190 protein-coding genes (1 of these 190 running past the window's edge) are annotated in these 230,686 nt (G+C 72.0%); 74 read left to right on the top strand and 116 right to left on the bottom strand.

The genetic code is table 11. From position 1 onward, the window contains the following. Window positions 1–1,230 carry the 3' portion of an ABC transporter substrate-binding protein gene (locus AW270_RS10635; protein WP_061293296.1) on the top strand. The gene continues 105 nt to the left of window position 1, outside the view, so only the last 1,230 of its 1,335 coding nucleotides appear in the window; the start codon falls outside the window, past its left edge; the stop codon is at window positions 1,228–1,230. Window positions 1,231–1,276: 46 nt separating this feature from the next. On the opposite strand, the gene AW270_RS10630 is transcribed toward AW270_RS10635, so the two are convergent. Next, complete coding sequence (locus AW270_RS10630) at window positions 1,277–2,464, bottom strand: RNA-guided endonuclease InsQ/TnpB family protein (protein WP_082801446.1); 1,188 nt, start codon at window positions 2,462–2,464, stop codon at window positions 1,277–1,279. Between the two features lie 170 nt (window positions 2,465–2,634). On the opposite strand from AW270_RS10630, the gene AW270_RS10625 reads away from it, so the two are divergent. The 11 genes from AW270_RS10625 (at window position 2,635) to AW270_RS10575 (ending at window position 13,576) form a co-directional block, all read left to right on the top strand. Beyond that, the gene (locus tag AW270_RS10625) at window positions 2,635–3,519 is read left to right on the top strand and encodes a carbohydrate ABC transporter permease (protein WP_061293292.1); all 885 of its coding nucleotides are present in this window, start codon (window positions 2,635–2,637) and stop codon (window positions 3,517–3,519) included. Further along, complete coding sequence (locus tag AW270_RS10620; RefSeq protein ID WP_061293290.1) at window positions 3,516–4,319, top strand: carbohydrate ABC transporter permease; 804 nt, start codon at window positions 3,516–3,518, stop codon at window positions 4,317–4,319. Before AW270_RS10625 ends, AW270_RS10620 begins: the two co-directional genes overlap by 4 nt. A gap of 11 nt (window positions 4,320–4,330) precedes the next feature. Beyond that, a complete protein-coding gene (locus AW270_RS10615) occupies window positions 4,331–5,311 on the top strand; it encodes a D-2-hydroxyacid dehydrogenase (RefSeq protein ID WP_061293288.1) in 981 nt (326 codons plus the stop codon). Next, complete coding sequence (locus tag AW270_RS10610) at window positions 5,311–6,081, top strand: DeoR/GlpR family DNA-binding transcription regulator (RefSeq protein WP_061293286.1); 771 nt, start codon at window positions 5,311–5,313, stop codon at window positions 6,079–6,081. Before AW270_RS10615 ends, AW270_RS10610 begins: the two co-directional genes overlap by 1 nt. 21 nt (window positions 6,082–6,102) lie before the next feature. Next, the gene (locus tag AW270_RS10605) at window positions 6,103–7,455 is read left to right on the top strand and encodes a family 4 glycosyl hydrolase (RefSeq protein ID WP_061293284.1); all 1,353 of its coding nucleotides are present in this window, start codon (window positions 6,103–6,105) and stop codon (window positions 7,453–7,455) included. Window positions 7,456–7,720: 265 nt separating this feature from the next. After that, window positions 7,721–8,527 (top strand): fumarylacetoacetate hydrolase family protein, encoded by an 807-nt coding sequence (locus AW270_RS10600; protein WP_061293282.1) that lies wholly within the window; start codon window positions 7,721–7,723, stop codon window positions 8,525–8,527. Further along, complete coding sequence (locus AW270_RS10595) at window positions 8,524–9,474, top strand: amidohydrolase family protein (protein ID WP_061293280.1); 951 nt, start codon at window positions 8,524–8,526, stop codon at window positions 9,472–9,474. The genes AW270_RS10600 and AW270_RS10595 overlap by 4 nt, the downstream gene beginning before the upstream one ends. Continuing rightward, the gene (ilvD, locus tag AW270_RS10590) at window positions 9,471–11,111 is read left to right on the top strand and encodes a dihydroxy-acid dehydratase (RefSeq protein WP_061293278.1); all 1,641 of its coding nucleotides are present in this window, start codon (window positions 9,471–9,473) and stop codon (window positions 11,109–11,111) included. Before AW270_RS10595 ends, ilvD begins: the two co-directional genes overlap by 4 nt. 38 nt (window positions 11,112–11,149) lie before the next feature. Further along, window positions 11,150–11,962 carry a class I SAM-dependent methyltransferase gene (locus AW270_RS10585; protein WP_169807285.1) on the top strand — a complete coding sequence of 271 codons (813 nt, stop codon included), beginning with the start codon at window positions 11,150–11,152 and terminating at the stop codon, window positions 11,960–11,962. A gap of 17 nt (window positions 11,963–11,979) precedes the next feature. Next, window positions 11,980–12,756: a helix-turn-helix transcriptional regulator gene (locus AW270_RS10580; RefSeq protein ID WP_061293276.1), complete on the top strand. Its 777-nt coding sequence runs from the start codon at window positions 11,980–11,982 to the stop codon at window positions 12,754–12,756. A gap of 70 nt (window positions 12,757–12,826) precedes the next feature. After that, window positions 12,827–13,576 carry a glucose 1-dehydrogenase gene (locus tag AW270_RS10575; RefSeq protein WP_061293275.1) on the top strand — a complete coding sequence of 250 codons (750 nt, stop codon included), beginning with the start codon at window positions 12,827–12,829 and terminating at the stop codon, window positions 13,574–13,576. Here AW270_RS10575 and AW270_RS10570 read toward each other — a convergent pair. Beyond that, window positions 13,519–14,475, bottom strand: a complete 957-nt coding sequence (locus AW270_RS10570) for a LysR family transcriptional regulator (RefSeq protein ID WP_082801443.1) — start codon at window positions 14,473–14,475, stop codon at window positions 13,519–13,521. The genes AW270_RS10575 and AW270_RS10570 overlap by 58 nt on opposite strands. Before the next feature lie 71 nt (window positions 14,476–14,546). Here AW270_RS10570 and AW270_RS10565 point away from each other — a divergent pair, with 71 nt between their 5' ends. After that, window positions 14,547–15,383 (top strand): dihydrodipicolinate synthase family protein, encoded by an 837-nt coding sequence (locus AW270_RS10565; protein ID WP_061293273.1) that lies wholly within the window; start codon window positions 14,547–14,549, stop codon window positions 15,381–15,383. 56 nt (window positions 15,384–15,439) lie between these two features. On the opposite strand, the gene AW270_RS10560 is transcribed toward AW270_RS10565, so the two are convergent. Further along, window positions 15,440–16,960, bottom strand: coding sequence for an arabinofuranosidase catalytic domain-containing protein (locus AW270_RS10560; protein WP_061293271.1), 1,521 nt, complete (start codon window positions 16,958–16,960; stop codon window positions 15,440–15,442). A 580-nt stretch (window positions 16,961–17,540) separates the two neighbouring features. On the opposite strand from AW270_RS10560, the gene AW270_RS10555 reads away from it, so the two are divergent. Together AW270_RS10555 and AW270_RS10550 are read left to right on the top strand one after the other, a co-directional pair. Further along, window positions 17,541–20,357, top strand: coding sequence for a carbohydrate-binding protein (locus AW270_RS10555; protein ID WP_061293270.1), 2,817 nt, complete (start codon window positions 17,541–17,543; stop codon window positions 20,355–20,357). A 78-nt stretch (window positions 20,358–20,435) separates the two neighbouring features. Further along, window positions 20,436–22,247, top strand: a complete 1,812-nt coding sequence (locus tag AW270_RS10550) for a ThuA domain-containing protein (protein ID WP_218009156.1) — start codon at window positions 20,436–20,438, stop codon at window positions 22,245–22,247. 171 nt (window positions 22,248–22,418) lie between these two features. On the opposite strand, the gene AW270_RS10545 is transcribed toward AW270_RS10550, so the two are convergent. The 4 genes from AW270_RS10545 to AW270_RS10530 all read right to left on the bottom strand — a co-directional run bounded on the left by AW270_RS10545 (window position 22,419) and on the right by AW270_RS10530 (window position 26,970). After that, the gene (locus AW270_RS10545) at window positions 22,419–22,622 is read right to left on the bottom strand and encodes a hypothetical protein (RefSeq protein ID WP_061293267.1); all 204 of its coding nucleotides are present in this window, start codon (window positions 22,620–22,622) and stop codon (window positions 22,419–22,421) included. Between the two features lie 104 nt (window positions 22,623–22,726). Next, on the bottom strand, window positions 22,727–24,139 hold the full coding sequence (locus tag AW270_RS10540; RefSeq protein WP_082801441.1) for a family 43 glycosylhydrolase: 1,413 nt from the start codon (window positions 24,137–24,139) through the stop codon (window positions 22,727–22,729). Between the two features lie 11 nt (window positions 24,140–24,150). Then, the gene (locus tag AW270_RS10535) at window positions 24,151–25,410 is read right to left on the bottom strand and encodes an AbfB domain-containing protein (RefSeq protein WP_061293265.1); all 1,260 of its coding nucleotides are present in this window, start codon (window positions 25,408–25,410) and stop codon (window positions 24,151–24,153) included. 174 nt (window positions 25,411–25,584) lie between these two features. Continuing rightward, window positions 25,585–26,970, bottom strand: coding sequence for an extracellular catalytic domain type 1 short-chain-length polyhydroxyalkanoate depolymerase (locus AW270_RS10530; protein WP_061293264.1), 1,386 nt, complete (start codon window positions 26,968–26,970; stop codon window positions 25,585–25,587). Between the two features lie 668 nt (window positions 26,971–27,638). On the opposite strand from AW270_RS10530, the gene AW270_RS10525 reads away from it, so the two are divergent. Then, complete coding sequence (locus tag AW270_RS10525) at window positions 27,639–29,414, top strand: RICIN domain-containing protein (RefSeq protein ID WP_061293262.1); 1,776 nt, start codon at window positions 27,639–27,641, stop codon at window positions 29,412–29,414. A 5-nt stretch (window positions 29,415–29,419) separates the two neighbouring features. Next, the gene (locus AW270_RS41130) at window positions 29,420–30,868 is read left to right on the top strand and encodes an arabinofuranosidase catalytic domain-containing protein (RefSeq protein WP_245674648.1); all 1,449 of its coding nucleotides are present in this window, start codon (window positions 29,420–29,422) and stop codon (window positions 30,866–30,868) included. 19 nt (window positions 30,869–30,887) lie between these two features. On the opposite strand, the gene AW270_RS10515 is transcribed toward AW270_RS41130, so the two are convergent. Next, on the bottom strand, window positions 30,888–31,913 hold the full coding sequence (locus AW270_RS10515; protein WP_061293260.1) for a LacI family DNA-binding transcriptional regulator: 1,026 nt from the start codon (window positions 31,911–31,913) through the stop codon (window positions 30,888–30,890). Window positions 31,914–32,125: 212 nt separating this feature from the next. On the opposite strand from AW270_RS10515, the gene AW270_RS10510 reads away from it, so the two are divergent. The 5 genes from AW270_RS10510 to AW270_RS10490 all read left to right on the top strand — a co-directional run bounded on the left by AW270_RS10510 (window position 32,126) and on the right by AW270_RS10490 (window position 38,903). After that, complete coding sequence (locus AW270_RS10510) at window positions 32,126–33,406, top strand: sugar ABC transporter substrate-binding protein (RefSeq protein WP_061293258.1); 1,281 nt, start codon at window positions 32,126–32,128, stop codon at window positions 33,404–33,406. 9 nt (window positions 33,407–33,415) lie between these two features. After that, a complete protein-coding gene (locus tag AW270_RS10505) occupies window positions 33,416–34,372 on the top strand; it encodes a carbohydrate ABC transporter permease (RefSeq protein ID WP_061293257.1) in 957 nt (318 codons plus the stop codon). After that, on the top strand, window positions 34,369–35,187 hold the full coding sequence (locus AW270_RS10500) for a carbohydrate ABC transporter permease (RefSeq protein WP_061293255.1): 819 nt from the start codon (window positions 34,369–34,371) through the stop codon (window positions 35,185–35,187). Before AW270_RS10505 ends, AW270_RS10500 begins: the two co-directional genes overlap by 4 nt. 34 nt (window positions 35,188–35,221) lie before the next feature. Continuing rightward, the gene (locus tag AW270_RS10495) at window positions 35,222–36,916 is read left to right on the top strand and encodes an amylo-alpha-1,6-glucosidase (protein WP_061293253.1); all 1,695 of its coding nucleotides are present in this window, start codon (window positions 35,222–35,224) and stop codon (window positions 36,914–36,916) included. A gap of 253 nt (window positions 36,917–37,169) precedes the next feature. Continuing rightward, window positions 37,170–38,903, top strand: a complete 1,734-nt coding sequence (locus tag AW270_RS10490) for a hypothetical protein (RefSeq protein ID WP_157521801.1) — start codon at window positions 37,170–37,172, stop codon at window positions 38,901–38,903. On the opposite strand, the gene AW270_RS10485 is transcribed toward AW270_RS10490, so the two are convergent. From AW270_RS10485 to AW270_RS10475, 3 genes are all read right to left on the bottom strand, one after another. Further along, window positions 38,875–40,407: an acyl-CoA synthetase gene (locus AW270_RS10485; protein WP_061293249.1), complete on the bottom strand. Its 1,533-nt coding sequence runs from the start codon at window positions 40,405–40,407 to the stop codon at window positions 38,875–38,877. The two genes, AW270_RS10490 and AW270_RS10485, sit on opposite strands and share 29 nt — an antisense overlap. Then, entirely contained in the window at window positions 40,400–41,725 is a 1,326-nt protein-coding gene (locus tag AW270_RS10480; RefSeq protein WP_061293248.1) for an MFS transporter, read from the bottom strand. Before AW270_RS10480 ends, AW270_RS10485 begins: the two co-directional genes overlap by 8 nt. Window positions 41,726–41,801: 76 nt before the next feature. Next, window positions 41,802–42,662, bottom strand: coding sequence for an amidohydrolase family protein (locus tag AW270_RS10475; RefSeq protein ID WP_061293245.1), 861 nt, complete (start codon window positions 42,660–42,662; stop codon window positions 41,802–41,804). Window positions 42,663–42,734: 72 nt separating this feature from the next. Between AW270_RS10475 and AW270_RS10470 the strand changes: the two genes are divergently transcribed. Further along, the gene (locus AW270_RS10470) at window positions 42,735–43,568 is read left to right on the top strand and encodes a PaaX family transcriptional regulator (protein WP_245674647.1); all 834 of its coding nucleotides are present in this window, start codon (window positions 42,735–42,737) and stop codon (window positions 43,566–43,568) included. Here AW270_RS10470 and AW270_RS10465 read toward each other — a convergent pair. After that, entirely contained in the window at window positions 43,558–44,919 is a 1,362-nt protein-coding gene (locus tag AW270_RS10465; protein ID WP_061293243.1) for an extracellular catalytic domain type 1 short-chain-length polyhydroxyalkanoate depolymerase, read from the bottom strand. The two genes, AW270_RS10470 and AW270_RS10465, sit on opposite strands and share 11 nt — an antisense overlap. Window positions 44,920–45,149: 230 nt before the next feature. Between AW270_RS10465 and AW270_RS10460 the strand changes: the two genes are divergently transcribed. After that, window positions 45,150–45,608 carry a MarR family winged helix-turn-helix transcriptional regulator gene (locus tag AW270_RS10460; protein ID WP_061293242.1) on the top strand — a complete coding sequence of 153 codons (459 nt, stop codon included), beginning with the start codon at window positions 45,150–45,152 and terminating at the stop codon, window positions 45,606–45,608. Window positions 45,609–45,668: 60 nt separating this feature from the next. Here AW270_RS10460 and AW270_RS10455 read toward each other — a convergent pair whose 3' ends face one another. The 10 genes from AW270_RS10455 to AW270_RS10410 form a co-directional block, all read right to left on the bottom strand. Beyond that, window positions 45,669–47,030, bottom strand: coding sequence for a lectin (locus AW270_RS10455; protein ID WP_061293240.1), 1,362 nt, complete (start codon window positions 47,028–47,030; stop codon window positions 45,669–45,671). 522 nt (window positions 47,031–47,552) lie between these two features. After that, window positions 47,553–48,452, bottom strand: a complete 900-nt coding sequence (locus tag AW270_RS10450) for a hypothetical protein (RefSeq protein ID WP_082801438.1) — start codon at window positions 48,450–48,452, stop codon at window positions 47,553–47,555. Window positions 48,453–48,647: 195 nt separating this feature from the next. Continuing rightward, window positions 48,648–49,640, bottom strand: coding sequence for an agmatinase (gene speB, locus AW270_RS10445; protein ID WP_061293238.1), 993 nt, complete (start codon window positions 49,638–49,640; stop codon window positions 48,648–48,650). Continuing rightward, window positions 49,637–51,238, bottom strand: a complete 1,602-nt coding sequence (locus AW270_RS10440; RefSeq protein ID WP_061293235.1) for a N,N-dimethylformamidase beta subunit family domain-containing protein — start codon at window positions 51,236–51,238, stop codon at window positions 49,637–49,639. Before AW270_RS10440 ends, speB begins: the two co-directional genes overlap by 4 nt. Further along, window positions 51,235–51,600 carry a cupin domain-containing protein gene (locus AW270_RS10435; protein ID WP_061293233.1) on the bottom strand — a complete coding sequence of 122 codons (366 nt, stop codon included), beginning with the start codon at window positions 51,598–51,600 and terminating at the stop codon, window positions 51,235–51,237. The genes AW270_RS10440 and AW270_RS10435 overlap by 4 nt, the downstream gene beginning before the upstream one ends. Continuing rightward, window positions 51,597–52,400 (bottom strand): ABC transporter ATP-binding protein, encoded by an 804-nt coding sequence (locus AW270_RS40525; protein WP_061293231.1) that lies wholly within the window; start codon window positions 52,398–52,400, stop codon window positions 51,597–51,599. Before AW270_RS40525 ends, AW270_RS10435 begins: the two co-directional genes overlap by 4 nt. Continuing rightward, the gene (locus AW270_RS40520; protein WP_061293230.1) at window positions 52,397–53,401 is read right to left on the bottom strand and encodes an ABC transporter ATP-binding protein; all 1,005 of its coding nucleotides are present in this window, start codon (window positions 53,399–53,401) and stop codon (window positions 52,397–52,399) included. Before AW270_RS40520 ends, AW270_RS40525 begins: the two co-directional genes overlap by 4 nt. Then, window positions 53,398–54,237 (bottom strand): ABC transporter permease, encoded by an 840-nt coding sequence (locus AW270_RS10420; RefSeq protein ID WP_061293227.1) that lies wholly within the window; start codon window positions 54,235–54,237, stop codon window positions 53,398–53,400. The genes AW270_RS40520 and AW270_RS10420 overlap by 4 nt, the downstream gene beginning before the upstream one ends. Then, window positions 54,237–55,184: an ABC transporter permease gene (locus tag AW270_RS10415; protein WP_061293225.1), complete on the bottom strand. Its 948-nt coding sequence runs from the start codon at window positions 55,182–55,184 to the stop codon at window positions 54,237–54,239. Before AW270_RS10415 ends, AW270_RS10420 begins: the two co-directional genes overlap by 1 nt. A gap of 4 nt (window positions 55,185–55,188) precedes the next feature. Beyond that, window positions 55,189–56,748, bottom strand: coding sequence for an ABC transporter substrate-binding protein (locus AW270_RS10410; protein ID WP_061293223.1), 1,560 nt, complete (start codon window positions 56,746–56,748; stop codon window positions 55,189–55,191). 189 nt (window positions 56,749–56,937) lie between these two features. Here AW270_RS10410 and AW270_RS38600 point away from each other — a divergent pair, with 189 nt between their 5' ends. Next, window positions 56,938–57,594: a TetR/AcrR family transcriptional regulator gene (locus AW270_RS38600; protein WP_061293221.1), complete on the top strand. Its 657-nt coding sequence runs from the start codon at window positions 56,938–56,940 to the stop codon at window positions 57,592–57,594. A gap of 8 nt (window positions 57,595–57,602) precedes the next feature. Here AW270_RS38600 and AW270_RS10400 read toward each other — a convergent pair whose 3' ends face one another. Then, window positions 57,603–58,298, bottom strand: coding sequence for a LysE family translocator (locus AW270_RS10400; protein WP_061293218.1), 696 nt, complete (start codon window positions 58,296–58,298; stop codon window positions 57,603–57,605). A gap of 166 nt (window positions 58,299–58,464) precedes the next feature. Here AW270_RS10400 and AW270_RS10395 point away from each other — a divergent pair, with 166 nt between their 5' ends. Beyond that, window positions 58,465–59,802 (top strand): aminotransferase-like domain-containing protein, encoded by a 1,338-nt coding sequence (locus AW270_RS10395; protein WP_061293217.1) that lies wholly within the window; start codon window positions 58,465–58,467, stop codon window positions 59,800–59,802. Here the strand turns inward: AW270_RS10395 and carB are convergent. The 15 genes from carB to AW270_RS10330 form a co-directional block, all read right to left on the bottom strand. Continuing rightward, window positions 59,776–63,087 carry a carbamoyl-phosphate synthase large subunit gene (carB, locus tag AW270_RS10390; protein WP_061293214.1) on the bottom strand — a complete coding sequence of 1,104 codons (3,312 nt, stop codon included), beginning with the start codon at window positions 63,085–63,087 and terminating at the stop codon, window positions 59,776–59,778. The two genes, AW270_RS10395 and carB, sit on opposite strands and share 27 nt — an antisense overlap. Before the next feature lie 24 nt (window positions 63,088–63,111). Then, a complete protein-coding gene (gene carA, locus AW270_RS10385) occupies window positions 63,112–64,224 on the bottom strand; it encodes a glutamine-hydrolyzing carbamoyl-phosphate synthase small subunit (protein ID WP_061293212.1) in 1,113 nt (370 codons plus the stop codon). Next, entirely contained in the window at window positions 64,212–65,489 is a 1,278-nt protein-coding gene (locus AW270_RS10380; RefSeq protein ID WP_061293210.1) for an ATP-grasp domain-containing protein, read from the bottom strand. The genes carA and AW270_RS10380 overlap by 13 nt, the downstream gene beginning before the upstream one ends. Then, window positions 65,486–65,755, bottom strand: coding sequence for a hypothetical protein (locus AW270_RS10375; RefSeq protein ID WP_218009155.1), 270 nt, complete (start codon window positions 65,753–65,755; stop codon window positions 65,486–65,488). Before AW270_RS10375 ends, AW270_RS10380 begins: the two co-directional genes overlap by 4 nt. Further along, window positions 65,752–67,011: an ATP-grasp domain-containing protein gene (locus tag AW270_RS10370; protein ID WP_061293208.1), complete on the bottom strand. Its 1,260-nt coding sequence runs from the start codon at window positions 67,009–67,011 to the stop codon at window positions 65,752–65,754. The genes AW270_RS10375 and AW270_RS10370 overlap by 4 nt, the downstream gene beginning before the upstream one ends. A gap of 33 nt (window positions 67,012–67,044) precedes the next feature. Next, window positions 67,045–68,001, bottom strand: a complete 957-nt coding sequence (locus AW270_RS10365; RefSeq protein ID WP_061293206.1) for a TauD/TfdA family dioxygenase — start codon at window positions 67,999–68,001, stop codon at window positions 67,045–67,047. Further along, window positions 67,998–68,144 carry a hypothetical protein gene (locus tag AW270_RS39480; protein WP_169807284.1) on the bottom strand — a complete coding sequence of 49 codons (147 nt, stop codon included), beginning with the start codon at window positions 68,142–68,144 and terminating at the stop codon, window positions 67,998–68,000. The genes AW270_RS10365 and AW270_RS39480 overlap by 4 nt, the downstream gene beginning before the upstream one ends. A gap of 10 nt (window positions 68,145–68,154) precedes the next feature. Beyond that, window positions 68,155–69,993 (bottom strand): carbamoyltransferase family protein, encoded by a 1,839-nt coding sequence (locus AW270_RS10360; RefSeq protein WP_061293204.1) that lies wholly within the window; start codon window positions 69,991–69,993, stop codon window positions 68,155–68,157. 56 nt (window positions 69,994–70,049) lie between these two features. Beyond that, a complete protein-coding gene (locus tag AW270_RS10355) occupies window positions 70,050–72,206 on the bottom strand; it encodes an iron-containing redox enzyme family protein (protein ID WP_061293202.1) in 2,157 nt (718 codons plus the stop codon). 159 nt (window positions 72,207–72,365) lie between these two features. Further along, window positions 72,366–73,403 carry an SGNH/GDSL hydrolase family protein gene (locus AW270_RS10350; RefSeq protein WP_061293200.1) on the bottom strand — a complete coding sequence of 346 codons (1,038 nt, stop codon included), beginning with the start codon at window positions 73,401–73,403 and terminating at the stop codon, window positions 72,366–72,368. Window positions 73,404–73,422: 19 nt separating this feature from the next. Beyond that, window positions 73,423–74,172, bottom strand: a complete 750-nt coding sequence (locus AW270_RS10345) for an SDR family oxidoreductase (protein ID WP_218009154.1) — start codon at window positions 74,170–74,172, stop codon at window positions 73,423–73,425. Window positions 74,173–74,921: 749 nt separating this feature from the next. Further along, complete coding sequence (locus AW270_RS10340; RefSeq protein ID WP_061293196.1) at window positions 74,922–76,907, bottom strand: SpoIIE family protein phosphatase; 1,986 nt, start codon at window positions 76,905–76,907, stop codon at window positions 74,922–74,924. 518 nt (window positions 76,908–77,425) lie between these two features. Next, entirely contained in the window at window positions 77,426–77,617 is a 192-nt protein-coding gene (locus AW270_RS38595; protein ID WP_157521799.1) for a hypothetical protein, read from the bottom strand. A 161-nt stretch (window positions 77,618–77,778) separates the two neighbouring features. Next, window positions 77,779–81,405, bottom strand: a complete 3,627-nt coding sequence (locus AW270_RS10335) for an NACHT domain-containing protein (RefSeq protein WP_061293194.1) — start codon at window positions 81,403–81,405, stop codon at window positions 77,779–77,781. 438 nt (window positions 81,406–81,843) lie between these two features. Continuing rightward, window positions 81,844–82,656 (bottom strand): NAD(P)H-binding protein, encoded by an 813-nt coding sequence (locus AW270_RS10330; RefSeq protein WP_061293192.1) that lies wholly within the window; start codon window positions 82,654–82,656, stop codon window positions 81,844–81,846. 77 nt (window positions 82,657–82,733) lie between these two features. Between AW270_RS10330 and AW270_RS10325 the strand changes: the two genes are divergently transcribed. Continuing rightward, on the top strand, window positions 82,734–83,243 hold the full coding sequence (locus AW270_RS10325) for a TetR/AcrR family transcriptional regulator (RefSeq protein WP_061293188.1): 510 nt from the start codon (window positions 82,734–82,736) through the stop codon (window positions 83,241–83,243). Here the strand turns inward: AW270_RS10325 and AW270_RS10320 are convergent, their stop codons facing one another. Next, entirely contained in the window at window positions 83,244–83,789 is a 546-nt protein-coding gene (locus AW270_RS10320; protein ID WP_061293184.1) for a DUF421 domain-containing protein, read from the bottom strand. It lies immediately after the preceding gene. 76 nt (window positions 83,790–83,865) lie between these two features. Here AW270_RS10320 and AW270_RS10315 point away from each other — a divergent pair, with 76 nt between their 5' ends. From AW270_RS10315 to AW270_RS10305, 3 genes are all read left to right on the top strand, one after another. After that, entirely contained in the window at window positions 83,866–84,549 is a 684-nt protein-coding gene (locus AW270_RS10315) for a haloacid dehalogenase type II (RefSeq protein ID WP_061293182.1), read from the top strand. 97 nt (window positions 84,550–84,646) lie between these two features. Then, on the top strand, window positions 84,647–85,021 hold the full coding sequence (locus AW270_RS10310) for a YciI family protein (RefSeq protein ID WP_061293565.1): 375 nt from the start codon (window positions 84,647–84,649) through the stop codon (window positions 85,019–85,021). Continuing rightward, entirely contained in the window at window positions 85,021–86,235 is a 1,215-nt protein-coding gene (locus AW270_RS10305; protein ID WP_082801437.1) for an RNA polymerase sigma factor, read from the top strand. The genes AW270_RS10310 and AW270_RS10305 overlap by 1 nt, the downstream gene beginning before the upstream one ends. On the opposite strand, the gene AW270_RS10300 is transcribed toward AW270_RS10305, so the two are convergent. Together AW270_RS10300 and AW270_RS10295 are read right to left on the bottom strand one after the other, a co-directional pair. After that, window positions 86,232–86,780: a GNAT family N-acetyltransferase gene (locus AW270_RS10300; protein WP_061293181.1), complete on the bottom strand. Its 549-nt coding sequence runs from the start codon at window positions 86,778–86,780 to the stop codon at window positions 86,232–86,234. The two genes, AW270_RS10305 and AW270_RS10300, sit on opposite strands and share 4 nt — an antisense overlap. A 9-nt stretch (window positions 86,781–86,789) precedes the next feature. Continuing rightward, window positions 86,790–87,662, bottom strand: a complete 873-nt coding sequence (locus AW270_RS10295) for a LysR family transcriptional regulator (protein WP_061293179.1) — start codon at window positions 87,660–87,662, stop codon at window positions 86,790–86,792. Between the two features lie 106 nt (window positions 87,663–87,768). Between AW270_RS10295 and AW270_RS10290 the strand changes: the two genes are divergently transcribed. Further along, on the top strand, window positions 87,769–88,425 hold the full coding sequence (locus tag AW270_RS10290) for a dihydrofolate reductase family protein (protein ID WP_061293177.1): 657 nt from the start codon (window positions 87,769–87,771) through the stop codon (window positions 88,423–88,425). Window positions 88,426–88,468: 43 nt separating this feature from the next. Here the strand turns inward: AW270_RS10290 and AW270_RS10285 are convergent, their stop codons facing one another. The 4 genes from AW270_RS10285 to AW270_RS10270 form a co-directional block, all read right to left on the bottom strand. Then, entirely contained in the window at window positions 88,469–93,139 is a 4,671-nt protein-coding gene (locus AW270_RS10285; RefSeq protein ID WP_169807283.1) for an outer membrane protein assembly factor BamB family protein, read from the bottom strand. A gap of 11 nt (window positions 93,140–93,150) precedes the next feature. Further along, a complete protein-coding gene (locus tag AW270_RS10280) occupies window positions 93,151–94,290 on the bottom strand; it encodes a HupE/UreJ family protein (protein WP_063819152.1) in 1,140 nt (379 codons plus the stop codon). Between the two features lie 133 nt (window positions 94,291–94,423). Next, window positions 94,424–95,200 (bottom strand): ABC transporter permease subunit, encoded by a 777-nt coding sequence (locus tag AW270_RS10275; protein WP_061293171.1) that lies wholly within the window; start codon window positions 95,198–95,200, stop codon window positions 94,424–94,426. Next, on the bottom strand, window positions 95,197–96,096 hold the full coding sequence (locus tag AW270_RS10270; protein ID WP_061293169.1) for an ABC transporter ATP-binding protein: 900 nt from the start codon (window positions 96,094–96,096) through the stop codon (window positions 95,197–95,199). Before AW270_RS10270 ends, AW270_RS10275 begins: the two co-directional genes overlap by 4 nt. 201 nt (window positions 96,097–96,297) lie before the next feature. On the opposite strand from AW270_RS10270, the gene AW270_RS10265 reads away from it, so the two are divergent. Together AW270_RS10265 and AW270_RS10260 are read left to right on the top strand one after the other, a co-directional pair. Beyond that, on the top strand, window positions 96,298–97,560 hold the full coding sequence (locus tag AW270_RS10265; RefSeq protein WP_061293166.1) for an FAD-dependent oxidoreductase: 1,263 nt from the start codon (window positions 96,298–96,300) through the stop codon (window positions 97,558–97,560). Continuing rightward, window positions 97,553–97,972 carry a MarR family winged helix-turn-helix transcriptional regulator gene (locus AW270_RS10260; RefSeq protein WP_061293165.1) on the top strand — a complete coding sequence of 140 codons (420 nt, stop codon included), beginning with the start codon at window positions 97,553–97,555 and terminating at the stop codon, window positions 97,970–97,972. Before AW270_RS10265 ends, AW270_RS10260 begins: the two co-directional genes overlap by 8 nt. On the opposite strand, the gene AW270_RS10255 is transcribed toward AW270_RS10260, so the two are convergent. After that, window positions 97,969–98,811 (bottom strand): helix-turn-helix transcriptional regulator, encoded by an 843-nt coding sequence (locus AW270_RS10255; RefSeq protein ID WP_174549860.1) that lies wholly within the window; start codon window positions 98,809–98,811, stop codon window positions 97,969–97,971. The genes AW270_RS10260 and AW270_RS10255 overlap by 4 nt on opposite strands. Before the next feature lie 165 nt (window positions 98,812–98,976). On the opposite strand from AW270_RS10255, the gene AW270_RS10250 reads away from it, so the two are divergent. Next, window positions 98,977–99,921: an SDR family oxidoreductase gene (locus tag AW270_RS10250; protein WP_061293164.1), complete on the top strand. Its 945-nt coding sequence runs from the start codon at window positions 98,977–98,979 to the stop codon at window positions 99,919–99,921. A gap of 46 nt (window positions 99,922–99,967) precedes the next feature. Here AW270_RS10250 and AW270_RS10245 read toward each other — a convergent pair whose 3' ends face one another. The 9 genes from AW270_RS10245 to AW270_RS10205 form a co-directional block, all read right to left on the bottom strand. Further along, window positions 99,968–101,446, bottom strand: a complete 1,479-nt coding sequence (locus tag AW270_RS10245) for a non-reducing end alpha-L-arabinofuranosidase family hydrolase (protein ID WP_082801435.1) — start codon at window positions 101,444–101,446, stop codon at window positions 99,968–99,970. 26 nt (window positions 101,447–101,472) lie between these two features. Beyond that, on the bottom strand, window positions 101,473–102,897 hold the full coding sequence (locus AW270_RS10240; protein ID WP_061293161.1) for a glycoside hydrolase family 10 protein: 1,425 nt from the start codon (window positions 102,895–102,897) through the stop codon (window positions 101,473–101,475). Window positions 102,898–103,057: 160 nt separating this feature from the next. Further along, complete coding sequence (gene xynC, locus AW270_RS10235) at window positions 103,058–104,746, bottom strand: glucuronoarabinoxylan endo-1,4-beta-xylanase XynC (RefSeq protein ID WP_061293159.1); 1,689 nt, start codon at window positions 104,744–104,746, stop codon at window positions 103,058–103,060. A gap of 123 nt (window positions 104,747–104,869) precedes the next feature. Further along, the gene (locus AW270_RS10230; protein WP_061293157.1) at window positions 104,870–105,745 is read right to left on the bottom strand and encodes an SMP-30/gluconolactonase/LRE family protein; all 876 of its coding nucleotides are present in this window, start codon (window positions 105,743–105,745) and stop codon (window positions 104,870–104,872) included. A gap of 10 nt (window positions 105,746–105,755) precedes the next feature. After that, window positions 105,756–106,700 (bottom strand): sugar kinase, encoded by a 945-nt coding sequence (locus AW270_RS10225; protein ID WP_218009153.1) that lies wholly within the window; start codon window positions 106,698–106,700, stop codon window positions 105,756–105,758. Further along, on the bottom strand, window positions 106,697–107,314 hold the full coding sequence (locus AW270_RS10220; protein WP_061293555.1) for a bifunctional 4-hydroxy-2-oxoglutarate aldolase/2-dehydro-3-deoxy-phosphogluconate aldolase: 618 nt from the start codon (window positions 107,312–107,314) through the stop codon (window positions 106,697–106,699). Before AW270_RS10220 ends, AW270_RS10225 begins: the two co-directional genes overlap by 4 nt. Before the next feature lie 61 nt (window positions 107,315–107,375). Continuing rightward, window positions 107,376–108,200 (bottom strand): hypothetical protein, encoded by an 825-nt coding sequence (locus AW270_RS10215; RefSeq protein ID WP_061293155.1) that lies wholly within the window; start codon window positions 108,198–108,200, stop codon window positions 107,376–107,378. Then, on the bottom strand, window positions 108,194–109,339 hold the full coding sequence (dgoD, locus tag AW270_RS10210) for a galactonate dehydratase (RefSeq protein ID WP_061293153.1): 1,146 nt from the start codon (window positions 109,337–109,339) through the stop codon (window positions 108,194–108,196). Before dgoD ends, AW270_RS10215 begins: the two co-directional genes overlap by 7 nt. After that, on the bottom strand, window positions 109,336–110,064 hold the full coding sequence (locus AW270_RS10205; RefSeq protein ID WP_061293151.1) for an SDR family NAD(P)-dependent oxidoreductase: 729 nt from the start codon (window positions 110,062–110,064) through the stop codon (window positions 109,336–109,338). The genes dgoD and AW270_RS10205 overlap by 4 nt, the downstream gene beginning before the upstream one ends. Window positions 110,065–110,144: 80 nt before the next feature. On the opposite strand from AW270_RS10205, the gene AW270_RS10200 reads away from it, so the two are divergent. Next, on the top strand, window positions 110,145–111,008 hold the full coding sequence (locus AW270_RS10200; protein WP_061293148.1) for an AraC family transcriptional regulator: 864 nt from the start codon (window positions 110,145–110,147) through the stop codon (window positions 111,006–111,008). Window positions 111,009–111,015: 7 nt separating this feature from the next. Here AW270_RS10200 and AW270_RS10195 read toward each other — a convergent pair whose 3' ends face one another. The 6 genes from AW270_RS10195 to AW270_RS41120 form a co-directional block, all read right to left on the bottom strand. Then, window positions 111,016–113,097, bottom strand: coding sequence for an alpha-galactosidase (locus tag AW270_RS10195; protein ID WP_061293146.1), 2,082 nt, complete (start codon window positions 113,095–113,097; stop codon window positions 111,016–111,018). Window positions 113,098–113,102: 5 nt separating this feature from the next. Further along, a complete protein-coding gene (locus AW270_RS10190; protein ID WP_061293144.1) occupies window positions 113,103–113,921 on the bottom strand; it encodes a carbohydrate ABC transporter permease in 819 nt (272 codons plus the stop codon). After that, entirely contained in the window at window positions 113,914–114,810 is an 897-nt protein-coding gene (locus AW270_RS10185) for a carbohydrate ABC transporter permease (protein ID WP_061293142.1), read from the bottom strand. The genes AW270_RS10190 and AW270_RS10185 overlap by 8 nt, the downstream gene beginning before the upstream one ends. Next, entirely contained in the window at window positions 114,807–116,069 is a 1,263-nt protein-coding gene (locus AW270_RS10180; protein WP_061293140.1) for an ABC transporter substrate-binding protein, read from the bottom strand. The genes AW270_RS10185 and AW270_RS10180 overlap by 4 nt, the downstream gene beginning before the upstream one ends. Before the next feature lie 11 nt (window positions 116,070–116,080). Beyond that, on the bottom strand, window positions 116,081–118,498 hold the full coding sequence (locus AW270_RS10175) for a glycoside hydrolase family 97 catalytic domain-containing protein (RefSeq protein WP_169807282.1): 2,418 nt from the start codon (window positions 118,496–118,498) through the stop codon (window positions 116,081–116,083). Between the two features lie 372 nt (window positions 118,499–118,870). After that, on the bottom strand, window positions 118,871–122,224 hold the full coding sequence (locus AW270_RS41120) for a glycosyl hydrolase (RefSeq protein ID WP_082801433.1): 3,354 nt from the start codon (window positions 122,222–122,224) through the stop codon (window positions 118,871–118,873). Window positions 122,225–122,876: 652 nt separating this feature from the next. Here AW270_RS41120 and AW270_RS10165 point away from each other — a divergent pair. The 3 genes from AW270_RS10165 (at window position 122,877) to AW270_RS10155 (ending at window position 124,667) form a co-directional block, all read left to right on the top strand. Beyond that, window positions 122,877–123,569 carry a type 1 glutamine amidotransferase domain-containing protein gene (locus tag AW270_RS10165; RefSeq protein WP_061293136.1) on the top strand — a complete coding sequence of 231 codons (693 nt, stop codon included), beginning with the start codon at window positions 122,877–122,879 and terminating at the stop codon, window positions 123,567–123,569. A 79-nt stretch (window positions 123,570–123,648) separates the two neighbouring features. Beyond that, complete coding sequence (locus tag AW270_RS10160) at window positions 123,649–124,014, top strand: Imm21 family immunity protein (protein ID WP_061293134.1); 366 nt, start codon at window positions 123,649–123,651, stop codon at window positions 124,012–124,014. Window positions 124,015–124,181: 167 nt separating this feature from the next. Continuing rightward, complete coding sequence (locus tag AW270_RS10155) at window positions 124,182–124,667, top strand: anthrone oxygenase family protein (RefSeq protein WP_061293553.1); 486 nt, start codon at window positions 124,182–124,184, stop codon at window positions 124,665–124,667. Between the two features lie 31 nt (window positions 124,668–124,698). Here the strand turns inward: AW270_RS10155 and AW270_RS10150 are convergent, their stop codons facing one another. Both AW270_RS10150 and AW270_RS10145 read right to left on the bottom strand, forming a co-directional pair. After that, complete coding sequence (locus tag AW270_RS10150; protein ID WP_061293131.1) at window positions 124,699–125,784, bottom strand: quinone oxidoreductase family protein; 1,086 nt, start codon at window positions 125,782–125,784, stop codon at window positions 124,699–124,701. Then, window positions 125,774–126,316 (bottom strand): DUF302 domain-containing protein, encoded by a 543-nt coding sequence (locus AW270_RS10145; RefSeq protein WP_061293550.1) that lies wholly within the window; start codon window positions 126,314–126,316, stop codon window positions 125,774–125,776. The genes AW270_RS10150 and AW270_RS10145 overlap by 11 nt, the downstream gene beginning before the upstream one ends. Window positions 126,317–126,371: 55 nt before the next feature. On the opposite strand from AW270_RS10145, the gene AW270_RS10140 reads away from it, so the two are divergent. From AW270_RS10140 to AW270_RS10125, 4 genes are all read left to right on the top strand, one after another. Next, window positions 126,372–126,890: a winged helix-turn-helix transcriptional regulator gene (locus AW270_RS10140; RefSeq protein WP_061293129.1), complete on the top strand. Its 519-nt coding sequence runs from the start codon at window positions 126,372–126,374 to the stop codon at window positions 126,888–126,890. 118 nt (window positions 126,891–127,008) lie between these two features. Then, window positions 127,009–128,088, top strand: a complete 1,080-nt coding sequence (locus AW270_RS10135) for a cellulose binding domain-containing protein (protein ID WP_157521795.1) — start codon at window positions 127,009–127,011, stop codon at window positions 128,086–128,088. A gap of 391 nt (window positions 128,089–128,479) precedes the next feature. Next, on the top strand, window positions 128,480–131,179 hold the full coding sequence (locus AW270_RS10130; RefSeq protein ID WP_174549859.1) for a beta-L-arabinofuranosidase domain-containing protein: 2,700 nt from the start codon (window positions 128,480–128,482) through the stop codon (window positions 131,177–131,179). A gap of 82 nt (window positions 131,180–131,261) precedes the next feature. After that, window positions 131,262–134,108 (top strand): glycosyl hydrolase family 95 catalytic domain-containing protein, encoded by a 2,847-nt coding sequence (locus tag AW270_RS10125; RefSeq protein WP_061293548.1) that lies wholly within the window; start codon window positions 131,262–131,264, stop codon window positions 134,106–134,108. A gap of 9 nt (window positions 134,109–134,117) precedes the next feature. On the opposite strand, the gene AW270_RS10120 is transcribed toward AW270_RS10125, so the two are convergent. The 15 genes from AW270_RS10120 to AW270_RS41110 all read right to left on the bottom strand — a co-directional run bounded on the left by AW270_RS10120 (window position 134,118) and on the right by AW270_RS41110 (window position 151,208). After that, on the bottom strand, window positions 134,118–134,723 hold the full coding sequence (locus AW270_RS10120) for a superoxide dismutase family protein (RefSeq protein WP_061293120.1): 606 nt from the start codon (window positions 134,721–134,723) through the stop codon (window positions 134,118–134,120). A gap of 87 nt (window positions 134,724–134,810) precedes the next feature. Beyond that, window positions 134,811–135,581, bottom strand: coding sequence for a FadR/GntR family transcriptional regulator (locus AW270_RS10115; protein ID WP_061293118.1), 771 nt, complete (start codon window positions 135,579–135,581; stop codon window positions 134,811–134,813). Between the two features lie 63 nt (window positions 135,582–135,644). Then, entirely contained in the window at window positions 135,645–136,514 is an 870-nt protein-coding gene (locus AW270_RS10110) for an amidohydrolase family protein (protein WP_061293116.1), read from the bottom strand. Then, window positions 136,511–137,626 carry a nickel pincer cofactor biosynthesis protein LarC gene (gene larC, locus AW270_RS10105; protein ID WP_061293114.1) on the bottom strand — a complete coding sequence of 372 codons (1,116 nt, stop codon included), beginning with the start codon at window positions 137,624–137,626 and terminating at the stop codon, window positions 136,511–136,513. The genes AW270_RS10110 and larC overlap by 4 nt, the downstream gene beginning before the upstream one ends. Then, window positions 137,623–138,276, bottom strand: coding sequence for a nickel pincer cofactor biosynthesis protein LarB (larB, locus tag AW270_RS10100; protein WP_061293112.1), 654 nt, complete (start codon window positions 138,274–138,276; stop codon window positions 137,623–137,625). The genes larC and larB overlap by 4 nt, the downstream gene beginning before the upstream one ends. Window positions 138,277–138,278: 2 nt before the next feature. Beyond that, complete coding sequence (gene larA, locus AW270_RS10095; protein WP_061293110.1) at window positions 138,279–139,535, bottom strand: nickel-dependent lactate racemase; 1,257 nt, start codon at window positions 139,533–139,535, stop codon at window positions 138,279–138,281. Next, complete coding sequence (locus tag AW270_RS10090; protein WP_157521794.1) at window positions 139,525–141,522, bottom strand: right-handed parallel beta-helix repeat-containing protein; 1,998 nt, start codon at window positions 141,520–141,522, stop codon at window positions 139,525–139,527. The genes larA and AW270_RS10090 overlap by 11 nt, the downstream gene beginning before the upstream one ends. Window positions 141,523–141,553: 31 nt before the next feature. Further along, window positions 141,554–142,747 (bottom strand): mandelate racemase/muconate lactonizing enzyme family protein, encoded by a 1,194-nt coding sequence (locus AW270_RS10085; protein ID WP_061293106.1) that lies wholly within the window; start codon window positions 142,745–142,747, stop codon window positions 141,554–141,556. A gap of 1 nt (window position 142,748) precedes the next feature. Then, window positions 142,749–143,570, bottom strand: a complete 822-nt coding sequence (locus AW270_RS10080) for a carbohydrate ABC transporter permease (protein ID WP_061293103.1) — start codon at window positions 143,568–143,570, stop codon at window positions 142,749–142,751. Further along, complete coding sequence (locus AW270_RS10075) at window positions 143,570–144,403, bottom strand: carbohydrate ABC transporter permease (RefSeq protein ID WP_061293101.1); 834 nt, start codon at window positions 144,401–144,403, stop codon at window positions 143,570–143,572. The genes AW270_RS10080 and AW270_RS10075 overlap by 1 nt, the downstream gene beginning before the upstream one ends. A 136-nt stretch (window positions 144,404–144,539) precedes the next feature. Then, entirely contained in the window at window positions 144,540–145,787 is a 1,248-nt protein-coding gene (locus tag AW270_RS10070) for an ABC transporter substrate-binding protein (RefSeq protein WP_218009152.1), read from the bottom strand. A gap of 164 nt (window positions 145,788–145,951) precedes the next feature. Then, on the bottom strand, window positions 145,952–146,767 hold the full coding sequence (gene larE, locus AW270_RS10065) for an ATP-dependent sacrificial sulfur transferase LarE (protein WP_218009151.1): 816 nt from the start codon (window positions 146,765–146,767) through the stop codon (window positions 145,952–145,954). Between the two features lie 21 nt (window positions 146,768–146,788). Then, window positions 146,789–147,553: a FadR/GntR family transcriptional regulator gene (locus tag AW270_RS10060; protein ID WP_082801431.1), complete on the bottom strand. Its 765-nt coding sequence runs from the start codon at window positions 147,551–147,553 to the stop codon at window positions 146,789–146,791. 69 nt (window positions 147,554–147,622) lie between these two features. After that, window positions 147,623–150,019, bottom strand: coding sequence for a ricin-type beta-trefoil lectin domain protein (locus AW270_RS41115; protein WP_061293094.1), 2,397 nt, complete (start codon window positions 150,017–150,019; stop codon window positions 147,623–147,625). 43 nt (window positions 150,020–150,062) lie between these two features. After that, window positions 150,063–151,208, bottom strand: coding sequence for a lectin (locus AW270_RS41110; RefSeq protein WP_061293092.1), 1,146 nt, complete (start codon window positions 151,206–151,208; stop codon window positions 150,063–150,065). A 676-nt stretch (window positions 151,209–151,884) separates the two neighbouring features. Between AW270_RS41110 and AW270_RS10045 the strand changes: the two genes are divergently transcribed. The 3 genes from AW270_RS10045 (at window position 151,885) to AW270_RS10035 (ending at window position 158,484) form a co-directional block, all read left to right on the top strand. After that, window positions 151,885–155,019: a family 43 glycosylhydrolase gene (locus tag AW270_RS10045; RefSeq protein WP_218009150.1), complete on the top strand. Its 3,135-nt coding sequence runs from the start codon at window positions 151,885–151,887 to the stop codon at window positions 155,017–155,019. Between the two features lie 42 nt (window positions 155,020–155,061). Further along, window positions 155,062–157,674: a family 43 glycosylhydrolase gene (locus AW270_RS10040; RefSeq protein ID WP_061293090.1), complete on the top strand. Its 2,613-nt coding sequence runs from the start codon at window positions 155,062–155,064 to the stop codon at window positions 157,672–157,674. 69 nt (window positions 157,675–157,743) lie between these two features. Next, on the top strand, window positions 157,744–158,484 hold the full coding sequence (locus tag AW270_RS10035) for a VOC family protein (RefSeq protein WP_061293089.1): 741 nt from the start codon (window positions 157,744–157,746) through the stop codon (window positions 158,482–158,484). A gap of 3 nt (window positions 158,485–158,487) precedes the next feature. On the opposite strand, the gene AW270_RS10030 is transcribed toward AW270_RS10035, so the two are convergent. Both AW270_RS10030 and AW270_RS10025 read right to left on the bottom strand, forming a co-directional pair. Next, window positions 158,488–159,504, bottom strand: coding sequence for a DUF4331 family protein (locus tag AW270_RS10030; RefSeq protein ID WP_061293544.1), 1,017 nt, complete (start codon window positions 159,502–159,504; stop codon window positions 158,488–158,490). A gap of 88 nt (window positions 159,505–159,592) precedes the next feature. Then, on the bottom strand, window positions 159,593–160,525 hold the full coding sequence (locus AW270_RS10025; RefSeq protein WP_061293087.1) for an SDR family oxidoreductase: 933 nt from the start codon (window positions 160,523–160,525) through the stop codon (window positions 159,593–159,595). A gap of 86 nt (window positions 160,526–160,611) precedes the next feature. On the opposite strand from AW270_RS10025, the gene AW270_RS10020 reads away from it, so the two are divergent. Next, window positions 160,612–161,175, top strand: a complete 564-nt coding sequence (locus AW270_RS10020) for a TetR/AcrR family transcriptional regulator (RefSeq protein ID WP_061293085.1) — start codon at window positions 160,612–160,614, stop codon at window positions 161,173–161,175. 10 nt (window positions 161,176–161,185) lie between these two features. Then, the gene (locus AW270_RS10015) at window positions 161,186–162,130 is read left to right on the top strand and encodes an acyltransferase domain-containing protein (protein ID WP_061293082.1); all 945 of its coding nucleotides are present in this window, start codon (window positions 161,186–161,188) and stop codon (window positions 162,128–162,130) included. On the opposite strand, the gene AW270_RS10010 is transcribed toward AW270_RS10015, so the two are convergent. Beyond that, on the bottom strand, window positions 162,127–163,752 hold the full coding sequence (locus AW270_RS10010; RefSeq protein ID WP_061293080.1) for a serine hydrolase: 1,626 nt from the start codon (window positions 163,750–163,752) through the stop codon (window positions 162,127–162,129). The genes AW270_RS10015 and AW270_RS10010 overlap by 4 nt on opposite strands. Before the next feature lie 171 nt (window positions 163,753–163,923). Here AW270_RS10010 and AW270_RS10005 point away from each other — a divergent pair, with 171 nt between their 5' ends. The 3 genes from AW270_RS10005 (at window position 163,924) to AW270_RS09995 (ending at window position 167,688) form a co-directional block, all read left to right on the top strand. Next, window positions 163,924–164,835 (top strand): helix-turn-helix domain-containing protein, encoded by a 912-nt coding sequence (locus AW270_RS10005; RefSeq protein ID WP_061293078.1) that lies wholly within the window; start codon window positions 163,924–163,926, stop codon window positions 164,833–164,835. Window positions 164,836–164,896: 61 nt separating this feature from the next. Continuing rightward, window positions 164,897–166,114, top strand: coding sequence for an MFS transporter (locus AW270_RS10000; RefSeq protein WP_061293076.1), 1,218 nt, complete (start codon window positions 164,897–164,899; stop codon window positions 166,112–166,114). Window positions 166,115–166,266: 152 nt separating this feature from the next. After that, window positions 166,267–167,688 carry an alpha/beta fold hydrolase gene (locus AW270_RS09995; protein WP_061293074.1) on the top strand — a complete coding sequence of 474 codons (1,422 nt, stop codon included), beginning with the start codon at window positions 166,267–166,269 and terminating at the stop codon, window positions 167,686–167,688. Window positions 167,689–167,692: 4 nt separating this feature from the next. On the opposite strand, the gene AW270_RS38590 is transcribed toward AW270_RS09995, so the two are convergent. Continuing rightward, on the bottom strand, window positions 167,693–168,328 hold the full coding sequence (locus AW270_RS38590; RefSeq protein ID WP_061293072.1) for a response regulator: 636 nt from the start codon (window positions 168,326–168,328) through the stop codon (window positions 167,693–167,695). After that, the gene (locus AW270_RS38585) at window positions 168,325–169,392 is read right to left on the bottom strand and encodes a sensor histidine kinase (RefSeq protein WP_061293070.1); all 1,068 of its coding nucleotides are present in this window, start codon (window positions 169,390–169,392) and stop codon (window positions 168,325–168,327) included. The genes AW270_RS38590 and AW270_RS38585 overlap by 4 nt, the downstream gene beginning before the upstream one ends. A gap of 102 nt (window positions 169,393–169,494) precedes the next feature. Here AW270_RS38585 and AW270_RS09980 point away from each other — a divergent pair, with 102 nt between their 5' ends. From AW270_RS09980 to AW270_RS09965, 4 genes are all read left to right on the top strand, one after another. Beyond that, window positions 169,495–170,322, top strand: coding sequence for an alpha/beta hydrolase (locus AW270_RS09980; protein WP_061293068.1), 828 nt, complete (start codon window positions 169,495–169,497; stop codon window positions 170,320–170,322). Continuing rightward, entirely contained in the window at window positions 170,315–171,319 is a 1,005-nt protein-coding gene (locus AW270_RS09975; RefSeq protein ID WP_061293066.1) for an acyltransferase family protein, read from the top strand. The genes AW270_RS09980 and AW270_RS09975 overlap by 8 nt, the downstream gene beginning before the upstream one ends. A 78-nt stretch (window positions 171,320–171,397) precedes the next feature. Continuing rightward, window positions 171,398–171,916 carry a TrmH family RNA methyltransferase gene (locus AW270_RS09970; protein ID WP_061293064.1) on the top strand — a complete coding sequence of 173 codons (519 nt, stop codon included), beginning with the start codon at window positions 171,398–171,400 and terminating at the stop codon, window positions 171,914–171,916. A 36-nt stretch (window positions 171,917–171,952) separates the two neighbouring features. Continuing rightward, window positions 171,953–174,985, top strand: coding sequence for a hypothetical protein (locus AW270_RS09965; protein WP_061293061.1), 3,033 nt, complete (start codon window positions 171,953–171,955; stop codon window positions 174,983–174,985). Here the strand turns inward: AW270_RS09965 and AW270_RS09960 are convergent. Both AW270_RS09960 and AW270_RS09955 read right to left on the bottom strand, forming a co-directional pair. Beyond that, window positions 174,978–175,670, bottom strand: a complete 693-nt coding sequence (locus AW270_RS09960) for a hypothetical protein (RefSeq protein WP_157521793.1) — start codon at window positions 175,668–175,670, stop codon at window positions 174,978–174,980. The genes AW270_RS09965 and AW270_RS09960 overlap by 8 nt on opposite strands. Before the next feature lie 108 nt (window positions 175,671–175,778). After that, window positions 175,779–176,285 carry an AAA family ATPase gene (locus AW270_RS09955; protein WP_061293059.1) on the bottom strand — a complete coding sequence of 169 codons (507 nt, stop codon included), beginning with the start codon at window positions 176,283–176,285 and terminating at the stop codon, window positions 175,779–175,781. 88 nt (window positions 176,286–176,373) lie between these two features. Here AW270_RS09955 and AW270_RS09950 point away from each other — a divergent pair, with 88 nt between their 5' ends. The 3 genes from AW270_RS09950 (at window position 176,374) to AW270_RS09940 (ending at window position 183,219) form a co-directional block, all read left to right on the top strand. After that, entirely contained in the window at window positions 176,374–177,699 is a 1,326-nt protein-coding gene (locus AW270_RS09950; RefSeq protein ID WP_061293058.1) for an SWIM zinc finger family protein, read from the top strand. Next, complete coding sequence (locus tag AW270_RS09945; RefSeq protein ID WP_061293057.1) at window positions 177,696–180,293, top strand: DUF6493 family protein; 2,598 nt, start codon at window positions 177,696–177,698, stop codon at window positions 180,291–180,293. The genes AW270_RS09950 and AW270_RS09945 overlap by 4 nt, the downstream gene beginning before the upstream one ends. Before the next feature lie 130 nt (window positions 180,294–180,423). After that, complete coding sequence (locus AW270_RS09940; protein ID WP_061293056.1) at window positions 180,424–183,219, top strand: hypothetical protein; 2,796 nt, start codon at window positions 180,424–180,426, stop codon at window positions 183,217–183,219. Here AW270_RS09940 and mobA read toward each other — a convergent pair. Further along, window positions 183,129–183,944, bottom strand: a complete 816-nt coding sequence (gene mobA, locus AW270_RS09935) for a molybdenum cofactor guanylyltransferase (protein WP_061293054.1) — start codon at window positions 183,942–183,944, stop codon at window positions 183,129–183,131. The two genes, AW270_RS09940 and mobA, sit on opposite strands and share 91 nt — an antisense overlap. Window positions 183,945–184,034: 90 nt before the next feature. On the opposite strand from mobA, the gene AW270_RS09930 reads away from it, so the two are divergent. Further along, the gene (locus tag AW270_RS09930; RefSeq protein WP_082801430.1) at window positions 184,035–184,928 is read left to right on the top strand and encodes an NAD(P)H-binding protein; all 894 of its coding nucleotides are present in this window, start codon (window positions 184,035–184,037) and stop codon (window positions 184,926–184,928) included. On the opposite strand, the gene AW270_RS09925 is transcribed toward AW270_RS09930, so the two are convergent. The 3 genes from AW270_RS09925 to AW270_RS09915 all read right to left on the bottom strand — a co-directional run bounded on the left by AW270_RS09925 (window position 184,825) and on the right by AW270_RS09915 (window position 187,031). Next, a complete protein-coding gene (locus AW270_RS09925) occupies window positions 184,825–185,496 on the bottom strand; it encodes an HAD family hydrolase (RefSeq protein ID WP_061293052.1) in 672 nt (223 codons plus the stop codon). The two genes, AW270_RS09930 and AW270_RS09925, sit on opposite strands and share 104 nt — an antisense overlap. Window positions 185,497–185,593: 97 nt before the next feature. Continuing rightward, a complete protein-coding gene (locus AW270_RS37595; RefSeq protein WP_061293542.1) occupies window positions 185,594–186,442 on the bottom strand; it encodes a hypothetical protein in 849 nt (282 codons plus the stop codon). Further along, a complete protein-coding gene (locus AW270_RS09915) occupies window positions 186,396–187,031 on the bottom strand; it encodes a hypothetical protein (protein WP_061293540.1) in 636 nt (211 codons plus the stop codon). Before AW270_RS09915 ends, AW270_RS37595 begins: the two co-directional genes overlap by 47 nt. A 40-nt stretch (window positions 187,032–187,071) precedes the next feature. Between AW270_RS09915 and AW270_RS09910 the strand changes: the two genes are divergently transcribed. Next, window positions 187,072–187,746, top strand: coding sequence for a MerR family transcriptional regulator (locus AW270_RS09910; RefSeq protein ID WP_061293050.1), 675 nt, complete (start codon window positions 187,072–187,074; stop codon window positions 187,744–187,746). A gap of 6 nt (window positions 187,747–187,752) precedes the next feature. Here the strand turns inward: AW270_RS09910 and AW270_RS09905 are convergent, their stop codons facing one another. Genes AW270_RS09905 through trpB form a run of 3 tightly spaced genes read right to left on the bottom strand, consistent with a single transcriptional unit; the run spans window position 187,753 to window position 190,468 of the window. Further along, on the bottom strand, window positions 187,753–188,478 hold the full coding sequence (locus AW270_RS09905; RefSeq protein ID WP_061293048.1) for a GntR family transcriptional regulator: 726 nt from the start codon (window positions 188,476–188,478) through the stop codon (window positions 187,753–187,755). Beyond that, complete coding sequence (gene trpA, locus AW270_RS09900; RefSeq protein WP_061293046.1) at window positions 188,436–189,260, bottom strand: tryptophan synthase subunit alpha; 825 nt, start codon at window positions 189,258–189,260, stop codon at window positions 188,436–188,438. The genes AW270_RS09905 and trpA overlap by 43 nt, the downstream gene beginning before the upstream one ends. Further along, window positions 189,257–190,468: a tryptophan synthase subunit beta gene (trpB, locus tag AW270_RS09895; RefSeq protein ID WP_061293044.1), complete on the bottom strand. Its 1,212-nt coding sequence runs from the start codon at window positions 190,466–190,468 to the stop codon at window positions 189,257–189,259. Before trpB ends, trpA begins: the two co-directional genes overlap by 4 nt. Before the next feature lie 166 nt (window positions 190,469–190,634). On the opposite strand from trpB, the gene AW270_RS09890 reads away from it, so the two are divergent. The 3 genes from AW270_RS09890 (at window position 190,635) to AW270_RS09880 (ending at window position 194,018) form a co-directional block, all read left to right on the top strand. Continuing rightward, window positions 190,635–190,856: a hypothetical protein gene (locus tag AW270_RS09890; RefSeq protein ID WP_157521790.1), complete on the top strand. Its 222-nt coding sequence runs from the start codon at window positions 190,635–190,637 to the stop codon at window positions 190,854–190,856. Window positions 190,857–191,007: 151 nt separating this feature from the next. Beyond that, window positions 191,008–192,837: a glycoside hydrolase family 9 protein gene (locus AW270_RS09885; RefSeq protein ID WP_061293040.1), complete on the top strand. Its 1,830-nt coding sequence runs from the start codon at window positions 191,008–191,010 to the stop codon at window positions 192,835–192,837. Beyond that, window positions 192,834–194,018, top strand: a complete 1,185-nt coding sequence (locus AW270_RS09880) for an ROK family transcriptional regulator (protein WP_218009149.1) — start codon at window positions 192,834–192,836, stop codon at window positions 194,016–194,018. Before AW270_RS09885 ends, AW270_RS09880 begins: the two co-directional genes overlap by 4 nt. Before the next feature lie 4 nt (window positions 194,019–194,022). Here the strand turns inward: AW270_RS09880 and AW270_RS09875 are convergent, their stop codons facing one another. From AW270_RS09875 to AW270_RS09815, 13 genes are all read right to left on the bottom strand, one after another. Continuing rightward, window positions 194,023–195,639 carry a PucR family transcriptional regulator gene (locus tag AW270_RS09875; RefSeq protein ID WP_061293038.1) on the bottom strand — a complete coding sequence of 539 codons (1,617 nt, stop codon included), beginning with the start codon at window positions 195,637–195,639 and terminating at the stop codon, window positions 194,023–194,025. 22 nt (window positions 195,640–195,661) lie between these two features. Continuing rightward, the gene (gene menC / locus AW270_RS09870) at window positions 195,662–196,786 is read right to left on the bottom strand and encodes an o-succinylbenzoate synthase (protein ID WP_061293036.1); all 1,125 of its coding nucleotides are present in this window, start codon (window positions 196,784–196,786) and stop codon (window positions 195,662–195,664) included. Continuing rightward, the gene (locus tag AW270_RS09865) at window positions 196,783–197,553 is read right to left on the bottom strand and encodes a GNAT family N-acetyltransferase (protein ID WP_218009148.1); all 771 of its coding nucleotides are present in this window, start codon (window positions 197,551–197,553) and stop codon (window positions 196,783–196,785) included. The genes menC and AW270_RS09865 overlap by 4 nt, the downstream gene beginning before the upstream one ends. Further along, window positions 197,550–198,656: a M20/M25/M40 family metallo-hydrolase gene (locus AW270_RS09860; RefSeq protein WP_245674646.1), complete on the bottom strand. Its 1,107-nt coding sequence runs from the start codon at window positions 198,654–198,656 to the stop codon at window positions 197,550–197,552. Before AW270_RS09860 ends, AW270_RS09865 begins: the two co-directional genes overlap by 4 nt. A gap of 2 nt (window positions 198,657–198,658) precedes the next feature. Then, complete coding sequence (locus tag AW270_RS38580; RefSeq protein WP_157521789.1) at window positions 198,659–200,038, bottom strand: serine hydrolase domain-containing protein; 1,380 nt, start codon at window positions 200,036–200,038, stop codon at window positions 198,659–198,661. Then, entirely contained in the window at window positions 200,035–200,769 is a 735-nt protein-coding gene (locus tag AW270_RS09850; RefSeq protein ID WP_061293034.1) for an ABC transporter ATP-binding protein, read from the bottom strand. Before AW270_RS09850 ends, AW270_RS38580 begins: the two co-directional genes overlap by 4 nt. Beyond that, on the bottom strand, window positions 200,766–202,535 hold the full coding sequence (locus AW270_RS09845; RefSeq protein ID WP_061293032.1) for a dipeptide/oligopeptide/nickel ABC transporter permease/ATP-binding protein: 1,770 nt from the start codon (window positions 202,533–202,535) through the stop codon (window positions 200,766–200,768). The genes AW270_RS09850 and AW270_RS09845 overlap by 4 nt, the downstream gene beginning before the upstream one ends. Further along, window positions 202,535–203,485, bottom strand: a complete 951-nt coding sequence (locus AW270_RS09840) for an ABC transporter permease (protein WP_218009146.1) — start codon at window positions 203,483–203,485, stop codon at window positions 202,535–202,537. The genes AW270_RS09845 and AW270_RS09840 overlap by 1 nt, the downstream gene beginning before the upstream one ends. Before the next feature lie 14 nt (window positions 203,486–203,499). Continuing rightward, window positions 203,500–205,074 (bottom strand): ABC transporter substrate-binding protein, encoded by a 1,575-nt coding sequence (locus tag AW270_RS09835; protein WP_061293028.1) that lies wholly within the window; start codon window positions 205,072–205,074, stop codon window positions 203,500–203,502. Then, window positions 205,062–206,420, bottom strand: a complete 1,359-nt coding sequence (locus tag AW270_RS09830) for a serine hydrolase domain-containing protein (protein WP_218009145.1) — start codon at window positions 206,418–206,420, stop codon at window positions 205,062–205,064. Before AW270_RS09830 ends, AW270_RS09835 begins: the two co-directional genes overlap by 13 nt. A gap of 87 nt (window positions 206,421–206,507) precedes the next feature. Continuing rightward, window positions 206,508–207,461 (bottom strand): dipeptidase, encoded by a 954-nt coding sequence (locus AW270_RS09825; protein WP_061293027.1) that lies wholly within the window; start codon window positions 207,459–207,461, stop codon window positions 206,508–206,510. A gap of 17 nt (window positions 207,462–207,478) precedes the next feature. Next, window positions 207,479–208,651 carry a cytochrome P450 gene (locus AW270_RS09820; RefSeq protein WP_061293024.1) on the bottom strand — a complete coding sequence of 391 codons (1,173 nt, stop codon included), beginning with the start codon at window positions 208,649–208,651 and terminating at the stop codon, window positions 207,479–207,481. Continuing rightward, window positions 208,648–210,240 (bottom strand): FAD-dependent oxidoreductase, encoded by a 1,593-nt coding sequence (locus tag AW270_RS09815; RefSeq protein WP_245674645.1) that lies wholly within the window; start codon window positions 210,238–210,240, stop codon window positions 208,648–208,650. The genes AW270_RS09820 and AW270_RS09815 overlap by 4 nt, the downstream gene beginning before the upstream one ends. A gap of 47 nt (window positions 210,241–210,287) precedes the next feature. Between AW270_RS09815 and AW270_RS09810 the strand changes: the two genes are divergently transcribed. Continuing rightward, window positions 210,288–211,415 carry an epoxide hydrolase family protein gene (locus tag AW270_RS09810; protein WP_218009144.1) on the top strand — a complete coding sequence of 376 codons (1,128 nt, stop codon included), beginning with the start codon at window positions 210,288–210,290 and terminating at the stop codon, window positions 211,413–211,415. Here the strand turns inward: AW270_RS09810 and AW270_RS09805 are convergent. The 4 genes from AW270_RS09805 to AW270_RS09790 form a co-directional block, all read right to left on the bottom strand. Continuing rightward, entirely contained in the window at window positions 211,406–212,218 is an 813-nt protein-coding gene (locus AW270_RS09805) for a hypothetical protein (RefSeq protein ID WP_061293021.1), read from the bottom strand. The two genes, AW270_RS09810 and AW270_RS09805, sit on opposite strands and share 10 nt — an antisense overlap. Before the next feature lie 119 nt (window positions 212,219–212,337). Further along, window positions 212,338–213,420 (bottom strand): hypothetical protein, encoded by a 1,083-nt coding sequence (locus AW270_RS09800; RefSeq protein ID WP_063819149.1) that lies wholly within the window; start codon window positions 213,418–213,420, stop codon window positions 212,338–212,340. Between the two features lie 140 nt (window positions 213,421–213,560). Beyond that, window positions 213,561–214,523, bottom strand: a complete 963-nt coding sequence (locus AW270_RS09795) for a D-2-hydroxyacid dehydrogenase family protein (RefSeq protein WP_061293016.1) — start codon at window positions 214,521–214,523, stop codon at window positions 213,561–213,563. Between the two features lie 16 nt (window positions 214,524–214,539). After that, window positions 214,540–214,848: a MiAMP1 family antimicrobial peptide gene (locus AW270_RS09790; protein WP_157521788.1), complete on the bottom strand. Its 309-nt coding sequence runs from the start codon at window positions 214,846–214,848 to the stop codon at window positions 214,540–214,542. Window positions 214,849–214,965: 117 nt separating this feature from the next. Here AW270_RS09790 and AW270_RS09785 point away from each other — a divergent pair, with 117 nt between their 5' ends. Genes AW270_RS09785 through AW270_RS09775 form a run of 3 tightly spaced genes read left to right on the top strand, consistent with a single transcriptional unit; the run spans window position 214,966 to window position 217,071 of the window. Continuing rightward, the gene (locus tag AW270_RS09785) at window positions 214,966–215,475 is read left to right on the top strand and encodes a pyridoxamine 5'-phosphate oxidase family protein (protein WP_061293012.1); all 510 of its coding nucleotides are present in this window, start codon (window positions 214,966–214,968) and stop codon (window positions 215,473–215,475) included. A 40-nt stretch (window positions 215,476–215,515) separates the two neighbouring features. Further along, window positions 215,516–215,923, top strand: a complete 408-nt coding sequence (locus AW270_RS09780; protein WP_061293009.1) for a YciI family protein — start codon at window positions 215,516–215,518, stop codon at window positions 215,921–215,923. Then, a complete protein-coding gene (locus AW270_RS09775) occupies window positions 215,920–217,071 on the top strand; it encodes an RNA polymerase sigma factor (RefSeq protein WP_061293007.1) in 1,152 nt (383 codons plus the stop codon). The genes AW270_RS09780 and AW270_RS09775 overlap by 4 nt, the downstream gene beginning before the upstream one ends. Here the strand turns inward: AW270_RS09775 and AW270_RS09770 are convergent. Then, window positions 217,066–217,467 (bottom strand): RidA family protein, encoded by a 402-nt coding sequence (locus AW270_RS09770; RefSeq protein ID WP_061293006.1) that lies wholly within the window; start codon window positions 217,465–217,467, stop codon window positions 217,066–217,068. The genes AW270_RS09775 and AW270_RS09770 overlap by 6 nt on opposite strands. Before the next feature lie 61 nt (window positions 217,468–217,528). Here AW270_RS09770 and AW270_RS09765 point away from each other — a divergent pair, with 61 nt between their 5' ends. The 3 genes from AW270_RS09765 (at window position 217,529) to AW270_RS09755 (ending at window position 220,173) form a co-directional block, all read left to right on the top strand. Beyond that, window positions 217,529–218,491: a helix-turn-helix transcriptional regulator gene (locus AW270_RS09765; RefSeq protein ID WP_061293004.1), complete on the top strand. Its 963-nt coding sequence runs from the start codon at window positions 217,529–217,531 to the stop codon at window positions 218,489–218,491. A gap of 21 nt (window positions 218,492–218,512) precedes the next feature. Then, window positions 218,513–219,286, top strand: a complete 774-nt coding sequence (locus AW270_RS09760; protein ID WP_061293002.1) for an NYN domain-containing protein — start codon at window positions 218,513–218,515, stop codon at window positions 219,284–219,286. Window positions 219,287–219,408: 122 nt separating this feature from the next. Next, window positions 219,409–220,173 (top strand): DinB family protein, encoded by a 765-nt coding sequence (locus tag AW270_RS09755; RefSeq protein ID WP_061293000.1) that lies wholly within the window; start codon window positions 219,409–219,411, stop codon window positions 220,171–220,173. Window positions 220,174–220,324: 151 nt separating this feature from the next. On the opposite strand, the gene AW270_RS09750 is transcribed toward AW270_RS09755, so the two are convergent. From AW270_RS09750 to AW270_RS09740, 3 genes are all read right to left on the bottom strand, one after another. After that, window positions 220,325–220,723, bottom strand: coding sequence for an MmcQ/YjbR family DNA-binding protein (locus tag AW270_RS09750; RefSeq protein WP_061292999.1), 399 nt, complete (start codon window positions 220,721–220,723; stop codon window positions 220,325–220,327). Between the two features lie 337 nt (window positions 220,724–221,060). Next, window positions 221,061–221,735: a response regulator gene (locus tag AW270_RS09745; RefSeq protein WP_061292997.1), complete on the bottom strand. Its 675-nt coding sequence runs from the start codon at window positions 221,733–221,735 to the stop codon at window positions 221,061–221,063. After that, a complete protein-coding gene (locus AW270_RS09740) occupies window positions 221,732–222,997 on the bottom strand; it encodes a sensor histidine kinase (protein WP_061292995.1) in 1,266 nt (421 codons plus the stop codon). The genes AW270_RS09745 and AW270_RS09740 overlap by 4 nt, the downstream gene beginning before the upstream one ends. A 187-nt stretch (window positions 222,998–223,184) precedes the next feature. On the opposite strand from AW270_RS09740, the gene AW270_RS09735 reads away from it, so the two are divergent. From AW270_RS09735 to AW270_RS09720, 4 genes are read left to right on the top strand one after another with little or no spacing between them, the layout of a single operon-like run. After that, window positions 223,185–223,907 carry an ABC transporter ATP-binding protein gene (locus AW270_RS09735; RefSeq protein ID WP_061292993.1) on the top strand — a complete coding sequence of 241 codons (723 nt, stop codon included), beginning with the start codon at window positions 223,185–223,187 and terminating at the stop codon, window positions 223,905–223,907. After that, window positions 223,904–224,986 (top strand): ABC-2 membrane transporter-related protein, encoded by a 1,083-nt coding sequence (locus AW270_RS09730; RefSeq protein ID WP_061292991.1) that lies wholly within the window; start codon window positions 223,904–223,906, stop codon window positions 224,984–224,986. The genes AW270_RS09735 and AW270_RS09730 overlap by 4 nt, the downstream gene beginning before the upstream one ends. Before the next feature lie 17 nt (window positions 224,987–225,003). Next, a complete protein-coding gene (locus tag AW270_RS09725) occupies window positions 225,004–226,320 on the top strand; it encodes a S41 family peptidase (protein ID WP_245674644.1) in 1,317 nt (438 codons plus the stop codon). An 11-nt stretch (window positions 226,321–226,331) separates the two neighbouring features. Further along, window positions 226,332–227,477, top strand: a complete 1,146-nt coding sequence (locus AW270_RS09720; protein ID WP_082801429.1) for an alpha/beta hydrolase family protein — start codon at window positions 226,332–226,334, stop codon at window positions 227,475–227,477. Here the strand turns inward: AW270_RS09720 and AW270_RS09715 are convergent. Genes AW270_RS09715 through lexA form a run of 3 tightly spaced genes read right to left on the bottom strand, consistent with a single transcriptional unit; the run spans window position 227,471 to window position 229,833 of the window. Then, window positions 227,471–228,316, bottom strand: a complete 846-nt coding sequence (locus AW270_RS09715) for a fumarylacetoacetate hydrolase family protein (protein WP_061292988.1) — start codon at window positions 228,314–228,316, stop codon at window positions 227,471–227,473. The two genes, AW270_RS09720 and AW270_RS09715, sit on opposite strands and share 7 nt — an antisense overlap. Before the next feature lie 12 nt (window positions 228,317–228,328). After that, window positions 228,329–229,108, bottom strand: coding sequence for an IclR family transcriptional regulator (locus tag AW270_RS09710; protein ID WP_169807281.1), 780 nt, complete (start codon window positions 229,106–229,108; stop codon window positions 228,329–228,331). Window positions 229,109–229,164: 56 nt separating this feature from the next. Continuing rightward, window positions 229,165–229,833 (bottom strand): transcriptional repressor LexA, encoded by a 669-nt coding sequence (lexA, locus tag AW270_RS09705; RefSeq protein WP_218009143.1) that lies wholly within the window; start codon window positions 229,831–229,833, stop codon window positions 229,165–229,167. A 158-nt stretch (window positions 229,834–229,991) separates the two neighbouring features. Between lexA and AW270_RS09700 the strand changes: the two genes are divergently transcribed. Beyond that, window positions 229,992–230,666 carry a neutral zinc metallopeptidase gene (locus AW270_RS09700; protein ID WP_061293524.1) on the top strand — a complete coding sequence of 225 codons (675 nt, stop codon included), beginning with the start codon at window positions 229,992–229,994 and terminating at the stop codon, window positions 230,664–230,666. Window positions 230,667–230,686: the final 20 nt, after the last annotated feature.

The following is a 230,686-nucleotide window of genomic DNA, read 5'->3' as shown; positions in this document are numbered from 1 at the left end:
AGCGCGCCCGCCAACGCCGCGAGCGCCGGCGCCGCCACCGGTGACCTGACGTTCTCCGTCTGGGGTTCGGACGCCGAGATGGCCGCCTTCAACACCGTCGCCCGCGCCTTCGAGAAGGCCAACGCGGGCGTGAAGGTGAAGGTGGAGCAGCTTCCGTACGAGCAGATGCGCACCACCCTCGACGCCCGGCTGCAGTCGGGGCAGGGTCCCGACCTGTTCCGCGTCACCTACAACGACATCGGCATCTACAGCTCGCAGGGCGTGCTGGCCGACCTGTCGGCGACGATCGGCGCGGACTCGGGACAGTTCATCGACGCCCTCTGGGCCGGTGTGCAGTACCAGGGCAAGCCCTACGGCGTCCCCCACCACACCGACACGAGCGCGGTCCTCTACAACAAGGCGCACTTCGCCAAGGCCGGCATCACCGACGTGCCCACCACCCTCGACACCGCCTGGACCTGGGAGCAGTTCCTGGAGGTCGCCGAGAAGCTGAACGCCGCCGGCACCGGCGCGACCGCCGCCTTCGGCGTCAACTGGCAGCAGTACGGCGCCTACCGCTGGTTCAACTGGCTGTGGCAGGCGGGCGGCAAGGCGCTGGGCCCCGACGGCAAGAGCGTCGTGTTCGACTCGCCGCAGGCCCGCCAGACCCTCGAGTTCACCAAGTCGTTCTACGACAAGGGCCTGATGCCGAAGAACATGATGGTCAAGACGGCCAACAGCCCCGACCTGGTGTTCGGCTCCGGAAAGATCTCGATGGCGTTCGTCGGCGACTTCCTGCTGCCCGACATCAGCAAGACCGCCAAGGGCATCGAGATCGGCGCGACCTTCCTGCCCAAGGGCCCCGGCGGCGCCGCCTCCGACCTGGGCGGCAACGCGGTCGCCGTCACCACGCAGAGCAAGGCCCCCGAGGCCGCCGCCGCGTTCGCGAAGTTCCTCGCCGAACCGGCCAACATGCAGCTGTTCTGCGAGCAGACGACGGTGCTCCCGGCCCGCAAGGACCTGGCCGACGCCAAGCTGAACTACGCCGTCTCGCCCGACCTGATGCCGGTCTTCCAGCAGCAGGCCACCACCATGCCCGCCGACCTGGTCCAGTTCGTCACCCTGCCCGGCTTCTCCGGCGTGAACGACGCGCTGGTGCAGAACCTGGAGGGCTGGTTCACCGGCGGCCAGTCCGCCGACGACACCGTCGGCGCGATCACCACCGCGATCGAGAAGGCCCTGTCCGCCTAGAGGAGGCCCGGTGACTCCTCCGCCCCCTGAAGGGAGCGGCTTCTCGCTAAGCCGCTTCCGCAGCCCGGCGAAGGGCAAGCCCTGCCCTGAGAATGTTCTCGGCCGCGTTGACGTCGGCGTGCGCGGCATGCCCGCAGGCCGTACACCGGAACCCGGCCTGGGTGACGCGGTTGTCCGCCGCGCAGTGCCCGCACCGCGAGCAGGTGCGGGAGGTGCCGCGGGGATCGACTGCGATCACCTCTCGACCGGCACTCTCAGCCTTGTACGAAAGGATCGTCAGGAACACCCCCCAGCCCGCGTCGAGAATCGACCGGTTGAGCCCGGACTTCTGGGCGACGTGGCGTCCGGGTCGCTCAACCGTGCCGGACGCCGACCGGGTCATGTTCGCGACCTTCAGGTCCTCGTGCACTATCACGTCGTAATCGCGAATCAGGGCGAGTGCGGCCTTGTGCGCGCCGTCGAGGCGTTGCCGCCGCACCCTGGCGTGCAAGGCGGCCACGCGGGCGACGGCTTTGCGACGCCGCGCGCTGCCGCGCCTCTTGCGGGCCAGGTCCCGCTGAGCGGCGGCCAGCCGGTCGGCGGAGGCGGCCAGGTGGCGCGGGTTGACCAGGTGCTCAGCCACGCTGGTGGTCAGCAGCGACGCCACGCCCATGTCGATCCCGACAGCCGCACCCGTCGCGGGCAACGCCCGGCCGGGCACCTCATCACACGAAAGCACGAGATACCAGCGGGACCCCTCCCGCGTGACACTGATCGTCTTGACGGTGCCGAGAACGCGTCGATGCTGATGGACGCGCACGTGCCCGATCCCCTGAAGCTTCACGAAGGCGGCGGTGGGGTGCTCAGGCTGCGAGTCCCATCGGCAGCCGTCGCCGTCCTTGGGCCATTCGACCGTGTCGAACCGGCCGCGTCCCTTGAACCGGGGGAAGCCGGGGGTGCGGCCCTGGCGCACCCGGTCGAAGAAGGCGCGGAACGCCCGCTCCAGACGCCGCAGGGTGGCCTGCTGGGAGGAGAAGGACCAGCGGGCCTGGCCGGGGTCGGCGGCGCGGATGTGCTTCAGGTCGGCCGATTGCTCGCCGTACCGGATCGTCACGCCCGCTTTGGCGTAGGCGATGCGGCGGTGCTCAAGAGCGGCGTTGTACAGCGTGCGGTGGTCGTCCAGGCACGCGGCGAGCGCGGCGGCCTGGCGTGCGGTGGGACGCAGCAGGAACCGGAACGACCGGCGCACACCCACCCCCCACACTCCGTGATGACACGACCACGATACCGGCATTCGACGGTAAACCTCGGAAGGACATCCGCGATGCGCAGACCCGGTTGGTCAGGGCACGCTCGGGCCGTCACAGCCCTCCCGCTCCCGATTTCCCCGTCGCCTGAAGACGACGGTCCCGTCGGGAGAAACTGATGGCAACGGTCCGGACGCGGCGGGCGCGCGAGGCGCTGACCGGCCTGGCGTTCGCCGCACCGGCGGTGGCCGTCTTCGCGGTCTTCATGTTCTGGCCGCTGATCCAGGTCTTCTGGATCAGCCTCCAGCAGACCCGCGGTTTCGGCATCGCCAAATGGGTGGGGCTGCAGAACTACCAGGAGATCCTGAGCGACAAGATCTTCTGGACGGCGTTGTGGAACACCGCCCTCTACACCGCGATCTCGGTGCCGCTGTGCCTGGTCGCGGGCCTGGCTGCGGCGCTGCTGCTCAACAAGCGCATGCCCGCCCGGGGGCTGATCCGGGCGATCTTCTACCTGCCCGCCGTCATCTCCGGCGTCAGCAGCGCGCTCATCGGCGCGTGGCTGTTCAACGAGGACATCGGCCTGGTCAACCGCATTCTCGACGTCGTCGGGCTCGGCCCGGTGCCGTGGCAGTCCGAAGGCGTGCCGGCGCTGCTGTCGCTGGTGGCCATCAGCCTGTGGATCGGCATCGGCTTCAACATGGTCGTCTACCTCGCCGCCCTCCAGGGCATCCCGCGCGAGGTGTTCGAGGCGGCCCGCTGCGACGGCGCCTCCCGCTGGGCGACGCTGCGCCGCATCACCGTCCCGCAGCTCGGCCCGACCACGTTCTTCCTGATCGTGATCGGGATCATCAACAGCTTCCAGGTCTTCGACATCGTGTACGTCATGACCGGCGGCGGCCCCGGCAACTCGACCACGATGCTGGTCACCTACGCCTACTCCGCCGGGTTCGAGCAGCGGCAGCAGGGTTACGCCTCGGCCATCGGCGTCGTGCTCTATCTCATCGTCCTGGTCATGACGATCGTCCAGTGGCGTGTGAACAAGCGGAGGGACGTCGCATGACGCGCTATCGCCTGGCGTTCGCGATCACCGGGGCGGTCGCGATGCTGTTCCCGGTCTACTGGATGGTCGTCACCGCGCTCTCCTCGGCGGCCGACATGAAGGGCCCCGGGCTGCACCTGTGGCCGACGAGCATCCGGTGGGAGAACCTGACCGACCCGCTGAGCAAGTTCCCCTACGGCATGTGGGCGGTCAACTCGGTGTTCATCGCGGTCGTCGCCGTCGTGCTGACCGTGGTCATCAACCTGATGGCCGGTTACGCCTTCGCGAAGCTGCGCTTCCCCGGCCGGAACGTGCTGTTCATCCTCATCATCAGCACGCTGATGGTGCCGGTGCAGGTTGTGATGGTGCCGCAGTTCCACCTGGTGGTGGACTTCGGGCTGATCGGCAGCGACTGGGGCGTCATCGTGCCCCGGCTGGCCGAGGCGTTCGGGCTGTTCATGGCCCGGCAGTTCATGATGGCGATCCCCGACGAGCTGATCGAGGCCGCGCAGTGCGACGGGTCGAGCCAGTGGCGCATCTTCCGCACGGTCGTGCTGCCGCTGTGCCGTCCGCTGATCGCGGTGCTGGTGATCTTCACGTTCATGTGGCGGTGGAACGAGTTCGCCTGGCCGCTGATCGTGCTGAAGGACCCCGAGAGCTACACCCTCCAGGTCGGCCTGCTGTTCCTGAAGAACCAGTACGGCCAGGACTACGGCTCGCTGATGGCCATGTCGCTGCTGTCGATGATCCCGATGCTCGTGGTGTTCGCGCTGTTCCAGCGGCACTTCGTCGAAGGCATGGCCCGATCGGGCATCAAGTGAGGACTCCCCCGATGATCAACGTGCTGGTCACGCTCGACTTCGACGACGACTGGCTGGCCGCCGTGTCCGTGCCCGGGGTCCGGGTGCGCAGGCACCTGGCCCGCACGGCCGACGAGATCCCGGCCGACCTGCTGGCCGAGACCGACGTCCTCTACACCAACACCGCCTTCCCCCGCCGTGGCGCCGCGCCGAGGCTGCGCTGGGTGCAGCTCGACACCAGCGGCTGCGACCACGTGAAGGGCACCGACCTGTGGGACTCCGAGGTCGACGTCACCACCATCGGCGGCGTCTCCCCCAAGCCACTGGCCGAGTGGGTGCTGATGATGATCCTCGCCCACGCCCACCACCTGCCCCACATCATCGGCCTGGACCACTGGCCCGACCTGGACTACCGGTGGAACCGGCTGATGCCGCGCATGATCCCCGGCTCGACCGTGGGCATCGTCGGCTACGGCCGCATCGGCCAGGAGATCGGCCGGCTCGCGCACGCCTTCGGCATGAACGTCATCGGCATGCGCCGGGGCGGCACCCGCGCCGGGGAGCGTTTCAGCGAGGTCGCCGACGAGACCCCCGCCGAGGTCGTCGGGCCCGAGGGGCTGCCCGGCCTGCTGGCCCGCTCCGACTACGTCGTGCTGACCGTCCCGCACACCGACGAGACCCACCACCTGCTCGACGCCGAGGCGTTCGCCCGGTTCAGGCCGGGAGCCGTGCTGATCAACGGGGCCCGGGGCGGGGTCGTCGACGAGGACGCGCTGCTGGCCGCCCTCAGGAGCGGACAGGTCGGCTATCTCGTCTCCGACGTGTTCGCCGAGGAGCCCCTGCCGGGGAGCAGCCCCTTCTGGTCGGAGCCCAACGTCCTGATCAGTCCGCACGTGGCGGGGTTCGCGCCCGGCTATCGCGACCACGTCCGCGTCCTGTTCGGCGAGAACCTGCGGCGGCTGGTCGAGGGCCGCCCCCTGCTGAACCTCGTGGACCGGAAGGCCGGCTACTGATGCTGAGCGAGAGGCGCAGGAACGCACTGCTCGCCCACGTGCGCAGCCGGGGTTCGGTCGGCGTGGACGACTTGGCCGCCCTGCTCGGTGTGAGCGTCTCCACCGTGCGCCGCGACCTCGACGAGATGGACGAACGCGGCCTGCTGCGCCGGGTCCACGGCGGCGCGGTCGCCGTCGAGGGCGGCCCGGAGGTCGCCGAGACGCCCATGGTCGAACGCTCCATCCGCAACCTCGACGAGAAGCTCCGCATCGCCGCCGCGGCGGGCCGCATGGTGACGCCCGGCAGCGCGGTCCTGCTGACCGGCGGCTCGACCACGGCCCAGATGGTGCCCCACCTCGTCGCGGTGCCCGACATCACCGTGGTGACCAACTCGGTCGCCATCGCGTACGCGATCGGCATCGCCTCCGAGACCACGCAGGTGCTCGTCCTGGGCGGCCTGATGCGCAACAACGAGTTGTCGCTGCTCGGCCACCTGACCACGCAGGCGCTCAAGGACGTCCACATCGACGTGGGCTTCTTCAGCGCCTACGGCTTCGATCCGGCGTATGGGATGCTCGGCGCCCACCTGGCCGAGGCCGAGACCGACCGCAACATGATCGCGGCGGCCACGCGGCTCGTCGTGCTCGCCGACCACAGCAAGTTCACCCAGCGCAGCGCCGTGCGCATCGCGCCGCTGTCGCGCATCGACACGGTCGTGACCGACACGGGCGCGCCGGTCGAGGCGGTGACCGCGCTGGAGGGCGCGGGCGTCACCGTCGTCTCCACCTGAACCGTTTTCGCAAGGAGCACCATGAAGGTCCTGGTCCTGATAGGAGCGGGCTCGGCCGTCTTCACGAGAGGCCTGCTCGCCGATCTGATCTCGGCCGACGACCTCGGGGCGTGGGAGATCCGCCTCGTGGACGTCAACGAGGAGGCGCTCGGCGTGGCCACCCGGCTGGCCGGGCTGATGGTCGAGGCCCGCGGCGCGGGCGACCGCATCACCGTGCGCGCCTCGGCCGACCGCCGGGAGATGCTGCCCGGCGCCGACTACGTCGTGACCTGCGTCGGGGTCGGCGGCCGGCCCGCCTGGCAGGCCGACCACGACGTGTGCATCCGGCACGGGATCTACCAGCCGGTCGGCGACTCGGTGATGCCCGGCGGCATCTCCCGCCTGCTGCGCACCGTCCCGGTCATGGTCGAGATCGCCCGGGACGTCAGGGCGCTCGCCCCCGGCGCGTTCTTCTTCAACTACAGCAACCCGATGACCGCCAACGTGTACGCGATGACCCGCCACGCCGGGGCCGAGGTCGTCGGCCTGTGCCACGGCATGCACCACGTCCAGCGCGAACTGGCCGCCTTCGCCGGTCTCCCCTTCGAGGAGACCTCCACTTTGTACGCCGGCATCAACCACCTGACCTTCATCTACGACTTCCGCCACAACGGCGCCGACGCCTGGCCCGGCGTCCGGGAGAAGGTGGCGCGCGAGCTGGCCCTCCCGCCCGAGCCGCAGGACATCGGGTCCATCTGGGAGAACGGCAAGGCCTGGCACAACCCGTTCTCCTGGGAGATCTTCCAGCGCTACGGCGCCTACCCGGCCGCCAACGACCGCCACGTGCTGGAGTTCTTCCCCGAGCGCTGGGCCGGCGGCTCCTACTACGGCAAGACCCTCGGCGTGGACGCCTTCTCCGTGCCGGAGATCCTGGAGTGGGGCGAGAACCGCTACCAGGGCATGCGCGCCCAGGCCCTCGGCGAGGCCCCGCTCGACGAGACCGTCTTCGACCGCTCGACGGGCGAGCAGGAGCAGCTCATCGCCATCATCCGCTCGATCGAGCTGGACCAGCGGCAGATGTTCTCGGTGAACGTCCCCAACCGGGGCGCGGTGCCGGGCCTGCCCGACGACGCGGCGCTGGAGATCCCCGGCGTGGCCACCGCGCGGGGCCTGCGCCCGGTGTCGGTCCCCGACCTGTCGGCCCCGCTGACCGCGATCCTGGCCCGCCGCCTGACCTCGGTCCACCTGGCGGTCGAGGCGGCCATGACGGGCTCCCGCGACCTCGCGGTGGAAGCGATGATCGCCGACGGCGCGGTCACCGACCCAGAGTCCGCCGCCCGGCTCACCGACGCCCTGATCGCCGAACAGAAACGTTTCCTCCCGGCCTTCACCTGAGCCTTCACCCGAGCACGCCACCCAAGCGCCTCACCCAAGCATCCGGCCGAGCACGCCGCCCAAGCACTCATCCGAGCACCTCGCCCGAGCACGCCGCCCGAGCACGCCGCCCGAGCACCTCACCCAAGCACCCCGCTGAGCACGCCGCCGGAGTACCTCGTCCGGTCAAAGCAGCACCCGACCGCGGGGGCTGGCGCCATCTCGACACCTCCAGCTCTTCTGTCGCCCGTTTTATCCCGATATTTCGGGATTGGAGTTTGTACCTATGCGCATCGCCCGCTACCGCACGTCCGACGGCCGGATCTTCGCCGGGCTCGTCGAAGGGGACACCGTCGCCCCCGTGGCCGAGGAGTCCACTGCCTACATGGCTGACGCCGTCCGTGACCTGATCGCCTCCGGCGGGGACTTCACCCCGGCCGGACCGGCGATCCCGCTCGCCAGCGTGGAGTTGCTCAGCCCGGTGGCCCACCCGGAGAAGATCATCTGCATCGGCCTCAACTACGCCGACCACATCCGGGAGACCGGCCTGGACACCCCGTCCAAGGTGCTGGCCTTCGTGAAGACGGCGCACACCCTGACCGGCCCCTACGCCGACGTCGTGGTGCCGGCGGGGAGCACCGAGCAGCTCGACTGGGAGTCCGAGCTCGCCGTGGTCATCGGGCCCGACGGCGTCTTCGGCTACACCGTCGCCGACGACGTGTCGGCCCGGGACGCGCAGTTCGCCGACGTGCAGTGGTTCCGGGGCAAGAACTTCGACGGGTTCTGCCCGCTCGGACCCTGGATCGTCACCGCCGACGAGATCGCCGACCCCCACGACCTGGCCATCTCAGCCAGGGTCAACGGCGAGATCGTCCAGGACAGCCGTACCAGCGAGATGATCTTCCAGATCCCGCAGATCATCGCCTACCTGTCGGCGCACATGACCCTGAACCCTGGTGACGTCATCGCCACCGGCACCCCGCACGGTGTCGGCATGGGCCGCAAGCCCCCGCTCTGGCTCAAAGACGGCGACGTGGTCGAGTGCGAGGTCGAGGGCGTCGGCCTGCTGCGGAACACGGTGCGATTCAAGTGATCATCGACTTCCACTGCCACTTCCCCGGCGACGAGCCCACCCAGGACCGCCTCGACGCCGAGTACGAGCACGTCTGCGGCCCGGCCAAGCTGGAGGTGCTGCGAGCCAACTCCGCCCGGTACGCCGAGCGGGTCCGCACAGCGCGCAGCCTGCCGCCGACCGCGCCCGAGACGCGCACGACCGAGGACCTGGCCGCCGCATGGCGCGCCGAGGCCGACGACTTCGGCCTTGAGCGGGTGGTCTTCATGTCCGGCGGCGGCAACGACCGCCTGGCCTCGGTCGTCGCCGCCCACCCCGACCGCTTCGTGGGCTTCGCCAACCACCAGCCCTGCTCCCCCGGGGCCGCCGCCGAACTGCGCCGGGCCGTGGAGATCGGGCTGCGCGGCTACAAGGTCATCGCGCCCTGGGTGACCGTGCCGCTGGCCGACCGGTCGCTGTGGCCGGTGTGGGAGGTGGTTGAGGAGCACAAACTGCCCGTCGTGCTGCACTTCGGCCCGGTCAACGGCGGCGGCGGGCTCGGCTGGGCCCCCAACATGGACCCGCTGGCCCTGCACGACGTCGCCAAAGCCTTCCCCACCGTCAACTTCACGGTGGCCCACTTCGGCTGCGGCTACCCGGCCGAGCTGCTGCGCCTGGGCTGGTCGAACGCCAACGTCCACGTCGACAGCTCCAGCAACCACGAGTGGACCCGCTGGGTCCCCTACGACCTCGACCAGAAGGCCCTGTTCCGGAAGTTCGTCGAGACCTTCGGCCCCGAACGCATCCTGTTCGGCACCGACTCGTGCGACTTCCCCTGGGGATACATCAGGAAGTACGCAGAGGAGCAGGTCAGGATCGTCGACGAGCTCAACCTGTCGGCGCGCGACCGTGAGCTGATCTTCGCGGGCAACGCCGCGCGCCTGCTGGGCCTCGAACTGCCCGTCGCCACCACCAGGGAGACCGCATGAGCATCGCGAACGACCCCGACCGCGCCCCGGCGCGCTCCCACCTATACGCGATGGGCTGGACCGACGAGGACATGCGCCGCCCCAAGGTCGGCATCGCCTCCACGTGGACCGGCACCATGCCGTGCAACCTCACCCACCGCGAGCTGGCCGCCCACGTCGCCGAGGGGGTGCGCCGGGCGGGCGGCACGCCGATGGAGTTCAACACCATCGCGGTCTCCGACAACCTCACGATGGGCACCCCCGGCATGCGGGCCTCGCTGGTCAGCCGCGAGGTCATCGCCGACTCGATCGAGCTGATGGGCCGCGCCCACCAGTTCGACGCGATCGTGGCGATCGTCGGCTGCGACAAGACCGCGCCCGCCGCGATCATGGCGCTGAGCCGCCTCGACGTGCCGTCGGTGATCCTCTACAGCGGCAGCATGATGCCCGGCCGCTGGCGCGACCGCGACGTGACGATCCAGGACATGTGGGAGGCCCTCGGCGAGCGCAGCGTCGGCAAGCTGACCCAGGACGACGTCGACGACCTGGCCCGCCACGCCTGCCCCGGGGCCGGGACCTGCGCCGCGCAGTACACGGCCAACACGATGGGCGCCATCTGCGACTTCCTCGGCCTGTCGCCGTTCGGCGTGAGCGACATCCCGGCCGTGGCCCCGTCGAAGAACGAGGCCGCCGTGCTCGTCGGCGAGGTCGTCATGGACGCGCTGGCCCGCGACGCCCGCCCGTCCCGGGTGATCACCGAGGCGTCGCTGCACAACGCGATCGTCTCGGTCGCCGCGATGGGCGGCTCGACCAACTCGGTCCTGCACCTGCTGGCCGTCGCCCGCGAGGCCGGGATCGCGCTGGAGATCGACGACATCGACCGGATCTGCCATCAGATCCCGATCGTGGCCGGGGTGAAGCCGGCCGGTCCGCACAGCGCCGCCGACCTGTGGCGCGCGGGCGGCACGTCGCTGGTCGTGCGCCGCCTGCTGGAGGCGGGCCTGCTCCGCGAGGACGTCACCCTGGTCGACGGCCGCACCCTGGCCGAGGTGGCCGAAGCGGCCCAGGAGGCCCCCGGCCAGCAGGTCGTGAAGACGGTCGCCGACCCGGTGAAGGGCCCGGGGGCGCTGGCCGTCCTGCGGGGCTCGCTCGCCCCCGACGGCTGCGTGCTGAAGCTCGGCGGAAAGCCCGATTTCGTGTTCAGCGGCCCGGCCCGGGTGTTCGACGGCGAGGAGGCCTGCTTCGCGGCCATCCAGGAGCGCCGCATCGTCGACGGCGACGTGGTCGTCGTCCGGTACGAGGGCCCGGCCGGCGGCCCCGGCATGCGCGAGATGCTCTCGATCACCGGCGCGCTCGTCGGCCAGGGCGTGGACGTGGCCCTGGTGACCGACGGCCGTTTCTCCGGCGTCTCCCACGGCCTGGTCATCGGCCACGTCGCCCCCGAGGCCTACCGGGGCGGCCCGCTGGCCCTCGTCCGCGACGGCGACACGGTCGTCATCGACTCGGCCGCCCGGGTGCTGGACCTGCGCGTGGACGCGGCGGAACTGGAGGCGCGGGCCGCGGCGTGGACCCGCCCGGACCGCCCGGTCGAGCGGGGCGTGCTGGCCAAATACGTCGCCACGGTCGGCTCGGCCTCGGACGGCGCGGTCACGATCTGACCCGCTCGCCGGGTTCTCGCCGGGTTACGGTGGGGGGCGTGGCGCAGATCTGGAACGACGACGACGGCGAGCGCTGGGCCGCGGACGCCGACCGGCGCGACCGCGTGCTCACCTCGGTCGGGGAGACCCTGCTCACCGCCGCCGGGCTGCGGCCGGGAGAGCAGGTCCTGGACGTCGGCTGCGGCTGCGGAGCCACCACGCTCCTGGCCGCCGCCCAGGTCGCCCCGGGCGGGGCGGTCATCGGCATCGACGTGTCGGCCCCCATGCTGCGGGTGGCCTGCGCCCGCCAGGAGTCGGGCGGCCCGGCCAACGCGCGTTTCGTGCACGCCGACGCGCAGACCCACCCGCTGCCCGGCCCGTTCGACGTGGCGATCAGCCGGTTCGGCACGATGTTCTTCACCGACCCCGTCCGCGCCTTCACCACGATCGGCGGCGGGCTGCGCCCCGGCGGGCGGCTGGTCCTGGCGACCTGGCAGCCGCCCGGCGTCAACCCCTGGCTCACCCTCCCCGGTGAGGCGATCGGGCGGCACGCCACCGCCCCCGTCGACCTGCGGGACCGCAGCATGTTCACCCAGTCCGACCCCGTCGTGGTCGAGCCGCTGCTGACCCGGGCCGGGTTCCGCGACGTCCGTCTGGAGGGCGTGCGGGTGCCGCTCCACGTGGGGTCCGACGTGGCGGACGCGGCCGGATACCTGGCCGCGACCGGGCCCGTCCGGGCCCAGCTGGCCGCCGTCCCCGAGACCGGCAGGAACGCCGCGCTCGCCGACCTGCGGGCCGCCCTCGCCGGGCACGCCGAGGCCGACGGGGTCTGCCTGGAGGCGGCGATCTGGATCGTCACCGCGTCGAGATAGCCCGGTTACCATCGCGTATGACCAGCGAGACGCGGCGTCGCCGTGCGGAGCTCAGCGACTTCCTCCGCACCCGCCGGGCCCGGCTCACCCCCGGCGACGTCGGCATGGCGGTGGCCGGACGACGCCGGACGCCGGGGCTGCGGCGCGAGGAGGTCGCCGTGCTGGCCGGGGTGGGGGTGTCCTGGTACACCTGGCTGGAGCAGGGCCGCGACATCAACGTCTCGTCCGACGTGCTCGACGCGATCGGCCGCGCGCTGCGCCTGAGCGAGTCCGAACGCGCCCACGCCTACCTGCTGGCCGGCCTCAACCCGCCGACGACCCAGGGCCGTCGCGACGCCGAGGTCACCCCGGAACTGCGCCGCCTGCTCGACACGTGGACGCCGCCCGCGATGCTGCGCGACCGCTACTGGAACATGATCGCCGCCAACGACGCCGCGCAACGGACCTTCCGCTACGGCGACACCGACCACAACTGCCTGATCGCGTTCTTCACCAACGCCCGCTACCGGGCCATGCACGTCGAGTGGGAGTCGGCCGCGCCGGGTGTCGTGGCCGCCTACCGCGCCGACGCGGCGCACGCCCCCGGCGACCCGGAGTTCGCCCGCGTGGTCGCCGACCTGAGCGCGGTCAGCCCCGAGTTCGCCGAGCTGTGGGGCCGCCACGACGTGGGACCGCCGGTCCAGGCGGTCAAGGCGATCCGCCATCCCGAGGCCGGAGACCTGTTCTTCGACATGACCACCCTGGCCGTGGTCGACCACCCGTACTGGTACCTGGAGCTCTACAACCCGCGCTGAAGGTGGTGGTGCCACTCCCCTGTTCACCGCGCACTGTTCACCTCCTGCCTCCTTCGGCACGCTGGATCGCATGACTCACAGGTTCGACGGCAAGATCGCGCTCATCACCGGCGGCACCAGCGGCATCGGCCTCGCCACGGCGGACAGGCTCCTCGCCGAGGGCGCCCACGTGATCCTCACCGGCCGCGACAAGCCCCGGCTCGACGCCGCGGTCGAGCGCCTGGCGGGCGGCGACCGCGTCCTGCCCGTCCGCGGCGACACCACCAGCCTGCGTGACCTCGACGCCCTGACGAGCGAGATCGGGGTCCGGTACGGGCGGCTGGACGTCGTGTTCGCCAACGCGGGCACCGCCCTGTTCCAGCCGTTCGGCGCGGTCACCGAGGCCGACTTCGACCACGTCATGGCGACCAACGTCAAAGGGGTGTTCTTCACCCTCCAGAAGACCCTCCCGCTGCTGTCCGACCGGGCCGCGATCGTGATCAACGCGTCGTGGGCCCTGCACCGGGGCCTGGCCGGAGCCGACCTGTACGCGGCCTCCAAGGCGGCCGTGCACAACCTGGCCCGCACCCTCGCGGCCGAACTCGGCCCGAGGGGGATCCGGGTCAACTCGGTGAGCCCCGGCTACATCGAGACCCCGATGTTCCACGAGCACATCCCGGCCCAGGCCCACCCCGCCGTCGTGGCCGCCGTGCCGAGCGCCCGTCTCGGCACGGCGGGCGACGTCGCCGACGCGGTCGCCTTCCTCGCCTCCGACGACGCGTCCTACGTCAACGGCCAGGACCTGATCGTCGACGGCGGCCTGGTCGCCGCCGCCCGCTGACTCAGGCGAGCGTGGCCCTCGCTCGCGGTGCGGAGGGCGGCGGCGCAGGCGGCGACGGCGGGGTGGTCCCCCGCGCCGCGGCGGTAGGCGATCCTGGTCCGGCGCCGGGCCGTCAGCGGCAGCAGGCTCACTCCCCCGGGCAGCCGGGCCGCCCCGAGTTCGGGCACGAGCGCGACGCCCTGACCTGCGGCGACGAGAGTGAGGACGGCGGTGAAGTCGTCGACGTGGTGGCGGGCGCGGGGCGAGAACCCGGCCGCCTGACAGGCCCGCACGGCGACGGTGTGGCAGAGGGTCCCGGGCGCGGACATGATCCATTCGGCGTCCCGGAACCCGGCCACGGGGTCGGCGACCGGCGCGGTGTCCGCCGAGGCCGGGACCGCGAGGTAGACGGTCTCGTCGAGCAGCGGCGTGGAGTCGAGGGTGGGGTCGGGATCGACCGGGGCCAGGTCGTAGTCGTGGAGCAGGGCCACGTCGAGGCGGCGTTCGCGGAGCGCCTCGGGGGCGGCGGCCGGGTCGAGTTCGGTGACCATCAGGTCGAGGGCCGGGTGGTCGCGGGCCAGCGCGACCAGCGCCGCCGGGAGCAGGGTGTGGACCGCCGTCGGGAACGCGCCGATGCGGACGGCCCCGCTCAGGCCCGTGCGGGCGGCGGCCAGCGAGGCGGCCGCCGCCTCCAGGGCGGCCAGCACGGTCTCGGTGTGGCCGACCAGCGCGACGGCGGCCGGGGTGAGGGCGACGCCCCGTCCCGTCTTCTCCAGCAGCGGCACTCCGGCCTCCCGTTGCAGCGCCGCGAGCTGCTGGGAGACGGCCGAGGGGGTGTAGGCGTGAGCCTCGGCCACGGCGGCGATGGTGCCGAGCCGGGCCAGATCGCGGAGCAGCCGCAGCCGGCGGACATCAAGCATAAGTTCAGCTTACGGATCTCTTCACGAATCGGAACTGGTCCTTCACCTTCGCCTGCGCCCACGATGGAGGCATGACACTCGACGGGCTCTACGTCCCCTTGATCACCCCGTTCCGGGATTCCGGTGAGGTGGCGCTCGACGCGCTGGAGGCGCTCGCCCGGCGGGTGCTGGCCGACGGCGCGACCGGGCTGGTCGCCCTCGGGACCACGGGCGAACCCGGCTCGCTGGACGAGGAGGAGAAGCGGGCCGTGGTCGAGGTGGTGGCCTCGGTGTGCCGGGAGCGGTCGGCCCCGCTCGTCGTCGGCGCGAACACGGCCGAGGCGCTCGCCCGCCTCGGCGCGCCGGAGGCGGTCGCCGCGCTCACCGTGGTCCCGCCGTTCGTCCGCCCCGGCGAGGACGGCGTGGTCGCCTGGTTCGCGCATCTGGCCGCGTCGAGCCCGGTGCCCCTGGTCGTGTACGACGTCCCCCACCGCACCGGCCAGCCCCTGTCCGCCGCGACCCTGCGACGGCTCGCCGCCGTCCCCGGCGTGGCGGGGATCAAGTCCGCCACCGGCGGCATCGGCGACGCCGTCGTCGAACTGCTCGCCGATCCACCGGAGGGGTTCGCGATCCTCGGCGGCGACGACGCGTGCCTGTCACCGCTGCTCGCGATGGGCGCGCACGGCGGCGTGACCGCCTCGGCGCTGGTCGAGACCACCGGCTTCGCCCGGCTCGTCGACGCCTGGCGCGAGGGCGCCGTGACCGAGGCCCGCGACCTCGGCCGCCGCCTGTCCCTGCTCTCCCTGCGCCTGTTCTCCGCGCCGAACCCCACGGTGATCAAAGCGGTCCTGCACGCCCGGGGCGACATCCCCAGCCCCTCGGTCCGGCTGCCCCTCCTGCCCGCCGAAGCCCCGCCGGCCGTTGCCTGATCTCCCCTACCGGCCACCCCTCCCCCCGGTTGGAGCGGTGGCCGGCGTCAGGGGGGTCAGCGGTAGTTCGCGGCGATCACGTCGGCCTGGACGGCGTTCTCCGTGGCGTCGGTGGGGTAGCCGGCGACCATGGCGCCCTCGTAGAAGGTGCCGGCGCTGAGGTTGGCGCCGCCGTCGGGCTTGCAGCAGTCGCCGCCGCTGCCCAGGATGATCGCGCCCTGCTTCTTCATCGGGCTGTAGCCGTTGGGGAGCGCGCCGTCGTACAGGGTGTAGAGGCTGCCCGACTGGGCGTTGCTGCCCTTGATGGCGAAGCGGGTCGTGCCGTTGTTCTTCAGGGTGGCGGTCACGAACTTGTGCGGGAAGGCGCGCTGGTTGGGGTTCCACGACTGGCTGCCGCCGGGGAACAGGCCCCACTCCAGGTCGGCCTGGACCCACGGGCCCGAGCCGGAGCAGCCGCCGAACCAGCACTGGGTGCTGAAGTTGATGGCGTCCATGGCGCCGGCGGCGTCGGCCTTGCGGGTGGTCTCGCTGTTGCCGTAGTCGAAGCAGCAGCCGCCGTTGACGTGGGTGCCGCTGGTCACCATGTACATGCCCTCGGGGGCGCTGCCCGTCGGGACGCCGGTCAGGTGGCCGTCCCGCCAGTAGCTGTTGCCGGGGTTGATGTAGAGGGAGTAGGCCTTGTTGCCGCCGACGGTGAGGGACTCGGTGGTGGCGACCGCCGGGCGGCTCTGCGGGGAGCCGGGGACGACGCTCGACCCCTGGTACCACAGGTCGTTGCCGCGGCCCGACTGGTCGTACAGGACGGTGATGACGCAGGTCGTCCCGGCGCAGAAGGAGTCCTGCGCGGCGGCGTTGGCGACGCCGCCCGTGGTGAGCACGGCGATGTTGCGGGTGGTGTTGTCGGAGGAGCGCCTGACCTGGTAGAGGTTGCCGGCGTAGGCGTTGTAGAGCGCCCGGGTGGTGCTGTGGGCGGCGACGCACGGCGTGCCGCCGGAGGCGTAGATGTCACAGGGGCGGGAGCCGGGCGGAGGCGGGCTCGGGCTCGTCGTCGGGGTGGGCGACGGGCTGGGCTGGGTGCCGGTCGACCACTTCTGGTTGGCGCCGCCGTGGCAGGCCCAGATGTGGACCCTGGTGCCGTTGGCGGTGCCGTAGCCGGACACGTCCAGGCACTTGTTCGCGCCGACGGCGGTGATGCTGCCGTCGGAGTTGAACCGCCACTTCTGGTTGTTCTGGCCGTTGCAGTCCCAGATGATCACGGCCGTGCCGTCGGCCGTCCCGGCGGCGTTCACGTCCAGGCACTTGTTGCCGTAGACGCGCAGTTCGCTCGCGGTGGTGGTGGTCCACTGCTGGTTGGCCTGGCCGTTGCAGTCCCAGATCAGGGCCGTCGCGCCGTTGGCCGTGGACGCGCCGTTGACGTCGAGGCATCGGCCGGACGCGGTCCCGATCAGGGGCGTGGTGGCCGCGGTGGCCGGCGCCCACCAGGACAGCGTGGTGGCCAGGAGGGCCGTCAGCACCGCCACGACGGAAGCGAGGACGGCCTTCCGGGGGCGCGGTAAGGGGACGGGAGAAGGCTGCATTGTGGTGCTCCTTGAAGGGAGGGTCGCCCCCGCGAATGCGAATCGATTCGACACCCAGGCCGTGCCTGCCGAGGGAGAGGGCGCTGGTTTACAGCGAAGCAGATACGACGGCTGGACTCCTTGTCAAGACTGCTTCACAGCGGTCCGGCCGACGGGGATCGCGTCGCCGATCCCGTGCTAAGGCCGCTGCCACCCGACCCTTCAGTCGAACCGATTCGGCGAAAGTCGCGCCCGTATCGTCGTCGTAAGAGTACGACTGACCGGGCCGTTCGGCCAGGCCCGATGAGGGCGATCAGTACGACACATCTGAAAGATTCATTCAGATCGCCGACCTGAACCACTCCAGTTAAGGGCATGTCCGCAGCTCAACGGCGTACACCGCTGACAGTGGCCTACGCCACAGTGTGAGTCCGTTGAAATAAGCGGGCTTAAGGGCTTGACGATCACCGGCCGCCCGAACGTAATGGGTAACGAGATTCCCGAGGCGGCACACCTCCGGACACCAAGCAGGACCCCCGGCAACAGCGTGGCGGCGCGCGCCTTGCCCTGACTGATCCCCCTATGTCAGGAAGGAACACGCATGTCCCGACGTCCGTGGCTCAGGTTGCTGACCACGATCGCGCTCCTCACGCCGGGAGTCGTCGCGCTCACCGCCTCCCCGGCGAACGCGCTGACCATCTCGCCCTCGGACTACCAGCAGATCTCGCTCGCCTCCGGAGGCAACGAGCTGGGCGAGGCGATGTCCCTGGCCGTGATGCCGAACCGCTCGGTGATCCACACCTCCCGCGACGGCACGGTCCGCGTGACCGACGTCAACGGCAACACCAAGGTGGCCGCCCGGCTCAACGTCTACAGCCACGACGAGGAGGGCCTCCAGGGGGTGGCGGTCGACCCGAACTTCGCCACCAACCGCTACGTCTGGCTCTACTACTCGCCCCGGCTGAGCACCGGCACCGGCGACGCGCCCGCGACCGGCAACCAGTCGCAGTTCGACGCGTGGAAGGGTGAACTGTACCTGTCCAGGTTCACCCTGAACTCCGACGACACCCTGAACACCGGCAGCGAGAAGATCGTGCTGCGGGTCGCCAACGACCGCGGACAGTGCTGCCACGTGGGCGGCGACATCGACTTCGACGCCCAGGGCAACCTCTACCTGACCACGGGCGACGACACCAACCCGTTCGAGTCGAGCGGCTACTCCCCGCTGGACGAGCGCACCAACCGCAACCCGCAGTACGACGCCCAGCGCACCGCCGCCAACTCCAACGACCTGCGCGGCAAGCTCCTGCGCATCACCCCGCAGGCCGACGGCACGTACACGATCCCCAGCGGCAACATGTTCGCGCCGGGCACGGCCAACACCCGGCCGGAGATCTACGCGATGGGCTTCCGCAACCCGTTCCGGATGAGCGTCGACAAGGCGACCGGCGTCGTCTACCTCGGCGACTACGGCCCGGACGCCGGATCGTCCAACTCCAGCCGGGGCCCGAGCGGTCAGGTGGAGTTCAACCGGGTGACCGGTCCGGGCTTCTACGGATGGCCGTACTGCACGGGCAGCAACTCGACCAACGAGACGTACAACGAGTGGAACTTCTCCACCAACAGCACCGGCAACAAGTACAACTGCTCCGGCGGCGCGACCAACAACTCCTTCCGCAACACCGGCATCCAGACCCTGCCCGCGGCCAAGCCCGCGTGGATCAGGTACGCCGGTGACTCCGGCTCGCCCTCGGAGTTCGGCTCCGGCTCCGAGTCGCCCATGGGCGGCCCGGTCTACCGCTACGACGCCAACCTGAACTCCAACGTGAAGTTCCCGCAGACGCTCAACGGGCGCTTCTTCGCCGGCGAGTACGGCCGCCGCTGGATCAAGGCCATCGAGGTCACCTCCTCGGGCGGCTACGGCGAGATCTCCTCCTTCCCCTGGTCGGGCACCCAGGTCATGGACATGGCCTTCGGCCCCGACGGCGCGCTCTACGTGCTCGACTACGGCACCGGCAGCAACAACCAGGCCCTCTACCGGATCGAGTACATCGGCCAGGCCAACCGCAACCCGATCGCTCGGGCCTCGTCCGACAAGACCTCCGGGGCGGCCCCGCTGACGGTGCAGTTCTCCTCGTCGGGCAGCTCCGACCCCGAGGGCGGCGCGCTGACGTACTCGTGGAACTTCGGCGACGGCACCACCTCCACCGCCGCCAACCCGAGCAAGACCTACTCCACCAACGGCGCCTACACCGCCACGCTCACCGTCCGGGACCCGCAAGGGCTGACCGGCAGCGCGAGCGTGAACGTGACCGTGGGCAACACCGCCCCGGTCGTCACGCTCGGCAACCCCGGCAACGGCCAGCTGTTCGCCTTCGGCGACACGGTCCCCTTCCAGGTCAGCGTGACCGACCCGGAGGACGGCACCATCGACTGCTCCAAGGTGTCGGTGACCTACTTCCTGGGCCATGACAGCCACGCCCACCAGATCACCTCGCAGACCGGCTGCAGCGGCTCCATCACCGTGCCGGTCGACGGCGAGCACGACTCGGCGGCGAACATCTTCGGCATCTTCACCGCCTCCTACACCGACAACGGCGGCCTGACCTCCACCAGCAGCCGCACTCTCCAGCCGAAGCGCCGGCAGGCCGAGCACTTCGGCGCCATGCAGGGCGTGCAGACGACCGACAAGACCACCGCCGAGGGCGGCAAGACGGTCGGCTTCATCGAGGACGGCGACTGGATCTCCTTCACGCCCTACAACCTGAGCAACGCCACGAGCTTCACCGCGCGGGTGTCCTCGGCGGGCTCGGGCGGCCGGATCGAGGTCCGGGCGGGCTCTGCCACGGGCACGCTGCTGGGCACCGCGACCGTCGCCGCGACCGGCGGCTGGGAGACCTTCGCCAACGTCTCGGCGAACCTCAGCGGCGCGCCGTCCGGAGCCACGACGCTGTACCTCGTCTTCCGCGGCACCGCCGGGGGTTACCTGTTCGACCTGGACGCCTACACCTTCACCACCGGCACCCCCTCGACCGGCTGGACCGGCGCCGTGCGGCACACCGCCTCCAACCGGTGCCTGGACGTCAACGGCGCGTCGTCGACCAACGGGGCGCTGGCCCAGATCTGGGACTGCAACGGCCAGACCAACCAGTCGTGGACCAGCAACAGCACCAGCGAGCTGCGCGTGTACGGCAACAAGTGCCTGGACGTGAGCGGCGGCGGCACGGCCGACGGCACCGCGGTGCTCATCTGGGACTGCAACGGCCAGAACAACCAGAAGTGGCGTCTCAACTCCGACGGCACCTTCACCGCCATCGGCGCCAACAAGTGCCTTGAGGTGAACGGCACCGCCAACGGCACCAAGGCGCGTATCTGGACCTGCAACGGCGGCGCCAACCAGAAGTGGGCCCGCGTCTGAGGTCTTCCGCCCCATCACACAACCATTGAGGTGACGCCCGGCGCACACGCGCCGGGCGTCACGACGGAAGGAACCCACATGCTGCGACATCTGACCTCTGCCGCACGCGGGCACACGGGGGGCGGCGACCGAGGGCCATCGGCGCTGCGCCGCCTGGCGCTGACCGCGATGGCGGTGACCACCGCCGCCGCCGCGACCCTGGTCCCGGCCGTGCCCGCCAACGCCGCCGCCTTCAAGGTGCTGGTCTTCTCCAAGACAGCCGGCTTCCGGCACGACTCGATCGCCGTCGGCACCCAGGCGATCCGCGACATCGGCGCGGCCAACGACTTCACCGTCGACTCCACCGAGGACTCCAGCGCCTTCAACACCTCCAACCTGTCCCAGTACAAGGCGGTGATCTTCCTCAGCACGACCGGTGACGTGCTGAACGACACCCAGCAGTCGGCCTTCCAGTCCTACGTGGACGGCGGCGGCGGTTACGTCGGCGTCCACGCGGCCGCCGACACCGAGTACAACTGGTCCTACTACGGCCAGCTCGTGGGCGCCTGGTTCAACAGCCACCCGGCGATCCAGCAGGCCACCGTCCGCAACGAGAACCGGGCCCACCCGGCCACCGCGCACCTGGGGACGACCTGGGCGCGTACCGACGAGTGGTACAGCTACCGCAGCAACCCCCGCCAGAACGTGCGCGTCCTGCAGAACCTGGATGAGAGCACCTACAGCGGCGGCGGCATGGGCGACCACCCGATCACCTGGTGCCACCCGCAGTCGAACGGCCGCTCGTTCTACACCGGCCTGGGCCACACCCAGGAGTCCTACTCCGACTCCAACTTCCGCACCCTGCTGCTGGGCGGCATCAAGTACGCGGCCAAGGCGGCCAACGCCGACTGCCGCCCCGAGAACGGCTACACCGCGCTCTACAACGGCTCGACGACGGGCTGGCAGCAGATCGGTCCCGGCTCGTTCTCCAACAGCCAGTCCACGCTGACCTCCTCGGGCGGCATGGGCATGCTCTGGTACAGCACCAAGCAGTTCGGGTCGTACTCGCTCAAGCTCGACTGGAAGCTGACCGGCGACTCCAACTCGGGCGTCGTCGTGGGCTTCCCCACCCCGGGCAGCGCCCAGGGGGCGCTCGACACCGGGCACGAGGTGCAGATCGACGCCACCGACAGCGCGGACAAGACGACCGGCGCGATCTACGGCTTCAAGTCGGCCGACCTCGCCGCCCGCGACGCGGCCCTCAACCCGCCGGGCAGCTGGAACACCTACGAGCTGCTCGTGGAGGGTGAGCGGCTCCAGGTCTTCCTGAACGGCGCCAAGATCAACGACTTCACCAACACCGACCCGAACCGCTCGCTCACCTCGGGGTACATCGGCATCCAGAACCACGGCTCCCCCGACGTGGTGCAGTACCGCAACATCCGCATCAAGGAACTGACCACCGTGACGCCCTCGCCGTCACCCTCCCCCTCGCCGTCCCCGTCGCCGTCGGCGTCGCCCGGCACCACCAGCGCGCTGCGTGGCGTGGCGTCCAACCGGTGCCTGGACATCAGCGGGGCCTCCCAGGCCAACGGCGCGATCGTGCAGATCTGGGACTGCAACGGCCAGGCCAACCAGCGCTGGACCTCCACCGCCGCCAACGAACTGCGTATCTACGGCGGCAAGTGCCTGGACGTCAGCGGCAACAGCACCGCCAACGGCGCCGCGGTCAGCATCTGGGACTGCAACGGCCAGAACAACCAGAAGTGGCGCTTCAACTCCGACGGCAGCATCACCGCCATCGGCGCCAACAAGTGCCTGGACATCGTCGGCTCCGGCACCGCCAACGGCTCCCGCCTGCAGATCTACACCTGCCACGGCGGCAACAACCAGAAGTGGACCCGCGTCTGACCCGCGTCCGGCCTCGGTGTGACACCCCCGTGACACCGGTCTGACGCACCTGGGGAGCCGGCCGCCCGCAGCGGCCGGCTCCCTCCTTTCAGCGCCTGCGCCGGGCTCGCGGGCGACGTGAGAAGGCCGCGCACCCGACGGTGCGCGGCCTTTCCCGTGTGCGCTGGGAGGCTAGGCGTAGAGGAACCAGAAGCCGTGCTCCGGGACGCACTGGTAGGACGTCCACCAGCCCTCGGTGATGCCGAGGTTGCCCACCCGGTTGCAGTCCCAGTTGTAGTAGTAGACGTTGCGGAGTGTGGCCGCCTGCGCGGGCGCGGCGCCCACGGACAGCACGAAGCCGAATGCGAGCAGAGCGGAGACCATCAGTTTGCGCATGGCGCGAGAGTCGCACCCCGGCGACTCTCCGGCCAGCGTGCCGATCTTGTTCTCATGGTGACCTGGAGCGGTCCTCCCCTCGGGCTGAAAGGTTCACCGGGCCCCTATTCCACGGTGAAGGTGGCGCTGCCGCCGAAGGCGGCGGTGCCGTCGTTCTGCTCGACCCAGATCAGGCCCGACCGGTGGCGCAGGTAGTAGCCGGGGAAGTTGACCGACTCGTAGGAGACGCCGCTGCCCGACAGGCCGGTCCGGCGGTAGAAGGTCGCGTCGGAGCGGAACAGGGCGGAGTTGTCGTTGCGTTCGACCCAGCCCTCGTGGTTGCGGTGGCGCAGGTAGTAGCCGGGGAAGTTGGTCGACTCCAGCGACACCGTGCCCGATCCGGTCAGGCCGGTGACCTGCCGGAACTGGCTGTCGGCCAGCGGGGTGACGTTGGCCTCGAGCCGGGCGCGGTACTCCCAGTGACGTACGGCGAGATTTCCGGACATCAGCCGTACCGGGGTGGCACCGTCCGGTACGGGAATGCCGAAGTCGGGCGTGCCGTCGGAGCGCCAGTAGATCTTCTGGACCCGGGTGCGCCGGTTCGGGTCGTTGAGCGGGTCGCCGGAGATGTTCTGGTAGGACCGGTCGTGGTAAACCAGCAGGTCGCTCTGGCCGTCCTCCGAGACGGTGAAGGAGTTGTGGCCGGGGCCGTACTGGCTGGTCGCGGCGTTGGAGACGAAGACCGAGTTGGCGCTCTTGGTCCACGACGCGGCGTTGAGCGGGTCGGCCGACGCCGAGGCGGTCAGCAGGCCGAGACAGTAGTTGGCGTCGGTGGCGCTGGCCGAGTACGTCATGAACAGCCGGCCGTTGCGCTGGATCACCGACGGCCCCTCGGCGACCCGGTAGCCCCTGGTCTCCCAGGCCAGGGTGGGGATCGTCAGGCGGGTCGTGGCTCCGGTGATCTGCCAGGGGTTGCTGCCCATGCGGGCGATGTACAGGTTGGAGTTGGTGGAGATGCCGGGTTCCTGCTGCGCCCAGATCAGGTAGCGGACGCCGTTGTGGACGAAGGTCGAGGCGTCCAGCGAGAAGGTGTCCCAGGGGGTGGAGATGCGCCCGCGTTCGGTCCACGTGCCGGTCAGGGGGTTGGCCGCGGTGCTCTCCAGGACGTACATGCGGATGCGCCACACGTCGTCGGCGCGGCCGGCGGCGAAGTAGACGTACCAGCGCCCGTTGATGAAGTGGATCTCGGGCGCCCAGATGTGCGCGCCCATCTCGCCCGAGCTGTGCTTGCGCCAGATGACGGTCTCCGGCGCGGTGGACAGGCCCTGGATGGTGGTGGCGCGGCGCAGCACGATGCGGTCGTACTCGGGCGCCGTGGCGGTGAAGTAGTAGTAGCCGTCGGTGTGCCGGAAGATGTGCGGGTCGGCGCGCTGGGCGGCGATCGGGTTGGTGTACTGCACCGCCGGGCTCGCCTGGGCGGGCATCGGGGTCAGCAGGAGCAGCGCCGCCACGGCGACGACTACGCGTAACAGTCGCATCGGAGGTCCTCTCAGGCCAGCGGGGTGGTCACGGTGAAGGCCGTGCCGGTCGCGTCCAGGCGCAGGCTGCCGTTCAGGAACTTCCCGGGCAGGTTGTACGACTCCAGCAGCGACCCCCGCGCGCAGAAGGTGGCGTCACCGCGGAAGATCGCCGAACCGTCGTTGCGCTGCAGGACGAGCTGCATGTTGTAGTGGCGCAGGTAGTAGCCGGGGAAGTTGATCGCCTGGAAGGAGTAGCACCCGGAGTGGGCCAGCCCCGCGCCGACCGTGAAGGTGGAGTCCTGCCGGGCCAGCAGCGGGCTGGAGGAGCTCACGTTCTCCAGGTAGGCCTGGTAGTCGCGGTGCCGGACGTACAGGGACCCCGACCGGATCGACCGGTTGCCGGTCGGCAGGGCGGTCGTGTCGCCGGAGTCCTCCCGCAGGACGGTGAAGTGGCGGGCCGTGCCGGACAGGCCGGAGAGCTCGGTCCGGCCGGAGAAGTTCGTCAGGTTGGAGCTGTCGGCGTAGTAGTAACGGCCGCCCGAGTAGTTGTCGAAGTAGAGACGCCACCGGTTGTCCGGCAGCCGGACGAGCGCGGGCCCCTCCAGCCCGGAGCCCCAGCCGGCCCAGTTGCCGGTGCCGACGAACGTCCACGGCCCGTTGAGGCTGGTGGCGGTGGCGTGCTCGATGTACTTGGTCGTCTCGTTCTTCAGGAAGTTGTGGTACGTCCCGCCGTCCTTGACCAGGAAACTGTCGATGTAGTTGGCCGGGATGCCGAGCGGCGTCGCCGCCGTCCACGCCGACAGGGCCGCGTTGGTGGCCGTGATCCGGTAGGGCCTGAACTGCCCCGCCGTCCCGGTCGTCGACGCCGAGAAGACGACGTGCACGCTGCCGTCGGAGTCGCGGAACCACTCGGGCGCCCACGTGCTGCCGGTCGAGCCGTTGAGCCCGACGGTGACATTGCGCTGGAAGGTCCAGGTCACGGCGTCGGCGCTGCGGGCGAAGCCGATCGTGTTGCCGGTCCAGCCGGTCGTGTAGACGAGGTGGTAGTAGCCGTCGGTGTGCTTGATGACGCTGGGGTCGCGGATCAGGCCGGAGGGCGGGGTGTAGGCGTTGGCCCGGATCAGGTTGTAGTTGGTGGCGTTGCCGGAGTCGTAGACGTACATGTTCGACTCGCTGGCGTTGGTGAACGCCGTCATGAGGTAGTGCGGCGCGGGGCCCGCGGCGTAGGCGGGGGCGGGGTGGAGGAGGGCGGCGGTGAGCAGCAGGGAGAGCAGCACTCGTCGGAGCATGCGACATCTTTCTGTTATCGCTAACATCGGGCACTCATGGCTAACCCGGGCCTTTTCCTCTGTCAACGTCCACCCGCATCGCCGCAGGCTCCCGGTCCCCGACCCTGAAATTTTCGACACCGGCCCCGGCTGTCGCGCGGCGGGGAGGTCCCGCCGCGCGCAGGGCATGACGTTCTAGACGCGGGTCCACTTCTGGTTGCCGCCGCCGTGGCAAGTGTAGATCTGCAGGCGGGAGCCGTTGGCGGTGCCGGAGCCGACGATGTCCAGGCACTTGTTGGCGCCGATGGCGGTGATGCTGCCGTCGGAGTTGAAGCGCCACTTCTGGTTGTTCTGGCCGTTGCAGTCCCAGATGCTGACCGCGGCGCCGTTGGCGGTGCTGTTGCCGCTGACGTCCAGGCACTTGCCGCCGTAGATACGCAGTTCGTTGGCGGCGGTGGAGGTCCAGCGCTGGTTGGCCTGGCCGTTGCAGTCCCAGATCTGCACGATCGCGCCGTTGGCCTGGGAGGCCCCGCTGATGTCCAGGCACCGGTTGGACGCCACACCGCGCAGCGCGCTGGTCGTGCCGGGCGACACAGAAGGCGACGGGGACGGGGACGGCGACGCGGACGGGGACGGACTGGGCGAAGGAGAGGGCGACGAGGTGCTGTCGAGGCCGAGGAAGGTGATGGCGTAGGCGAGCTGGCCGCTCATCGGGAGCTGGTGGCCGACGCCGCTGATGCTGATCCCCTCGATCGTGGCCTGGGCCGAGGTGACGCCGTAGCGGGTGCGGGTCCAGTTCGACTGCGGGCGGTCGGTGAAGGCGGGGGTCTGGCTGAGGCCGTGGAGGTTGGTCCACTGCTTGATCTCTTCGCCGAAGTTGTTGTAGTGGAGCGTCGTGTCGGTGGTGCCGTGCCACAGCTGCATCCGGGGGAAGCGGCCGGTGTAGCCGGGGTACATCGCCCGGGCCTGGTCACCCCACTGCTGCGCCGTCTTGATCAGCTGCCCGCCCGAGCACTGGCTGTTCCACAGCGACCCGTTCGTGGTGGCGAAACACCCGGCCGGGACCCCGGAGAACGCCGAGGCGGCGGAGAACACGTCGGGGTACTGGGCGGCCAGCACGTTGGCCATCATCGCGCCCGAGGAGAACCCGCTGACCACGATCCGCGCCGGATCGATGTTGTGGCGCTGGCGCGCCCAGGCGACCATCGCCATGACGCCGGTGGAGTCGCCGCCGCCGTCCCGCCGCAGCGCGGCGGAGGTCGACACGTCGAAGCACTTCTCGCTGCGGGTGACCTCCGGCACCACGATGACATAGCCGTACCGGTCGGCCGCCGTCGCGTAGTCGCGCCCGTTGCCGTTGAAGATCGCGCTCGCCGACCCGCCGCAGTAGTGGGTCAGCACCAGCAGCGCGGGCTGGGCGGCGACCCGGTCGGGCACGTAGATGTACATGTTGAGGTTGGTCGGGTTGGTCCCGAAGTTCGTCACCTGAGTCAGGGCGGCAGCGGAGGCCGACGGCAACCCGATGAGGGCCCCGACGGAGGTCAGGCACAGGACGAGGGCCGTCCGCACCGCTCTGCTCATGCGTCTCACAGGTCTTCCCTTTCGTTGCCGGCCGGCGCGGATCCGGCACGGGGTCAGGTCCGGATCCACTTCCGGTCCGCCGGGAGACCGCCGTCCCCCGCGGACCGGTTCGGGAGAGGGAGACGTCGCGCCACGGGCCGGTGGAGACGGCGGTGGAGCCGCGACAGAGAAGCGGGGAGCACGCCGTCTCCTGCCGGTGGGCGGTCGTATCGGTTCGATCTCGCGAGGATCTCAGGGTAGGAGGCGCTTCTCCGCTGTCAAGAAGGCGCGGGCCCGTACCCGCCCGGGGTCCCGGTGTTCCGACAGGCAGACGGGGAAGCCGCCCTGGGGCGGGCATGAAAGTTTCATACTCATCGGCCACCGGAGCACTCGGGTGGTCTGACTGAATCCCCCCAACCGCGCGACCGCTGAGGCGATTCTGAGCCGAGAGACAGCAGACGTCCACCATGGCTCATCGATAAGCCCGCTCATCGTAGCCCGGCGACGGAAGGGAACGGCACGCGAAACGAGTCGTTCATCTCCCTAACACGTGTTGTTGACAGCGCTGGAAGCGAGATCTACTCTGCGGTCGAATCGATTCGATAAATGGCTGTTCCGGGTGTTGCGACTCCCCGTGAAGCCACCTCCCTCACCTGTGCTCAGCACCCCCCGAATGAGGAGAATCCGAGATGAACGTTGGCGACATCGCCCGAAGGAGCCGCCGTGCGCTCGCGGCCTTCCTCGCGGTCGGCGCCCTCGTCGCGGTCCCCGTCGTGACCACCGCCACCCCGGCCCAGGCGGCCGACCAGTCGATCAGCGTCGACTTCTCCGCCGGCGGCGGCACACCTTCCTACCGCGCCTCCGGCTGGATCTACGGCATGACCGAGAACGCCGCGGGCCCGCCCACCCAGTACTTCACCGACGTGAAGTTCCGCTACATGCGGGCCGGCGGGGCGCAGCTCGACAGCCCCGGCGGATGGGTGTCGGGCAAGTACGACCGCCGCTGGAACGCCACCCGCGCCCAGTTGCTGCGCACCCGCTCGCTGGGCGGGGAGTTCATCCTGCTCGTCCACGACCTGTGGGGGGCCGACGGCTACCCGATCTCCCGCTTCCCCGGCGACAACGGCAACTGGACCGACTACGACAACTTCCTCACCCGCCTCATCGCCGACGTGCAGGCCACCGGCGCGCCGGTGCAGTGGGACCTGTGGAACGAGCCCAACATCACCCTGTTCTGGAACCGGCCCCAGTCGCAGTACTTCGAGCTGTGGCGGCGCACCTACCAGCGGATCCGGGCCGCGTTCCCCTCGCAGCTCATCGTCGGGCCGAGCTGCGCGTGCGTGCCCTCGACCGGTCACGCCTTCTGGAACGCCTACCTCGACTACGTCAAGGCCAACAACGTCGTGCCCGACATCATCAGCTGGCACTCCCTGCCGGGTGACCCGGTGGCCAACGTCGCGGCGGCCAACACGACGCTGAACTCCCGGAGCATCCCGCACCCGCGCCCGTACCAGATCAACGAGTACGGGGCCTCCAACGAGCAGAACCCCGCCGACGGCGCCTGGTACATCGCCCGCCTGGAGCGGGCCGGCGCCGACGGGCTGCGGGCCAACTGGGCGGGCGGCGGCAACCTCCACAACGACCTGGGCAACCTGCTCGTCCGCAACTCCGCCGGCCAGTACCAGCCCAAGGGCGAATGGTGGGCCTACCGCTTCTACGGCTCCCAGACCGGCCAGATCGTCTCCGTCACCCCCAGCGCCAACTACGACGCCTTCGCCACCAAGGCGCCCGGGACGGCCAAAATCCTGGTCGGCGGCGGCACCACGACCGGCAACATCGCCGTCAACCTCCAGCGCCTGGACACCACCAGCGGCATCGTGCAGAACAACCAGGTCCGCGTCGTCGCCGAGCGGATCCCCTCCAACAACGGCGGCGCCGTCACCGCCCCGGTCACCGTGCAGAACTCGCTGGTGACCCTGTCGGGCAACGCCACGACGGTCAACCTGCCGCACACCGCGATCGACGACGCCTACACGATCACCCTGCTGCCCCCCTCGACCGACCCGGGCAACGGCTCGACCTCGGTGCTGCGCAACGTCAACGCCAACCGGTGCCTTGACGTCGCCAACGTCTCCCAGGCCAACGGCGCGGCCGTGCACCTGTGGGACTGCAACAGCGGCGCGGCCAACCAGCAGTGGACGGCGACCTCGGCCCAGGAGCTGCGGGTCTACGGCAACAAGTGCCTGGACGCCTCCGGTCAGGGCACCGCCAACGGCACCTCGGTGATCATCTGGGACTGCAACGGCCAGACCAACCAGCGGTGGAACCTCAACTCCGACGGCAGCATCACCGGCGTCCACTCCGGCAAGTGCCTGGAGGCCAGCAACTTCGGCACCGCCAACGGCACCAGGGTCCAGCTGTGGTCGTGCACCGGCACCACCAGCCAGAAATGGAACCGGAGCTGATGCACGTGACGACCAGACTGGGCCGCCTGATGGCCGCCGCCGGGATCTCCTTACTCGTGGCCGCGGGCGTCCACGCGCCCTCGGCGCAGGCGGCCACGACCGGCCCGTGTGACATCTACGCCGCCGGCGGCACCCCGTGTGTGGCCGCGCACAGCACGACCCGCGCCCTGTACGGCGCCTTCAACGGCGCGCTTTACCAGGTCAGGCGCTCCTCCGACAACACCACGCGCGACATCGGGGTGCTGAGCGCGGGCGGGGTGGTCAACGCCGCCACCCAGGACTCCTTCTGCGCCGGCACCAGCTGCGTGATCACGATCCTGTACGACCAGTCGGGCCGGAACAACCGCCTCACCCAGGCCCCGCCCGGCCACTGGCCCGGCCCCCTGCCCGGCGGCTGGGACAACCTCGCCGACGCCAAGGCGGCCCCGATCACCGTCGGCGGCCAGAAGGCCTACGGCGTCCGGATCGAGCCCGGCACCGGTTACCGCAACAACAACACCAACGGCGTCGCGACCGGTGACCAGCCCGAGGGCATCTACGCCGTGGTCGACGGCACCCACTACAACCAGTGGTGCTGCTTCGACTACGGCAACGCGCAGACCGACGGCCAGGCCGACGCCCCCGCCATCATGGAGACCGTCTACTTCGGCGCCAACAAGCAGTGGGGCTACGGGGCCGGGGCCGGTCCCTGGATCATGGCCGACCTGGAGTGGGGCCTGTTCTCCGGGGTGAACGCGGGCTACAACAACCTCGCCCCGATCAACCACCGCTTCGTCACCGCCATCGTCAAGGGCGAGCCCAACCACTGGGCGATCCGGGGCGGCAACGCCCAGTCGGGCGGCCTGACCACCTACTTCGACGGGCGGCGGCCCAACGGCTACCACCCGATGAAGAAGGAGGGCGCGATCCTGCTCGGCATCGGCGGCGACAACAGCGTCTCGGGCCGGGGCACCTTCTTCGAGGGCGTGCTGACCTCCGGCTATCCCACCGAGGCCACCGAGAACGCCGTCCAGGCCAACATCACGGCCGCCGGTTACGCTCCTGCCGGCGGCACCCCGCAGCAGGGCGTCCAGATCGTCGGCGCCCAGTCGAACCGGTGCGCCGACGTGATCAACAACAGCAGCGCCAACGGCTCGGCCGTCCACCTGTGGGACTGCTCCACCACCACGGCCACCCAGCGATGGACCCGCACCTCCTCCGGCCAGTTCCAGGTCAACGGCGCCAAGTGCCTGGACGCCTCCGGTCAGGGCACCGCCAACGGCACCCCGGTGGTCATCTGGGACTGCAACGGCGGAGCCAACCAGCAGTGGACCGTCAACTCCGACGGCAGCATCACCGGCGTCCAGTCGGGCAAGTGCCTGGACGCCAACGCGGCCGGCACGGCCAACGGCACCCGGCTCATCCTCTGGTCCTGCAACGGACAGCAGAACCAGCGCTGGACCCTGCGGAGCTGACCCCGGCCCGCGCGGAGGTTCAGGGGCGACCGGCCCGGGGACGGGCCGGGCCGGTCGTCTCCCGCAGCGAGATGGGCGGCGCGACGAGCAGGTGCCGCGACGGGGCGTCGGGGTCGGAGATCCGCTGGATCAGCAGGTCGACCGCGCGCGCCCCGAGCTCGTCGGCCAGGATGTCGGCGGCGGTCAGCGGCGGGTGCAGGTTCTCCGCCCAGTGCCGCGCGGCGACCCCGGTGACCGAGAAGTCGCCCGGCACCGACAGCCGGGCGGCGGTCAGCGCCCGGTACATCCCCGGGACGGCCGCCTCGTTGATCGTGGCGATGGCGGTCAGCTCGGGATGGGCGGCCAGCAGGCGCTCCACGCACGAGCGGCCCGCCTGCGCGTCGTCGGCGCAGCAGACCTGCACGCCCTCCAGACGCCGCTCCGCGACCGCGCCGGTGAAGCCGAGCTGCGCCCGGTGACTGGGGCCGTATCCGGCCGCCACCAGCTCGGCCGAGCGGTTGACCAGGGCGATGTGCCGGTGCCCCAGGTCGGCCAGGTGGCGCACGCACCGGGCCATCAGCGTCTCGTAGTCGATGTCCACCCACGTCATCTCGTCGGAGCGGCTGGTGTGGCCGATGCCGACGAACGGCAGCCCGCTGCGCCGCAGCCGGGCGACCCGGTCGTCCTCCAGCCGGATCTCCATGAGGATGACGCCGTCGACGCGGCTGCCGCTCACCACCCGCTCGAAGGAGCGGTCGTGCTCCCCGCCCGACGGCGACAGCAGGATGTCCAGGTCGGCGCGGGCCGCGGCGTCGACGACGCTGGCCACGAACCCCAGCTGGACATCGGTGAGGCGCTGGCTCGCCGGGGGGATGACCAGCCCGATCGTGCGGGTCCTGCCCTCCTTGAGGGCCCGCGCCGCCGCGTTGGGGCGGTAGCCCAGCTCGTCGATGACCGCCTGGATGCGCCGCCGGGTCTCCTCGGCGACCGGCCGTTTGCCGCTCAGCGCGTACGACACCGTGCTGCGCGACACACCCGATCGCTTGGCGATCTCCCCGATGTTCACCGGCGCTCCTCCACCCACTCGGCTCCAACGCCCTCTCATAGTAGGTCGAATCGGTTCCCCCCGAGGAGTCGGCTCCCCACCAGGAAGAACCGCCTGCCAGCACAGCAGATCAGCGCCGACCCATTGACGCGCCCGCCACACCGCCTTACGTTCAGTCGAACCGATTCGAGGAATCGATTCGACCCCGCGCCCCCGGAAGGACGGCCAGACCCATGTCAGCATCCACAACAGCCGGATCACCCCGGCGCACCCTCGGCGCGGGCCTGGCCCTCCTGGCCGCCGGCTGCCTGGCCGCCTGCTCCGCCACCCCCACCCCGCAAGCGGCGGACACCCCTGCGGACACCCCGGCGGGCGGCGGGACCTACACCGTCTGGGACCCCTACCCCCAGTACGACAAGACCTCCGACTGGGTCAAACTCCTCGACACCTGCGGCACCCAGGCCGGCGTCACCATCGAACGCACCGGCCACGACACCAGCGACCTCACCAACAAGGCGCTCCTCGCCGCCCAGCAGGGCAACCCGCCCGACGTCCTCGTCGTCGACAACCCCGTCGTCTCCACCCTCGCCGAGGCCGGCGTCCTCACCACCACCGCCGAGAACAAACTCGACACCTCCGCCATCTCCCCCAACCTCATCGCGGCCGGGCAGAGCGGCGGCAACACCTACGGCGTCCCCATCGGCGCCAACACCCTCGCCCTCTACTACAACAAGGCCGTCCTCGACCAGGCCGGCGTCGACATCGCCACCGTCAAGGACTGGGCCACCCTCACCGCCGCCCTGGAGAAGGTCAAAGCCGCCGGCAAGAAGGGCATCACCTTCTCCGCCATCGGCACCGAAGAAGGCAGCTTCCAGTTCCTGCCCTGGTTCTGGGGATCCGGCGCCCAGCTCACCAAGCTCGACTCGGCCGAAGGCGTCTCCGCGGTGACCCTTTGGACCGACTGGCTGAAGAAGGGCCTGGCCCCCAACTCGGTCATCAACAACACCCAGACCACCAGCTGGCAGGAGTTCGCCGGCGGCGACTACGCCTTCGCCGAGAACGGCACCTGGCAACTCGCCAACGCCAAGGAGACCGGCTTCGAGTACGGCATCATCCCCGTCCCCGCCCGGGACGGCGGCACCGCCGCCGCGCCCACCGGCGGCGAGTTCGTCAGCATCCCCGTCCAGCAGGACACCGCCCGCTACGCCACCTCCCAGAAACTCGTCACCTGCCTGACCAGCACCGACAACTCCCTCACCACCGTCACCGCCCTGTCGTACATCGCGCCCACCGAGCAGGTGCAGACCCGCCAGAGCACCGACAACCCCGAACTCGCCGTCTGGGTCGAAGCCGTCAAGGCCGCCAAGGGCCGCACCGGCGACGACCTCGGCACCAAGTACCCGAAGATCTCCGAACCCCTGTGGGGCGCGGTCCAGGCCGCCCTCAGCGGGGCCAAGGACCCCCAGCAGGCCATGACCGACGCGCAGACCGCGGCAGCCAGCGCCACCCAGTAGGCCCTCGCCATGACCCGAACCGCCCCCGCGCCCACCCGGCGCCCGGCCTCCACCCGCGGTGGCCCCGTCCGACAGGGACCGGGCCACCGCAGGGCCGCCTGGGCGGCATGGGGATTCCTCGTCCCCATCACCGCCTACCTGCTGGCCTTCTACGCCTACCCGATGTACCGCAACCTCGAGCTCAGCCTCCGCCACTACACCGTGCGCTCCTTCGTCCAGGGCGACGCCCCCTTCACCGGATTCGCCAACTACCTGAAGGTCCTCACCGACGCCACCTTCGTGCCCGCCCTGTGGCACACCGTCGTCTTCACCGTCGTCTCCCTGGCCTTCCAGTTCACCCTCGGACTCGGCCTCGCCCTGTTCTTCGCCCGGCACTTCCCGCTGTCGGCCACCCTGCGCGCCCTGTTCCTCGTGCCGTGGCTGCTGCCGCTCATCGTGTCGGCCTCCACCTGGGCCTGGATGCTCAACAGCGACTCCGGGGTGATCAACGCCGCCCTCGGCGCGATCGGCGCCGGACCCGTCAACTGGCTCACCTCACCCGACTGGTCGCTGTGGTCGGTGACCATCGCCAACATCTGGATCGGCGTCCCCTTCAACCTCGTCGTCCTCTACTCAGGACTCCAGGCCATCAGCCCCGCCGTGTACGAGGCCGCCGCCCTCGACGGCGCCACCGGCTGGCAACGCTTCCGGCACGTCACCCTCCCCCTGCTCCGGCCCGTCTCCGCCATCACCCTGCTGCTCGGCCTCGTCTACACGCTCAAGGTCTTCGACATCATCTGGATCATGACCAAGGGCGGGCCCAGCGGCTCCTCCACCACCCTGTCCACCTGGTCCTACCGGCTCGGATTCGGCAACCTCGTGCCCGCCTTCGGCCCCGGCGCCGCCGTCGGCAACATCCTCATCGCCATCGCCCTGGCCTTCGGCCTGCTCTACATCCGCCTCCAGCGCAGGCAGGACCCCTCATGACCACCCCACGCCGCTGGTGGAAGACGATCATCGGGCTCGCCCTCACCGGCGTCATGCTCTTCCCGGTCTACTGGATGATCAACGTGTCGTTCACCCGCGACCGCGACATGCGCAAGAGCCCGCCCTCATGGTTCCCCGCCGATCCCACCCTCGACGGCTACCGCGCCGTCATCGACCAGCAGCTCCCCTACCTCGGCACCAGCCTGCTCGTCGGACTCGGGACCGTCGCCCTCACCCTGGTGATCGCCGCCCCCGCCGCCTACTCCCTGGCCAGACTCCGGCCACGCGGCGGCACCGCGCTCAGCTTCGCCCTGCTCATCGCCCAGATGATCCCCGGAATCATCATGGCCATGGGCCTGTACGCCACCTACCTCAACCTCGGCGTCCTCAACACCCTCCCCGGGCTCATCGTCGCCGACACCACCCTCGCCGTCCCCTTCGCCGTCCTCATCCTCACCACCTTCATGACCGGCATCCCCCGCGAACTCCTCCACGCCGCCCGCGTCGACGGCGCCGGAACCGTCCGCACCTTCTGGTCCATCGTGCTGCCGGTCAGCCGCAACGCCACCGTCACCGTCGCGCTGTTCACCTTCCTGTGGGCCTGGTCCGACTTCATCTACGCCAGCACCCTCGACAGCGGCGGCGACCACCAGCCCATCACCCTCGGCATCTACCACTACATCGGCAACAACAACCAGCAGTGGAACGCGATCATGGCCACCGCCGTCGTCGCCTCCATCCCCGCCACCGCCCTCCTCGTCGTCGCCCAGCGCTACGTCACCGCCGGCGTCACCGCCGGCGCCGTCAAGGACTGACCCCCCAGACCGGCCCCGAAAGGACCCCCACCACATGACCGCCGCCGTCACCGGCCCGGAGTTCTCCCTACGGGAAATCCCGTTCAGCTTCCGCGGATCCTGGTTCGGCTTCTCCCCCGTCACCGGCGAGAACACCTACGCCCAGGACGTCCACCTCGTCTCCCACCAGACCGGCATGCACCCGATCCTCCGCCTCGTCCCGGCCACCGAGAGCACCGTCACCGCCACCCCCCACCAGCTCACCTGGCACTGCGACCCCGGCCGCATCGACCTCGCCTACGAGACCACCGACACCGTCCGCGTCCGGGGCCACGGCGTCGACCTGCGGCTCCTCGCCGCCGACCCCGTCCTCACCCCCTTCAGCGGCCCCTACTTCTTCCGGGACCCCCGCGACGGATCAGCCGTCCTCACCGTCTACCAGACCGGCCGCCGCTACCGCGTCACCCTGCTGTCCGGACGCATCACCGAACACCACGGCGACCAGCTCCTCGGCACCACCCAGCGCGGCCTCGCCGTCACCGGCGACTGGGACGACTGGGAGATCGCCATCGAGGAGTACGAGACCGCCCGGCCCCCGTACACCAGCGACCACGACTTCGACCACATCGCCGCCGCCGCCCGGCGCGACTACCAGGACTACCTCGACACCGTCGCCCCCTGGCGCGACCACCGCACCCCCGCCGCCGAACTCGCCGTCTACGTCCTGTGGTCCGCCACCGTCCGCGCCGCCGGATTCATCACCAGACCCGCCGTCCTCATGTCCAAGCACTGGATGGACAAGGTCTGGAGCTGGGACCACTGCTTCAACGCCATCGCCCTCGCCGAAGGACAGCCCGCCCTCGCCTGGGACCAGTTCCACCTCCCCTTCGACCACCAGGAAGCCACTGGGGCGCTCCCTGACTCGGTCACCCACTCCGAGATCCTCTACAACTTCGTCAAACCCCCCATCCACGGCTGGGCCCTGCGCCACCTCCCCCCGCAGACCCCCCGGGAACGGTCCGACACCTACCGCCTCCTCCAGCAATGGACCGCCTTCTGGCTCGACGCCCGCCGCGTCCCCGGCCACGAACTCGCCCACTACCAGCACGGCAACGACAGCGGATGGGACAACGCCACCACCTTCACCCCCGAACGCGTCGTCGAGACCGCCGACCTCGCCGCCTTCCTCGTCCTCCAGATGCGCACCCTCGCCCGCCTCGCCACCGAACTCGACCGCCCCGGCGAGGCCACCCACTGGACGGCCGCCGCCGACCGCATGCGCGAAGCCATGCTCACCCAGCTCTGGCAGGACGACCGCTTCACCACCCGCAGCGCGAGCTCCGGCGACACCTGGAGCAGCCGCAGCCTCCTCGACCTCATGCCGATCGTTCTCGGCGAGGAACTCCCCCAGCCCATCCAGACCGCCCTCGCCGCCAGGATCAAGACCCACCTCACCGAATACGGCCTCGCCACCGAGCTGCCCACCTCGCCCCACTACCAGGACGACGGCTACTGGCGCGGCCCCATCTGGGCCCCCTCCACGATCCTCATCGAGGACGGCCTCCGCCGAGCCGGCCAGACCGTCCTCGCCGACGAGGTCAGCGCCCGCTTCCGCGCCCTGTGCGAGAAGTCCGGTTTCGCGGAGAACTTCGACGCCCGCACCGGAGCCGGACTCCGCGACCGCGCCTACACCTGGACCGCCAGCGCCTACCTGATCCTGGCCGCCGCCCACCTCCGCCGGACGCCCTGACCGGCGTGAGCCCCGGCTCCGGTCGTTCGTCACCCGAGCCGGGGAGTCCCCCGGGCATCCGGCTCCCGCGTCGGTGCGGGCTTTGTCGAAACGTACCAAGATCAATTTGGCATCGGCCGGGCGCCTTTACAATGTAGATTTCTTGGCGGATCGCCCGCGCCACAGCCACGCTCTCCGTAGGGGGAAATGTCACCACATAGGTAGCCCTGGGTGATGGATCATATGCCGACGGCAACCGAGCCCGAGGGTCATCATGTTTAACAAGCACACGAAGTCCCAGGTGAAGAAGACCCCCAAGAAAGTGATCACCAAGAAGAAGCCGAAGAAGGACGACACGAAGCAGCCCAAGATCGACAAGGCGCTCCTCAAGCTCGCCGCCGATCAACTGGCCCAGCAGCAACAGAACGTCCAGCAGCAGAACCTTCCCCCGCAGGCGCAGCAGCCCGTCGTGGTCGACCTGGTGACACCCGAAGAATCGATCGAGGAATCGGTCGACTCGATGGACGAGGATCCCGCCGCGGTCCAGGTCCCGGCCGGGCCCTCCCCCGCCGAGCTGGCGCGGCAGCTCCTGGCCCAGCAGCCGCCGTTCGGCTCGCTGGCCGACCTGGACACCTTCGTGACGCAGCACCCCGAGGCCGTCGCGGCCCTGCTCGATCCGCCGGACGGCGAAGGGGCGAAAGCGCTGGCCGAGGCGGCCCGCCGGGTCGTGCCCGACCTCCCCCACGAGCTGTTCGTCTCCGGGCGGGGCGGGCCGCTTCTGTGGAGGGTCATCGGCCGGGCGCTGAACCTGAGGTCCACACACCCGGTGGAGATGTACGCCGAGGCGGCGGCCTGCGTCCTGGACGTCCCGGCGGGGAAGACCAGGCCGGCTCCCATCGAGGCGATCAACCAGGCGGTGATCGCCGCCGAAGGCGACACGTGGTTCCAAACCGGCTTCAAGAAGATGGTCGCCGAGCACGCCGCGCAGGGCGTCTACGCGAAACCGGCCCGGGTGCGCGCGGCGCCCGTCAACAACGCGGGCGGCCACGCCGGATGGTGGGACTACCAGAAGGCGGCGAAGCGGCACATCAAAGCCCTCTTCCAGCGGCGCAGGCAGGAGCTGGGCGCCGGCTACCAGAAGACCCTCGCCGACATGGCCCAGGAGCCCACCCTGAAGGACGAGCGGCGCCGCGACCGGCTGGCCGACATGCTCTTCTGCTTCGACCCGGAGCGGTTCTGCGTCGCCACCCTCCAGGAGGGCCGCGACATCGCCCTGTTCGCCAACCACAACGCCTCGATGCTCGGGGTCAGCTTCGACCGGCTCCTGACGGCCTCCCGCCTGACGGGCCAAGCCCGCGAACAGGCGGTCGCCGAGCTGATGCCCTTCCTGCTCCAGGGGAGCAAGGACAGGGCCAAGTTCGACAAGACGCGTCGCCGCCTGCTCAAGACGCTCGACTACCTGGCCGAGACCGAGAGCGCCCACGGCCGGATGCGGGTGAAGGTCATCACGCCGGAGGATGCGGGCATCCACGCCGAGATGCAGGCGGCCACCGTCGCCAAGGCCATGCCGGGCGGCGGGGGCAAGCTGGGCATCTCCAAGATGTGCTGCCTGCAGTGCTGGGTGACGCTCACCAAGGGCGACCCCAAGCTGTTCGACCGGACGCTGGTCACCCACCAGAACACCTACCGCTGGCCGCCGCCGGCACTGCTCAACGACCCCGAGGTGCTCTGGAGGCTGTTCGACCTGGACGCGGCCGAGCCGTACAGCAGCGGCGACGACACGGCCCTGATCAAGAAGGCCATCCAGCAGGGGGCGACGAGCGCCCTGGTGAACGCCTACCACTACTGGAAGGAGGCCGGCGCGGACACCGGCTACCTGTCCAGCGGGGACGAGGGCGAGGACGCCGGCGACGACCCCCACTCCGCCGCCTACCAGGACTACCTGAGCCGCGAGGAGGCGCTGACCAAGAAGAAGGGCGTCACCCTCGTGCAGCAGGTGAAGAAGTAGCGCCTCCGGGCGACGAGGCGGGCCGGGAGCGGAGCTGCGACTTGCGGATCTTCCCCGAGCCCGTCTTGGGCAGGGCGTCGACGACGTCGAAGAAGACGGGAATCTTGTACTTCGCCAGGCGGGGGCGGAGGAAGTCGGTCAGCTCCTCGGCGCTGACGGCGGCGCCCGGCCGCGGCACGACGAAGGCCCGGCCCACCTCCCCCCACTTCGCGTCCGGGACGCCCACCACGGCGGCCTCCGCCACCGCCGGATGGACGAACAGCACGCTCTCGACCTCCGCCGGGTAGACGTTCTCGCCGCCGGAGATGTACATGTCCTTGACCCTGTCGACGATCGTCAGGTGGCCCTCGTCGTCCATGACCCCGATGTCGCCGGAGCGGAACCAGCCGCCCTCGGTCGTCGCGGCGGCGGTCGCCCCGGGGTCGCGCCAGTAGCCGGGGGTGACGTTCGGCCCCTTGATGAGGACCTCCCCGGGCTCCCCCGCCGCCGCCGCGGTCAGGTCGGGGCGGACCACGCGGACGTCGGCGAAGAAGACCGGCACCCCGGCCGACCCGGCCCTGCGCACGCTCTCCCCCGCTTCGAGGAAGGTCGCGCCCGGGGCGGTCTCGGTCAGCCCGTAGCCCTGGCAGAACACCAGGCCTCTCTCCTGGTAGGTGCGGATCAGCGCGACCGGGATGGCCGCGCCGCCGGACATGAGGGTGCGCAGCGACGACAGGTCGGCGCCGGCCCAGCGGGGTGACCGGGCGAAATCGGCGAACATGGCGGTGACGCCGAACATCCAGGTGACGCGGTGGCGCTCGACCAGGTCGTAGCAGAGCTCGGCGTCCCAGCCGGGCATGATCACCGAGGTGCCGCCCTTGAGGAACGTCGGCAGCAGCGTCTGGTTGAGCGCCGCCACGTGGAAGAGCGGCGCGCTGACCAGCGTCACCTCGCTGCTGGTCACGTCCACGCCGACCAGCATGTTGTAGCAGTTCCACACCAGGTTGGCGTGGCTGAGCATGGCGCCCTTGGGGCGGCCGGTCGTGCCGGAGGTGTAGAGGATCAGGGCGACGTCGTCGAGCCCGACCGGCACGTCGACCGGGCCGGGATCGCCCTGCTCCGCCCAGGCCTGGACGTCGTCGAGCGGCACCGTCGCGCACGACCCGGACAGCCCCTCGACGGTGGCCGCGCAGGCCGGGTCGTACACGAGGAGGTCCGCGCCCGAGTGGCCGAGCATGTAGTCGATCTCGGGCGCGGTCAGCCGGAAGTTCAGCGGGACGAACACGCCGCCCAGCAGGTGGGTGGCGAACATGGTCTCGGCGAAGGCGACGTGGTTGGGGCCGAGGTAGGCGACCCGGTCCCCCGCCCGGATCCCCGCCCGCGCCGCCAGCAGGGTGGCCAGCCGGGCCGTCCGCTCGTGGACCTCGGCGTAGGTGACCGCCCGGTCCCCGTGGACGAACGCGACGCGGCCGGGGCTCATCTGGGCGCGGCGGGCCGGCCAGCCGCCGAGGCCGGCGTTACGCATCGGTGGCGGCCGGCACCACCGGGGCGTCCGGGGCGAGGCCGCCGGTGCTGGTCTCGCGCAGCGCCAGCACGCAGACCACGGTCAGCAGGCAGCAGCCCGCGATGACCAGTGAGATCGTCGTCGTGCCGCCGCCTCCCGAGGCGGCGTCGAGCTGGGCGAACAGCAGCGGGCCGAGGCCCGCGCCCAGACCGGCGAGCTGGTAGCCGAGCGAGGCCCCGGTGTAGCGGTTGCCGGTCGGGAAGAGCTCGGCGTACAGCGCCCCGAGCGGGCCGAACATCAGCGGGTGGATGACCGCCTGGCCCAGGACCAGGGCGATCGTCAGCACGGCGACGCTGCCGGTGTTCACCATCGGGAACAGCGCGAAGGCGAACCCGGCCATGAGCAGCGCGCCCGCCAGCACGACCGGCCGGCGGCCGACCCGGTCGGACAGGGCCGACCAGGCGATGATGCTCACCACGGCCAGCGCGGAGGAGAGGGTCAGGCCGTTCAGAACCGCCTGCCGGCTGAACCCGGTGCGGACGCCGTAGGCGATGAGGTAGGTGGTCAGCGTGCCCTGGGCGACGAAGGCGGACAGCCCGACGCCGACCGCGAGCAGCAGCGTCCTGGGGTGGTCGCGGAGCACCTCCAGCAGCGGCACCCGGTCGGCGCGGCCGCCGGCCGCCTTGAACACGGGCGTCTCCTCGACCCGCAGCCGGACGAACAGGCCGACCGCCACCAGCAGGATGCTGAGCAGGAACGGCACCCGCCAGCCCCAGCTCAGGAACGCCTGTTCGTCGAGGAGGGCGGCGGTGCCGGTGAGCGCCCCGGTGGACAGGACCATGCCGAAGGGGGCGCCCGCGCCGGTGAAACTGGCCCAGAGCCCGCGGCGGCTGGTGGCGTGCTCGGCCGACATCAGCACGGCCCCGCCCCATTCGCCGCCGATGGCGACGCCCTGCACGATCCGGAGCGCCACCAGGAGCACCGGGGCCAGCACGCCGATCTGCTCGTAGGTGGGGAGCAGGCCGATCAGGGTGCTGGCCGCGCCCATGAGGATCATGGTGATGATCAGCATGCGCTTGCGGCCGAGCCGGTCGCCGAAGTGTCCGAAGATCACTCCGCCGAGCGGCCGGGCCAGGTAGCCGGTGGCGAACGTGCCGAAGCTGGCGACGGTGGCCACGAGCGGGTCGAGCGCGGAGAAGAAGACCTTGCCGAAGACCAGGGCCGACGCCGTGGCGTAGAGCAGGAAGTCGTAGTACTCGATGACGCTGCCCAGGAAACTGGAGCCCACCGCGCGGCGGAGCTGAACCTGGTTGGGGCGTAAGACCGACGGGTCCGTCATGTCCGAGCTCCTCAGTCCGGGATGCTTGCCCGGAGGTTAGGCATATTCGTGACGGACGTCAATCCTTTGCCCAACCTCAGCTGAGCCCGAGCAGTTTCGCGGCGTTGTCCTTGAGGATCTTCGGCCGGACCTCCGGCTTGATGTCGAGCTTGTCGAAGTCGGCCAGCCAGCGGTCCGGAGTGATCATCGGATAGTCCGAGCCGAAGAGCACCTTGTCCTTGAGCAGCGTGTTCGCGTACCGGACGAGAATCGGCGGGAAGTACTTCGGCGACCAGCCGGACAGGTCGATGTACACGTGGGGCTTGTGCGTGGCCACCGCGAGGGCCTCGTCCTGCCAGGGGAACGACGGGTGGGCCAGGATGATCCGCAGTTCCGGGAAGTCCACGGCGACGTCGTCGAGCAGCATCGGGTTGGAAAATTTCAGCCGGACGCCCCCTCCCCCGGGCAGGCCGGCGCCGATGCCCGTCTGGCCGGTGTGGAACAGCGCCGGCACGCCCATCTCCTCGATCGCCTCGTAGAGCGGGTAGGCGGCCCGGTCGTCGGGCGAGATGCCCTGCACGCTCGGGTGGAACTTGAAGCCCCGCACGCCGAAGTCGGCCACCAGCCGCCGCGCCTCGCGCACCCCCGCCTTCCCCTTCCACGGGTCGACGCTGGCGAAGGGGATCAGCACGTCAGGATGGGCGGCGCAGCTCTCGGCGACCTCCTCGTTGGAGATGCGCGGGTGGCCGGTGGCGTGCTCGGCGTCGACGGTGAACACCACCGCCGCCATCCGCCGCTCGCGGTAGTGGGCGGCCATCTCCGGGATGGTCGGCCGGGCCCCCTCCTTGAAGTAGGCCGCCGACGCGGCGACCAGATCGTCGCTCAGCGAGGCGTGCCCGTCGGCGGACACCTCCGCATGAGTGTGTACGTCAATAGCGACCAGTTCGTCCACATTCATGCGCTCTCCTTAGTCACATATCTGACTTCCGTCAATTATGTGCCTGACATCAGGCGCGTCTACGCTTCCGGTGTGACCATCGGCGGGGAAGACGAACCGGCGGCGCCGTCCACGCGCCCGCAGTCCCTCATATTCAGCTTTCTCGGCATCTACGCCCTCGACCACGGCGGCGCCATCGCCTCCGGCAGCGTCATCGAGGTGTTCGCCCGCCTGGACGTCTCCGAGGAGGCCGTCCGGTCCACCCTCGCCCGCATGGTCAAGCGCAACCTGCTGACCCGCCACCGGAGGGGACGCAAGGCCTACCTCGGGCTCACCCCCCACGCCGTCGCCGTGCTCCAGGACGGCCGCCGGCGGGTCTGGGAGACGGGCGCGGTCAACCGCGACTGGGACGGCACCTGGACCGTGGTCGGCTTCTCCCTGCCCGACAGCCGCCGCAGCACCCGCCACGACCTGCGGTCCCGCCTGATCTGGGCCGGTTTCGGCCCGGTGCAGAGCGGCCTGTGGATCGCTCCGGGGGCCAAGGACGTCACCGGCCTGTTCGACTCCCTCGACGTCGACGACCACGTCACGGTCCTGACCGCGAGCGCGTACAAGCCGACCGAGGCCGCCGACCTGGTCGCCAAGGCCTTCGACATCGAGCAGATCGCCCGGCGCTATCGGGCGTTCCTGGCCAGGTGGGACGTGCCCCGGCCCCTTCCCGACGCGCCGGACGACCTCGTGCGCCAGCTCCTGCTCCACACCGACTGGCTGCAGCTCGTCCGGCAGGATCCCCACCTGCCGGCCGAGCATCTTCCGCCGGACTGGCCGGCCATCAGGGCGGAGCAGGTCTTCCACACCCGCGCGGCCGGCTACGAACGCCCCGCCCGCGAGGTGGCCGACGGGGTCCTCGACATGCTCATCCCCTGACGCACGCGACGCCGTTGAGCGCGAACGCGGCCGGGGCGTTGTTCACGCCGCTGTAGGTGCCCTGGAAGCCGAAGCTCGCGTTGGCCTGCGGGGCGATGGAGCCGTTGTAGGGCATGTTGCGCGCGGTCACCTGGTTCCCCGACTGGGTCACGGCGGCGTTCCAGGCGCTGGTGACCCGCTGGTCGCCCGCCCAGGTCCAGGTCACGGTCCAGCCGCTGACCGGGGTCGTGGAGGTGTTGGTCACCGTGACGTCCGCGGTGAAGCCGTTGTTCCACGTGTTGGGGACGTAGACGACCCGGCATCCGGTGCCCGGACTGGGCGAGGGGCTGGGGCTGGGGCTGGGCGACGGACTCGGACTCGGCGAAGGCGAAGGCGAAGGCGAGGGGGACGGCGAGGGGGACGGGGACGGGCTCGGGGACGGGGACGGGGACGGGGTGCTGTTCAGGCCGAAGAACTGGATGGCGGCGGCGGCCATGCCGCTCGACGGCAGGCTGTGGCCCGCGCCCTGGATGCTGTACGCCTCGACCCGGACGGTGCCGGTGGAGTCGGCGTAGCGGCGGCGGTTCCAGTTCGGCTGCGGCGTGTCGGTGGAGGTGGGCGTCTGGCTCAGGCCGAACACGTTGGTCCACTGGTCGATCGCCTGCTGGTGGGTGGCGTAGTAGACGAGGTTGTCGTTGGTGCCGTGCCAGAGCTGGACCCTCGGCCTCGGGCCGCTGTAGCCGGGGTAGGCGGCGCGGACCAGGTCACCCCACTGCTGGGGCGTCTTACTGATCCGCCCGGAGGCGCAGTTGCTGGCGCCCGGCGACGGGATGTAGTCGGCCTCGTTCGGGAAGCACGCGAACGGGACCCCCATGAACGCCGCCCCGGCCTTGAAGACGTCGGGGTAGTTGCCGAGCATGATGTTGGTCTCCATGCCGCCCGCGGAGGAGCCGGTGACGTAGATGCGGTTGGCGTCGCCGTTGTGGCGCTGCCGGGCGTAGGTGACCATGGACAGCAGCGAGACCGGGTCGCTGCCGCCGTTACGGACCTGCGAGGCCGCCGACCACGAGTCGAAGCAGTTGCCCTTCTTCGACGCCGAGGGGTAGATGACGACGAAGCCGTACTGGTCGGCGAGGGTCCGGAACTCCGAGCCCGAGAAGAAACCCGGGCCGGAACCGCCGCAGCCGTGCATGGCGAGCACGATCGCCGGACTGGGTTGGACGGTGTCCGGCACGTAGAGATGCATCCGCAGGTTGCCGGGGTTCGATCCGAAGTTCGTGACCTCGGTCAGGGTGGCCGCGGCGGCCGGCTGCCCGATCAGCAGAACGGAGGCGGCGTAGAGTCCTGCGAGCACAGCGGTCAATCGTCTCATCGGCTCTCCTCTGGTCGATGTTCGCTCGATGTACGAGGCCGCGGCGCCGCCGACTCGTCCTGACTCCAGCCCGGTATAGGAGCCCGCCCATCGGCGGTCAAGCGACGGACCTGCGGGATCTTGGCGGTCGACGGGCGGGAAACCGCTGCTGGCGCTGGTTATCAAGCTGATTGTTATCAACTAGCTTGATATTGGGGCCGGAAACTTTCATCGGCCGTTATGGTCATCCGGTGACCTTGCGCCGCACCCCTCCGGCCCAGCAGCCGGTCAAGCCGGCTCCCCGTCTGAGCTACCTGGTCTACCGGCTGGAGCGCCGCATACGCGCCCGGCTCGACGAGGAGCTCGTCCGCCACGGCATCACGACGACCGAGTACATGGCCCTCGGCGAGCTGCACATGCGCGACGGCCTGTCCTCGGCGGAACTGGCCCGCATCGCCTTCGTCACGCCGCAGGCGATGAACATGGTCGTGCGGGACCTGGAGCAGCGCGGCCTGATCGAGCGCGACGCCCATCCGGACGGCGGCCGGGTGCTGCGCATCCATCTCACCCGGCAGGGGCAGGCCGCGCTGCGGAGCTGCGACCGGTCGATCGACGCCATTGAGGAGGAGATGCTCGCGGAGGTCGACGACGCCGCGCGCGCCACGTTGATGGAGGCGCTCACCGCCTGCACCCGCGCGCTGCGCCCGTGAGGCGGGCCCTGGCCCGGGGAGACACCCGGGCCAGGGGACTTAGAGGGTCCTACCGCCGGGTCAGGTGCGGGTCCAGCGCTGGTTGGAGCCGCCGGAGCAGCTCCAGATCTGGAGCTTGGCGCCGTTGGCCGTGGACTGGTTGGGCACGTCCAGGCACTTGTTCGCGCCGAGGGCGGTCAGGCTGCCGTCGGAGTTGAAGCGCCACTTCTGGTTGTTCTGGCCGTTGCAGTCCCAGATGATGACGATCGAGCCGTCGGCGGTGCCGCCGCCGCTGACGTCGAGGCACTTGCCGCCGTAGACCCGCAGTTCACCGGCCGCGGTGGCGGTCCACTGCTGGTTGCTCTGGCCGTTGCAGTCCCAGATCTGCGCCTGCGCGCCGTTGGCCTGGGAGACGCCGGTCACGTCCACGCAGCGACCCGAGCCGACGCCGCGGATGGGGCCGGTCGTGCCGGGGTTGGCGGAGGGAGAGGGCGTGGGCGAAGGCGAGGGCTCGGGGCCGCTGGCGAACTGGGAGAAGAACCGCCACACCTCGCCCTTGGTCCAGGTCGTGATGCCGCTCTCGCCGGTGGACCCGTCGATGGGGCCGGGCATGTGCCCGTTGTCGAAGGCGGCCCACACGACCGGGTAGCCGGACCGGCAGCCGGAGTAGGTGGTGGTGATGTGGGTCCGGCTGCCCTGGGCGGGCTCCGGCGGGTTCTGCGCGGTGCAGCCGTTGTTGCGGACGAACCGGTCGCGCAGCGCCCGTCCCTGCGAGATGCCCAGGACGTTGTCGGTGATGCCGTGCAGGCCCATGTAGGCGATCGGCTGGGTGCCGCCGTCACACCCGCTGAGCTGGGCGCCGGAGAAGACCGCGACGGCGCGGAAGACGTTGGCGCGGCTGCACGCGAGGGAGAAGCTCATCCCGCCGCCGTAGCTGAAGCCGGTGGCGAAGCGCTGGGTGGTGTCGACGCACAGGTCGCTCTCGATCCGCGCGATCATGTCGTCGACGAACCGGACGTCCTCGCCGCCGGAGTTCGCCCAGCCGTTGCCGATCCCCTGGGGGGAGACCAGGATGGCGCTGTTGTTCGACAGCTGCTGGAGGCCGTAGTAGGACCAAGGCGTCCCGCTCGTGCCGCCGGAGGCGACGTCGTTCATGGTGCCGCCGCGCCAGTGGAAGGCGAAGATCAGCCGGTACTGCCGGTTGGCGTCGTAGCCGTCCGGGACCCTCAGGATGAACGACCTGCTCTTGCCTCCGCTCTGGATGGTGTACGTGCCGTTGCGGAGCGTCGGGGTCTTGCCGCATCCGGCGGTCGCGGCGGCCACGGCCGCGCTCGGCGCCGCCGTGCCGCTGGTGGCGGTTGTGCCGAGCGCGGCGTGGCTGGTGGCCACGACCAGCCCGGCCGCGGCCAGCACCGCCCCGACGATCGATCTGTACCTTGACATCGCGTCCTCTGTTTCTTGTTCGGACCTCACGAGATCGCTGACGCCTTTCAGGGCGGACGATCCGCGGAGCCCGGGACGCGGCAGCGCAGCCCATGACCGGAGTGGCACCGCCGGACATCGGCTGGGCTGCGTATTTCAGTCTGATCACGCGCCGGGGAGAACGAAAAGCCTGCTCAACCGCAGGCCTTCGCGACGTTCGATCTGCCCTGATAGGTGTCGTGTAGCAAACACCGGGGACAGGGATGCCGTCAAGAGTATGAAATATCCGCCGCAGGGGCCGGCGATCGTTCCAAGGCCCTCCTTGCTGGGCGTTCACCGTTCGCCACACCGTCCGCTCGGGCGCGGGGTGATGAAATCTTCACGCCCGCCCCGCCCGGCCCCGGGACCCTCGGCCGTTCTCCGGGCACCATTCAGATAACCCGGAAACCTTGCCGGAGAAAACGAATGACGCGCTCGCGCAATTCACGGCGGAAAAAGCGGAGCCCTTCTGCGGTCGAAGGGCTCCGCGTTCTCAGATAAACGTCAGCCGGGCGGGAAGGCGCCGTTCTTGGCGACCGGCAGGGCGAGCTGGCTCGCACCGGACAGAACGGCCTGCTCCTGCGGGAGACCGGCGAGGACGGGGTTGATGTGCCGCAGCGTCAGGCCGACCTGGGGCAGGGCGGCGACGCTGAGGTCGAACTTCTCCAGGTCGATCCAGCGGACGATGTTCAGGATCTCGGACGGGATGTTGTCGCCGGCCTTCTGCACGGGCACGCACAGCTGGCGGGCGTAGAGGACCTGGGCCGCGTGGGTCGGGATGACCGGGGTCAGGACCGGGTTGAGCTGGCGCAGGGAGAGCTGCGCGCCCAGCGCGTTGTTGGGCTGGATGCCGTAGCACTTCAGGTCGATGTGCCGGATCAGCGCCAGCACATCGGCCGGCGGCACCACGTTGTTCTTGATCACCGGCACGCACAGCTGCTGCGGAGAGTTCATGGTGACCTGGGTGCGCGGGAGGCCCTGGAACAGCGGGTTGAGGTGGCTGAGCACCAGGCCGGTGTTCACCGTCGCGCCGCCGATCCGGTAGCAGGCCAGGTCGATGAACCGGATGAAGTCGAGCGCGGGCGACGGCGGCTGCTGGTTGTTCTTGGCGACCGGGACGCACAGCTGCTCGCGCGGGCCGAGCGTGACGGTCTCGACCGGCAGGTTGGCCAGCACCGGGTTGAGGTGCCGCAGCGTGAGCGTGGTGGGCGGCGGCTGGTAGTAGCTGGTCTTGAAGCACTCCAGGTCGAGGTACGCGGTCAGTTGCTTGGGGGTGGGCAGCGTGGCGGCGCTCGCGGGCGGCACACAGAGGAATGCCACGGAGAGCAGGGCGACGGCGGCGGACGCGATGCGGCGGAGCATCGGTTTGCGGCGCCCGTGGATTCCGATGACGGCTCGATCCATTGCGGCTCCAAAATTGAGGGGTCAGGCCTCTTCGACCCTGAGTGTGGGCCTTTGTGGACGCCTTTTCAATTTGCCGCCGCCAGGTTTTTCCACGACCGAATTCCGGCCCGCCCGGGAGGCGGTTTAACTTCATGCGGAAAGCGGTTGTTAGGCCTGTCGCGTGACGTTCCCGGGAATACCGCCAACGCTATGAATTCATTTCGCCCCGTATCTATCCGACGATTTCGGCAGTACGCTGATCAGTTCGTACAGGGCGTGCGCGGCGGCGATGCCGGTGAGCTCGGCGTGGTCGTAGGCGGGGCTGACCTCGACCAGGTCGGCGCCCACCACGTTCAGGCCGTCGAGCCCGCGCAGGACCTCCAGCAGTTCGCGGCTGCTCATGCCGCCGGCCTCGGGCGTGCCGGTGCCCGGCGCGAACGCGGGGTCCAGCACGTCGATGTCGAGCGAGACGTAGACCGGCCGGTCGCGCAGCCGGTCACGGACCCGCTCGATGATCTCGTCGAGCGAGCGGCGGGCGAAGTCGCGGGCGTGCACGGCGGCGAAGCCGAGCCGCCTGCTCTCGTCGAGGTCCAGGCGGGAGTAGAGCGGGCCGCGCAGGCCGACGTGCATCGAGTGGGCGTGGTCGATCAGCCCCTCCTCGGCGGCCCGCCGGAACGGGGTGCCGTGGGTGTACGGCGAGCCGAAGTAGGTGTCCCAGGTGTCGAGGTGGGCGTCGAAGTGCAGCACGGCGACCGGGCCGTAGCGGGCGTGGTGGACGCGGAGCAGCGGCAGCGCGATCGTGTGGTCGCCGCCGAGCGTGATCAGCTTGCGGCTGGTCCCGGCGAGTTCGGCGGCGGCCCGCTGGACCGTCTCCAGCGCGCTGCCGATGTCGAACGGGTTGACCCCGACGTCCCCGGCGTCGGCGACGAGCCGGGTGGCGAACGGCGCGGTGTCCAGCGCCGGGTTGTACGGGCGCAGCAACCGCGACGACTGCCTGATGTGCCCCGGGCCGAACCGCGCCCCCGGCCGGTAGCTGACCCCGGTGTCGAAGGGGACGCCCCAGATCACGGTGTCGGCCTCGGGCTGGTCCTGCAGCCGGGGCAGCCGGGCGAAGGTGTTCTCCCCCGCGTAGCGCGGCACGACCGTCGCGTCGACCGGGCCTCCCGGCGCGGAGCGCGGCTGGGCGAGCGCCGACGTGTCCGCGCTCACGCGCCTCCTCCCAGCCGGTCGAGGACCGTACGGGTGACGTGCTCGACGAACCAGTCGCGGTGGATCAGGCCGGCCACCCACTCGGAGGTGCCGGAGTTGAAGACGGTCCCCTCGCCCCGGGTGAAGGTCGCCATCATGGCCGAGCCGTAGCTGGGCCGGCGGGTGCCGTCGTCCCGCTCGACCCAGTGGGTGTCGCGGTACTCCTCGACCCCCGCCAGGCCGGGGTCGCCGAGCGGCACGGTTCCCCCGAAGTGGTCCTCCTCGTAGCGGACGGCGGGTCCCATCGCGATGATCTCCAGGTTGCCGGGGGCCCCGTCCGCGCCGGTGGCGAAGGGCAGCCCGTTCTCGACGACGTGGGCGCAGCCGTCGACCTCGAAGGTGGCGATCCGGGCGGGGTGCCCGCCGAGGAGGTCGCCGTAGTAGAGGTCGGTGCCGGCCAGCGTCCAGTGCTCGGGCCGGTAGACCTGGAGGCCGCCGTGGCCGCGCGGGGCGGAGGCGCCGTAGCCGGCGTACACCCCGGCGAACCCGGTCAGGCCGAGGGTGGCGGCGGCGGGGCGGCCGATGAGGGGGTGGTCCCAGTTCAGGGTGACCAGGTGCTGGTCGGGGGTGCCGAAGACCGGGTCGTCCTCGGGCACGTACTTGTGGCAGATCTGGGTGGTGCCCTCGATGCGCACCTGCCAGGCGAAGTTGGCGCCGAAGCGGGCGACGTTGCCGCCCCGGTCCACCAGGCCGTCGATCGCGTCGCGCATCTTCCACGACCAGTACTCGTCGTGGCCGACCAGGATGGCGCACTGGTAGCCGTCGAGGGCGGCCGGGTCGCGGTCGAGGTCGTCCTGGGTGAGGTAGTCCAGGACGTAGCCCTGCTGCTCGGCCCAGACGGCGAAGGGGCGTTCGTAGGTGGCCCAGAACGCGTCGGCGTGGTGGCGGCCGTAGTCGCGCAGCCGCGCCCACTCGTACACGGGGTAGCGCGGCTCCCAGAACGGGGGCACGTGCTCCTCGTAGCGGTTGCGCGGGGCCCCCGGCGGTTTGCGCAGGAAGCCGCGTGACAGCGGGCGGAGCTGGGAGAGCCGGGGCGAGGAGACGTCCACGGCCGGGTCGTCGCCGAGACCCCGGTAGGCGTTGGCGCCGCCCCAGTCGTTGTAGGACGTCAGCGTGCTGGTGGTCAGCACGAGCGCGTACGGCGTGCGCCGGCCGGGCTCGGCGGAGCGGACCACGAAGAAGTGCTCGTTCTCCACCACCCGCCCGTCGAGCTCGGCCCGGATGACCAGCAGGTACATGGCCGACGGCCAGTCATCGGGGATGGCGACGCGGGCGGTGACCGGCCAGCCGCAGCCCTCGGCGTAGGCGTCGTCGGGGGTGTCCGGCATGGTGCCGGGCAGGCCGGTCTGCTCGTGCACGACCTGCGGGTGCGCGCCGTCGCGGATGACGGTGAGCGAGTAGCGGGCGGCCGTGGTGTAGGCGGAGACCGCCACGGTCTCGCCGGGGCGGTAGGAGAAGCGGTCGGTGTAGCACCAGGCCTCCAGGCCCTCCCCGGTCGGCCGGGGGGACGGCCAGGCGGGCGGCGACCAGGCGGAGCGCGGGACGGGGTAGCCGCTCATTCGGCACCCGCCGGGATCGCGACGAAGATCTTCTCGGTCGCTTCAAGGGTGTGCCACCAGCCGTCGAAACCGGCCGGGACCAGGAAGGACTCCCCCGCGGCGAACTCGCGGCGGCCGCCCTGGGCGTCCTCGATCGCCACGCGTCCGCGCAGCAGGACGCAGACCTCGTGGTAGGGCCAGCGCGGGATCCGCACCGAGCCGGGGGTGCCCTCCCAGAAGGCGGCCAGCGCGCCGGGGACCTCCAGGCGGGCCCGGTGCTCGACCTCGCGCCAGCCCGGGGAGACCTCGGCGTAGTCGGCCGGGGGCGGGACGACGGTCACGCCGTCCCTCTTGGAGATCGTCTGGACGTCGAGAACTGTCATAGGGGGCGTGCCTCCTCGGCCTCGGACAGTGCCGGGCCGTCCATGCGCGGCGTGGCCGCGACCAGCGATCGGGTGTACTCGTGCCGCGGGTGGCGCAGCACGTCGTCGGGCCGGCCGCGTTCGACGATCCGGCCGCGGTGCATGACCGCGAGCTCGTCGGAGACGTAGCGCGTCACCGCCAGGTCGTGCGAGATGAAGAGCATGGTCAGGTCGAGCCGGGCGCCGAGGTCGCGCAGCGTGTTGAGCACGGCGGCCTGGACGGAGACGTCCAGGGCGGAGACCGCCTCGTCGGCGATGAGCACCTCGGGTTCGACGGCGAGCGCGCGGGCGATGCCCACCCGCTGCCGCTGCCCGCCGGACAGGCCGCGCGGGCGGGCGTCCAGGACGGCCGCGCCCAGGCCGACCAGCTCCAGCAGTTCGACGGCGCGGTCGGTGGCGGCGCGCCGGTCGGGGGCCCGGCGGTGCACCAGCAGCAGCTCGGTCAGGGTCCGCCGGACGGTGTGCATCGGGTTCAGCGCCGAGCTCGGGTCCTGGAAGACCATCTGGATCCGGGTGGCGTCGGCCCGGCCGCGCGGCGTGGGCAGCACCGCGCCGCCGAGCCGGACGGCGCCCGAGGTGGGCGCGGCGAGCCCGGCGACGACCCGGGCCAGGCTGGACTTGCCGCAGCCCGACTGGCCGACCAGGCCGAGGGTGCGGCCGCGCGGGATGTCGAGGCTGACGTGGTCGACGGCCGGTGACCCGCGCCCGTGGGAGTAGTCCACCACGACGTCGTCCACCTGGAGCAGCGGTGCGGCGCTCATGCGATCAGGGCCCTTCTGTCCAGCGGCGGCCCGCCGAGGCCGGCCACCCGCAGGCAGGCGCTCCTCGACGGCGAGCCGGGCACCTCGGCCAGGGTGTGCGCCAGCCGGGCGCAGGCGGGCACGGCGTGCGCGCACCGGGGCGCGAACCGGCAGCCCTCCGGCCGGTCGGCCGCGCCGGGCTGCCCGCCGGGGATGGCAGCCAGCGGGCGGTCCCTGGGGGTGTCCGGCGTCGGCATCGAGCGCAGCAGGCCCGCGCTGTAGGGGTGGGTCGGCCGGGTGAAGACCTCGTCGACGCGGCCGGTCTCGACGACCTGGCCCGCGTACATCACCGCGACGCGGTCGCACAGCCGCCGGACGACGCCCAAATCGTGGGTGACGAACACGATCGACAGCCCGCGCTCGACCCGGATGCGGTGCAGCAAGCGCAGGATCTGGTCCTGGACGGCCACGTCCAGCGCGGTCGTCGGCTCGTCGCACAGCAGCACCGACGGCTCGGTGGCCAGCGCCATCGCGATCATGACGCGCTGGCGGAGCCCGCCGGAGAGCTGGTGCGGCCACATCCGGGCCTGCCCCTCCGGATCGGGCATGCCCACCTCGGCGAGCAGGTCCAGCGCGCGGCTCCTGGCCGTGCGGCGGCTCCAGCCGTGGCGGGCGCGCGGCCCGGCGGTGACCAGGTCGCCGACCCGCATGGTGGGGTTGAGCGCGGTCATCGGCTCCTGGAAGACCATCCCGATCCCCCGGCCGCGCGCCTCGGCGAACCGGTAGGGCCGCAGCGCGCCGTCGCGCTCCAGCTCCAGGGTGCCGCCGGCCTGGCGGACGCCTTCGGGCAGCAGGCCGGTCACCGCGCGCAGGGTCAGGCTCTTGCCCGACCCCGACTCGCCGACCAGGCCGAACGCCTCGCCGGGGGCGACCTCGAAGCCGACGTGGGACACCGGGCGCAGCGGAGCCGAGGCGGGCCCGGTCTCCAGCACGAGGTCGGTGATCCGCAGGACGGGGGTCATCGCTGCAGCCTCCGCTCCAGGCCGCCGGCGATGAGCCGGACGGCGACGCCGACGAGGATGATCGCCAGTCCGGGCATCACCGACACCCACCACTGGTTGCGCAGGAAGGGCTGCCCCTCGGCGATCATCTGCCCCCACTCGATCCCGGGCGCCTGGATGCCGAGCCCGAGGTAGGACAGCGCCGCGAGATAGCTCAGCGCGAGCACGATGTCGGAGGCCGCGTAGACCACGGCCTGCGGCAGGGCGTTGGGCAGGACGTGCCGCAGCAGGACCCGGGTGTGCCCGAGCCCGGCGGCCTGGGCCGCCCGCACGTAGTCGAGCTCCCGCAGCCGCAGCACCACCCCGCGCACCAGCCGGGCGTAGGTCACCCACGCGCCGACGGCGGCCCCGACCAGGAACGATCCGCCGCCCGGCCCGAGCAGGAAGACCAGGACGATCAGCAGGATGTAGGAGGGGAACGCCTGGATCAGGTCGGCCAGCCGCATGACGGCGGTGCCGATCCAGCCCCGGGCGTACCCGGCGAGCGCGCCGAGCACGATCCCGATCACGGCCGGCACGGCCGCGCCCAGCAGCGCCAGCGGCAGGTCGGTCCCGGCCGCGACGAGCACGCGGGTGAGGACGTCGCGGCCGAGCTGGTCGGTGCCGAACCAGTGCTGCGCGGTGGGCGGCCGGAACCGGGCGGTCAGGTCGGTGAGCGCCGGGTCGTGGCCGGTCAGCGTCCCGGCCGCGAAGCTCGCGGCCAGCAGGAGGGCCAGCAGCACCGCCCCGATCACCAGGGCGGGGCCGCCGGAGCCGCGCCGGACCCGGCGGCGGCCGAGGACCTGGACGAGGGCCATCACACCTCCACGCGCGGGTCGAGGAGGGCGACCAGGACGTCGCCGACCAGGTTGACCGCCACGACGGCCAGGGAGAACACCAGGGTCAGGCCCTGGATGACGTTGAAGTCGCGGTTCTGCGCGGCCTGGGTCAGGCTCAGCCCGAGCCCCGGCAGCCCGAAGGTGGACTCCACGACGACGGCCCCCGACAGCAGCAGCGTGGTGAGCGCGGCCAGCAGCGACACCGGCGGCACGGCCGCGTTGCGCAGCACGAACCTGCGGGTCAGCGTCCAGCCCCGCACCCCGGCGGCCTGCGCGGCGGCGTGGTACTCCGAACGCCGCGCCTCCACGATGCCGCTGCGCAGGCTGGCCATCAGGACCGGCGCGACCGAGACGCTGAGGGCCAGGGCCGGCAGCACGGCGGCGCGCAGCACCGTGGCGGGGGTGTCGCCCCAGCCGCCGATCGGGAACGCTCCAGTCGGCAGCGCGACCCCGGCCAGCAGCACGATCCCCAGCCAGAAGGTCGGGACGCCGACGCCGAAGGCGGCCACCACGTTGATCAGCCGGTCGGCCAGGCCGTCGGGCCTGCGGGCGGCGAGCAGGGCCGTCGCGCCGGCGATGACCACGGTGAAGACGGTGCTGACGGCGAGCAGCACCAGCGTCACCGGCGTTCCGGCGGCGATGAGGGTGCTGACCTTCGTCGAGCCCGTCGCGGTGGTGCCGAGGTCGCCGGTCGCGACCCGGCCGAGGTAGTGGACGAACTGGAGCCACACCGGCTGGTCGAGACCCAGGTGGATCCGGATCGCCTCCAGCGTCGCGGCGCTCGCCCGGGGCCCGGCCACCTGGAGAGCGGGGTCGCCGGGGACCACCTTGAGCATGGCGAAGACGAGAAGGAGCAGCACCAGGGTCAGCGGGATCGCCTGCAGCAGCCGCCTGCCGACGAACCGGAACCGTCCGCGCCCGGTCACCGGGTCACGACCCGGTCCGGATCTTGACCGTGGCGGCGTCCCAGGACAGGAACGGCGTGGCGGTGAAGCCCTCGACGTAGCCCGCCACCGCGAAGGCCGTCGACATGTTGACCATGCCGATCACCGTCGACTGCGCCTGGGCGTCGTCCTGGATGGCCCGGACCGCCGCGTCCTTGACGGAGTCGTCGGTGGAGGAGGTGCCGGTGGTGAACTTCTCCTTCAGCAGCGCGCCGTCGGCGCCGGTCCAGGGCGACCAGGCGGCCACGACGAAGCTGATCGGGTCGAACACCGTGGGCGAGATCGCCGACAGGTCGCTGATGAGCATGTCGAAGTCGCCGCTGCTGCCCTGGGAGTAGACCGTGGCGCTGTCGCTGGGCTTGAGCGTCACCTCGACGCCGATCTTGGCGAGCTGGTCGCGGAGCAGCTGGGCCATGGTGGACAGCGTCGAGCTGCTGCCCTCGAAGCCGAGCGTGAGCGTGACCGGCTTCTGGTCGGCGCGCCGCGCCATGAGCGCCTTGGCGGCGGCCAGGTCATAGGTGTACGGCGTGGTGGGCGGCACCGAGTTGGGCACGTTGGTCGGCAGCATGCCGGCGGCCGGGACCACGTAGCCCTGCTGGACGCTGGCCAGCGCCTCGCGGTCGATCGCGGCGGAGATGGCCCTGCGCAGGTTGACGTCGGCCAGCGCCGGCCGCTTGGCGTTCAGCATGAGGTCCCTGGCCTGGCTCGGCTTGGGGATCCGCGCCTGCTCGGGGGCGAGCTGGTTGCCCTCGTCGGCGGTGAGCCCCTCGATCAGGTCGAGCTGACCGCCCTGGAAGGCCAGCATCTGCTGGGCGGCGTCGGCCGAGGTCTTGACCACCACGGTGTCGACGTGGGGCTCGCCCTGGGCGGCGCCGTAGTAGTGGGGGTTCTTCTTCAGGGTGATCGTCTCGGACGGGCCGGGGTTCTGCCAGGACACGAACGCGAACGGGCCCGCGCCGATCGGGTCGGCGAAGAACTTCTCCGGCGACTTCCCGGCGTAGCGGTCGGGGTAGACCGTCGAGGTGCACCAGGTCAGCAGGGCGGGCAGGAAGGTGTCGGGCCGGGTGAGGTGCACGACGACGGTGTGCTCGCCGGTCGCCTCGGCGCTCTTGATCATGTCGTAGTAGGAGCCGCTGGTCTTGCCGTCGCGCCACTGCTCGAAGGAGAAGGCGACGTCGGCGGCGGTGACCGGGGAGCCGTCGCTGAAGCCGGCGTCCGGGCGGAGCTGGAAGGTGTAGGTGCGGGCGGCGGCGTCGTAGTCGTAGGAGGCGGCGAGGCCGGGCTGCACGCCCGAGCCGTCCGGCTTGTTGGTGAGCAGGTTGCCGTAGATCATCGGCATCGTCGAGATGGACCCCGCGCCGTAGCAGGAGTCCCCGGACATGCCGTCCACGGCGACGGTGCGGCCGATGACGAGGTTGTTGTCCGCCTTGACGGCGGCGGGGCCGGAACCGCCGGCGGCGGCGCCGGTTCCCGAGCCGCAGCCGGCGACCAGCGCGACGGCGGCCAGAGCGGCCATGGCGGCGGCCGGCTTGGTCCATGTGTTCATCGAAGCCTCCAAGACATGCGCCGGCCTCGTACGGAGGAGACCCGGGCTGACTTCCGGCGCAAAGCTATCGACCGATAGGCTGAGGACACAAGACTTTGGGTGTTAGCCAAATATTAATTTCGGATGTCCTAAAAACCCTGGTTAAGCTACCTGACGTCACACCCCCCGGAGGACCGCCATGATGCGCACATGACCCGAGGCGGCGGAGCCACCAGAGACCGGATCCTCGTGGAGGCGTCGCGGCTGTTCGCCGAGCGCGGCTACCACGGCACGTCCACGCGCGACATCGCCGACAAGGTCGGGATGCGCCAGCCCTCGATCTACAGTCACTTCGCGACCAAGCACCTCATCCTGGCCGCGCTGCTCGACGCCGACCTGGTCCCCGCGCGGGCGCGCATCCGCGCCGCCCTGGACCTGCCCGGCCCGGTGGCGGTCCGGCTCCACGCCTACCTCCAGGTGGACGTCGCGGCGATCCTGTCGCTGCCCTACGACGTCCGCGGGCTGTACAACGACGACGTGCTCCGCGCCCCCGAGCTGGCCGAGCAGGCCCAGCGGCGGACCGAGATCCACGACCTGACGCGGAACCTCATCGACACGGGCATCGAGGGCGGCGAGCTCGTCCCCTTCGACACCGGCTTCGTCCAGCACGCGATCACCGGGCTGCTGCTGGAGGTGGTGCGCGAGCGCGGCGCGGCCCCCTCGACCGCGCCGGCCGCCCGCGCCCTCGACGTGGCCGACTTCGTCCTGCGCGCCACGCTCCTCGACGCCCGGCCGCTCGACGACGTCCGGGCGCGGGCCGGTGAGCTGGCCCCCCACATCACCGCCCTGGCCACCCTCGCCGTCTGACGCCGGGGTCAGGGGGTGGTCTGCACCCCGCGCACGCACGGCCGGTCGGCGCACTCGGCGACGGGCGAGCCGCCCGCGGTGTGGTCGAAGGCGAGCATGACGGCCAGGACGCCGAGCATGCCCCCCATGACGACCCGCTGCGCCTGCAGCCAGAAGGGCCGGCGGGACAGGAAGCCCGCGACGCCGCCCGCGACCAGGACGATCGCCAGGTTCACCGACGTCGCCACCAAGATCTGAAATGCTCCGAGGATGAAACCCTGAAGGAGTACATTTCCCCTGTCGAGGTCGATGAACTGGGGAATGACGGAAATATAAAGAATGGCGATTTTCGGATTGAGCAGATTGGTCATCAGGCCCATCGCGAAAAGCCGCCGCGGGGTGTCGTCCGGGATCTGCTGCACGGTGAACACCGACACGCCGCCGGGCTTGACCGTCTTCCAGGCCAGCCACAGCAGGTAGGCGGCCCCGACCAGGCGGATCCCGGTGAGGATCCCGGGGAACGTGGCGAAGAGCACGGCCAGGCCCAGGTTGGTGCCGACCAGGTAGACGAGGAAGCCGGTCACGACGCCGCCCAGCGAGATGACGCCGGCCCGGCGCCCCTGGCTGATGCTCCGCGACACCAGGTACATCATGTTCGGGCCGGGTGACAGCACCATGCCGAGGGCGATGGAGACGACGCCCAGCACCGCACTCTGTCCGACCATCGACGCCGCCTTCTGCTCTGAGGAGAACCGCTTTCTCAACATATCGACGGGATCCGTTCGAGTGCAATAATTAATATTGCACTCGGTGCAATGATGTGCTTGTATTTTGTCGCGGCTTTGTTCGTGCCGTGCACGGTCAGCGGGGAGGCCCTGAGAGGAGCACGAGATGGAGAGCTACCGGAGAGTGGCCGACGAGGTGACCGCGGAGATCGCGGCCGGGCGGCTGCGGCCGGGAGACCGGCTGCCCCCGCAGCGTGACTTCGCCCGGCAGCGCGGCATCGCCAACTCCACCGTCGCCCGCGTCTACGCGGAGCTGAACCGCCGCGGCCTGACGGTCGGCGAGGTCGGCCGCGGCACCTTCGTCCGGGCCTCGGTCCGGCATTCCGGGCCCGCCTTCACCGAGCCCGGCGACTCCCGGGTCGACCTGGAACTCAACTATCCCGTCGTCCCCGAGCAGCCCCGGCTGCTCGCCGACGGCATCAGGTCGCTGCTCCGGCCCGACGTCCTGCAGTCGTCCATGCGGCCGGTCGGCGCGGCCGGGACCCCGCACGCCCGGGACGCCGTCGCGGAACTGCTGGGCCGCCGGGCGTGGCGGCCCGATCCGGCTCGGGTGCTCTTCGCCGGCAACGGCCGCCAGGCCATCGCGGCCGCCGTCGCGGCGCTGGTCCCGCCGGGCGGGCGGCTGGGGGTCGAGGAGCTCACCTATCCCGTCGTCAAGACGATCGCCGGGCGGCTCGGGGTCACCCTCGTCCCGCTCGCCGTCGACCGCGACGGGCTGATCCCCGAATCGGTGGCCGAGGCGGCCCGCAAGGCCCCGCTGAAGGCGATCTACCTCCAGCCCACGCTGCACAACCCGCTGTCGGTCAGCATGCCCGTCGAGCGCCGGGCCGAGCTCGCCGAGCTGCTCCCGAGGCTGGGGATCCGCGCGGTCGAGGACGTCATCTGGTCGTTCCTCCGCGACGACCTGCCGCCGCTCGCCGCGCTGGCGCCCGACCACGTGATCCTCATCGACAGCCTCTCCAAGCGGCTCGCGCCCGGCCTGACCGTCGGCTTCGCCGTCGTCCCCGAGGCCGCCGTGCCGGGGGTGACCGCGGCGCTCCACTCCGGCGGCTGGACGCCGATGCGGTTCGCGCTGGAGGCGGCGGCCAAGTGGACGGCCGACGGCGTCGTGCGGTCGGTGACCCGCGACAAGACGCGCGACGCGACGGTCCGGCAGGAGATCGCCGCCCGGCGGCTGGGCGGGTTCACCCTCCACAGCGACCCCCGCTCCTATTACTGCTGGTGGGAGCTGCCGCCCCCGTGGCGGGCCGACACGTTCGTGGCCGCCGCCGCCAGGCACGGCATCGCCGTCACCCCGGCGGCGGCCTTCGCCGTCGGCAACTACCGGGCCCCCAACGCGGTCCGGCTCGGCCTGGCCTCTCCCCCGGCCCCGACGCTGGAGCGGGCGCTGGCCGCCCTGGCCGGGCTCGCCCTCTCCTCACCCGAGGACGTCCTCGCCGAATGAGGTGAGCAGCCGGGCGTGCTCCTGGAGGGAGCGCACCCCCACTTCTCCGCAGGTCAGCGCGTCGATGCCCTGGATGGCGGCGGCCAGCGCCTGGACGGTGGTCAGGCAGGGCACGCCCCGGGCGACGGCGGCGGTGCGGATCTCGTAGCCGTCCATGCGGCCGCCCGCGCCGTAGGGGGTGTTCACCACCAGGTCGACCTCGCCCTCGTGGATGAGGCCCACGATCGTGGGCTCGCCGTCCGGCCCGGGACCGTCGCGGTGCTTGCGGACGACGGCGGCCTCGACCCCGTTGCGGCGCAGCACCCCGGCCGTGCCCTCGGTGGCCAGCAGCGTGAAGCCGTGGTCGGCGAGCGCCCCGGCCAGGAAGACCATGGCCCGCTTGTAGCGGTCGGCGACCGAGATGAACACCGTGCCCTTGGTGGGCAGCGCGCCGTAGGCGGCGTTCTGCGACTTGGCGTAGGCGACGCCGAAACCGGCGTCGATGCCCATGACCTCGCCGGTCGAGCGCATCTCGGGGCCGAGCGCCGTGTCGGTGCCGCGCCCGGAGGCGTCCCGGAACCGGGTCCAGGGCAGCACCGCCTCCTTGACCGAGATGGGCGCGGTCAGCGGCAGGGTGCCGCCGTCGCCGCGGGGGCGCAGCAGTCCTTCGGCGCGCAGGTCCGCGATGGTCGCGCCGAGCGAGATGCGGGCGGCGGCCTTGGCCAGGGGCACCGCGGTCGCCTTGGAGACGAACGGCACCGTGCGCGAGGCGCGCGGGTTGGCCTCCAGGACGTACAGGACCGAACCGGCCAGGGCGAACTGGATGTTGATCAGCCCCCGCACGCCGATCTCGCGGGCGATGGCCTCGGTCGAGGCCCGGAGCCGCTCGATCTCGCCGCTGATCGTCATCGGCGGCAGCACGCAGGCCGAGTCGCCGGAGTGGATCCCGGCCTCCTCGATGTGCTCCATGACGCCGCCGAGGTAGAGCTCGACGCCGTCGTAGAGGGCGTCGACGTCGACCTCGATCGCGTCGTCGAGGAAGCGATCGACGAGCACCGGGCGGTCGGGGCCGATCTCGGTGGACTCGCCGATGTAGGAGGCGAGCCTGGCCTCGTCGTACACGATCTCCATGCCGCGCCCGCCGAGCACGTAGGACGGGCGCACGAGGATCGGGTAGCCGACCTCGTCGGCGATCGCCTTGGCCTCCGGGAAGGAGGTGGCGGTGCCGTGCTCGGTGCCGGGCAGCCCGGCGCGGGCCAGGACACGGCCGAACGCGCCCCGGTCCTCGGCGAGGTGGATCGCCTCCGGCGGGGTGCCGGCCACCGGGACGCCGCCGTCCTTGAGCGCCTGCGCCAGGCCCAGCGGGGTCTGCCCGCCGAGCTGCACCAGGACCCCCGCGACCGGCCCGGCCCGCTCCTCCGCGTGGACGACCTCCAGCACGTCCTCCAGCGTGAGCGGCTCGAAGTAGAGCCGGTCGGAGGTGTCGTAGTCGGTCGACACCGTCTCCGGGTTGCAGTTGACCATGACGGTCTCGTAGCCGGCGTCGTGCAGCGCGAAGGAGGCGTGCACGCACGAGTAGTCGAACTCGACGCCCTGGCCGATGCGGTTGGGCCCCGAGCCGAGGATGATCACCGCCGGCCGGTCACGCGGCGCGACCTCGCTCTCCTCGTCGTAGGAGGAGTAGAAGTAGGGCGTGCGGGCGGCGAACTCGGCCGCGCAGGTGTCGACGGTCTTGTAGACGGGCCGGACGCCGAGCTCGTGGCGGATCCGCCGGACGTCGGGTTCGCCCAGGCCCCGCAGGGCGGCGATCTGCGCGTCGGAGAACCCGTGCCGCTTGGCGTGGGTGAGCAGGGCGGCGTCCAGGGCGGGCGCGTCCGCCACCTCGTCGGCGATCTCGCTGATGAGGAAGATCTGGTCGACGAACCAGGGGTCGATCCGGGTCGCCTCGACGATCTCCTCCCGGCTCGCCCCGGCGCGGACGGCCCGCATGACGGCGGTGATCCTGCCCTCGGTGGGCCGCCGCACGGCGTCGAGCAGCCCGTCGAGGGGACCCCGGGTGAAGGAGAACTGGCTGTCCTTCCGCTCCAGCGACCGCAGCGCCTTCTGCAGCGCCTCGGGGAAGTTGCGCCCGATCGCCATCGCCTCGCCCACCGACTTCATCGTGGTGGTGAGGGTCGGGTCGGCCCCGGGGAACTTCTCGAAGGCGAACCGGGGCACCTTCACCACGACGTAGTCGAGGGCCGGCTCGAACGAGGCGGGGGTCTGCCCGGTGATGTCGTTGGGGATCTCGTCGAGCGTGTAGCCGATCGCCAGCCGGGCCGCGATCTTGGCGATCGGGAAGCCGGTGGCCTTGGACGCCAGCGCGCTCGACCGGGAGACGCGCGGGTTCATCTCGATGACGATGATCCGGCCCGTCGCGGGGTCGACGGCGAACTGGATGTTGCAGCCGCCGGTGTCCACGCCGACCTCGCGGATGACCGCGATCCCGATGTCGCGCATGATCTGGTATTCGCGGTCGGTCAGCGTCATCGCGGGCGCGACGGTGATGGAGTCGCCGGTGTGCACGCCCATCGGGTCGAGGTTCTCGATGGAGCAGACGACGACCACGTTGTCGTTCCGGTCGCGCATCAGCTCCAGCTCGTACTCCTTCCAGCCGAGGATCGACTCCTCGATCAGCACCTCGGTGGTGGGCGAGAAGGTCAGCGCGACGCCCGCGATGCGCCGCAGCTCCTCCTCGTCGTGGGCGACGCCCGACCCGGCCCCGCCCATGGTGAACGACGGGCGGACCACGACCGGATATCCGCCGAGCCGGGCCGCGCCCGCCATGACCTCGGCCATGGACCGGCAGATCACCGAGCGGGCGGACTCGCCGTGGCCGATCTTGGCGCGGACGGCCTCGACGACCTCCTTGAACTGCTCCCGGTTCTCCCCCTTGCGGATGGCCGCCGCGTCGGCGCCGATCAGCTCGACGCCGTACTTCTCCAGCACGCCCGTCTCGTGCAGGGTGATGGCGGTGTTGAGCCCGGTCTGGCCGCCCATCGTGGGGAGCAGCGCGTCCGGGCGCTCCCTGGCGATGATCTTCTCGACGAACTCGGGGGTGCCCGGCTCCACGTAGGTGGCGTCGGCCATCTCCGGATCGGTCATGATCGTGGCCGGGTTGGAGTTGACCAGGATCACCCGCAGCCCCTCGGCCTTGAGGACCCGGCAGGCCTGCGTGCCCGAGTAGTCGAACTCGGCGGCCTGCCCGATGACGATCGGCCCCGAGCCGACCACCAGGACCGACCGGATGTCAGTGCGCTTCGGCACGGTGTCTCCCTGTCATCGTCTGGGTCATCGTCTCCCCATCATCGCCACGAAGTGGTCGAACAGGTGCCCCGCGTCGTGCGGCCCGGCCGCCGCCTCGGGGTGGTACTGGACGCTGAGTGCCGGCCGGTCGAGCAGCACGAGTCCCTCGACGACGCCGTCGTTGAGGCAGACGTGGGAGACCTCGACCCGCCCGTACGGCGTGGCCGTCGCGCCGTCGAGCGGCGCGTCCACGGCGAAGCCGTGGTTGTGCGCGGTGATCTCGACCTTCCGGGTGATCCGGTCCTGCACCGGCTGGTTGATCCCGCGATGGCCGTATTTGAGCTTGTAGGTGGCGAAACCGAGCGCGCGGCCCAGCAGTTCGTGGCCGAAGCAGATGCCGAAGAGCGGGGTGCCCCGCCGCAGCGCGGCGTGGACCACGCTCAGGTCGGCGGTGTCGGGGTCGCCGGGGCCGTTGGACAGGAAGACGCCGTCCGGCTCCAGCGCGTAGACCTCCTCGACCGTCGCGGTGGACGGCAGCACGTGCACCTCGACGCCGCGTTCGGCCATCCGCCGGGGGGTCATCGACTTGAGGCCCAGGTCGACGGCGGCCACCCGGAAGCGCGGGTGGCCGAGTGCGGGGACCACGTAGGGTGCGGCGGTCGAGACCTCCCGCGCCAGGTCGGCGCCGAGCATCTCCGGCGCGGCGCGGACCCGGCCGAGCATCGCGGCCGCGTCCGTGATCGCCGGGCCGGAGAAGACGCCGACCCTCATCGCGCCGCGCTCACGCAGGTGCCGGGTGAGCGCCCGGGTGTCGACGCCGCTGATGCCGACGACGCCCTGGGCCGTCAGGTCCTCGTCCAGGCTCCGCCGGGACCGCCAGCTGGACGGGACCCGCGCCGGGTCGCGCACGACGTACCCGGCGACCCAGATCCGGCCCGACTCGGGGTCCTCGTCGTTCATCCCGGTGTTGCCGACGTGCGGCGAGGTCATCACCACGACCTGGCGGTGGTACGAGGGGTCGGTCAGGATCTCCTGGTAGCCGGTCATGCCGGTGGAGAAGACCGCCTCGCCGAAGGTCTCCCCCACGGCCCCGAAGGCGCGGCCCCGGAAGACGCGGCCGTCCTCCAGGACGAGCACGGCCGCCGTCACCGGACGCACGCCTGGTGGCGGACGGCGGCCGGGGTCAGCGCCGGGGTCAGCGGCGCGCACTCCAGGTGGAACCGCTCGGCCGTCCGGACCACGGCCCGTTCGACGTCCCCGCTGGAGTCGCCCCGGAACCGGAACCGGGCCCCGACGTGCTCGTATCCGCCGACTTTCGGGATCACGTCGCCCACCGGCGCGATCACGTGCGCGTACGGCCCCTCTCCCGGCGTGGCCGGTTCAGGCAGGTCCCAGCCGACGACCCGGCACGGCGCGGCCACCGGCGTCGGCACCAGCAGCCACCCGCCGGTCCGCCACTCCGCCGGCACCGGCAGGTCCGGCCGCCGGCCGAGCTGGATGTCCACGGCGGCGCGCATCAGGTCGATGCCGTGGACCTCCCGCCACAGGAACGGGATCTCCGCGCCGCCGACCCGGTAGCCCGACTCCAGGAAGGTCAGCCGGGGGCCGCCGCCGGGGGCGGTCCCGACGAACACCTCGTGGTGGAAGACCCACGGCTCGTCGCTGAGCGCGCCCGCCACGGCGGCGGTGAACTCCTCCAGCGCCGGCAGCAGCCCGGCGTCGTCGACCTCGACGGAGCCCAGGGCGTCGCCCCTGGTGAAGCCGACGCAGGTGTTGACGTAGCGGGAGGCCCGCCAGGGGCCCAGCCGGTCGCCGGTCCACAGCCCGTCGACGTGGTAGACGGCGTCGCCGCAGAACTCCTGGACCAGCCGGGGTTCCGGCGGCAGGCGGCGCAGCGCGGCCAGGTCGGCCGCCGAGCCGAGGCGGACCACGTCCCTGCTGGCGGTGCCGTTCCTCGGCTTGACGATCAGCGGCCAGCCGTGTTTCTCCGCGAAGGCCAGCACGGCCTCCTCGTCGGGGGCGTCGGCGTAGGCGGGGGCCGGGATCCCGGCGGCGGAGATCACGTCGGCCATGACCAGCTTGTCGCGGAAGCGGGCCAGCCGCCGGGTGTCCTGCCCGCCGCACCCCACGTGCTCCCTGAGCAGCGCCGCGATGTCCAGGTCGCCCTCGTTCAGGGCGACGATCCGGGCCGGGGGGCCGTACAGGGCGGTCAGTTCGCCGAGCGCGCCGAGCACGTCGGGGACGCGGTCGGTGGCCGGGACGACGTGGACCGCCGCCGCGGCGGCCGGCACGGAGGCCACGCCCAGTTCCGTGGTGACGTAGCTGACCCGGTGGGCGTCGTGGTCGACGTAGTCCTGGTAGAGCGCCTGCCGGTCGCGCCAGCGGTGGATGATCACGATGTGCTCGCCGGGGTGCTCGCTCATGCGTCCTCCGTCCTGGACAGGTCGTGGATGCGCCGCACGGCGTAGGTGGCCGAGACCACGGCCGCCCGCGCCGAGCCGAGCGCCTCGCAGGCCGACTCCAGGTCCCCGGCCGGCAACCGGCTGACCACGTCGGCGGCGCAGTCGATCAGGTGCAGGGCGGCCTGGGTGAGCGACTGGTCGGCGGTGGAGCGTTCGGCGACGAGCCGCCGGGCGGTCCGCAGCTGGGTGACGGAGTCCGCCATCTCGGCGGAACCGATCGTGGTCACGGCCTCGTCCGGAAGTGGATCCTGTCGTTGGCCCGGTCGCACCGGGCCACCGCGTCCGCCGCGTCGGCGCCGGAGGCGATCACGTAGCCGGAGACGCAGTCGGCCACGGTCAGCAGCGGCGGCACGGTGTCCCCCGCGTTCTTGCCGATCACCGCCGCCACCTCGACGTCGGTGAACTCGTCGAGGTAGGGCAGGAAGACCAGCGGCACCTCGCCGGGGGGCACGGTCCTGACCACGTCGGCCGCGTCGTCGTCCACCTCGACGGCCGTGATCGTGCCGGGCTCGGGGGTGAAGAACCGGACGGCAGCGCCGCCGCGCGGTTCCGGCGAGGTCTCCGGCAGCGGGTCGATCCCGAGCGGGACGGTGAGGAACATGCGGTTGAGGTCGAGCCCGAAGGCGCGGCGGACCAGTTCGGGCGCGCCGCTGCCGGCCAGCCGGGCGTGCGACTCCAGCACCCTCGGCCCCTTCGGGGTCAGCACGAACTCGCTGTGCGAGGGCCCCTCGGTCAGCCCGACCGCGTCGAGCAGCCGCCGGGTCAGCTCGAACAGCTCCTCCCGGTGGGGGGCGGCGACCCGGCTGGGGGTGCTCACCTCCCACTCGACGTAGCGGTCGTTCATCCGGTATTCGGAGTAGCCGATCGGCAGGTGCCGCCCGCCGAAGGAGAAGGAGTCCACGCTGACGACGGGGCCCTCCAGGTACTCCTCCGCGATCACCAGCGTGACCCCCGCCTCCGCCAGCGCCCGCCACGCCCGCTCGGCGTCCTGCCGCCCGGCGACCGGGTGGATGTGCAGGCTGGCCACGCCGTCGGCGGGCTTGACGATGACGCGGTCGCCGATCTCGGCCTGGAACCGCACGACGTCCTCGACGCTCGTGACGTGCCGGTAGCGCACCGGGCTCAGGTCGTGGCGGTCGAGCAGCTCGCGGGTGAGGACCTTGTTCTTGAGGGCGCGGGCCGTCGCCTCGCTGACGCCGGGCAGGCCCAGCGCGTCCACGACGAACCCGGTCGACTCGCCCGCGGGCTCGGTCGTGGTGAGCACCCGGTCGAAGGGGCGCTCCTCGTGCATCGGCTTGAGCACGTCGAGGATGGCCTGGCCGTCGGTGATGGAGACGTGCACGACCTGCTCGCAGTGCTGGAGGACCGACTCCTCGTAGGCGCCCTTCTCGTGGAAGAGCACGACGTCGACGCCCAGCTCCTTGGCGCCCGCCACGGGAGCCGGCCGTCCGCCGATCACTGCCACCCGGTACGTTCCCGGCATCTCTACTCTCCTTGGATTCGTGGTCGGTGGGGCTCAGGCGACGTAGCAGCGGCGCAGCCAGCGGGCCGCCGACGCGGGCCCCGGCGTGAACTTGCGCCTGCGGTGCAGCACCCGGTAGTTGTCGAAGGCCATGAACACGCCCGACTCCAGCACCAGCTCCTCGGCCGGCACCGTCCCGAGCGCCTCGCACCAGCGGTCGAGCGCCTCGACGGCCGCCGAGGTCAGGCCGGTGGTGGAGCCCCGGTCGTAGCGCACCCGGTAGCGGCCGGCCGCGTCGAAGCTGAGCACGGAGGTGTTCCTGAGCGGCTGCGTCCGCTCGCCGTCGTTGGAGGCGGGGGCCCTGACCTCGAACTCCGGGGCGGTCAGCCGGTCGACGGTCTCCTGGTCGAGCCGGATGACCACGTCCTCGACCGCCGTCAGCTCGGTCGGCACCCGCTCCTCGTTGCGCAGCGCCATGAAGGTCAGGTACTGCGGGATGAACGGGCGCGGGTCCGAGCCGGGGATGCCGAACGGCTGGTGCGGGTTGTCGGAGTGCCAGAAGAACTCCGAGTCGGCGCCCCAGGAGCTGGTCAGCCCGGCCGCGGCCGGGTTGGGCACGACGTTGCGGATGAGACGCCCGTCGTTCTCGAAGTCGACCGCGAACGGCGTGGTGCGCAGCAGCCGGATCAGCCCCAGGTGCAGGGCGTTGGTCACCGCGAGCTCGGGCTCGTCGCCGAACCCGTTCACCGGGGTCGCGGGCAGGTTCTCCTGCGTGGGGAGGTTGGCCACCACCAGGGCGTGGCTGCCCGAGTCGGTGAACAGGTCGATCCCGTGCAGGACCTCGCCGGGGAGGTATCGGCGCAGAGCGTGGGCGCCGATGCCCGCGAGGATCGTGTCGTCGATGTCGGAGTCGAGGGAACTCTTGGAGACCCGCTCGGTGATCTCCTTGCCCAGGATGTCCCGGACCCCGTCCTCGATCTGGTAGCGGAGTATCCGCCGGAAGTTGGTCATCGCTGCCTCCGGTCCGAAGGGATCCAGTAGGTGGTCGCGTCCGCGTCCGCGCGCCGCGACAGGGGGTCGCGCACCAGCCGGGTGAGCAGCCCGGCCGGGGTGACCACCAGGTGGTAGAGCAGGAAGAGCAGGAAGGTGCGCATGTCGTTCCGATCAGTCCAGGGGGATTTCGGTACGCCAGTCGGACTGCTCCGACCACTCGGGCTGCTCGCTCTTGTCCAGCAGGAACCCGCCGATCGCGAGCATGTCGATGTCGGTCCGCATGAAGCAGACGTAGGCCTCCTCGGGCGTCCGCACGATCGGTTCCCCGCGGACGTTGAAGGAGGTGTTGACCAGCACCGGGCAGCCGGTCCTCGCCTTGAACGCGGTGAGCAGCCGGTGGTAGGGCGGGTTGCTCCGCCCGTCGACGGTCTGGACCCGCGCGGAGTGGTCGACGTGGGTGACCGCCGGGATGGTCGAGCGCCGCACCTTGAGCAGGTCCAGCCCCGTCGCGCCGGACTCGGGGACCTCCAGCTGCTGCGCCGCCGCCACCCGCGCCACCACCAGCATGTACGGGCTCTCCTGGCGGAGGTCGAAGTAGTCCTTGGCGTCCTCCGCCAGCACGGCCGGCGCGAAGGGGCGGAACGACTCCCGGAACTTGATCTTCAGGTTCATCGTCGACTGCATCCGGGCGTCCCGGGGATCGCCGAGGATCGAGCGGGCGCCGAGCGCGCGCGGCCCGAACTCCATGCGCCCCTGGAACCAGCCCACGATCTTGCCGTCGGCCAGCCCCTCCGCCACCTGCGCGGCCAGCTGGCCGGGGTCCAGCCGCCGGTGCGGGATGCCGTTGGCGGTCAGGTAGGCGCCGATCTCCTCGTCGTCGTAGGCGGGGCCCAGCAGCGACCCGGCCATCGCGTCGTGCCCGGTGCCGAGATGATCGCGGGTGGCGCCGCGCTCCATCGCGACGGCCTGGGCGGCTCCCAGCGCGCCGCCCGCGTCGCCCGCGGCGGGCTGGACCCAGACCTCGTCGAAGATCCCCGCGTCGATGATCTTGCCGTTGGCCACGCAGTTGAGCGCCACCCCGCCGGCCAGGCAGAGCCTCGACTCTCCGGTCCGCTCACGCGCGGTCCGGGCGAGCCGGAGCATCACCTCCTCGGTGACCTGCTGCACGGAGGCGGCGAGGTCGAACTCGCGCTCGGTGAGCCGCCCCTCGGGGTCGCGGCGCGGCCCGCCGAAGAGCTTCTCGAAGGCGCCGCCCGTCATGGTCTGGCCGCGCAGGTACTCGAAGCGGCTCACGTCCAGGCGGAAGGTGCCGTCGGGCTTGATGTCGATGAGCGTGTCGCGGATGAGGTCGGCGTAGCGCGGTCTGCCGTACGGGGCCAGGCCCATCAGCTTGTACTCGCCCGAGTCGACCTTGAACCCGCAGAAATAGGTGAACGCGGAGTAGAGCATCCCCAGCGAGTGCGGGAACCGCAGCTCGGACAGGGGCGTGAGCTCGGTGCCCCGGCCGTGCCACAGGGTGGTGGTCGCCCACTCCCCCACCCCGTCGACGCAGAGCACGGCGGCCGACTCGTACGGGCTGGGGAAGAACGCCGAGGCGGCGTGCGACTCGTGGTGGCGGCGGACCGAGACCTCCGGCACCCGCCCCCGCCCGAGCTTCCGGAGCTCGCGGTGCACGGTCCGGTCGGTGTGCCGTTTGCCGTTCCTGGCCAGCCAGGGCGGCAGCGCGTCGCGGAAGAAGGGGAAGGCGGTCGGGGCCGCGCCCGCGAAGGTGGCCAGCACCCGGCGGAACTTCAGCCGCGGGTCCTCGTAGTAGGCGACGGCGGAGATGTCGTCGAAGCTCACCCCGGCCTCGTCCAGGCAGTACTCCACCGCCCTGGACGGGAACGCGGCGTCGTGCCGTTTCCTGGTGAAACGCTCCTCCTGCGCCGCCGCGACGGGCACGCCGCCGGCGACCAGGGCGGCGGCGCTGTCGTGGTAGAAGGCCGAGATGCCGAGAACGAGATCGGACATGGTGCTGCTCCTCTCCGTACGAGTCTCCGTACGAGGGTTCGATGGCGGGACGCGCGTCACCGACGGCCGGCGAACGGGAAGAGCGGCGTGCCGCGGCGGGTGGCACGGCGCGCGGCTCTGCGTGCGCCCCGGCCGCTGGGCGGGTTGAGCGATCGGTAACCCGCCCGGACCCGCTCCCAGGTCTCGGCCCGGGATCCCGGCCCGGGGGCCTCGGGCAGGCCGGCGAGGAGGATGTCGACCGCGTCGGCCGCCCACGCGGAGTGGCCGGTGGCGACGTTGTCGATCGTGTTGTGGATGTCCACGAAGCGCGTGTTGAAGCCGTAGCGCTTCAGCGCCAGCCGGGCCCTGCGGTAGGTGCCGCCCACCCCCGACAGCTCCATGGCCAGGTTGAGGCCGAGGACCTCGGGGAGGAAGGTGCGGGGGAACCGCCCGACGCACAGCCAGTAGACGGGCAGTTCGAAGGACTCGTCCCGGAAGCCCGGCCAGCGCGCGAACTCGGGCGACGCGGTGGGCGGCAGGTCGACGTCCATCTCCTTGAGCACGGCCCGGTAGATGAGCGGATGGTTGAGCTTGGCCAGGCCGTTGCCGAGCTCGTCCCAGTAGGTCTGGAAGAGGGCGTGGCCGATGTCCGACGACGCGAGCTCGTGGTCGGTGAAGCCCTGCAGCCAGCTCCCGTCGATCAGCGTCAGCGGCGCGGTCTGCACGGTGTCGTCGACGACGTCCTCCCGCGAGGGCAGCGGGACCTCGGCGTTCTGCTCGAACTCCGCGCCGTGCCGGTCGTGCTGGGTCTGGAGCCAGGGGCGCAGTCCCTCGCGTCCCCAGACCGGGGGCAGCGGCATCGCGCCGCCGTCCATGCCGTAGCGGGAACGTGCCAGCCAGCCCTGCACGTACTCCAGGCACCAGGAGCGGAGCGCCGGGGTGTCGGTGCGGACCATCAGCAGGTGGTAGGCCTCCCGCACGTCGGCCGGGGCCCTGCCCGCGGACCAGGGTCCGGCCCGCAGGGCCCGGGCCACACCCGCCGCCGTCGCCGGGGTGGCCCGGCCGCCGCCGGTTCCCGCCGTCTCCGCCGGGGCGGGGGCGGCCGGGAGGGAGTCGATCCAGCGGCGGATGACTGTGAGGTCGTCGGGCGAGAACACCCGGAACATCGGCCCGCGCTCGCCGACCAGGCCCTTGACCAGCGCGCTCGCCTCCGAACGGCCGGGCTTGACGAGCTTGCTCCGCGACAGGGCGGCCAGCAGGCCCGACGGGTCGGTCCGGGCGTCGGTCAGCCAGGCGGCCAGCGTCCGGCCCTCCAGTTCGAACCCGTGGTGGTAGACCGCGCCCTCCCTGGCGCGCAGCCGCATCAGGTCGGCCATGTCGTAGGCCGGGTCGGACGAGGCCGTCAGCTCGGCGTGCAGCGCCTCGGCGTGGTCGCGCAGCGCGGCCAGCGCCCAGGAGAAGCCGAGCAGCACGGCCGCCTCCGCGGCGGGTCCCTCCCGGGCGACCAGTTCCGCCACGACGGCGCGGCTCTCGTCCACCGGCGGCGGGTCCTCGGGCCGCCGGGCCGCCGACGGGTCGACCACGGCCCAGTCGGCCGCCACCGGCAGCGCCTGCCTGACCATGGTCAGCGCGGGCAGCAGCCCCACGGTCCGCAGGCACAGGTCGGCGCCGAGCAGCTCGCCCCGGAAGTCGTCGGGGCGGCGGCTCATCACCAGCAGCAGGGCCGGGATCGTGTACGCGCCGTCGGCGACGCGCGGGTCGCCCGCCAGCCGCGCGAGCGGCACCGCGTTCTCGGACAGGCGTAACCGCCGCAGCAGGTCGAGATAGGCGTCGCCGCGCGAGGCGCCGGGGTGCCCGACGCCCACGTCGGACGCGTACAGGGCGAGGATCCGCAGCACGAGGGCGTCGTCGGCGTTGCCGGGGGCGCTCAGCCACTGGAGCCACGCCCCGGAGGCGAGGGCCAGCGGCGCGCACCCCAGCGCGGCCCTGCGGACGAGGACGCGGCGGCCCTCCTCGTCGGCCGTCCGGTCGGCCAGTTCCCGGAACCTCGCTCCCTCTTCGGCCGCCCAGCCGGCGGCCCGCCGCAGCAGGTCGTCGAGTGCCGCCGGGCCGTCGGGAACGTTCCGGCGCAGTTCCGCGCGGACCTCCTCGACGAGTTCACCGGCGGGGACGTACGCCTCGGGGTCGGCGGCGCGGGCGTACAGCCAGCGGGCCGCCACGTTCGTCTCCATCATCACTTTCACCTCCCGGTCTGGACCTGGGCCGGTCTCAGAACATGGGGTAGATGGACGCGTCGTTCTTCTTCCTGGCGCGCTTCTTGCGCCGGAACACCCTGTCGACGATCTTGCGCAGGAATGACATGCCGAATGACTCCTCGGATGGGGTGGGACAGGTCAGGAGAGGCCGAGCGTCGCGGCCAGCAGGCCGGCGACCACGTCGTGGCCCCTGTCGGTGTAGTGGGCCCGGTCGACGTAGATCCAGTCGTCGCCGGTCACGGCGTCGGCGACCACGGGGTTGAGGTCGTAGAAGCGCACGTCGCGCTTCTCGCAGCCGACGCGGATCGCCTCGGCGAACTCCCGGGCGACCTCCGGGGTGGAGATGTCGCCGTAGAGCTCGTCCCAGGTGCCGAGCTTGGAGATGCGGTCGATCTCCTCGAAGAGGAGCTTCTCCTCCGGCGACCACGTCTTGCCCGTCCACAGGAACATCGGCTGCAGGACGTAGGAGATCCGGGCGGCGGGCCCGGCCACCCGTCGCCACGTGTCGAGATGGCGCAGGGTGAGCTCGGCCGCCGAGTCGATGACCTGGCCGATGTCGTGGCGCACGTCGTCGAAGGTGGCGACGCGCGACCGGGTGGACCGCTCGGCGCGCTTGCCGAAGACCTTGGAGTGCTTGCGGTTGCGCTCCTTCAGCTCGTCCATGGCCTCGAAGTACTCGCCGCAGAAGAAGAAGGCCCCGTGGTCGCCCTGCTGCCACTCGGGCAGCCGGCCGACCGTCAGGTCGTTGAGCCCGCTGAACAGGACGACCTCGTCGATCTCCGGCAGCAGGTGCCGGTAGAGCGTGAAGAGCAGGACCTCCTGGGTGGAGTTGTAGCAGCGGCCGCTGAAGTTGAGCCACGGGTGGGACGGCGCGTACCTGCTCCACAGCAGCGACGCCAGGGTGTGGCGGTCGTCGGTCGCGCCGATGCCGAGCGCGCTGGAGCCGCCCGTGATCACCCGGACCGGGCCCGGCCCCTCGATCGCGGCGGCCGAGGCCCGCTGACCGTCGGGGCCGACGGAGAAGCGGAAGCCGTGGCGGTCGGTGTTGATCGTCGGGGAGGTGAAGTGGGGGTGGTGGAAGTACATGAGATAGGGCTGGTAGTTGAGGTCGGCGGGGTCGAAGAACCTGTCGTACTCCCGCATCTGCGGGGTCAGTGCCTCGCGCTGGAGTCTCACGGGCTGCACACTCCTTCGGTCAGGGCCGGAACAGGGGGCCGCGGTGGAGCCGGTGCTGGGCGGCCTGGGCCAGCGGGCGCACGACGAGCCGGTCGACGTTGACGTGCTGCGGGAGCCCGACGACCAGGGCCACACACTCGGCCACGTCGTCGGCGGTCAGGGGGCGGTCGACGCCCTCGTAGACGGCCGCCGCCCGCGCGGCGTCGCCCCGGAGGCGGTTGAGCGCGAACTCCTCGGTCCGCACCATCCCCGGCGCGACCTCGACGACCCTCACCGGCTCGCCGTTCAGTTCCAGCCGCAGCGTCTCCACCAGGGCGTGCTCGGCGTGTTTGGCGGCGCTGTACCCGCCGCCGCCCTCGTAGTTCACGGACGCGGCGGTGGAGGTGATCGTGACGATCGTGCCGCCCGCCCCGGCGCGCAGCAGCGGCAGCAGCGCCTGGGTCACGTGCAGCGTGCCGAGCACGTTGACCTCGTACATGCGCCGCCAGTCGTCCGGGTCGGCGGCGGCCACGCTCTCCGCGCCGAACGCGCCGCCGGCGTTGTTGACCAGCACGTCGCAGGCGTCGAGGCCGGCCGCGAAGCGCAGCACCGCGTCCTGGTCGGTGAGGTCGAGCGGGCGCACGCGGGCTCCGGTCTCGTCCGCGAGCGCCTCCAGCCGGCCGGTGCGCCGGGCCACCCCCACGATGTCGAACCCGTCTTTCACCAGGCGGCGGACGGTCGCCGCACCGATGCCGCCGCTCGCTCCGGTGACCACGGCCACACGGGACACAGACATCACCACTCTCGGTAAATATCGCTGTCAATACGGCGTCCATGGATATGAACATCGCCGTCAAAGGAAATATCAGAATGTCGCGCGCGCAGCACTGCGCGTCCCGATCGAGGCATTCATTGGCCCGATCGCGCTCATCCTCAATCAATGAAACATATGACGCTCAGGTGAATTGCACCGAGGTTCTTCGGTGCATTCATCCTCCATCGGCAGGTGCCCCTCCAGGCCGATCCGGGAAGCCGGTGACCATCGGGCGACACCCCGCAGCAGGTCTCGTGTGCAAGGGAATCCCCCGAAGTCGACTGATGGCTTTCCGCACCGGGCGGAGGTCGTTCACGCTGGTAGGGGCAGTCTCGTCAAGGTCGGCCCACCAGCGTGCGGGCGAGGTCCAGCACGCACTCAATTGCCCGCTTTCGTATTAGACTGACCGAGTTTGGCGCTGTCAATAGACGCAGTTGTTTCGGTCTTCTCCCGCTATGACGGAAGCTGTCACAAATGCCGCCGGTGAGCACCGAGGAGGGATTTTCACGATCGGAAAACGATGTCCCGGCCTCGCGGGCAAGCCTCCCGGCGACCCGATTCAGGCCCATCCCGGCGGACGGCCGAATCGCCGCGCGAAATGCGTTGACGCCGTCCGGCCGTCCGGGGAAATCGCCGCGGAGCGCGGCCCGCCGGTGAAATCGGCGTCACGCTCCGTCACGTTCACTCTGCCCGCACGACGCGGGTGTGTCCGATCTCACACAACCCTAAAGACCTCTGTGAGAAGTCTCACTCCGGACGCGGGCCAGGAGCAGGGCGATGTCGTCCTCGGCCGGGCCATCGCCCACGATGTCGCCGATCACGGCCGTGCAGACCTGTTCCAGGGTCGCCGACTGCGGCGCCGCGCGGGTGAGGGCGGCGGCGAGCCGGGCCATGCCCTCGTCGAGGTCGGCCTGCCGCGTCTCGATCAGGCCGTCGGTGTAGAGGGCCAGCAGGGCGCCCTGCGGCAGGTGGAGGTCGTGGGACCGGAAGGCGCCCAGGCCGACGCCGATCGGGGTGCCGGCCGACAGCTCGGGGAACGTCACCTCCCCCGACGGGGCCACGACGGCGGGCGGCGGGTGCCCGGCCGTGGCCATGGCGCAGTGGCCGGTCCGCGGGTCGTAGATCGCGTACAGGCAGGTGGCGCCCATGGAGTCGAGGCCGCGCACGTCCTCGGCCATCAGGTGGTCGAGGTGGGTGAGCACCTCGTCCGGAGCCAGGTCCAGGTAGGCCAGGGCCCGCACGGCGGTGCGCATCCGGCCCATGGTGGCCGCCGCGTTGACGCCGTGGCCGGTCACGTCGCCGACGACCAGCGCGATCCGGTCGCCGGGGAGCTTGATGACGTCGTACCAGTCGCCGCCCACCCCCTCGCGCGCGTCGGAGGGGAGGTACCGGGAGGCCACCTCGACGGCCCCGCCGCCGCACAGGTCGTGCGGGAGCAGATCGCGCTGGAGCGCCAGCGCGGTCAGCCGCTCGCGCGTGTACTGGCGGGCGTTGTCCAGGCACAGCGCGGCACGCGTGACCAGCTCCTCGGCCACGACGAGATCGTCGCGGGAGAACGGCGCGGGGTTCTCGGTGCGGGCGAACACCGCGACGCCGAGCACGTCGCCGCGCGCCTCCAGCGGGACGACGATCAGCGAGTGCATCCCGGTGGCGTGGACGACCCGGGCCCGGTCGGGGTCCAGGTCCAGCCAGGTCCCGGGCGAGGTGTCCAGCACGGGCTCGAAGTGCGCTTTGCGCGACCGCAGGACCTCCATGAACGGCGATCCCGGCGGCACGAACACGGCCTCCTCGCGCTTCCAGAGCGACTCGGGCGCGCCGTCGCGCACGGTGGCCACCCCGGCCCGCCGGAAGTGAGGGCCGGGGGTGTCGGCGGACCGGCGCAGCGGCTCGGCGCCGGGCAGCATCACCTCGGGCAGGTCCACGGTCACGAAGTCGGCGAGGACCGGAACGGCCAGCTCGGCGAGTTCCTGGGCGGTGCTCATGACGTCCAGGGTGCTGACGAGCCGGACCCCGGCCTCGCGCAGCAGTTCGAGGTGGTCGCGCGCCTTGCTGTCGCTGAAGTCCAGCGCCACCGAGCACACGCCCAGCGTCCGGCCGTCCGCGCCCGTCAGGGGCAGCAGCGAGACGGACAGCACGCGCTCCCGGCCGCCGTAGGACCAGTGGGCCTCCCGGTCGATCGTCGGCCGGCCGTCGGCGAGCACCCCGCGCACGGCGTCCCGCACCGACTCGTTGTCGATCCCCGGCACGACCTCGGTCAGGGACCGGCCGATCCGGTAGTAGGGGTAGCCGTCGCGGAGCTGCTCGGCCGCCTCGTTGAACCAGACGCAGCGCAGGTCCCGGTCCCAGATGGCCATGGCGACGGGGAAACTGCCGATGAGCGACTCCAGCAGGGCGCCGGTGTCGGTGGCCGGGCCGATGGCGACCGGGATCGCCGACAGCAGCCACGACTCCCGGCCGCCGTCGGCGTCGTCACCCAGAGTGAGCGGAGCGGCCTCGGCCCGGACCATGACGACCTCGCCGTCCCGCCGCCGCACCTCCATCATCCCGGTGCGCGGCAGGGGCACGCGGGGTTCGTCGGGCGGGAGGAGCGTGTCGATGGGGCGGCCGACGATGTCGGCGGCGGGGTAGCCGGTGAGCTCCTCCGCGGCCCGGGTCCAGCCGATGACCGCACCCGCTTCGTCGACGACGGCGACCGCGGGCGTGACTTTCATGCCATCACCCAGCTTCGGTGGGGGACGAGGTCCACTGCCAGGAATGTCAGAATAACTGCGCTTACCTGCGGTTATTCAGCCTTGGTTAAGCCTTGTGACGACATATACGGTCACGTGATACTGCAGGTGGCGCTGAGAGGCCTTGGAGGGTTATTTTCGCAAATGGCCTTGCGGGCGCCCTACTCTTCGCCGATTCGGCGGTTCCGCTCGACTTTCGTCCCGCCGCCACGGCGGCCGGGGTCCGGGCGCGCCAGATGATCAACCCGCCTTAGGATCTGCCGCTCGTCCCGGATTAGAAGACGCATGACCGCCTTACATGGGCTGCGTGCGGGGCGCAACCTTGCGGCTCGCCTCAGCGAGGCAGCCGAGTTCGACGCCTTCCACCTTCATGGGCTGGGTAGCGCCGACGGCAGGGTGGTCGGGCTGATCATCTGTTCGATCCGTAAGGGCTTCGCACCCGGTCCCCACAGCTGACCTAGTCACGCGCCGATAGCTGCCCACCAGTCGCGGCCTGGAATTCAGGTGACGACGACCGGTTCGGCGTTGTTCGGCGCCGAACCGGCCGACGCCCAGCTCAATGGGCCGATCGGCCCGCTGGTTCCGTACAGTTCGGCATCCTCCCCACAACCCTCTGCCAAAGGCAAGGCTGAGGCCACCTGAAGAGGGGAGAACCCGATGAACAGCGGCCTGACTCTGCGCAGCGCCTTCATCCTCGGCTGTTCCGGCGTGGCTGGCTCAGTGTCCGGCACCGCGGCGGACGCGATCGCCGAAGGGCTGGCACATCCCGTGCCGGGGCTCTGCCAGCTCGTCACCGCGGCAGGGACGCTTTGGTTCGCCGGGCGGCTCGACCGGCTCATCGTCAACGACGAGCCTAGGACCCGCGCAGACCAAGGTAGGCGAGCTCACGATTCGTGAGCAGGTTCACCTGGGTGGAGTCCCACCGTTCCACCGTTCGCTTTCCGTGTTCCCGGCACCAATCCCACAGATCCAGTTCGATAGCGAGGCGCACAACGAGGACTTCAGCGGGCGAGGGTTTCGGGCGCTCGATCAGTTCGGTCAGAAGCCGCTCACGGTGGATCGCCAGAAGGTCATGACCTTCGGCTGGGATACCGAGGAGCGTCAGAAAATCCCGGAACAACCAGAGCCGCTTGACGTCCGGACCGTCGAGGATCCGGTAGGCGGATGCGAGCAGCGCGATGCGGGTGTCCAAATCGAGCGGTGCTATCTGGTGCACCTTCGTCGTGAAGAGGGAGATGACCTTCTGTACCAGTGGCGGCGGAAGCCGGGTCGCCTCACTTGCCATCCGTCGAGAGACGAAGGGGGCGATCGGGCTGTTCGCCAGGATGAGGGCCTCGGAGGCGGGCTCGAAGAAGTCGAGGCAGGCCTCGTATCTCTCCTCCAGTTCCGGGCTGGGCGCTGGCGGTGCGAGAAGCAGGGACACGACCACGTTCGCGGCCGATTTGAGCTCGCCGGGACAATTGATGTTGTACAGGTAGAGGAGGTCGGTGTGTTTCTCATGAAGCGGAAGGACCGCTTCCAGCGACAGCTCCGTGTCGGCGTCATGGAGGAAACGCGAGCGGCGCAACGCGTCTGGCAAGACGAACCGAGGCCCGCGTTCGAACTCTTTCATGATCCAGCCGAGGTTGCTCACTGTTGGGGGGACGTCGGATTGGCCGAGGTGGAGCGCGAGGTCCCTCCCGCCCCCTTTCCGGCCAAGCCTGTTCTCCAACGGAACCACCTTTACGTATCCCGTGAAGATGTCCCACACGCTCTGCGCAAGCTGCGATTTCCATAGTCCGGTGTCGCGTCGCCATCGATCAATGGGATCCTCATCCTCGCTCAGCAGTCGCCCATAGGTCACGGTCCGTTCCTGTGCGATCACCGTAAGGAGAAGATTGGCGCTGTAACAAGCGTGGCGGTAAACCGGCGGCGGGAGCGCAGGCTTGTAACCCTGCCCGGGCCCCGGAGGACGTTCGGCCATCGCGTCGCGGTATAGGTCGGCGATGGGCGCCTTGTCCTGGAGCAGGTCCTGAAGGTAGTCAACGACCTGAATCCGTTCAGTGAGCGGTGCGAAGGACAGTAGTTCGAAGAGGAGGCCGCTCGCGGATTGATCCAATGCAGTTTGGGCGATCTTGCGCGCGATCAGGAACTCCCCGAAGGTCGCGTGCAGGAATTCGTACCACTGGTGCTCACTGCCGTCGGTGAAGACCGCCTTGGCCTCATGGATGAAGAAGAACCGCCCGAAGAGCAGCCGGGCCGGAGGAGGCTCGGTGGTCGTGCCAGGTCTCCTGAGGAACGTCAGGTCATAGTCGGCGTCCTGCGCACTGACTCCCTGCTGACCACGGTTGTACATGGCCATCGCGATCACCGACAACAGGTCCATCTCGTCTTCGACCCTCCCGGCCAGTTCGCCGGGGGGGAGGCTCCGCTCGGCTTTGGTCAACTGGCGGAGGAGAAAGAGCCGTAGAAGCCTCTCATAGAGGTCGACCCGCCGGAGCGGCCCGGACTGTTCGTCGGCGTCTTCGTTACGGACGGCGTGGTAGAGCGCCAGCATCAACAGCAAAAGCGGCTGAGCCGCCAGATCGGGATAGTGTTCAAGGAACCGGTCGGAAAGCGGCTCCATCCCGCTCCGCGTGTAGAAACCCCGGTTCACGGTGTTCCACACCTGGGTCCAGCGTTCGATCCGTGACGCGGAGAAGGGCTCCAGCCGAATGACGACGCTGCCCTCGGGAATCTCCGCCTGATCGGCGACGACGGTACGACTGGTGACGATCACGGCGACCGGACGGCCGTTGTCGGCCGACTCCTCCTGAAACTCAGCGATCATGTCAAGGTAAGACCAGTGCTCCCCTCCGGCCTGGAGAAGCTCGTCGAAGCCATCGAAGATCAGCACGGGTAGTACGCCGTCACAGTCCTCCGCGACCTCGGCCCATCCGACCCGGCGATGACACAAGCTGGTGAGCGCCTGCTCTAACTGGTCGAGGATCGGTGCGTCGGCTTGGACCGCCCGCAGTTCGATGCGCAGCGGCAGGTAGTCCTCCGGTGGTAATCGTGCGACCAGGAGCTTGGTGAGCAGCGACTTCCCCGCGCCGGGATCCCCAAGGATGATTAATGGGCGCTGCGCCTTCGGCGATCCGGTGAGATGTCCGGCCAGGAAGCCCTGGATCTCCTCACGGAGGGGGCGTCCCTGCCACCAGGAGTCCTGGTGGGGGGCACTCCCCACATCATGGACCGCAGTCCGGAAACCGGGGTTGACATAGCCTGCCGAGAGCCGGGGAACCCGGGGCCGGCGCGCATCGTCGGAGAGCGCCTCGCCTCTCCAGATGGGCCGGTCCAGCTCGCGACGGTAGATCGCGGACAGCTTCGCTGGCCAGCGACGGGGTGGCCGGTCACGCGCGAAGGCCTGCAGGAGTGTCCGCAGGCCGTCCAGCCCGAAATGCTGACGTGTGAGCTCGCGGTGCAACGCCTCCAGCCTGTCCCGGGTTGACCGTTCGGCCCGCTCGAACGACAAGCGCACAACGTCTGGTCCGTCCTGCATGCTCGCCCAGACGAACAGCTCCGGGCATCGAGCGGCGAGGTCGCCGAGACGCTCTTCGTAGCGGACCGCCGCTCTGCCGCCGAGCTCCTGTGTCATCGAGATGTCATCCTCGCCGCCGACCCATATTCTCGGCAGCCGTTCGACGGCCATGATGTAATGCGAGCGGATCCGCTCGTGGTGGTCGATGTAGGTCACATCTGCGACCGGCATCGGTGCCGAAGCCATCTCAGCGTCGAGCGCCGCTTGGGCCAGCTCTCCAAAACGGACGTCCGCCTCCGTGCAGAGCCACTCCAACACGCTCAGGTCAGCGAGTGCGTCCACGAGGATCACCGAGTGGGCGGCGTGCAGGATGCGAACTCGGTGCAGCAGACACGACCGCCTGACCTTCGCGCCGACCTGGTCGAGGAGATCACTGACGACCGCCGTCAACTGGTCACGGAAGGCCGGAATTTCGTCTATGGAGATCTCGCTAGCCTGCAACTGCGCAGCCTCTGAGATCGGCTGCTGCCGACCGCCCGCAAGGATCTCGGCCGCCTCGGTGAATCCGAGTGTCTCCCCGCTTTCCAGGCGGCTCCAGGGTGAGAGAAAGTACCTCTCGGACTCGTAGGCGTCGGAGCAGACCGGGCATTCCAGGTTGTTCGGGCGCAGAGGTTCCCGCTGCGACGTCCTGTTCTTCGCGAGCTCCCGGACCAGTTCCTCCAGCCGGTGCCGCCAGTATGCGAGCTGATCATCGAGCTCATCGGTACCCGCCTCCGGATCCCCGGCTCGCACCGCAGCAGTGACGAGCTTCCGCACGACATCCCAGTCAGGCGCGCCAGCCCGGCGCCCGTTCACCATCTCGGAGGCGGCCGGCTTGCTGAGGTTCAGCATCCTTTGGATATCGGGCAGCTTGAGGCCGCTAGCGCGGGCGAACTCCCACAGAGGCCGCCAAAACGCTGTGACAGGGGTGTAGTCCGGCACAGCTCGCCATCTCCTCCACGTCCAGGTGTCCTGTCCAGGTGTCCTGGGATGAAGAATAGGGATTTCCCCCCTTCCGGCAGGACTGTTCGAGGAGGGGCCGATCAGCGTCATCCAGAGCCGGGTAGCTCGGCAGCGCGGACCAGGAGGACACGCGAGATCACTGGCGTACAGCAGCCCGCCCGGAACTACCAATCGAGGTGCCACCCGACACGAGAGGACCTTCAGCAGGTTTGTCACAACGAAAGTCACATGGTCGCCCTTGAAAGATTTGCGCCGGACGACTTCGCGCAGTGCGGTGTCCTCCACACGTGCCGTCACGGTCTGAGCGTTGCGCGTCGGCTCTAAGTTCATCGCTGCAGCTGCCTCGACAGCCGTATCCACCAAGTCTTTGGGCGATCCACGCCAAAGGCATGGATGCACGGTCGCGGCACTCGGCACCTAATCCGGCGTTCCCACATCGAGGAACTCGCGCAGCGAGCGCGGCGGCCGGCCCAGGAGGTCGGCCACCGTCGTGGTGGTGGACGCCCAGCGTCCGTCCCCGATCTGGGACATGAGGGCGGCCAGGTCGGCGGCCGTCCCGGCGGGCAGGCCGCGTTTCTCCAGATGGACGGCGGCCTCCTCGACCGGCAGGTCCACGTAGCGCACGGGCCGGCCGAGCGCCCGGGTGAGCTCGGCGGCGATCTCGTCGTGGGTGAGGGCCTCCGGGCCGGTGAGCTCGTAGGTCGCGTCGGGCCCCACGGGGCCGGTGAGCAGCCTGGCCGCGACCGCCGCGATGTCGCGGGCGTCGACGTAGCCGACGCGGCCCTTTCCGTACGAGCCGAAGAACCGCCCCTCCTCGTCGACGTCGGCCGCCAGGTTCTGCATGAAGCCGACGGGCGCGAGGATCGACCACGGCACGCCCGAGGCCTTGAGGTGCGCGTCGGCCTGCCCGTGCATGCCGAAGCCGAGCAGGCTGCTCGACGTCGCGCCGCGCACCGAGACGGTCACCACCTGGGCCACACCCGCTGCCGCCGCGTGGTCGACGACCCCCTGATGGGCCCGGACGAAGCCCGGCCACAGCGAGCTGTTGAGGAAGAGCCGGTCGCCCGGCTTGAGCGGGATGCTCTCCGGCCGCTCCAGGTCGCCGACGACGAAGTCGCAGCCCAGCGCCTCGCCCTGGTCCGGGCGGCGGACCACGGCGCGGGCGGAGCCGCCCAGTTCCCCGATCAGGGCGCGCCCGATGGTGCCCGTCGCACCGGTGACCACGATCATCCTGGAACCTCCTAAGCGGAATGTGGGCTTCCTCTTCTATACTAAGCGGAAGACGGTCGTCCACTTCAAGGAGAATCATGCGCGCCGACGCCCGCCGCAATCGGGACAAGATCCTGGAGGCGGCCCGCGACGCGGTCGCCGAGCGCGGCACGGACGCGCCCATGGAGCTGATCGCCCGCCGGGCCGGGGTCGGCGTCGGCACGCTCTACCGGCGCTTTCCCGACCGGGGTGTGCTGCTGGCGGCGCTGGCGGAGCAGTACGTCCACGAGCTGATGGACGCCCTCGACGACGCCGCGGCGGCCGAGCCCGACGCCTGGGCGGCCATCCGCGCCTTCGTCGTGCACAGCGTGGCCAAGAGCCGGGGGGCGCTCGCCGCCGCGCTGGCCGGGGCCGCCGCGCCGCAGGGCAGGCAGGCCCTGGTGGAGCGGCTCGACCAGTTGGTGCGCCAGGCCCAGGCCGACGGCGCGATGCGCCCGGACGCGGGCACCGGCGACGTCATGGAGGTGCTCAACGTGTTCGCCTGCCACCCGGGCGTCATGCCCGAGCACTTCCTGGCCCTGATCCTCGACGGCCTGGGCCGCCGCTGATCACCCGAGGTTCGGCGGGAGGTCCGGGGCGCACGAGGTCGTCCTGGCCGCCGGGTCGTCGTGGCCGGTGCGCGCGACGAGGGAGACCGCGCCGTTCGGCTCGAAGACCGCCAGGCGCACGTCCGCGAGGTCGGTGACGCCGTGCTGGCGCAGGACGATGTCGAGGTCGGGCCGGGTGATCCCGCAGCGGCGCAGGGCGGCGGGCAGGACCACGCCGTCGTGGACGAGCAGGCGCGGCTCGGGATCGGCCACCCGGCGGACGCCGGGGAGGAAGCGCAGGTAGACGACGGCCACATGGGCGGCCAGCAGGGTGACGAGGGCGGCGGTGCCGACGAGCCAGGAGGCGTCGGTCGCCGTCGCGGTCCGCCCGATGAGCGCCCCGACCGCGACGGCGGTGACGAAGTCGAACGGCGCGAGCTCGGTCAGCGCCCGCCGTCCGGTGAGCCGGAAGGCCACGACGGCGGTGAGGAACAGGGCCAGCATCTTGACGGCGGCCAGCACCGCCCGCTCGGGGTCGCCGACCAGCGCGTCGGACACACCGTTCATTCCCGATCCTCCTGAAGTTGATCTACCCGGCGCGGGTAGGGGGAAAACGGGCCCGTCCGGCGGCAGAGGAGCGACGATGATCCACCCCCAGGTGCTCGTGTTCGACGTGAACGAGACCCTCATCGACATCGGGGCGATGGACCCGCTGTTCGAGAGGGTCTTCGGCGACGCCCGGGTCACCCGCGAGTGGTTCGGCCAGCTGGTCACCTACTCGATGGCGACGACCCTGTCCGGCCGGTGGGAGGACTTCTTCACCCTCGGCCAGGGCGTGCTCCGGATGGTCGCCGACGTCCACGGCGTCGAGATCACCGACGGGGACGTCGAGGACGTCCGCACGGCGATGCTGACCATGCCCGCCCACCCGGACGTCGAGCCCGGCCTCACCCGGCTCAGGGACGCCGGGTTCCGGCTGGTCACGCTGACCAACTCGCCGTCGAACCCCGGTGGGCGGAGCCCGCTGGAGCACGCGGGGCTGGCCCCGTTCTTCGAGCGCCGGTTCACCGTCGAGACCGCCCGCGCCTACAAGCCCGCGCCGCAGGCCTACCACCTGGTGAGCCAGGCCTTGGGCGTGCCGCCCTCGGCGTGCCTCATGGTCGCCTGCCACGTCTGGGACCTCATGGGCGCTCTCGGCGCGGGCTTCGGCGCGGGGCTGATCACCCGGCCGGGCAACGCGCCGCTGCCCCTGGCGTCCTCCCCGCAGCCTGACCTGGTCGCACCGGATCTGCCGGTCCTGGCCGACCTGCTCGCCGGAACCGCGTGAGAGATTTCTCCGGGGCCGTGTCGATCCCCGGGCCGCCCGTTCGACGTGGGGGTGGGAGGGCCGAGTGGCGGCCCGTCCGGAGGGCGAGGAGAGCGCGATGGCGAAGTACATGCTGATCATGCGGGGCACCGACGAGTCGAACGCGGCCATGATGGCGTCGATCGACGAGGCGATGGCCGCGACCGGCCGGTTCATCGAGGAGATGATCAAGGCCGAGGTGCTCGTCGCGGCGGAGGGGCTGGACGATCCGAGCCGGGGCGCGGTGGTGGACTTCGGCGGCGAGGTCCCGGTGGTCACCGACGGGCCGTACGGCGAGACCAGGGAACTGTTCGGCGGCTACTTCCTGCTCGACGTCGCCACCCGGCGGGAGGCGGTCGAGTGGGCCACCCGGTTCCCGGCGGTCCGCGGGTCGAAGCTGGAGGTCCGGCGGGTGGCCGAGGCCGACGAGGTCCCGGGCAGCGAGCGGATCTGATGGCCGCGGCGGACGTCGAGGCCGTCTGGCGGACCGAGTCGGCGCGGATCGTCGCCGCGCTGACCCGGTTCACCGGCGATTTCGGGCTGGCCGAGGACGCCGCCCAGGAGGCGGTGGCCGAGGCGCTGGTGTCGTGGCCGCGCGCCTCCCCGGCCAACCCGGCCGGCTGGCTGATGGCCACCGCCCGGCGGCGGGCGATCGACGCGATCCGCCGCCGCACCGCCTTCCAGGACCGGTACGCCCTGCTGGCCACCGCTCCCGAGAGCGAGGATATCGACCCCGACGGGATCGGCGACGACATCCTGGCGCTGATGTTCGTGAGCTGCCATCCGGTGCTGTCGCGGGAGGCCCGGATGGCGCTGACCCTGCGCGTGGTCGGCGGCCTGACCACCGAGGAGATCGCCCGCGCGTTCCTGGTGTCCGTGCCGACCGTGCAGGCCCGCATCACCCGGGGCAAGAGGACGATCGCGGCGGCGGGCGTCCCGTTCGAGCTCCCGCCGCCCGGCGAGCGCCGGGAACGGCTGGCCGGGGTGCTCGGCGTCCTGTACGTGATCTTCACCGAGGGCTCGACCGCCACGTCGGGCGAGCGGCTGACGCGCCCCGGCCTCGCCCACGAGGCGATCCGGCTGGCCCGCGTCCTGGCCACGCTGCAACCCGGCGAGCCGGAGGCGCACGGCCTGCTCGCGCTGTGCGAGCTGACGGCCGCGCGCTTCCCGGCCCGCACCGCCCCGGACGGCACCCCGATCCTGCTCGAAGACCAGGACCGGAGCCGGTGGGACCTCCCGGCGATCCGCCGGGGCCTGACCGCGCTGGCGAGGGCGTCGGCCCGGGGCCTGGGACCCTACGGCCTCCAGGCCGCGATCGCCGCCACCCACGCCGCGGCCCCCTCGGTCGAGGCGACCGACTGGGACCGGATCGTGCTGCTCTACGAGGCGCTCGGCCGGGTCGCGCCCTCCCCTGTGGTCGAGCTCAACCGCGCCGTCGCCGTGTCGATGGCCTCGGGACCGGCGCGGGCGCTCCCCATCGTGGACGAGCTGGCCGCCTCGAACCGGCTTCCCGGGTCGCACCTGGTCCCGGCCGTACGCGGCGAGCTGCTGACCCGGCTCGGGCGGCGAGCCGAGGCCCGCGCCGAACTGGAGCTGGCCGCCCGGCTCTGCGCCAACGTGCCCGAACGCTCCGTGCTGCTCCGCAAGGCGGCCGCGCTCGGCGACTAGACCTTCGGAAGGGAAGGGTCGGGCGTCCACGGGGACGGCGCGGTGATCGCCCAGCGTTCGTGGTCGCGCCACGCCCCGTCGATGAAGAGGTAGGCGGGCGACAGGCCTTCGTACCGGAAGCCCAGGCGCCGGACCAGGGCGAGGGACGCCGTGTTCGCCGGCTGGATGTTCGCCTCCAGCCGGTGGAGCCGGAGATCCTCGAAGGCGTGCCGCAGGGCGAGGGTCAGCCCCTCGGTCAGGTAGCCCCGCCCGGCCGACGGGGCGAAGGCCGCGTAGCCCAGCGACGCGCCCTGGTAGCGGCCCCGGATGATCGAGTTGATGTTGACCATGCCGGCGGCGACGCCGGTCTCCCGTTCGCGGATCAGGAAGCCCCGGTTGACGCCGTCGTCGAAGCGGCGCATCCAGGCCGTGAAGTCCCCCGCGGTCAGGGGGAGTTGCATCCACGGCATGTGGAGACCGACGCTGGCCGTGGTGAGCGAGCAGAACTCCTCCTGCTCGGCGAGGGTGAGCGGGCTCAGTTCGACCCGGAGGGGCATTTCGGACATGAGCTGACCTTAGGGGGTATCGGCCGCCTCGGTCAGGGCGACCAGCAGGGCCGCGACCGCCGGCGGGTCGGGGGGATCGCCGTAGGTGGCGGCGAAAATGCGGCGGGAGAAGCCGGTCAGTTCCGTCGTGTGGACGTCCGGGTGGCGGTGGGCGCGCAGCGCGAGCCCCGGCAGGGTGGTGACCCCGATCCCGGCGGCGACGAGGGCCTGCACGACGACCATGTCGTCGCTGAGCGAGGCGATGCGGGGGGTGAAGCCCTCCCGGCGGCACACGGCGGACAGCTCGTCCTGGCATCGCCCGCACCCTCCGATCCAGGGCGAGTCACGGTGCCCGGCGAGGCTGTCGCCAGGCCGGCGGCTCACGAGGTGGATCGGGTCGTCGGTGAGGTGGACGAGCCGGAACCCCTCGTCCTCCTCGACCGGCGCGCCGGCGTGCCGGAAGACCAGGGCGATGTCGATCTCGCCCTGGCGCAGGAGGTGCAGCGCCTCCAGCGGATGCCGGTCGATGAGGATCAGTTCGAGCCCCGGGTGGGCGCGCGCGAGCGAGGTGGCCGCCTTGGGCACGATCGTGCTCAGCGACGAGGCGTTGGCGGCCAGGCGGACCCGCCCGGTCCGCAGGCCGACCTGGGCGGCCAGTTCCGCGCCGGCGGCGTCGACCCGTCCGATGATCTCGCCGGCCCGGACGGCGAGCAGCCGTCCCTCCGGCGTCAGCCGGATCCCCCGTCCGACGCGCTGGACGAGCCTGGCACCGGTGACCGCCTCCAGGCGGGCCAGGTGGTGGCTCACCGACGACTGCGAGTAGTGCAGTTCCCTGGCCGCCTCGGTCACGGACTCGTGCCGCGCCACCGCGGCCAGGACTTGCAGATGGACGAGGCTGAGCATTCATCGAGGATATCGATGGGACAGCCGTGATTTCCGCATTGGACGTCATGAATGGACGAGCACCATGCTGGTGCCCCCAGGCCGATCACCCCGAAGGAGCACGCCGATGTCCGCGCTGCGCGTCCACAATTTCTCCGTCTCGCTCGACGGTTTCGGCACCGGCGACGGCCAGGCCGCCGACGCGCCGTTCGGGCACGCCGGGGAGCGGCTGCACGAATGGATGTTCGCCACCCGCTTCTGGCACCAGATGAGCGGCGGACAGGGCGGCGGCCAGGGCGGCGAGGGCGGTGCCGACCACGCGTTCGCCGCGTCGCACACGCCCGGAATCGGCGCCGAGATCATGGGCGCCGGCAAGTTCGGCCCGCCCGGCTGGCAGGACGACCCCGCCTGGCGGGGCTGGTGGGGCCCCAACCCGCCGTTCCACTCGCCGGTCCTCGTCCTCACCCACCGGCCGAGGCCGTCGATCGAGATGGAGGGCGGCACCACCTTCCACTTCCTGGACGCCTCCCCCGCCGAGGCGCTGGAGCAGGCCGCCAAGATGGCCGGCGGGCGGGACGTGCGGCTCGGCGGCGGGGCCACGGTGATCCGCGGCTTCCTCGCCGAGGGGCTGGTCGACCACATGCACGTGGTGCAGGTCCAGATCCTGCTCGGCCGGGGTGTCCGGCTCTGGGACGGGCTGGCGGCGCTGGAGGAGACGTACGGGATCGAAGCGGTGTCGACGCCCTCCGGGGTCACCCATCTGACCTTCACGAAGAGACGCTGACGGCCGGCCCGGACGGGTTCCGGACCGGCCGTCAGGCGGGACCTCAGGGAGCGGAGACCCCGTCGAGGACGCCCACCGCGTCGGTGCCCGGCGTGACGACGAGCTTGCGGGTGAGGGTGTACGAGCCGCCCGCCGGGACGTCGACGTTGAACCGGCTCATCACCCAGTTGCCCGCGGCGTACACGTCGAAGGCGCTGACGGGCGTGCCGTAGACGAGGCCGAAGACCTGCGGGTCGGTCCCGGTCATGCCGATGTACGGCTTGGTCGGGACGTAGGCCGTGTCGGTGCCGGGCACCACGATGCCCGCGCCGGGGATGACACTGGCCTGACCGGCCGCGTCGTGGTCCATGGCGTCGCCGGTCCACACGTCGAGCGGGGCCGGGCCGGAGTTGGTCAGCTCCGTCGCGACGGTGGCGAAGTCGTCGCCCGGCTTCAGCGTGTACGTCGTCGTCGCCGTCAGGCCGGCGATGCCGCTGACCGGGCCGGACACCCGGACGACGGCCTTGTCGCCGGTCGCCTGGACGATCTTGACGTCGGTCGCCGCCACGGTCCGGACGTCCCACGCGCTGCCGCCGGTCGGCTGGGTCGCCGAGACGTAGGGCAGGTTGATCCAGTCGAACTGGTCGGCCCCGCCGCGCACGGCGACGTCGACCGGCTTGCCACGCGTGCCGCCGGACAGCTGCGAGTCGTTGTACGCGTCGGCGATGGCCATCGAGAGCCTGTCGTTCTCGAGCATGACGTCGCCGGGGCCCGCCTCGACCAGGCCGGAGCCGATCTGCTTGCCGTAGCTCGCCTCGACCGTGACCGGGCTCAGCGTGACGTCGGCGACGCCGTTGCCCTCGGCGGGCACGGTGACCGTGGTGGTCGCGGTCTGGTAGCCGAGCTTGGACACCCGGACGTCGTAAGGACCGGCGGGGGCGTCCACCAGGTACTCGCCCTGGGCGTCGGTGGCGGTGGCGGCGATCACCGCGCCCGCCTTCTCCAGGGCGACCCGCGCGCCGGGGACGGGGTCGCCGCCCGCGGTGACCGTGCCGGCCGCGCGGGCGGCGTCCGGGACGGTGTCGTCGTGCAGGTCGATCTCGCCCGCCCACTTGGCGATGTTGCGGGCAGGGTCGCCACCGGCGGTCGCGTAGTCGGTCAGGTGGTAGAAGCTGAACTGCTTCGTCGCGCCGGCGGCGAGCGTGGCGTCGTAGTAGAGGCCCTCGACATAGCCGTACGCGCCGACGGCGGCCGGGGTGTCGAGCGCCCAGGCGAGACCGTGGGCGGCCTGGCCGTTGGAAGTGGCGGCGTCGGCCCCGACGTAGACGTACCTGCCGGTCCAGCCGGTGGTCTTCAGGCCCGGGTTGGTGCCGGCGAAGCCGGGGATCCGGCCGTTGTCGACCGAGCTGTCGGGGTCGATCATGTAGTTGAAGTAGCCCTGGTAGCCCGTCGTGCCGGTGTTGGTCAGCTTGACCGTCATCTTCACGATCGGGGCGCCGGGCAGGGTCTCGTACCGGACCTGGGCCTTGATCGCCGGGTTCGCCCTGTACTGGCCGTCGCCGACCACGGCCGCGCCGTCGACCGACAGGTCGGGCAGGTCGATCAGGTCGTTCGGCCGGTCCCACGAGTCGGGCGGGGTGAGGCTCGGACGCAGCAGCATCTCGCCCCAGTCGAGGGTCTCGGCGCCGTTGGCGTCGTTGAGCAGCAGGTCCGACAGGTGGCCCTGGCCGAGGCCGCCCGCGCCGTTGTTGGCGGCGGTGTACGGCGTGATCGACGCCCGGACCTTGTCGTTGGCCAGGTAGTAGTACTCCTTGCCCGCGACGAAGTCGGTCCGGGTGCTGCCGTTGCCGTAGTCGGGCGTGTACGTCGACTTCCCGGCGACCGGGTGGGTGACCTTGATCAGCTTGAGGTCGGCCTTCTCGTTCCCGGTCGCGCCGACGGTGACGGCGACGGCCGAGCGGTCGTCGGCGATCAGGCCGCGCTTGGCCGCGGTGACGTTCCAGGTCGCCGCCGCCAGGCCGAGGGTGTAGCGGCCCTTGGCGTCGGTGCTGGTCACGGCGGTGTCCTGCCCGGCGGCGACGGCGGTGACCTTCGCGCCGGGGATCGGGTCGCCGGTCTCCTCGTCGGTGACCGTGCCGGTCACGGTCGCCCAGCGCGGCGCGGACTCGCCGCCCGGCACGTAGGCGTAGAGGTTGCCGTCCCAGGCGCCCGCGACGACGGTGTTGCCGCTGACGGCCGGGCCCGCGCCGACCCAGGTGCCGATCTCGTGGCTCCACAGGATCTGGCCGGTGTCGGTGGCCAGGGCGTAGAAGCGGCCGTTGTTGGCGCCGACGAAGAGCGTGTCACCGGCCACGACCGGGCTGGACATGACGCCGCCGTGGTAGATGTCGCCGGGCAGCGCCCGCTCCCAGAAGACGTTGCCGGTCTGGGCGTCGAGGGCGACGACCGCGCCGCTCGGGAAGCCCATGTAGACCACGCCGTCCCTGACGGCCGCCGCGCTCGGGGTCGAGCCGCTCGACACGAGCGAGGAGCGCGGGCTGGTGTAGGTCCACAGCGTCGCGCCGGTCTTGGCGTCGCGGGCGACCATGCCGTTGTTGGCGCCGATGAAGACCTTGCCCTCGGCGGCGGTCGGCACGCCGTCCTGCCAGCTGCCGAGCGCCTCGGTGCCGGTCCACTTGCGGGCGCCGGTGGCCAGGTCGTAGGCGAGCACGCGGTCGGCGGTCTCGTTGCCGACGAACACGGTGCCGTCCATGACGGCGGGGGTGCCGTCGCTCATGGTCGCGCCGGACATCGGGGAGGCCCAGATCTGCTTCCCGGTACGGGTGTCGAGCGCCTTCAGCACGCCCTGGCTGCCGATGCCGAAGCGGGTCTGGTACGGCCAGAGCACCGTGTGGCCGGAGACGGCCGGTGAGTAGTAGCCGTAGGTGCGCTGGTTGTTGGGGGCCGGGGCCTGCTCGGGCACGGCCTTCCAGCGCAGCTCGCCGGTCTCGGCGTCGACGGCGTACAGCTCCGAGCCGAGGGTCGGCGCGAAGACCAGGCCGTCGCCGAACGCGAGGCTGCCGTGGATCGACTGCGGCACCTCGACGTTCCACAGCTCCCGGCCGTTGCGCAGCCGGATGGCGTGGATGCGGCTGTCGCCGTCGCCGTTCTCGTCGCGGGTGCCGGCGTACACGACGCCGTCGTGGATGACCGGCGAGCCGGTCAGGAAGGTGCCCTCGGAGCGGAAGCTCCAGGCCAGGCGGCGGCCCGGCTCCTGCGCCGGGGCGACGCCGGTGTGGCCCTGGTCGCCGTGGTGCTGGGTCCAGTCGTCACCGGCGACGGTCTTCAGCTCCGGCTCGTCGGTGAGGGTGAACTCGGCCGACTTGGTCCACACCTTGCCCGCCGCGTCGGTCACCTGGACGTCGATGCGGTGCGCGCCGGGGGTCTGCCGGCTGTTGGGCAGGTTGCCGTGCCAGGTGAACTCGCCGCTGCGGTAGAGCGGACGCCAGTTCTTGTCGCCCGCGATCTGGAAGCGCGCCGAGACGACCTCGTCGCCGGTGTCGTAGGCGTTGATCTGCACGTCGGGCATGCCCGCGGCCGGGACCTCCGAGCCGGGGGCGGGGTTGACGATGGTGACGCGCTCGTTCTCCCCGTACATGCGGAAGGGGTTCTCGAAGCCCGGACCGGCCATGTGGATGTAGCGGAAGCCGCGCGGCGCGTTGTCGATCGTGTACGAGCTCGACACGGTCTGGATGTGCTTGGCGGTCGAGGCGAAGGCCGATTTGTTCTCGACGTGGTTGGAGTGCTCGTGTCCGACCAGGATGAGCTGCGCCTTGTACTGCTCCAGCACGTCGCCGAAGGCGTCGTAGGTCGACGGCGAGCCGAACGGGACGTTCATCGGCTGGTGGGTCAGCACGACCACCTCGATGCCGTCGCTCACGTTGGCGGCGAGGTCGTCCTTGAGCCAGCCGAGCTCCTCCTCGAACGGGGCGGAGCCGTTGTTCTCCAGGACGACGAAGTGCCGGTTGCCGTAGTTGAACGAGTACCACTCCGGGCCGACGTTCCTGCGGTAGTTCTCGATCCGGTCGGCGTAGGCCGAGCCGCTGCCGTACTCGTGGTTGCCGACGGCCGGCCAGACGCCGACGGCCGACTGCTGGGTGCCGCGGCGGTAGGTGTCGAACTGCCCCTGGCTGGCGTCGTTGGTGAGGTCGCCGCTGACCGCGATGAAGCGCAGGTCGGTGCCGGTGGAGTTGATCTCGCGGATCTGGTCGGGCAGCTGCGCGTTGACGTGCGGGTCGGCGATGTTGGCCCAGGAGAAGGTGTCGCCGTCGGACAGCTCGTCGCGGACCAGCGCGAAATCCGCGACCGGCGTGGCGTCGTCGGCGAGCTCGCCGAGGTTGGCCCAGAACCTGGGCTCCTTGTACTGGTCGAGGCCGAACCGGTAGCCGCGGGGCTGGCCGGCCCACACGATGTCGGTCCTGCGGCGGTCGGTGGAGATCGTCAGCGCGTAGGAGCCGTCGGCGGCGGTCGTGGTGGTGACCGTGCCGTCGGAGACGCGGACGTTCGCGAGGCCGGGCTCGCCGGTGTCGCGTCTGCCGTCGCCGTTGGCGTCGACGTACACGACGCCCCGGACGGTGGCCTCCGGCGGGTCGACGGCGTTGGCGGCATATGTGGTGAGCGGACCCGCCACGACACTGAGGGCGAGCCCCAGCGTGACGGTGTACAGGACGACTCGCGCCCTATTTAACGCGTACAAATCAGGATCTTTCAGGTGAGGAGCGGGGACCGCTCGACGAACCAGACGAGACCGGCCCCGGCGACGGCCACAGCGGCCCCGACGGTGCCGAGCATGAGGGCGCGGGCGGCGAGCGGCCCGGTCGCGGCCCGGCGCAGGAACAGCAGCGCCGGGAAGGCGAGCGCGATGAGCGCGAGCTGGACGAGTTCGATCCCGACGTTGAAGGACACCAGGTCGGCCAGCGTCGGCAGCGACAGCGGCCCGTCGACTCTGAGCGCGCCCGCGAAGCCGAGCCCGTGCATCAGCCCGAAGGCGAAGACCACCGGCAGCCGGTGGCTCGACCTGGGCGAGAGCAGGTTGTCGAGCGCGACGAAGGCGATCGACAGCGCGATGAGCGGCTCGACGATCCACCCGGGCACGCCGACCCAGCCGATCGCGGCCAGCACCAGCGTCACCGAGTGGGCGACCGTGAACGCCGTGGCGACCTGGACGACGTCGCGCAGCCGCCGGGCGCCCAGCAGCAGCGCCAGCAGGAACAGCACGTGGTCGAGCCCGAAGATCAGGTGTTCGGCGCCGAGCAGGACGAACCTCGGGATCTCGGCGAACAGGTCGCTCTCCCCCACCGTGACGCTCGTCTTCGCGGCGTCGAGCAGGGTCGAGCCGCGCACGCCGTCGACGTCGTAGGCGACCATCGTGCGGATGTCGTCGACGACGCCGTCGGAGGCCTGGAAGACGTCGCTGCGCACGGCGAGCGCGCCGGAGGCGGGGCACTCGTAGGCGAGCCCGACCCGCACGGCCCCGGAGTCGGCGAGCTCGACCCGGCCGCCGTCCCGCGCGGTGCACGCGATCGAGCTGCGGCTCAGGCGCAGCGCCCGCCCGACGTAGGCGGCCACGTCGGCCGCGTGGGCGTCCAGCGAGACGCGGCGCACCTCGGCGGGCACCTCGTCGACGGCCGCGCCGTTCCCGTCGGGGCTGGCCACGACACCGTCGAGACCCAGCAACCGGCCCAGGACGTCGTACTCGACGTCGACGACGGCCGCGACACCGCCGGCCTCGCCGCGCACGTCGACCGCGACCGAGGTCGTGCGGACGTGCGCCAGGGCCGGGGCCGCGGCGAGGAACGTGACGGCGAGGGCGGCCGACACGGCCGCGAGACAGCGCAGGGGAAGCACGTCTCCCAACCCTGGAGGGAGCGCTCCACGCCGGGCAACGGGACGGCGGGCCTGTTCACCGACCCTTCCGCAGGCGGTTACCTACTGGCCGAAAGATGGGCTTCTGGTGGCCGGAATCCGGTTTCGGCGCATCTCAGGTGTCGCGCGCGCGGAACAGCGCGAACGCCGCCGCCAGCAGCACCACCGTGAACCCGGCCATCACGCCGAGCCCGGTCCACGGCGCCACCCGCCCGGCGTTCTGGACGGTGGTCGTGATCTGCAGCCCCGCCGAGATGGGCCAGTAGGTCGTCACCCAGTCCCCCACGGCGTCGGGCAGCAGCCGGGGCCCGATGACGGGGATGATGAAGTTCACCGCCACCAGCACGGTCGTGGCGGCCATGGTGGCCCGGATCAGCATGCCCAGCGCCACCCCGACCAGCCCGACCAGCGCCCAGATCAGCCCCATCCCGACGACCGCCCGCAGCACCCCCGGCTCGGAGAGCGAGGCGGCCGGGGCGCCCCCGGCGGCGATCACCGTCTGCCCCAGCGTGTACGCCCCGAAGCTGGACACCAGCCCCATGGCCAGGGCGATCACGCCGTAGGTCACCACCTTGGCCGCCAGCAGCCGGCCGCGCCGCGGCACCACGGTGGCGCTGGTCCGGATCAGGCCGGTGGCGTACTCGTGCGTCACCGTCAGGACGCCCAGCGCGCCGACGGTGAGCTGGGCGAACAGGAACCCGCCGTACATGCTGATGTAGGTGGCGTCGAACGGCGCGCGCCCCGCGCGGAAGCTCTCGGCGGCCCCGTTGGCGGTGAGGGCGCCCGCGCCGACCATGAGCACCACAGCGGACAGCAGGGTCGGGATGTTGGCCGGGATCGTGCGGAACTTGGTCCACTCCGAGCGGACCGTGTCCGCGAAGGCCGCGCTCATGCCGCGCTCGTCTGGAACTCGACGCTGTCGCGGGTCAGATCCATGTACGCCTGCTCCAGCGACCGCTGGGGGGTCAGCTCCGTGAGGACGACGCCGGTGTCCAGGGCGGCCCTGCCGACGTCCCCGGCCTCCAGGCCCGTGACGATGAGCGCGCCGTCGGCGCCCGGCGTGACGGTGGCGCCCGCCTCGGTCAGGCGGCCGGCGAGGCGTTCCGGCTGGTCGGCGCGCACGAGGATGTTCTGGCCCTGCCGGACGAACTCGGTGACGCCGATGTCGGCGATGAGCCTGCCCCTGCCGATGACGACGAGATGGTCGGCCGTCTGCGCCATCTCGCTCATGAGGTGGCTGGAGACCAGGACCGTGCGGCCCTCGGCGGCCAGGCCGCGCATCAGTTCGCGGATCCATTTGATGCCCTCGGGATCAAGCCCGTTGACGGGCTCGTCGAACAGCAGCACCTTCGGGTCGCCGAGCAGCGCCACCGCGATGCCGAGCCGCTGCCCCATGCCCAGGGAGAACCCGCCGGCCCGCCGGCGGGCCACCGACTCCAGGCCGACCAGGGCCAGGACCTCGTCGACCCGTGCGGCGGAGATGCCGTTGGTCTGGGCCAGGCACAGCAGGTGGTTGCGGGCGGTGCGGCGCGGGTGCACCGCGCGGGCGTCCAGCAGCGCGCCGACCTCGCGCATCGGGCGGGACAGGCCCGCGTATTCCCGGCCGTCGACCGTGACGCCGCCGGCGTCCGGGCGGTCGAGGCCGAGAATGGCCCTCATGGTGGTCGACTTGCCCGCGCCGTTGGGGCCGAGAAACCCGGTGACCTGGCCGGGCCTGACGGTGAACGTCAACCCGTCCACCGCGGTTCTGGTGCCGTAACGCTTGGTCAAGCCGATGATCTCAATCAATGCGCTGAACCTTCGAGACGGATGGACATCGCGACCGTGCGCACCCAGTCAAGATCTTCACAGGGGAAACTGTCTACTTAGAACCCGATGCCGGAATTTCGGCTTTTTCATTTCGGCGATTCGGCTTTCTTCAATTGACTTTCGACATATCGAGTACCATGAATTGACTATCAGGAACCTGATACCTAAGGCGGGGTCGTCATGAAGGTCGTGGTGATCGGGGCGGGGATGGGCGGGCTGGCGCTGGCCCAGGCGCTGTCGCGCGGCGGGATCGAGGTGGTCGTCCACGACCGTGACCGGGCCGTGGAGGCCACGGGGGGATACCGGCTCCACCTCGACCACCTGGCCTGCGCCGCGCTCCGCCGCCGTCTCGCGCCGGGGCACTATCAGGCGCTGCTGGCCAGTTCGGCCGGGCGGCGGGCGTTCACCCGGTTCGCCTTCGCCGACCACCGGATGCGGCTGCTGTTCGCCGAGGCGCAGGACCTGGCGGCGGAGACCCTCATGATCGGCCGGGTCACGCTGCGGCGGCTGCTGGCCCACGGGCTGGGTGACGCGCTGCGGCTGGGGTCGGAGTTCACCGGGCACCGGACCCACCCCGACGGGACCGTCACCGCCCACTTCGCCGACGGCGGCACCGAGACCGGCGACCTGCTGGTCGGCGCCGACGGGGTCGGGTCACGCGTCGCCCACGCGCTGGCCGGGCGGCCGACGTCCGCGCCCGCCGGAGTCGGCGGCATCGCCGGCCGCACTCCCCTGACCGCCGGCACCCGACCGCTGGTCCCCGCGCTGCTGACGCCCGGCCCGGCCCTGGCGTTCGGCCCCGGCGGGGTGGGGCTTTTCCTGACCGTCCACGACCCCGCGTCAGGCCCCGCCGTCGACCCCGCCGCCTGCACCGAGGTCGCCGCGATCACCGAGCCGCCCTCGCTGGTCTGGGGGGTGCTCGCGCCCGACCGGGCCTACCCGGACCGTCCCCGGGAGCTCGACGCCGCCGGGCTCGTCGGGGCTGCCGGCGCCCTGCTCGGCGGCTGGAGCCCGGACGTCCGCGCGCTGGTGCGGGCCGCCGACCCCGCCTCGGTGGCGTTCTTCGGCTTCCACGCGGCCGACCCCGACGCCGACCTCACCCCCTGGCCGGCGGGCGCGGTCACCGCGCTGGGCGACGCCGTCCACGCGATGCCGCCCACCGGCGGCATGGCCGCGGCCACCGCGATCCGCGACGCCGACCTGCTCGCCGAGGAGCTGCTGCTCGTGCGGGACGGCGAGTCCACGATCCCGCTGGCGGTGCACCGCTACCAGAAACGGATGGCCGCCTACGCCGGGGAGGCCGTCCGCACGTCGATCCAGCCGCTGCGATGGCTGGAGCGGCTCGCCACCCCGGCCGGGACCCGGGCCGCCCGGATCGCCCTGCCGGCGGTCGCCGCCGCCACGCGGCTCGGCCGCACCCTCACCGGCGCCCGCCATGGGTGAACCGGACCTCCCGCTCTGGGAGCTGATCCAGACCTCCTACGTCGTCACCCGGGGCTTCGCCGACGTCTTCGGCGCGGTCGGGCTCACCCCGATCCAGTTCGGCGTGCTGGCCTCGCTCGCCGACGGCGACGACCTGAGCCAGGCCGAGCTCGCCCGCGTGATCATGGTGCGCCCGCAGAGCCTCGGCGAGGTGGCCCTCTCCCTCGTCGGCCGGGGCCTCGTCGAGCGCGACGGGCCGGGCGGACGCGGCCGCCGCGCGGCCCTGCGGATCACCCCGGCGGGACGGGAGCTCCTCGGCCGCGCGCTGCCCGCGGTGGCGGCCTTCAACGCCCCGGAGAACATCGGCCTGTCGGAGGCCGACGCCGCCGAGCTGACCCGGATGCTCCGCGCCGTCCGCGCCGCCCTGTCCTAGCTCTCCTGATAGGTGCCGATGACCGACAGCAGCCGCAGCTTCTCGTGGCTCTCGCTGCCCGGGACGGCGGTGTAGACGAGCAGCATGTGGCCGTGGTCGGGGTCGACCAGCGACTGGCAGGCCAGTTCGAGCGCGCCGAGCTCGGGGTGGACGAAGTGCTTGACCTCGCGGGGGCGGATGCCGACCTCGTGCCGGTCCCACACCTCCCGGAACTCCTCGCTCCGGGCCAGCAGCAGGTCGGCCAGGTGGGCCGCCCGGGACCCGGGCCCCCGCAGCGTGGCCAGGCCGCGCAGGCCCGAGGCGAACATGCGGCTGAGGAACTCGTGGTCGCGCGGCGCGTAGAGCCGCCGCGTGGCCGGGTCGGTGAACCAGCGGTAGCCGATGCTGCGGGCCGGGCCGGTGTGGACGGTCAGGTCGCCGGTGAGCGCGACCCCGAGCGCGGTCTGCCGCAGGGTCTCGCCGAGCTCGGTGACGATCTCGGCGGGGGTGTCGTGCAGGCGGTCGAAGATGCGCAGCAGGCCGGGGCCGATGTGCTCGCCGAACGCGCCGCGCGCGGGCGGGTTGTGCCCGGCGAGCCGGAACAGGTGGTCGCGCTCGTCGAGGGACAGGTGGAGCCCCTGCGCCATGGAGGCGATCATCTGCTCGGACGGCTGAGGCCCGCGCTCCCGCTCCAGGCGCGAGTAGTAGTCGGTCGACATGTGGCAGAGCAGGGCCGCCTCCTCCCTGCGCAGCCCGCTCGTCCTGCGGCGGCGCCCGCGCGGGAGGCCGACGTCCTCCGGTTGCAGCGACTCCCGGCGGCGGCGGAGGAACTCCGCGAGCCCCGTCCGGTCGATCACCATACGTGCCTCCTTGGGTGCTGCCCCCCTTTCTACCGGCCGCCCACCAGCGCATCCACGGCCCGCCGATCCCCCTCTGGGGAGTCATGGGGGGATCGGCGGGCCCTGAATACCACCGGCGACATCGGCGACGGTGGGGACATCGCCACGACGTCCAGGAGTGAACCCATGCCACGCAGACCCGTCGACATCAGCGTCCCCGACCTGTCAGGAAAGCGCGCGGTCGTGACCGGGGGAAGTGACGGCATCGGGCTCGGCCTCGCCACCCGGCTCGCCGCGGCCGGGGCCGAGGTGGTGCTGCCCGTCCGGAACCCGCGCAAGGGCGAGGCCGCGATCGCCGCGATCCGCCGGGGGAACCCGGACGCGGACGTGCGGCTCCGCGAGCTCGACCTGTCCTCGCTCGCCTCCGTCGCGGCCCTCGGTGAGGCGCTGCGGGAGGAGGGACGGCCGATCCACATCCTGATCGACAACGCCGGCGTGATGACCCCGCCCGACCGGCGGACGACCGCCGACGGCTTCGAGCTCCAGTTCGGCACCAACCACCTCGGGCACTTCGCCCTCGTGGGCCACCTGCTGCCGCTGCTGCGGGCCGGCCGGGCGCGGGTGGTCTCGCAGCTCAGCATCGCCGCCAACCAGAACGCCATCAACTGGGACGACCTGAACTGGGAGCGGTCCTACCACGGCATGCGCGCCTACAGTCAGTCCAAGATCGCGTTCGGCCTCTTCGGCCTCGAACTCGCCCGGCGCAGCCAGGCGGGCGGATGGGGCCTGACCAGCGCTCTCTCCCATCCGGGCATCGCGCCGACGAGCCTGCTCGCCGCCCGGCCCGAGGTCGGCCGCGCCGAGGACACGATGGGCGTCCGGGTGATCCGGGCCCTGTCGGCCCGCGGCGTCCTCGTCGGCACGGTCGGGACCGCGCAGCTCCCCGCTCTCCTCGCCGCCACCTCCCCCGACGCGCGGAACGGCGGCTTCTACGGGCCGAGCGGGTTCCGCCAGCTGGGCGGCCCGCCCGGCGAGCAGCGCCTCTTCTCCCGCCTGCGCGACGCCGAGGAGGCCCGGCGCGTCTGGCGGGTGTCGGAGGAGCTGACGAAGGTGTCCTTCCCCCACGACTGAGGGACGGTGGGCCCGGCGGTGCGCCGGGCCCACCGTGGTCAGGCCGTCATCGCTGGAGGGTCAGCAGGCCCGGCCGGTAGGGCAGCAGACCGTAGTCCACGCCGTTGGAGCTGGGGCTGCGGCCCTGGTAGAGCAGCTGCAGGTTGCAGGGGTCGACCGTCATGGTCTGGTCGGCGCTGGTGCGCAGGAGCTCACCGTGGCTGATGTCGTCGGTCCAGGTCGCGCCGCTGTTGGCCTTGCCGGCGAACGGGTTGGACTCGGTGGCGGCCTGCGGCGTCCAGGTGCCGCCCAGGCTGGTGGCGGTGAAGGACCGGAAGTACCGGCCCCGCGAGCCGATCGCCTCGACGATCATCAGGTAGCGGTTCTGGCCGGCCAGCTTGTAGACCTGGACCGCCTCGAACAGGTTGTTCGTGGTGTCGGTCATGATGGTCTGGTAGCTGGTGCCGAAGCTGCCGGGGAAGTTGCCGATCGGCATGCTGGCCCGGTAGATGCGGCCGTTGTCACCGGCGAAGAACAGGTACATGTTCTGGTCGTCGCCGATCAGCGCCTGGTCGATCGGACCGGTCTGGGAGTTGGAGATGCTGCCCGAGAACAGCGTCTGCGGCGAGGACCAGCCGTTGGCGTTGGTCGGGTTGGTAGAGGTCCGGTAGGAGAAGGCCGGGCCGCCCCACTGGTAGGCCAGCACCCAGATGCTCTTGGGCGCGAAGTAGAACAGCGACGGCGCGACGGTGCCCGAGTTCATCGCGTTCTGGGTGGCCGAGCCCATCTGGTTGTAGTTGCTGAACAGGGAGAAGTTCATCGAACCCCAGCTCGACCCGAAGTCGTGCGTGGTGGCGTAGACGAGCTGCTGCCCGTTGTAGGGGGCGACGGTGAAGTCCTTCAGCGAGACCCAGCCCGACCTCGGCTGCGCAAGCGCGCCGGTGGAGGTCCACCGGTAGGAGGACGGAAGGTTGCACGTCGGCGTCGGGGTCGGCGTCGGCGAGGGCGTCGGGGTGGGTGAGGGAGTCGGCGTCGGGCTCGGGGTCGGGGTCGGGGTCGGCGAGGGGGTCGGGGTGGGGCTGGGCGAGCCGCCGCAGGTCACGCCGTTCAGGGCGAACGACGTCGGCGCCGGGTTGCTGCCGTTCCACGAGGCGTTGAACCCGAAGCTGGTGCTGCCGCCGGAGGCGATGGAACCGTTGTAGGGCATGTTGGTGGCGGTCACCGTCGAGCCCGACTGGGCAGGCGTGGCGTTCCACATCTGGCTGATCTGCTGACCGGCCCCGAAGGTCCAGGTCAGCTGCCAGTTGCTGACCGCGTCACCGAGGTTGTTGATGGTGACGTTGGCGCCGAAGCCGCCCGGCCAGCTCGACGAGACGGCGTAGTCGACCCGGCACGCGACGGCGGCCTGGGCGGGGGTCGTGGTCAGCAGACCGGCTCCGGCCAGCAGGATCGCGACCGCTCCGATCACGGGGGCGCGGCGCGGGGACCGCCGGGCCGCCGTGGTGGCGGCCGGGCGTGGTGAACGGGATCGCCAGGGCAGGCGCATCTGGATTCTCCTCATCGTGATGTCCGTCAGGAAGCGGTGCAGGTGGCGGTGGGGGTGGCCGCGGCGCCGTTCGCGGTGAAGCCGAAGCTGGTGGAGCCGCCGGCGGGGATGGAGCCGTTGTAGGGGGCGTTGACCACGGTGACGTTGGACCCGGACACGCTCTGCTGGCCGCTCCAGAGGCTGCTGAAGGTCTGGCCGCCGGGCCAGGTCCACCGCACGGTCCATCCGCTGACCGCCGCGCTGCCGGCCTGGACGGTCACCGCCGACTGGAAGCCGCCCGGCCAGGTCGTCGTCGTGGTGATCGTCGCCGTGCACCCGCCCGGAACCGGGCTGGGCGTCGGAGTCGGCGTCGGAGTCGGGGTCGGGGTCGGGGTCGGAGTGGGCGTGGGAGTCGGTGTCGGCGTGGGCGTCGGGGTGGGCGTCGGGTTCGGGGGGGCCGCGTTCAGGGCGTTCAGGACCGCGTCGTAGGCGGGCTTCTTGTTGGCGCCGCTGAACAGCAGCGGGGTGTCGCCCGACCGCCAGGAGTCCTGGTCGCGGACGCCCCACACGGTGATGCCGGCGCAGCGGGCCACCGCGAGGCAGTCGTTCACCACGGCGGCGTAGGTCTGCGGCGAGGCGCCCTGGATGTCGAGTTCGGTGATCTGCACGTCGACGCCGAGGGCGGCGAAGCTGGAGATGGTGGTGCGGTAGTTGCTGTTGTACGGGCTGCCGCTGTTGAAGTGCGACTGGAGACCGACGCAGTCGATCGGCACGCCGCGCTGCTTGAAGTCGCGGACCATGTTGTAGACCGCCTGGGTCTTGGCCCACGTCCAGTTGTCGATGTTGTAGTCGTTGTAGCAGAGCTTGGCGGCCGGGTCGGCGGCCCGCGCGGTGCGGAAGGCCACCTCGATCCAGTCGTTGCCGGTCCGCTGGAAGTTCGAGTCGCGGCGGCCGCCGCCGTTGCCGTCGGCGAAGGCCTCGTTGACGACGTCCCAGGCGTAGATCTTGCCCTTGTAGTGGCCCACCACGCCGTTGATGTGGTTGATCAGGGCCTGCCGCAGCGCGGAACCGGACAGCGACTGCATCCAGCTCGGCTGCTGGGCGTGCCAGGCGAGCGTGTGGCCGCGCACGCGCTTGCCGTTCTGCACCGCCCAGTTGTAGATCCGGTCACCGGCGTTGAAGTTGAACTGGCCGCGCGCAGGTTCGGTGGCGTCGAGCTTCATCTCGTTCTCGGCGGTGATCATGTTGAACTCGCGGTTCGCGATGGTCGTGTACTGCGAGTCGCCGAGCCGGTTCGCGCTGATGGCGGTGCCGAAGTACCGGCCGCTCTGCGCGGCGGCGGCGCCGAGCGTGCTCGCCGCCGCTCCGGCCGGCGTGGTCGGCACCGTCAGCGCGGTGACCACGCCGAGCAGGCCGGCGACGGCGGCGATGAGAACCCGGGGGTTCCCCAGACGTCTTGGTGCAGTGCCCATGGCTGAGTGCTCCAGAGGAATCACGGATAGCGGATGGAGGGGGGTCACCCCGCGATCGACGCCGCGTCCCGTGATCGGGGAACGCACACCACATGGGCGTCACGGCCGGTCCCGCCACGCACCACACATGGCAGGAGGCCGCCTCGGGGAGACGTGTCGGTCACACCACGGTGCAGGCGACGCCGTTCAGGGTGAAGGCGCCCGGCTCCGAGGTGTTGCCGGTATGGGTGGCCTGGAAGCCGACGTCGATCGTGGCTCCGGGGGCGAGCACCGCGTTGTGGCTGACGTTGCGGGCGCTCACCTGGCCACTGGACGGCGAGTAGCTCGCGTTCCAGCCTGAGGTGATGGCCTGCCCGGAGGGCAGGGTGAAGACCAGCGTCCAGCCGTCGACCGGCGAGGTGCCGGTGTTGGTGATGCTGATGTTGGCGGTGAAGCCGGTGTTCCAGGGGTTCATCGTGTACGCCACCCGGAACTGCCCGGTGCCGCCGCTGGGCGACGGGGAGGGTGAGGGGGTCGGCGTGGGCGTGGGGGTCGGCGACGGCACGGGGCCCGCGCTGGTCACGAAGGTCGTGATGCTCCGGGCGGGGAGCGTGATGGTGAGGGAGCCGTTCGCCATGGCGACGGTCCCCTGCGGGGCGACGGTCCGGCTCGCGTCGGTCAGCCACCAGGTCGCGGCGGTCGCGGCGCTGCCCGACAGGGTGAACTGCTGGCTCACGCCGGAGGTGTTCTTGTTGACGGCGACGATGACGATCGTCTCGCCGCTGCGGTAGGCGGAGACGTAGACGTTCGACGCCGGGTTGGCCGTCGCGTCGATCCGCACGTAGCCGGGGCGGACGAACCTGGCGAAGTGGGCCATCATGGCGCCGCGCTTGCTGATCGTGCCGTCTTCCCGCATCGGGCTGTAGCTGCGCCGGATGTACCACCAGATGTAGGTCTGGAACTCGGCGTCCACCATGGCCCGGTGGATGTGCTCCCCCACGTCCAGCGCCTGCGGCCAGAGGTCGGCCGAGTCGCTGCTGTTGGGGTAGTACACCTCGGTCATCCACAGCTCCTTGCCCGCGCCCCGCTGCTTGAACAGGGGATACGGGAAGTTGGAGTAGGACGTGCCGTAGAGGTGCGCCCCGAGGATGTCGACGTTGGCGAGCGCCGTGGCGTCGTTGAGGATCGGGTCGGAGACGCTCTTCACGTACTGGAAGGACTCGGGGGCGATGACCCGGGTGCTGATCGAACCTGCGTTCTCCCGTAAAAATCGGAGCATTTCGGCGGAAGTCCACCAGGTCCAGTCGTGGGCGTAGTCGGGCTCGTTCTGCACCGAGATGGCGTAGAGGTTCACCCCGTTGTTGCGCATGTGGGTGGTGAAGTCGTTCAGGTGCTGGGCGTAGGCGGCGTAGGCGTTGTACCTGAGCCGCTTGGCGTTGGTCTGGCTGCCCCGGGTGAAGGTCTCGATCATGGAGGCGGGCGGGTTCCACGGCGAGGCGAAGACGATCGCCCCGAGTTCGACCGCGCGCCGGGCCGTGGCCAGGTCACGGCTGAAGTCGGCCGAGCTCTCCGGCACCGGGATCCGCAGGACCGAGAAGCCCAGGCGGCCCTCGCCGGCGCCGAACGCCGTGTCCCGCTGGGCGGCCGTGAGGTCGCCGATCCAGGCCGCGTGGGCCATCCCGCCGAAACCCCGGATCGTCTGCCGCTGCGCCGACGGATTGACGACCGCCGTGGCGGCGGCCGCCTCGGTCGCCCCGACGACCGAGGCCGCGACCGTGACGACCGGCAGGGCTCCCATCGTGGTCAGGACGGCCCGGCGGCTCAGCCGTCCCCGCTCGCCGTCCTCTGGTTGATTCCGATCACGTGTCATGACTTCTCCTGTCGCCCGCGGGTTTCGAGATGTTGGCGTTAACATTTCGGACGTCCCGCGGAGGGGTGATATCCCGGCAGAGTGTGGTCCGGCCCCGGCAGGGGGTCAACGCGCGTCACCTCGTCAGGCGTGCGAACTACGCGAAGTTTCACCGACCCCTGAATATTTCAGGAAAGCCGCCGCCGGGCGGCCCGCCTGTTCGACGTCGACGGCGAAGACCGCTCCCGCCAGAGCCGGGGCGGGGGACAGTCCGTGGGCGGCGGAGGTGACGAACAGCCGCCCGCCGGCGAGGCAGACGCTCGTGGGCTGAGGGGTCGGCACGTCCACGACCCGGTCGAGCCGCCCCTCGGGCGTGTAGCGGCGCACCTGGGAGCCGCCCCAGACCGCGACCCACAGGTGGTCGTCGGCGTCGACGGTCATGCCGTCGGGGCCGCCGTCCCGGATCGTGGCGAACACGGCGGGCGCGCCGAGGTCCCCGGTGGCCGGGTCGACGTCGTGCCGGTCGATCCGGCCCTCGGCGCTGTCGGCCAGGTACATCGTGCGGCCGTCGCCCGAGAACGCGGGGCCGTTGGGGATGGTCAGGCCGGTGCGCACGGGCGTGACCGCCAGGTCGGGGCCGACCCGGTAGAGGACGCCCGCGCCGGGCGTGGAGTCGTAGGGCATCGCGCCCGCCCACATGCGCCCGGCGGGGTCGCAGACCGCGTCGTTCATCCGGGAGCCGGCCGGGGCGGGCCGGTCGATCCACTCCACCGAACCGTCCCGCTCGTCGAGCAGCGCGAAGCCCCGGCCCGCCGCGGCCAGCCACAGGCCGGGCCGGCCCCGGACCGGGGCGACCGCCCCGAGCGGGACGTCCAGCCGGAACAGCTCCTCGGCCGGGCCGGGGCGGTCGGCCGGGACGGTCAGCAGCCGCCCGGCGAGGATGTCGACGAAGACCAGCCGCCCGTCGACCCAGCGGGCGCCCTCACCGAGTTCGCAGTCGATCGCGCACCAGACGTCCATGTCTGTCTCCTCATCGCAGGACGGAGCCGGGCAGGCCGTCGAGCAGGCCCAGCTCGGAACGGGCGGGCAGGCCCTCCCAGTCGCCGGTGGAGGCGACGGCGAACGCGCCGACCGTGACCGCCCGCCCGAGGCGGCCGGGCAGGTCCAGGTCGTCGAGCATCCCCGACAGGTACCCCGCGACGAACGCGTCACCGGCCCCGACCACGTCGGCCACCGCCACCCGCCGGGCCGGGAGGTGCGCGGTCTGCGTCGCGGTGTGGCCGGTCGCGCCGTCCGCGCCGCGTTTGACGACGACGTCGCGCACCCCGGCGTCGAGCAGCGCGGCCACCCGGTCGCGTTCGGTGGTCGCGGCGGCGGGCGCGACGAGGTCGAGTTCGTCGTCGGAGGCGACGACGACCGTGAGCGAGGACGCCAGCGGGCGGAGCGCCGCGGCCGCCGTCTCCCGGTCCCACAGGCGGGCGCGGAAGTTGACGTCCAGGCAGACGGGCACGCCGGAGCCGACCGCCGCCAGGACGGCCGCCCGGACCGCCTCGGCCGGGCCCGGCCCGAGGGCCGGGGTGACGCCGGTGACGTGCAGGATCGCCGGTGGCGGGTCGAGCGCGGGGAGCACGTCGCCGGGTGACAGGAACGACGCGGCCGAGCCCGCCCGGTGGTAGATGACCCGGGTCAGCTCGCCGACCCGGCGCTCGAACAGCACCAGGCCGGTGGGGCCGCGCCGGTCGGCGCGGGCGTGGGTGAGGTCGACGCCCTCGGCGCGCAGGGTGCGCAAAACGAGTTCCCCGGTCTCGTCGTCGCCCACGAGCCCGGCCCAGCGCACGCGGTGGCCGAGCCGGGCCAGGCCGATCGCGACGTTGGACTCCGCCCCGGCGACCGACAGCCGCATGCCGCCGCCGAGCCGGATCGGCCCCTCGGCCCGCAGGGAGGCCATCGTCTCCCCGAAGGTCAGCACGCTCACAGGCTCTCCCGGAACGCGCGGGCGCGCGCCCGCAGCGCGCCGAGGTCGCCGCCCGCCGCCGCGTCCCCCACGAGGGGGGAGCCCACGCCGACCGCCACCGCCCCGGCCGACAGGTAGCCGGCGGCCTCGGCCGTGCCCACCCCGCCGACCGGCACGAACGGCACACCGGGGAACGGGTCGCGCAGCGCCCGCAGGTGCCGCACCCCGCCGAGCGAGGCCGGGAACAGTTTGATCGCCGTGGCCCCCACGGCGAGCGCGTTCACCACCTCGGTGGGGGTGAGCGCCCCCGCCAGCACCGGCAGCCCGAGCGCGGCCCCCTCCCCGACCGCCGCGCTGACCGCCGGGGTGACCAGGAACGACGCCCCCGCCTCGGCCGCCTTCCCGGCGTCGGCGGCGGTGACGACGGTGCCCGCGCCGAGACGCGCGCCGGGCCCCAGGGCGGCCCGCGCCTCGCGGACCACCTCCAGCGCCCCGGCGGTGACCAGCGAGACCTCGATCAGCCGCACTCCCTCTCCGGCGAGCGTGAGCACCGTGGCCAGCGCCGCGTCGCGGTCGGGCCCGCGCACGATCGCCAGCAGCCGGTGCTCGGTCAGGTCCGAAAGGAAATCGGTCATCAGCACATCCCATTTCGATCGGCCATGAGCGGCCAGGCCGCCCCCGGAGTCCGGCGCGTCATCAGGTCAGCCTCTCCGCGGCCATGACGAGCCGCCAGGTCAGTTCCCCGGAGGCGGGCACCTGTGCGGCGTCGTCCGGGCCGGCCTCCGCCAGGTCGAAGACCGTGCCCAGCATGGGTTCGACGCCGATGCTCCGATAGGGAGCGCCCTCGGGGAATCCGCCCAGGTTGCGCCAGAGCGCGGTGCCCACCGGCACGCCCGGCGGCGCTTCCACGCGCAGGCGGAGCAGGTCGGTCCCGTCCTCGACGGCCACCGACGCGCAGGCCAGCACCGCCCCGGCGGCCGAGCCGTCGGCCGGTCCGAGGCGGTCGAGCCCCACCCCGAACGGGTCCGGCCAGCGCCCCTCCACGAACAGCGCGCCGGGCGGCCACGCCGTGTCGAGCAGAGGCGCGGCCTCGGGGTAGATCCGCACGGGGGTGCCGTCGGGAGCCACCAGCCGGGCCTTCTCACTCAGGTCGAGCAGGGCGTGGGCGGACCAGACGAAGCGGAAGCCCGGGTCGGCCGACAGCCGGTAGGTGGCCACCACCGCCCCGGCCTCGTCGCCGATCGTGCGGACCAGCTCGAAACCCTCACATTTCGCCGTCGCCTGGGCGGGCGTGCCGGTCCAGGGGCGGCTCCAGGCGTCGCCGTGGTCGGGCAGGCCCCGGACCGTCGGCACGCACTCCTCCAGCCCTCCGGCGTCCACGAACGCCGAACCCGGGAGGGCCACGGCACGGGCGGGGTCGGGGCGGGACCACAGCCACTCCCGGCCGCCGCCGGACAGCGACGTCCACCGGCCGCCGAGCGCGAGGTCGAAGCGGGCCGACAGGGGGATCGGGGTCACCATTCGGCCACCGCGCCGTCCTCGTGCCGCCAGACCGGGTTGCGCCAGGCGTGGCCGGCCTTGTCGACGCGCCTGACCTCGGCCTCGTCGATCTCCACTCCGAGGCCGGGGCCGAGGGGGCGGGCGACGTGGCCGTCGGTGAAGCGGAACACCTCGGGGTCGGTGACGTAGTCGAGCAGGTCGGCCTCCTCGTTGTAGTGGATGCCGACCGACTGCTCCTGGATGAGGAAGTTGGGGCTGGCGAAGGCCACCTGGAGGCTCGCGGCCAGCGCGAGCGGGCCGAGCGGGCAGTGCGGGGCGAGCCGGGCGTCCCACACCTCGGCGAGCGCGGCGATGCGCCGCACCTCGGAGATGCCGCCCGCGTGGGACAGGTCGGGCTGCACGACGGCGACCCCGGCCTCCAGCACGGGCCGGAAGTCCCACCGCGAGTAGAGCCGCTCCCCCACCGCCACCGGCACGCCGCTCGCCGCCACCACGCCCGGCAGCAGGTGCGGGCGGTCGGGCAGCACGGGCTCCTCCGCGAACAGCGGGTGGAACTCCGCGATGAGCGGCAGGATGCGGCGGGCGTCGGCCGCGCCGATCCGGCCATGGAAGTCCACCGCCAGGTCGCGGTCCGGGCCGAGCGCCTCCCGGGCCAGCGCGATCCGGTCGACGACACCGGCCACGGCGGCGGGCCCGGCGAGCGCCGGCATGCGCCCCGAGGCGTTGATCTTGACGGCGGTGAACCCGGCCTCCGTCCGGGCCGCGATGCCCTCGGCCAGCGCGGACGGCTCGTCGCCGCCGGTCCAGGCGTAGACGCGGGCGCGGTCGCGGACGTGGCCGCCGAGCAGGGCGTGCACCGGCACGCCGTAGGTCTTCCCGGCGATGTCCCACAGCGCCTGGTCGAGCCCGGCCAGGGCGCTCGACAGCACCGGGCCGCCCCGGTAGAAACCGCCGGTCGCCATCACCTGCCAGTGGTCCTCGACCCGCAGCGGGTCGCGGCCGACCAGATACTCGGCCAGCACGCCGACGGCGGCGCGGACGACCTCGGCGCGGCCCTCCACGACCGGCTCGCCCCAGCCGACCACGCCCTCGTCGGTCTCCACCCGGCAGAACAGCCAGCGCGGCGGGACCAGGAAGGTCTCGATCTTGGTGATCTTCACGCCGAGTCCTTCACCGCGGTCCAGCCACCGTCGACGACCAGCGTGGTCCCGGTGATGTACGAACTCTCCGCGCTCGCCAGGAACGCGACGGCCGCGGCCACCTCGTCGGGGCGGCCGAACCGGGCGGCCACGGTGGCGGCGACGCTGCGGCGGCGGTCCTCCTCGCCGATCCCCTCCCAGGCGGCGGTCATGATCGGGCCGGGCAGCACCGTGTTGACCCGGATCGCGGGCCCGTAGTCGACGGCGAGCTGCCGCCCGAGGGAGACCAGCCCGCCCTTGGCGGCGGCGTAGGCCGGATGTCCGGCCATGCCGACCAGGGCGTGCACCGAGGAGGTGAGCACCACGGCTCCCCCGCTCTCCCGCAGCAGCCCGGCACACGTGTGCACGCCCAGGTAGGCGGCCTTCAGGTTGACCGCGAGCTGCCGGTCCCAGTCGGCCTCGGCCAGCTCGTGGGCGGCGGCGCGGACCGAGGTGCTGGCGTTGCTGTGCAGCACGTCCAGGCGGCCGAACTCCGCGCGGGCGAGGTCGGCGACGCGCCGCCACGTCGCGACGTCGGCCACGTCACCGGTGACCCACACCAGACCCTGTCGGGCAGGTCGCTCGGCCACGTCCACCGCGATCACGCGGGCGTCCTCGGCCAGGAAGCGCTCCACCACCGCCGCGCCGATGCCCGACGCCGCCCCGGTCACCACGGCGACCTTCTCCGACAACCATCCGCGTCCCATGGCCTTAGTCAACAAGTGTTCCCTTTCAAAATGAATGTCCGATTCACGTCACCACCTGGACGATCCGCCATACTGGGCGCATGCCGATCCAGGAGGGGTTCCGCAACCAGCGGCTGACCGTCGTGCCGCGCCGGGTGGTGGCCGAGGCGAGCGCCCGGCCGGTCACCCGGCGGCTCATGGTCACCGACACGGGCTACTACCCCGTCGCCACAGACCACCTGATGAGAAGGCCCAACGGCATCGAGGAGGCGGTCTTCATCCTCTGCGTGGGCGGCCTCGGATGGGCGTCCGTGGGCGACGTCCACTACCGGATCGGCTCCAACGCCGCCCTGGTGATCCCGCGCGGCGTGCCGCATGCCTACGGCGCTTCTGCGGAGACACCCTGGACGATCTGGTGGTGCCACCTTCGCGGCACCGACCTCCCGGAGCTGCTGGAGGAGATCGGCGCCGGGCCGTCGCGCCCGGTGGTGTCGATCCGGCGGCTCGACCGGGCGGTGGCGCTGCTCGACGAGATCGTCACGATCATGGAACGCGACCACTCCCCCGCCGCGCTGACGGGCGCGGCCGGGGCCGCCTGGAAGCTGCTCACCCAGATCGTGCTCGACCGGGTGATGCCCGTGCCGGGCGACCCGTTGCAGCGCGCGATGGCCTACCTGGCCGAACGCCTCGACACCACCGTGCGGGTGGCCGAGCTGGCCGCGCTGGTGGGCGTCTCGCCCTCCCACCTGTCGGCGCTGTTCCGCCGCGCGACCGGCGGCGGGGTGCTCGCCCACCACACCACGCTGCGGATGGCCCAGGCCCGCAACCTGCTCGACACCACCGACGCCACGGTCGCCGACATCGCGCGGGAGGTCGGCTACGCCGACCCGTTCTACTTCTCCCGGCACTTCCGCCGCCTGCACGAGACGAGCCCGACCGACTACCGCAACCGCGCCAAGGGCTAGCCGGGGATCACACGGCGACCACGCGGAACAACACCGAGCGGTCGACGTCCAGCGACGGGGCCTCCACCCGCAGCGCCCGGCCGGGCAGGGTGACCCCGTCGTGCTGCCACGGCGGCAGCACGCCACCGGGCGGCGAACCGGGATACACCGCCTCGACCCGGTAGACGCGGTCGTCGTCCAGGCCGGGGAAGCCGATGCGGCCCGGCGGCCAGACGGCGGGGCGCTCGACCACGCTGAAGGCGTAGAGGGCCTCGGAGCGGTCGGCCGCCACCACGCCCTCCAGCCGGAAGGCCGGGTCGGGAAGGTCGGCGTGCACGACGTCGCCCGAGTGGAGCAGCTCCCGGTGCTCCTTGTGGAAGGCGACCCAGCGGGCCAGCGCGGCGAGGCTCTCCTCGTCGGCGGTGAGGAGGTTGACCTCGACGCCGAGGTGGCCCCACAGCGCCTTCTCCGCGCGGTAGTCGAGGGGGTGCACCCGGTGGGTGGTGTGGGAGTCGGCCGCGCCGATGTGGGTGCCCTGCATCTCCGGCGGGACCAGCAGCCCGGTCCAGCGCTGGATCTCCAGCCGCTCGTGCGGGTCGTTGCAGTCGCTGGGCCAGACGCGGTCGGTGAACTCCAGCACGCCGAGGTCGATCCGGCCGCCGCCGCTGGCGCACGACTCGATCTCCAGCCCGGGGTGGGCCGCCTTGAGCTCGGCCATCAGCCGGTAGACCTGCTCGACCTGCCGCCGCACGCCCGGCCGCCGCCCGGCGTCGAGCAGGTAGCGGTTGTGGTCCCACTTGATGTAGGCGATCTCCAGCGCCCCGACGAGCTCGCTGATCCGCTCGAACACGTGGGCGTACGCCTCGGGGTGACCCAGGTCCAGCACGTGCTGGTGGCGGGAGGGCAGGCCGGGGCCGTGGCCGGCCTCGAAGACCCAGTCGGGGTGGCGGCGGGCCAGCTCGGAGTCGAGGTTGACCATCTCGGGCTCGAACCACAGCCCGAAGTCCATGCCCAGCTCGCGCACCTTCTCCGCCAGCGGCGCGAGCCCGTCCGGCCAGACGCCGGGGTCGACCGTCCAGTCGCCCAGCGAGCTGGTGTCGTCGCGGCGGCCGAGGAACCAGCCGTCGTCGAGCACGAACCGTTCGGCGCCCGCCGCCGCGCCGCGTTCGGCCAGCGCGGCCAGGGTGTCGAGGTCGTGCCGGAAGTAGACGGCCTCCCAGGTGTTGAGCACCACGGGCCGGGGCGGCCGGGGCGTCTCCCGCAGGTGGCGGTGGAAGCGCCCGGCGAGCTCGTCGAGGCCGACGCCCCACGATCCGTACTGCCAGCGGCTCTGGAACGACTCCCCGGGGCCGAGCACGACCTCGCCCGGCAGCAGCACCTCACCGGCGGCGAGGTGGCGGGTGCCCGCCGGGGTGAGCTCGGCGGCCAGCACCTGGTTGCCGCTCCACGCGAGGTGGGTGGCCCACACGAGGCCGTGCCGGAACCCGAATCCGCGCTCACCGGCGACCAGCAGCAGCGTGTGCTCCAGCCCCGGCTTGCCGCCCCGCGAGGTCCGCACCCACTCCCCCACCTGGAACGGCCTGCGCTGCGGCACCCGCTCCAGCGCCCAGCGGCCGGTCAGGTCGAGGATCTCGGCCGCGTCGGAGGGCACCGGCAGCGCCAGTTCCATGGACCCGATCCGGTACGGCTCCGCGTCCTCGTTGGCCACCCGGGCCCGCTGCCGCACCAGCCCGCTGACCGGCAGCACCTCGATCTCGATCTCGATCGTGAGACCGAACTCGGGGTCACGGGCCGTCGAACGCAGCACCGGGCCCTCGGCCGTGTGGGCGGCGTCGCGGAAGTAGGGCGCCCAGCGGCGGCCGTCGCTGTCGCCGGCGAGCCCCGGGCGGCCGAGCCAGCCCTCGTGGAGCTGCGGCAGCACCGGGACGGGCTGCGGGTAGGTGACCGCGCTGTCGCCGACGGCGGGCAGCGCGGCCCGCTGGAGGTCGGCCAGCGCGTCCGGCCCGAGGTCGCCCAGGTCGGGGCCCCAGTGCAGGACGCGCGGCAGGCGTCCGCCGTCGACGGCGACGACCACGCTGGTGCCGCCCGCGCGCAGGTGGATCGGGTTCATGAGTCCTATCCTTTGAGCCCGCTGCTGGCGATGCCCCGGAAGAACTGGCGCTGCAGCAGCAGGAAGACGAGCACGAGAGGGATCGAGCAGATGAGCGCGCCCGCCATCAGCGTCGGGTAGTCGGTGCCGAACTGGCCCTGGAGCCCGGCCAGGCCGACCGGCAGGGGCCGGTTCTCCCCCGACGGGGAGACGATCAGCGGCCAGAGCAGGTCGTTCCACGAGTAGAGCCCGGTCAGCACGGTCAGCGCGGCCAGCGTCGGCTTGGCCATCGGGAGCATGACGTGCCAGAAGACCTGGAAGGGGTTGGCCCCGTCGAGCCGGGCCGCCTCCTCGTAGTCCTGCGGCATGTTCAGGAAGGCCTGCCGCATCAGGAAGGTGCCGAACGCGGAGAACATGCCGGGGATGGCCAGCGCCGGGAGCGTGTCCAGAAGCCCGAAGTCGCGGATCAGGCCGTACTGGCCGATCAGGAAGAGCTGGCTGGGCACCATCAGCATGGCCAGGAACAGCCCGAACAGCGCGTCGCGGCCGGGGAAGGGCAGCCGGGCGAAGGCGTAGCCGGCCAGCGCCGCGACCGCGACCTGGCCGACGACGCGCAGCACCAGCGATCCGGTGGAGACGGCGAACATCGACCAGAACGGCACCGTCGAGAAGAACGTCTCGAACGCGTGCAGGCTGAACTCCTGAGGCAGGATCGTCGGCGGGACCCTGGCCACCTCGGGCGTCGTCTTGAACACGGTGAGGATCTGCCAGGCGAACGGCACGACCATGATCAGGGACGCGATGACCAGCAGCAGGTGGATCGGCCACGTGCGGCGCTCACCCATAGAAGACCCACGATCTCTGGAGCCGGAACTGGAGCGCCGTCGCGATCATGATGACGATCAGCAGCACGATCGCGACGGCCGCGCCGTATCCCTGCTGGAACTGGACGAACGCCTTCTCGTAGAAGAGGTAGACGATCGTCTTCGAGTCGGCCAGCGCGGTGTTGTTGACGCTGCGCAGCATGATGAAGATCAGGTCGAACATCTGGAGCGCGGCGATCACGGTGAGGATCGTCACGAAGAAGATGCTCGGGCTCAGCAGCGGCACGGTGATGTGGAAGAACTGCCGCATCCGGCCCGCGCCGTCGAGCGCCGACGCCTCGTACACGGCCTTCGGGATCGCCTGGAGCCCCGCGCCGAGGATGATCAGGTTGATGCCCAGGCCCATCCAGATGCCGACGGCGGCGAAGGCGTAGATGGTGAACCGGGGGTCGGCCACCCAGTAGTGCCCGTCGATCCCGAACCACGACAGCACGTAGTTGAGCAGCCCGAAGTCGCCGTTGTAGATGAACCGCCAGACCATGCCGATCGCCACCGGGAGGGTGACGACCGGCAGGAAGAACAGCACCCGGTAGACCGTCCGCCCCCGGCCGGCCTGCTCGATCAGCGCGGCCAGCACCACCGCCAGCGGCACGCCGAGCAGCACGATCGCCGTGTAGAGCGCCGAGTTCCCGAACGCCTGCCAGACCGCGCCGTCACGGGCCAGCTCGGTGTAGTTGTCCAGGCCCACGTACGTGGCGGGCCCGAACGCCGGGACGTCCTGGAAGCTCTTGAGCAGCGTGGACAGGAACGGCCAGAGGTAGAGCGCGACCAGGCCGAGGGTCGCGGGCGCGACGAACAGCAGCGCCCATCCCACGCCCGGCCTGTTCGCGCTCTTCACTGAGGACGTCATTGCTTGGCGAGCACCTGGTCGACGGCGGTCTGGTACTCCTCGGCCGCCTCCTCGACGGGCTTGGCGCCCTCCCAGGCCGGGGCCAGGTACTGCGCCGCCAGGCCCTGCCACTCGGCGGTGTTCCCGGCGACCGGCAGCGGCACGCTGTAGTCGACGGCGTCGAGGAAGACCTGGAGCTTGAACTCCGGCATCGCGTCGAGCCACGGCTGCTGGGTGCCCTTGTAGGCCGGGAGCACGGTGCCGGTGGCCGCCTGGATCTCGGCCGCCTTGGTGCCGCCGAGGAAGGCCAGGAACTTCTTCAGCTCCTCGGGGTGCTTGCTGCCGGCGTACCCGGCGTTGCCGATGCCGCTGGTGACGGTGGCGCGCTTGACGCCCTGCGGCAGCGGGGCGACGTCGACCTTGCCCTTCAGGTCGGCGTTGTTGTGGAAGCGCAGCGCCCAGTAGGCGCCGGAGAAGTACATGGCGACCTTCTGGCTCTCGAACATCGACACCGCCTCGGTGTCGGAGAGCTGCTTCAGCGTCGGCGACGAACCGGCCTCCTGGAGGTCGGTCCAGAACTTCAGCCCGGCCACCGCCTCGGGGCCGGCGAAGTCGGAGGCGGTGCCGTCCGGCTTGATGATGCTGCCGCCGGCCTGGAGGATCGTGTTGTAGTAGCCGCCCTGCGCGTCGATCGGGGCGGCGATGCCCCAGACGCCCTTGGCCTTGTCGGTCAGCTTCTTCGCGGCGTCCTGCACCTGCTGCCAGCCCCACGTGTCGTCGGGGTAGCTCACGCCCGCCGCGTCGAACAGCGCCTTGTTGTACCAGATGCCGTTGGTGTCGAAGTCCTTCGGCAGGGCGAAGATCCTGCCCTCGTACGTGTAGGAGTCGGACACGGCCTTGGGGTAGGCGGTCATGTCGATCCCGGCGGTCTTCACCGTGTCGGACAGGTCGATCAGCGCGCCGCCCTTGGCGTACTCGCGGAAGTGGTCGGCGAGCATCCAGAAGGCGTCCGGCGCGGTGCCGCCCGCCGCGCCGACCTGGAGGGTCGACCAGTACTCGGGCCAGGGCAGGGTCTGCACCTTGACCGTGATGTTCGGGTTCTCCTTCTGGAACTCGGCGGCGATCTGCTCCATCGCGGGGGCCTGGTCCTCGCTCCAGTTGGCGTAGGTCAGGGTGACCTTCTCCGCCGGGTTCGCGGCGCCGGGGGTCTCGCCGCCTCCGGAGCAGGCGGTGAGGAGGGTCGCCGCCACGGCCAGGGCGGCCGTCCAGGTGTGTCTCATGTCGTACCTCTTCAGTTGGTGCTGGGGGGCTGGTTGACGTGGACGAGGGGCTCGACCCAGTCGACGTGCGCGGAGTCGTCTCCCGAACCGCGCAAAACGAGCGTGCGGACGCCCGAGACGTCCAGGTCGAAGGGGATGACCGGCTGACCGGCGGTGACGTCGGCGGTGAAGATCTCGCGGTCGTCGGCGAGCACCGCGACCCTGGCGTGGCCGGCCGACTCGTCGTCGACGCCGACCGCGCCGGTGAGGCGGGCGGCGTGCCCGCCGAGGTGGAAGCGCGCCTCCGAGGGCGGCGCGGTGCCCAGGCCCCGGGCGAACTCCTGACCGGCCACCCGCAGCGGGCCGCCGTCGCGGGGGTTGCCGCCGCCGTTGGACTGGTCGCGCTCGACCGGGCCGTCGGCGTTGACGAAGGCGATCATGGGCAGGTCGGAGAGGGCGTGCCCGCCCTCGGTCAGCGGGCTGACCACGCGGGTGTGCGCGACGACCGGGACGCCGTCGTCGCCGTCGCGTTCGACGGTGACCACGCCGAGCCGCCCGGGGAGCAGGCCGCGCGCCCGGACCAGCCACTCCGTCCCGGTACGCCGCTCGGCGGTCCAGCCCGGGGGCGGCCGCAGCCGGTCGCCGGGGCCGGTGGTGAGGGTGGCGGTGCCGTCGGCGTCCAGTTCGACCAGCGGCGCTGCCTCCGGAGGGGTCAGGCGGGGCCTCGGCCGGGCGCGGAACAGGTCGGTGCCCGCCGGGGCGACGACGGCGGCGAACCCGCCGTCACGGGCGATCTTCACGTCGAAGGAGCCGGTGGCCGTGGCCTCGGTGAGGTCGTCGCCGACGATCCACACCTGGGCGTCCGGTCCGGCGACGGCGTCGAGGGGGACGTGGATCGTCCGGGCCTCGCCGGTGCCGATGCCGCCGACGAACCAGCGGTCCCCGGCCCGACGGGCGATGACGGCGTGGGTGTCCGGGTCGCCCGCCAGCAGCACGGTCTCGTCCCAGGCCGGGGCCAGCTCCGCCAGGAAGCGGGCGGCGGCGGGGCGGGAGGCGTAGGCGTCGACGTGGTCGGCGAAGTGGGTGATGCCGCATTCGAAGGCCACCGCGAGGCCCAGCTCGTGGCCGTCGCCGGTGGTCCGGCCGGCCGCCCCGAAGGCGACCGGGGTGGCGTCCATCGCGCCCACGACGTTGCGGGTGAAGGGCTGGATGACGTTGTGGGAGGCGGTGAGCGCCTGGTTCTCGAAGAAGACGTAGTATTCGGCGCCCCTGATGGCCTCGTAGCCGATGACCTGGGGGAAGGTGCGGGCCCAGCCGCGCGGGATGACCGAGCCGTGGAAGTTGACCATGAGGCCGAGCCGGGCCGACTCGGCGAGGATCGTGTCGTACCAGCGGTAGCGGTCCTTCGACTCCGACTCCATGAAGTCGACCTTGATCCCGGCCACTCCCCACGACCGCCACAGGGCGAGCCTGCGCAGGTCCTCGGGGCTGTTGAGATCACGCCAGATGGTCCACAGGTGCACCTGGACCCCCCGCAGGCTCGCGTACGCGACGATCTCCGGGACCCAGGTCTCCTCCCACCCGCAGTCGATCAGCAGGTGCTCCCAGCCGAGGTCGGCGGCGACGTCCACGAAGTGCTTCTGCTTGCCGAGCTGCGCGCCGGAGTAGAAGTCCGACCACCACGACCAGGCCGCCCGGCCCGGCCGCACCCAGTCGGCCGCCTCCAGCTCGGGCGCGGCGGCCGGGGCCAGCTCCTCGACGAACAGCGAGGCGACCAGCTCTGCCGGGGTCCCCACGAGGAGGACCCGCCACGGGGTCACGACGCCCCGGGTGACCTCGACGCTCTCGTCGGCGAGGGTGAGGCGCAGCGCCCCGTCCCAGCGCACGTGGGCTCCCGCGAACCGGCCGTCGATGCCCGACTCGGTGATCAGCAGATGGGACTCGGGGCCGAGGCGGGTCAGGAACGGCAGGCCGTAGGCGGCGTTCTCCAGGTCGGCGGTGTCGACGCCGTAGCGCGGGGTCTCGTACCAGGTCTGGTAGTCCAGCACCCAGTTCCGCGACCCGGCGGGCAGCGGCACCGTCGTGTGGTCGGCGGTGACCGCGGCGACGCCGTCGAGGAGGGGCAGCGCGTAGCGGACGGCGACCCCGTGGGGGCCGCTGCGGGTGATCGCCTGCCAGACCACGCCCTCCTCGCGGAAGGTGTGGACGCTCTCGTGGTGCTCGTAGTCGTGCGTCCCGGCCGCCTTGCCCGACCGCAGCGTGAACCGGTCGCGGACCACCCGGTGGGTCAGGCCCACCTGCTCGGGGGCCGCGCCCAGCCGGAGATCGCCGAGCGAGAACCCGAGCTCGACCCCGTCCAGGACGGTCGCCGCGCCCCGGCTCACCGTCAGCCGCACGCCCGCGCCGGTGACGGTGATCACCGCGCGTGCGCCGTTCGTCTCCTCGTTCAACACCTTCTCCATCACAAGCCTCGCTCTTGAGCCACGGCCGAGCATAAGTCCAGGTCAGCGCAGCGAAGGCAGGGGTGTGCCGCCGGCTCTGGCGCGCCCCGCCTCCAGCCGGCCCGGCAGGGCGCGGGTGCGCCTCACTAGACAGATGAATGCGGGTGAAGGAAACCTACGGGCGCTCTGAGCGTGGCCGGAATGGTGGAACCGTGGGATCGGCTGGACGATCCGACTATGAGCGGGGAGAGGTGTCCGGCGGCCTCACGTGGGGCTCTGCCGGGCTGGACGCCGATGACGCCGACGTGGGCGGGGTGACGCTGATCGTGGACATGACGATGGCGGCGGGCCGCTCGATGCGGCCCGCCGCCATCAACGGGATTACGCGAAGGGCAGGCGGATGACGGTCTGGTTGCCGATCCCGACGTTGGTCGTGGTGGAGCCGATGGCGCTCCAGACCTCGACCCGCACCGAGCCGTTGGCCAGGTTGCCGAGCGCGCCGGTGGCGGACTTCACCCCGGCCGCCTGCGTGTAGTGCTCATAGCCGCTGACCGGGTCGGTGGCGAAGTAGGTGTAGGTCTCCACCCGGTCCCAGCTTCCGTTGCCGGTCAGGTCGTAGGAGACCCTGACCTGCGTGGCGTTGCCGACGTTGGTCCCGGCGTCCACGAACACGTCGAACGTGGTGGCCGCGCCGTTGTAGGTCGCCGTCAGGCCGGTCGCGTTGTAGACGGCGGCGTTGGTCGGGACGCCGTCGCGGTTGCCGTTGGCGGCGGCCAGCGTGACCGTCCCCGCCGCGCCCGTCGTCCCCGGCAGGGTGCCGTTCGACTGCGGGTAGCGGTTGGCGGAGAACGTGCCGGTCGAGGGCGACGGGGAGGGGCTGGGTGACGGGCTGGTCGGGCAGCCGCCGCCGAAGACCTTGAACTCCCACAGCGAGTAGCCCCACGCGGTGCCGCGCGCCGTGCCGTAGACCCGCACGTAGCGGCCCGACCCGGACACCGTCAGCGTGTCCGTGCCGCCGTCACCGGTGGTGGTGCTGTAGACGTCGGCCCAGGTCGTCCCGTTGGTCGAGGTCTGGATCTGGTACGACCGCCCGTAGGCCGCCTCCCAGCTCAGCTGGACCGACGAGATGTTCTGCACCGAACCCAGGTCCACCTGGATCCACTGCGGGTCGCTGAACGCGCTGGCCCAGCGGGTGGCCGCGTTGCCGTCGACCGCCAGACCGGCCGTGTAGGCGGCCTCGACGCTCGACGAGGTGGCCGGGCGGCCCTGCGAGAGCAGGGTGGTCGCGCACGGACTCGGCGAGGGCGACGGAGACACGGGCGGCGACGGGCTGGGCGAGGACGTGCCGCCGCCGGACGCGTTGCCGCCGCTCCAGGTGAACAGGCCCGAGGTGACGGTCTTGCCGGCCGGCGCGGTCAGCGTCGTGCCGTTGGAGAAGGTCACCGTGAGGGGGCTGCTCGTGATGTTGGACGCCACGTAGGTCCGCGTCCCGTTCTTGACGAAGACCTTCGCCAGCGGGTGGTTGGCGGTGACCGTGGTGTCCACCGTGCCGAGCGAGGCCAGGTTGCGCAGCCAGTGGAAGGTGTGCGCCTTGCTCTCGCCCTCCTCCGAGGTGAAGTTCGGGTTCGCCTGGAACGCGGCCAGCGCGGCCGGTCCGTCGGCCAGGGCCCGGAACTCCAGGATGATGTCCTGCCAGACCGTCGGCGGGCCGCCGTTGTTGGTGACCAGCTCGTTGTAGTTGACCAGCACGTTGGCCGGCCACTCGCCCAGGTAGAAGTGCCCGCCGGTGATCGGCAGCATGTTGATGCCCTGGATCATCTCGGGCTCGCCGCTGAACCACGTGGCGTACGCGCCGCCGGAACCCCAGACCATGCCGACCGTGTTGTGGCCGAACGTCGACGGGAAGTTCTGGTTGCGGACGTCGAACCAGTACTCCTGGATCGCCGCGCTCTGGGTGGCGTAGATGAACACACCGGCGTCGCGGACGGCGGTGTTGCCGGTCGCCTGACCCCACTGGATCAGGGCGTTGGCGAAGTTCATGCCCTCCGACGACGACTCCTGGTTGTTGCCGGAGCCGAACGCGCCGTGCCCGGCCGCCCAGTCGTGGCCCGCGTAGATGTCGAAGTCACGCAGGTACGGGAAGCGGGTGTCGCCCCGGTCGTAGTTGTTGGCGTCCCGGATGAGCAGGTCCACCATGCCGCCGTACTGGGCGTTGGTCGCCCACGTCGGGTCGAACTTGGCCAGCGTCGCGGCGGCGGCGATGTAGTAGCCGTAGTGGAAGTGGTGGTCGTTCAGCTCCAGGTCCGAGCCGTAGGAGGCCGGGTAGCCGAGCAGGGTGCCCCAGGGCTGGTTGTAGTAGAAGACCCGGCTGGTCTTGCCCGGGGTGGCGGTGAACCAGTCGTTCAGCCTGGTCCTGATGCGGTTGAGCGCCGAGTCGCGGACGGCGGTCAGGTTGAGCTGGTCGGCGATCTCCGCGATGCGCGCCGCCCGGCCCAGGCCCTTGCCGGTCCAGTAGGTGTCGTCGCCCAGGCCCGCCGTCGGGTCGCCGAGCTCCGCGTTCAGGTAGTTGGTGATCGTGGTCAGGTCGCCGCCGGAGTTGTCGCCGACCGCCGGGATCTCGGGCAGCACGCCCTGGAACTTCATCGTGGTGCTGAACGAGGCGCCGGTGACGATCTTCATCTGGCCGCGTGCCGAGATGTAGGTCTGCGCGAGCGGGGTGGAACCGGTCAGGTAGTTCCACTGGTGCGGGTAGAGCGCGATCACGGTGCCGCTCGCGCTGCCCTCACGCGCGGTGGTGGTGAAGGTGTACGTGGTGCTGACGTTGGAATTGCCGGGGTTGTACGAGTAGGACACCCGGGTGCCGGTGACGTGCGCGTGGGCGTACTGCCCGAAGGTGCTCGCCAGGCTGGTGCGGGTGGCCGCCGGGGTCGACGGCGTCGTCGGCAGCACCGCGACCGAGAAGTAGTTCTGCCCGTTCAGCGTCGAGGAGATGCTGTTGCCGCTGACCGTCCACGACGAGCCGCTGGGGGCGAAGCCCAGGTAGTCCTTGCCGTTGACGGTGAACCCGATGGTCCCGCCGCTGTTGGACCACACGGTCGGGGTGCCGCTGGTGGTGATCTGGGCGTTGCCGCCGGTCTTGGTGAAGTAGGCGAACGGCAGGCCGTGACCGATGGTGGCCCGAAGGGTCCGCGTGCCGTCGCTCCAGTAGGGGCTGACCGTCCAGTCGGTCCAGCCGTCGACCTTGGCGTCCGGGGAGTTCAGCCCCGTCACGCCGACCAGGATGTCCTGCACGTACGGGTAGTGGTACTCCCCCACGCCGGTCGCGGAGCCGCTGATCGCGGCGACCGTGTTGTAGGAGAACCCGAGGCCCCCGGCGACCGTGTCGAACGAGATCGGGTGGGCGTGCAGAGGCTCGCTGTAGGCGCAGTCGAACTTCTTGAACAGCAGCGACGACCACCAGTCGTTGGTGGGCACCGCCCCGGCCGGGGCGTTGGCCGTGACGTAGGCGCGGGGGTTGGTCGACAGCGATCCGCACCCGGCCGGCAGCGCGCGACCGGCGGGAAGCGTCTCGGTGTACGACCCGGCTCCGACCGTGGCCGCCTGCGCGGTGGGCGCGCCGGCCACGAAGGCGAGCATCGCGGCGATCATCGCCAGCACCACGCTGACCACGACCGGCCGCGACACGGCTCGGCGGGCGGGCGTGCCGGGTAACTGAGCCCTGATGGGCTGGTCCATTCTTCCTCCGAGGGGGACTACCAGGGGGGGTGTGGGAGTCGAGGTGTGGACGGGGTCGGTGCTGCAGCGGGTGAGGTCCGGGGCGCTTCCACGAGTCGGGTGCCCGCCGCTACGCAGAGAGCGCTCTCTGCGCGGAAACTAGTGCCCGGAACCGCTCTCGTCAATGTTTCTGACTGATTGCCCGGAGGTTAATCGCTCCGATGAGTGCCATGGCGATCCGGTGTCATGCGGCGACGGGCCTTCGGAACGCGGGTGGCGGAGCCTCCGATTGAGGTCGCGACCAGGGACGATGCCGACTCCCCCACGTGGGGCGACGCGAGGCGCTCACGGAATGCCGGCCGCCCCGCCCCGGCTCCGTGACGACGGAACCACAGCCGACCGAACGAGAGCGCTCTCTCTCGTGGGCACGTTACGCCCTCCGTCGGCGGGCTGGTGCGGGAGCAGACCGGGAGGTTTCCTCTCGGCTGTTGACGGGGCCATGACGGTCTTCGCCTCCGCTCTTCGCATTGGTGGCGTCCGTGGAGCGTGACGCCAGGGTGAGGTAACGCCTCGTACACGTCCACGCAGATCGGCTCCTGAGGGCCATATGCATAAAGTGGCTGGTAGAAGACCTGAGCCGGTCGCAATCCGAATCAGATGGGGGCGGTTGCCCATGGCTAAGTTGCTCTTCGTGATGCCCGCCGCGGCGTACTGGACGCTCAAGGACGGCACCCGGCACGCCACCGGATACTGGGCCGAGGAGTTCGCGGCCCCGTACAAGGCGTTCACCGAGGCGGGCCACCAGATCGTGGTCGCCACCCCCGGCGGGGTGATCCCGACCGTCGACATGATGAGCCTGCGTCCCGACATGGCGGGCAGCGCGCAGGCCGCGCTGGACCTGGAGGCCGTCATCCGGTCGGCGGAGGAGTTGCGGCACCCCATCCGCCTGTCCGAGGCCCGCCTCGACGACTACGACGCCGTCTACCTGCCGGGCGGACACGGGCCGATGGAGGACCTGTGGGCCGACGCCGACGCGGGGCGGCTCCTGACGGCGGCGCTCGCCTCCGGGAAGCCTCTCGCCATCGTCTGCCACGGGCCCGCGGCGATGCTGTCGACGAGGGTGCGCGGCGAGTCGCCCTTCGCGGGGTACCAGGTCACCGCGTTCACCAACGAGGAGGAGGAAGGGGTCGGGCTCGCCCCCATGGCCAGGTGGCTGCTGGAGGACGAACTCGTCAAGCTGGGCGTCGACTTCACCAAGGGGCCGGCGTGGAAGCCGTACACGGTGGTCGACCACAACCTGATGACGGGACAGAACCCGGCGTCGGCGAGCGTGCTGGCCGAACACATGCTCAAGGTCCTCACCTAGCCCGACCGCAGCCGGGCCCGGCAACCGGCCCGGCTGCACTTCTCGCCGGAAACCAGGACGTGGGTCCGCCTCCCACGCCTTGATCCTGGGTGATGAGCCTGCCACGACCACCTTCATCCCCTCCATCAGCGCCTTCGTCCGATGGATCTACGCCGACCACCACACCGACGTCCAGGCGCTCCTGGAAGGCGCTCTCGATGACGTCGAGTGGACGGAAGGCCCGATATTCGATGTCACGGGACCACTCGTCCTGTTCGACGCGGGGGAATCCGGCCTGGGTGTGGTCCCCGAAGAAATCGACGAACAATACGGGGATTCCCGCGAAGGGTTCGACGCTCTCCGTTTCGACATCGCGCCGGGGCTTCACCGAGTCCGGTACGCCGACGTGCACCCTGGCGAGAGAACCTGTTTCGGTGTCTGCCGTCTGGTCCCCTTGGAAAACTGATGTGAGCCGCACACAGCGGCGACCGGTGATCAGGTGAACGCCGTGAGGAAGGCGCGTGCCTACTCCGGATGAGGTAGCGGAAGGACGATCTCTCCTCCCCGTGCCGTAGAGGTGGCAGCCCCCGCAGCGGGACGACCGGCGGCGGCGGTCCGGCGACGATGGCCGCCATGAGAATCCCAGCCAGGTATGTCCACGGGGCCGCGCTGCTGGCCACCGGGCTGCTCGCCGGCGCCTTCGGGTATGGCGCGGCCAATGTGGTGCCCACGTTCCGGGCCGTCCCGCTGGACGTGCGGCTGACCTTCCACACCGCGATGATGGAGGTCAACGAGCCGATCATGCAGAGTGCGATGGCGCTGGCGATCCTCACCTCGTTCGGTCTGGCCGCCGTCTCGCGGGGGCTGCCTCGCCGCCTCGCGCTCGGGGCCGGTGTCTTCACGGTGGCGTCGCTGCTGGTGACGGTGCTGGGGAACGTCCCGCTGCACGCCCACATCAGGAAGTGGGCCGCCACCTCCGCACCGGCCGACCACGCCGGGATCCTGGAGCGGTGGGAGCTGTTCCACACGATCCGGACCCTGACCGGCCTCGCCGCCTTCGCACTGATCATCAGCATCGCCGTCGTCGCCCGGCCCACACCCGCGCCCGCAGCTCAGTGAATCACCTGAGGCGAACGAGGACGCTCGGCCGTCACTCCCCTGCGACCAGCTCAGGGTCCACGATCACCGCGATCTTGCCCAGCACTCCGCCGCCCGCCTTCAGTGCCCGCAGGCCCGCGTTGATCTCCTCGACGCCGCTGTCGACGGTCCGGCTGACATGCGGGACCACGACCCCGCGCTCCGCCCACTCCATCGCCAGGTCCATGCCGTGGCCGAGGAACACGCGCGCCGCCCCGTCCAGCGTCGCCGGTTCGGAGAAGTAGCGCAGCAGGTTGACGTTGACGTACCGCGCCCCACGCTCGTCCAGGATCGTCTTCACGGGGCTGGGTGTCTCGGTCACGCGGGTGGTCCGGCCGGGTCCGACCCCCAGCACGACCCAGCTCCCGCCCCGCCGGACGGTCTTCGCGGTCTCCTCGAAGCTCTGCTCGCTGTACGTCGCGTCGAAGACGACGTCGACGCCGCGCCCGTCGGTCAGGCGGGCGATCTCGGCGGCCACGTCGTCACGGCGGTGGTCGAGGACGACGTCGGCCCCGGAGTCCCGGGCCAGCGCGACGGACTCCGGCCTGCCGCCGCTGCTGATGACCGTCCGGGCCTTGCAGGTGCGGGCGGCCATCTGGACGGCCAGATGGCCGACGCCTCCCCCGCCGCCCGGGATGTAGATGACGTCGCCGGCCTGGACATGTTCGTACAGGCCCGCGAAAGCCGACAGGAAGCACATCGGGAGCGCCGCCGCGTCGCGGAAGCCGAGCGAGGGCGGTTTGCGGGCGGTGAGGAACTCGCGGGCGACGGCGTAGGCGCCGCCGGGTGTGGCGGACCAGCCGCCGTCGCCGTTCAGGTCGGCCATGGCGGCCACCTCGTCGCCGACGGCCACGCGGGTCACGTCGCGGCCCGTCTCGACCACCACACCGGAGACGTCGAAGCCCAGGGCGACGGGAGGTGTCCGGCACAGGAAGTTGAGTTCGGCCAGCTTGTATTCCAGCGGGTTGAGCGACGAGGCCGCGACCCGGATCAGGACCTGGTCGGCAGCCGGCTCCGGGACGGGGACCTCGACCGCTTCGAGCGGCAGCCCGGCCCGGTCGCGGGCGTAGCCGACGCCGGTGAACGTCTCAGGCCTCATGCCGCGCCTCCTCGGAACGCGCCGCCAGGAGCAGGTCGGGGACGGGCACCTCCAGGTGGGCGAGGAGGGCGGCGACCTTGCGGTCGAGCTCGACGCCGACGGCCGCGATCCCGGGATCGCCGAACGAGGCGAACTGGTCACTGGGGCGGTCGATGGAGAAGCGGGTCGCTCCCCGGGCGTCCTCGTAGATGGTGGTGCGCAGCGGCGCGTAGAGCAGGACGCCGGGGTCGTGGTGGAACATCCGCTGGGCGATGGTCTGGTTGCCCATCAGGTACTGGACGCTGCGCCACCCGTCGCCGGAACCGCGCATGATCGCGGTGTTGTCGAGGCTCCAGAAGATCATGAATCCGTGGGGCGCCTGCTCGGCGACGGCTCTCCGGACGGCGTCCCAGTCGGTGGCGGAGTAGCGGCCCGGGTCGAGCGGGGGCACCGCCCGCTCGTACCTCTCCCGGAAGACCGGGAACGGCATCCCGGTGTCGACGGTCAGCCGGTGGACCTGGCGGGTGACCTCCTCGACAGGAGGCGTCTGCATGGTCTTCATGATGATTCCCCCTTCCACCTGCGACGTTACGCTGTAGACTTTTCGTATGCAAGCCAGCTCAGACACGAAGAAGGTGCCCGCTCCCTGCCCCATCGGCCGCGCCGCCGACGTGCTGGGCGAGCGGTGGACCCTGCTGATCCTGCGCAACGCCACCCTGGGCACCACCCGCTTCGACGCCTTCCGCGCCGAACTCGGCATCGCCGACAACATCCTGTCCAACCGGCTCGCCCGGCTGGTCGAGGCCGGGCTGCTCACCCGCTCGCCCTACCGCGACGGGCGGCGGACCCGGCACGAATACCGGCTCACCGCCGCCGGGGCCGAGGCGCTGCCGATCCTGCACGCCCTGGCCCTCTGGGGCGAGCGGCACACCGAGCCGCCCCGGCCGGTCCTGCCGATGCGGGTGGTCCACCGGCGGTGCGGCCAGGCCGTGACCCCCGGCCAGGCGTGCGATCACTGCGGCGAGACGGTCCGGCGCGAGGACGAGGCATGGGTCCGCCCCTGGGTCTCCCCCGAGCCGATCCCCCTGGCCGGACCCCTGGCCGGACCCCTGGAGGGCGGCGCCTGACCGCCCGTCACCACGCGCGGTGGCCCGGGTGCTGAGAGTTTCATGGGTCACCTGCGCCTTCCTCCGGTGGGCGGCGCACATCCTCGCCTGCCCTCCGCCGCAGGTGGACCATCCGGGCATGAAGCTGAGACTTGCCCTGATCGCCGGAGTCCTGCTCGCGATCGGTACGACTCCCCCGGCCCACGCGGCCGACACGACCCCGCCGACCCGACCGAGCGGCCTGACGTCCTGCCCGCCGCCCGGCGTCCAGTCGGGGGTCGTCGGCATCTGCTGGCAGCCGTCCACCGACTACGGAGGCTCGGTGGCCGGATACGACATCTACCTGCTCACCTCCACCGGTTTCGTGAAGACCTCCTCGCCCACGAGCAGCCCGGCCGTCGTCAGCGGGCTGGTCCGGGGGCGGGCCTACACGTTCTACCTGGTCGCCCGGGACCTGTCCGGGAACGTGAGCGGGCCCTCGCCGTTCATCACCCTCACCGCGACCACCGGCATGGTGCCGTCCCCCACGCCGTCACCGACCGGCGACACCGAGCCGCCGAGCCGGCCGCAGAACGTGCGGGACCTGTGCGTGTTCGACTTCCCCGGCACGGCCTTCTGCTGGGACCGGTCGACCGACAACGTGGCGGTGACCGGCTACGACGTCTACCGCGAGGCGGCGTCCGGCTGGATCAAGGTCGGCAGCACGGGGGCGCTGAGCACGTTCTTCGTCGAGACCGGCATGGTGACGGGGCAAAGTTACACGTACACGGTGGTGGCCAAGGACGCTGCTGGCAACGTGAGCGCGCCCGCGACCCCGGCGTCGATCCTGGCGCGGCCCGGCCTGCCCACACCGACGCCCACGCCGACGCCGACCCCCAGCCCCACGCCGACGGCCGGGGACTGCGAGGTCTCCTACAACGACGTGGCCTGGACCACCGGCATGAGCGCCTGGCTGGCCATCAAGAACACCGGCACCGCGACGTTCGCCGGATGGACGCTCGAGTTCGACTTCCCGCACGCCGGCCAGCGCCTCACCAGCAGCCACAGCGCCACGTTCTCGCAGTCGGGTCAGCACGTGACCGCGGTGAACTTCCCCTGGAACGCGCAGATCCAGCCGGGCGCCTCGGTGATGCTGGGCTTCAACGGCGCCCACACCGGCCAGAACCCGAAACCGACGGCGTTCACGGTCAACGGGCTGACCTGCACGATCAAGGCCTGAGGCGGCGGGGCGCTGAACAGCGGCGTAATTTACGTTGCCTCAGCGCCCTTCTTCCTGTTGCCAACAGGTAACTTCTGTGAAACTTTCACGGATGCGGGGGCTCCAACGCCCCCGCCCATGGCCGAAAGCGCTGGCCGGGCACTGTCCCGGCGGCGCTGACCGGCTCTGCGGCAGGTCGCTTGTTGACGTCAAATCCAGCTGTCAGATGTACTCCGCGAAACGTGGCCGCGTGTTAGCGATAACAGGCCACGGATCGAGTTCCGGAAGATGCCTTCACGTCCGCTCCCCGAAAGGCCCCCTCCGTGCCCTTGAACCTCGAGGCCACCCCCCATAACCGGCGGCAAATGTTACCGCTAACAGCCACCACGATCGAGATTGGGTGAGTGCCCCCATGTCCCTGAGCCGTCGCCAGCTCTTCCAGGCCGCGGGCGCGACCGCCGCCATCTCCGCCGCCGGTCAGGTCGTCGGCGCCTCGCCCGCCGCGGCCGCCCTGCCCTGGGCACGCGCCGACATCGGCGTCTCCGCCTACGAGTTCGACCTCGGCCAGGTCAGGCTGACCTCGGGCCGCTGGCTCGACAACCAGAACCGCACCCTGGCCTACCTGCGGTTCGTCGACGTCGAGCGGTTGCTGTACGTCTTCCGCGCCAACCACGGCCGGTCGACCAACGGCGCCTCCGCCAACGGCGGGTGGGACGCGCCGAACTTCCCGTTCCGGTCGCACATGCAGGGTCACTTCCTCACCGCCTGGGCCCAGGCCTGGGCCGTGCTCGGCGACACCACCTGCCGGGACAAGGCCAACTACATGGTCGCCGAGCTGGCCAAGTGCCAGGCCTCCAACGGCTACCTGTCGGGCTTCCCCGAGTCGGACATCACCGCCGTGGAGAACCGGACCCTGTCCAACGGCAACGTGCCCTACTACTGCATCCACAAGACGCTGGCCGGGCTGCTGGACGTGTGGCGGCACATCGGCAACACCCAGGCCCGGACGGTGCTGCTCGCGCTGGCCGGCTGGGTGGACACGCGGACCTCGCGGTTGTCGTCGAGCCAGATGCAGTCGATGCTCGGCACCGAGTTCGGCGGCATGAACGCCGTGCTGACCGACCTCTACCAGATGACCGGCGACTCCCGCTGGCTGGCCACCGCCCAGCGCTTCGACCACGCCGCCGTCTTCAACCCGCTGGCCTCGAACCAGGACCAGCTCAACGGCCTGCACGCCAACACCCAGGTCCCCAAGTGGATCGGCGCGGCGCGCGAGTACAAGGCGACCGGCACGACGCGCTACCGCGACATCGCCGCCAACGCCTGGACGATGACCGTCAACGCGCACAGCTACGTCAACGGGTCCAACAGCCAGGCCGAGCACTTCCGCTCCCCCAACGCCATCGCGGGCTACCTGAGCCGCGACACCGGGGAGGCGTGCAACACGTACAACATGCTGAAGCTCACCCGGGAGCTGTGGATGCTCTCCCCCACCCGGGCCGACTACTTCGACTTCTACGAGAACGCCCTGATGAACCACCTGATCGGCCAGCAGAACCCGGCCGACTCACGCGGTCACGTCACCTACTTCACCCCGCTCAACCCGGGCGGGCGGCGGGGCGTCGGCCCGGCCTGGGGCGGCGGCACGTGGAGCACCGACTACAACTCCATGTGGTGCTGCCAGGGCACCGGCATCGAGACCAACACCAAGCTGATGGACTCGATCTACTTCCACAACGGCACCACGCTGTTCGTGAACCTGTTCCAGCCCTCCACGCTCGACTGGTCGCAGCGTGGCATCACCGTCACCCAGACCACCTCCTACCCGGTCACCGACACCACGTCGTTGCAGGTCACCGGCAACGTGAGCGGCTCGTGGACGATGCAGATCCGCATCCCGGCCTGGACGCAGAACGCGACGATCAGCGTCAACGGCGTGCAGCAGGCCGTCACCGCCACCCCGGGCAGCTACGCGGCCCTGACCCGCACCTGGACCTCCGGCGACACGGTGACCGTCCAGCTCCCGATGCGCGTGATCATGAAGGCCGCCAACGACAACCCGAACCTCCAGGCCGTCGTGTACGGCCCGGTCGTCCTGTCGGGCAACTACGGCAACACCTCCCTGTCGGCGGCGCCGGCCCTGACGCCCTCGACGATCACCCGCACGAGCACCTCGTCGCTGGCCTTCACCGCCAACGGCTCGATCAACCTGGGGCCCTTCTACGACGCGTACAACCACAACTACGTCGTCTACTGGGCGGCCAACGGCGGCGGCACCGGCGGCGGCACGGCCAGTTTCCGCCTGATCAACGCGGCCAGCGGCCTGGCGCTCGGCATCCAGAACATGTCCACCGCCGACGGCGGCCTTGCTTTGCAGTGGACCGACAACGGCACCGCCGACCACGACTGGGTGCCGATCGTCGACGGCAACGCGCTGCGCTTCCGCAACGTCAACAGCAACAAGGTGCTCGGCGTCGAGAACATGTCGACGGCCGACAACGCCCGCGTGCTCCAGTGGGCCGACAACGGCACCGCCGACCACCGCTGGACGATCACCGACAACGGCGACGGCGCGGTCAAGATCCGCAACGTCAACAGCTCCAAGTTGCTCGGCACCCTGAACGGAAGCACCGCCAACGGCGCGCAGGCCGTCCAGGACCCAGACAACGGCAGCGGCGACAACCTGTGGCGCTTCGTCCCCAACGGCGCGCGGCGCATCCAGAACGTCTCCACCGGCATGGTCCTCGGCGTGACCAACATGTCCACCGCCGACGGCGCGCTCGTCCTGCAGTGGGGCGACACCGGCACCGCCGACCACCTGTGGACGGCGATCGTCGACACCGGCGGCTACCTGCGCTTCCGCAACTCCAACAGCCAGAAGGTCCTCGGCGTGGAGAACGCCGCCACCGCCGCCGGGTCCCGCCTGCTCCAGTGGGCCGACAACGGCGCGGCCGACCACCGCTGGCGCCTGCGGTACGGCTCCAACGCCGCCTTCCGCATCCAGTGCGCCAACGGCGGCCGGGTCCTCGGCCTGAGCGGCACCGGCCAGGGCGCGCAGGCGGTGCTCAGCGACGACAACGGCTCGACCGCCAACCTCTGGAGATTCCTGTGATCGTCTCCAACCCCCCTGAGGAGAGCACTGTGAGTACGACCCGAGCCCGTGCCCTGACGACCGAGAAGACGGGGTGACCGGGATGTCCGAACTGTCACGCAGGCAGATGCTGCGATTCGGCGCGGCCGGCGCCGGCGCGGCCCTGGTGCCGTTCCAGTGGACGGCGGTCGCTCGGGCCGCCGCCGCGCCGCCGCCCGGGGCGGGCGACATGGCGCTCTGGTACGACGAGAGCGCCGGCACCGACTGGCTGCGCGCCCTCCCGATAGGCAACGGACGCCTGGGCGCCATGGTCTTCGGCAACGTCGACACCGAGCGGCTGCAGCTCAACGAGGACACGGTCTGGGCCGGCGGGCCGTACGACCAGAGCAACACCCGGGGCGCCGGATCGCTGTCCCAGATCCGGCAGCTGGTGTTCCAGAACCAGTGGAGCCAGGCCCAGAGCCTGATCGACCAGAACATGCTGGGCCGCCCGGCCGGTCAGCTCGCCTACCAGACGGTCGGCAACCTGCGCCTGGCCATCGGCAGCACCAGCGGCGTCTCCAACTACAACCGCTATCTGGACCTGACCACGGCCACCACCGTGACCACCTACACCCAGAACGGGATCAACTACCGCCGGGAGATCTTCGCCAGCGCGCCCGACCAGGTGATCGCCATCCGGCTCACCGCCGACCGGGGCGCGTCGATCAGCTTCTCCGCGACGTTCGACAGCCCCCAGCGGGTCACCCGCTCCAGCCCCGACGGCGCGACCGCGGCGCTCGACGGCGTCTCGGGCGACTTCGAGGGGATCGCCGGCCAGGTCCGCTTCCTCGGCCTGGCGCGGGCCGTCGCCGACGGAGGCACGGTCAGCAGCTCGGGCGGCACCCTCCAGGTCAGGTCGGCCAACAGCGTGACGGTGCTGGTCTCGATCGGCTCCAGCTACAAGAACTACCGCGACGTCAGCGGCGACTACCAGGGCATCGCGCGGGGCCACCTCAACGCCGCCGCCGCCCGGTCGTGGGACGACCTGCGGTCGCGCCACGTGGCCGACTACCAGCGGCTGTTCAACCGCACCACCCTGGACCTGGGCCGGACGTCGGCCGCCGACCAGCCGACCGACGTGCGGATCGCCCAGCACAACAGCGTCAACGACCCGCAGTTCTCGGCGCTGCTGTTCCAGTTCGGCCGCTACCTGCTCATCTCGTCGTCCCGGCCGGGCAGCCAGCCGGCCAACCTCCAGGGCATCTGGAACGACTCGCTGACGCCCTCGTGGGACTCGAAGTACACGATCAACGCCAACCTGCCGATGAACTACTGGCACGCCGACACGACCAACCTGTCGGAGTGCTTCGACCCCGTGTTCAGGATGATCAGCGACCTCGCGGTCACCGGCGCCCGCACCGCCCAGGTGCAGTACAACGCCGGCGGCTGGGTCACCCACCACAACACCGACGCCTGGCGTGCCACCTCAGTCGTCGACGGCGCGTTCTGGGGGATGTGGCAGACGGGCGGGGCCTGGCTGTCCACGCTGATCTGGGAGCACTACACCTTCACCGGCGACCTGGACTTCCTGCGCACCTACTACCCGGCGATGAAGGGCGCGGCGCAGTTCTTCCTCGACACCCTGGTCCAGGAGCCCAGCCTGGGCTATCTGGTCACCAACCCGTCGAACTCCCCCGAGCTGGGCCACCACAACGGGGTGAGCGTCTGCGCGGGCCCGACGATGGACAACCAGATCCTGCGGGACCTGTTCAACGGCGTCGCCCAGGCCAGCCAGGTCCTCAGCGTGGACGCCTCCTTCCGCACCCAGGTGCTGGCCGCCCGCGACCGGCTCGCGCCGATGAAGACCGGCTCGCGCGGCAACATCATGGAATGGCTGTACGACTGGATCGAGCCCGAGACCAACCACCGGCACGTGTCCCACCTCTACGGCCTGCACCCCAGCAACCAGATCACCAAGCGCGGCACCCCCGCCCTGCACACCGCCGCCCGCCGCACCCTGGAACTGCGCGGCGACGACGGCACCGGCTGGTCCCTCGCCTGGAAGATCAACTACTGGGCGAGGCTGGAGGAGGGCTCGCGCGCCCACACGCTGCTGCGCCTGCTGGTCACCACGTCGCGCCTGGCGCCGAACATGTTCGACCTGCACCCGCCGTTCCAGATCGACGGCAACTTCGGCGCCACCTCCGGCATCGCCGAGATGCTGCTCCAGAGCCACAACGGCGAGCTGCACGTGCTCCCGGCGCTGCCGTCCGCCTGGTCCGCCGGCAAGGTGGCCGGGCTGCGCGGACGCGGCGGCTACACCGTCGGCACGACGTGGAGCTCCGGCAAGGCCACCGAGATCCTGGTGACGCCCGACCGCGACGGCACGGTGAAGGTCCGGAACGCGGTCTTCACCGGCACCGTCCAGGTGGTCGACACCGGGACGGGCGGGGCGGTCACCTTCACCAAGCCCGAGTCGGACGTCGTCCAGATCACCGGCGCGGCCGGGCGCACCTACCGCCTCACCGGGACGGGCTCGACGAACCCGACCCCGACCTATGTGCGGATCACCAACGGGACCACCGGCCTGGCGCTGGACAGCGGCGGCAACGTCGCCTCCGGCTCCAACGTCAAGCAGTGGAGCGCCTCCGACGGCTCGACCAACCTGCACTGGCAGCTGGTCGACCTGGGGAGCGGGTGGTACCGCATCGTCAACCGCACCAACGGCATGGTGATCGACAGCTACGGCAACACCGCCAACGGCGCCCCCGCCCGCCAGTCCGCCTGGAACGGGAGCAACAACCAGCAGTGGCGGCTGGCCGCGGCCTCCAACGGTCGCAACCAGATCATCAACCGGGGCACCGGCACCGCCCTCGACGGCATGGGCAACGCCACCGCCGGGTCCACGGTGGGGATGTGGGCGCCCAACGCCAACGCCAACAACCAATGGACCATCACGGGCGTCTGACCTGACGGTCTAGCCCTTGGTGATCACGCCGCAGGCGAGGCGGCCACCGGAGTCGCCCGCCTTCAGCGTCTCGGCGTCGGGGCCCTTCACGCCCGCCTGGTTCTGGTAGCGGCCGGGGATGTTGGAGTGGTTGTCGGCCAGCGCGTGGATCATGATCGAGCTGCCGTCGGCGTCGAACAGCTGGGCGACCCGGAACCGGTCGGTCACGGCCGAGGCGGTTCCGGTGCCGTCCGCGGCGACCAGCAGGTTGGGCAGGTCGCCGGTGTGGTGGTCGTGCACGTGTGAGCCGAGGTCGAAGTGGCCCCCCGCGCTGAAGAAGGCGCTACCCGTGGCGGGGTCCTTCGACAGCGGGTCGCAGACGCCCTTGGCGTGCACGTGGAAGCCGTGGTACCCGGCCGGGAGGCCGGTCACCGAGACCGTGACCTTGGACTTGCCGTCACCGGCGTCCTCCACCTGGAGGGTGCCGACCGCACGGCCCTCGACGTCCTTGATCACGGCGCCGGCCGGGCCCCGGCCGCCCTGCCCCAGCTTCATGGCTCCCAGCGCGGAAGCACCGATCATGACGGCGCCCACGGCCAGCGGGACGATCACGGTCAGACGGGCGTTGGACGGCATCAGCGGTCTCCCCAGGTGGCGATCTCTCCAAGATCAGAGAGATTCCCCCCGAAATGTCCGCTTCCCCGATACCTCAGGCAAAGGTTTTCAGCGCTGGAGGCGGGGAGCCTCGCTGGAGCCGGTGCGGCGGACCAGCCACGCCTCGGTGATGTGGGTGAACATCGCCTCGGAGGCGCCCGAGGGGTCGCGTCCGGCGATGCGCTCGAAGATGCGGCGGTGGCCCAGGTTGGAGGCCACGCAAAGGGACCGTTCCGTTCGGCCCATGTAGCGAGCGGTGTTGATCACCTGGCTCTCCAGGGAGCGGACGACCGCCCGCGCGATCCGGTTGCCGGAGGCCTGCATGATGGTGTCGTGGAAGGCGCGGTCGTAGTCGGCGTAGGCGGCGGGGTCGGCGACGAGTTCGTCCATGCGGTCGACCAGGGCGTGTAGCCGCTCGACGGTCTCCTCGGTGGCGACCCGGGCGGCGACGTGGGCCATGTCCGACTCCAGCAGCCGCCGGGTGACGACCAGGTCGTCGAGGACCACGATGCCGTCGTCCTGCGCGATGGTCGCGTTGAGGACGAGCTCGTCGAGCATGTTCCACTCGGTCGGAGGGGTGACGATCGTGCCGCTGCCCTGACGGACCTGGACCAGGCCCTTCTCCTGGAGGACCTTCACCGCCTCCCGAACCACGGTGCGGCTGACCGAGAACGTCTCGCAGAGCGCCGGTTCCGGGGGCAGCGGGGTTCCGGGAGGATGGACACCGCGGACGATGCGGTCGACCAGTTCGCCGGTCAGGGCCCTGGCCAGGTTGGCGGGCCGTTTCGTCCACGCCGGGGACGGGGTGGCGTTCAGAAGCGCCTCTTGAGATGCCGACATGTCCCCTCCAGATGACCGCAGCCAGCGCGCGGCTCTGCGGCCAGTGTAAACGATCGGCATACATCAGACGTCATATGACTCCTGTGTCATGCGATACACTCTGGTCGCCGTCCCGCTGAGGATCTCGGCCTGGTCCGCCGCCGACAGACCGGCGTCCGCGAGCAGCGTCCTCGCCGTGTCCGTCCAGGCCGGAAGGGTGCCGGCCAGGAGACAGACGGGCCAGTCGGAGCCGAACATCAGCCGCGCCGGGCCGAACGCCTCAAGGGCGACGTCGACGTAGGGGCGCAGGGCGGCGGCGTCCCAGGTGGTCCATCCGGCCTCGGTGATCATGCCCGACAGCTTGGCGGTCACGTTCGGCTCGGCGGCCAGCGTACCGAGCAGGTCGGCCCACGGCTGCAGCCGCCCCGACTCGATCGGGGGTTTGGCCAGGTGGTCGAGGACGAAGTTCACCTCGGGGAGGGCGCGGACCGTGTCGATCGCGGCGGGCAGCTGGACCGGCGTCACCAGCAGGTCGTAGCCGAGACCGGCCTCGCCCACGTGGCGCAGGCCCTCGCGCACGTCGTCCCGGCTCAGCCAGGCCGGGTCGGGTTCGGCCTGGACCAGGTGGCGGATGCCGCGCAGCAGCTCCCCGCCGGGCGAGGCGCGCAGCGCGTCGAGCTCCTTGGGCAGGTCGGGGCGGGTCAGGTCGGCCCACCCGACGACCGCGCCGATGGTCTGCGAGGCGGCGGCCACCGCCAGGAAGTCGCGTGTCTCGTCGGCGTCGGCCAGGACCTGCACCAGCACAGAACGGCTGATCCCCGCCTCACCGGCGGTCGCGTCGTAGTCGGCGGGCGAGAAGTCCCGCTGGATCGGGCGCACCTCGGGTGCCGCGAGCCAGTCGTGCGCGCGGCTGGTCAGGTCCCAGAGGTGGTGGTGGGCGTCGATGACGGTCATAGGGCGTCGAGGGCCTCTCGGGTCAGGATCCGCAGGGGTTTTCCGGTCAGGGCGGCCAGGCGGGCCAGGTCGTCGTACTCGGGTTTGACGCCCCCCGGGCCCTGTTTCATCCGCACGCTCTGGCCGTAGAGCTCGACCGTCCGGACGGTCCGGGGAAGCGCGACCTTCTCCACCGCCGTGCGGCGCAGCCCGAGGGTGCCGGTCTCGGCGAACAGGAGGTTCTCCAGCTGGTCGGCCAGGTCGACGGGGGCGAGCACGTGCAGGACGTGGGCCGGGCGGCCCTTCTTCATGATCGCGGGGGTGACCCACGCGTCGGCGGCCCCCGACTGGAGGGCGCGCTGGATGACGTGCCCGAGGACCTCGCCCGTGACGTCGTCGAGGTTGGTCGACAGCACGACCTGCTGATCCGGCGAGGCGACGGGGTCGCCCAGCATGGCCACCGTGACGTTGGGGCGGTCGGCCAGGCGGCGGGTGCCGGCCCCGTAGCCGACGGCGTGCAGCTCCATGGGCGGGGCCGCGCCGTAGAGGGTGCCGGCGGCGCGCAGCAAGGCGGCGGCGGTGGGGGTGACCGCCTCCTGGTCGCCGCCGCCGCGCACCTTCGCGCCCCGGAGCAGGGCGAGCGTGGCGGGCGCGGGCACCGGGAGCACGCCGTGGCGGGTCTCGACGCTGCCGCTGCCCAGGGGCAGCGGCGCGCAGTACACCTGGGTGACCCCGAGGTCGGCGAGCGCGGCGGCGCAGCCCACGATGTCGACGAGCGTGTCGTGCCCGCCCAGTTCGTGCAGGTGGACGTCGTCTGCGGGCACGCCGTGCAGCGCGCCCTCCACCTCCGCGATGGCCTTCAGCGCCTCTTCGGCGACGGTCAGTCCGGTGCGGGCGGCCATCGCGATCAGGGTGGAGGCCGGGCGTTCGGTCGCGTCGTCGTCGACCTCGACCCGGACGCGCACGGCCATGAGGGGGCCGGTGCGGACGTCCTCGATCTCCAGGCGCCAGCCGGTCAGGCCGGTCCGGGCGACGGCCCGCCGGACGGTGTCCGGTGAGGCGCCGGCCGACAGCAGCGCGGCGAGCAGCATGTCCCCGGCCAGGCCGGTGAACGGGTTGAGGTAGAGGATCATCGCGTCCGCCTGGTGAGCCGGTAGGCGGCGAGCGCGGCGCCGAACCCCGAGTCGATGTTGACCACGGTGATCCCCGCCGCGCAGGAGGTCAGCATCGCGAGCAGCGCCGTCACCCCTTCGAGGGCCGCGCCGTAACCGGTGGACGTGGGGACCGCGATGACCGGCGTCTCGACCAGCCCGCCCACGACGCTGGCCAGCGCGCCCTCCATCCCCGCGACGACGATGACGCTGTCGGCGTCGCGGAGCGTCTCGGTCTCGGCGAGCACCCGGTGGATGCCTGCCACCCCCACGTCCCTGACCAGGGTCACGGTCAGGCCGAGGGCGGTCGCGACGGCGGCGGCCTCGGCGGCCACCGGGCCGTCGGCGGTGCCGGCCGTCACCACGGCGACGGTGTGCCCGAGCGGCGCTGCCGGACGCCACACGATCAGCCGGGCGTCGAGGTCGTAGGCGCCGCCGGAGACGTGCGCGAGCACGCCGGCGGCGGTGCCCGGCCCGGTCCGGGTCACCAGGACGGGGCCGTCGTTGCGGTCGAGCAGGACGCGCACGATCCCGGCGATCTCGCTCGCCTTCTTGCCCGGCCCGTAGACGATCTCCGGCACTCCCTGCCGCGCCTGCCGGGCGAGGTCCACCCGCGCGTATCCGAGGTCCACGGCTACTCACCCACCAGGTAGGGGATCGTCATGGGCCCTTCCGGCAGCACGCACACGCTGCCGGGAAGGTCGCGGACGGTGGCCGCGATGTCGTGGGTCTGCTCCAGGTGCGCGGCGGCCAGGTCGGCGTCGCTCAGGAACGAGGTGTGCACGACGACACGGGCCCGCCGCTGGATGCGCGCCTGGATCTGCACCTGCCACTGGTCGGGGATCGTGTGCGTCCGGCCGGTGATCTCCTGGAACAGCGCCTCGGGCGAGGCGGCGGAGGTCAGCGTCTCCCGGTAGGGGCCGTGGTCGGGGAACCCGTCGCGGCACTCCGCCGCGCAGACGATCACCCCGCCCGGCCGCACGATCTGGGCGGCCGCGCTCATGCCCTTCACCGCCTGGTAGAGGTTCTGGTCGAGGGGGAACCCGGCGTTGGTCGTCACCACCACGTCGAACGCGGCGGGCACCGCCCGCATCGCGGTCTGGCGGGCGACGGCCGTGGCGGCGGCGTGCATCGGCAGCAGGTCGCCGCCGAAGGCCTGGACGATCTTCTGCTCCCGGTTGAGCACGACGTCCAGGGCGAAGGTGACGCCGGTCCCCTCGGCGATGGCCCGCACGTCGTCGTGGACCGGGTTGCCCTCGATGACGCCCCAGGCGGCCCGGGGGTCGCCGATGCGGGCGGCGTCGTGCAGGGTGAGCACGGTCTCCAGCGCGGCGAGCCCCGGGGCGACGAGTTTCGGCCCGCCGGAGAACCCGGCGAAGAAGTGCGGCTCGACGAAGCCCGTGGTGATCCGCACGTCCGCGTCCACCCATTCACGGTTGAGCCACACCGGCACGTCCTTGCCGAAGCGGCCCATCCACCGCAGGGAGCTCTCGTCGCGGGAGTCGTGGTTGACGATCCGCACCGCGTCCACCACCGCGTCGCCGAACATGGCGCGCAGTTCCGGTTCGGTGTTGCCCCGGTGGGTGCCGGTGGCGACCAGGATGACGACGTCGTCGAGGTCGACCAGCCCGTCGAGCTCGGCCAGCACGGCCGGGATCATCAGGTGCCGGGGCTGCGGCCGGGTGTAGTCGCAGGCGGAGATCGCCACCGTCTGCCCGCGCCGGACGCGGTCGCGCAGCGGTGGCCCCGCGACGGGTTCGCGGAGCGCGCGGCGCAGCTCGGCCGCCTCGTCCGCCGCCGCCGGCCGGGCCACCGGGGTGACCACGGTGGTGCGGTCGTCCGGCAGGTCGATCGTGAGCCCGCCGATGCCGTAGGCGAGGTCAACGCGCACGCCGGCCCTCCTTTCGCTCGGCGGTGAGGACGGCGCCCACGGCGGGCCGCTCCGGGTCGGGCGCGCCCCGGGGACCGGCCCGGTTGACGATCCGGCCGGCCTCCAGCGGCAGGTCGGCCTCGGCGACGGTGATGTTCCCGCGCACCACGTTGCCCCGGCTGCCGTCGCTGATGCCGGTGATGTCGGGGTTGGTGACGTAGTTGCCGACCAGGGTGAGGTCCCCGGTGGGGTTGCCGTTCTGGTTGTTGGCGTGGGCCCACGGCCCGGCGGTGCGGGCGAACACGTTGCGGCTGACGCTCAGGTGGCGGGCGGCCTCGTCGAAGTAGAGCCCGTAGTGGCCGCTGCCCTCGCAGTAGTTCTCCTCGACGACGCTGCGCGGCATGGCCGACAGGAAGTAGATGGAGCTCGCGGCGGCGAGGGTCCGCACGACGTCGCGCACGTGGTTGCCCACGATGCGCACGTCACTCAGCGTGGTCGGCGTCTCGTAGACGGGCTGGAAGTCGTACAGGCCCCGGGTGACGTACTCGGGGTTGCCGCCCGGGTCGTTGGCGCCCCAGCCGTAGCCGACCGCGATGCCGGTGTAGGGCAGGTCGGCCACGTAGTTGTGCTCGACGGTCAGGCGGGTGACATAGCTGGCGAAGACGCCCGCGTGGTCGAGGTATTCGAGCGCGGTCGCGTGAACGCGGTTGTCGCGGAGCGCGATGTCGCTGTTGACCATGCGGGGATCCGCGGGGTGGTGCGCGTCGGGGCGCACCCCGCCGATCATGATCCCGCCGCCGGCGCTCGCGGTGAACGTGCACCCCGTCACCGACACCCGGCGCGCGCCGAGCCCGACGCCGGTGGCGTGGGCGTTGGCGTCGTTGCCGATGCCGAGCGCCATGGAGCCCAGATTGACGAAGGTGCTGCCGGCGATGGCGACGTCCTCGGCCGCCGACACCTGGACCGCCGAGGGCGACTGGTGCCAGCCGTTCCGCGACCCCTCGAAGCCCCGGCCGCCGAGCCTGCACGAGTCGAAGGCGTCGGCGGGGCGGTGCTCCTGGACGCCGCTGATGAACACGCCGGTCTGCTGGTTGGCGTACCCGTCGGAGGAGCTGGGGTGGAGCCAGGAGGTGCCGCTGAACGTGAGCCCCTCGACACGCAGGTTGCGGGCCGGGGCGTCGTAGGTGCCGCCGATCTGGAGCAGGGACTCCAGCCTCGGCAGCTCGACCCGAGCCCGCGCCATGTCCTGGCCGGGAAGCGGCTTGTAATAGAGCACCCCGGCGGTGGTGTCGAGATACCACTCGCCCGCCTCGTCGAGGAAGCTCCTGGAGTTGAGCAGGAAGTACGCCGGGGCGCGCATCGGCGCCTGGACGGTGTCGTAGCCGTAGGTGTTGTTGTCCCAGCCCGGCTGCCGCATCACGACCGTGGACCCGGTGATGCTCTCCACCGGGGAGAACCGGTTGGTGAACGCCAGCATCGCCTGGAACTCGATGCGCCTCTGGTCGGGCAGGCCGGCCAGGTGGGCCAGGGCGGGGTTGTCGAGGGTGAAGCCGGTCGCGGTCAGCGTGATGTCGGTGCGGGCCAGCCGGAGCCGGGCGCGCCGGGCGAGCTTCCCGTCGACGTAGAGCTGGCGGGTGTCGAACCCGGTGCCCACCTGGGCCTTGTGGACACCGGGATCCGACTCGTCGGGCTCCCAGCCGGTGACGGGGACGGCCCCGCTGATCACCGGCCTGGCTCCGGGCGCCGCCGCCCAGGTCACCGTCGCGCCGTCACGGCCGGAGTCGGCGGCGTCCAGGCGCAGCGGCGCGGTCAGCCGGTGGACCCCGTCGAGGAGCTCGACCGTCACGTCGCCCTCACCCCTCGCGACGGCCGCGCGGACGCGCCGCTGCGCCTCCGCCGGCGTGGCCAGTGGCTTGTCCCGGCTGCCCGGCCCGTTGTCGTCGGCGTCCGCGGCCCCGGTGGGCGCGACCACGAACGACGGGACGCGGGACATGGGAGGGGGAGACACGGTGGTTCCTTTCTTCCTGCACGCGGAACGCTCAGCGGTTGTGGTGCAGGTCCATGAGCGAGGAGTTCAGGTGCGGGCCGTGGGCCTCGGCCAGCAGGCGCAGACCGGCCCTGGCCGGCCGGACGGCGGGGCTGTCCGCCGACCGGGTGCCCGGCCGGCCGATGATCGCCGTGATCGCCTCCTCGTCGATCGAGATCCCGGCCCCCGGCTCGTCGCCCAGGATGAAGGCGCCGTCCTCCACCGACGTGTCGACCGACAGGCCGACGGGCGGATGGAGGTCCTGGAGCTCGCTGGCCATGTGGTTCGGCACCGCCGTCGCGGCGTGCAGCAGCGGGACCAGGGTGGTGCCGATCGGGCTGACCGGCAGGTCGTGGGCGTGGGCGAGCAGCGCCACCCGGAGGAAGTGGGAGACCCCCCACACCGCCGCCGTCTGGACGATGTCGACCGCCCCGGCGGCCAGCAGCGGGCGGAACTGCTCCAGGCCCGTGAGGTTCTCGCCGGTGGCGACGGCGGCCCGCACTCCCCTGCCGACCGCCGCCAGGCCCTCGGCGTCCCAGCGCCGGACCGGTTCCTCGATCCACGTCAGGTCGAGGGTGCGCTCCAGCTCGGCGACGTAGCGGACGGCCTGTTTGCGGGACCACGCCTCGTTGGCGTCCAGCATCAGGCTCGGCCGGGCCCCGCCGCCGGCGCTGGTGAGCACGTCGCGCACCAGGGTCAGGCGGCGGCGGTCGCGCTCGACGTCCAGGCCGCCCTTGAGCTTGGCCGCGCGCAGGCCGTGGGCGGCGTACTTCTCGTACAGGGCGACGAGCCCGTCGTCGTCGACGCCGATGTCAAGGCCGGAGGCGTAGGCGGGCAGCTTCCGGTCGTTCCCGCCGAGCAGGCGCCAGAGCGGTTCGCCCGCCGCTTTGGCCTTGATGTCCCACAGGGCGGTGTCGAGCGCCCCGATGGTGCCGAAGACCACGCCCGCGTGGCCCGCCTTGAAGGCGCGCCGGAGCATGCGGTCGTACAGCGCCGTGACGGCGCGCGGGTCCTCCCCTTCGAGTGCGGGGAAGATGGACTCGATCTCCGCGTGCGGCCCGATGCCGACGCCGGTGATCCCGATGTCGGTCTCCACCATGACGATCGGGACGGGGACGACGCCGTCGGCGTACAGGCCGTTGGCGTCGCCGACGGGCCGTCCCCATTCCTGGATCGTGGTCAACGTGCGATACCCCGAGATGCGCATGTCAGCCCTTCGTGGAACCGGCGGTGACACCGTCGGCGATCTGGCGCTGGAGGAACAGATAGACCAGCAGGACGGGTACGGCGGCGATCAGGACCCCCGAGGCGAACGTGGGAATGTTGTCGGTGTACTGACCCCGCAGGGACGTCACCCCGACCATGAGCGTGCGGTGGTCGGCCGACGGCATCATCAGCAGCGCGATGAGCACGTCGTTCCAGCAGAACAGGGCGTCCAGGATGCCGACCGACAGCAGCGCGGGCCGGCCGATGGGCACCATGATCCGGCGGTAGACGCCGTAGACGGTGTTGCCGTCGATGCGGGCCGCGTCCACGATCTCCCTGGGGACCGACCGGTAGTAGCTGGTCATCAGGAACACGGTGAATGGGAGGAACTGGGCCACGTAGGCGAGGATCAGTCCCGGATAGGTGTCGATGAGGCCGGTGTCGGCCATGACCCGCGAGAGCGGCACCATGATCACCTGGAACGGGATGAACAGCGCGGCCAGGCAGCCGATGAACAGGGCCTTCGACCCCCGGAACGGCAGCCTGCTCAGCGCGAAGCCCGCCATCGAGCCCAGCCACAGCAGCAGGAACACCGACGCCGCCACCACGAAGAGCGAGTTGGCGAAGTAGCGCGCCATGCCGACGCTGTTCCACGCCGTGGCGATGTTGTCCCAGTGGAGGGAGTCGGTCAGCGAGAACCGGTCGAGGACGTACTCACGCCGGGTCTTCATCGCCACGTTGGCGGTGAAGATCAGCGGATAGATCGTGGCCAGGGCCAGGATCGCCATCGGAACGGCGACCACCCACTTGCCGAGGCGCCGCATCAGTCCTCCCGTCCGGCACGGCGCAGCACGCTGATCTGCAGCAGGCCCACCACGAGCATGATGAGGAACAGGACCGTGGAGGCCGCCGAGGCGAGCGCCGGCCGGTTCATCTGTCCCTGTTGAATCCAGATGTAGTACTCCGGCAGGTAGGTCGACCCTTCGGGCCCGCCGCTGGTCATCACGTAGAGCAGGCCGAACATCGAGGTCAGCATGCCGATCATCGTGGTGACGAAGACGAACTGGATCGTCTGGCTCAGGCTCGGGATGATCACGTGCCAGATGCTCTGGCGCAGCGAGGCGCCGTCGACCCGGGCCGCGTCGAGCAGCGAGGCGTCGAGGGTGGCGAAACCAGCGAGGAACACCACCAGAGCCATGCCGAACGTCGCCCAGATCTGCACCCCGACGACGGCGAACTTCGCCACGCCGGGGTCGCCCAGCCAGTCGACCGGGCCCAGGCCGATCGTGCCGAGGACCTCGTTCAGCGGTCCGTCGAAGGCGAGCATGAGGTTGAAGATGGCCCCCACGATCACCGGGGACAGCACCGCGGGGAAGAAGTAGACGCTGCGGAAGATGCGGTGGCCCGGCACCTTCAGGAAGATGAACGTCGCCAGCAGCCCGGGGATCGCGACGGCGACCGGCAGGAGCAGCACCAGCAGCCCCACATTGGCCAGCGCGGTCTGGAACAGCGGGTCGTCCAGCAGTTCCAGGTAGTTGGCCAGGCCGACCGGCGTGCCGTTGGCCTCGCCGTCTCCGGTGAAGGAGAAGTTGACGCCCAGCGCGAGCGGGTAGAGCCGCAGCGCCACGATGATCAGCACGGCCGGGGCGACCAGCACATAGGGAGCGAAGCGTTCGGAACGCCCTCTGCGGCGGGCCGCGCCGTGGCGCGACCTTTCTCTCGGACCTCCCCCGGCGGTCCGCCCCCTCTCAGTGGGGCGGACCGCCGGTGAAGTGTTCTTCGTCGGCACCGGCTCAGTTCTCCTGGTCGGAGGCGGCCAGTTCCTCCACCGCCTCGTCGACGGTGGCCGAGCCGCTCAGCAGCTTCTGGGACAGCCGGCCCATCAGGTCGATGGTCTTGGAGTCCATCGCGACGTGCAGCGCCGGCTTGCCCGCCTTCAGCTGCGCCACGATCTCACCGACGACGGGGGCGTCCTGCGGCGCGGAGATGGTGGTGTCGGACGCGATGGCGCCCGCCTCGGCGGAGAAGGACGACAGGGCGTCGGTGGTGGTCAGCGACCGGACCAGGTCGGCCGCGGCCTTGGGGTCCTTCGTCCACTTGGCCACCGCGTAGCCGATGCCGCCGTCGTAGGGCAGGCTCGGCGTGGCCCCTTCGGTGACGACCGGCGGGAGCATGATGCCGACCTTGTCGGGGCCGATGAACTCGCCGAAGTCCTTCCAGTGACCGATGTCGGACATCAGGCCGATGATGTGGGCGGCCTTGGCGGTGTTGAAGACCGAGAAGATGTCGGTGAACATCGCCGTGGAGTTGGCGCCCTCGTTGTTGAGCTTCTTGTCCCCGGTCTCCTTGAACATCTCGAAGATCTTCTTGACGTGGGGGGACTTCCAGTCGCGCTCGCCGGCGATCCACTTGTCGTACTCGGCCGGCGTCAGGACGCCCGAGCCCATGCCGGAGAGCCAGAACTGCGGCCCGATGCCCTCCTTGTTGCCAAGGGCGAAGCAGGCGGCGCCGGTGGCCTTCTTGAGTTTGTCGCAGTTGGCGAGGAACTCGTCCCACGTCGTGGCGGGGGCGGTGATGCCGGCCTTCTCGTAGAGCGCCTTGTTGTAGTAGATCGGGTGGCCCTGGAGGGTCACCGGTGCGCCGTAGGTCTTGCCCTCCTTGACGAAGGCCTCCCAGCCGGCCAGGCGCGACTTGTCCTCGGCGACGTACTCGTCGATCGGGAGAAGCGCGTCGACGCGGTCGCGGATCTGGCCGCCGCCGTTGAACATCATCACGTCGGGCCCGGTCTTGGACTGGATCGCCGTGCCGAGCAGCGTGTAGTACTGCTCGAAGGGCTGGGGCACGAACTCGACGGTCACGTTGGGGTGCTTCTTGGCGAAGTCGGCCTTCGCCTTCTCTATGTACGTCTTCGCATACGGCTCGCCGGACTTCCAGTCCCAGACCACGAGCTTGGTCGCGGCGGCGGCCGGGGCTCCGGACTCGGCAGGCGCCGACGCGGGCTTCGAGGCACTGCCGCAGCCGGCAACGGTTAACGCTAGCACCGTGACTGCCGACCACAGGATTCGCTGCTTCATCGTTGTTCACTCTCCAGGCGGCGACCGGCTGGCCCGGCCGTCCATGTGAGGGGAACGTAATTCGTATGACGTCTGACGTCAATAAGTAGTACACATGTTGATGCGCAACCGTGGTCCGGCGCGAGGAGGCCCTACAGGAGCGGCAGAAGCGCGTTGAGCCGTCCGGAGGCGAATCCGGACAGGTCGAGCGAGCAGAAGGCGAATCCGGCCGCGCGCACGGAGGCGTCGATCTCGTCCCGGAGCCCGGCGGCCCTGGAGATGTCGGCCCGCGGCACCTCGACCCGGGCGAGCGCGCCCTGGGAGTGCGCGCGGACCCGGCAGACGGCGAAGCCGAGATCGCGCAGGGCCTGCTCGGCGACCTCGACGCGGCGCAGGATTTCCGGCGTGACGGGGTCGCCGTAGGTCACCCGGGAGGCCAGGCAGGGCGCGGCGGGCTTGTCGGCGGTCCGCAGGCCGAGGTCGCGGCTGAGCGCGCGGACGTCGGCCTTGGTCAGCCCGGCGTCCACGAGCGGGGCGACGGCGCCGCGTTCGGCCGCCGCGCGCTGGCCCGGCCGGTGGTCGCCGAGGTCGTCGAGGTTGGTGCCCAGGGCGATGCGCGCCCCGAGGGCCTCCGCCAGCGGGGCGAAGGAGTCGAAGAGCGCCGACTTGCAGTGGTAGCAGCGGTCGGCCCCGTTCGCGACGTAGGCGCCGTTCTCGCCCTCGTGGGTGGGGATCTCGACGTGGGTGAGGCCGTGCTCCCTGGCCAGCGCGCGGGCCGCCGCCGCCTCCGAGGCGGCCAGGCTGGGCGAGACGGCGGTCGCGGCCACCGCGCGGCGGCCCAGCACCCGGGTCGCCACGACGGCCAGGAGCGCGGAGTCGGCGCCGCCCGAATAGGCGACCACGAGGGCGCTCTCCTGCCGCAGCCGGTCACTCAGCCGCTCACTGAGCCGGTGCATCGCCTCGTTCATGGGGACTCCTCGGGTGGGGGATCAGTCGGTGGACGAGAAGATGCGCTGCTGGATCCCCAGGCGGTAGTCCTCCAGGGTGTTGTCTATGTGGGCCGCCGCGGCCTCGGCCGCCGCCTCGGCGTCGCCGACGCGGATGGCCCGGAAGATCGCCTCGTGCTCCTCGACCGCCTTGGCGGCGTGGCCGCCGATCGAGCCCGCCAGCCCGATGATGTTCGACTGGGCCTGGAGCCGTCGCGCCTCCCGGACGGCCACCTGGAGGAACATGTTGTGCGAGGCGGTGGCGATGGCGGTGTGGAAGCCGTCGTCGCCCTCGATGAACAGGTCCTCGCGCCCGGTCTCGAACCCGTGGCGGCAGACGCCGGCGGCCTTGTCGATCTCGTGGAGCTCGGCGGGCGTGGCCCTGCGGGCGGCCAGGCGGCTGGTCTCCATCTCCTGGGTGCGCCGGAACTCGAAGAGCATGTAGACGTGGTCGAGGTCCGTGGGGAGGAAATAGGGGGTCCATCGGCCCGCGCCCAGCATGCCCTCGTCGTCGGCCACGTAGAGCCCCCTTCCCTTGTGCGCCCGCACCCGGCCGAGCGCCGAAAGTATCTTCACCGCCTCGCGGACGACCGTGCGGCTGGTGCCCAGGCGCTGCGCCAGTTCGATCTCCGTCGGCAGGCGATCACCCGGCCGCAGGCGCAACTGGGTGATCAGCTCAAGCACCTGCTCCGCCGCGACCTCGTATCCGGGCCGGTAGACGGCCGTCGTAGGGGGACTCTTGACCACATGGTCGGTTTCCTCTGCCACGGGTAAAGAGTACGACTCATCGGGGGCCGGACGCCGAGACCGGTCCCCGATGAATCCAGGAAAAAAGGATCAGCTCCGCAGGCTCCAACGCTGGTTGGCGCCTCCGTTGCAGGCCCAGAGGTTGAGCCGGGTGCCGTTGGCGGTGGCGTTGCCGGGCGCGTCCAGGCACAGCCCCGACTGCGCGCCGGTGATGGTGCCGTTGGAGTTGACCGTCCAGCGCTGGTTGGCCTGGCCGTTGCAGTCCCAGATCTGCACCAGGGTCCCGTTGGCGGTGCCCTGGCCCGCGGCGTCCAGGCACTTGTTGCCGAACACCTGGAGCTGGCCGGACGACGTGAGCGTCCATCTCTGGGTGGCCGTGGTGGTGGAGCAGTCCCACAGGTGGACCGCGGTGCCGTTGGCGTTGGTGTTGTTGAGCACGTCGATGCAGCGGTTCGACTGGGCGCCGACGATCTGCGCCGTCTGCGGCTGCGGGTTCGTCGTGCCGCCCTGCGGGCCGGCCGCGGCGATCACGGCCTGCGCGCCCGAGGGCCACTGGCCGTTGCTCACCACGACGTTGTTGTTGACGACGTTGCCCCGGTCACCGTTGGTCACGTTGGTCGAGCTGCTGCTCGTCCAGTTGCCGGTGACCGTCCAGTTGCCCATGTTCTCGCCGCCCCAGTAGTTGGCGGTGGCCCACACCCCGATGTTGGAGAAGACGTTGTTCCTGACGGTGTAGTACTTGGACCCCTCGTCGAAGTAGACGCCGAAGTGCCCGTTGGTCCGCAGGCAGTGGTTGTCGCTGATCACCGCGCCCGGGTTCCACGACAGGGTGTAGATGCAGCCGCCGTCGTTCATCTGCTGCATCACGTCGTGGACGTAGTTGCCGATGAGCCGGTTGTTGGAGGCGGTCGTGGGCGTCGTGTAGCGGGGCTGGTAGTTGTACAGGCCCCGGTTGGCGTACTGGGTGTTGCCGCCGGTGTCGTTGGCGCCCCAGCCGTAGCCGATCGACATGCCGGTGTAGGGCATGTTGTAGACCTCGTTGTAGGAGACCGTGGCGTCGGCGACGTAGGTGGTCAGCACCGACACGATGCCCCGGTAGTCGAGCCCCAGGTCGTGGATGCGGTTGTTGCTGATCGTGATGTTGCGGTTGGTCATCCGCTGGTCGCTGGGGTGGTGGGCGTCGGCGCGCACCCCGCCGACCACGACGCCGCCCGCCGAGCTGCGGGCGATCTCCGACCGGGTGACGGTGATGTTGCTCGCGCCCAGGCCGACGCCGCTGGTGGTGGCGTTGGCGTCGTTGCCGATGCCGACGGCGGTCTGTCCCAGGTTGAGGAACTGGGAGTCGCTGAAGGTGATGTTGTCGGCGGCCGAGACCTGCACGGCGGCGGGCATCTGGTTCCAGTTCGGCCGGGCCGCCTCGAACTGCGTGCAGCCGTTGTGGCAGGTCGAGAAGCCGGGCCAGTTCCAGTTGCCGTAGATGTAGGAACCGGTCTGCTGGTCGACGAAGCCCTGGTTGCTGCTCGGCCCCAGCCACGTCGTGCCGGTGAAGGTGATCCCGGTGAAGGTGATGTGGTGGGCGGGCGCGCCGTAGGTGCCGCCCACCGACACGAGCGACTGGAGCACCGGCATCTCGACGCCGAGGCTGCTCATGTTCTGGCCGGAGGCCGGGATGTAGTAGAGGACCCCGGTGCCGGTGTTCAGGTACCACTCGTTGGCGGCGTCGAGGAACTCGTAGGCGTTGGCCAGGTAGAGCGGCCCGGCCCGGTGCGGCTGGGTGAAGGTGTCGTAGCCGAAGTTGTTGTTGTTCCACGCCGGCTGCTGCATGGTGATCTGGCCGCCGCTGATGCTCTGCACCGGCGAGTAGCGGTCGGTGAACGACCCCACGCTCTCCATCTCGACCCGGCTCTGGTTGGCCAGGTTGTTGAGGTAGTTCAGGGCGCTGCTGGTGAACCGCATGCCGGTGCTGCTCGCGGTGAAGTCGGCCCGGTTCACCTGGGTGCGCGCCCGGATCGCGGCCGCTCCGTTGACGTAGAGCTGCCGGGTGTCGACGCCGGTGCCCACGTTGGCCCGCCAGATGTTCCTGGACGAGTCGGCCAGCGTCCAGCCGGTGACGGCCCGCGCGCCGCTGAACACCGGGCGGGCCGAGGGCGCGGCCTGCCACACCACGCGGTAGCCGTTCGTGCCGGAGTCGGCGGCGGTCAGCCGCAGCGGCGAGGTGAGCCGGTAGACCCCGTCGGCGAGCTGCACGACGATGTCGCCGGACATCCCCGCGACGCGGGACCGGACCGCGGCCTGGGCACCGCTCAGCGAGCACGGCTGGGCCGAGGTGCAGTCGGTCCCGGTCCCGGACGGGGAGGCGTAGAGGGTGGTGGTCGCGGCGGCGGCGGGAGAGACCGGCGCCGTCAGGGTGACCGCGACGGTCAGCCCGAGCGCGGTCGTTCCGGCTGAGAGAAGCCTTCTCAGCGCGGCGAGGGACGAGGGGAGCATGGAGCCTTCATTCTTGGTGGGAGCGTCCGGGCGGGGGCCCGGCTCAGGTGCGGGTCCAGCGCTGGTTCGTGCCGCTGCCGCACGTCCAGATCTGGAGCTTCACGCCGTTGGCGGTGGAGTAGTTCGGGACGTCCAGGCACTTGTTCGCGCCGAGGGCGGTCAGGGTGCCGTCGGAGTTGAAGCGCCACTTCTGGTTGTTCTGGCCGTTGCAGTCCCAGATGATCACCGCCGCGCCGTTGGCGGTGGAGCCGCCGGACACGTCCAGGCACTTGCCGCCGTAGACCCGCAGCTCACCGGCCGCGGTGGCGGTCCACTGCTGGTTGCTCTGGCCGTTGCAGTCCCAGATCTGCGCCTGCGCGCCGTTGGCCTGGGAGACGCCGGTCACGTCCACGCAGCGGCCCGAGCCGACGCCGCGGATGGGGCCGGTCGTGCCGGGGTTGGCGGAGGGAGAGGGCGACGGGGTCGGGTTGGGGATGGTCGGCTGGCCGATGCTCCCGGGGACGGTCTGCAGCGCCGCGTACCAGGCGGCGGCCATCTTGTCGTAGCCGCCGGCCGTCGGGTGGATGCCGTCGATCAGGTCGGCCGTGGTCAGCTTGCTGTACATGTCGACCAGGTGGACCCGCTTGCCCGCGGAGACCTTGCTCCAGACCATGTCCGGGATGGTGGCGTTGAACGTGCGGACCGCGGCGTTCTGACCCGAGTTCGACAGCGGGATGATGGTGGCGACGAACACGTCGGCGTTGGGGACCGTCGCGGTGATCTTGTCGACCAGCGCGGAGAGCCGCTGGGGCGCGCTGGAGACGTTGTAGTTCTGCAGCACGTCGTTGGTGCCGATGTGGAGGAGCACCGTGCGCGGGTTCTGGGTGCGCAGCCAGCCCGTGATGTTGGCGTCGATCTGGTCGATACGCCAGCCGGGATGTCCCTGGTGGTCGTGGTCGCCGAGCGAGCCCGGCCCGTTGAACTGGCTGCCGACGAAGTCGATCGTGTAGCGGCCGGCGGCCAGGCGCTGCCAGAGCCCGATGCGGTAACCGCCGGGGACCTGGGTGCCCTCCGTGATGGAGTCGCCCAGCGGCATGACGCGCACTCCGCCGTTGGACTCGGCGTGGGCGGTGACCGGGATCGTCGCCGAGAAGGCGACCAGGGCCACGGCTCCCAGCGCCAGGGTGAGTAATCGTTTCCATGCGGGCATGCTTCGGCCTCTCTCGGGGACGGAGCCGCGCTGCGTGAACCCGGCCGGTCGGCGTGGCACCGCCGACCGGCTGCCGGGTTCCCTCAAGACCCAGGCGACGCGCTTCGGCCGGGTCAAGAAGGACGGCCGAAGAGCGCCTCAAGTGCACAAGAGCCTGACCGCCGGGCACGTCGGCGAATGCGACGTCCGCCGGGCACCCCGCGTCAGATTGTCACGTCTGCACAGGTCAAGGAGGTGTGAACGCTAACATCGCGCAGGCCGCACCGACCCCTTCCTCGCTTCTCCGGGGACACCGTTGTTGGTGCTGCGTAGCCAACACGAAACAAAGAGGCGTCGTCAAGAGTATGAAACATCCCGGCGGAAGCCCCGAGGCGCCACCTGCCGCTTCACCCGCCGGAGGGCTGAAAATTTCGGGTCGGGAACCCGGAAAGATCGCGAGCGGTGGACCCGGAATCCTCGCCCGCACCGGCCTGACGGGTTTCCTGCAGGTTTCAGGGATCTTGCGAAGGGGCCCTTGTCTGGAATGACGCACCACTTTACAGTCACACCGAAGCTCCCAAAAAATCTTCCGTAACTTACGGGCCCCCTCCCCCGACGACGTTCCGGAGCGCCGACGCATGCCTCTCGCATCTGTTAGCGCTAACACCTTGGCCTTCACCTCCGTGTCTGGAGTTCGATGTCCCGCCCCACCGCCCCACGGCTCCGCCTCCGGCGGGCCGCGCTCGCGTTCGTCACCGCACTGACCTGCCTCACCACGATGACCCCCACCGCCACGCACGCCGACTCCTGGTCCCCCGCCCCTTCCTTCACCTCTTCCGACCGGGGCGACGGCACCCACTCCGTGCCGCTCCTGCGCTCCGACGTGCCCGACATCAGCGTCGAGCGTGTCCCGGCCGCCGAGAACGACGAGGGCCGCGACCTCTATTACATGATCAGCACCACGATGCACCTGAGCCCCGGCGCGCCGATCATGAAGTCGTACGACCTGGTGAACTGGGAGATCGTCAACTACGTGTTCGACCGGGCGAGCATCGGCGACGCGTTCTCCCTGCGCAACGGCCAGAACTCCTACGGTCAGGGCCAGTGGGCGTCGTCCCTGCGCTACCACGACGGCATGTACTACGTCGCCTTCAACACCAACAACCTCGGCGGCGCCTACCTCTACCGGACCGACGACATCGACGACGGGAAGTGGGAGCGGACCGCCCTCGGCCGGGGCCTCCACGACCCGTCGCTCTTCTTCGACGTCGACGGCACGGCCTACATCTTCTACGGCTCGGGCGGGACGAGCGCCGTACGGCTCAACTCCGATCTGACGGCCATCGCGCAGGACTACCCGAACATCTTCACGGCGGGCGACTACGCCGGCCGGCCGTTCATCGGCGGGCTGTTCGAGGGCGCGCAGTTCTACCACATCGACGGCTGGTACTACGCGGTGATCATCACCTGGCCGTCCGGGCAGGGCCGTCAGGTCGTCATGTTCCGCTCGCGGGAACTCCTCGGGCGCTACACGGCGGCGGGCGGGGTCAACACCTACGAGGCGCGCGGCGTGCTCAACTCCGACGGCTTCGCCCAGGGCAGCCTGGTGCCGATCGCGCGCGAGGGCGGCCGGACCGACTGGTGGGGCATGTTCTTCCGCGACACCTTCCCCGTCGGCCGCATCCCCGCGCTGATCCCCGCCACCTGGCAGGACGGCTGGCCGACCTTCAGCGCCGCCCGCGTGGACGGGGTGTTCGGCAAGCCGATCCGGCTCACCCCGGAGCAGGAGACCTTCGAACGGCAGAAGGCCGTCGTCGCCTCCGACGACTTCGCCAACGACGCGCCCGAGCGGGCGTACACGGACGAGCAGTGGACCGTCCCCGAGCCGCCCGGCGTGGACGAGTCGCTGATCGGCGTCGAGCTGTTGCAGAACCCCGGGTTCGAGGGCGAGACGACCGCTCCGTGGGCGGCCCAGTTCGGCGCGGCCCTCAGCCGCGACACCGGTGACCCCGCCGCGGGCACGGCGGCGCTGAAGGTGGGAGGCCGCACCCTCAACGGCTCGGGCCCGAACCAGTTCCTCAACGGCAAGATGCAGCACGGCGTCACCTACACCGTCTCCGCGAAGATCAAGTACACCTCCGGCCCGGCCACCGTGCGGTTCAACCTCGTCGCCGACTGGGGCGGCGGTGTCCAGGTCATGACGTTCGGGACCGTGCCGATCGGCCAGTGGACGACCGTGACGGGCCGGTTCACCGTGCCGTCGACGGCGAACCTGGGCAACTTCAAGTTCGCGGTGGAGACGCCGTGGGCCAACCCGCAGCCCGCCTCCTCCAGCGTCGAGTACCTGATCGACGACGCGTCGGTCGTCGGGCTCCCGCCGACGGCGGAGTACCCCACCGAGGCGGAGATCGCCCCCAACGGCTCGCGGCTCGACCCGGTCTGGGAGTGGAACCACGCCCCCGACAACCGTCTCTGGTCGCTCACCGACCGGGACGGCTGGCTGCGCCTGACCACGGGCAGGCCGGTGACCGGCCAGTACGTCTACACCAAGCTGTCCAACCGGGCCGAGCTGACCTGGCTGGAGGAGGCGCGCAACACCCTCACCCAGCGCACGTTCGGGCCGCGCCAGTCGGCGGAGACGCGGATGGACGTCTCCGGCATGAGGAACGGCGACGTCGCGGGGCTGGCCGCGTTCAACCGGGGGTTCTCCTACGTGGCGGTCAAGCGCTCCGGCGGGGTGAACACGCTGGGCGTGGTGAACCGGGGACAGCCGTTCGGGGTCGACCTGGACCAGGCCGCCCTAGAGGCCTTCGTCCCCGGCACGACGGTGCCCCTGGGCGAGGCCACCGAGGTGTCGGTGAAGGCCGACCTCGACTTCGCGTCGCCGGCCGGGCAGTTGTGGACGACCTTCTACTACAGCCTCGACGGGCTGCGGTGGACCCGGCTGGGCGACCGGGTGGGCCCGCAGACGCTCGACGGCAGCCTCGCGCACTTCATGGGGCACCGCGTCGCCCTCTTCACGTACGCGACCCAGGAGAGGGGCGGGCACGTCGACTTCGACCACTACCTGCTCAGCGACACCCTGACCGCGCAGAACCTGCCGCTCGACACCACCGGCCTGGACGCGGCCATCGCCCACGCCGAGACGCTCGACGAGCACGCCTACCCGGCGGACGCCTGGGCGGAGGCGCGCGAGGCCCTCGCGGCGGCGAAGGCGGCCCGAGCCGGTGAGTTCGGCACCCAGAACCAGATCGACGCCCCGGAACGCGCCCTGAGCTACCGGCTGGCCAGGCTCGGCGTGCTCAAGGACGTGACCGCCCCCGTGATCGAGGTCTCGGGCGTGGAGGACGGCGGGGACAGCGGGGATCTGGAGATCGGCTGGACGGTCACCGACGAGGGGTCCGGAGTCGGCACGGCCACCGCGACCCTCGACGGGCAGCCGTTCCAGCCGGGGACCCTCACGCTCTACGAGCTGGATCTGGGTGAGCACGTGCTGACCGTCACCGCCGCCGACAAGGCCGGCAACACGGCCGGGAAGAGCGTCCGCTTCACCGTCACCACGTCGGTGGAGGACGTCTCCGCGTTGATCGACCGCTTCGCGGACGAGGGGAAGACCAACGCGAGCAGCGCCGTCCGCCTGCACAAGGAACTCGACCGCGTCGTCGCCGCGATCGCCGAGGACAAGGACCCGAAGAAGGTCGTCAAGGTGATCGAGAAGTTCAAGAGCGGCGTCAGGGACCACCGCGTCGAGGCCGACGACATCGTCCGCACCACCCTGCTGCGCGACGCCGACGCCCTGATCGTCCGTTGGGGCGGCACGCCCCGGGCCTGACCACCGGTTCAGCAGAAGATCGAAGAAAGAGGAGAACATCTCGTGAAATTACGCTCGCGCTTCGCCGCGATCGTGACCGCCGCCGCGATGGTGGGCGGGTTGTCGACCCTCGTGGCGGCGCCCGTCCAGGCGGCGGGCCCGGAGCTCATCGTGAACGGGGGCTTCGAGAACGGCCTCACCGGCTGGTTCCCCAACAACGGGAACGCCACCGACACGGCCACGCTGGCCCCGACGACGGACGCCTACTCGGGTTCGGGCGCCGTCGTGGTGACCCAGCGGGCCACCACCGGCTCGGGCCCGATGCAGGACCTCTCCGGCAAGGTGCAGGCGGGGAAGACCTACTCGGTCACGGCGCGGGTGAAGTACGAGAACCCGGCGAGCCCGGCGACCAAGCAGTTCTTCATCACCATGCACTACGGCGGGGGGACGTACACCAACCTCGGCACCGTGACGACCCCGCGGGGGCAGTGGGGCCTGATCCAGGGCACGTTCACCATCCCCGCCGCGCAGAGCGTGGCGACCGCGCGGATCTTCGTCGAGACCCCGTGGACGCAGACGCCCTCCTCCGCGCCCGACACGCACCTCATGGACTTCAAGGTCGACGACGTGAAGCTCTCGGAGTTCACGCCGTCGACCACGATCGAGGCGCTCGGCAAGAACCCCGGTGAGGGCAACCCGCTCATCTCGCACAAGTTCGGGGCCGACGGCAACGCCTTCGTCCACGACGGCCGGGTGTACCTCTACATGACCAACGACACCCAGGTCTACAACCCGGGCCCGAACGGGATCTCCCCCACCAACACCTACGGCGGCATCAACACCATCACCGTCATCTCCTCCGACGACCTGGTCAACTGGGTCGACCACGGCGAGATCCCGGTCGCCGGGCCGAACGGGATCGCCCGCTACGCCGGCAACTCCTGGGCCCCGGCGATGGAGAGCAAGATCGTCGACGGCGTGGAGAAGTTCTTCCTGTACTTCGCCAACAACGGCGCCGCCACCGGCGTCATCGTCGGCGACTCTCCGCTCGGCCCGTGGCGCGACGAGCGCGGCAGCCTGCTGATCACCGGCGCGACGCCGGGCGCGTCCAACGGCGTGAACTGGCTCTTCGACCCGGGCGTGTTCATCGACGACGACGGCCAGGGCTACCTGTACTTCGGCGGTGGCGGCGACGACAACTCCGACAGCTACGAGAACACCAACCACCCCAAGTCCACCCGGGTCATCAGGCTCGGCGAGAACATGACGACCACCGTCGGCTCGGCCGAGGTCATCGACGGGCCGCTCATGTTCGAGGCGGGCCACGTCTTCAAGCGCGCGGGCAAGTACTACTACTCGTACTCCTCGAACTTCGGCTTCGGCGGCCCGATCGACCCCGCCGGTCCCCCGACCGGGGCGATCGCCTACATGGTCGCCGACCACCCGATGGGGCCCTGGACCGCCGACAAGTACAAGGGCGTCATCTTCCGCAACCCCGGCAACTTCTTCGGCGCGGGCGGCAACAACCACCAGTCGGTGTTCGAGCTCGGCGGCGAGTACTACTTCACCTACCACGCCCAGACGCTCAACCGCCGCATCACCGGCGGCGCGACCCAGGGCTTCCGCAGCCCGCACATCGCCAAGCTGGAGTTCAACGCCGACGGCACCATCAAGGAGGTCCTCGGCACCTACGACGGCGTGGCGAAGATCCGCGACCTGGCGCCCTACCGGGTGATCGAGGCCGAGACGATCGCCTGGCAGCAGGGCATCGCCACGAAGAAGATCGACGGCGCGTCCGCCGAGTTCGGCGCGCAGGCCCCGAACCTGGTGCTGCACGACGTCGACAACGGCGACTGGACCTCGCTCGCGTCGGTCGGCTTCGGTGACGAGGGTGCCACCGCCGTCACCGCGAAGGTCCGCCCGCTCGCGGCCGGCTCGAAGATCGAGGTCCGCCTCGGCAGCCGCACCGCGCCCGTGGTGGCCACGATCCCCGTCGAGGCCCCGCTCAACGCCTGGACGGAGCTCACCGCCGAACTCGACGGCGTGACCGGCGTCCACGACGTCTACTTCACCTACAGCGGCCCGGCGGGCACGGACCTGTTCGAGATCGACTCCTGGGCCTTCGAGAGCCAGGCGCCGGACGAGACCGGTCCCGCCGTCGAGGTCTCGGGCGCCGAGGACGGCGGCGAGTACGGCGACAGCGGCGACCTGACCCTGGGCTGGACGGCCGACGACGCCGAGTCCGGCGTGAAGACGGTCACCGCGACGCTCGACGGGGAGCCGGTCGTCTCCGGCACCGCGCACGCCCTCTACGAACTGGCCCTGGGCGAGCACGTCCTCACGGTCACCGCCGACGACAACGCCGGCAACCGGACCGTGAGGACCGTCCGCTTCACCGTCACCACCTCGGTGGAGGACGTCTCCGCGCTCATCGACCGGTTCGCGGCCGAGGACAAGACGAACGCGAGCAGCGCCGTCCGGCTCCACAAGGAGCTCGACCGCGTCGTCGCGGCCATCGCCGAGGAGAAGGACGCCAAGAAGATCATCAAGGTGATCGAGAAGTTCAAGAGCGGGGTGAAGGACCATCGCGTCGAGGCCGACGAGATCGTCCGGACCACGCTGCTGCGCGACGCCGACGCCCTGATCGTCGGCTGGGGCGGCACGCCCCGTACGTGATCGCTGGGCCCCTCCGGGCGCCGGGCCGTCCTGGCGTCCGGAGGGGTGCTTCGGCTTAAGGTTGGTGGCATGGCGTTGCGGTTGGTACAGGTGAATTTCAAGGCGCGGGACGACGCCGCGCTCGGCCGCTTCTGGGCGGAGGCGCTCGGCTGGGGCGTCGAGAGCGAAGAGCCCAGTGTGACCAACGTCGAGCCCATCGGGTTCCACTGGCCCGACCCCACCGCGGTCTGCATCGACTTCGTCGCCGTGCCCGACCCCGAGACGGTGCGCTACCGCACCCACCTCGATCTCGCCACCACCTCCGAGGCCCACCAGGCCGAGCTGCTCGCCCGCCTGGCGGACCTCGGCGCGAAACCCGCCGACCTCGGGCAGGGCGACGTGCCGTGGGCGCTGCTGACCGACCCCGAGGGCAACCTCTTCCGGGTGCTGGAGCCCCGCGAGATCTACCGGGACACCGGGCCGATCGCCGCGGTGGTCGTCGACTGCGCCGACCCCCGGGCGATGGTCCGGTTCTGGGGCGAGGCGATCGGCTGGACCGTCCACGAGCTGACCGGCGATCTCGCGCGGCTGCGCGCCCCCGAGGGCGTCGGCCCCTATCTGGAGTTCCACCGCGTGCCCGACGGGGCGGAGGTGTGGCACCGCGTCCACATCGACCTGCTGCCCAACCCCGTCGACGCCAAGGCGGCGCAGATCGCCCGCCTCCAGTCGCTCGGCGCGACGTTCGCCGACGTCGGCCAGGGCGACGTGCCCTGGACGGTCATGGCCGACCCGGCGGGCAACGAGTTCTGCGTCCTCGGCCGCCGGGAGTGACGCTCAGCCCTGGGCGGGGTGCGGGTCGCCGAGGTACGGGAACCGGTCGAGGGTGTCGGTGTGCGGTGACAGACCGGTCGGCGGCGCCTCGTTCCTCGTGAGGAAGGCGACGCGGATGTCGATGACGTCCTCGGTGAAGGTCCGGCCGTTGGGATAGGCGGCGGGCCTCGACGGGTCGAAGGTCAGCACGTCGGGCAGCATGCCCTCGTCGTCGAGCGCGGCGGCCGCCTCCTCGGGCGAGTAGCCGCCGGTGTGCCCGAGCAGGTGGACGAACTGGTCGGTCCACCGCTCGCGGTCGTTGGCCGGCTCACTGGCGTTGTACTCCTCCTTGGTGTCGTCGGTGTTGAAGAAGCTGCTGGTCGACGGGTGCCCGGCCCGGTCGGCGTGGACGAGCTCGCCGTCGCGCCGGACGCTGCACCGGCCCCAGATGTGCAGCACGGGGTCGGGCCCGAGTTCGGCGGTCGGCAGCTCGACGGCCATGGAGAAGACGTTGGCCGTGGTGTTGGAGTCGACGCCGGTCCACGGCGACTTCCCGCCCAGGTGCGGCGCGGTGAAGTTGCGGTTGCCGCTGGTGTCGAACAGGTTCTTGATGCCGTCGAAGTCGAAGAAGAACGCGTCGCTGCGGCTGCCGGCGGCGACCAGGTAGTCGCCGCTGGTGACGACGTTGGCCGTCGGGCCGAAGGAGACGTCGGCGGCCGAGACGATCTTCGTGCCGGTCGCCTCGGGGCTGCGGGACTCCTCGCCGGTGGCCATGAACACGTCGTAGGTCTGCGAGCCGTCGGCCGCCGGGGGCGAGAACACCCAGCTGAAGGCGATGTCGGTCAGGTAGTCGCCGTCGTTGTCGATGTTCAGCCGGTAGACGGCGTCGGGGTGCAGGGCGTCCGCGTTGGGGTTGGCGTTGAGGATGATGACGGTCCTGTCCGGGTCGCCCGGGGCGGTGAAGGCGTAGAGGTCGCACAGGTCGAGGCGCTGGTCGCCGAGCGGCGGCCCGAGGCTGAGACCGGTGAAGTGGTTGGACATGTCAGGCTCCATTGCTCGATGATCTCCACGATCCTGTTTCTGCAGGTTAAGCGGCGATCGCCGACGAACTGAGCCTTGCCGCGGCGTGTCAGGCGAAGTAGTGACCCTCTTTGAGGTCGGCCACCAGGCCGGGGTGGACGGGACGCCAGCGGAGCAGGTCACGGGTGATCCCGGCGGCGGCGGGGCCGTCGATCCCCCAGAAGCCGCCGAGGAAGCCGACGTACTCCCCCGCCCGCTCGGCGGTGACGGACACGGCGGGGACGCCGAGGTGCGCGGCGAAGGTCTCGGCGACCTCGCGGATCGGCACGCCCTCCTCGCCGACCGCGTGCAGCACCGATCCGGCCGGGGCCGACTCCAGCGCGAGGCGGAACACCCGCGCGGCGTCGTCGCGGTGGACCGCCGGCCAGCGGTTGGCGCCGTCGCCCACGTAGGCCGCCGCGCCCTTGCGGCGGGCGAAGCCGATCGCGGCCGGGACGAACCCGTTGTCGCCTGCGCCGTGGGTGGCGGGCGGCAGCCGCACGACGGAGGATCGGACCCCCCGGCCGGCGAGTGCGAGCGTGTGACGGGCGTTGTCCAGCCGCCCCCGCCCACCGGCGAGCGGGACGTCGCGCTCCCCCGGGCCGGCCAGTCCGTCGCGCTCGGTGGCGGTCGCCCCGGGCGGGAGCCCGAGCACGCCGAGGATGCCGGAGGCGATGACGAGCGGCCTGCCGGTCCCGGCCAGCGCCTCGCCGAGGGCCTCGATCGCGGCCCGGTCGGCCAGGGTCGCCCCGGCGTAGTCGCCGGAGAAGGCGATGTCGTGCTTGAACGCGAGGTGCACGACCCCATCGGACGAGGCGGCGGCCTCATGCAGCACACCGAGATCGTCGAGCGATCCGGGCAGGGCCTCGGCCCCCGCGCGCCGCAGGGCCGCGGCCGCCGCGTCGGAACGGGCGAGCCCGACGACCTGGTGACCGGCCGCGATCAGATCGGGGACGAGCCCGCGACCGACCCAGCCGGACGCTCCGGTGACGAGGACACGCATGAGAACCTCCAGAAGCCATTTCTTGTACGATCGTGATAGAAATGATTTCTAGTACAGTCGTACAGGAAATGTCAAAGGAGGCGGCGATGGCGGGACGGCCCATCGACCACCGGCGGCGGGCCGACCTGCTCGACGCGGTGGTCGACTACACGGTCGAACACGGCTTCTCCGACCTGTCGTGGCGGCCGGTCGCCGCCGCCCTCGGGGTCTCGACCACCACGCTGGTCCACCACTTCGGCGCCAAGGAGCAGATGCTGGAGGCCATCCTCGGGCGGCTGCGCGAACGCCTCTTCGCGGCGACCAGCGACCCGTCGGGCGAGCGCCCCGGCCTTGCGGCGGCGGCCCGGACGGTCTGGATTCGCACGTCCGGCCCGGAGCGGGAAGCGGAGTTCCGGCTGTTCTTCGCCGTCTACGGCCGCGCCCTCCAGGCGCCGTCGCAGTTCACGGCGTTCCTGGACCACGTCGTGGCCGACTGGATGCGCGCGCTGGTCGACGCGCAGGGGCCGGACGCCGATCCGGACACGGCGGCGCGCACCGCCACCCTGGTGATAGCGACCCTTCGCGGCCTCCTGCTCGACCTGCTCGCCACCGGCGATCGGGAGCGGGTTCAGGCGGCGGCCGAGAGCTTTCTCGGCACACTCGACCGCTAGGATCGGCGGCGTGGATCTGGCCGCCACCGCCGCCCTGCTCGGGGTTTCCGTCGAAGACGTCGACCGTGTCCACCGGCTCGCCGGTGACCTGCCCTCCGCGCCGCCGCCCGACCGGGCCGACGCGCCCGCGCTCCTCGAACGGCTCGCCGTGCGGCCCGACGACGCCGCCGAGATCATGGAGGGCTGGCCCGATCCGGGTTCTCCGCTGTGGACGCCGGAGCTGCGCTGGCTGCTCGACCGCTCGACCGCCCTCGTCCGGGCCGATCTCGGGGGCGGCGGCTGGCTGGTGCCCGGTCCGGAGCTGCCGCGCGAGCGGGGGCCCGCCTTCCGGCACCTGTACGTCTACGGCTACCTCGCCCTGATCGACGTCGTCCGGGGCTACCACCGCGACCACGGCGTGCCCGACGCCGTGTCGTGGGCGACCCTCGCCGACCTGGGCCGCAACCTCGCGGTCGACCGGCGGATGAACCGCGAGGGCTGGCCGGTGATGCAGAGCTGGCTGACGCTGCACGTGCGCGGGGCCGTCTACGAACTGGGGCGGCTCCAGTTCCACCGCGGCGGGACCACCCTCGACCTGCACATCCCCGAGTCGGGGCCGCTCACCCCGGAGGCGATCGACGCCTCGCTCGACCGGGCCCGCGCGTTCTTCCCGCGCCACTTCCCCGGCGAGGACCACACCGCGTTCGGCTGCGGCTCGTGGCTGCTCGACCCGCAACTGCTGGACTACCTGCCCGAGGACTCCAACATCGCCCGCTTCCAGCGGCGGTTCGAGCTGGAACCCTACGAGGAGCCCGAAGGGATCGACGCCGACGTCGAGGTGCTGCGGTTCGTGTTCCGCACCCTGACCACGCCGCTCGACCGGCTGCCGCGCGACACCGTGCTCCAGCGGGCGCTCGTCGACCACCTCAAGGCGGGCCGCCACTGGCGGTGGCGGCGGGGGCGCTTCCCGGTCTAGGGCAGGCCGACCGCGTTGGCGGCGTCGGCCTCGAAGTACTCCGTCGTGGCGTAGGGGCCGGCGTGGCCTTCGAAGAAGTCCCGGACGCCGTCGACCGAGTCGTGGACGATGACGTTCACCGCCCGGGTGCCGTCGGCGCTGGCCACCGCGAACGTCCACCGGGCCCCGCCGGGGAGGCGGCCGTGGGCCTGCTTCAGGGCGTTCCAGAAACCGTCGGTCTCGGAGACGGCGGAGACGGCCATGACGTGCATCCGGGTGTCCTTCTCTTCGGTCCGGGGGTTGACCCGGCAGTTGATGTGCAGGTACCGGGACGAGCCGTTCTCGACGTCGTAGATCGCGAGGGTCTGCGGGTCTTCGAGGGGGTCGCCCGACGGCATCAGGAAATGGGTGTCGCTGATGGGGAGCAGGGTGTGGTCAAGGTGGTCCGGCCTGCCGAGGAGCCGCGCCTCCATGGGGTTCAGGGTGAGTCTCAGGTGGAGCCGGCCGTCTTCGGCGGTCACGTCGTAGCGGGTGCCGGGGCGTGCGTAGACGCCCTCGTAGCGGGAGAGGTCAAGTTCCAGGGCCGGATCGGGTCGCGGCAGGTCGGGGACGGTGACGGCGCCGAGGTCGGTGAGGATCTCGTTGAACACCGCACGGTAGAAGGCGTCGCGCGGACCGGCGTTGGCCAGCATCGCGACGGCCAGGCCCGGCTCCGGCAGGATGCGCAGGCGGGCGCTCTGGCTGATGGCGCTGCCGTCGTGGGCGTAGACGGTCTGGCCGTGCCAGTCGCAGACGATGAGGCCGAGCGCCCATTCCGGCCCGAACGTGTACGGGTCGGGGACCGGGACCCGCGACCCCGTCATCTCGCGGATGGCGCCGGGGGACACGATCCTGGTCCCGTTCGGCGCGACTCCCTCGTTGAGGAAGACGGACGCCATCGTGAGCAGGTCGCGGGCCGTGGTGTTGACGTTGCCGGCCGGGCCGAAGGAGCGGGGCAGGCGGCCCAGCGGTGAGACGATCGGGCCCTCTTCGAGGGATCGGACCAGGTGGCCGGTCGCGGCCCGGCCGGGGGCGACGTGTTCGCGGCGGCTGCTCGTCGAGGTCAGCCCCAGGGGGCGGAACAGGCGGTCGTCGATGACGTCGTCCCAGCGCCTGCCGTCGACGACCTCCATGACGCGGGCGAGGATCGCGTAGCCCAGGGCCGCGCTGTAGCCGTGGGTGTGGCCCAGCGGGTGGACCTGACGGGCATCGGCGATGTTGGCGACCATGCGTTCGTAGACGTCGTCGCCCTCGCCGGGATCGCCGAAGTCCTCCTCGATGCCACTCGTGTGGTTGAGGAGGTGGCGCGGGGTGACCCTGGCGCTGACCTCGGGGTCGGCGACCCGGAAGCCGGGGAGGTAGGTCCGCACCGGTTCGTCGAGCGCGATTTTCCCCTCGTCGACGAACCGCATGAAGGTGAGGGCGGTCCAGGTCTTGGACACCGAGCCGCACTGGAAGACGGTGCCGGTCTCGACGGGCTCGCCCGTGGTGACGTCTGTGACGCCGACGGCGAGGTCGGTGATCTCCCCGTCGCGGAGGACGCCGATGGCGGCGCCGGGGATCCGGTAGTCGGCGAGCAGCTCGGCGATCCGGTTCACATCCACAAGAGGACCTCCTTTCCAGATGCGAAAAAGCTACGTTGCGTTTCAATGGACGTCAATCCGAAAAGACCGTTTTCCCTGAATAGTTGCGACAGCATTGCCACTGAATGCAATTCAGCTCTTGTGCCGTTGCAATGTAATGTGGGTGAAAGCGAACCGGCGGGAGGCGGGCCGATGCCCGGAGGAAGGCTGACCCACGACGATCGGCGGCAGATCGCGGTCTGGCTCGACGACGGGCTGGGATACGCCGAGATCGCCCGGCGGCTGGGCCGGCCCACGTCCACGATCAGCCGCGAGGTGGCGCGCAACCGCGCGCCCGGCGGCTACCTGGCCGACCGCGCCCAGCAGGCGGCCGGGCAGCGCGCCCGCCGTCCCGGGCCGGTGCGGGCCGCCGAGCCGCCGGCCGAAGGGCGCGGGCCCGCCTTCGTGGCGCGGTTCGCGACGCTGCTGGCCGGGACCGGCTTCCCCCGGATGCCCGCCCACGTGTTCGTCTCCCTGCTCACCTCCGACTCGGGGGGCCTGACCTCCGCCGAACTGGTGCGCCTGCTGCGGATCAGCCCGGCGTCGGTGTCCAAGGCCGTCGGCTACCTGGAGGCGATGGACCTGGTCCGCCGCACCCGGGGGAACGGCCGCCGGGAGCGTTACGTCATCGACGACGACGTCTGGCTCCACGCGTTCAAGGCCGACACCGGGGCACACGCCGAGGTCGCGGCGGCGGCGCGCGAGGGGATCGAGATCTTCGGCGCCGGGACGCCCGCCGCGGCCCGGCTGGACCGGACGGCCCGCTTCTTCGAGTGGATCAGCGAGCAGATGGGCGACAGCGGCCTCACCGACGCCGCCGCGCGCGACGCGCTGACGGTGCTGGCCGGGCTGGTCCACGCCGCCCGGCCGCTCACCGCCGGCGACCTCGCCACGGCGCTGGACTGGCCCGGCGACCGGGTGGCGGGCGCGCTCGACGCGATCGGGCGCCGGCCGGTCATCGCCGACCCGCTCGCCGTGCAGCGGCTCGGCTCCGGAGCCTACGCGCTCACCCTCCGGGCGGATCGCCTCAGCCCCGCCCAGCGGGCCGCGCTCAGGGGGATCTAGCAGCACGTACACGGGAAAACGCGTTGCCGCCGGAGGGCCTCGCACGTAGGGTCTTGCGCCCGTGGTCACAGTTGTGGAGCGAGTCCTGCCCGCCCGGTTGGGGCGGGGATTCCGGTGGTTGCTGGCGTCGAGCTGGCTGACGAATCTCGGCGACGGCATCGCGGCCGCGGCGGGCCCGCTGCTGATCGCCTCGCTGACGGGCGACCCGCTGATGATCTCGCTGTCGGCGCTGGTGAGCTGGGCGCCTCCCCTGCTGTTCGGCCTGTACGCCGGGGTGCTGTCGGACCGCCACGACCGGCGCGGGATCGTGCTGGTCGCGAACGCGGTGCGGGCCGTGGTGCTGGTGGCGCTCGTCGCGCTCATGGCGACCGGGACGGTGACCGTGGTGACCGCGCTGGCGCTGCTCGCGCTCCGGGCCGTCGCCGAGGTGTTCGCCGACAACGCGACGGCCACGCTCACGCCGATGATGGTCGGCCGGGACGACCTCGTCATCGCCAACGCCCGCCTGGGCACCGGGTTCATCACGCTCAACCAGCTCGCCGGGCCGCCGGTCGGCGCGGCCCTGTTCGGCCTGGGGCTGGCCTGGCCGTTCGCCGGGCAGCTGCTCCTGGTGGCGGCGGCGATCGTGCTGGTCTCCCGCATCACCCTGCCGCCGCGGGCCGCCGCGCCCCGGGCGGGCGCGGGCCGGGAGCTGGTCGCCGGGTTCCGGTGGACCCTGCGGCACGCCGCCGTCCGGACGCTGGCGCTCACCATCCTGATCTTCAACTTCACGTTCGGCGCGGCCTGGTCGGTGCTGGTCCTGTACACGCAGGAGCAGCTCGGCCTCGGCGCGCTGGGCTTCGGGCTGATGACCACCATCGGCGGGATCGGCGGCCTGCTCGGCACCGGCCTCTACGGGGCCATCACCCGCCGGGTGAGCCTCGGCGCCCTGATGCGGATCGGGCTCGTCGTCGAGACGCTCACCCATCTGGGCCTGGCGCTGACCCACTCGCCGTGGATCGCCGGGGGCATCTTCCTGGTCTTCGGGGCGCACGCGTTCATCTGGGGCACGACCTCGGTGACCGTCCGCCAGCGCGCCGTGCCGGCCGAGCTGCAGGGCCGGGTCGGCAGCGTCAACACCGTCTGCGTGTACGCCGGCCTGGTGGTCGGCTCGCTGATCGGCGGCGTCCTGGCCACCCGCTTCGGGGTCGCGGCGCCCTTCTGGTTCGCCTTCGCCGGGTCGGCGGTGTTCCTGGTCGTGCTGTGGCGGCAGCTCATGCTGATCGCCCACGACGACTGAACGGAGGGTGAGCGCCGCGCCGAGCCGGTTCAGCAGCCCCCGCCTGGTCCGGAAGGGGGCGGGCGGGGGGACGTCCACTCCGGCCGGCACCCGCACCACCCCGGGGGGCCTCCTGGTGGTGGCGGACCGGCCGCCGTTGCGAGGGTGGCACCATGACGACCAAGCAGCGAGTACTGATCACCAGGGTGGCGCTGGCGGCGCTGGCCGCGACGGCCCCGGCCGCCTCCGCCACGCCTGCCGCGCCGGCCACCCGACCGGCCTGGACGGAGTGCGCGGGCCCCGGAAACATGCAGTGCGCCACGATCGACGTGCCGGTGAACTGGGCCGAACCCGGCGGGCGCACGGTCACGCTCGACCTGGCCCGATTACCCGCCACCGAACCCGCGCGCCGGATCGGCGGCGTGCTCGGCGTCCCCGGCGGCCCCGGCAACGACGGGATCGAGGACCTGAAAATCGCCGCGGCCCACCTCACCGACCTGCGGCGCAGGTTCGACCTCGTCGCCTACACGCCCCGCACCCGCGTCTGGCTCGACCGGCTCCCGCCCGCGTGCCTGGAGCCGGGGACCTCCCTGTCCGAGCCCCGCGACCGGACCGCCTACCTGGCGCTGGCCGCCACGATGACCAGGGCCTTCGAGCAGTGCCGGCAGGCGGACACGACCGGCCTGTTCGCCCACCTGGACTCGCTGTCGGTGGCCAGGGACATGGACGCGATCCGCCGGGCCCTCGGCGAGGAGCGGCTGAGCTTCATGGCCAACTCCTACGGAGGGGTGGCCGCCGCCGCGTACACCCGGCTGTTCCCCCGGCGCGTCCGGGCCATGTACCTCGACGGGGCGATCAACCAGGTCGACGGCTGGCGCGACCAGACGCTGCGGACCCTGCCGCTGACCGAACAGGCCTTCACCCGGTTCGCCGCCTGGTGCGGGGAGACCACGGCCTGCGCCCTGCACGGCGAGGACGCCGGGGAGGTCTGGCGCGGGCTCGTCCGCGACGCCGACCGCGCGCCCGTCGGGGGCGAGCTGACCGGGTGGCATCTGCGGACCTTCGCCTTCCTCGGCGACCCCGGACCGGGTGAGGCGCACTGGCGGGCCTGGGCCGACGCGGTCGACAGGGCGCGGAACGGCGACGGCTCCGGCTTCGCCGATTTCGCCCTCGGCAACGCGCGGGTCTGGGCCACCCCCGGAGTCCTGGCGATGACCTGCGGCGACGGCCGAGGCTACCGCTCCTACGCCGAGATGCGGACGTTCCGCCGCCAGGCGGAGGACATCTCGCCGAACTTCGGCTCCGTCGCCTTCGACGGGCTCGGCTGCGTCGGCTGGCCGGAGCCCGTCGTCAACCCGCCGCGCCCCCTGCCGACGCGCGGGCTGCCGCCGTTCCTGGGAGCCGGCAGCGCGTGGGGCGACTACGCGTGGACCGAGAGCTTCACCCGGATGGTCCCGGGATCGGTGACCGTCAGGTACGACGGCCCCGGCCACGTCCTGTACCTGTCGGGCAAGCAGTGCCCGATCCGGCACACCACCGCCTACCTCACCGACCTGACGCTCCCCCCGGCCGGCACCACCTGCCCGGCCGGGTGACCGGTCACGGCACCAGCCCGGTCTCGTAGGCGATGATGACCAGGTGCACCCGGTCGCGGGCGTCCAGCTTGGCCAGCAGCCGCGTCACGTACGCCTTGACCGTCGCCGCGCTGATGAACAGCTCCGCCGCGATCTCCCCGTTCGACCGGCCGCGCCCGATGAGCGTGAGGACCTCGCGCTCGCGTCCGGTGATCCCGGTCAGCGCCTGGGGCACCGGACGGCCCGCGAAGGCGGCGATCAGCCTGCGGGTCACCCCCGGCGCGATCAGCGCGTCCCCGGCGGCGACCACCCGGACGGCGGCCAGGATGTCGTCCAGGGCCATGTCCTTCACCAGGAACCCGGACGCGCCCGCGCGCAGCGCGCCGTAGACGTTCTCGTCGTCGTCGAACGTGGTCAGCACCACCACCTGGGCCGCCTCCGGCGCGCGGGTGATGCGGCGGGTCGCCTCGATGCCGTCCATGCCGGGCATCCGGATGTCCATCACGACCACGTCGGGCGCGAGCTCGGCGGCCAGGCGGACCGCCTCGGGGCCCGTGCCGGCCTCACCGGCGACCTCCAGGCCGGGCGCGTCGGCGATCACCAGGCGGAGCGCGGTCCTGATCAGCGGCTGGTCGTCGGCCAGCAGCACCCGCACGGTCACCGCGCCACCACCGGCAGCCGCGCCGCGACCCGGAAACCGCCGTCCGGCGCGGGGCCCGCGGTGAGGTCGCCGCCGAGCAGGGCCGCCCGCTCGCGCATCCCGGCCAGCCCGAACCCCGGCACGAGCTCCCCCCGGACGCCCCGCCCGGTGTCGGCGATCTCGACGGCCAGTTCGGCGTCCCGGTAGTCGAGCGTCACCACGCACGAGCCGGTCGCGGCGTGCCGGGCCACGTTGGTGACGGCCTCCTGGATGATCCGGTAGGCGGCCGTGTCGACCTCGGGCGGCAGCGGCCGCCGCCCGCCGAGCTCCCTGACCTCCACGTCCACCCCGGTCGCGCCGAGCCGCCGCAGGTCGGCCAGCCCGGCGGCGGGGGCCGGATCGCCGTCGCGCAGCGCGACGAGCATGCGGCGCAGGCCGGCCAGCACGTCGCGCCCGGCCGCCTCGATCTCGCCGAGCGCCCGCTCGGCCTCGGCGGGCCGGGTCCCGATCACGCGCCGGGCCGCCCCCGCCTGGAAGGCGATCACGCCGATGGAGTGGGCGACGGTGTCGTGGAGTTCGCGGGAGATGCGCAGGCGTTCGTCGGTGACGGCCTGGGCGGTGGTCCAGGCGGCACGGTCGGCGGTGTGCTCGCGCGCCTGCCCGACGGCCCGGCCGAGCAGCCAGCCGATCAGCGAGAGCAGCGCCAGCACGTAGTAGGAGACCAGCGGCGTGTACAGCAGGCAGACGACCTGCACGGCCACCGCCGCCGCCAGGGCGATCAGGGCGACGCGCCGGGTGGCGACGGCGGCGATCCGGTAGAGCCCGAAGGCGACCACGGCGAACTGCGTGAACGGCAGGACCCCGATGGAGATCCGGATCCCCAGCGGGATCGTGACCAGGAGGAGCCCGAGCCCCGGCAGCGGCCACCGGTCGAGCAGCAGCCCGCCCGCCACGACCAGCACGGTCGTGACCGCCATCACGACGAGGTCCGGGGCTCTCACGGAGCCGCCCCGGGACAGGACCATGACGAGCAGCCCGACGGCCCAGGGCACGGTCGTCCACAGGGCTGATTTCAGCTGGCGCATGGCCCTGATCGTAGGTTCGCGTCGCGGTCCGGGAATCGGACCGTGGTCGTACACCCGGCGTCCGATGTGTCCCGCCGGGGGCTTTCGGCATCGTCCACCTTCATGAAGCGTCTGCTGTGGGCCCTGCTCGTCGCCGTGCCGGTCAGTGGCCAGGGGATCCCCGCGCCGCCGCCGACCCCGCCGGGGTTCGACGCGGCGCACCACGACCGGACCAGGGCGGACATCGGCCGGGCGGCCCGGCTCGCGGCCGAGCGGGGGAACCTGATCAGGGCGGCGTCGCTGCGCGCGATGGCCGTGCCGGAACGCGTGTTCCTGGCTTTCGACGGCCACGACGGCGGGCAGGCGGTCGAGCTCTTCGGCCGGCTCCCGGCGCGGACCGTCGCGGTGATCGTCCCCGGGGCGGGGACCACGCTCGACGCCTACGGGCGGCTGCGGGGCGGCGCGCTCCGGCTCCGGGCCGAACTGGGCGCCGGGTCGGCGGTGGTCGCCTGGCTCGGCTATCCGGCTCCGCGCCTGGTCAGCCTCGGGTCGGTGACCACGGCCCGCGCCGACGCGGCCGCCCCGCGCCTGCGCGCCTTCGTCGGCGGGCTCGCCGCCGCGTTCCCGCGGGCGAGGATCTCCCTGCTGTGCCACTCCTACGGCGCGGTCGTCTGCGCGCGGGCCGCGCCGGGGCTGCCGGTCGACAACCTGGTCCTGTACGGCACCGCGGGCGTCCCCGCCGCCTCCGCCGCCGCGCTGCGTTCCCCGGCGACGGTCTGGGCCGGGCGTGGCCGCCGTGACTGGATCGGCGACGTACCGGCGATCTTCGGGCCCGACCCGCTGGCCCCGGGCTTCGGCGCGCGCCCGTTCGACGCCGGGGACGCCGGGCACGGCGACTACCTGCTGGGACGGTCGCTGAAGGCCATCGCGGGGATCGTGGCCCATGCGTGACCCCGTGCGTGATCGGGGTGTCGACGCGCTGCGCGCCGTCGCGATCACCGGCGTCGTGTGCGGCCACTGGCTGGTGACGGCGCTCGTCGCCGACAGCGGCACGATCAGGGTGACGAGCCCGCTCAAGCACCTGCCCGGACTGGCCCCGGTCTCCTGGCTGCTCCAGACGATGGCGCTGTTCTTCCTGGTCGGCGGGATGGTCGCGGCCCGGAGCACGACCCCTCTGCGGCTCCGGCTGGTCCGGCTGGTGCGCCCGCTGCCCGTGCTCGCCGCCGTCTGGGGGGTGACGGTGGCGGTCATGCTGGCGCTCGGCACCGAACCGGCGACCGTCATGGCGCTGGCCAAGCTGGTGTGGTCGCCCTTGTGGTTCCTGCCGGTGTACGGGGCGCTGATGGTGGTGACGCCGCTGGTGGCGCGGCTGCATCCGGGCTGGCCGCTGGCCGTGGTGGCGGTGGTGGACCTGGCGCGGTTCGTCCTCGGCGCGCCCGGCTGGGTCGGCTGGGTCAACGTGGGCGCGGCCTGGCTGGTGCCCTACTGCGTCGGGCTGTCGTGGCGGCGGTTGGACGGGTGGGCGCTGCTGGTCGGCGGGGGCGTGGCGACCGGTGTGCTGATCACGGTCGGGGGTTATCCGGCCGCCATGGTGGGCGTGCCGGGCGCGGCCCTGTCCAACCAGTCGCCGCCCACGCTGGCGGCGGTGACGTTCGGGCTCGCCCAGGCCGGAGCGGCGCTGCTGCTGCTCGGGCCGCTGCGCGCGGCGATGCGGCGGCCGGCGCTCTGGGCCGGGGTGGCGGCGGTGAACCTGTCGGCGATGACCGTGTTCGTGTGGCACCAGACCGCGCTCGTCGCGGTGACCGCGCTCACCCTGCCCGCCGCGCCGCTGGCCGGGCTGCACACCGTGCCCGGCGACCTCGGCTGGGTGGCCGCCCGGCTGGCCTGGCTGCCGGTGTTCGCGATCGCCCTGCTGGCCTGCCGGGTTACACTGCGGGGGTCGCGTTGACTCTCGTCGATGGCCCGGGCGTGCCGATGAAATCGCCCACATCATGATCATTAACGGAGGAGCTCCCCTCCCGCGCCGGTGAGCGGCCGCTCGGTCCGGATCCGGACCCCCAAGGACCTGCGCGGCCAGCGCCGCCGGCGTCCGCCCCGCTGCCTGGGTCACCTCTTCGCCGCGCCGCTGTGGCCCCTTCACCACGCCAATCTCGGCACGCTGCTCCGGACGTGCGACGCCGTCGGGGCGTGCCTGGCCGTGCCGAGGCTGCCGTGGGTGCCCGAGGCGCTGGCGCGCGGCGACACCCTGCGGCAGCCCGCCTGCGTGCACTGGGTGCGCCCGTTCCGGTGGCTGGCCGGGCAGCGGGAGGCGGGGGCGCGGGTGATCGGCGTCGAACTGGCCGAGGACGCGGTCAGGCTGGCCGATCTGCCGATGGCCCGCCAGCCCACCGTCGCCGTCCTGGGCCACGAGCAGGACGGCATCCCGCCGGAGGCGCTCGACCTGCTCGACGACGTCGTCGAGATCCCCATGATCGGGACGGGGGCCAGTCTGAACGTCGCCGTGGCCGGGTCGCTGGTGCTCTACAAACTCGCCGGGATGATCTAGCGGCGTTTGTCGGTGCCGAGATCTATCGTCCCGATCATGACCTCAGGCACCCCCACGACCCTCTGGGCGGAGATCACCGATCTGGTGCTCCGCAACCAGGTGACACCCTTGGCCGATCGGCTGATCGCGCTCAGCGAGGCGGAGCGCGGCGAGATCGCCGCGCTGCTGCCCGGCCTGGTGAAGGAGATCCGCCGTCGCCTCCCCGAGCGGCGCGACTCGTGGGAGGCCGACCGCATGCTCGACAAGCGGGCCGGGGCGCTCGCGCTGGCCGGGGTCGGCTGCATCGGCGGCCCGGCCGCCACCGTGACCTGGCTGACCAGCCGCGACGTGAACCGCCGCTGGGCCGACGACCTCGACGTCGCGGCGGTCGTGCGGGTGGCGGCGGCCCGGCCGGAGAAGTGGCGGCTCGACGTGGCCGACCGGCTGGCCCGGCGCGTCCGCCGTCCCGCCGACCGCATCGCCCCGCTGGCCGTGGCGCTGCTGCGCGAGTCGGGCGCGACGCCGCCCGGCCACGACCCGCTGCTGGCGGCCTGGCTGACCGCGCCGAGCGTGGCCGGCGACCCGCTGACCCCGCTGCTGCTGCCGCGCGTCTTCGACGCCGACGGCGCGGGCCGGGCCCTCCGCGACGAACGGCTCGACCCGACGCCGTCGCGCTGGCTGGCCGCCGCCCGCGACCTGCCGAGAGACCGGGCGCTCGACGGCTGCGTGAGCCGGTTCCTGCGCGGCGGCGACGTCCAGGACCTGCGTTTCTTCGTCCGGCTGCACACCTTGCTCGACCCCACGCCGCAGGAGGCGGCGGCCCGGCTGCGCGACTATCTGCGGCTGCTGCCCTCGGCCCCCGGCACGGTCGCCGAACTGGCCGCCGGGCAGGTGCGGCAGGCGATGCCGCTCGACCACGCCGATCTGGTGGAGGCGGTCGAGGCGCTGACCTTCCGGGCCGAGGCGAAGCTGGCCGCGACGGGCCTGCGCTGGCTCGACCAGTCGGTCAAGAAGGCTCCGGAGACCGCCGCTGACCTGCTGCTTGCGCTGACGACCGCCTACGCGCACAGCTCGTTCGACGTGCGCAACCGCGCCGCCGAGCTCACCCTGAAGCACGCCGGGGCGTTCGCCGGCCACGCCGGGACGATCCTCGACGCGCTGCCCCACCTGGGGGCCGAGCTGGGCGCGACGCTGGCCGCGCGGTTCGGCGGGGAGGCCCCGGCCGACGACCCGGCCGAACGCAAGGAGTTCCCGCCGCTTCCCGACGTGCCGGAAGCGGGGCGTTTCCCCGAGCCGTCGCTGTCCCCCGGCGACGACGTGCGATGGGTGGGCAGGGAGCGCTGGCTGGCGGCCTTCGTGGCCGGGATCGCCGACGACCGGTCGAAGGTGCGCGATGCGGTGAGACCGTGGCTGGAGGAGTCCTGGTCCTACTGGCGGTCCGTCACCACGCGCACCGACCTCGACGAGTGGCGGCTGGCGCTGGCCGACGAACTGGTCGACCCGGGCCGCGACCTCCCCCCGGTCGAGGAGCGGACGGTCTGGGTCCAGTGCACGTCGTCCCATGTGTTACGCCAGGTCACCCGGGGCGAGCCGGTGCCCGAGGAGACCATGCCCGTCCCGAAGCGCTCGGTCCGGCAGCCCAACTACGTCTACGCCGACGAGGTGACCCCGCGGACCGTCGTCGTCACCTGGACCACCGTCGAGGGCCCGGCCAAGGCCGTCGCCACCGAGAACGGGCGGCCCCTGCCCGTCGTCGACGGCATGGTCATGGTGGAGACCGGGAGGCACGCGCTCGACGACCTCGACCACATCGCCCACAAGCTCCTGGCGTTCGGCGTCGACCCTGACCGGGCCGACGCCATGCGCCGGTCGCAGCCGGTGCCGCCACCGGGTCCCGACGAGCCGGTCGTCGCGGTGACGATGTTCCACACGCTGGGCCACCACCGGGTCCTGGAGCCCGAGAAGCTGTCCCCGTCCGAGGAGTGGCGCCGCCGCCACCGCATGCCCCACCCCGGCGCCGTGCCGCCTCCGCACGAGTTCCTCATCCACCGCCATCTCGAACTGCTGACCGCGCTCCGCGACGACGCGCTGCCGCCCGTCCTGCTGGCCACGCCCACCTGGCTCGACGGCCACCTCGACCCCGACGTGCTCGTCACCCGGCTGGAGACCTGCGCCGCCGCCGGAGTGGAACCGCTCCCCGCCGACCTGGCCCAGGCCCTGATGCGGCTGCCCCGGGGCGGCCACCCCGCCGCCGCTTCACGCGCCGCGGCCATCGACTCCGACGCGGCCCGCTCGGTCGCGCGGTGGCTGACCGAAGGCGGGCTGCCCGACCCGGAGACCGGTTTCACCTGGGCCCACCGCTCCGGCGGGCAGTGGGTCGAGCTCGGCGACGACGAGCCGGCCGACTTCACCACGGCTCGGCTGATGCCGGTGCTCAGGGCGCGGCCCACCGGCCACTCGTTCATCGACGAGATGCTGCTGGGCCGGCCACGTGACAGCGCCTCCTCGGTGGACTCGGCCGAGGCCTGGCCGGCGATGACGCCCGGCCACCGCGAGGTCGTGTCGGTCCATCTCCTGCCCCAGGTGCTGCGCGGCCGGTGGCAGCGCTGGGCCCAGGTCGCCGCCCTGCCGGGGCTGGTCACGGCCGACGGACCGCTGGGCGAGGCCACCGCCGTGGTCCTCGCCGTGCTGCTGGCCGAGAACGCCCGCGACGAGGTGATCCCGATGACGCTGCGGCTGGCCGCGAAGGGAGAGCTGCCCGCCGAGTCGATCGGACGGCAGATGGCCCTGGCCATCCGGCGCACGTCCTGGCTGGAGATCCGCCCCGCGATCGCCGCCCTCACCGACCTGGCCGAGCGGGGCGGGCACCACGAGGTGTGGCGCATGGTGCGCGCCATGCTGCCCGGACTGCTGCCGCGCGAAGGGCGGCGCATCACCGTCAGCCACGCCGGCCTCGTCGCCTTCGCGGCCGACGTCGCGCGGTGGACCGGCGCGCGGGGGGAGATCCCGGAGATCGCCGAGTTCGCCGCGAGCCGCCGCAGCGCCCGCTTCATCCACGAGTGCAGGCGTCTGCACGCCCAGCTCACCTGATCCCGGGGAGGCCCCGCCCGTCCGCCAGCCGTTCGACGACGGCCCGCACGCCGCCGTTCGCCTCGGCCCACCGGCTCACCTGGCAGGCGGCCTGGGCGTACACCTGCGGATCCGCCGACGCCGCGCTCAGCCAGTCGCCGAGCGTGGCCGGCAGCGGCGGGCGGGGCTCGACCATGCAGCGGTCACCGGCCGGGGCGAGGTAGCGGGGGTCGTCGGCGGCCAGGACGGCGAGCCCCTCGTCGAACCACTGGGGGACCTCGATCCCGTCGAGGCGGGCGTGCAGCTCCACGTGGGTCAGCTCGTGGGCGGCGATCACCGGATCGACGCCGCGCGGAGACAGCATCACCGCCCGGTTCAGCACGGCCACGCCGCGCTCCCCGCCGCCCCCGATGCGCCGGTAGCAGTCGTCCGACAGGCACACGAGGACGTCCGGGGAGGTCACCCTGCCGCCGAAGAAGCCGCGCACCCGCGCGTCGGCCCGGTCGACGACCTCGATCACCTGCCCGCGCCGCTCGGCCGTCAGACCGGGCTCGGCGTAGACGCCGGGGCGGAGCCGCTCCAGGCCGTAGCAGCCGGGGCAGGTCACGGCCGCGACGGCGGGGAACCAGATCGCCGTCCCCACGACGGCGGCGACCGCGAGGAGGACCGCGACGACCGCGCCCCCGATCCACCGACGGCGTGTCATCATTCCTCCATGGTCGCCGGAAAGGCCTGCGGCAGCCTTTCATCCGGATCATGAGGCGGCAAGGGGCGCGGCCGCCGACCCATGCCTGCAGGCAGTGGACGAACCGGGTCAGGTCTCGTGGCCGGTGATGTGGCGCATGTAGAGGTCCGGCCGGGCGAGGAAGCGGCGCCAGTCGTCGACCAGGGGAAGCTCCGCCCACTCGCCGACCCGTGCCCCGTGGTCGCCCAGTTCGACGATCTCGGCGCCGGGCAGGCCCGTGAGGACGGGCGAGTGGGTGGCGCAGATGATCTGGCCGCCCTCGCCAGCGACCCGGTGCATCAGCCCCGCCAGGCGCAGGCAGGAGTGGAAGGAGAGGGCCGCCTCGGGTTCGTCCATGAGGTACAGGCCGGGGCCGTCGAGCATGTGGTCGAGGACGGTGAAGAAGCCCTCGCCGTGGGACTGCGTGGTGAGGTCGTCCGCCCAGAAGCCTCTTCCCTCCTGGGTGATGACGCCCCGGGCGAGGTTGAAGAGCGTTTCGGCCTTGCCCGACCCGTTCTCGCCGACGAGGAACGTGACGGGGGCGGTCAGCGGCAGGCCTCGGTCGGCGAGTGGCGGACCACGGGCAGGGCGGCGCACCAGGACTCGGGGAGTCGCCGGGCGCTCAGTCGGGTGATCAGCACGGAGGGTCTCTCGTTTGTCGGTGGGAAGATCTATTGTCCCGGCCATGACTTCAGCGACGCAGGCGTACACCTACGCCGCGCCCTCCTCCCTGGTCGACGGCCGCCTCGGGCTGGCCACCTCCGGCGGCCGGGCCCTGACCGGGCCCGCTGTGGCGCCCCGGTTCTTCAGCGGCGTGGTGACCCAGGCGGCGCCCGCCGCCGCCGCGCTGCTCGGGGTGGCCGATGTGGCGCTGGCCCGCTACCACCAGCCCCAGGCGCGGACCTGGGTGCGTGACCCGGTGGTGACGTGCGACGGCGACCGGTTGCGGTTCGAGTCGTTCTCGGCCTGCGGCGGCGTGTACGCCCGGCTCGACCTGCTGGGCGGCGCGCTCGACGGCGAGGTGTTCGACCGGGGCACCACCAACGTCGACGTCAACGCGCCGCTGCGCGAGGCGCTGGCGCGCATCGGCGCCCGTGACCCGCTGCACCTGGGGGTCGGGCTCGACGAGCTGGTCGTGACCACGATGGACGGCGCGGTGGTGGAGAAGAAGGTGCCGCTGCCCGAACGCTGGCTGCGCGGCTTCGCCGAGGTCCAGGTCATCGCCTCCGGCATGGACCAGCGCGGCGAGCTGGCGGGCCTGGCGGCGGTGCGGTTCCTGCGCGGCCTGCCCAGGAAGGGCACCCTGTGGGTGACGCAGTCCGGGCGCGAGCTGAAGGCCGCCGACCGTCAGGCGCCGGGTTCGGTGCGGCTCGCCGCCCCGAACCGGCTCGGCACCCTCCTGCCGCTGCTGCGCTTCGCGAAGACCCTTCGCGTGTACGGTCCGGGCGACGCCGCCTCCAGCGCCTGGGAACTGGAGCTGCCCGGGATGCGCTACACCCTGGTGCTGTCGCCCGAGCGCTGGCGCGGCTTCTCCGGCGAGGGCGCGGTCCTCGACGACCTGGCCACCGACGAGGCCGAGAACGACGCCGACGTGGTGGGCATGCTGCTCAACTTCGAGCCCGAGGTCGAGATCGGCCTGCTGGCCGACCGGGCGGGCATCCCCGCCGACCGGGTGCGGGCCGCACTGACCCAGCTCGGCGTCGCCGGGCGGGTCGGCTACGACCTGGCCGAGGCCGCCCACTTCCACCGCGAGCTGCCCTACGACAAGGACAACGTGCTGCTGCTCAACCCCCGCCTGGCCAAGGCCCGCAAGCTGGTCGAGGCGGGGGCCGTGCAGTTGGAGGGCGAACTGGCCACCGTGCGGACCTCGGGCGGGGCCCGGCGGGTGTCGCTGACCGACGGCTCCTGCACGTGCGAGTGGTGGTGGGACCACCGGGGCTCGCGCGGGCCGTGCAAGCACGTGCTCGCCGCCCGGATCGTCGCCCGCGCCGCCGTCGAGGTCTCCCGATGAGCCTCTGGACGGAGATCACCCAGCTGATCACCGACAAGTCTGTCACCCGGCTGGCCGACCGGCTCGTCACCCTCACCGAGGAGGAGCGCGCCGAACTGGGCGGGCACCTGCCCGGCTTCGTCAAGGAACTGCGCGCCCGGCGGGGCCTCGACTCCTGGGACCTCGGCCTGCTGCTCGACGACCTGGCCGGGACGCTGCTGCTGGCCGGGATCGGCGTCATCACCGGCCCGGCCGCCGCCGTGACCTGGATGACCAGCCGCGACGTCAACCGCCGCTGGGCCGAGCTCGACATCGAGACGGTCTGCCGGGTGGCGGCCACCCGGCCGCCGCAGTGGCGGCGCGACGTCGCGGTCCGGCTGGCCCAGCGGATCCGGCGGCCCGCCGACCGCCTCGCGCCGCTGGCCGTGGCGCTGCTCCGCGAGTCCGGCGCGACGCCACCCGACCACGACCCCCTGGTGGCCGCCTGGCTGGCCGCGCCCGCCGTCGAGGATGACCCGCTGCTTCCCGTGCTGCTGCCGCGCGTCTTCGACGCCGACGGCGCGGGCCGCGCCCTCCGGGACGAGCAGGGCGGGAAGCTGCCGACCCGCTGGCTGGCCGCCGCGCTCCGCGAGCTGCCCAGGGAACGGGTGCTCGACGGGTGCGTGAGCCGGTTCCTGCGCGGTGGCGACGCCCAGGACCTGCGGTTCTTCGTCCGGCTGCACACGCTCGCCGACCCCACGCCGGCCGAGTCCGCTCCCCGGCTGCGCGACTACCTGCGGTTGCTGCCGTCGGCTCCGGGGCCGGTCGCCGAACTCGCCGCCGGGCAGCTGGGCGGGGCCGGGCAGCTCGACCACGCCGACGTGGTCGAGGCGGTCGAGGCGCTGACCTTCCGGGCCGAGGCCAAGCTCGCCGCGAGGGGCCTGCGCTGGCTCGACCAGACGATCCGTGCCACACCTGACGTGGCCGCCGACTTCGTGGGCGCGCTGACCACGGCGTACGCGCACACGTCCTTCGACGTGCGCAACCGCGCCGCCGAGCTGACCCTGAAGCACGCCGGGCTGCTCCAGGACCACGCCGGGGCGATCCTCGACGGCGTCCACCACCTGCCCGCCGGGCTGGGCGCGAAGGTCGCCGAGCGGTTCGGCGGCGAGGCCCCGGCCGGGGACGTGCCGGAGTCGAAGGAGTTCCCGCCGCTGCCCGAGGTGGCTGCGCCGAAGCGCTTCCCCGAGCCGTCGATCTTCCCGGACTACCACGAGCGCTGGATCGGCCAGGAGCGCTGGCTGGCGGCCTTCGTCGCCGGGATCGCCGCCGACCGGAAGAAGCTGCGCCGCAAACTCAAACCCCACGTCGACCAGGACAGCGGCTCCTGGCGGTCCGGGGACCTGCGCCTCGACCCCGACGACTGGCAGTCGGCGCTGGCCGCCGAGCTCGTCACCCCCGGCAGCGCGCCGGCGCTACCACCCGTCGCATCGCCCGTCGACTCGCACGAGGAGTGGCGGCGGCGGAACCGGCTGCCCCGCCCGAATCGGGTCTCGCCGCCCCACGACTTCCTGCTGCACCGGTACGCGGAACTCGCCGAGGCGCTCCGTGACGGCGCGATGCCGCCGGTGCTGCTGGCCACGCCGACCTGGATGAGCGGCCATCTCGACCCTGACGTGCTGGTCGACCGGCTGGAGATCTGCGCCGCCGCCGGGGTGGAGCCGCTCCCTGCCGACCTGGCGCAGGCGCTGCTGCGGCTCCCCCGGGGCGGCCATCCGGCGGCGGCCGACCGGGCCGCGGCGATCGACTCGGAGGCGGCGCGTTCAGCGGCCCGCTGGCTCGCCGGGGGCGGTATGGCCGATCCGGAGTGCGGCGTCGTGTGGCGGCACATGGTGGGCGCGTCCATGGTCGAGTTCGGCGACGACGAACCCGAGCACTTCACCGAGGTCGGGGTTCAGCCGAGGTTGCGGGTGACCGCCCCGACCGGCCATCGGCTGATCGACGAGGTGCTGCTGCGCGAGCCGTTCGACTGGTGGGTCGGCGGTTCCGGCGGCCTGCTCCGGTCGTGGCCCGCCGTGCTGCCCTCGCACCGCGAGGTCCTGGCGGTCAACTTCCTGCCCTTCGTCCTGAGCGGCCGCTGGGGCAGCTGGTCGACGACGGCCGACCTCACCGGTCTGGTGATCAACCAGGGCCCGATGGGCGAGGCCACCGGGGTGATCCTCGCCCATCTGCTGTCCGGCGGGGTGCGCGGCACGATCCCGCTGATCCTCACCATGGCCGCCCAGGGCGAACTGCCCGCCGAGGCGATCGGCCGCCAGCTCGCGCTGGTGCTGCGCCGGACCTGGCGGGAGACCCGCCCCGCCCTCGCGGCCCTCAGCGAGCTGGCCGACGCCGGAGGCCACCACGAGGTGTGGCGCATCCTGACGGGCCTGCTGCCCGGGATGCTGCCCGGCGAGGGCCGGCGCATCACCGCGACCCACGCCGACCTCGTCGCCTTCGCCGCCGACGTGGCCCGCTGGACCGGCGCGCGCGGGGAGATCCCGGTCGTCGCCGAGTTCGCGAAGAGCCGCCGGACGATCCGCTTCGTCCACGAATGCAAACGCCTCCACGCCCAGCTCACGGACCCGACGCCATGACCTCGCAGGCGGCACCTCGCTTGTTCGCGTCGCCGAAGGGCCGGTGTCATGACGTGGTGGGCCCTCCGCACCGATGCGCTCGATCTCGACAACGAAAGGCCCGTTTCATGACCCGCAATAGGCGAGCGTTATGAGCTCAGGTGGCGTCCTCGCGGAGATCACCGGTCTCGTGCTGAACCGCGACGCCGAGGGGCTGGCGTTGCGGTTGCCCACGCTCTCCGAAGCTGAACGGGCGGCGGTGGCCGCCGGGCTGCGGGGGCTGCTCGACGTCGGCGATCCCTTCGCCGATCGGGGCGAGGTGCTGATGATGGTCGGCGTGGCGGCCGTCCCCGGGCCGGCCGGGGCGGTCACCTGGCTGATGCGGCGCGACCTCAATCCTCGATGGTCCGCCGCGCCGCGTCCGCGACTGCTGGTGAAGGCGGTGTCCGGTCGTCCGGTGGCGTGGCGGGCCGATCTGGCGGTGCGGCTGGCGAAGCGCGTCCGCCGTCCCGACGACCGGGTCGTGCCGCTGGCGCTGGAGCTGCTGCGGGCCGGGGAGGTCACCCCGCCCGACCACGATCCGCTGGTCGCGGCCTGGCTGGCGGCGCCCGGTGTCGCCCATGATCCGCTCACGCCGCACCTGCTCCCGAGGATCTTCGACGCGGCCGGGGCGGGGCGGGCGCTGGCCGGGGAGACGCTCACGCCGAAACCGTCGCGGTGGCTGGCGCTGGCCGGGCGGGAGCTGCCCCGAGAACAGGTCGTCGAGGGGTGCGTGCGCCGGTTCCTGCTCGGTGGCGACGTCCAGGACCTGCGGTTCTTCGCCCGGCTGCACGCGCTCGTGGCGCCCACGCCGGAGGAGTCGGCCGGGCGGCTGCGCGACTACCTGCGGCTGCTGCCCGCCGCGCCGGGGCCGGTGGCCGAGCTGGCCTGGCAGCAGGTGCGCCACGCGCGACTCGACGCGGCGGACGTCGCCGAGGGGATCGAGGCGCTGACCTTCCGGCCGGAGGCGAAGCTCACCGTGAAGGGGCTGACCTGGCTCGACCGCGAGCTGGCCGCCTCCCCGGAGCGGGTGGCCGACCACGTCACCGCGCTGGCCAACGCGTATGCGCACGCCTCCCATGAGGTGCGCGACCGGGCGGTCGCCCTCACGCTCAAGCACGCCGCCCACCTCACCGACCCCGCTCCGATCCTGGAGGCGGCCGAACTGCTGCCGCCCGCCTCGGCCCGGCCGCTCTTCGAGCGCTTCGCCGGAGGCTGGACCGGCGACTTCACTCCCGGACGTCTGCCTCAGGTCTCCGTTCCCGGACCCTTCCCCGTCACGGGGCCGGACGGCGGGCCGCCGGAGGACATCGGCTGGATCTCCGTCGAGGCGTGGCTGGCGGCGGTCGTGCGGGAGGCGCGCGCCGACCCAGCCTCGCTGCGGGAGACGCTGGGCCTGCGGTTCGGCGAGCATCTGCGGCCGGTGCTCTACGACGCACCCAAATGGGACTCGCCCCGCGACTGGTGCACGGCGCTGGCCAGGGAACTGGTCAATCCGGGCGAGGATCCGGGACCGCCGGGGGCGCGGCGGGAGCCGTACCGGAGACCGATCTCGGAGGAGCAGCGGACCGACGCGGAGAACGCCTTCCCCGGCCTGTCCGGGGACCTCGGGCAGGCCCTCTACGGCGGCATGGTGGGCATCGCGGCCAGCGCCCTGCAGTTGTTCCCCGGCCTGCGCACGATCTTCCCTTTGCACGATTTGCCCGACTACGTACGAGAACAGATCGACCTCTACGACCCGGCGTCGCGGCCCGCGCCCGAGCCCTGGAACCGGCTCCCGCGCGTGGGGCAGAGCGCCCGCCCGCACTTCTTCCTGCTGGCCCGCCTCGACGAGCTGCTGCGCGCGGCGAAGGGCGGCGCGCTGCCCCCGGTCCTGCTGGCCACGCCCACCCGCGCCGACGGCCACCTCGACCCGGAGGCGCTGCTCGACCGCCTGGAGATGTACGCGGGCCGCGAACCGCTCCCGCTCGACCTGGCCCAGGCCCTCCTGCGGCTCCCACCCGAACCCCGGCCCGACCTGGTCGAACGCGCACGACGCGGCGGCTCGGCGGAGGTGGCCGGCCGGTTCGAGCGGGGCGCGCCGCCGCCTCCGCTGGTGGAGCTGACCTGGACCCTCGACCTCGGCTCGCGCGTCGTGCCCTGCGACGACGACGTCCTCGACCAGCGCGGCATCGTCAACGTGAGCTGGCGGCCCGTCGGATCCACCGGTCTCGATCCGCTCGACGCCCTGCTGACCGTGCCCGAGGCACCCCCCTACCACCGGGGGTCACGCCACTTCTGGGCCGCGATGACACCCCACCACCGGGAGCTCGCGGCGGCCCACCTGGCGGCCGGCCTGATCGGCCGGTTCGACCCGCCGGACATCGCGATCGGCGACCTGCGTGACCTGGCGCTCGCCGAGGGCCCGTCCGGCACGGCGACGGCGCTGGTCCTGGCCTACTTCCTCACCGTGGAGGGTGACGACGTGGTCGACCCGCTGCGCGGGCTCGCGGCCAAGGGCGCGCTGCCCGCCGCCGAGACGGGCCGCCTGCTGGGACTGCTGGGCCGCCGCACCCGCTACGAGGCCGACCCGGCGCTGCCCTCGCTGGAGCTGGCCGCCCGGCAGGGCGCGCACGCCGAGGTGTGGACGATCCTGCGCCACTTCCTGTCCGTCTTCCTCCCGAGGGAGGGCGAGCGGGCCCGGCCGCTGCACACCGAGGCCGTCATGCTGGCCATCGACGTCGCCACGTGGACCGGCGCGCGGGGGGAGATACCGGAGGTGGCCGTACAGGCCAGGAGACGGGGTTCGACCTCGCTGGGCCGCGCGTGCCGCGGCCTTCACGAGCTCCTGACCCGACCGGCGTCCCCGGACGGCGACGCGACGGTGTCCCCCGTCACCAGGGGCAGCTCGTCGTCCCAAGCCAGCTGATCGCCGTTGATCGCCACCTCGGCCCGGCGGCCCAGGCTCAGCCCGGCCGCGGCGGCGCCGAGGGTGGCGGCCCGGACACGTCGGCCGAAGGCCATGACCTCCGGCGCGGGCCGGGCGCGGGCCTCCGCGTAGTCGCCGGGCGAGTTGACGTTCACGACCGACTCCAGCGCCGGGTCGTGGCGGGCCAGGTCGGCGTCGGCCAGCAGTTCGTCCTCGCCGAGCCGGGCCACCTCGCAGTGCTCGAAGAGCATGCCGGGCCGCAGGTCGCCCTGGGCCAGCAGGTCCCCGACCAGGCCCGCGAGGGAGGTGCGGTAGGCGGCGGCGAGCGGCTGCCGGAAGCCGCGCGCCACCGGCAGGGCGACGTCCGCCCCGGCGGGCAGCGCGCGCAGGACCCGGCGGACGAACGCGGGGTGGAGGAAGGGCATGTCGGTGGAGCACACGAAGGCCGTCGCGGCCCGGCCGGCCACCGCCGCGAGCCCGACGGCCAGCCCCTGCATGGGACCCAGCCCCTCCACCGGGTCCTCGGCCACCGCGACGCCCGCCGGGAGGCGCGGGAGTTCCTGCCCCGGCGCGGCCACCACGACGACCGGCCCGTCGACCGTCCTGGCCAGCAGGGCGGCGGCGCGGTGGAGCAGCGTCGACCCGTGCCACTCCAGCCACGCCTTGGACTCGCCCATCCGGGTGGAGCGCCCGCCCGCGAGCACGACGCCTGCCGCTGTCTGCATCTGCGCATGCTAGACCGAGCCCAAAGTCGCAGGCCCGGCTCGGCCCGTCGGCCGAGGTGGCGACGGCGGGCCGTTCGTAGCCTCGGACGCATGACATTTCTCGTGACCGGGGCGACGGGGAAGGCCGGACGCCACGTCGTCGACAGCCTGCTGGCCGAGGGACGGCAGGTCCGCGCGCTGACCCGGACGCCCGGGAAGGCGGCCCTTCCTCCGCAGGTGGAGGTGGTGAAGGGGGACCTCACCGACCCGGCCTCGCTGCGCGACGCGCTGTCCGGGGTCGTCGGCGCGCATCTGCTGACCACCGGCGGCGACGACTACGCCACCCTCACGACCGGGCCCGAGCTGGCCGGGCTGTTCGCGGAGGCGGGCGTCCGGCGGGTGGCCCTGCTGTGGAACGGGCAGGCCGGGCCGGTGGAGGAGGCGTTCGCCGCCGGGCCGGTCGAGTGGACCCGCCTGGAGGCGACCGACTTCATGGGCAACACCCTGCAGTGGCTCCCCCAGATCGAGGAGGGCCGGGTGGAGGAGGTGTTCGGGGACGTTCCGGTGGCCGTCGTCCATGAGGCCGACGTGGGGGCGGTGTCGGCGCGCGTGCTGATCGACGGGGGGCACGCGGGGCGGTCGTACACGATCACCGGGCCGGTCGCCCTGACGGCGCGCGAGCGGCTCGCGGTGGTCGGGGACGCGCTGGGACGGCCGCTGGAGTTCGCCGAGATCGGCGAGGTCCGGGCGCGGGAGAGGTGGCGGGCGGCGGGGCACGGCGCGGAGCTGATCGAGGTGCTCGCGGCGTGGCATCGCACGCCCCATCCGGCCACGTCGGTGGTGCGGGAGCTGCTGGGGCGGGAGCCGGTGCCGTTCGAGGAGTGGGTGCGCGACCGGTTCGTCAGGACGTCCCGCTTAGCCGGAGGGCGAACAGGTCGTCGAGCACGACCCCGGTCAGCGACGGCAGGACCAGGTCGGCGGCGGCCAGGTCGTGGCCGGCGGTGAGGGGGCCGGGCACGGCGACGCAGCGCAGGCCGGCCGCGCGGGCGGCGGCGACGCCGGTGGCGGTGTCCTCGATCGCGACCGCCCCGGCGGCCGGGGTCCGCAGGCCCGCCAGGGCGGCCAGGTAGACGTCGGGCGCGGGTTTGCCGGCCGCGACGTCGTCGCGGCAGAACACGGCGGAGAACGCCGGCAGCAGCCCGACACGCTCCAGATGCCCCGTCACCCATTCGCGGTTGGCGCCGGAGGCGACCGCGGTCCGGACCCCGGCGGCCCGCGCCTGGGCCAGCAGTTCACGCACACCCGGCAGCACCGGCAGGTCCAGGGCGAGGACCCTCACCCGGGCCCGGATCCGGGTGATCGCCTCCAGCGGGTCGCCGCCCGCCTGGCCGAGCAGCTCCGCCACCCGGTCGGGGCGCAGGCTGGGCAGCCCCAGCGCGGCGGTGAAGGCCTTCTCGTCGAAGGGGACGCCGAGGTCGGCGCACTCGTCACGCCATCCGGCGACCACGGCCGCCTCCGTGTCGAGGATCACTCCGTCGAAGTCGAAGATGAGCGCGTGGTTCTCCCCCGCCATGGTGCCTCCGAATCCGACATGAGGTGCGCGGCTGTTAACATACGCCCCGTTCGCCGGGAGACCTGGAGCGCCCTGCCACGCCGGCGTCCGCGCGGATTCAGCGACGCCGTAGCGCGAGGGCCAGCGACCGCGCCCACGGCTCGGCGAACGACGGCTCCTTCGACATATGCCGGGCGATCCGCTCCCGCACCTCGCCGGTGCGCCCCCGTTCGACGAAGGCGACGGCCTCCGCGAGCGCGTCGAGGGTCCAGTCGTCATGGGTGGGCACGGTGACCGACGCGCTGGCCCAGCGGTCGTGCCGGAACGAGGCGGTCAGTTTGCGCTGGCTGTTGCCCAGGTAGCACCAGGTCCCCCAGTCGACGGACACGTTGGTGACGTTGCGGCGGGGCAGTTCGGCCGTCCAATCGGCGTTCTGCCACCAGCGCCGCGTCTTGGGGCTGGTCTTCTCGCGGCCGGTGATGCCGAGGAAGCGCAGCTTGAGGCGGATCACGTCCCACGACTCGCGCTCGTCGGCGGTCCAGTCGCGGAGGAGGCCGTACAGGTGGGTGAAGGTGGCGCCGGAGTCGACGAGGTCGGCCAGCACGTACGGGGTCCTGCGCCGGGCCAGCGCGTGGGGGGTGAGCCCCAGGGCGGTCATGTTCGCGCGGAGCTGGCGGATCTCGTGCGGGACGAGGGTCCCCGGCCGGGGGGCGGAGAAGGGCAGCAGGCGGACCCGGTCAGGGCGGCCGGTGGCCGACAGCGCGCCCGAGAGCACGTCGAAGACGCTGTCGGCCGAGCGCCCACCGAAGTGGACGTCGCCGTCGCCGCTGCGGGCCAGCACCTTCGCGCCGCATTCGACGATCGCGTCCAGGTGGGGCAGGTCGGGCTCGGGTCGTCCGTCCAGGAGGGCGCCGAGGTGGTCACGCCGGATCAGGTCCCAGCGGAACGGGAGGTTCGGGGTGGGCATCCCGGCCATGGTGCCGCAGACCGACCACGCCCCACCACACCATTACGGGCAGGTGCAGCGCGTACCCGGCCTGCTCCAGCGCCGCCGACGGCCCCGCGAGCCCGGCCGTCCAGGGAAGGACGACGGCGGCCAGCCCGGACAGGGCCGCCGCCGTCCCCGCCGATCGCCACCGTCCGGAGAGCGGGAGCAGCGCGGCGGCGGTCGCGGCGACCCACAGCAGACCGGCCAGGTTGACGGCCCACTTGGCGGTGAGCAGGACCGGCAGCGCCGCGCCGGGGTCGGCGGTGAGCTGGGTGACGGCGAGGTTCCCCGCGTCGTGCAGCATTCCGGCCAGCCCGGCGGCGGCGAGCAGCCCGCCCGCGAGCCCGGCCCTGGCCAGACCGGCGGCGGTCAGCGCCAGCCAGCCGAGCACGTCGAGGGCCAGGGAGAGGAGGTGGAGCCCGGTCCGGTCGTGGACGGCCTGGAGCGTCGCCCCGAGATCGGCGGGATTCAGGGTCAACCCCGATGGCACCGCCACCGCCGCTCCCGCGACCATGGCGGTGAGGGACGACAGCAGCAGCACACCGGCGAGTCTGGACATGTCGGTCATGCCGGGACGGTAGAACTCTGACGCACGGACAAGGTCAAGCATGTGGCGTATCGGGCGGCTGGCCCACATGGCGGGGGTGTCGGAGCGCACCCTGCGCCACTACGACAGGACCGGGCTGCTCAGGCCCGCCGCCGTCGACCACCTCACCGGCTACCGCTGGTACGGCGTCGCCGAGCTGACCCGCCTCGAACGCATCCGCGCCCTCCAGCGTCTCGGCCTGTCGTTACGTGACATCGCCGACCTGCTCGACGCCCCGGAGACGGAGACCCGCCGGGCCGTCGAGGAGACCCTCACCCGGCTGCGCGCCGAGGCCGCCGCCCTGACGGCCACGGCCGCCGAGGCGGAGCACTACCTCGCCGAGCCCCTGTCGGTCGTCCCCCGGATCACCACCGCAGGAGCGCGCCGTCTCACGGTGCGGCGGCTGACCGTGACCGACCCCTCAGAACTGGCCGCCGTGTGCCCGGCGACACTGCTGACGTGGCTCGACGGCACCTTCGCCGCCGCCGTGGCCGACGAGGGCGGCGAACGCCTCACCCTGCCCGCCCGTCAGGTGGTCAGAGCGGTGGTCCCCACCCCGGAGGGGGTGGTGCGGGCGGGCCACGACCTGTTCGCCTGGCTCGGCCGCCACGACCTGAAGATCACGGGACCGGCCCTGGAGGAGCACCTCGCCGACGCCGACGGCGGCCACGCGGTCGTGCTCGACATCCCCGTCTGAGGACGGTCAGGTCGCCGGGGAGACCCACTCCAGCGACAGGTCGGTGGCCTTGCGCTCGGCCCTGATCTCCATCGCCCCGCCCAGGATCGTGGCGTGGTCCATGACGACCAGCGTCCCCTGGTCGTCGTAGGTCGCCCGTTCGCTGACGAAGACCGGGCTGCCGGCCGGATGCCGCAGCAGCTCCGCGACCTGGACGGTGAGCAGGGCCGGGCTGACCCGCTCGGTGGCCCTGTGGACCCGCACGCCCACCTCGGCGAGGGCGGTGTAGAGCGGGACCTCGGTGAAGTCGGCCGCCTTGATCGCCGAGGCGTGCGGCTCGGCGATCCACGAGATCTGGTGGACGGCGGGCCGGTCCATGAGGTGGCGCACCCGTACGAGCCGCAGCGCCCGGCCCTCGCCCAGCGCGCGCGGCGCGGGCCGGAGCGCGGCCGAGAGCACCTCGGTCCGCAGCGGGCAGCCCTGCCCGCGCAGGTCGTCGCCGAGACTGCGCAGCGAGTCGAGCGGGTATTCGGCGCTGGCCTGCGCCACGTAGGTGCCGCGACCGGCGCGCTGGACGATCAGGCCCTCGGCGCTGAGGACCTGCAAAGCCTGCCGCAGCGTCATCATCGTCACGCCGTAGGAGGCGCTGAGCTCCCGCTGCGCGGGCAGCGCCTCGCCCGCGCGGTAGCGGCCTGACTTGATCTTGTCGGTCAGGTCGTCGGCGATGGCGCGGTAGCGGGGTGTACTGCCCATCTGGCTCCCTGGTCGAGGACGCGTCGAATGCTCGCCACATATTCTCCCAGCTCGCCCGCGCCCGCACCGTCGAGAAGCCGGCGCATCAGCGCCGAGGCCACCACCACGCCGTCGGCGTGCCCGGCCAGGTCCGCCGCCTGCGCCGGGTTCGACACCCCGAAACCGAACAGGACCGGCCGGTCGGTGAGCTCCTTCAGGTCCCGGCCCAGCCGGGCCGCCGCCTCGGGGACCTCGCCGCGCTCGCCGGTGGTGCCCATGCGCGTCAGCGCGTACACGAAACCCCGGCTCCGCTCCGCCACCTCGCGCAGCCGCGCCCGCGACGACGACGGCGCGGCCAGCAGCACCAGGTCCACGCCTTCGGCCGCCGCCGCGTCCGCCAGCTCGCCGACCTCCTCCAGCGGCAAGTCGGGCACGATCAGCCCGCCCACCCCGCTCGCCCGCAGCTCCGCGCAGAACTCCGCGCCGCTCCGCTGGAAGACCAGGTTGCTGTACGTCATCGCGACCAGCGGCACCGCCACGTCGAGCGCCGCCACCTCGCGCAGGATCCCCCTGACCGTGGCCCCGGCCGCGATCGCCCGGTCGGAGGCCTCCTGGATCGTGACCCCGTCCAGCATGGGGTCGGAGAACGGGAAGCCCAGTTCGACGGCGTCGGCCCCGGCGTCGGCGTAGGCGCGGACGACGTCCGTCCAGCCGGGAGCGATGCCAGCGGTGACGTAGGGCACCAGCAGCCGCCGGCCCTCGGCGCGGCGGGCGCGCAGGAACTCCTCCAGCGGCGCGGTCACAGCATCTCCCTGATGGACGCGATGTCCTTGTCGCCCCGGCCGGACAGGGTCATCATCACGGTCGACCCCGCCGGGATCTCGCCCGACTTCGCGGCCCTGATCACCCAGGCCAGGGCGTGGGACGACTCCAGCGCCGGCAGGATCCCCTCGGTGCGGGCCAGGCACCGCAGCGCCCGGACCACCTCGTCGTCGTTCACGGTCACGTAGCGGGCTCGGCCGCCGTCGCGGAGATGGGCGTGCTCGGGGCCGATGCCCGGGTAGTCGAGCCCGGCCGCGATCGAGTGGGCCTCCTTCACCTGGCCGTCGTCGTCCTGGAGGACCAGCGAGCGGAAGCCGTGCAGCACCCCGGCCCGGCCGAAGGTCGCCGCCGCGCCGCCCTCGGCCTCGACCCCGACCAGCCGGGCCGTCGTGTCGACGAAACCGGCGAACGTGCCCGCCGCGTTGGAACCGCCGCCGATGCAGGCCACCACGTAGTCGGGCACCCCGACCGGCAGCGCGGCGGCGCACTGCACGCGGGCCTCGTCGCCGATCACCCGCTGGAACTCGCGCACCATCCACGGATAGGGGTGCGGGCCCATCACCGTGCCGATGCAGTAGTAGGAGTCGTCCACCGACGACACCCAGTGGCGCATCGCCTCGTTGCAGGCGTCCTTGAGCGTGCGGCTCCCCGTCGTGACCGGCACCACCTCCGCGCCCAGCACGTTCATCCGCAGGACGTTGAGCTCCTGCCGCTCGATGTCGCGCTCCCCCATGAACACCGTGGCCTCCAGGCCGAGGAGCGCGGCGGCCGTGGCGGTCGCGACGCCGTGCTGGCCCGCGCCGGTCTCGGCCAGCAGCCGCCGCTTGCCCATCCGGTGGGCGAGCAGCGCCTGGCCGACGACATTGTTGATCTTGTGGGAGCCGGTGTGGGTCAGGTCCTCGCGCTTGAGCAGCAGGGTGATGCCGAGCTCCTGGGACAGCCGCCAGGCCGGGGTCAGCGGGGTGGGGCGGCCGGCGTACACGGTGAGCAGGGTGTCGAGCCGGTTGCGGAACTCGGGGTCCTCCCAGGCCTCCCGGAACGCCGCCTCGATCTCGTGACAGGCCGGGATCAGCGACTCGGGGACGTACCGCCCGCCGTAGCCGCCGAACCGGCCGGTGACGCCGGGGTCGCTCATCGCGCGGGCGGGCAGCGCCACGCCCCGCCGGCCGGACCAGGACATCTCGCCCATGATCGCCTTCTCTCTGCAGACTGTTCTAGAACAGTACCCCGAGAAGCACTGTTCTAGAACACTACGGAAGGAGATTCCTGGGCGAGCCGCGCGAGGTGATGGTCGAGCAGCGCCGTGACCTGCTCCGGCGTGCAGTGGCCGACGGGTGCGGGCGGGGGTGCCGGCCGTGGCCGTGCCGGTCATGCACGACCAGCCGTTCCGGGCGGCCCGGCTGACGGCGCCCGGCGTGGCTCCGGCCGCGATCCCGTTCCGCCGGCTGACGCCCGACCGGCTGGCGGCCGCGCTCACCACCGCCGTCACCGACCCCGGGGCTGGCGCCGGCGGGCCGAGGCCCTGTCGGCCCGGGTCGCGGCGGAGGACGGCGCCGCCCCCGTCGTCGAGGCGGTGAACCGGTCGGCCTGGTCGTAAGGAGTGTTGTCCAACTGCGGGGCGAGAACGGCGCGGGATCGTGGTTGACCGCCCTCGGGGGCGGTTCTAAGGTCCAGTAGAAGTTAGGAACAATTACTAACTCCGCGCTGTCGTCGTCCCAGGAGGAGCACATGGCAAGGCTGACCCCCGCCGCGCTCGCGTTGACGTTGGTGACGTCCGCGATCGCCGCGCCCGCGCGGGCCGACGTGGCTCCCCCGCCCGCGCCCGCGCACGTCCGGGTGGACCAGGTGGGCTACTGGCCGGCCGAGAGCAAGCACGCCTACCTGATGACGGGCGGCAAGGCCGGCCGTTTCACCGTGGTCGACCACCGTGGCCGGACCGTGCTGACCGGCCACGCCGGGGCCGACCGGGGCGCGTGGAACGGCGCCTACCCCCACGTCTACGACCTCGACCTGTCGAAGCTGCGCACGCCGGGCCGCTACCGGGTCAAGGCGGGCGGCGCGACGTCGTCGGAGTTCCGGATCGCGCCCTCGCGGACCCCGGCGGGCGACGTGCTGACGTTCTTCGGCCTCCAGCGTGACGGCGCGGACGCGCCGCGCAGACCGAGCCACCTCAACGACCGCGCCGCGTCCGTCTACGACTGGCCGACCTTCACCGCTCCCGACACCGACCAGATCAAGGGCGAGCTGAAGAAGGTCGGCGGCCCGGTCGACGTCGAGGGCGGCTGGTTCGACGCGGGCGACTACCTGAAGTTCACCCACATCCTCGCGTACGTCGACACGCTCCTGCTGGCCGCGCAGCGCGACGGCCATAGCGACGACCCGGCCCTGCGGAACGAGGCCGCCCACGGCCTGAAGTACCTCGACAAGATGTGGGACGAGAAGTCCAAGACCCTCTACATCCAGGTCGGCGTCGGCGCGGGGAACGAGGAGGGCACCTTCGTCGGCGACCACGACATCTGGCGGCTGCCCGAGGCCGACGACGGCGACACCGCCGAGGGCCACCACTTCATCCGCGACCGCCCCGTCTTCCGCGCCGCCGCCCCCGGCCGGCCGATCAGCCCCAACCTGGCCGGGCGCACCGCCGCCGCGTTCGCCCTCGCCGCCCAGCTCGAACCCGACCGCCGCCGCGCCGCCCACCTGCTCGAACAGGCCTCCTCCGTGTACGCCATGGCCAAGACCGAAGACGTCGGCCAGCTCGTGACCTCACTCCCCCACGCCTTCTACCCCGAGGACGTCTGGCGCGACGACATGCAGCTCGGCGCCGCCGAGATGACCCTGGCCGCGCAGCGCCTGCGCGACCCGCGCGCCGGGAGGTGGCTGGCCGACGCCGCCCGGTGGGCGCGCGGCTACCTCGACGACGACCAGGGCGACACGCTGAACCTCTACGACGTCAGCGCGCTCGCCCACGCCGACCTCGTCAAGGCCATCCGGGCGGCGCGCGCCCACGGCCTGGCCGTCTCCGAGGCCGACCTGCTGGCCGGGCTGAGGGCGCAGCTCGACATCGGCGCGGCGCGCGCCGCGAAGGACCCGTTCCGCGCCGGGGCCGAGCACGACCAGTTCGACGCCGTCCCGCATGCCTTCGGCCTGGCCGCGACCGCGCAGCTCTACCGCCGGGTGACCGGCGACCGCGCCTACGACGCCTTCGGCACCCAGCAGCGCAACTGGGCGTTCGGCGCGAACCCGTGGGGCGTGTCGTTCGTCGCCGGGGCGGGTGAGAACTCCATCGGCTGCCCGCACCACCAGATCTTCAACATCACCGGCCGGCCCGCGACCGGCGCCGTCGTCAACGGCCCCAACAGCGCCGGACTGTTCGACGACGGCCTCGGCGAGCACTTCGAGGAGATGCCTCCCTGCCCGCCCGACGGCGTCGACCGCTACGCCGAGTTCACCGGCCACGGCAGCCGTTTCGTCGACGACGTCCGCTCGTGGCAGGCCTCCGAGCCCGCCGACGACTTCGCCGCCATCGCCCTCTACGCGCTGACCCTGACGTCGAAGTGAAACCGCCGCTGCACGGGACGCCCAAGCTGATGCGGGCCATCAACAAGGGCCGGGCGCTCCGGGTCCTGCTGGAGCGCGGCCCGCTGACCCGTCCCCAGATCGGCGAGCTCACCGGCCTGTCCAAGCCGACCGCGTTCCAGCTGCTGGCCCGCCTCCAGGAGGCGGGCCTGGTGGTGGCCGACGGCATCCGGGCCGGTCAGCCCGGCCCGACGGCGGAGATCTACCGGATCAACCCCGACGCCGCCTACGTCGCCGCCCTCGACGTCACCCGCGACCGGATCAGCGTCCGGATCGCCGACGTGACCGGGCAGATCAGGGGCGGGCACACCGTCGCGGGGGGCGGGCCCGCGCCCCTCGTCGAGCGGCTCGCGGCGGCCGTGGCGGCGGCCGGTCCCCCGGGCCCGCTGCGCCGGGTCGTGATCGGCGTGCCCGGCGCCATCGACCCCACCACGGGCCTGCTCTGCTACGCCACCGACGAGGACCTGCCCGGCTGGCGCGTCCCCGACCTGCTGCCCGCGCTGCGGGAGGGGCTCGGCGCCGAGGTCGACGTGGAGAACGACGTGAACCTCGTCGCCCTCGCCGAACAGGCCCACGGCGCGGCGGCCGACTGCCCCGATTTCGTGCTGCTCTGGGCCGACGAGGGCCTGGGCTCCGCGCTGGTGATCGGCGGCCGGCTGCACCGGGGCTTCTTCGGCGGCGCGGGCGAGGTCGGCTACATGCCCACGCCCGGCGTCCCGACCGCCCGCGACGGCGGCCGGTACGGCCACCACGGCTACCAGGCCCTGGTCGGCGGCCCGGCGGTCCACGACCTGCTGCGCACCTACGGCGTCGAGGCCCCCGACTTCCGCCGGGCCGTGGCCGCGGCCGTCGACCTGGCCGGGGGCACCGGCCGGGCGGCGCAGGAGGCCGCGGCGGGGCTGCGGCTGGTGGCGTCCCGGCTGGCGGTGGGCCTGGCGGCCGTCGCGTCGGTCGTCGACCCCGGGCTCGTCGTGCTGGCTGGCGGGCTGCCCTCGGCGGGTGGGGAGTACCTGCGTGACCTGGTCGAACGCGAACTGCACGCGCTCACCCACTCCCGCCCCCGGGTGCGGCTGTCGGCGCTCGAGGGCAACCCGGTGCTCGCGGGGGGCGTGGATCTGGCGCTGAGCTCCGTCCAGGAGGAGCTGATCGGGCTGCCCGTCTGAGCTCTCAGCGGGGGGCCAGGATGCGGAGGTGGAGCATGGCGGCGAAGCGCTGTTCCGGGTCGGTGAGGTCGATCTCGCCGACCTCGGTGACGCGCCTGAGGCGGTAGCGCAGGGTGTTGGGGTGGATGAACAGGTCGCTCGCGGCCTTGGTCACGTCGCCCAGGGCGTCGAGCCAGGCCTCCAGCGTCTCGACCAGGCCCGCGTTGTTGCGTTCGTCGTACTCCATCAGCCGGGCGATCGCGCCGCCGGGGCGCTCGCCCCGGGCGGCGGCGAGGTCGCGGAGCTCCAGGACCAGGGCGAGGGTCTGGACGTCGTCGAGCCGGGCCACCCGCAGGCTGGTGTGGCCCTCGCGCATCACCCGCAGCACCCGGTCGGCCTGGGCCTTGCCGTGGACGATGGCGCTGATGTCGGAGCCCGCCGGGGCGACCGCGACGATGGCGTGGAGGTTGCCGTCGACGCGGTCGACGAAGTCGGCGGCCAGCCGGGCGGCCCGCTGTTCGGGGCTGCCCGCCGTGACGACGACCGGGAGCAGGCCGTAGACGGTGCCGCCCACGGCGGCCACCGCCGACGACGGGACCGTCGCCGACAGGTGGACCGACAGGGCGTCGGCCAGGCGTTCGAGGTCGGAGTGGGCGTGGTCGTCGCCGGTGAGCAGGGCGGCGCTGACGATGACGAGGCGGCGGGCCGACAGGCCGAGGCGGGCCAGGGCGTCGCGGGCGCCGGCGCCGCCTTCCAGGACGGTGCCGATGAGGTCGGTGCGGAGCCTGCGCTGGACGTCGGCGCCGGCCCGCAGGCGCAGCAGGTGGAGCGCGACCAGTTTCGAGGCGTCGAGGAGGGCTTGGGTGCGTTCGCCGTCGACCTCGCCGTCCATGGCGGCCCAGATCGAGCCGAGGACCTCGTCGCCCGCGCGGACCGCGATGGCGACGCGCTGCACGGTGGTCTCGTCGTAGCCGAGGTCCTGCGGCCTGACGACCACGGGGGTCTGGTAGCGGTAGAGGTCGCGGAAGACGCCGAGTTCGGTCAGGCGGTTGGCGTAGCGCTCGGGGACCTGGCGGCCGATGACGGTCTCCACGCGGGAGGGGTCGGCCTCGTCCTGGCGGCCGGAGAAGGCCAGGACGCGGGAGCTGCGGTCCTCGATGGTGATGGGGGCGTCGAGGAGGGCGGCCACGGCGTTGGCGACCGCGAACAGGTCGCCGGACGGCAGGCCGCCGAGCGACTCGTGGCCGATGACCCCGATGTCGCCCTCGGAGAGCATGGTGCGGATGAGCGCGGTCAGCTGGGCCCAGGTCGCGCCCCGGCGCAGGCCGATCAGCGCGACGCCGCTCTCCTCGACCGCCGCCCGCACCTCCGGGGTGAGCGCGACCGGGGCCCGGACGACCAGGCCCACCGTGGCGTGGCCGCCGAGCGAGCGCAGCAGCGGGGCGAGGGTGCCGGCGGCCGGGTCGACGCCGACGCCCAGGACCAGCGAGCGGGGGGCGAGGACGGGCTCGTCGAGCGGGTCGAAGATCGCCAGGGCGCTGATGGCCTCGGGCTGCCCGACGTCGCCGGCGACCAGTTCCAGGAGGGTGGAGCCCAGGTCGTCGAGGACCCTGCCGAGGCTGGCGCGCGGTCGCTGACTCACGCCCGGAGTATAGGCGAGCACCTCAGAAGCTGATCCACTCCACCGACGTGGTCACGCTCTCCAGCAGCTCGGGGATGGGGGCGACGCCCAGGCCGGGGCCGGTGGGCACCGCGACGTGGCCGTCGGCCAGGACGATCGGCTCGGTGATGTCGGTGCGGTAGAAGCGGTCGGAGGCCGACACGTCGCCGGGCAGGGTGAAGCCGGGCAGGGCGGCCAGGGCGATGTTGGCGGCGCGGCCGAGGCCGGTCTCGACCATGCCGCCGCACCAGACGGCGATCCCGTGGGCGGCGGCCAGGTCGTGGATCTTCCTGGCCTCCAGGTATCCGCCGACCCGGCCGGGCTTGATGTTGATGATCCGGCACGCCCCCAGCGTGATCGCGGCGGCGGCGGTCTGGGCGGACACGACCGACTCGTCGAGGCAGATCGGGGTGGCCAGGTGCCGGGCGAGCTCGGCGTGGCCGAGGACGTCCTCCTCCTCCAGCGGCTGCTCGATCAGCAGCAGGTCGAATGCGTCGAGCCTGGCCAGGTGGCGCGCGTCGCGGAGGGTGTAGGCGGTGTTGGCGTCGACCTGGAGGAGCACGTCTCCCCCGAACCGCTCGCGCACGGCGGCCACCGGGGCCACGTCCCAGCCCGGTTCGATCTTCAGCTTGATGCGGGCGTAGCCCTCGTCCAGGTAGCCGCCGACGGCGGCCAGCAGTTCGGGGATCGAGTCGTGGATGCCGACCGACACCCCGCTCGGCACCCGGTCGGCGACCGCGCCGAGTTCGCGGCCGAACGAGCGGCCGAGCGCGCGCAGCTCCGCGTCGAGGATCGCCATCTCCACCGCGGCCTTGGCCATCCGGTGTCCCTTGTACGGATGCAGCAGCCCCGCCACCGCCGCCGCGCCGGACCGTCCGATCGCGGCCGTGCCCTCCGGCGAGGCGAGTCTCGGCAGCAGGAACCGGCGCAGCACGTCCTGCTGCGACTCGACGTACTCGGCCGAGTAGAGCGGGTCGCTCAGCGCGACGCACTCCCCCCAGCCCTCGGCGTCGTCGGTCACCGCCTTGAGCAGCAGGATGTCGCGCTCGGTCTGGGTGCCGAAGGAGGTGCGGAACGGCGACACCAGCGGCATCGAGACACGGCGCAGTTCGATTCCGCGCAGCTTCATGAGGTCTCCAGTTCGACGAGGTAGCCACGGCCGGGGTCGAAGTCGACGACGCGGCCCCCGGCGGCCATCAGCGGCTCCAGCTCGTCGCGGACCCGCCGTCGCCAGGCCACGGCGGCGGCCGGGTCGTCGAGGCGCAGGGACTCGATGTCGGCCGGGGCCGCGACCCGGCGGCTCGACGGGCCGCCGGCCGGGCGCTCGAAGGGTGTGCCCGAACAGGCGGCGACGACCCTCGGCGAGAGCAGGTCCCAGCGGACGAGCAGCCGGTCGGTGTCGTCGGCGCCGTTGATCGCGTCGTGCATCGCGCCGTAGAAGTTGGTGAGGTACTCCACCGGGAGCGCCCCCAGCTTGACGATGTTGAAGTAGGCGTTGCGGCCGACCAGCGGGTCGAAGGTCCACTCGATCGTGGGGATGTCGCGGGCCAGCGCCCAGGCGCGCTGGTGGAGCTTGAGCGCCCGGCCGACGCCGCGGCCCGCCAGGCCCGGCGCGACCCCGGCGACGTGGCTGTGCAGGGTGCGGGCCGCCGGTTCCTCGTGGAAGCCGATGCAGACGCCGACGAGCCGGTCGCCGTCGTAGGCCCCGGCGGCGTAGTTGCCCGCCCTGGCCAGCGCGCGGAGGAACTCCACCGTGATCAGCGGGCGGCCCCAGATCTCCTGGAGCAGGTCGATCATGGCGTGGGCCTGGGGCAGGTCCCGGAGTTCGCGGATCTCCACGCCCGCCTTCTGGGCGCGGTCGCCCGCGTCCCGGGCCGCCAGGTCGAGCAGGCTCACGGCGCCTCCCGCAGCAGTTCGGCCACCAGTTCCCGCAGCAGCAGGGTGCGGTCGGCCAGCCGGCCCACCAGGACGTGCTCGTGGTCGGCGTGCGCGCCGCCGCCCACCGCGCCCAGGCCGTCGAGGGTGGGGGTGCCGGCCCCGGCGGTGTAGTTGCCGTCGGACGCGCCGCCGACCGCCGTGCCGGTGACGGGCGGCAGTCCGAGCCGGGCCGCGAGGGAGGCGGCCCGGTCGAACAGCGCCCGGCTGGCCCGCTCTTCGAGCGGGGGCCGGTTGATCCCGCCCCTGATCTCGACCACCGCGCCGGGGTCGAGCGGGGTCAGCTCGCGCAGCTCGCGGTCGACCCGGAGCTGCTCGTCGTGGCTCCACGCGCGGACGTCCACGGCGAAGAAGCCGCGGGCGGGCACCGTGTTCACCGTGGTCCCGGCGGTGACGACCGTCGGGGTGACGGTCGTCCCGGCCGCCGGCCGGGCCAGCTCGGCCGTCGCGAGGGCGAGCCGGGCCAGTTCGAGGGTGGCGTTGACGCCCTTCTCCGGCTCCAGGCCGGCGTGGGCGGCGCGGCCGGTGACGTGCACCTCGTACATGGAGGTGCCCTTGCGCGCGGTCTTCAGCGCGCCGCCGCCGGCCGAGCCCTCCAGGACCAGCGCGGCCCTGGACCGGCGGGCCTCCTCCTCGATCAGGGCGACCGAGCTCGGCGAGCCGATCTCCTCGTCGCCCGTCACGAGCAGCGTGACGCCGGTCGGGTCGGGCAGGCCGGCGACGGCGTGGACGGCCATCACCAGGCCCGTGAGCATGTCGAAGCAGCCGGGGCCGCGCACGACCCCCTCCTCCACCGTGTACGGCCGGACCGCCAGCGTCCCGACCGGCCAGACCGTGTCGTGGTGGGCCAGCAGCAGTACCTGGCGGTCGCCGTCGCCGAAGCGCCAGCGCAGGTGGGAGCAGCCGTCGACGGTGAGGCGCTCGGGCGGCACGCCGAGCCGCGCCGTGCCGATGGCCGCCACCAGGTCGGCCGACCGGGCCACGGCGGCCTGGTCGGAGGAGGGGGACTCGCACTCGACGAGCGCCCGGAGGTCGGCGAGGAACGTTCCGATGCCGGTGAGCACGGTCAGCCGAGCCTCTTCGGGGTCGCGCGGGCGCCGTAGTGGACGTACTCCTCGCCGGTGGGCAGCGAGTAGAAGGTCACCGGCAGCCACGACTCCATGCCCTCGGGGCGGACCGCGTAGACGGCGGGTTCGACCGGGGTCATCTCGTAGGTGGTGACGGGGTCGCCCTCCAGCTCGGCCAGCGGGCCGGTCAGCGTGGTGCGCAGGATCGGCTTGCCGTCCTCCTCGAGCACCTCCACGCGGACCGACTCGCGCTCGTAGACGCCGAGGTGCGGGGTCAGGTCGGTGGTGACGGGCTCGGCCGGGGGCTCGAACGGCTCGGGCAGCCGCACGCCGGTCAGGGCGGCGAAGATCTCGTCGTAGAGGTCGACGTAGAGGTCGTGGGTGTTGCCGCCGTTGGTCATGAGCGCGACGGCGACCCCGGCCTCCGGGAGCACGCGCAGGAACGCGGCCTGGCCGATGGTGTTGCCGTCGTGGCCGTAGGCGCGGTGGCCGTGCCAGTCGCAGCGGAACCAGCCGAGCCCCCATGAGTCGCCGAGCAGGCGCTTCTCGGGGCAGTCGGTCTGGTAGGCCGACATCGCCGCGGCGCTCTCGGCCGACAGCACGCGGGTGCCGTCGGCGGCGACCCCGCCGAGAAGGTGCATCCGGGCGAAGGCGAGCACGTCGGCGACGGTCGCGGTGATCAGCCCGGCCGGGCCGACCGCGCGGGGCAGCCCCCACACCGGCGCGACCACCGGTTCGTCGCCGCCCTTGACGTGGCCCATGGCGTGGCCGAAGACCATCGCCTCCTCGGGCAGGGTGGTGGTGTGGGTCAGGCCGAGCGGGGTGAACAGCTTCTCCCGCATCGCCTGGTCCCAGACCTTGCCGGTGACGGCCTCGATGATCCGGCCGAGCACGGAGTAGCCCGCGTTGCAGTAGGACCAGGTGGCGCCGATCGGGTGGTTCTGCGCCGAGTCGGCCAGCAGGGCGACGTACTTCTCCAGCGCGTCGTCGCCCCGGCCGGTGTCGGTGAACAGGTCGCCGTCGATGCCGCTGGTGTGGGTGAGCAGGTGCCAGACGGTGACGGCGGCGGTGGTCTCCGGGTCGCGCAGCTTGAACTCCGGCAGGATCTCGGCGACTGGCGTGGCGAGGGTGAGGGCGCCCTCGTCGACGAGCTGCATGACGACGGTGGCCGTCCACACCTTGGAGATCGAGCCGATCTGCCAGACCGAGTCGGTGGCGGCGGGCTGGCCGGTGCCGGCGTGCAGCACGCCGGTGGCCAGGGTGACGAGCTCGTCGTCGCGCAGGATGCCGAGCTGGGCGCCGGGGACGCCGTGCTTGGCGGCGAGTTCGTCGAGGCGGTTCTGCCAGTGGGCCTGGTCGATGCCGGTGGTCGTGGTCACGTCTGCTCCTTCAGAGGGAGGGCGGCGGCGAGGAGATGGCGGGTGTAGTCGTGTCGTGGGTCGCCGAGGACGCGGGCGGTGGGCCCCTGTTCGACGATCTCCCCGTCGTGGAGGACCGCCACGTGGTCGGCGACGTACCGGACGACGGCCAGGTCGTGGGAGATGAACAGCATGGACAGGCCCAGGTCGCGGCGCATGTCCCGGATGAGGTTGAGGACGGCCCCCTGGACCGACACGTCGAGCGCGGAGGTGATCTCGTCGGCGAGGATCACCTCGGGCCGGGCGGCCAGCGCGCGGGCCAGCGCGACCCGCTGGCGCTGCCCGCCGGACAGGCGTCCGGGCAGGTCGCCGGCGCGGGCGGCATCCAGGTGGACGAGGGCGAGGAGCCGGGCGATCTCCGCCTGCCGGGCCTTCTTCGGCAGCCGCTCCGGCAGCGCCTCGGCGATGCTCTCCCCCACGGTCATGCGGGGGTCGAGGGAGGAGTAGGGGTCCTGGAAGACCATCTGGACCGGGCGGCGGCCCCGGTTGGGGACCGGCCTGCCGTCGAGCAGGATGTGGCCGCCCGTCACGGGGGCCAGGCCGACGGCGGCGCGGGCGAGGGTCGACTTGCCGCAGCCCGACTCGCCGACCAGGCCGACGGTCCGGCCTGCGGGGACCTCCAGGCTGACGCCGTTCAGGACGGTGTGCGCGCCGTACCGTACCGAGACCTCGTGGAAGCTGAGCACGCTCACACCCGCACCTCCGCGGTCTTGTGGCAGGCCACCCCGGCCAGGAGCGGAGGCGCGACGGCGCGGCAGTGGTCGTCGGCGAGCGGGCAGCGCGGCGCGAAGGCGCATCCGGCCGGGGCCGACATGGGGTCGACGGGCAGCCCGGGGATGACGGCGAGCGGCCGGTCGAGGTCGGTCTCCAGGTCCGGCACGGCCGCGACCAGCGCCCGCGTGTACGGATGGCGCGCCCGCGCGCGCAGGTCCCCGGCGGGCAGCTCCTCGACGACGCGGCCCGCGTACATGACCAGCACCCGGTCGCACACGTCGGTGACGACCGAGACGTCGTGGCTGATGAGCAGCAGCGCGGCCCCGGTCTCCCGGCGGACCTCGGCGAGCAGTTCGAGCACCTGCCGCTGCACGGTGACGTCGAGGGCGGTGGTCGGCTCGTCGGCGACGATGAGCCGGGGGTTCCCCATGAGGCCCATGCCGATCATGGCCCGCTGCCGCATGCCGCCGGAGAACTCGAAGGGGTACTGCCGGGCCCGCCGCTCAGGTTCGCGGATCCGCACCGCGCGCAGCCGGTCGACCGCCCGCGCGAAGGCCGTCCGGCGGCTCATGCCCTGGTGGAACCGGCTCACCTCGGCCAGCTGGGGGCCGACCCGGTGGGCCGGGTTGAACGACGTCATCGGGTCCTGGAAGACGACCGCCAGCGAGGTGCCCAGCCGCCGGTGGTCCTCCTCGCCCGCCACGACCAGGTGATTCGCCTCGACGCGGACCGGCGGTTCGAGCAGCCCGGCCACCGCCAGCGCGGTCACCGACTTGCCGGAGCCCGACTCGCCGACCAGTCCGACGGCCTCGCCCTCGCCGACGGTGAAGGTGACCCCGCGCACGGCGTGGACCGGGCCGGGCATGGTCACCCGCAGGTCGTCGACGGACAGGACCGCCCCGGGGACGGGAGCGGTGCGCACCGAGGGCCCGCGGGCCGGGCCGAGGGGGCGGACCCTGCCGGGGGCCGCCGCGAACGCCTCGCCCGTCAGGTTGAAGGCCAGCCCGGCGAGCACCACGGCGATGCCGGGGCCGAGCGCGGCGAGCGGGTGGACGTAGATGCCGTTCAGCCCGTCCTGCATGAGCTTGCCCCAGTCGTAGTCCGGGGCCTGCACGCCCAGCCCCAGGAAGGACAGCCCGGCGAAGGTGAGGAGCACGCCGCCGGCCGCCATCGTCGCGTTGACGACGAGGGGTTCGGCGATGTTCGGCAGCACGTGCCGCAGCAGGATCCGGATCCGGCTCACCCCGGCGATGCGCGCCGCCGCGATGTAGTCGCGCTCGGACACGGCCGCCACCAGCGTGTGGCAGAGCCGGGCGAAGGCGGGCGCGCCCGCCAGGCCGACCGCGAGCGCGGCCCCCCGCGCGCCGACGCCGAAGACGACGGCGAAGAACAGCACGAGCAGCAGGCCGGGGAAGGCCACCAGCACGTTGACGGCCGAGGTGATGAAGCGGCCCGTCCGCCGCCCGACCAGCACCGGCGCGGCCCCCAGGACGATCCCCAGCACCAGGCTGATCGCCGTGGCGGCCAGGGCCAGCAGGATCGAGAGCCGGGCGGCCACGAGCACCCGGGCGAACAGGTCGCGGCCGAGGTTGTCGGTGCCGATCCAGTGCTGCGCCGACGGCCCGGCCAGCAGGTTCCCGGTGTCGACGACGGTGGCCTGGTCGCCCCAGAGCACGGGGCCGAACGCGGCGACGAACACCACGGCGCCGAGCAGCCCGAGCCCGGCCACGCCGACGGGCCTCATCAGCTCTCTCCGATCGCCGAACGCGGGTCGAGCAGCGCGAGCACCACGTCGACCAGGGTGTTGATGAGCAGGACGCCGACGCCGTACACGAGCACGGTGCCCTGGACCAGTGGGTAGTCCTTCGCGACGATCGAGGTGACGATCGAGGAGCCGAGGCCCGGCCAGGCGAACACGTTCTCCACCAGGACCGTCCCGGCCACCAGCGAGCTCAGCAGCAGGCCGCCGATCGTCAGGGTCGCGGTCACCGCGTTGGGGAGGGCGTGGACGGCGTACACGCGCAGGTTCGTGAGCCGTTTGGCCCGCGCGGTGCGGATGTAGTCGGCCTCCATCACCGCGAGCATCTCCACGCGGACGATGCGCGACAGCACCGCGGCCGGGCCGATCGCCAGCGCGAGCACCGGCAGCACGTAGGAGGAGGGCCCCTCGCGGCCCGCGACGGGGAAGACGTGGGTCTGCACGGCCAGCAGGTAGACGAGCCCGACGCCGAGCAGGAAGTCGGGGATCGCGCCGATGACGACGTTCGTGCCGGTGAAGGCCAGCTCCGCGCGCCGCCCTCTGCCCCGCCGGGTGATCACCGCCATCACCACGCCGACGGGCACCGCGACCGCCACCGAGAGCAGGAACGCGGCCACCGCGAGCTCGGCCGTGGCGGGCAGCCGCTGGGCGATCGTCTCGCCGACCGGGAGCCGGGTGGAGATCGAGGCGCCCAGCTCGCCGCTGAACAGGCGGCCCAGGAACGCGGCGTACTGCTGCCACAGCGGGTCGAGCAGGCCGAGCTCCTCCTTGTGGGCCAGCACCAGGTCGGCGGGGGCGGTCGGGCCGAGCGCGGCGCGGACAGGGTCGCCCGGGACCAGGTGGATCATCAGGAACGACGCGGTCACCAGCACCCAGAGCGACACCAGCAGCCGCCCCGCGCGCCGGAGCGCGAAGCGCGGCCACCTGCTGGTCACGGGGGTCTTCATGGTCAGCCGAGCATCCGGATGCTGGTCGGGACGATGCTGCCGACGACGTCGAGCTCCACGCCCTTGAGGAAGGTCGGGACCACGCTGTTGGCGAACGGCACCACGTCGGCGGCCTGGTAGAGCGCCTGCTCGGCGGCGAACCAGTCGGGGCAGCCCTCGGCGCCGTTGGCGCCCATCGCCTTGGTGGCGGCGGCGAGGTAGCCGTCGTTGTCGATGGCGGCGAAGTTGGTGCCCTTCGGCGCGGCCGGGCCGGACAGGAACGGCATGACCTGGTCGGGGGTGCTGACGTTGAGCGGCACCCAGGCGACGTCCCAGTCGCCGGTGCCGAAGACCGTGCCGGAGAGCTGGGTCTGGTTCTGCGCGACGGCCTTGGCCTCGACGCCGACCGCCTTCCAGGCCGCCACGGCCAGTTCGGCCGCGCCGCTGCCCGCGCTGCCGAGCCCGCTGTCGTAGATGAGGGAGACCGAGAGCGGCTTGCCGTCCTTGGCCCGGACGCCGTCGGCGCCCTTCGTCCACCCGGCGGTGTCGAGGGCGGTCCCGGCCGCGGCGGCGTCGAAGGCCGGGAGGTGGCCGGTGACGGCGTCGCCCGCGCAGCCGCTCGGGGCGAGGGTGGCGAACTGGGTCGCGGGCGCGCCCTTGCCGGAGGTGATGGCGACCTGGAGCTGCTTCAGGTCGAGGGCCTGGGTCAGCGCCATCCGCACGGCCGGGTCGGCGGTGGGGTGGCCCTTGCCCTGGTTGTACCACTGGAGGCCGACCAGCGCCTGGGTGCCGACGGACTTCAGGCCCGCGCCGGTGAGGCGGTCGGCGTCGGGGCCGATGACCTGGACCGCGTTGACGGTGCCCGAGAGCAGCTCGTTGGCGGCGGTGGTCTCGTTCGCGACGATCCTGACGACGACCTTGGCCGGCATGCCCTTCTCGGCCGTGGTCGCGCCGCCCGGACCCCAGGTGTAGCCCTCGCGGAGGGTGTAGGTGTAGTGGTCGGACGGGACCGCCTCGGTCAGGACGTACGGGCCGGTGCCGTTGGTGGCGGCCTTGAGGCTCGCCCGGTTCTTCATCCCGGCGTCGCAGACCATCGCCAGGTTGGACAGGCCGTTCAGGGCGAACGGCGCGGGAGCGGCCAGTTTGACGGTGACCTTCGAGCCCGAGGCGGTGGCGGTGGCGCCGGCCGGGAGGTAGACGCCCAGGAACGGGCTCTTGTTCTCCGGGTCGCCCACATAGGTGAGGTTGTCGACCACCGTCTGGGCGGTGAACGGCGCGCCGTCGGCGCAGGTGACGCCGCTCTTGATGTCGAAGGTGAGGGTGGTGCCCTCGGCCGTCCAGGCGCTCGCGAGCTGGGGCTGGATCGTGCCGTCGGCGGCGACGGAGACCAGGCTGTCGTAGGCGTACTGGGTCATCCCGAACAGGGCGCTGACCGCCGAACCCTGCGGGTCGAGGGCGCCCGGGTCGGAGGCGATGTCCAGGGTGAAGGTCTTCCCGGCGGCCGGGGCGGCGGACCCGCCGCCGGCTTCACCGCCACCGCCACCTGCGCCGCAGCCGGCCAGGCCGATCAGGGCAAGAACCGCGATCAGGGGACGCATTCGGTTCCCTTTCTGAGACGGGCGACCACACGGCCGTAGTGGACGTACTTCGCGAGGCCCGCCTCGTCGCGCCCGATGAAGGCGAAGACGGGGTGGACGCCGCGGATCGGCTCGGCGGAGATCAGTGAGTCGCCGTCGAGGTGCACCAGCCGGAGGCTCAGGGGCTGCTCGCCGATCTCGGCGATGACGTCCTTGGGCACCCGGTCGAGCCGGATGGAGCCGTCGGCGTCCTGGCTCACGGTGATGTCGTAGATCGTGTCGGAGTACTGCCCCAGGTAGGGCGCGGGGTCGATCGGCTCCGGCTCCGCCGGGGGCGTCGGGCGTCCCGGGAGGGTGATGCCGGTCAGCTCCCTCAGCAGGTGGGCGAGCACGTCGTCGAAGATCCCGAAGACGTCGCCGCCGTTGGTGAGCAGCGCGATCGCCACCCCGAGGTCCGGCACGACCCGCAGGAAGGCCGCCTGGCCGATGGTCCCGCCGTCGTGCCCGACGACGGCGTGGCCGTCGTGCTCGGCCAGCGCCCAGCCGAGCCCCCAGGCCTCACGCATGGTGCCGAGGTCGGGCACCTTCACCTGCGGTTGCCACATGGCCGCCACCGTGCCGGGCCTGAGCAGGCCGCCGCCGTCGGCGAGGTGGGCCGCGACGAAGCCGAGCAGGTCGCGCGCGGTCATCGCGAGCATCGACCCGGCGGGCGCGTTCGACCTGGCCAGCGCCCACGTAGGGGTCGGCCCCCGCACGTGGCCGACCGCGACCCGGTGCACGATCGCCTCGTAGGGGCTGGGCGAGACGTGGGTGAGCCCGAGCGGCCGGACCAGCCGTTCGACCAGCACCTCGTCGAACGGCCTGCCGCGCAGCACCTCGACCAGGCGGCCGAGCACCACGAACCCGGTGTTGTTGTACGAGAAGACCTCGCCCGGCGGGAAGAGCTGCGGGATGTCGTGGAGCGTGGCGACGTAGCGCTCGACCGCGTCGGCGCCCCGGCCGGTGTCGGTGAAGACGTCGCCCTCGAAGCCCGCGACGTGGCAGAGCAGCTGCCGCGTGGTGATCGACGGGTCGCCGCCGGTGAACTCCGGCAGGTAGCCGCGGATCGGCACGTCCAGGTCGACCAGGCCGTCGTCGACGAGCTGCATGACCAGGGCGCTGGTCCACAGCTTGGTGATCGAGCCGATCTGGAAGACCGCGTCGGGGGTCGCCTCGACGCCGGTGGCGGTGCTGAGCACCCCGGCGGCGGCGGTGACCACCCGGCCCTCGGCCAGCACGGCGACCGAGGCGCCCGGCACCCCGCGTTCGGCCAGGACGCGGGCGAGGTGCCCGTCCAGCCAGTCCTGCGCGCTCTCCGGCGACATCATGTGCTGAGGCTAGATCGCGGACCGACCGCAGTACTCGGCCGATCGGACAACCCCAGCCGGTCGGGGTTGTCCGATCGGACAAGCGGCCTAGGTCCAGACCTCGGCCGCCACCCGGCGGAAGTTGCCGCCGAGGATGCCGCGCACCGTCTCCTCCGGATAGCCGCGCGCCACCAGCTCGCGCTCGACCAGCAGGGTCGTCTCCGGCTCGACGAACCGGATCACGCCCCAGCGGGTGTACTCCTCGGGGAACAGCTCGGGGTTGTCGGCCAGCTCCGTCATGATGTCCTCGGCGTCGAAGGAGTAGTCGCTGCCGATCCCGACGTGCTCGGGCCCGACCAGCTCGACGGCGTAGTCGATGTGGGCGAGGAAGGCGTCGAGGGTCGCGGTGTTGGCCCCGAGGAAGATGCCGACCCCGGGGATCCCGATCACGCCGCCGGTCGCGGCGCACTCGCGGGCCTGCTCGTCGGTGATGTTGCGGGGGTGGTCCCACAGGCCGCGCATCGCCGAGTGGGAGTAGATCATCGGCTTGCCGGAGGCCTCCGACAGGTCCAGTCCGGTACGGGTGCCGCAGTGCGACCCGTCGACCAGCATGCCGACCTCGTTCATCCGCCGCACCAGGTCGCGGCCGTAGGCGGTCAGCCCCGAGTCGACGGCGTCGAGACAGCCGCCCCCGGCGGCGTTGCCGTTGTTGTAGCTCGGCAGCAGCGACTTAACGCCCAGGTCGTAGAAGGTCCCGACCATGTCGAGGTCGCCGCCCAGCGGGCCGGAGTCCTCCAGGTCGAAGGCCACCACGATCCGGTCGCCGGGGACCGCCGCGTCGATCTCGCCGACGGTCGTGGCGAGCGCCAGGTCGGGGTGGGCCTCGATCGCGCGGGTGAAGTGGTCGATGTACGCGAGCGAGTCCTCCCGGGAGTGCGGCGCGTAACCGACGTTGACGCACACGTACGCCCCGCCGGGACGGCGGTAGCGCAGGAGGTCGGCGACGTCGGCGTCGAGGGTGAGGGGCAGGCAGGCGTGCTGCTCCCAAAAGGCACGGTTCATGCGCACATCATGCGTCCTCAGCGCGCGGGCAGGATCTCGTCGTACTCGACCAGGAGGTGGCGCGGGCCGCGCAGCAGCGCGCTCGGGCGGTACGGCGGCGGGTCGGTGACCAGCCTCGGGTTGCGCAGGCGGCGGACCAGTTCGGTCAGCGCGATCTGCGCCTCCAGCCGGGCCAGCGGCGCGCCGAAGCAGTAGTGGACGCCGCCGCCGAAGCCCAGGTGCTCGTTGCGGGGCCGGTCGAGCGAGAAGGTGTCCGGGTCGGCCACGTGGCCGGGGTCGCGGCTGCCCGCCGCCAGGGCCAGCACGATCGGAGCGCCGGCCGGGATGGTGACGCCGCCGACGGCGATGTCCGCCAGGGCCACCCGCGAGGAGATGAACTGGACCGGCGGTTCGAAGCGGAGCAGCTCCTCCACCGCCGGGATGATCAGCTCCGGGTCGTCGTGGACGCGGGCCAGCACGTCCGGGTTGCGCAGGAACGTGAGCATGCCGTTGGCGATCAGGTTGATCGTGGTCTCGTGCCCGGCGATCAGCAGCAGGACGCCGGTCCTGACGATCTGCCCCTGGCTCATCCCGCCGTCGGCGATGAGGCCCGACAGCATGTCGTCGGCGGGTTCGCGGCGGCGCTCCTCGACCAGCCCCTCCAGGTAGCGGTCGAGCTTGTCGGCCACCTCCTGGCGTTCGCGTTCCCGCTCGGCGTCGTCGTCGTCGCCCGGCCCGATCAGCTCGATCAGCCGGTCGGCCCAGGCGTGGAACGTCGACTCGTCCTCGCGGGGCACGCCGAGCAGGCGGCAGATCATCGCCACCGGCAGCGGGTAGGCGACCTCGTCGACCAGGTCGGCCCGCTGCCTGCCCGCGAGGGCGTCGACGAGTCCGGTCGTGATGGCCAGCATGTCCGGCCGCAGCGCGTCGATCTTGCCGGGGTTGTGCGGCGGGCCGAAGTGGCGCATGGCGAGGTGGCGCAGCCGGTCGTGCTCGGGCGGGTCGAGGCCGATGAAGGCCGGGTCGCGCAGGGAGCGGCGGGTGGAGCTGACGCGCGGGTCGTGCAGGAGGGCGACGATCTCGCGGTAGGTGCTGACGACGTACGTGCCGTCGTCCTGGCGCGCGACCGGGGTGGCGCGCAGCTCGTCGAACAGCGGATACGGGTTCGCGCGGTGCGACGGGTCGAGAATCCGCTGGAAGGGGCAGGTCATGACGTGACGCCTCCGGGCGTGTGGATCAGGGAGACCCGCCGTTCGGCCGGGTCGTGGCCGGTCACGACGACGGTCGCCGCGGCCCCGGCGGACAGCCGTTCGGGCACCCGCGCGGGTTCCGCCTTCGCGTCGCCGGGCGGGAACGGGGCGGCCTGCTCGATCAGCCGCTGGTAGTGCTCCAGCCACATGCCCTGGTCGAAGGTGACGGCGGCGGTGATACGGCCCTGGTAGCCGTAGGCGGCCACGAACCGGCGCTCGGCCGTCGAGCCCTGCACGATCGCGATCTCGTCGGCGAACGTCGGCACGCCGACCGACTTGACGTTGACCCCGAACTGGCTCGACCAGAAGACCGGCACGGCCAGGTGGGGCCAGCGGTGGGCCTGGTCGCTGATCATGTTGTGGGCCGCGATCTCGCCCTGGGCGACCGCGTTGCCCCAGTGCTCCAGGGTCATGAACTGGTACTGGTACACCGGGTGCGGGAACCGCGCGATGTCGCCCGCCACGAAGACGTCGTCCAGGACCAGGCCGTTGACGTCGATGGCGCGGCAGCCCGCGTCGCAGGTCACGCCCCACACCCCGGCGGCCAGCCCCGAGCCGCGCAGCCACTCGACGTTGCGGACCGAGCCGAGCGCGACGACGGCGACGTCGGCCTCGATCGTGGTCCCGTCGGACAGGCGGGCCCCGCGCAGCCGGCCGTCGGCGTCGCCCTCCAGGGCGGTGACGGTCGTGTCGCAGCGCAGGTCGACTCCGTGGTCGCGCTGCATCTGGGCGGCGACGTCGCCGAGCACCCCGCCCAGGGCGCCGAACAGCGGCGCGGGCCCGCGCTCCACGAGCGTCACCGGCAGGCCGAGCTCGCGGCAGACCGAGGCGATCTCGCTGCCGGTGAAGCCCGCGCCCAGGATCAGCACCCGTTCCGGCCCGGCCGCCAGCGCCTCGCGCAGCGCGCCCGCGTCGTGGGCCGAGCGCAGCGTGTGGACGCCCTTCAGCGCGGCCTCGGCCTCGTTCTGCCACGGACGGGCGCGGGTGCCGGTGGCCAGCAGGACCCGGTCGAACCCGACCTCGCGGCCGTCGGCCAGCAGCACCCGTTTCGCCGCCACGTCGAGCCCGGAGGCCGGGGTCCCGGCCAGCCACTCGGCGTCGAGCTCGCGGACCCGGGGCAGCCGGGTGTGCTCGGGCGGGACCTGGCCGGTGAGGACCTGCTTGGACAGGGGCGGCCGGTCGTAGGGCTCGCCCTCCTCCTCGCTGACCACCGTCAGCGGCCCGGCGAAGCCCTCCCGGCGCAGCGTCTCGGCCGCCCGCGCCCCGGCAAGCGACCCGCCGACGATGACGATCTTCCCCGTGTACGTGCTCTCCCCCGGCTCCGTGGGGGCCACCGAGTCGAGGTGGATGGCCTGGACGGGGCAGGCCGCCGCCGCCCGCAGCAGGTGTTCGCGCTGGTCGGCGGCGGGTTCCAGGTCGTACAGGAGAACTTCTTCGCGCATCCGGAAGACCTCGGGCGCGAGGAACACGCACTGGCCGTAGCCCTGGCACCGCGTCAGATCGACGACCACTCTCACGAGGTGCGCGTGCCCGCCCGCGAAGCGCCACATGTCCAGGTCACAGCGTTCTTTTCCGGTTTTTTAGTACGATGCGGATCATGTTCCCTCCTGAGTCGTTCAGCCCGCAGGCCAGTGACGAGGCCCTGGAGGACCTCCGGACCCGCCTGCGCGCCACCCGCTGGCCCGACAGCCCCGAGGACGCCGGGTGGTCCATCGGGACCGACCTCGGCTACCTCCGTGAGCTGGTCGCCTACTGGGCCGACGGGTTCGACTGGCGGGCCCAGGAGGCGGCACTCAACGCGCTGCCCCGCTACCGCGTCGAGGTCGGCGGCCTGCGGATCCACTACGTGCACGCCAAGGCGGTCGCGCCCGCCGGTCCGGTGCTGCCGCTGGTGCTCACCCACGGCTGGCCCGACTCGTTCTGGCGCTACTCGAAGGTCATCCCGCTGCTGACCGACCCCGGCGCGCACGGCGCCGACCCCGCCGACGCGTTCGACGTCGTGGTGCCCGACGTGCCGGGTTTCGGCTACTCCGACATCCCGAGTCCCGCCCTGGACGCCGTCGCCGTCGCCGAGCTGTGGGCCGACCTCATGTACTCGCTGGGCTACCCGCGGTTCGGCGCGGCGGGCGGGGACATCGGCAGCCATGTGAGCCGCTACCTCGCGCTCGACCACTCCCATCGGGTGGTGGCGGTCCACCGCACCGACGCGGGGCTGCCGATCTTCCTCGGCGACCCGGCCGAGCTCGCGCCCGAGGAGCGCGCCTGGATCGAGGAGGCCACGGCGTGGGGCCGCGACGAGGGCGCCTACGCCGCCGTCCACCGGACCAAGCCGCAGACGGCGGCCGTCGGGCTCAACGACTCGCCGGCCGGGCTGGCCGCGTGGATCGTCGAGAAGCTCGAATCGTGGAGCGACCGGCGGCTCACCAGGGACGAGATCCTCACCAACCTCACCATCTACTGGCTCACCGGGACGATCGGCTCGTCGATGCGCATGTACCGCGCCAACGCCGCGATCCCGCCCGCGCAGCACGCCCGCAGGGTCGAGACGCCGTCGGGTTTCGCGATCTTCGCGGGTGACGTCGTCCGGCCGCCCCGGGCGTGGCTCGACCGGGTGGCGAACACCGTGCGGGCGACCGAGCCCCCGCGCGGCGGCCACTTCGCGGCCTTCGAGGAGCCCGAGCTCTACGCCGAGGAGCTGCGCGCGTTCTTCCGCCCCTACCGCTGACGGGTCAGGCTGCCCACGCTGAGCAGGAAGTTCCCGCCGTCGGCGGCCGTCCCGGCCAGGATCGACGCCTGCCGCTCGCCGTCTCCGGCGACCGTCCAGAACGTCAGCCTGGTGCCCTGGCAGGTCTGCTCGGCCGGGTCGAGCCTGGCGGTGTTCCCGCGCGCGGTCAGCCGCCACGCGCAGCCGTCCTCGGTACGGGCGGTCAGCACGTTCCCCGGCCCCTTGGCGAACGTGACGACCCCCTGCCGCGGCGTCTGCGTCATCCGGTCGGGATAGCGGGTGGTGAGGATGTTCACCCGAGTCGCCGGGTCGGCCGGGTCGTACCGCCAGCTTCCCGCGAACCGCACCGTGGGCCCCTTGGCGGCCCTGGTCCGGCTGCCCTCCTCCAGCCGGAAGGCGTAGTCGCCGGTGGGCTGGTGGCTGACGGCCTCGATGGTCTCGCGCTCGCGGTTCCCCGCCACGGTGACCGACCACCGGGTGATCGTGTACGAGGACCCGATGACCCGGTTGAAGCAGTTCTGCGACGGCGGGTCGAGCTCCAGCGAGGCGCGGCGCACCGCGAACGTCCAGGTGCATCCCTGGTCGGTGCGGCCGGTGACGCCGGTGGCCGACCGGGTGAAGACGATGTCACCGATCTGCGGGACGTGGATCGGCGGGACCGACCCGATGACCGCGACGTTCCGCATGGACGCGCGGTCGGGCTGGTCGTAGTTCCACGTCCCCAGGTACTGGTGGACGGGCGGGTGCGCGGTGGGCGTCCCCAGCGCGAGCACGGTCGCGATCAGGGCGGTGAAGGAGATCATGGGGCCCGACCCTACGAAGGGAGCCGGACCCCGCTCATCGGCGCTGAGCGGTATTCCCGCGCTACTCCGCGTGCCGTAGGGCGGGACGAGTCCGGGACCTCGCCCCGCCGGCTAGTTCGTCACTGCGTGGAGGTGTACGACACGAACGAGGCGTTGTTGGCCCTCGTCGTGCTGTTCCAGCAGACCACGTTGCGCACGTACGCCACGCCGCCGCTGGTGAGCCACACCGTCTGGAGGTTGCAGTACGCCGGCGTGTTGCCGAACGCCGTCACCTGCACGTGGTCGATCGGATATCCGACCTTCGGGAAGGTGACCAGCCGGAGTCCGAGCCCGGAACTCTGGACCGTGTTGACCGCGCCCTGGGAGTTGTAGTTCACGCCGACCGGCGCGGGCGCGTACGGCCCGGGGTTGGCCGGGGTGTGGTCGAAGGTGTACGCGAACGCCTTCGGCGGCACCCAGCGGCCGTTGATGTTGCGTTCCCGCTGGTAGGTGAAGCTGAAGCCGGAGTTCTGCGCGGCGTTGGCCGCGTTGAAGCAGCGCACCTCGGCCTGCTGCGCGGCGGTCCCCGGCGACCACGCCACGACCTTGCACCTGGCCGGCACGAGATCGTTGACCGCGGTGACCTGGATGTTCCCGGCGGGGGCGGTGAAGCCGAGTCCGGGCAGGGTCACCTTGTACCAGCCGACGCCGAGGACGGAGACGATGTTGGCCGCCCCCGCCGAGTTGTACTGGCTGATGATCCCGGCGTTGTAGTGGATGTAGCCGAAGGCCGCCGTGGCCGGTCCGCCCATCGCCCCGGAGCTCTCGGAGTAGGTGACGGTGAACGGCACGGCCTGCGGGGTGCCGGTGCCGAACTGGTGACACCGCACGAGGGCGACGATGTCGGTGCCGACCGGCATCCACTTGGCGACCTGGCAGATGACCGGCCCGTCGTACACGGCGGTGGCGTGCACGACGCCGCCCGGCCCGGCGATCTGCGGGAACCGGACGACCGTCTCGCCCGGCACGCCGGGGGTGACGCTGACGTTGAACCCCGCCGGCCAGCTTCCAGCCTGGTGGGCAAGGCTGGGGACCCCCGACGGGATGTTGACGTAGGCGTACCCCCACCGGTTGGGCACGGCGGCCTGCGCCGGGGCGGCGGCGACCTGGACGAGGCCCAGGGCGACGAGCACGCCCAGCAGGACCCTCGATAATCGCGACATGGGTTTCCTTTCGGTGTGAACAACTTGTCACGCCGTTCATAAATCAGAAACACAGGTGCGAGAAAGAGGGGTCCCGCCTGGTGAGACGCCTATTCTGAAAGGTTCATGAATAACGCTGTCAACCCGATCAAAATGGGGTTTCATTCGGCGGCCATAACGCGAATGGGCGACCCGGCGCGCCAGGCCGCGATGTCCTCGACCGCCTGGGTGTACATCGCGCGGTATCCCGCTTCGGTGACGTATCCGAGGTGCGGCAGGAGCACGGTGTTGGGCGTGTATCTCAGCGGGTCGCTCAGCGGCAGCGGCTCGATGCCGTAGACGTCGAGCCCCGCCCCGGCGATCCAGCCGCCGTTCAACGCGGTGACCAGGGCGTTCTCGTCGACGATCGGGCCGCGCGAGGTGTTGACCAGGATCGCCGAGGCCTTCATGGCGGCCAGTTCTGCCCTGCCGACCAGACCGGTGGTCCGGTCGCCGAGCTTGAGGTGGACGGACAGGACGTCGCTCGCGGCGAACAGCTCGTCCTTGGGCACCCAGGTCGCCCCGGCGCCGGCGGCCCGCTCGGGGGTCAGGTTCTCGCTCCACGCGATCACCCGCATGTCGAAGGCCTGGCCGATCCTGGCCACCTGCGTGCCCAGCCGGCCGAGCCCGAGCACGCCCAGGGTGGTCCCGGCCAGGTCGGCGCCGAGGGTGGTCTGCCAGCGGCCCTCGCGCAGCGCCCGGTCCTCGGTGACGACGTGGCGGCGGCAGGCCAGGATCAGCGCCCAGGTCAGCTCGGCGGTGGCGGAGCTCTTGGCCGATCCGGTCGCGGTCGTGCCGCTGACCGTGACGCCGTGGGCGGCGGCCGCCGCCAGATCGATGGCGGCGTTCACCATGCCCGTGGTCACCAGCAGGCGCAGGTCCGGCAGGCGGGCGAAGGTATCGGCCCGGAACGGGGTGCGTTCCCGCATCGAGACGACGACCTCCGCCCCGCGCAGCGCGTCGGCCAGGTCGCCGGGGCCGGCGATGTGCTCGTGCAGCACCTCGACCTCGGCGTCCGGCAAGGAGTCGAAACCGCCCAGGTCACGGGCCACGCGCTGGTAGTCGTCCAGTACGACGATCTTCATTCCGTCATCGTACGAGTCAGCACACGATGAAGATGCTCTGCCATCCCACAGGGGTGCGCTGCTCGGCGTTGCGGGCGCTGTCCAGGGTGAAGTGGGCCACGCCCTGCGCGTTGGGCTGGTTGTACATCCGCCCGCTCTGACCGTCGCCGTACCACTTGTAGGAGCCGTGGAACGGGATGTTCGACATGCCGCACGCGCTGATGACGACGCTCCGTCCGGCGAAGCCGGGGAACTCGTAGGCGACGTACTGCGAGGCGAGAGCGGCGCCCGCGGTGCCGAGGGTGAAGGCGGCGGCGAGCGCGGAGGTGAGAATGATCTTCTTCATGATGATCACTCTAAGTGATCTTCCTGTCTCCGGAAGTGATGTCGCCCGCCGTGTCGAGAACGCGGTGACGGCTCCGTCCTGGGTGAGGAACGCGACACCACGACGAGAGGGACCACCGTGCAGGCGTACGAGATCACCGAGATCCTGAACCGGCCGCTCAGCCGGGAACTGCTGGCCCGCGACCTGACCCGCCTGGCCTACGTCGCCCAGGACGGCACCCCGCGCACGATTCCGATCATCTTCGCCTGGAACGGCGCGGAGATCGTCATGAGCACCCCGAAGAACGCGCCGAAGCTCGCGGCGCTGCGGGCGAACCCGATGGTCGCGCTGACGATCGACACCGAGTCACACCCGCCCAAGATCCTGCTCATCCGGGGCCGGGCCGAACTCGACTACGTCGACGGCATCCCCGACGAGTACCTCCAGACCACCAGCACCTACGAGATGACGCCCGAGCAGCGGGTCGAGTGGGAGGCCGAGGTGCGCTCCCTCTACGTCGACGGCATGGTCCGGATCGTGGTGACCCCGACCTGGGCCAAGCTGATCGACTTCGAGACGACGCTGCCCAGCGCCGTCGAGGAACTGGTCCGGCGGCGGGCCGAGCGCCCGGTTCCGCCGTCACCCTGAACCCGGCCACAATGGGCCTGTCCCACGGAGGAGAACGAACATGGCCAAATACCTGCTGCTCAAGCACTACCGGGGCGCGCCGGCGGCGGTCAACGACGTGCCGATGGACCGGTGGACGCCGGAGGAGCTCGCCGCCCACGTGCGGTACATGAACGACTTCGCCGCCCGGCTGGAGGAGACGGGCGAGCTCGTCGAGCACCAGGCGCTCCGGCCGGAGGGGACCTTCGTCCGGGGCGACGGCGAGGGCCGCCCGCCGGTCACCGACGGCCCCTTCGCCGAGACCAAGGACCTGATCGCCGGATGGACGGTGATCGACGTCGACAGCTACGAGCGGGCGCTCGAACTGGCCGGCGAGCTGTCCGCCGCCCCGGGCGCGGGCGGCGAGCCGATCAACGAATGGCTTGAGGTGCGGCCGTTCCTGACCTGCCTGCCCACGGTCATCGAGTGAACGAGGCGCTGCTGCGGGAGCTGGTGCCCGTGGTGATCGGGGTCCTCGTCCGCCGGGGGGCCGACTTCGCCTCGGCCGAGGACGCCGTGCAGGAGGCCCTGGTCGAGGCCGTGCGCGGCGGGGCGGGCGAGTCGCCGCGCGACCCCAAGGGCTGGCTGGTCACGGTGGCCTGGCGCAAGTTCCTCGACGCCGCCCGCGCCGAGACCTCGCGGCGGCTGCGCGAGATCCGCGTCGAGAGCGAGCCCGCGCCCGGCCCGGGTGAGGCGGCCGACGACACGCTCCGGCTCTACTTCCTGTGCGCCCACCCGTCGCTGACCCCGGCGTCGGCCGTCGCGCTCACGCTGCGGGCGGTCGGCGGCCTGACCACGCGGCAGATCGCGCGGGCCTACCTCGTGCCGGAGGCGACCATGGCCCAGCGCATCAGCAGGGCCAAGCGGTCGGTCTCCGGGGTGCGGTTCGACCAGGCGGGCGACGTCGCCACCGTGCTGCGGGTGCTCTACCTGGTCTTCAACGAGGGCTACTCCGGTGACGTCGACCTCGCCGACGAGGCGATCCGGCTGACCCGCCAGCTCGCCGCGATGACCAGGCACGAGGAGGTGGCGGGCCTGCTCGCCCTGATGCTGCTCCACCACGCGCGGCGGGCGGCCAGGACCGCCCCCGACGGGAGCCTCGTGCCGCTGGCCGAGCAGGACCGGGGCCGGTGGGACACCCGCCTGATCGCCGAGGGCGTCGACGTGCTCCAGGCCGCCCTCGCCCGCGACCGGCTCGGCGAGTTCCAGGCCCAGGCCGCCGTCGCCGCGCTGCACGCCGACGCCCGGTCGGCGCAGGAGACCGACTGGGTGCAGATCGTCGAGTGGTACGACGAGCTGGTGCGCCTCACCGGCAGCCCGGTGGCCCGTCTCAACCGGGCCGTCGCGGTCGGCGAGGCCGACGGCGCGCGGGCCGGGCTGGCCGCCCTGGCCGAGCTCGACCCCGCGCTCCCCCGGTACACCGCTGTCGCCGCCTACCTGCGCGAACGCGACGGCGACCCGGCCGCGGCGGCCCGCCTCTACGCCGAGGCCGCCCGGCAGGCGGCCAGCCTGCCCGAACGCGACCACCTGACGCGCCAGGCCGCCCGGCTCAACGCGCGGCTGCGCGCCTCCTCATGAGACGGCGGTCCCCTCCAGCTCCACCATGAGGCCGGGGATCGCCAGCCGGGTCACGCCCAGCATCGTGGTGGGCGGCGCGGCCCCGGCGGCGCCCAGCCGCGCGGCCAGCACGCCGTAGTGCTCGAGGAGCAGGTCGGCGTCGGTGGTGTAGACGGTGAGCCGGACCAGGTCGGCCAGCGACATGCCGGCCTCGCCGAGCACGGCTTCGAGGTTGTCGAGGGTCAGCGCGAGCTGCGCCGCCATGTCGCCGGGGTGACACGGTCTGCCGCAAGCGTCCATCGCGGCCTGCCCGGAGAGGTAGAGGGTCCGGGTGTGGCCGGAGACGATCTCGCCCTGGTGGTAGCCCAGTGCCGCCGACCAGGCCCAGGGGTTGACCGCGGTTCGCTTCGTTGTCATGGCGATCAGCCTCCCGGGAAATCACGACATCCTCTGTCGTGTATTTCTCTAGAGTCTCCGTATGCGCGCCGACCGGCTGGTCTCGCTCGTCCTGCTGCTCCGGCGCTACGGCCGCCTGTCCGCGGCGGCCCTGGCGCGGGAGCTGGAGGTCTCCACCCGGACCGTGCTGCGCGACATCGAGGCGCTGTCGGCGGCCGGTGTCCCGGTCTACGCCGAGCGCGGCCGCCACGGCGGGTTCGCGCTGCTGCCGGGGTTCCGGACCGAGCTCACCGGGCTGAGCCACGACGAGGCGCTCGCGCTGCTGGTCGCCGGATCGCGGCGCGGCGCGCAGGCGTTCGGCCTCGGTTCGGCGCTGGCCTCGGCCATGCTCAAGGTGGTCGACGCGCTGCCGGAGAGCTACCGCGACACCGCCGCCGGGGCGGCCGAGCGGCTGCTCATCGACCCGGAGACCGACCTCCTGTCCCGCCGCCTCACCGACGAGGAGGCCCCCGGCGAAGTCGTGGCCGGGGTCCTGCGCGCGGTGTTCGCCGGGCGAAGGCTGCGCATCCGCTACGCGGCGGCCGGTCAGCCCCCCGAGTGGCGCACGGTCGACCCGATCGGCCTGGTCACGGTACGCGAGAAGGGCTACCTGCTGGCCACGCGGTCGGGCGCCGACCGCACCTACCGGCTGTCGCGGATCTCGGCCGCCGAGGAGCTCGGCGAACCCGCCCAGCGGGCCGACCGGGTCGACCTCGACCGGGCCTGGCAGGAGCGCGGCACCCGGTTCCGGGCGGGCGGCGACCAGGTCACCGTGGAGGTCCGGGTCGACCCGGTGCGGCGCGAGGACCTGGTCGGCACGGCCCTGGCCGTCGTCGCCGAGGAGGCCGAGCCCGGCGGGTGGCTGCGCCTGGAGGTGACCTTCCAGGACCACCGGCACGCCGAATGGGCGCTGTGGCAGCTCTCCACGAACGCCGAGGCGCTGACCCCCCAATGGCTGCGCGACCGCCTGCGCGACCGCGCCGCCGCGATGGCCGCCCGCTACTGAGCGTCTGTCAGGATGAGCGGCATGGCCACTGAGAACGCCGCCAAGCTCGCGGTGCTCATCGACGCCGACAACGCGCCGCCCACGATCGTCGAGGCCCTCCTCGCCGAGGTGGCCACCTACGGCACCGCCCACGTCAAACGCGCCTACGGCGACTGGACCGGCACGAGCCTGCGCGGCTGGAAGGCCCAGTTGCTCACCCAGTCGATCCAGCCGATCCAGCAGTTCGCCTACACCACCGGCAAGAACGCCACCGACGCGGCGCTGGTGATCGACGCGATGGACCTGCTCTACACCGGCCGCTTCGACGGGTTCTGCCTCGTCTCCAGCGACAGCGACTTCACCCGCCTGGCCGCCCGCATCCGCGAGTCGGGCCTGACGGTCTACGGCTTCGGCGAGCGCAAGACCCCCAAGCCGTTCGTCGCGGCGTGCGACAAGTTCGTCTACCTGGAGAACCTGGGCTACTCCTCCACCCCGCTCGCCGAGGCCCCCGTCGCGCAGACCCCGCGCGTCTCGACCGCCAAGCTGCGCGGCGACACCGCGCTGGTCAACCTGCTGCGCCACGCGGTGAAGGCGGCCTCCGACGACGACGGCTGGGCGGGCCTGGCCGCCATCGGCCACATCATCACCAAGCAGCAGCCCGACTTCGACGCCCGCACCTACGGCTACACCAAGCTCAGCGACCTGCTCGCCGCCTCGACCCTGTTCGAACTCGACCGCCGCACCCTGGGCGAGGGCAAACCGGCGGTCGTGTACGCCCGCGACAAGCGCCACCAGACCAAGCCCCAGCCCGAATAGTCCCGGATAGATCACTCCGACCCCCTCAACCGTGCGGGCAAGATCGGTCGTCGAGATGCTCGATCCCGCACACGTTGTGCCATTGCCTGGCACGGGCGGGACGGATACGGGAAACTGTTCCAATGCCTGCTGAGCGCACCCAAAGTGACCAGTTCCGTGGTGCCCGCATCCACCTGAGCGACCTCTCCGGCCTCGAGATTCGCGATTGCGACATCACCGGCCTGAAGATCGTGGACTGCTATGGGGGCGACGTCTCCCTCAGTGGCGGCTTCGAGCGTGTCGTTGTCAACGACGTCGACGTGACCGCCTACGTCGAGGCCGAGCTCGACCGGCTGCATCCCCACCGGGTGCTGGCCCGTGAGGCCACGTCCGCCGCCGAATACCGGGCCGCTTGGGATGCCATCGAGAAGCAATGGGAGGAGACGCTCGACCGCGCCAGGCGCCTGCCCGAGGCGAAGCTGCACGAGCAGGTCGACGGCGAGTGGTCGTTCGTCGAGACGCAGCGGCATCTGCTGATGGCCAGCGATGCCTGGATCGGCAACGCCGTGCTCGAGGAGGACGCGCCGTACCACCCGTTGGGTCTTCCTGCCGGCGGGATGCCGGCCGAAGCATCGGCGAAGCTCGGGTTCACCCTCGATGCCACCCCGACGCTCGAGGAGGTACTCGCGCCGCGGCTCGCCCGCATGGCCACGATGCGCCGGGTCGTCGACGAGCTCACCGAGGCCGAGCTCGACCGGGTATGTGGCCGCAAGCCGGCCGACCCCTACCCGGACAAGGAGTACGTCGTGCGCCGCTGCCTCACGGTGGTGTGCAAGGAAGAGGCCGAGCATCACCGGTATGCGGTCCGCGACCTCACCGTGCTCGAGGCCGGTGCCCGCACCGAGTGAAGGCGCGTCCCGGCAATGGACGGCGATCTCGCGATCCTGCGCTTGACCGGCCCATCGTGCTGTCGGAGCCCCTCATCGCACCCGCACTGCCCAGCCGGGGCGCGGTGCCGACCGGCGAGGTACAGCGGCAATGTGGGAGATGGTCGGCGGTTCATCCACCTGCCTTCAGCCGGAACGCGAGGCGGCGGGGCGCCTGCACGCAATAGCTGTCCGTCACCAGCTCGGCGACCTCGACCCAGTCCGTCTCGTCGTCCAGCACCATTCCCACGACATTCACCCCCCAGTCGGCCCGGAAGAACGGAGGGCCGGCATGCGCCAGCGCGGCCAACTCCCCGGGCGGCGCCCGGAAGGTCATCAGGGTGGCCGGATCGTCCACATCGATGTACGCCGACCCCCTCTCGTCGGTGGTGTAGACGTGCAGGAACGTCCCCCGGCGGATCCGCCACCGCAAGCCGATCCACGCCGGCTCCTCGTACGCCTCGGGCAGCTCCCCGCAGATCACCCGGAGCCGGCCCACAACAGCGGGTGGAACGTCCGCGATGTCGCTCATCTGTACCTCCCGCGCCCATCCTGCCCGCCGGGTAGGACATCAGCACATCAGAGCCTCCGGGGCAGCGCCGACGTCATAGGACTGCCGGGCCCTGGACGCGCGATCCACGTGGCCGATCTTGACGCCCTGGATGGCACGCCGGTGCTGGACGTCGAACCGTACCTCCGCGAGTTCGCGCCGATCGACGCCCAGCGGCCAGAGCGATCAGTTGCTTCGCAGAGCTCATGCGTCGATGTGTCCGGCACTTCCTCCTGATCAGTGATCTTGCGGAATTCGTCGGTCACCGCGACGGCGTCTGCCGCGTGAGAGCGGCGCACCCGAACAGTCACCCGAACAGTCACCGGCCCGCGCCGCCAGGGGTGATCAGGCCGGTCTCGTAGGCGACCACCACAGCCTGGGCCCGGTCGCGCAGGCCGAGCTTCGACAGGATGCGCGCGACGTGGGTCTTCACCGTGGCGACGCTGAGGGTCAGCCGGTCGGCGAGTTCGGCGTTGCTCAGGCCGGCGGCCAGCAGGCGCAGCACGTCGAGCTCCCTGGGGGTGAGCCGGGCCAGGTCGCGGTGGAGGGCGGGGTGGGCGTGGTCGCGGCGGGCGAACCGCTCGACCAGGCGGCGGGTGATGGCGGGCGCGAGGAGGGCGTCGCCGGAGCGGACCAGGCGGATCGCGGCCACCAGGTGCTCGGGGGTGACGTCCTTGAGCAGGAAGCCGCTCGCCCCGGCGGCGAGGGCGGCGTAGACATAGTGGTCGAGGTCGTAGGTGGTGAGGATCAGCACGCGGGTGTCCCCCGCGCCGCCCGCCATGATGCGCCGGGTGGCCTCCAGGCCGTCCACGCGCGGCATGCGGATGTCCATGAGCACGACGTCGGGCCGGGTGCGGCGGACCGCGGCGACGGCCTCGTCCCCGTCGGCGGCCTCGGCCGCCACCTCGATGCCGTCGGCGGCGAGGATCATGCGGAAGCCGGTGCGGACGAGGGCCTGGTCGTCGGCGATGACGGCGCGCAGCCGCTCGGTCATGGCATGCCCCACGGGAGGCGGGCCGCGAGCCGGAACCCGCCGTCGGCGGTCCGCCCGGTCTCCAGCGTGCCGCCGTAGACGGCGAGCCGCTCGCGCAGCCCCATCAGCCCCCGGCCGCCGGGGGCGCGCAGCCCGGCGCTCCGCGCCCCGCCCGTGTCGGTCACCTCGATCTCCAGCCACTCGTCGTCACCGCCGATCCGCACGGAGGCGGCGGCCCCGGGGACGTGCTTGATCGTGTTGGTGAGGGCCTCCTGCACGACGCGGTAGGCGGCCAGGTCGACGCCCGGCGGCAGCGGGCCGGGCGGGGACACCTCGGCGCGGACCGGCACCCCGGCGGCGCGCACCCGCTCCACCAGGGCGTCGAGCCGGTCGAGACCGGGCTGGGGTTCGAGCCCGTCGGCGGGCCCGTCGAGACGTTCGCCGCCGGGCCCGGCGAGCAGGCCCATGACGTGGCGGAGTTCGGCCATGGCGGCCCGGCCGCCCGACTCGATCGCCAGCAGCGCCTGTTTCGACAGCTCCGGCTCCACGTCGACGACCTTGCGGGCCGCGCCGGCCTGGATCACCATCACGCTGACATTGTGGGTCACCACGTCGTGGAGCTCGGCGGCGATCCGGGCGCGCTCCTCCGCGACGGCTCTGCGGGTGGCCTCCTCGTGCGCCCGCCGCAGTTCGCCCAGCCGGCCGACGAAACTCGCGGCCACGCCGACGCCCAGCAGCACCACGAACGGCCCCAGCCAGCTCGGCAGGGGCGCGACGTCCCGGAACGCGACCCCCGCGAACACCACCGCGAGCACGAGCCCGCCCACCGCCAGGAACCGGTTGCGGCCGTGCACGATCGCGCCATAGGTGGCGACGGCACAGGTCAGCACCGTGATCCAGGTGACCGCCGCCTGGGTGGCCAGCGCGGCGGCCAGCACCACCCAGAAGGTCAGGAGCGGATACCGGCGACGCGCCGCCAGCGGCAGCGCGGTCAGCGCCACGAGGAACAGGGGCGGGCTGCCGGGCCCGGTCCCGTCCGGGAGCTCCGGGATCTCCGGGATCTCCGGGAGCACGGGAAGCGGCGGAGGGAGGGGGTCGGGTTCGGGCTGGAGCGACAGGTACTCGGCCGAGCCGCTCAGATCCTTCGCCACGGCCATCACGACGAACGTCAGGACCAGCGCGACCGCCACGTCGGCGGCCACCGCCCAGCGGGACGGCCGGGCCCTCTCCCGGTCTGGGCCGAGCAGGAGCCGCCACCAGGACGGTCGTTCACCGGTTTCCACCGGGACATCATCACGCGGGCCCGGCCGTCCCGCATCGGCGTCCGGACCTACATCGCAGGGATGACCCGGCCGCCCCTCGGTCCGGGGAGGTACCCGATGTCGGTGTCCAGGCCGACGCGCGCCCGAGGGGGCGGCGCCTAGGTTCGGTGCCCTGCCTCATCGGATCACCGTCTCAGGAGGACATGGCGTGACCGCTGTCCTGGAAGCCCACGCGCTGGGCAGGAAGTACGGCCGGCGCTGGGCGCTGCGCGAGTGCACCGTCGCCGTCCCGGCGGGCCGCGTCGTCGGCCTGGTGGGACCCAACGGAGCCGGCAAGACCACGCTGCTGAAGCTGGCCTCCGGCCAGCTCGGGCCGACCACGGGCGACCTCGCCGTGCTCGGCGGCCGGCCCGGGAACACCCCCGCCCAGCTGGCCAGGGTCGGGTTCGTCGCCCAGGACACCCCGGTCTACCCGGGCCTGACCGTCGCCGAGCACCTGCGGCTGGGGGCCCGGCTCAACCCGCGCTGGGACGCCTCCCTGGCCCGGGAGCGCGTCGCCCGGCTCGGCCTCGCGCCCGGCCGTCGGGCCGGGCGGCTGTCGGGCGGCCAGCGGGCCCAGCTCGCCCTGACCCTGGGCCTGGCCAAGCGTCCTGAGCTGCTGATCCTGGACGAGCCGGTCGCCGCCCTCGACCCGCTGGCCCGCCGCGACTTCCTGGAGGGGCTGGGCGAGGCCGCCGCCGCCCACGGGCTGAGCGTGCTGCTCTCCTCCCACCTGGTCGCCGACCTGGAGCGGATCTGCGACCACATGATCGTGCTCGTCGGCTCCCGCGTCCGGCTGGCCGGGGACGTGGCCGGGCTGCTGGCCTCCCGTCCCGGGCTGGGCCTGGAGGACGTCGTCCTGGCCGCGATGCACGAGGGGGCGGGGCGATGATCTGGCTGACCTGGCGTCAGTTCCGCGGCTCGGCCGCGCTGACGGCCGCCGTCCTGGTCGTCCTCGTCACCGCGCTGGGCCTGACCGGCCCGGATCTGGCCGGCGAGTACGCCGCCGGGATCGCCGCCTGCGTCCCGGCCGAGACCTGTCCCGACTTCTTCGACCGGTTCTTCGGCGCGTACGACCTGCTCTTCCTGGGCCTCACCCTCGTCGTGCTGCTGGTCCCGGCGCTGATCGGGCTGTTCTGGGGCGCGCCGCTGGTCACCCGGGAGCTGGAGGCGGGCACGCATCTGCTGGTGTGGAACCAGAGCGTCACCCGCCGCCGCTGGCTGGCGGTCAAGCTCGGGATCGTCGGCCTGGCGGCCGTGGCGGCGGCCGGGGTGTGCGGCCTGGCGGTGACCTGGTGGTCGGGGCCGCTCGACCGGTCGGCCGTGCCGGAGATGGCGCAGATGGCCCCCGTGGTGTTCGGGGCGCGCGGCATCGCGCCGATGGGGTACGCCGCGTTCGCGTTCGTCCTCGGGGTGACCGTGGGCATGCTGGTCCGCCGGACGCTGCCCGCGATGGCGCTCACGCTGGCCGTCTTCGTGGCCGTCCAGGCAGCCGTGCCGCTGCTGGTCCGGCCCCATCTGATGCCGCCCGTCACCGGGACCTTCGAGCTCGGCCGGGAGAACGTCGACGGGATCGCCGCGGAGCGGGGCGGCTCGCTCCACGTCTTCCTGCGGACGTCGGCCGTCCCCGGCCATCCGGGCGCCTGGGTCCTGTCGAGCGACCTCGCCGACCCGTCCGGGCGGCTGGGCGCCGGAACCGCCGAGGGGCTGGCGGGCCCGTCGTCGACGGTCGCCCGGTCGATCCCGATCTCCACGACCTCGGGCCCGTGCGGGCCCTCGATGGGGGCGGCGACCCCGGGAGCCCACCCGTGCCTGGACGCGATCAACCGGCTCGGTTACCGGCAGCAGGCCTCCTACCAGCCCCTCGGCCGCTTCTGGCCCTTCCAGTGGATCGAGACGGGTCTCTACGCCCTGCTCACGCTCGGGCTGGCGGGGTTCTGCCTGCGGTGGATCCGGAGCCGCCTGTCATGAACGCCGTGAAGATCGCTGTGAGGATCGCTGTGAGGATCGGCGGGGCCGGTCTGGTCCTGCTGCTGGCGGCGGCCTGCACCGCGCCCGCTCCCCCGCGCGGCGAAGCCGGAACCCCGGCCGGCACGGCCTGCGCGCCGCCCCAGGGTCCGCCGGAGCCGGAGACGCCCACCACGATCGACGTCGTCGAGCAGGCCTACTTCTGCGTCCCCGGCACGCCCGAGCTGCTCACCGCCGGGTTCGCCGCTCTCGTGCGGAGACTCAACCGGGACGGCCGCGACCTGCCCGAGGCCGCCATGCCCGCGCTGACCGGCGACCGCGCGGCCGACTGGGCCGCCTTCGAGACCAGGTTCCGGGCGATCGGCGACCGGCTCCCCGCCCGGCGCGAGGAACTGGCCGCCGCCGTCCTGGAGGGGATGGTGGCGGCCCTCGGCGGCCACGCCCGCTGGGAGCGCCGGCCTCGGGTCCCGCCCGACCACCACGACGGCGACGGCTACGGCCTGGGCCTGCGGACCAGCGACCCGGCCCTCCCCCCGCTGTTCGTCACCGCCGTGGACGGCGGCCCGGCGCGGGCGGCCGGGCTGCGCCCCGGCGACGTCGTCGAGAGCGCCGACGGTGAGATCGACGCCGTGTATCCGGACGCCCGGCCGGTGCGGCTGCGGCTGCTGCGCCCGGACACCGGCCGCCGCTGGAGCGTGACGCTCACGCCCGGCGTCTACCCGAGGGACCCGGCCGGTCTGCGGGTGGTGCGGGCGGAGCTGCTCGGCGACGTCGTCCACGTGAGGATGACCGGGTTCCCGCCCGGCGCGGCCGACCGGGCGCTGAGGGCGGTCGCCCGGCTGCGCGCCGGACGGACGGCAGCCGGTGTGGTGCTGGACCTGCGCGGCAACGGCGGCGGCAGCTCCGCGGAGGCGACCCGGCTGCTGAGCGCGTTCGTCCACGGCGCGGTCACCGCCTACCTGTGCGCCCCGGACGGCGCGTGCGAGAGCGACTGGACCGACGACACCGTCGCCCTGCTCGGCCTGCCCCTGGTCGTGCTCGTCGACCACGGCTGCGCGGCGGCCTGCGAGCACGTCGCCTCGGCGGTCAGGGACCTACGCGCGGGCCCGCTCGTCGGCACCAGGACGGCCGGGGCGGTTCCCGGCGCGTCCCGGCAGGTCCTGCTGCGGGACAACACCGTGCTGAGCCTGCCGACCCGGCACCACCTGGGCCCCGGCCGCGAGGTGGTCGACGGGATCGGCGTGCCGCCCGACCATCACGTGCCGCCGACCGCGCGCGACGCCGCCGCCGGGCGCGACCTCGCCCTCGACCGGGCCCTGACCCTGCTGCACCAGTGAACGGACCCCCGATGAGACGACTGCTGGCCGCCGCGATCCTGGCCGCCACAACCCTGGTCACCACGGGCCTGACCGCCTGCTCCGCGCCCGAACCGCCCAGGGCCGCCGCCTCCTCGGCCGCGCCCGCCGGTCCGGTCACCCTCCCGGCCCCGACCGGCGGCCGTCCGGTCGGCAGCACGGTCCTGCACCTGACCGACGCCTCCCGTCCCGACCCCTGGGACGAGAGCATGCGCGCCAGGGAGCTCAGGGTCACCCTCTGGTATCCGGCCGAGAAGCGGGGCGGCCCGCCCGCGCCCTACATGTCGCCCGAGGAGGCCGAGCTGCTCCTGGCCGGATCGGGGCTGGCGGTCACCCGGGCGGAGACGCTGAGCGGGACGCGGACCCATTCCGTCAGGGACGCCGGCCCCGCCGGGCGCGGGCTGCCGCTCGTGGTGCTCTCCCCCGGCTTCACCAAACCGGCGAGCACCCTCACGTCCCTGGCCGAGGACCTGGCCAGCCGGGGCTACGCCGTCGCCGCGATCGACCACACCCACGAGAGCCACGCCACGACGCTGGCCGACGGGCGGGTCGCCGGGTGCCTGGCCTGCGACTTCTCCGACGACCCGGGGTTCCGCGCCGGGCTGGTCCAGGGCCGGGCGGCCGACGTCTCCTTCGTCCTCGACCGGCTGGCCGCGACGTACCCCGGGCTGATCGACCTCGGCCGGACCGGGATGGCGGGCCAGTCGATCGGCGGGGCCGCCGCCGTCGCTGCCATGGTCGCCGACCCGCGCGTCCGCGCCGGGATCGACCTGGACGGCACCACCCACGCCCGCGTCCCCGCGCGCGGCCTGTCCCGGCCCTTCCTGTTCCTCGGCACGCCGGAGCACGTTCCGGGCGGCCCCGACCACTCGTGGGACCGCGACTGGAAGGCGCTGACCGGCTGGAGACGCTGGCTCGTGGTCGCCGGGGCCGAACACCAGACGTTCACCGACATCCCGCTGCTGGCGGACGCCATCGGCCTGGACCCCCTGCCCGGCATGCTGCCGGCGGCCCGTGGCGCGGAGCTGACCCGCGCCTACGTGGCCGCCTTCTTCGACCTGCACCTGAGAGGGCGGCGACAGCCCCTCCTGGACGGGCCGTCGCCGCGCCACCCGGAGGTGACCTTCGGGCCTCAGTAGGCCACGATCACCTGCTCCTGGCGGCCGAGACCCTCGATCTCCATCGTCACGACGTCGCCGACCTTCAGGTAGGGGAAGCGGCCCGACAGCGCCACGCCCTCGGGGGTGCCGGTGCTGATCACGTCGCCCGGCATGAGGAGCATGTAGTGGCTCAGGTGGTGGATGATCTCCGCGACGGAGAAGACCATGTCGGCGGTGCTGGAGTCCTGCCGCGCCTCGCCGTTGACCCACGACCGGAGCTGGAGCTTGGTCGGGTCGATCTCCGAGGCGGGCCGCAGCACCGGCCCGAGCGGGTTGAACGTCTCGGCGCACTTGCCCTTCGACCACTGGCCGCCCGACTCCTCCAGCTGGAAGGCGCGCTCGGACAGGTCGTTCGACAGGGCGTATCCGGCGACGTAGTCGAGCGCCTCGGAGGGGTCGTTCAGGTAGCGGGGGGTGCGCTTCATGACGACCGCGAGCTCGACCTCCCAGTCGGTCTTCACCGAGTTCGGCGGCAGGATCACGTCGTCGTCGGGGCCGATCACGCAGCCGGGGTGCTTGAGGAACACGATCGGGTAGGGCGGCGGGGCCGCGCCCGACTCGGCCGCGTGGGCGGCGTAGTTCATGCCGATGCACACCACCGCCGGGGGCCGGGCGACGGGCGAGCCGATGCGCCGCCCGGCCGTGTCGATCTCGGGCAGTTCCCCGGCCTCCAGCGCGGCGGCGACGCGCTCGATGCCCTCGGCCGCGAAGAAGTCGCCGTCGAGGTCGGCGGTGAGCGGCGTCAGGTCGTAGTCGCGGCCCTCGTGGCGGACGGCGGGGCGCTCGGACCCGGCGGGGCCGTGGCGGAAGAGTTCCATGTTCCTTTTCCCTTACGCGTCCTGCCGGCCCATCCGCAGCGCGAGCTGGTGGACGGTCGACCGGACGCTGTCGATGATGCTGGAGAGGACCTCGGGTGTCCCGCGCACCTCGGGGACCGCGACGCCGACGGCGGCCCGGCCTCCCCCGCGGTGACCGCTGAAGGGCGCGGCGATGCAGAACACTCCGGGGGTGTATTCGGAGCTGTCGACGGCGTAGCCGTTCGCCCGGACCTCCCGGACGGCGGTCAGCAGCGCGGGCAGCGAGGTGATCGTGTGGGGCGTGAAGGCGGTGAACTCCACCCCGGCGAACCGTTCGGTGATCTCCTCGTCGGACAGCTGGCTGAGCAGCGCCTTCCCCACCCCGGTCGCGTACGCCGGGAGCCGGGCGCCCACCCGCGAGGCCAGCCGGAGCTGGTGGTCGGCGTCGACCTTGGCGATGTAGACGTTGTCGACGCCGTCGAGGGTGGCCAGCTGCACGGTCTCGTTGAGGGCGTCGCGCAGCGCCTCCATGTAGGGGAGGGCGACCTTCTCCAGGTCGGCGACGGCGACGTAGCTCTGCCCGGCCTGCCACAGCCGGATGCCGACGCGGAACCGGCGCGTCTCGGCGTCCTGTTCCAGGAACCCCCGGGCGGCCATCGTCACGAGCAGCGTGTAGGTGCTGCTCTTGGGGATCTCCAGGCGGCGCTGGATCTCCGTCAGGGTCAGGCCGTCGCGGTGGTCGGTCAGCAGGTCGAGGATGGCGAGGGTGCGGTCGGCCGACTTGACGAGGGCGGGTTCGGCCTGGGGAGACACGCGCCCCATTGTCCGAGCCGGTTCCATATGTTGTCAATGTGTTCACATATGTGAACTCACAGGTTGCGCAGGACCGACACCACGATGCCCAGGACCACGGCCTCGTCGCCGTCGATGACCTCGAACGCCGGGTTGCGGGGTTCGAGGAGGACGTGGCCGTCGCGGCGGCGGAACACCTTCACGGTCGCCTCGCCGTCGATCATCGCGGCGACGATCTGCCCAGAGTGGGCCTCGGGCTGCTGGCGGACCACGACGATGTCGCCGTCGCAGATCGCCGCGTCGACCATCGAGTCGCCCCGCACCCGCAGGCCGAACACGGTCCCCCGGCCGGTGAGGTCGCGCGGCAGGGTCAGCATGTCGTCGACGTGCTGCTCGGCCGGGATCGGGACGCCCGCCGCGATGTCGCCCACCATGGGCACGCTCACCAGCTCGGCGGCCGGTCGCGGCTCGGCCCCGCGCAGGAACAGCCGCACGTCGATCGGCCGGGTCATCGCGCCGCCCCGGCGCAGGAAGCCCTGCTCCTCCAGGGCCTTCAGGTGCCTGGACACCGACGAGGACGACCGCAGCCCGACCGCGTCGCCGATCTCGCGGGTGCTGGGCGCGTAGCCGTGCCTGACCACCCAGTCGCGGATCGTGACCAGGATCCGCTGTTGACGCGGCGACAGCGCCGCGGCATCGAGGTGGTCGAACAGGTCGGCGTCGTCGTAGGCGGTCACCCGCCACATGCTAGGGCCCGGCGCGCTCGGCAGCGCTCAACGACTGGCGCGCGAAACCATTCATGCGAATTAATCATTATTAGCGCAATGAGTGAAATATGTCTCACTCGGCCATTTCTGTGATCGTTTCAATGGAGGCCCATCCCCTCACGAATTCCGGGATCCCCATGCGCATGCGATCGGCGGCACTCGCCGCAGTCCTCGCGTCGGTCCTGCTCGGCGCCGCTCCGGCGGAGGCGGCGCCGAGCAGACCGGACGACATCAACACCGACCTGTCCACCGCGACCAACGTGACGAATTCCTTCTGGGCCCGTAACTGGAACACCTTCTTCACCGGCGCCTACCGGCCGCCCCAGGTCTTCGGCTCCTTCCGGCGGGGCGTGCGGCAGCCGCCCGCCTGCGGCGGCAGCCGTACCGGTTTCGGCAACGCCTTCTACTGCGTGCCCGGCGACTTCATCGCCTGGGACTTCGACCTCATGGCCGCCGGGTACCGCTCCGGTGACGCCTGGGTCTACCTCGTCATCGCCCACGAGTGGGGGCACGCCGTCCAGGCCAGGATCAACCGCGCCCTGGTGCCCCGCCACCAGGAGTTGCAGGCCGACTGCCTGGCCGGCGCGGCCCTGTTCGGCGCGGCGGCCCAGAAGACGCTCACCTTCGAGGAGGGAGACGTGGCCGAGCTCCGCGCCGCCCTGCGCCGCATGGGCGACCGCACCCCGTGGACCGACGTCAGCGACCACGGGTCCGCCGAACAGCGGGTCGCCTTCTTCACCCGTGGCGCCGAGGGAGGCGTGCGCGCCTGCCTGCCCGCCGCTTCGGGGAGCCGCACCCCGGCCCGCCGATAGGACCGGCGCGGCGTGCTCGT

It is taken from the genome of Herbidospora cretacea (genome assembly GCF_001570605.1).
Taxonomy (GTDB): domain Bacteria; phylum Actinomycetota; class Actinomycetes; order Streptosporangiales; family Streptosporangiaceae; genus Herbidospora; species Herbidospora cretacea.
The sequence above is the reverse complement of the archived record's forward strand: the minus strand, read 5'-3'. Positions and strand labels throughout refer to the sequence as shown.

Coding starts and splice junctions, on each gene's coding strand:
- AW270_RS10255 (WP_174549860.1), bottom strand. CDS start 98,811: ATGGTGATCGACCGGACGGGGCTCGCGGAGTTCCTCCGCCGCCGCCGG.
- AW270_RS10565 (WP_061293273.1), top strand. CDS start 14,547: ATGACACTCGACGGGCTCTACGTCCCCTTGATCACCCCGTTCCGGGAT.
- AW270_RS10260 (WP_061293165.1), top strand. CDS start 97,553: ATGGGTGAACCGGACCTCCCGCTCTGGGAGCTGATCCAGACCTCCTAC.
- AW270_RS10330 (WP_061293192.1), bottom strand. CDS start 82,656: ATGATCGTGGTCACCGGTGCGACGGGCACCATCGGGCGCGCCCTGATC.
- AW270_RS10410 (WP_061293223.1), bottom strand. CDS start 56,748: ATGAACACATGGACCAAGCCGGCCGCCGCCATGGCCGCTCTGGCCGCC.
- AW270_RS10145 (WP_061293550.1), bottom strand. CDS start 126,316: ATGCAGACGCCTCCTGTCGAGGAGGTCACCCGCCAGGTCCACCGGCTG.
- AW270_RS09800 (WP_063819149.1), bottom strand. CDS start 213,420: ATGTCGCGATTATCGAGGGTCCTGCTGGGCGTGCTCGTCGCCCTGGGC.
- AW270_RS10135 (WP_157521795.1), top strand. CDS start 127,009: ATGAAGCTGAGACTTGCCCTGATCGCCGGAGTCCTGCTCGCGATCGGT.
- AW270_RS09995 (WP_061293074.1), top strand. CDS start 166,267: ATGACGACCAAGCAGCGAGTACTGATCACCAGGGTGGCGCTGGCGGCG.
- AW270_RS10575 (WP_061293275.1), top strand. CDS start 12,827: ATGACTCACAGGTTCGACGGCAAGATCGCGCTCATCACCGGCGGCACC.
- AW270_RS10530 (WP_061293264.1), bottom strand. CDS start 26,970: ATGAGCAGAGCGGTGCGGACGGCCCTCGTCCTGTGCCTGACCTCCGTC.
- AW270_RS10180 (WP_061293140.1), bottom strand. CDS start 116,069: ATGAGACACACCTGGACGGCCGCCCTGGCCGTGGCGGCGACCCTCCTC.
- AW270_RS09730 (WP_061292991.1), top strand. CDS start 223,904: ATGATCTGGCTGACCTGGCGTCAGTTCCGCGGCTCGGCCGCGCTGACG.
- AW270_RS10485 (WP_061293249.1), bottom strand. CDS start 40,407: ATGCGTAACGCCGGCCTCGGCGGCTGGCCGGCCCGCCGCGCCCAGATG.
- AW270_RS10190 (WP_061293144.1), bottom strand. CDS start 113,921: ATGGGTGAGCGCCGCACGTGGCCGATCCACCTGCTGCTGGTCATCGCG.
- AW270_RS09805 (WP_061293021.1), bottom strand. CDS start 212,218: ATGATCTCCTTCACCGCCCTGATCGCGACCGTGCTCGCGCTGGGGACG.
- AW270_RS10300 (WP_061293181.1), bottom strand. CDS start 86,780: ATGTCCGAAATGCCCCTCCGGGTCGAACTGAGCCCGCTCACCCTCGCC.
- AW270_RS10205 (WP_061293151.1), bottom strand. CDS start 110,064: ATGGGACGCGGATGGTTGTCGGAGAAGGTCGCCGTGGTGACCGGGGCG.
- AW270_RS40520 (WP_061293230.1), bottom strand. CDS start 53,401: ATGACCCCCGTCCTGCGGATCACCGACCTCGTGCTGGAGACCGGGCCC.
- AW270_RS09790 (WP_157521788.1), bottom strand. CDS start 214,848: ATGAAGAAGATCATTCTCACCTCCGCGCTCGCCGCCGCCTTCACCCTC.
- AW270_RS10620 (WP_061293290.1), top strand. CDS start 3,516: ATGACGCGCTATCGCCTGGCGTTCGCGATCACCGGGGCGGTCGCGATG.
- AW270_RS10185 (WP_061293142.1), bottom strand. CDS start 114,810: ATGACGTCCTCAGTGAAGAGCGCGAACAGGCCGGGCGTGGGATGGGCG.
- AW270_RS09945 (WP_061293057.1), top strand. CDS start 177,696: ATGAGCCTCTGGACGGAGATCACCCAGCTGATCACCGACAAGTCTGTC.
- AW270_RS10320 (WP_061293184.1), bottom strand. CDS start 83,789: ATGAACGGTGTGTCCGACGCGCTGGTCGGCGACCCCGAGCGGGCGGTG.
- AW270_RS09825 (WP_061293027.1), bottom strand. CDS start 207,461: ATGAACCGTGCCTTTTGGGAGCAGCACGCCTGCCTGCCCCTCACCCTC.
- AW270_RS10085 (WP_061293106.1), bottom strand. CDS start 142,747: ATGCGCATCTCGGGGTATCGCACGTTGACCACGATCCAGGAATGGGGA.
- AW270_RS10450 (WP_082801438.1), bottom strand. CDS start 48,452: ATGGATCGAGCCGTCATCGGAATCCACGGGCGCCGCAAACCGATGCTC.
- AW270_RS10380 (WP_061293210.1), bottom strand. CDS start 65,489: ATGAGCGAGCACCCCGGCGAGCACATCGTGATCATCCACCGCTGGCGC.
- AW270_RS10045 (WP_218009150.1), top strand. CDS start 151,885: ATGTCCCGCCCCACCGCCCCACGGCTCCGCCTCCGGCGGGCCGCGCTC.
- AW270_RS09835 (WP_061293028.1), bottom strand. CDS start 205,074: ATGCGTCCCCTGATCGCGGTTCTTGCCCTGATCGGCCTGGCCGGCTGC.
- xynC (WP_061293159.1), bottom strand. CDS start 104,746: ATGACACGTGATCGGAATCAACCAGAGGACGGCGAGCGGGGACGGCTG.
- AW270_RS10025 (WP_061293087.1), bottom strand. CDS start 160,525: ATGCGTGTCCTCGTCACCGGAGCGTCCGGCTGGGTCGGTCGCGGGCTC.
- AW270_RS10435 (WP_061293233.1), bottom strand. CDS start 51,600: ATGACAGTTCTCGACGTCCAGACGATCTCCAAGAGGGACGGCGTGACC.
- AW270_RS10340 (WP_061293196.1), bottom strand. CDS start 76,907: ATGAAAGTCACGCCCGCGGTCGCCGTCGTCGACGAAGCGGGTGCGGTC.
- AW270_RS10290 (WP_061293177.1), top strand. CDS start 87,769: ATGTCCGCGCTGCGCGTCCACAATTTCTCCGTCTCGCTCGACGGTTTC.
- AW270_RS10500 (WP_061293255.1), top strand. CDS start 34,369: ATGACCACCCCACGCCGCTGGTGGAAGACGATCATCGGGCTCGCCCTC.
- AW270_RS09765 (WP_061293004.1), top strand. CDS start 217,529: ATGCGCGCCGACCGGCTGGTCTCGCTCGTCCTGCTGCTCCGGCGCTAC.
- AW270_RS10475 (WP_061293245.1), bottom strand. CDS start 42,662: ATGAATGTGGACGAACTGGTCGCTATTGACGTACACACTCATGCGGAG.
- AW270_RS39480 (WP_169807284.1), bottom strand. CDS start 68,144: ATGCGCACCTTCCTGCTCTTCCTGCTCTACCACCTGGTGGTCACCCCG.
- AW270_RS10605 (WP_061293284.1), top strand. CDS start 6,103: ATGAAGGTCCTGGTCCTGATAGGAGCGGGCTCGGCCGTCTTCACGAGA.
- AW270_RS41120 (WP_082801433.1), bottom strand. CDS start 122,224: ATGGACCAGCCCATCAGGGCTCAGTTACCCGGCACGCCCGCCCGCCGA.
- AW270_RS10420 (WP_061293227.1), bottom strand. CDS start 54,237: ATGGCCCTCGTCCAGGTCCTCGGCCGCCGCCGGGTCCGGCGCGGCTCC.
- AW270_RS37595 (WP_061293542.1), bottom strand. CDS start 186,442: ATGCCCACCCCGAACCTCCCGTTCCGCTGGGACCTGATCCGGCGTGAC.
- AW270_RS10355 (WP_061293202.1), bottom strand. CDS start 72,206: ATGATGGAGACGAACGTGGCGGCCCGCTGGCTGTACGCCCGCGCCGCC.
- AW270_RS10395 (WP_061293217.1), top strand. CDS start 58,465: ATGGAGAGCTACCGGAGAGTGGCCGACGAGGTGACCGCGGAGATCGCG.
- AW270_RS09830 (WP_218009145.1), bottom strand. CDS start 206,420: ATGATGTCGCCGGAGAGCGCGCAGGACTGGCTGGACGGGCACCTCGCC.
- AW270_RS10115 (WP_061293118.1), bottom strand. CDS start 135,581: ATGTCGGCATCTCAAGAGGCGCTTCTGAACGCCACCCCGTCCCCGGCG.
- AW270_RS10490 (WP_157521801.1), top strand. CDS start 37,170: ATGTTTAACAAGCACACGAAGTCCCAGGTGAAGAAGACCCCCAAGAAA.
- AW270_RS10545 (WP_061293267.1), bottom strand. CDS start 22,622: ATGCGCAAACTGATGGTCTCCGCTCTGCTCGCATTCGGCTTCGTGCTG.
- AW270_RS10440 (WP_061293235.1), bottom strand. CDS start 51,238: ATGAGCGGCTACCCCGTCCCGCGCTCCGCCTGGTCGCCGCCCGCCTGG.
- AW270_RS10465 (WP_061293243.1), bottom strand. CDS start 44,919: ATGAGACGATTGACCGCTGTGCTCGCAGGACTCTACGCCGCCTCCGTT.
- AW270_RS10580 (WP_061293276.1), top strand. CDS start 11,980: ATGACCAGCGAGACGCGGCGTCGCCGTGCGGAGCTCAGCGACTTCCTC.
- AW270_RS10005 (WP_061293078.1), top strand. CDS start 163,924: ATGCCCGGAGGAAGGCTGACCCACGACGATCGGCGGCAGATCGCGGTC.
- AW270_RS10250 (WP_061293164.1), top strand. CDS start 98,977: ATGCCACGCAGACCCGTCGACATCAGCGTCCCCGACCTGTCAGGAAAG.
- AW270_RS09910 (WP_061293050.1), top strand. CDS start 187,072: ATGTGGCGTATCGGGCGGCTGGCCCACATGGCGGGGGTGTCGGAGCGC.
- AW270_RS10035 (WP_061293089.1), top strand. CDS start 157,744: ATGGCGTTGCGGTTGGTACAGGTGAATTTCAAGGCGCGGGACGACGCC.
- AW270_RS10230 (WP_061293157.1), bottom strand. CDS start 105,745: ATGGACGTCTGGTGCGCGATCGACTGCGAACTCGGTGAGGGCGCCCGC.
- ilvD (WP_061293278.1), top strand. CDS start 9,471: ATGAGCATCGCGAACGACCCCGACCGCGCCCCGGCGCGCTCCCACCTA.
- AW270_RS10080 (WP_061293103.1), bottom strand. CDS start 143,570: ATGCGGCGCCTCGGCAAGTGGGTGGTCGCCGTTCCGATGGCGATCCTG.
- AW270_RS09975 (WP_061293066.1), top strand. CDS start 170,315: ATGCGTGACCCCGTGCGTGATCGGGGTGTCGACGCGCTGCGCGCCGTC.
- AW270_RS09770 (WP_061293006.1), bottom strand. CDS start 217,467: ATGACAACGAAGCGAACCGCGGTCAACCCCTGGGCCTGGTCGGCGGCA.
- AW270_RS10535 (WP_061293265.1), bottom strand. CDS start 25,410: ATGCTCCGACGAGTGCTGCTCTCCCTGCTGCTCACCGCCGCCCTCCTC.
- AW270_RS41115 (WP_061293094.1), bottom strand. CDS start 150,019: ATGCTCCCCTCGTCCCTCGCCGCGCTGAGAAGGCTTCTCTCAGCCGGA.
- AW270_RS40525 (WP_061293231.1), bottom strand. CDS start 52,400: ATGAGCGCCGCACCGCTGCTCCAGGTGGACGACGTCGTGGTGGACTAC.
- AW270_RS09925 (WP_061293052.1), bottom strand. CDS start 185,496: ATGGCGGGGGAGAACCACGCGCTCATCTTCGACTTCGACGGAGTGATC.
- AW270_RS09755 (WP_061293000.1), top strand. CDS start 219,409: ATGCCTGCTGAGCGCACCCAAAGTGACCAGTTCCGTGGTGCCCGCATC.
- AW270_RS10220 (WP_061293555.1), bottom strand. CDS start 107,314: ATGACCGATTTCCTTTCGGACCTGACCGAGCACCGGCTGCTGGCGATC.
- AW270_RS09810 (WP_218009144.1), top strand. CDS start 210,288: ATGTTCCCTCCTGAGTCGTTCAGCCCGCAGGCCAGTGACGAGGCCCTG.
- AW270_RS10120 (WP_061293120.1), bottom strand. CDS start 134,723: ATGCCGTCCAACGCCCGTCTGACCGTGATCGTCCCGCTGGCCGTGGGC.
- AW270_RS38585 (WP_061293070.1), bottom strand. CDS start 169,392: ATGCGCCAGCTGAAATCAGCCCTGTGGACGACCGTGCCCTGGGCCGTC.
- AW270_RS10525 (WP_061293262.1), top strand. CDS start 27,639: ATGAACGTTGGCGACATCGCCCGAAGGAGCCGCCGTGCGCTCGCGGCC.
- AW270_RS10360 (WP_061293204.1), bottom strand. CDS start 69,993: ATGTCCGATCTCGTTCTCGGCATCTCGGCCTTCTACCACGACAGCGCC.
- AW270_RS09905 (WP_061293048.1), bottom strand. CDS start 188,478: ATGGGCAGTACACCCCGCTACCGCGCCATCGCCGACGACCTGACCGAC.
- AW270_RS09845 (WP_061293032.1), bottom strand. CDS start 202,535: ATGAGGCCCGTCGGCGTGGCCGGGCTCGGGCTGCTCGGCGCCGTGGTG.
- menC (WP_061293036.1), bottom strand. CDS start 196,786: ATGAAGCTGCGCGGAATCGAACTGCGCCGTGTCTCGATGCCGCTGGTG.
- AW270_RS38600 (WP_061293221.1), top strand. CDS start 56,938: ATGACCCGAGGCGGCGGAGCCACCAGAGACCGGATCCTCGTGGAGGCG.
- AW270_RS10140 (WP_061293129.1), top strand. CDS start 126,372: ATGCAAGCCAGCTCAGACACGAAGAAGGTGCCCGCTCCCTGCCCCATC.
- AW270_RS10295 (WP_061293179.1), bottom strand. CDS start 87,662: ATGCTCAGCCTCGTCCATCTGCAAGTCCTGGCCGCGGTGGCGCGGCAC.
- AW270_RS10400 (WP_061293218.1), bottom strand. CDS start 58,298: ATGGTCGGACAGAGTGCGGTGCTGGGCGTCGTCTCCATCGCCCTCGGC.
- AW270_RS10600 (WP_061293282.1), top strand. CDS start 7,721: ATGCGCATCGCCCGCTACCGCACGTCCGACGGCCGGATCTTCGCCGGG.
- AW270_RS41110 (WP_061293092.1), bottom strand. CDS start 151,208: ATGCCCGCATGGAAACGATTACTCACCCTGGCGCTGGGAGCCGTGGCC.
- AW270_RS10245 (WP_082801435.1), bottom strand. CDS start 101,446: ATGCGCCTGCCCTGGCGATCCCGTTCACCACGCCCGGCCGCCACCACG.
- lexA (WP_218009143.1), bottom strand. CDS start 229,833: ATGTGGCGGGTGACCGCCTACGACGACGCCGACCTGTTCGACCACCTC.
- AW270_RS10110 (WP_061293116.1), bottom strand. CDS start 136,514: ATGACCGTCATCGACGCCCACCACCACCTCTGGGACCTGACCAGCCGC.
- AW270_RS10150 (WP_061293131.1), bottom strand. CDS start 125,784: ATGAGGCCTGAGACGTTCACCGGCGTCGGCTACGCCCGCGACCGGGCC.
- AW270_RS10550 (WP_218009156.1), top strand. CDS start 20,436: ATGCTGCGACATCTGACCTCTGCCGCACGCGGGCACACGGGGGGCGGC.
- AW270_RS09930 (WP_082801430.1), top strand. CDS start 184,035: ATGACATTTCTCGTGACCGGGGCGACGGGGAAGGCCGGACGCCACGTC.
- AW270_RS10370 (WP_061293208.1), bottom strand. CDS start 67,011: ATGCCGGGAACGTACCGGGTGGCAGTGATCGGCGGACGGCCGGCTCCC.
- AW270_RS09750 (WP_061292999.1), bottom strand. CDS start 220,723: ATGAGCGACATCGCGGACGTTCCACCCGCTGTTGTGGGCCGGCTCCGG.
- larC (WP_061293114.1), bottom strand. CDS start 137,626: ATGATCCTCTACCTCAACCCGTTCACCGGCCTGGCCGGGGACATGCTG.
- AW270_RS10365 (WP_061293206.1), bottom strand. CDS start 68,001: ATGACCAACTTCCGGCGGATACTCCGCTACCAGATCGAGGACGGGGTC.
- AW270_RS10540 (WP_082801441.1), bottom strand. CDS start 24,139: ATGCGACTGTTACGCGTAGTCGTCGCCGTGGCGGCGCTGCTCCTGCTG.
- AW270_RS09915 (WP_061293540.1), bottom strand. CDS start 187,031: ATGACCGACATGTCCAGACTCGCCGGTGTGCTGCTGCTGTCGTCCCTC.
- AW270_RS10570 (WP_082801443.1), bottom strand. CDS start 14,475: ATGCTTGATGTCCGCCGGCTGCGGCTGCTCCGCGATCTGGCCCGGCTC.
- AW270_RS10505 (WP_061293257.1), top strand. CDS start 33,416: ATGACCCGAACCGCCCCCGCGCCCACCCGGCGCCCGGCCTCCACCCGC.
- AW270_RS09715 (WP_061292988.1), bottom strand. CDS start 228,316: ATGGAACTCTTCCGCCACGGCCCCGCCGGGTCCGAGCGCCCCGCCGTC.
- AW270_RS10165 (WP_061293136.1), top strand. CDS start 122,877: ATGGCTAAGTTGCTCTTCGTGATGCCCGCCGCGGCGTACTGGACGCTC.
- AW270_RS38595 (WP_157521799.1), bottom strand. CDS start 77,617: ATGAAGGCGCTGCGCAGAGTCAGGCCGCTGTTCATCGGGTTCTCCCCT.
- AW270_RS10130 (WP_174549859.1), top strand. CDS start 128,480: ATGTCCCTGAGCCGTCGCCAGCTCTTCCAGGCCGCGGGCGCGACCGCC.
- AW270_RS10455 (WP_061293240.1), bottom strand. CDS start 47,030: ATGTCAAGGTACAGATCGATCGTCGGGGCGGTGCTGGCCGCGGCCGGG.
- AW270_RS10020 (WP_061293085.1), top strand. CDS start 160,612: ATGGCGGGACGGCCCATCGACCACCGGCGGCGGGCCGACCTGCTCGAC.
- AW270_RS09815 (WP_245674645.1), bottom strand. CDS start 210,240: ATGTGGCGCTTCGCGGGCGGGCACGCGCACCTCGTGAGAGTGGTCGTC.
- AW270_RS09780 (WP_061293009.1), top strand. CDS start 215,516: ATGGCCAAATACCTGCTGCTCAAGCACTACCGGGGCGCGCCGGCGGCG.
- AW270_RS10305 (WP_082801437.1), top strand. CDS start 85,021: ATGGCCGCGGCGGACGTCGAGGCCGTCTGGCGGACCGAGTCGGCGCGG.
- AW270_RS09760 (WP_061293002.1), top strand. CDS start 218,513: ATGGCCACTGAGAACGCCGCCAAGCTCGCGGTGCTCATCGACGCCGAC.
- AW270_RS10275 (WP_061293171.1), bottom strand. CDS start 95,200: ATGAGCGCGGCCTTCGCGGACACGGTCCGCTCGGAGTGGACCAAGTTC.
- AW270_RS10215 (WP_061293155.1), bottom strand. CDS start 108,200: ATGGTGACCCCGATCCCCCTGTCGGCCCGCTTCGACCTCGCGCTCGGC.
- AW270_RS09980 (WP_061293068.1), top strand. CDS start 169,495: ATGAAGCGTCTGCTGTGGGCCCTGCTCGTCGCCGTGCCGGTCAGTGGC.
- AW270_RS10240 (WP_061293161.1), bottom strand. CDS start 102,897: ATGGGCACTGCACCAAGACGTCTGGGGAACCCCCGGGTTCTCATCGCC.
- AW270_RS10480 (WP_061293248.1), bottom strand. CDS start 41,725: ATGACGGACCCGTCGGTCTTACGCCCCAACCAGGTTCAGCTCCGCCGC.
- AW270_RS09795 (WP_061293016.1), bottom strand. CDS start 214,523: ATGAAGATCGTCGTACTGGACGACTACCAGCGCGTGGCCCGTGACCTG.
- AW270_RS10265 (WP_061293166.1), top strand. CDS start 96,298: ATGAAGGTCGTGGTGATCGGGGCGGGGATGGGCGGGCTGGCGCTGGCC.
- AW270_RS10315 (WP_061293182.1), top strand. CDS start 83,866: ATGATCCACCCCCAGGTGCTCGTGTTCGACGTGAACGAGACCCTCATC.
- AW270_RS09940 (WP_061293056.1), top strand. CDS start 180,424: ATGAGCTCAGGTGGCGTCCTCGCGGAGATCACCGGTCTCGTGCTGAAC.
- AW270_RS09745 (WP_061292997.1), bottom strand. CDS start 221,735: ATGACCGAGCGGCTGCGCGCCGTCATCGCCGACGACCAGGCCCTCGTC.
- AW270_RS10560 (WP_061293271.1), bottom strand. CDS start 16,960: ATGCAGCCTTCTCCCGTCCCCTTACCGCGCCCCCGGAAGGCCGTCCTC.
- AW270_RS09965 (WP_061293061.1), top strand. CDS start 171,953: ATGACCTCAGGCACCCCCACGACCCTCTGGGCGGAGATCACCGATCTG.
- AW270_RS09820 (WP_061293024.1), bottom strand. CDS start 208,651: ATGACCTGCCCCTTCCAGCGGATTCTCGACCCGTCGCACCGCGCGAAC.
- AW270_RS10610 (WP_061293286.1), top strand. CDS start 5,311: ATGCTGAGCGAGAGGCGCAGGAACGCACTGCTCGCCCACGTGCGCAGC.
- AW270_RS09960 (WP_157521793.1), bottom strand. CDS start 175,670: ATGACACGCCGTCGGTGGATCGGGGGCGCGGTCGTCGCGGTCCTCCTC.
- AW270_RS10155 (WP_061293553.1), top strand. CDS start 124,182: ATGAGAATCCCAGCCAGGTATGTCCACGGGGCCGCGCTGCTGGCCACC.
- larE (WP_218009151.1), bottom strand. CDS start 146,767: ATGAACGAGGCGATGCACCGGCTCAGTGAGCGGCTGAGTGACCGGCTG.
- AW270_RS10125 (WP_061293548.1), top strand. CDS start 131,262: ATGTCCGAACTGTCACGCAGGCAGATGCTGCGATTCGGCGCGGCCGGC.
- AW270_RS10510 (WP_061293258.1), top strand. CDS start 32,126: ATGTCAGCATCCACAACAGCCGGATCACCCCGGCGCACCCTCGGCGCG.
- AW270_RS09720 (WP_082801429.1), top strand. CDS start 226,332: ATGAGACGACTGCTGGCCGCCGCGATCCTGGCCGCCACAACCCTGGTC.
- AW270_RS10310 (WP_061293565.1), top strand. CDS start 84,647: ATGGCGAAGTACATGCTGATCATGCGGGGCACCGACGAGTCGAACGCG.
- AW270_RS10195 (WP_061293146.1), bottom strand. CDS start 113,097: ATGAACCCGATCCACCTGCGCGCGGGCGGCACCAGCGTGGTCGTCGCC.
- AW270_RS09885 (WP_061293040.1), top strand. CDS start 191,008: ATGGCAAGGCTGACCCCCGCCGCGCTCGCGTTGACGTTGGTGACGTCC.
- AW270_RS09700 (WP_061293524.1), top strand. CDS start 229,992: ATGCGCATGCGATCGGCGGCACTCGCCGCAGTCCTCGCGTCGGTCCTG.
- AW270_RS09950 (WP_061293058.1), top strand. CDS start 176,374: ATGACTTCAGCGACGCAGGCGTACACCTACGCCGCGCCCTCCTCCCTG.
- trpB (WP_061293044.1), bottom strand. CDS start 190,468: ATGGGCGAGATGTCCTGGTCCGGCCGGCGGGGCGTGGCGCTGCCCGCC.
- AW270_RS10615 (WP_061293288.1), top strand. CDS start 4,331: ATGATCAACGTGCTGGTCACGCTCGACTTCGACGACGACTGGCTGGCC.
- AW270_RS10325 (WP_061293188.1), top strand. CDS start 82,734: ATGCGCGCCGACGCCCGCCGCAATCGGGACAAGATCCTGGAGGCGGCC.
- AW270_RS10030 (WP_061293544.1), bottom strand. CDS start 159,504: ATGTCCAACCACTTCACCGGTCTCAGCCTCGGGCCGCCGCTCGGCGAC.
- mobA (WP_061293054.1), bottom strand. CDS start 183,944: ATGCAGACAGCGGCAGGCGTCGTGCTCGCGGGCGGGCGCTCCACCCGG.
- AW270_RS10555 (WP_061293270.1), top strand. CDS start 17,541: ATGTCCCGACGTCCGTGGCTCAGGTTGCTGACCACGATCGCGCTCCTC.
- AW270_RS10495 (WP_061293253.1), top strand. CDS start 35,222: ATGACCGCCGCCGTCACCGGCCCGGAGTTCTCCCTACGGGAAATCCCG.
- AW270_RS10625 (WP_061293292.1), top strand. CDS start 2,635: ATGGCAACGGTCCGGACGCGGCGGGCGCGCGAGGCGCTGACCGGCCTG.
- AW270_RS10200 (WP_061293148.1), top strand. CDS start 110,145: ATGCCGATCCAGGAGGGGTTCCGCAACCAGCGGCTGACCGTCGTGCCG.